General features: G+C 57.9%; 208 protein-coding genes, 1 tRNA gene, 3 pseudogenes and 2 riboswitches (1 of these 214 cut by a window edge). Of the genes and pseudogenes, 107 read left to right on the top strand and 105 right to left on the bottom strand.

From position 1 onward, the window contains the following. Both H9Q10_RS09155 and H9Q10_RS09150 read left to right on the top strand, forming a co-directional pair. Positions 1-1,632, top strand: the 3' portion of a protein-coding gene (locus H9Q10_RS09155; RefSeq protein WP_197903656.1) for a DNA topoisomerase IV subunit B. Its footprint begins 342 nt before the window's first position; only the last 1,632 of its 1,974 coding nucleotides appear in the window; its start codon lies beyond the left edge, outside the window; it ends in the stop codon at positions 1,630-1,632. 102 nt (positions 1,633-1,734) lie between these two features. Continuing rightward, on the top strand, positions 1,735-2,958 hold the full coding sequence (locus tag H9Q10_RS09150; RefSeq protein ID WP_205229553.1) for a hypothetical protein: 1,224 nt from the start codon (positions 1,735-1,737) through the stop codon (positions 2,956-2,958). Between the two features lie 119 nt (positions 2,959-3,077). Here H9Q10_RS09150 and H9Q10_RS09145 read toward each other — a convergent pair whose 3' ends face one another. The 3 genes from H9Q10_RS09145 to H9Q10_RS09135 form a co-directional block, all read right to left on the bottom strand. Further along, the gene (locus H9Q10_RS09145) at positions 3,078-3,722 is read right to left on the bottom strand and encodes an NAD(P)H-hydrate epimerase (protein ID WP_197903654.1); all 645 of its coding nucleotides are present in this window, start codon (positions 3,720-3,722) and stop codon (positions 3,078-3,080) included. 136 nt (positions 3,723-3,858) lie between these two features. Then, positions 3,859-4,599 (bottom strand): tetratricopeptide repeat protein, encoded by a 741-nt coding sequence (locus H9Q10_RS09140; RefSeq protein ID WP_197903653.1) that lies wholly within the window; start codon positions 4,597-4,599, stop codon positions 3,859-3,861. A 101-nt stretch (positions 4,600-4,700) separates the two neighbouring features. Then, the gene (locus H9Q10_RS09135; protein WP_197903652.1) at positions 4,701-7,163 is read right to left on the bottom strand and encodes a heavy metal translocating P-type ATPase; all 2,463 of its coding nucleotides are present in this window, start codon (positions 7,161-7,163) and stop codon (positions 4,701-4,703) included. Positions 7,164-7,515: 352 nt separating this feature from the next. Here H9Q10_RS09135 and H9Q10_RS09130 point away from each other — a divergent pair, with 352 nt between their 5' ends. The 4 genes from H9Q10_RS09130 to hemH all read left to right on the top strand — a co-directional run bounded on the left by H9Q10_RS09130 (position 7,516) and on the right by hemH (position 12,323). Further along, positions 7,516-8,364, top strand: coding sequence for a hypothetical protein (locus tag H9Q10_RS09130; RefSeq protein WP_197903651.1), 849 nt, complete (start codon positions 7,516-7,518; stop codon positions 8,362-8,364). Between the two features lie 330 nt (positions 8,365-8,694). After that, on the top strand, positions 8,695-11,079 hold the full coding sequence (locus H9Q10_RS09125) for a DNA translocase FtsK (protein ID WP_197903650.1): 2,385 nt from the start codon (positions 8,695-8,697) through the stop codon (positions 11,077-11,079). Then, entirely contained in the window at positions 11,069-11,215 is a 147-nt protein-coding gene (locus H9Q10_RS09120) for a hypothetical protein (protein WP_197903649.1), read from the top strand. The genes H9Q10_RS09125 and H9Q10_RS09120 overlap by 11 nt, the downstream gene beginning before the upstream one ends. A gap of 97 nt (positions 11,216-11,312) precedes the next feature. Further along, complete coding sequence (gene hemH / locus H9Q10_RS09115; protein ID WP_197903648.1) at positions 11,313-12,323, top strand: ferrochelatase; 1,011 nt, start codon at positions 11,313-11,315, stop codon at positions 12,321-12,323. A gap of 114 nt (positions 12,324-12,437) precedes the next feature. On the opposite strand, the gene H9Q10_RS09110 is transcribed toward hemH, so the two are convergent. After that, positions 12,438-12,878, bottom strand: a complete 441-nt coding sequence (locus H9Q10_RS09110; RefSeq protein ID WP_197903647.1) for a DUF6678 family protein — start codon at positions 12,876-12,878, stop codon at positions 12,438-12,440. Here H9Q10_RS09110 and H9Q10_RS09105 point away from each other — a divergent pair. Next, positions 12,877-13,611 (top strand): DUF4189 domain-containing protein, encoded by a 735-nt coding sequence (locus H9Q10_RS09105; protein WP_197903646.1) that lies wholly within the window; start codon positions 12,877-12,879, stop codon positions 13,609-13,611. The two genes, H9Q10_RS09110 and H9Q10_RS09105, sit on opposite strands and share 2 nt — an antisense overlap. A 324-nt stretch (positions 13,612-13,935) precedes the next feature. Here the strand turns inward: H9Q10_RS09105 and H9Q10_RS12305 are convergent, their stop codons facing one another. Next, entirely contained in the window at positions 13,936-14,655 is a 720-nt protein-coding gene (locus H9Q10_RS12305; protein WP_197903645.1) for a CPBP family glutamic-type intramembrane protease, read from the bottom strand. Further along, a complete protein-coding gene (gene ttcA / locus H9Q10_RS09095; protein ID WP_197903644.1) occupies positions 14,645-15,598 on the bottom strand; it encodes a tRNA 2-thiocytidine(32) synthetase TtcA in 954 nt (317 codons plus the stop codon). Before ttcA ends, H9Q10_RS12305 begins: the two co-directional genes overlap by 11 nt. 157 nt (positions 15,599-15,755) lie before the next feature. On the opposite strand from ttcA, the gene H9Q10_RS09090 reads away from it, so the two are divergent. The 6 genes from H9Q10_RS09090 (at position 15,756) to H9Q10_RS09065 (ending at position 20,711) form a co-directional block, all read left to right on the top strand. Beyond that, positions 15,756-16,217 (top strand): DUF4149 domain-containing protein, encoded by a 462-nt coding sequence (locus H9Q10_RS09090; RefSeq protein WP_197903643.1) that lies wholly within the window; start codon positions 15,756-15,758, stop codon positions 16,215-16,217. A gap of 152 nt (positions 16,218-16,369) precedes the next feature. Next, positions 16,370-16,639: an accessory factor UbiK family protein gene (locus tag H9Q10_RS09085; protein WP_197903642.1), complete on the top strand. Its 270-nt coding sequence runs from the start codon at positions 16,370-16,372 to the stop codon at positions 16,637-16,639. Positions 16,640-16,649: 10 nt separating this feature from the next. After that, positions 16,650-18,146: a YifB family Mg chelatase-like AAA ATPase gene (locus H9Q10_RS09080; protein WP_197903641.1), complete on the top strand. Its 1,497-nt coding sequence runs from the start codon at positions 16,650-16,652 to the stop codon at positions 18,144-18,146. 202 nt (positions 18,147-18,348) lie between these two features. Further along, entirely contained in the window at positions 18,349-19,098 is a 750-nt protein-coding gene (locus H9Q10_RS09075) for an SPOR domain-containing protein (RefSeq protein ID WP_197903640.1), read from the top strand. Between the two features lie 34 nt (positions 19,099-19,132). After that, on the top strand, positions 19,133-19,801 hold the full coding sequence (locus H9Q10_RS09070) for a thiol:disulfide interchange protein DsbA/DsbL (RefSeq protein ID WP_197903639.1): 669 nt from the start codon (positions 19,133-19,135) through the stop codon (positions 19,799-19,801). A gap of 85 nt (positions 19,802-19,886) precedes the next feature. Continuing rightward, complete coding sequence (locus H9Q10_RS09065; protein ID WP_197903638.1) at positions 19,887-20,711, top strand: undecaprenyl-diphosphate phosphatase; 825 nt, start codon at positions 19,887-19,889, stop codon at positions 20,709-20,711. Positions 20,712-20,969: 258 nt separating this feature from the next. Here H9Q10_RS09065 and H9Q10_RS09060 read toward each other — a convergent pair whose 3' ends face one another. The 5 genes from H9Q10_RS09060 to H9Q10_RS09040 form a co-directional block, all read right to left on the bottom strand. Further along, entirely contained in the window at positions 20,970-21,656 is a 687-nt protein-coding gene (locus H9Q10_RS09060; protein WP_197903637.1) for an alpha/beta hydrolase, read from the bottom strand. 225 nt (positions 21,657-21,881) lie between these two features. After that, complete coding sequence (locus tag H9Q10_RS09055; protein WP_197903636.1) at positions 21,882-22,547, bottom strand: hypothetical protein; 666 nt, start codon at positions 22,545-22,547, stop codon at positions 21,882-21,884. 125 nt (positions 22,548-22,672) lie between these two features. Further along, positions 22,673-24,052 carry a DNA repair protein RadA gene (gene radA, locus H9Q10_RS09050; RefSeq protein ID WP_197903635.1) on the bottom strand — a complete coding sequence of 460 codons (1,380 nt, stop codon included), beginning with the start codon at positions 24,050-24,052 and terminating at the stop codon, positions 22,673-22,675. A gap of 245 nt (positions 24,053-24,297) precedes the next feature. After that, positions 24,298-24,762, bottom strand: a complete 465-nt coding sequence (locus H9Q10_RS09045; protein ID WP_197903634.1) for an Imm63 family immunity protein — start codon at positions 24,760-24,762, stop codon at positions 24,298-24,300. Between the two features lie 33 nt (positions 24,763-24,795). Then, positions 24,796-25,467 (bottom strand): class I SAM-dependent methyltransferase, encoded by a 672-nt coding sequence (locus H9Q10_RS09040; protein WP_197903633.1) that lies wholly within the window; start codon positions 25,465-25,467, stop codon positions 24,796-24,798. Positions 25,468-25,675: 208 nt separating this feature from the next. Here H9Q10_RS09040 and H9Q10_RS09035 point away from each other — a divergent pair, with 208 nt between their 5' ends. After that, positions 25,676-26,638 carry a transposase gene (locus H9Q10_RS09035; protein WP_197903632.1) on the top strand — a complete coding sequence of 321 codons (963 nt, stop codon included), beginning with the start codon at positions 25,676-25,678 and terminating at the stop codon, positions 26,636-26,638. A 214-nt stretch (positions 26,639-26,852) separates the two neighbouring features. On the opposite strand, the gene H9Q10_RS09030 is transcribed toward H9Q10_RS09035, so the two are convergent. The 8 genes and pseudogenes from H9Q10_RS09030 to ccoN all read right to left on the bottom strand — a co-directional run bounded on the left by H9Q10_RS09030 (position 26,853) and on the right by ccoN (position 33,170). Then, a complete protein-coding gene (locus H9Q10_RS09030; RefSeq protein ID WP_197903631.1) occupies positions 26,853-27,020 on the bottom strand; it encodes a hypothetical protein in 168 nt (55 codons plus the stop codon). 105 nt (positions 27,021-27,125) lie between these two features. Further along, entirely contained in the window at positions 27,126-27,395 is a 270-nt protein-coding gene (locus H9Q10_RS09025; protein ID WP_197903630.1) for a hypothetical protein, read from the bottom strand. A 61-nt stretch (positions 27,396-27,456) separates the two neighbouring features. Next, complete coding sequence (locus tag H9Q10_RS09020; RefSeq protein WP_197903629.1) at positions 27,457-28,290, bottom strand: PHP domain-containing protein; 834 nt, start codon at positions 28,288-28,290, stop codon at positions 27,457-27,459. A 73-nt stretch (positions 28,291-28,363) separates the two neighbouring features. Beyond that, the gene (gene serS, locus H9Q10_RS09015; RefSeq protein WP_197903628.1) at positions 28,364-29,656 is read right to left on the bottom strand and encodes a serine--tRNA ligase; all 1,293 of its coding nucleotides are present in this window, start codon (positions 29,654-29,656) and stop codon (positions 28,364-28,366) included. Positions 29,657-29,842: 186 nt separating this feature from the next. Next, positions 29,843-30,862: pseudogene (gene ccoP, locus H9Q10_RS09010) on the bottom strand (cytochrome-c oxidase, cbb3-type subunit III); the annotation flags it as partial. Positions 30,863-30,884: 22 nt separating this feature from the next. Beyond that, positions 30,885-31,055: a CcoQ/FixQ family Cbb3-type cytochrome c oxidase assembly chaperone gene (locus H9Q10_RS09005; protein ID WP_197903626.1), complete on the bottom strand. Its 171-nt coding sequence runs from the start codon at positions 31,053-31,055 to the stop codon at positions 30,885-30,887. A gap of 9 nt (positions 31,056-31,064) precedes the next feature. Continuing rightward, entirely contained in the window at positions 31,065-31,688 is a 624-nt protein-coding gene (gene ccoO, locus H9Q10_RS09000; RefSeq protein ID WP_197903625.1) for a cytochrome-c oxidase, cbb3-type subunit II, read from the bottom strand. 39 nt (positions 31,689-31,727) lie between these two features. Further along, entirely contained in the window at positions 31,728-33,170 is a 1,443-nt protein-coding gene (gene ccoN / locus H9Q10_RS08995; protein ID WP_197903624.1) for a cytochrome-c oxidase, cbb3-type subunit I, read from the bottom strand. Between the two features lie 265 nt (positions 33,171-33,435). Here ccoN and H9Q10_RS08990 point away from each other — a divergent pair, with 265 nt between their 5' ends. From H9Q10_RS08990 to H9Q10_RS08975, 4 genes are all read left to right on the top strand, one after another. Next, positions 33,436-35,211: a M61 family metallopeptidase gene (locus H9Q10_RS08990; RefSeq protein WP_197903623.1), complete on the top strand. Its 1,776-nt coding sequence runs from the start codon at positions 33,436-33,438 to the stop codon at positions 35,209-35,211. 151 nt (positions 35,212-35,362) lie between these two features. Then, positions 35,363-35,665 carry an integration host factor subunit alpha gene (locus H9Q10_RS08985; protein WP_067594286.1) on the top strand — a complete coding sequence of 101 codons (303 nt, stop codon included), beginning with the start codon at positions 35,363-35,365 and terminating at the stop codon, positions 35,663-35,665. Next, positions 35,649-35,990 (top strand): hypothetical protein, encoded by a 342-nt coding sequence (locus H9Q10_RS08980; protein ID WP_197903622.1) that lies wholly within the window; start codon positions 35,649-35,651, stop codon positions 35,988-35,990. Before H9Q10_RS08985 ends, H9Q10_RS08980 begins: the two co-directional genes overlap by 17 nt. Before the next feature lie 23 nt (positions 35,991-36,013). Next, a tRNA-Pro gene (locus tag H9Q10_RS08975) sits at positions 36,014-36,090 on the top strand. 182 nt (positions 36,091-36,272) lie between these two features. On the opposite strand, the gene glmS is transcribed toward H9Q10_RS08975, so the two are convergent. Beyond that, complete coding sequence (glmS, locus tag H9Q10_RS08970) at positions 36,273-38,111, bottom strand: glutamine--fructose-6-phosphate transaminase (isomerizing) (RefSeq protein ID WP_197903621.1); 1,839 nt, start codon at positions 38,109-38,111, stop codon at positions 36,273-36,275. A 168-nt stretch (positions 38,112-38,279) separates the two neighbouring features. Here glmS and H9Q10_RS08965 point away from each other — a divergent pair, with 168 nt between their 5' ends. Genes H9Q10_RS08965 through H9Q10_RS08955 form a run of 3 tightly spaced genes read left to right on the top strand, consistent with a single transcriptional unit; the run spans position 38,280 to position 40,574 of the window. Continuing rightward, positions 38,280-38,612 carry a hypothetical protein gene (locus tag H9Q10_RS08965; RefSeq protein ID WP_197903620.1) on the top strand — a complete coding sequence of 111 codons (333 nt, stop codon included), beginning with the start codon at positions 38,280-38,282 and terminating at the stop codon, positions 38,610-38,612. Next, positions 38,593-39,996 (top strand): hypothetical protein, encoded by a 1,404-nt coding sequence (locus H9Q10_RS08960; protein WP_197903619.1) that lies wholly within the window; start codon positions 38,593-38,595, stop codon positions 39,994-39,996. Before H9Q10_RS08965 ends, H9Q10_RS08960 begins: the two co-directional genes overlap by 20 nt. Continuing rightward, positions 39,993-40,574 carry a condensin complex protein MksE gene (locus H9Q10_RS08955; protein WP_197903618.1) on the top strand — a complete coding sequence of 194 codons (582 nt, stop codon included), beginning with the start codon at positions 39,993-39,995 and terminating at the stop codon, positions 40,572-40,574. The genes H9Q10_RS08960 and H9Q10_RS08955 overlap by 4 nt, the downstream gene beginning before the upstream one ends. Before the next feature lie 103 nt (positions 40,575-40,677). Here H9Q10_RS08955 and H9Q10_RS08950 read toward each other — a convergent pair whose 3' ends face one another. The 7 genes and pseudogenes from H9Q10_RS08950 to H9Q10_RS08925 all read right to left on the bottom strand — a co-directional run bounded on the left by H9Q10_RS08950 (position 40,678) and on the right by H9Q10_RS08925 (position 49,267). Next, positions 40,678-43,776, bottom strand: a complete 3,099-nt coding sequence (locus tag H9Q10_RS08950) for a type I restriction endonuclease subunit R, EcoR124 family (RefSeq protein ID WP_197903617.1) — start codon at positions 43,774-43,776, stop codon at positions 40,678-40,680. Positions 43,777-43,921: 145 nt separating this feature from the next. Continuing rightward, entirely contained in the window at positions 43,922-44,458 is a 537-nt protein-coding gene (locus tag H9Q10_RS08945) for an REP-associated tyrosine transposase (RefSeq protein ID WP_197903616.1), read from the bottom strand. A 126-nt stretch (positions 44,459-44,584) separates the two neighbouring features. Then, positions 44,585-44,686 (bottom strand): annotated as a pseudogene (locus tag H9Q10_RS12385) (restriction endonuclease subunit S); the annotation flags it as partial. Positions 44,687-44,751: 65 nt separating this feature from the next. Beyond that, entirely contained in the window at positions 44,752-45,975 is a 1,224-nt protein-coding gene (locus tag H9Q10_RS08940) for a restriction endonuclease subunit S (protein ID WP_197903615.1), read from the bottom strand. A gap of 212 nt (positions 45,976-46,187) precedes the next feature. After that, on the bottom strand, positions 46,188-47,198 hold the full coding sequence (locus H9Q10_RS08935) for a virulence RhuM family protein (protein ID WP_197903614.1): 1,011 nt from the start codon (positions 47,196-47,198) through the stop codon (positions 46,188-46,190). Continuing rightward, positions 47,195-48,736: a type I restriction-modification system subunit M gene (locus tag H9Q10_RS08930; protein ID WP_197903613.1), complete on the bottom strand. Its 1,542-nt coding sequence runs from the start codon at positions 48,734-48,736 to the stop codon at positions 47,195-47,197. The genes H9Q10_RS08935 and H9Q10_RS08930 overlap by 4 nt, the downstream gene beginning before the upstream one ends. A 63-nt stretch (positions 48,737-48,799) precedes the next feature. After that, positions 48,800-49,267, bottom strand: coding sequence for a NemA protein (locus H9Q10_RS08925; protein WP_218042269.1), 468 nt, complete (start codon positions 49,265-49,267; stop codon positions 48,800-48,802). Between the two features lie 89 nt (positions 49,268-49,356). On the opposite strand from H9Q10_RS08925, the gene ruvA reads away from it, so the two are divergent. The 9 genes from ruvA (at position 49,357) to H9Q10_RS08880 (ending at position 59,306) form a co-directional block, all read left to right on the top strand. Then, positions 49,357-49,938 carry a Holliday junction branch migration protein RuvA gene (gene ruvA, locus H9Q10_RS08920; protein WP_197903612.1) on the top strand — a complete coding sequence of 194 codons (582 nt, stop codon included), beginning with the start codon at positions 49,357-49,359 and terminating at the stop codon, positions 49,936-49,938. Positions 49,939-50,244: 306 nt separating this feature from the next. After that, entirely contained in the window at positions 50,245-51,240 is a 996-nt protein-coding gene (gene mltG / locus H9Q10_RS08915) for an endolytic transglycosylase MltG (protein ID WP_197903611.1), read from the top strand. A 1-nt stretch (position 51,241) separates the two neighbouring features. Beyond that, complete coding sequence (locus tag H9Q10_RS08910; protein ID WP_197903610.1) at positions 51,242-51,844, top strand: inner membrane-spanning protein YciB; 603 nt, start codon at positions 51,242-51,244, stop codon at positions 51,842-51,844. A 42-nt stretch (positions 51,845-51,886) separates the two neighbouring features. Further along, complete coding sequence (gene tmk, locus H9Q10_RS08905) at positions 51,887-52,504, top strand: dTMP kinase (protein WP_197903609.1); 618 nt, start codon at positions 51,887-51,889, stop codon at positions 52,502-52,504. Positions 52,505-52,600: 96 nt separating this feature from the next. After that, a complete protein-coding gene (locus tag H9Q10_RS08900; protein WP_197903608.1) occupies positions 52,601-53,002 on the top strand; it encodes a hypothetical protein in 402 nt (133 codons plus the stop codon). A 60-nt stretch (positions 53,003-53,062) separates the two neighbouring features. Next, positions 53,063-55,045 (top strand): transketolase, encoded by a 1,983-nt coding sequence (gene tkt / locus H9Q10_RS08895; RefSeq protein ID WP_197903607.1) that lies wholly within the window; start codon positions 53,063-53,065, stop codon positions 55,043-55,045. 452 nt (positions 55,046-55,497) lie between these two features. Then, the gene (locus tag H9Q10_RS08890) at positions 55,498-57,525 is read left to right on the top strand and encodes an OPT family oligopeptide transporter (RefSeq protein WP_197903606.1); all 2,028 of its coding nucleotides are present in this window, start codon (positions 55,498-55,500) and stop codon (positions 57,523-57,525) included. Positions 57,526-57,833: 308 nt separating this feature from the next. Next, positions 57,834-58,640 carry a hypothetical protein gene (locus tag H9Q10_RS08885; protein ID WP_197903684.1) on the top strand — a complete coding sequence of 269 codons (807 nt, stop codon included), beginning with the start codon at positions 57,834-57,836 and terminating at the stop codon, positions 58,638-58,640. A 204-nt stretch (positions 58,641-58,844) separates the two neighbouring features. After that, complete coding sequence (locus H9Q10_RS08880) at positions 58,845-59,306, top strand: hypothetical protein (RefSeq protein ID WP_197903605.1); 462 nt, start codon at positions 58,845-58,847, stop codon at positions 59,304-59,306. Between the two features lie 281 nt (positions 59,307-59,587). On the opposite strand, the gene H9Q10_RS08875 is transcribed toward H9Q10_RS08880, so the two are convergent. Together H9Q10_RS08875 and H9Q10_RS08870 are read right to left on the bottom strand one after the other, a co-directional pair. Further along, a complete protein-coding gene (locus H9Q10_RS08875; RefSeq protein ID WP_197903604.1) occupies positions 59,588-59,923 on the bottom strand; it encodes a hypothetical protein in 336 nt (111 codons plus the stop codon). Between the two features lie 23 nt (positions 59,924-59,946). Beyond that, positions 59,947-60,372 carry a surface-adhesin E family protein gene (locus H9Q10_RS08870; RefSeq protein ID WP_197903603.1) on the bottom strand — a complete coding sequence of 142 codons (426 nt, stop codon included), beginning with the start codon at positions 60,370-60,372 and terminating at the stop codon, positions 59,947-59,949. 82 nt (positions 60,373-60,454) lie between these two features. Here H9Q10_RS08870 and recQ point away from each other — a divergent pair, with 82 nt between their 5' ends. Both recQ and H9Q10_RS08860 read left to right on the top strand, forming a co-directional pair. Then, the gene (recQ, locus tag H9Q10_RS08865) at positions 60,455-62,293 is read left to right on the top strand and encodes a DNA helicase RecQ (protein WP_197903602.1); all 1,839 of its coding nucleotides are present in this window, start codon (positions 60,455-60,457) and stop codon (positions 62,291-62,293) included. A gap of 472 nt (positions 62,294-62,765) precedes the next feature. Continuing rightward, positions 62,766-64,424, top strand: a complete 1,659-nt coding sequence (locus H9Q10_RS08860) for a SulP family inorganic anion transporter (protein WP_197903601.1) — start codon at positions 62,766-62,768, stop codon at positions 64,422-64,424. 205 nt (positions 64,425-64,629) lie between these two features. On the opposite strand, the gene H9Q10_RS08855 is transcribed toward H9Q10_RS08860, so the two are convergent. After that, positions 64,630-64,917, bottom strand: coding sequence for a barstar family protein (locus H9Q10_RS08855; RefSeq protein ID WP_197903600.1), 288 nt, complete (start codon positions 64,915-64,917; stop codon positions 64,630-64,632). Between the two features lie 135 nt (positions 64,918-65,052). Beyond that, positions 65,053-66,048: a malate dehydrogenase gene (locus H9Q10_RS08850; RefSeq protein WP_197903599.1), complete on the bottom strand. Its 996-nt coding sequence runs from the start codon at positions 66,046-66,048 to the stop codon at positions 65,053-65,055. A 534-nt stretch (positions 66,049-66,582) separates the two neighbouring features. Between H9Q10_RS08850 and sdhC the strand changes: the two genes are divergently transcribed. From sdhC to H9Q10_RS08800, 10 genes are all read left to right on the top strand, one after another. Next, positions 66,583-66,960, top strand: a complete 378-nt coding sequence (gene sdhC, locus H9Q10_RS08845) for a succinate dehydrogenase, cytochrome b556 subunit (RefSeq protein ID WP_197903598.1) — start codon at positions 66,583-66,585, stop codon at positions 66,958-66,960. After that, positions 66,954-67,295, top strand: a complete 342-nt coding sequence (sdhD, locus tag H9Q10_RS08840; protein ID WP_197903597.1) for a succinate dehydrogenase, hydrophobic membrane anchor protein — start codon at positions 66,954-66,956, stop codon at positions 67,293-67,295. Before sdhC ends, sdhD begins: the two co-directional genes overlap by 7 nt. Before the next feature lie 5 nt (positions 67,296-67,300). Then, a complete protein-coding gene (sdhA, locus tag H9Q10_RS08835) occupies positions 67,301-69,085 on the top strand; it encodes a succinate dehydrogenase flavoprotein subunit (protein ID WP_197903596.1) in 1,785 nt (594 codons plus the stop codon). 148 nt (positions 69,086-69,233) lie between these two features. Then, positions 69,234-69,941 carry a succinate dehydrogenase iron-sulfur subunit gene (locus tag H9Q10_RS08830; RefSeq protein WP_197903595.1) on the top strand — a complete coding sequence of 236 codons (708 nt, stop codon included), beginning with the start codon at positions 69,234-69,236 and terminating at the stop codon, positions 69,939-69,941. A gap of 68 nt (positions 69,942-70,009) precedes the next feature. Next, positions 70,010-70,270: an FAD assembly factor SdhE gene (locus tag H9Q10_RS08825; RefSeq protein ID WP_197903594.1), complete on the top strand. Its 261-nt coding sequence runs from the start codon at positions 70,010-70,012 to the stop codon at positions 70,268-70,270. A 617-nt stretch (positions 70,271-70,887) separates the two neighbouring features. After that, positions 70,888-73,704, top strand: a complete 2,817-nt coding sequence (locus H9Q10_RS08820; protein WP_197903593.1) for a 2-oxoglutarate dehydrogenase E1 component — start codon at positions 70,888-70,890, stop codon at positions 73,702-73,704. Positions 73,705-73,800: 96 nt separating this feature from the next. Then, positions 73,801-74,997, top strand: a complete 1,197-nt coding sequence (gene odhB / locus H9Q10_RS08815) for a 2-oxoglutarate dehydrogenase complex dihydrolipoyllysine-residue succinyltransferase (protein WP_197903592.1) — start codon at positions 73,801-73,803, stop codon at positions 74,995-74,997. Positions 74,998-75,534: 537 nt separating this feature from the next. Continuing rightward, positions 75,535-75,987 (top strand): ribonuclease HI, encoded by a 453-nt coding sequence (gene rnhA / locus H9Q10_RS08810; protein WP_197903591.1) that lies wholly within the window; start codon positions 75,535-75,537, stop codon positions 75,985-75,987. Between the two features lie 221 nt (positions 75,988-76,208). Further along, positions 76,209-76,685, top strand: a complete 477-nt coding sequence (gene greA / locus H9Q10_RS08805; protein WP_197903590.1) for a transcription elongation factor GreA — start codon at positions 76,209-76,211, stop codon at positions 76,683-76,685. A gap of 15 nt (positions 76,686-76,700) precedes the next feature. Then, positions 76,701-77,297 (top strand): hypothetical protein, encoded by a 597-nt coding sequence (locus H9Q10_RS08800; RefSeq protein WP_197903589.1) that lies wholly within the window; start codon positions 76,701-76,703, stop codon positions 77,295-77,297. 286 nt (positions 77,298-77,583) lie between these two features. On the opposite strand, the gene H9Q10_RS08795 is transcribed toward H9Q10_RS08800, so the two are convergent. Then, entirely contained in the window at positions 77,584-79,065 is a 1,482-nt protein-coding gene (locus H9Q10_RS08795; protein WP_197903588.1) for a patatin-like phospholipase family protein, read from the bottom strand. A gap of 198 nt (positions 79,066-79,263) precedes the next feature. Here H9Q10_RS08795 and ppx point away from each other — a divergent pair, with 198 nt between their 5' ends. From ppx to nadD, 7 genes are all read left to right on the top strand, one after another. Then, on the top strand, positions 79,264-80,757 hold the full coding sequence (ppx, locus tag H9Q10_RS08790) for an exopolyphosphatase (protein WP_197903587.1): 1,494 nt from the start codon (positions 79,264-79,266) through the stop codon (positions 80,755-80,757). Positions 80,758-81,014: 257 nt separating this feature from the next. After that, positions 81,015-82,208: a lysozyme inhibitor LprI family protein gene (locus H9Q10_RS08785; protein ID WP_197903586.1), complete on the top strand. Its 1,194-nt coding sequence runs from the start codon at positions 81,015-81,017 to the stop codon at positions 82,206-82,208. A gap of 99 nt (positions 82,209-82,307) precedes the next feature. Further along, a complete protein-coding gene (locus H9Q10_RS08780) occupies positions 82,308-82,844 on the top strand; it encodes an NUDIX hydrolase (RefSeq protein ID WP_197903585.1) in 537 nt (178 codons plus the stop codon). Positions 82,845-82,936: 92 nt separating this feature from the next. Further along, positions 82,937-83,248, top strand: a complete 312-nt coding sequence (locus tag H9Q10_RS08775; protein ID WP_197903584.1) for an HLGFF motif protein — start codon at positions 82,937-82,939, stop codon at positions 83,246-83,248. Beyond that, the gene (gene ccoS, locus H9Q10_RS08770; RefSeq protein ID WP_197903583.1) at positions 83,248-83,427 is read left to right on the top strand and encodes a cbb3-type cytochrome oxidase assembly protein CcoS; all 180 of its coding nucleotides are present in this window, start codon (positions 83,248-83,250) and stop codon (positions 83,425-83,427) included. The genes H9Q10_RS08775 and ccoS overlap by 1 nt, the downstream gene beginning before the upstream one ends. Continuing rightward, positions 83,424-84,731, top strand: coding sequence for an MFS transporter (locus tag H9Q10_RS08765; RefSeq protein ID WP_197903582.1), 1,308 nt, complete (start codon positions 83,424-83,426; stop codon positions 84,729-84,731). Before ccoS ends, H9Q10_RS08765 begins: the two co-directional genes overlap by 4 nt. A gap of 150 nt (positions 84,732-84,881) precedes the next feature. Then, positions 84,882-85,502, top strand: coding sequence for a nicotinate-nucleotide adenylyltransferase (nadD, locus tag H9Q10_RS08760; protein ID WP_197903581.1), 621 nt, complete (start codon positions 84,882-84,884; stop codon positions 85,500-85,502). Positions 85,503-86,022: 520 nt separating this feature from the next. Here nadD and H9Q10_RS08755 read toward each other — a convergent pair. Next, the gene (locus H9Q10_RS08755) at positions 86,023-86,820 is read right to left on the bottom strand and encodes a formate/nitrite transporter family protein (protein WP_197903580.1); all 798 of its coding nucleotides are present in this window, start codon (positions 86,818-86,820) and stop codon (positions 86,023-86,025) included. Between the two features lie 332 nt (positions 86,821-87,152). Between H9Q10_RS08755 and H9Q10_RS08750 the strand changes: the two genes are divergently transcribed. Beyond that, positions 87,153-88,346 carry an amino acid aminotransferase gene (locus tag H9Q10_RS08750; RefSeq protein ID WP_197903579.1) on the top strand — a complete coding sequence of 398 codons (1,194 nt, stop codon included), beginning with the start codon at positions 87,153-87,155 and terminating at the stop codon, positions 88,344-88,346. A gap of 307 nt (positions 88,347-88,653) precedes the next feature. On the opposite strand, the gene H9Q10_RS08745 is transcribed toward H9Q10_RS08750, so the two are convergent. Continuing rightward, the gene (locus H9Q10_RS08745; protein WP_197903578.1) at positions 88,654-89,112 is read right to left on the bottom strand and encodes a hypothetical protein; all 459 of its coding nucleotides are present in this window, start codon (positions 89,110-89,112) and stop codon (positions 88,654-88,656) included. A 138-nt stretch (positions 89,113-89,250) separates the two neighbouring features. Here H9Q10_RS08745 and H9Q10_RS08740 point away from each other — a divergent pair, with 138 nt between their 5' ends. The 7 genes from H9Q10_RS08740 to ilvN all read left to right on the top strand — a co-directional run bounded on the left by H9Q10_RS08740 (position 89,251) and on the right by ilvN (position 94,833). Next, positions 89,251-89,640 carry a DUF488 domain-containing protein gene (locus H9Q10_RS08740; protein ID WP_197903577.1) on the top strand — a complete coding sequence of 130 codons (390 nt, stop codon included), beginning with the start codon at positions 89,251-89,253 and terminating at the stop codon, positions 89,638-89,640. Between the two features lie 262 nt (positions 89,641-89,902). Then, positions 89,903-90,445: a dTDP-4-dehydrorhamnose 3,5-epimerase gene (rfbC, locus tag H9Q10_RS08735; RefSeq protein WP_197903576.1), complete on the top strand. Its 543-nt coding sequence runs from the start codon at positions 89,903-89,905 to the stop codon at positions 90,443-90,445. Between the two features lie 51 nt (positions 90,446-90,496). Continuing rightward, entirely contained in the window at positions 90,497-91,054 is a 558-nt protein-coding gene (gmhB, locus tag H9Q10_RS08730) for a D-glycero-beta-D-manno-heptose 1,7-bisphosphate 7-phosphatase (RefSeq protein ID WP_197903575.1), read from the top strand. Further along, entirely contained in the window at positions 91,054-91,818 is a 765-nt protein-coding gene (locus H9Q10_RS08725; protein ID WP_197903574.1) for a lysophospholipid acyltransferase family protein, read from the top strand. Before gmhB ends, H9Q10_RS08725 begins: the two co-directional genes overlap by 1 nt. After that, positions 91,815-92,003 carry a hypothetical protein gene (locus H9Q10_RS08720; protein WP_197903573.1) on the top strand — a complete coding sequence of 63 codons (189 nt, stop codon included), beginning with the start codon at positions 91,815-91,817 and terminating at the stop codon, positions 92,001-92,003. The genes H9Q10_RS08725 and H9Q10_RS08720 overlap by 4 nt, the downstream gene beginning before the upstream one ends. Positions 92,004-92,563: 560 nt before the next feature. Further along, on the top strand, positions 92,564-94,342 hold the full coding sequence (ilvB, locus tag H9Q10_RS08715; protein ID WP_197903572.1) for a biosynthetic-type acetolactate synthase large subunit: 1,779 nt from the start codon (positions 92,564-92,566) through the stop codon (positions 94,340-94,342). After that, the gene (ilvN, locus tag H9Q10_RS08710; RefSeq protein WP_197903571.1) at positions 94,342-94,833 is read left to right on the top strand and encodes an acetolactate synthase small subunit; all 492 of its coding nucleotides are present in this window, start codon (positions 94,342-94,344) and stop codon (positions 94,831-94,833) included. The genes ilvB and ilvN overlap by 1 nt, the downstream gene beginning before the upstream one ends. A gap of 180 nt (positions 94,834-95,013) precedes the next feature. Here ilvN and H9Q10_RS08705 read toward each other — a convergent pair whose 3' ends face one another. Next, complete coding sequence (locus H9Q10_RS08705) at positions 95,014-97,506, bottom strand: TonB-dependent receptor domain-containing protein (protein ID WP_197903570.1); 2,493 nt, start codon at positions 97,504-97,506, stop codon at positions 95,014-95,016. 500 nt (positions 97,507-98,006) lie between these two features. Between H9Q10_RS08705 and serC the strand changes: the two genes are divergently transcribed. Together serC and H9Q10_RS08695 are read left to right on the top strand one after the other, a co-directional pair. Beyond that, positions 98,007-99,113, top strand: a complete 1,107-nt coding sequence (serC, locus tag H9Q10_RS08700) for a 3-phosphoserine/phosphohydroxythreonine transaminase (protein WP_197903682.1) — start codon at positions 98,007-98,009, stop codon at positions 99,111-99,113. A 93-nt stretch (positions 99,114-99,206) separates the two neighbouring features. Then, positions 99,207-100,025 carry a class I SAM-dependent methyltransferase gene (locus tag H9Q10_RS08695; protein ID WP_197903569.1) on the top strand — a complete coding sequence of 273 codons (819 nt, stop codon included), beginning with the start codon at positions 99,207-99,209 and terminating at the stop codon, positions 100,023-100,025. 82 nt (positions 100,026-100,107) lie between these two features. On the opposite strand, the gene thiD is transcribed toward H9Q10_RS08695, so the two are convergent. From thiD to tldD, 3 genes are all read right to left on the bottom strand, one after another. Beyond that, positions 100,108-100,923: a bifunctional hydroxymethylpyrimidine kinase/phosphomethylpyrimidine kinase gene (thiD, locus tag H9Q10_RS08690; protein ID WP_197903568.1), complete on the bottom strand. Its 816-nt coding sequence runs from the start codon at positions 100,921-100,923 to the stop codon at positions 100,108-100,110. Positions 100,924-100,945: 22 nt separating this feature from the next. Next, a complete protein-coding gene (gene thiM, locus H9Q10_RS08685; RefSeq protein WP_197903567.1) occupies positions 100,946-101,746 on the bottom strand; it encodes a hydroxyethylthiazole kinase in 801 nt (266 codons plus the stop codon). 148 nt (positions 101,747-101,894) lie between these two features. Then, positions 101,895-101,989, bottom strand: a riboswitch (TPP riboswitch). A 174-nt stretch (positions 101,990-102,163) separates the two neighbouring features. Beyond that, positions 102,164-103,627, bottom strand: a complete 1,464-nt coding sequence (gene tldD, locus H9Q10_RS08680; protein WP_197903681.1) for a metalloprotease TldD — start codon at positions 103,625-103,627, stop codon at positions 102,164-102,166. Between the two features lie 491 nt (positions 103,628-104,118). Between tldD and fabI the strand changes: the two genes are divergently transcribed. The 4 genes from fabI (at position 104,119) to ribD (ending at position 109,395) form a co-directional block, all read left to right on the top strand. Then, positions 104,119-104,907: an enoyl-ACP reductase FabI gene (fabI, locus tag H9Q10_RS08675; RefSeq protein WP_197903566.1), complete on the top strand. Its 789-nt coding sequence runs from the start codon at positions 104,119-104,121 to the stop codon at positions 104,905-104,907. A gap of 166 nt (positions 104,908-105,073) precedes the next feature. Continuing rightward, positions 105,074-106,714, top strand: a complete 1,641-nt coding sequence (locus tag H9Q10_RS08670; RefSeq protein ID WP_197903565.1) for a YdgA family protein — start codon at positions 105,074-105,076, stop codon at positions 106,712-106,714. Positions 106,715-106,978: 264 nt separating this feature from the next. Next, positions 106,979-108,010: a Holliday junction branch migration DNA helicase RuvB gene (gene ruvB, locus H9Q10_RS08665; RefSeq protein ID WP_197903564.1), complete on the top strand. Its 1,032-nt coding sequence runs from the start codon at positions 106,979-106,981 to the stop codon at positions 108,008-108,010. A 290-nt stretch (positions 108,011-108,300) separates the two neighbouring features. Continuing rightward, positions 108,301-109,395: a bifunctional diaminohydroxyphosphoribosylaminopyrimidine deaminase/5-amino-6-(5-phosphoribosylamino)uracil reductase RibD gene (gene ribD, locus H9Q10_RS08660; protein ID WP_197903563.1), complete on the top strand. Its 1,095-nt coding sequence runs from the start codon at positions 108,301-108,303 to the stop codon at positions 109,393-109,395. Between the two features lie 301 nt (positions 109,396-109,696). Here ribD and erpA read toward each other — a convergent pair whose 3' ends face one another. Further along, a complete protein-coding gene (gene erpA, locus H9Q10_RS08655) occupies positions 109,697-110,044 on the bottom strand; it encodes an iron-sulfur cluster insertion protein ErpA (RefSeq protein WP_218042268.1) in 348 nt (115 codons plus the stop codon). Between the two features lie 318 nt (positions 110,045-110,362). Between erpA and H9Q10_RS08650 the strand changes: the two genes are divergently transcribed. Continuing rightward, positions 110,363-111,421, top strand: coding sequence for a sulfate ABC transporter substrate-binding protein (locus H9Q10_RS08650; RefSeq protein WP_197903562.1), 1,059 nt, complete (start codon positions 110,363-110,365; stop codon positions 111,419-111,421). Positions 111,422-111,591: 170 nt separating this feature from the next. On the opposite strand, the gene aroA is transcribed toward H9Q10_RS08650, so the two are convergent. Then, positions 111,592-112,908 carry a 3-phosphoshikimate 1-carboxyvinyltransferase gene (gene aroA / locus H9Q10_RS08645; protein WP_197903561.1) on the bottom strand — a complete coding sequence of 439 codons (1,317 nt, stop codon included), beginning with the start codon at positions 112,906-112,908 and terminating at the stop codon, positions 111,592-111,594. Between the two features lie 323 nt (positions 112,909-113,231). Here aroA and H9Q10_RS12175 point away from each other — a divergent pair, with 323 nt between their 5' ends. Continuing rightward, positions 113,232-113,924 carry an ACP-like domain-containing protein gene (locus tag H9Q10_RS12175; protein ID WP_238480179.1) on the top strand — a complete coding sequence of 231 codons (693 nt, stop codon included), beginning with the start codon at positions 113,232-113,234 and terminating at the stop codon, positions 113,922-113,924. 114 nt (positions 113,925-114,038) lie between these two features. Here the strand turns inward: H9Q10_RS12175 and H9Q10_RS08635 are convergent, their stop codons facing one another. From H9Q10_RS08635 to H9Q10_RS08610, 6 genes are all read right to left on the bottom strand, one after another. Next, complete coding sequence (locus tag H9Q10_RS08635; RefSeq protein WP_197903560.1) at positions 114,039-115,688, bottom strand: electron transfer flavoprotein-ubiquinone oxidoreductase; 1,650 nt, start codon at positions 115,686-115,688, stop codon at positions 114,039-114,041. A gap of 40 nt (positions 115,689-115,728) precedes the next feature. Next, positions 115,729-115,920: a hypothetical protein gene (locus tag H9Q10_RS08630; RefSeq protein ID WP_197903559.1), complete on the bottom strand. Its 192-nt coding sequence runs from the start codon at positions 115,918-115,920 to the stop codon at positions 115,729-115,731. Continuing rightward, positions 115,898-116,512, bottom strand: coding sequence for a hypothetical protein (locus H9Q10_RS08625; protein WP_197903558.1), 615 nt, complete (start codon positions 116,510-116,512; stop codon positions 115,898-115,900). The genes H9Q10_RS08630 and H9Q10_RS08625 overlap by 23 nt, the downstream gene beginning before the upstream one ends. A gap of 178 nt (positions 116,513-116,690) precedes the next feature. Further along, positions 116,691-116,885, bottom strand: a complete 195-nt coding sequence (locus H9Q10_RS08620; protein WP_197903557.1) for a cyanate hydratase — start codon at positions 116,883-116,885, stop codon at positions 116,691-116,693. 100 nt (positions 116,886-116,985) lie between these two features. Continuing rightward, a complete protein-coding gene (locus H9Q10_RS08615; protein WP_197903556.1) occupies positions 116,986-117,846 on the bottom strand; it encodes a phosphoribosylaminoimidazolesuccinocarboxamide synthase in 861 nt (286 codons plus the stop codon). A gap of 38 nt (positions 117,847-117,884) precedes the next feature. Beyond that, a complete protein-coding gene (locus H9Q10_RS08610; protein ID WP_197903555.1) occupies positions 117,885-118,085 on the bottom strand; it encodes a hypothetical protein in 201 nt (66 codons plus the stop codon). Between H9Q10_RS08610 and H9Q10_RS08605 the strand changes: the two genes are divergently transcribed. Continuing rightward, on the top strand, positions 118,084-118,413 hold the full coding sequence (locus H9Q10_RS08605; RefSeq protein ID WP_197903554.1) for an FKBP-type peptidyl-prolyl cis-trans isomerase: 330 nt from the start codon (positions 118,084-118,086) through the stop codon (positions 118,411-118,413). The two genes, H9Q10_RS08610 and H9Q10_RS08605, sit on opposite strands and share 2 nt — an antisense overlap. Positions 118,414-118,494: 81 nt before the next feature. Here the strand turns inward: H9Q10_RS08605 and H9Q10_RS08600 are convergent, their stop codons facing one another. The 4 genes from H9Q10_RS08600 to H9Q10_RS08585 form a co-directional block, all read right to left on the bottom strand. Continuing rightward, the gene (locus H9Q10_RS08600; RefSeq protein ID WP_197903553.1) at positions 118,495-118,989 is read right to left on the bottom strand and encodes a DUF1841 family protein; all 495 of its coding nucleotides are present in this window, start codon (positions 118,987-118,989) and stop codon (positions 118,495-118,497) included. A gap of 20 nt (positions 118,990-119,009) precedes the next feature. Further along, positions 119,010-119,588: an RDD family protein gene (locus H9Q10_RS08595; RefSeq protein ID WP_197903552.1), complete on the bottom strand. Its 579-nt coding sequence runs from the start codon at positions 119,586-119,588 to the stop codon at positions 119,010-119,012. Positions 119,589-119,697: 109 nt separating this feature from the next. Next, positions 119,698-120,216: a DUF3465 domain-containing protein gene (locus H9Q10_RS08590; RefSeq protein ID WP_197903679.1), complete on the bottom strand. Its 519-nt coding sequence runs from the start codon at positions 120,214-120,216 to the stop codon at positions 119,698-119,700. Between the two features lie 121 nt (positions 120,217-120,337). Next, positions 120,338-121,552 (bottom strand): uracil-xanthine permease family protein, encoded by a 1,215-nt coding sequence (locus H9Q10_RS08585; protein WP_197903678.1) that lies wholly within the window; start codon positions 121,550-121,552, stop codon positions 120,338-120,340. 281 nt (positions 121,553-121,833) lie between these two features. On the opposite strand from H9Q10_RS08585, the gene H9Q10_RS08580 reads away from it, so the two are divergent. After that, complete coding sequence (locus H9Q10_RS08580) at positions 121,834-122,304, top strand: Dps family protein (protein WP_197903551.1); 471 nt, start codon at positions 121,834-121,836, stop codon at positions 122,302-122,304. 183 nt (positions 122,305-122,487) lie between these two features. Here H9Q10_RS08580 and pyrH read toward each other — a convergent pair whose 3' ends face one another. The 3 genes from pyrH to H9Q10_RS08565 all read right to left on the bottom strand — a co-directional run bounded on the left by pyrH (position 122,488) and on the right by H9Q10_RS08565 (position 125,208). After that, positions 122,488-123,201 (bottom strand): UMP kinase, encoded by a 714-nt coding sequence (gene pyrH, locus H9Q10_RS08575; RefSeq protein WP_067594262.1) that lies wholly within the window; start codon positions 123,199-123,201, stop codon positions 122,488-122,490. Positions 123,202-123,420: 219 nt separating this feature from the next. Continuing rightward, entirely contained in the window at positions 123,421-124,020 is a 600-nt protein-coding gene (locus H9Q10_RS08570; protein ID WP_197903550.1) for an SMI1/KNR4 family protein, read from the bottom strand. A gap of 216 nt (positions 124,021-124,236) precedes the next feature. After that, entirely contained in the window at positions 124,237-125,208 is a 972-nt protein-coding gene (locus tag H9Q10_RS08565; RefSeq protein WP_197903549.1) for a YheT family hydrolase, read from the bottom strand. 259 nt (positions 125,209-125,467) lie between these two features. Here H9Q10_RS08565 and H9Q10_RS08560 point away from each other — a divergent pair, with 259 nt between their 5' ends. Then, entirely contained in the window at positions 125,468-125,755 is a 288-nt protein-coding gene (locus tag H9Q10_RS08560; RefSeq protein WP_197903548.1) for a hypothetical protein, read from the top strand. A 460-nt stretch (positions 125,756-126,215) separates the two neighbouring features. Here the strand turns inward: H9Q10_RS08560 and H9Q10_RS08555 are convergent, their stop codons facing one another. Further along, entirely contained in the window at positions 126,216-127,433 is a 1,218-nt protein-coding gene (locus H9Q10_RS08555; protein WP_197903547.1) for an MFS transporter, read from the bottom strand. 156 nt (positions 127,434-127,589) lie between these two features. Next, on the bottom strand, positions 127,590-128,537 hold the full coding sequence (locus tag H9Q10_RS08550) for an FAD:protein FMN transferase (RefSeq protein WP_197903546.1): 948 nt from the start codon (positions 128,535-128,537) through the stop codon (positions 127,590-127,592). Here H9Q10_RS08550 and H9Q10_RS08545 point away from each other — a divergent pair. After that, on the top strand, positions 128,536-128,739 hold the full coding sequence (locus H9Q10_RS08545) for a hypothetical protein (RefSeq protein ID WP_197903545.1): 204 nt from the start codon (positions 128,536-128,538) through the stop codon (positions 128,737-128,739). The genes H9Q10_RS08550 and H9Q10_RS08545 overlap by 2 nt on opposite strands. Before the next feature lie 39 nt (positions 128,740-128,778). Here the strand turns inward: H9Q10_RS08545 and H9Q10_RS08540 are convergent, their stop codons facing one another. The 3 genes from H9Q10_RS08540 to H9Q10_RS08530 all read right to left on the bottom strand — a co-directional run bounded on the left by H9Q10_RS08540 (position 128,779) and on the right by H9Q10_RS08530 (position 134,643). Beyond that, on the bottom strand, positions 128,779-131,823 hold the full coding sequence (locus tag H9Q10_RS08540) for an FAD-dependent oxidoreductase (protein ID WP_197903544.1): 3,045 nt from the start codon (positions 131,821-131,823) through the stop codon (positions 128,779-128,781). A 129-nt stretch (positions 131,824-131,952) separates the two neighbouring features. Continuing rightward, positions 131,953-133,422 (bottom strand): carbohydrate porin, encoded by a 1,470-nt coding sequence (locus H9Q10_RS08535; RefSeq protein WP_197903543.1) that lies wholly within the window; start codon positions 133,420-133,422, stop codon positions 131,953-131,955. 15 nt (positions 133,423-133,437) lie between these two features. After that, complete coding sequence (locus H9Q10_RS08530; RefSeq protein WP_197903542.1) at positions 133,438-134,643, bottom strand: MFS transporter; 1,206 nt, start codon at positions 134,641-134,643, stop codon at positions 133,438-133,440. 249 nt (positions 134,644-134,892) lie between these two features. Here H9Q10_RS08530 and H9Q10_RS08525 point away from each other — a divergent pair, with 249 nt between their 5' ends. Continuing rightward, the gene (locus H9Q10_RS08525; RefSeq protein ID WP_197903541.1) at positions 134,893-135,831 is read left to right on the top strand and encodes a LysR family transcriptional regulator; all 939 of its coding nucleotides are present in this window, start codon (positions 134,893-134,895) and stop codon (positions 135,829-135,831) included. Between the two features lie 250 nt (positions 135,832-136,081). Beyond that, positions 136,082-137,263, top strand: coding sequence for an acetyl-CoA C-acetyltransferase (locus tag H9Q10_RS08520; protein ID WP_197903677.1), 1,182 nt, complete (start codon positions 136,082-136,084; stop codon positions 137,261-137,263). Positions 137,264-137,591: 328 nt separating this feature from the next. On the opposite strand, the gene H9Q10_RS08515 is transcribed toward H9Q10_RS08520, so the two are convergent. From H9Q10_RS08515 to H9Q10_RS08490, 6 genes are all read right to left on the bottom strand, one after another. Continuing rightward, a complete protein-coding gene (locus H9Q10_RS08515) occupies positions 137,592-139,568 on the bottom strand; it encodes an oxidoreductase (protein WP_197903540.1) in 1,977 nt (658 codons plus the stop codon). Between the two features lie 292 nt (positions 139,569-139,860). Then, entirely contained in the window at positions 139,861-141,024 is a 1,164-nt protein-coding gene (locus H9Q10_RS08510) for a thiolase family protein (protein WP_197903539.1), read from the bottom strand. 17 nt (positions 141,025-141,041) lie between these two features. Further along, a complete protein-coding gene (locus tag H9Q10_RS08505) occupies positions 141,042-141,671 on the bottom strand; it encodes a 3-oxoacid CoA-transferase subunit B (protein WP_197903538.1) in 630 nt (209 codons plus the stop codon). Positions 141,672-141,673: 2 nt separating this feature from the next. Continuing rightward, a complete protein-coding gene (locus H9Q10_RS08500; RefSeq protein ID WP_197903537.1) occupies positions 141,674-142,330 on the bottom strand; it encodes a CoA transferase subunit A in 657 nt (218 codons plus the stop codon). A 169-nt stretch (positions 142,331-142,499) separates the two neighbouring features. Further along, on the bottom strand, positions 142,500-143,447 hold the full coding sequence (locus H9Q10_RS08495) for a SphA family protein (protein ID WP_197903536.1): 948 nt from the start codon (positions 143,445-143,447) through the stop codon (positions 142,500-142,502). Positions 143,448-143,508: 61 nt separating this feature from the next. Next, the gene (locus tag H9Q10_RS08490; protein ID WP_197903535.1) at positions 143,509-144,339 is read right to left on the bottom strand and encodes a beta-keto acid cleavage family enzyme; all 831 of its coding nucleotides are present in this window, start codon (positions 144,337-144,339) and stop codon (positions 143,509-143,511) included. Positions 144,340-144,885: 546 nt separating this feature from the next. Here H9Q10_RS08490 and H9Q10_RS08485 point away from each other — a divergent pair. The 4 genes from H9Q10_RS08485 to hemE all read left to right on the top strand — a co-directional run bounded on the left by H9Q10_RS08485 (position 144,886) and on the right by hemE (position 149,327). Continuing rightward, on the top strand, positions 144,886-145,881 hold the full coding sequence (locus H9Q10_RS08485; protein ID WP_197903534.1) for an enoyl-CoA hydratase/isomerase family protein: 996 nt from the start codon (positions 144,886-144,888) through the stop codon (positions 145,879-145,881). A 121-nt stretch (positions 145,882-146,002) separates the two neighbouring features. Next, a complete protein-coding gene (locus H9Q10_RS08480; RefSeq protein ID WP_197903533.1) occupies positions 146,003-147,244 on the top strand; it encodes an MFS transporter in 1,242 nt (413 codons plus the stop codon). 37 nt (positions 147,245-147,281) lie between these two features. Continuing rightward, complete coding sequence (locus tag H9Q10_RS08475; protein WP_197903532.1) at positions 147,282-148,028, top strand: SDR family NAD(P)-dependent oxidoreductase; 747 nt, start codon at positions 147,282-147,284, stop codon at positions 148,026-148,028. 237 nt (positions 148,029-148,265) lie between these two features. Beyond that, positions 148,266-149,327, top strand: coding sequence for a uroporphyrinogen decarboxylase (hemE, locus tag H9Q10_RS08470; protein ID WP_197903676.1), 1,062 nt, complete (start codon positions 148,266-148,268; stop codon positions 149,325-149,327). Positions 149,328-149,484: 157 nt separating this feature from the next. Here hemE and H9Q10_RS08465 read toward each other — a convergent pair whose 3' ends face one another. From H9Q10_RS08465 to H9Q10_RS08430, 8 genes are all read right to left on the bottom strand, one after another. Then, positions 149,485-150,267: a glucose-1-dehydrogenase gene (locus H9Q10_RS08465; RefSeq protein WP_197903531.1), complete on the bottom strand. Its 783-nt coding sequence runs from the start codon at positions 150,265-150,267 to the stop codon at positions 149,485-149,487. A 58-nt stretch (positions 150,268-150,325) separates the two neighbouring features. Next, positions 150,326-151,207, bottom strand: coding sequence for a GRP family sugar transporter (locus H9Q10_RS08460; RefSeq protein WP_197903530.1), 882 nt, complete (start codon positions 151,205-151,207; stop codon positions 150,326-150,328). A 164-nt stretch (positions 151,208-151,371) separates the two neighbouring features. Then, the gene (locus H9Q10_RS08455) at positions 151,372-151,671 is read right to left on the bottom strand and encodes a YciI family protein (protein WP_197903529.1); all 300 of its coding nucleotides are present in this window, start codon (positions 151,669-151,671) and stop codon (positions 151,372-151,374) included. A gap of 85 nt (positions 151,672-151,756) precedes the next feature. Continuing rightward, positions 151,757-152,317: an NAD(P)H-dependent oxidoreductase gene (locus H9Q10_RS08450; protein ID WP_197903528.1), complete on the bottom strand. Its 561-nt coding sequence runs from the start codon at positions 152,315-152,317 to the stop codon at positions 151,757-151,759. A 48-nt stretch (positions 152,318-152,365) separates the two neighbouring features. Next, positions 152,366-153,214, bottom strand: coding sequence for an aldo/keto reductase (locus H9Q10_RS08445; protein WP_197903527.1), 849 nt, complete (start codon positions 153,212-153,214; stop codon positions 152,366-152,368). A 125-nt stretch (positions 153,215-153,339) separates the two neighbouring features. Next, a complete protein-coding gene (locus tag H9Q10_RS08440; protein WP_197903526.1) occupies positions 153,340-154,083 on the bottom strand; it encodes an SDR family NAD(P)-dependent oxidoreductase in 744 nt (247 codons plus the stop codon). A 43-nt stretch (positions 154,084-154,126) separates the two neighbouring features. Further along, positions 154,127-154,672 carry an NAD(P)H-dependent oxidoreductase gene (locus H9Q10_RS08435; RefSeq protein WP_197903525.1) on the bottom strand — a complete coding sequence of 182 codons (546 nt, stop codon included), beginning with the start codon at positions 154,670-154,672 and terminating at the stop codon, positions 154,127-154,129. 70 nt (positions 154,673-154,742) lie between these two features. After that, entirely contained in the window at positions 154,743-155,489 is a 747-nt protein-coding gene (locus H9Q10_RS08430) for an SDR family NAD(P)-dependent oxidoreductase (protein ID WP_197903524.1), read from the bottom strand. 278 nt (positions 155,490-155,767) lie between these two features. Here H9Q10_RS08430 and H9Q10_RS08425 point away from each other — a divergent pair, with 278 nt between their 5' ends. Beyond that, positions 155,768-156,115 carry a helix-turn-helix domain-containing protein gene (locus H9Q10_RS08425; protein ID WP_197903523.1) on the top strand — a complete coding sequence of 116 codons (348 nt, stop codon included), beginning with the start codon at positions 155,768-155,770 and terminating at the stop codon, positions 156,113-156,115. 164 nt (positions 156,116-156,279) lie between these two features. Beyond that, positions 156,280-156,525, top strand: a complete 246-nt coding sequence (locus H9Q10_RS12350; RefSeq protein WP_197903675.1) for a toxin-antitoxin system YwqK family antitoxin — start codon at positions 156,280-156,282, stop codon at positions 156,523-156,525. 112 nt (positions 156,526-156,637) lie between these two features. Here H9Q10_RS12350 and dapC read toward each other — a convergent pair whose 3' ends face one another. Next, positions 156,638-157,831, bottom strand: coding sequence for a succinyldiaminopimelate transaminase (gene dapC, locus H9Q10_RS08415; RefSeq protein WP_197903522.1), 1,194 nt, complete (start codon positions 157,829-157,831; stop codon positions 156,638-156,640). A 334-nt stretch (positions 157,832-158,165) separates the two neighbouring features. Further along, the gene (locus H9Q10_RS08410; RefSeq protein WP_197903521.1) at positions 158,166-160,529 is read right to left on the bottom strand and encodes a penicillin-binding protein 1A; all 2,364 of its coding nucleotides are present in this window, start codon (positions 160,527-160,529) and stop codon (positions 158,166-158,168) included. 131 nt (positions 160,530-160,660) lie between these two features. Here H9Q10_RS08410 and pilM point away from each other — a divergent pair, with 131 nt between their 5' ends. The 10 genes from pilM to H9Q10_RS08360 all read left to right on the top strand — a co-directional run bounded on the left by pilM (position 160,661) and on the right by H9Q10_RS08360 (position 172,646). Then, positions 160,661-161,758 (top strand): type IV pilus biogenesis protein PilM, encoded by a 1,098-nt coding sequence (gene pilM, locus H9Q10_RS08405; protein WP_238480178.1) that lies wholly within the window; start codon positions 160,661-160,663, stop codon positions 161,756-161,758. 1 nt (position 161,759) lies between these two features. After that, entirely contained in the window at positions 161,760-162,437 is a 678-nt protein-coding gene (locus H9Q10_RS08400; RefSeq protein ID WP_197903520.1) for a PilN domain-containing protein, read from the top strand. 15 nt (positions 162,438-162,452) lie between these two features. Further along, positions 162,453-163,067, top strand: a complete 615-nt coding sequence (locus H9Q10_RS08395) for a type IV pilus inner membrane component PilO (protein ID WP_197903519.1) — start codon at positions 162,453-162,455, stop codon at positions 163,065-163,067. A gap of 33 nt (positions 163,068-163,100) precedes the next feature. Next, the gene (locus tag H9Q10_RS08390; protein ID WP_238480177.1) at positions 163,101-163,634 is read left to right on the top strand and encodes a pilus assembly protein PilP; all 534 of its coding nucleotides are present in this window, start codon (positions 163,101-163,103) and stop codon (positions 163,632-163,634) included. Positions 163,635-163,655: 21 nt separating this feature from the next. Continuing rightward, positions 163,656-165,782 carry a type IV pilus secretin PilQ gene (locus H9Q10_RS08385; protein WP_197903518.1) on the top strand — a complete coding sequence of 709 codons (2,127 nt, stop codon included), beginning with the start codon at positions 163,656-163,658 and terminating at the stop codon, positions 165,780-165,782. A gap of 29 nt (positions 165,783-165,811) precedes the next feature. After that, positions 165,812-166,360, top strand: coding sequence for a shikimate kinase (locus H9Q10_RS08380; protein WP_197903517.1), 549 nt, complete (start codon positions 165,812-165,814; stop codon positions 166,358-166,360). Continuing rightward, the gene (aroB, locus tag H9Q10_RS08375; RefSeq protein WP_197903672.1) at positions 166,360-167,436 is read left to right on the top strand and encodes a 3-dehydroquinate synthase; all 1,077 of its coding nucleotides are present in this window, start codon (positions 166,360-166,362) and stop codon (positions 167,434-167,436) included. Before H9Q10_RS08380 ends, aroB begins: the two co-directional genes overlap by 1 nt. A 365-nt stretch (positions 167,437-167,801) precedes the next feature. Continuing rightward, a complete protein-coding gene (recG, locus tag H9Q10_RS08370) occupies positions 167,802-169,841 on the top strand; it encodes an ATP-dependent DNA helicase RecG (RefSeq protein WP_197903516.1) in 2,040 nt (679 codons plus the stop codon). A gap of 89 nt (positions 169,842-169,930) precedes the next feature. Beyond that, positions 169,931-171,070, top strand: coding sequence for a BPSS1780 family membrane protein (locus tag H9Q10_RS12250; protein ID WP_338082315.1), 1,140 nt, complete (start codon positions 169,931-169,933; stop codon positions 171,068-171,070). Between the two features lie 352 nt (positions 171,071-171,422). Further along, positions 171,423-172,646, top strand: coding sequence for an aromatic amino acid transporter (locus tag H9Q10_RS08360; protein ID WP_420841859.1), 1,224 nt, complete (start codon positions 171,423-171,425; stop codon positions 172,644-172,646). 165 nt (positions 172,647-172,811) lie between these two features. Here H9Q10_RS08360 and cytX read toward each other — a convergent pair whose 3' ends face one another. The 6 genes from cytX to H9Q10_RS08330 form a co-directional block, all read right to left on the bottom strand. Further along, complete coding sequence (gene cytX, locus H9Q10_RS08355; RefSeq protein ID WP_197903513.1) at positions 172,812-174,035, bottom strand: putative hydroxymethylpyrimidine transporter CytX; 1,224 nt, start codon at positions 174,033-174,035, stop codon at positions 172,812-172,814. Between the two features lie 189 nt (positions 174,036-174,224). Further along, positions 174,225-174,319, bottom strand: a riboswitch (TPP riboswitch). A gap of 190 nt (positions 174,320-174,509) precedes the next feature. Further along, positions 174,510-175,334, bottom strand: a complete 825-nt coding sequence (locus H9Q10_RS08350; protein WP_197903512.1) for a hypothetical protein — start codon at positions 175,332-175,334, stop codon at positions 174,510-174,512. A 146-nt stretch (positions 175,335-175,480) separates the two neighbouring features. Continuing rightward, a complete protein-coding gene (gene dnaE / locus H9Q10_RS08345) occupies positions 175,481-178,912 on the bottom strand; it encodes a DNA polymerase III subunit alpha (protein ID WP_197903511.1) in 3,432 nt (1,143 codons plus the stop codon). A 252-nt stretch (positions 178,913-179,164) separates the two neighbouring features. Next, entirely contained in the window at positions 179,165-179,917 is a 753-nt protein-coding gene (locus H9Q10_RS08340; protein WP_197903510.1) for a tetratricopeptide repeat protein, read from the bottom strand. A 421-nt stretch (positions 179,918-180,338) separates the two neighbouring features. Then, entirely contained in the window at positions 180,339-182,588 is a 2,250-nt protein-coding gene (locus H9Q10_RS08335) for a DNA internalization-related competence protein ComEC/Rec2 (protein WP_238480176.1), read from the bottom strand. A gap of 181 nt (positions 182,589-182,769) precedes the next feature. Beyond that, a complete protein-coding gene (locus H9Q10_RS08330) occupies positions 182,770-183,048 on the bottom strand; it encodes a hypothetical protein (protein ID WP_197903509.1) in 279 nt (92 codons plus the stop codon). Between the two features lie 686 nt (positions 183,049-183,734). Between H9Q10_RS08330 and tsaD the strand changes: the two genes are divergently transcribed. The 5 genes from tsaD to H9Q10_RS08305 all read left to right on the top strand — a co-directional run bounded on the left by tsaD (position 183,735) and on the right by H9Q10_RS08305 (position 189,879). Further along, a complete protein-coding gene (tsaD, locus tag H9Q10_RS08325; protein ID WP_197903508.1) occupies positions 183,735-184,781 on the top strand; it encodes a tRNA (adenosine(37)-N6)-threonylcarbamoyltransferase complex transferase subunit TsaD in 1,047 nt (348 codons plus the stop codon). A gap of 403 nt (positions 184,782-185,184) precedes the next feature. Next, a complete protein-coding gene (gene glmM / locus H9Q10_RS08320; RefSeq protein ID WP_197903507.1) occupies positions 185,185-186,516 on the top strand; it encodes a phosphoglucosamine mutase in 1,332 nt (443 codons plus the stop codon). A gap of 27 nt (positions 186,517-186,543) precedes the next feature. Further along, positions 186,544-187,230, top strand: a complete 687-nt coding sequence (locus tag H9Q10_RS08315; protein ID WP_197903506.1) for a DedA family protein — start codon at positions 186,544-186,546, stop codon at positions 187,228-187,230. A gap of 228 nt (positions 187,231-187,458) precedes the next feature. Further along, a complete protein-coding gene (locus H9Q10_RS08310) occupies positions 187,459-189,087 on the top strand; it encodes an FAD-dependent oxidoreductase (protein WP_197903505.1) in 1,629 nt (542 codons plus the stop codon). A 168-nt stretch (positions 189,088-189,255) separates the two neighbouring features. Beyond that, the gene (locus H9Q10_RS08305; RefSeq protein WP_197903504.1) at positions 189,256-189,879 is read left to right on the top strand and encodes a DUF4189 domain-containing protein; all 624 of its coding nucleotides are present in this window, start codon (positions 189,256-189,258) and stop codon (positions 189,877-189,879) included. Between the two features lie 67 nt (positions 189,880-189,946). On the opposite strand, the gene H9Q10_RS08300 is transcribed toward H9Q10_RS08305, so the two are convergent. The 4 genes from H9Q10_RS08300 to H9Q10_RS08285 all read right to left on the bottom strand — a co-directional run bounded on the left by H9Q10_RS08300 (position 189,947) and on the right by H9Q10_RS08285 (position 193,967). Next, the gene (locus H9Q10_RS08300) at positions 189,947-190,558 is read right to left on the bottom strand and encodes a phosphoribosylanthranilate isomerase (RefSeq protein WP_197903503.1); all 612 of its coding nucleotides are present in this window, start codon (positions 190,556-190,558) and stop codon (positions 189,947-189,949) included. Between the two features lie 44 nt (positions 190,559-190,602). After that, complete coding sequence (locus H9Q10_RS08295; RefSeq protein WP_197903502.1) at positions 190,603-190,848, bottom strand: glutaredoxin family protein; 246 nt, start codon at positions 190,846-190,848, stop codon at positions 190,603-190,605. 23 nt (positions 190,849-190,871) lie between these two features. Continuing rightward, complete coding sequence (gene truA, locus H9Q10_RS08290) at positions 190,872-191,681, bottom strand: tRNA pseudouridine(38-40) synthase TruA (RefSeq protein ID WP_197903501.1); 810 nt, start codon at positions 191,679-191,681, stop codon at positions 190,872-190,874. 201 nt (positions 191,682-191,882) lie between these two features. Continuing rightward, a complete protein-coding gene (locus H9Q10_RS08285; RefSeq protein WP_197903500.1) occupies positions 191,883-193,967 on the bottom strand; it encodes a FimV/HubP family polar landmark protein in 2,085 nt (694 codons plus the stop codon). Positions 193,968-194,384: 417 nt separating this feature from the next. On the opposite strand from H9Q10_RS08285, the gene H9Q10_RS08280 reads away from it, so the two are divergent. The 4 genes from H9Q10_RS08280 (at position 194,385) to H9Q10_RS08265 (ending at position 196,701) form a co-directional block, all read left to right on the top strand. After that, positions 194,385-194,675, top strand: coding sequence for a YciI family protein (locus H9Q10_RS08280; RefSeq protein ID WP_197903499.1), 291 nt, complete (start codon positions 194,385-194,387; stop codon positions 194,673-194,675). Next, the gene (locus H9Q10_RS08275; RefSeq protein WP_197903498.1) at positions 194,672-194,941 is read left to right on the top strand and encodes a BolA family protein; all 270 of its coding nucleotides are present in this window, start codon (positions 194,672-194,674) and stop codon (positions 194,939-194,941) included. The genes H9Q10_RS08280 and H9Q10_RS08275 overlap by 4 nt, the downstream gene beginning before the upstream one ends. Before the next feature lie 43 nt (positions 194,942-194,984). Further along, the gene (locus tag H9Q10_RS08270) at positions 194,985-195,851 is read left to right on the top strand and encodes a peptidylprolyl isomerase (protein WP_197903497.1); all 867 of its coding nucleotides are present in this window, start codon (positions 194,985-194,987) and stop codon (positions 195,849-195,851) included. A 91-nt stretch (positions 195,852-195,942) separates the two neighbouring features. Beyond that, positions 195,943-196,701 (top strand): peptidylprolyl isomerase, encoded by a 759-nt coding sequence (locus tag H9Q10_RS08265; RefSeq protein WP_197903496.1) that lies wholly within the window; start codon positions 195,943-195,945, stop codon positions 196,699-196,701. Between the two features lie 121 nt (positions 196,702-196,822). Here the strand turns inward: H9Q10_RS08265 and H9Q10_RS08260 are convergent, their stop codons facing one another. Further along, positions 196,823-198,058 (bottom strand): chloride channel protein, encoded by a 1,236-nt coding sequence (locus tag H9Q10_RS08260; RefSeq protein ID WP_197903495.1) that lies wholly within the window; start codon positions 198,056-198,058, stop codon positions 196,823-196,825. Between the two features lie 281 nt (positions 198,059-198,339). Beyond that, positions 198,340-199,014 (bottom strand): multidrug efflux system transcriptional repressor MtrR, encoded by a 675-nt coding sequence (gene mtrR, locus H9Q10_RS08255; RefSeq protein ID WP_197903494.1) that lies wholly within the window; start codon positions 199,012-199,014, stop codon positions 198,340-198,342. A 257-nt stretch (positions 199,015-199,271) separates the two neighbouring features. Between mtrR and H9Q10_RS08250 the strand changes: the two genes are divergently transcribed. From H9Q10_RS08250 to H9Q10_RS08230, 5 genes are all read left to right on the top strand, one after another. Next, positions 199,272-200,522: an efflux RND transporter periplasmic adaptor subunit gene (locus H9Q10_RS08250; protein ID WP_197903493.1), complete on the top strand. Its 1,251-nt coding sequence runs from the start codon at positions 199,272-199,274 to the stop codon at positions 200,520-200,522. Between the two features lie 14 nt (positions 200,523-200,536). Next, positions 200,537-203,782, top strand: coding sequence for an efflux RND transporter permease subunit (locus tag H9Q10_RS08245; RefSeq protein WP_197903492.1), 3,246 nt, complete (start codon positions 200,537-200,539; stop codon positions 203,780-203,782). Between the two features lie 55 nt (positions 203,783-203,837). Next, positions 203,838-205,322 (top strand): efflux transporter outer membrane subunit, encoded by a 1,485-nt coding sequence (locus tag H9Q10_RS08240; RefSeq protein ID WP_420841858.1) that lies wholly within the window; start codon positions 203,838-203,840, stop codon positions 205,320-205,322. A 331-nt stretch (positions 205,323-205,653) separates the two neighbouring features. Beyond that, complete coding sequence (gene uvrB / locus H9Q10_RS08235; protein ID WP_197903490.1) at positions 205,654-207,681, top strand: excinuclease ABC subunit UvrB; 2,028 nt, start codon at positions 205,654-205,656, stop codon at positions 207,679-207,681. Positions 207,682-208,165: 484 nt separating this feature from the next. Then, the gene (locus tag H9Q10_RS08230; protein WP_197903489.1) at positions 208,166-208,672 is read left to right on the top strand and encodes an IS1096 element passenger TnpR family protein; all 507 of its coding nucleotides are present in this window, start codon (positions 208,166-208,168) and stop codon (positions 208,670-208,672) included. 270 nt (positions 208,673-208,942) lie between these two features. Here the strand turns inward: H9Q10_RS08230 and H9Q10_RS08225 are convergent, their stop codons facing one another. Then, positions 208,943-209,866, bottom strand: a complete 924-nt coding sequence (locus H9Q10_RS08225; RefSeq protein ID WP_197903488.1) for a LysR substrate-binding domain-containing protein — start codon at positions 209,864-209,866, stop codon at positions 208,943-208,945. A 93-nt stretch (positions 209,867-209,959) separates the two neighbouring features. On the opposite strand from H9Q10_RS08225, the gene leuE reads away from it, so the two are divergent. The 4 genes from leuE to H9Q10_RS08205 all read left to right on the top strand — a co-directional run bounded on the left by leuE (position 209,960) and on the right by H9Q10_RS08205 (position 213,922). Then, a complete protein-coding gene (gene leuE / locus H9Q10_RS08220; protein WP_197903487.1) occupies positions 209,960-210,613 on the top strand; it encodes a leucine efflux protein LeuE in 654 nt (217 codons plus the stop codon). 511 nt (positions 210,614-211,124) lie between these two features. Further along, the gene (locus tag H9Q10_RS08215) at positions 211,125-211,412 is read left to right on the top strand and encodes a co-chaperone GroES (protein WP_197903486.1); all 288 of its coding nucleotides are present in this window, start codon (positions 211,125-211,127) and stop codon (positions 211,410-211,412) included. 52 nt (positions 211,413-211,464) lie between these two features. Further along, positions 211,465-213,108, top strand: coding sequence for a chaperonin GroEL (gene groL, locus H9Q10_RS08210; protein WP_197903485.1), 1,644 nt, complete (start codon positions 211,465-211,467; stop codon positions 213,106-213,108). Between the two features lie 271 nt (positions 213,109-213,379). Further along, entirely contained in the window at positions 213,380-213,922 is a 543-nt protein-coding gene (locus H9Q10_RS08205) for a hypothetical protein (protein ID WP_197903484.1), read from the top strand. 152 nt (positions 213,923-214,074) lie between these two features. Here the strand turns inward: H9Q10_RS08205 and ispH are convergent, their stop codons facing one another. Further along, positions 214,075-215,007, bottom strand: coding sequence for a 4-hydroxy-3-methylbut-2-enyl diphosphate reductase (gene ispH / locus H9Q10_RS08200; RefSeq protein ID WP_197903483.1), 933 nt, complete (start codon positions 215,005-215,007; stop codon positions 214,075-214,077). A gap of 116 nt (positions 215,008-215,123) precedes the next feature. After that, positions 215,124-215,612, bottom strand: a complete 489-nt coding sequence (gene lspA, locus H9Q10_RS08195; RefSeq protein ID WP_238480175.1) for a signal peptidase II — start codon at positions 215,610-215,612, stop codon at positions 215,124-215,126. 254 nt (positions 215,613-215,866) lie between these two features. Between lspA and H9Q10_RS08190 the strand changes: the two genes are divergently transcribed. Both H9Q10_RS08190 and H9Q10_RS08185 read left to right on the top strand, forming a co-directional pair. Continuing rightward, positions 215,867-216,067, top strand: coding sequence for a (2Fe-2S)-binding protein (locus H9Q10_RS08190; RefSeq protein ID WP_197903481.1), 201 nt, complete (start codon positions 215,867-215,869; stop codon positions 216,065-216,067). A gap of 105 nt (positions 216,068-216,172) precedes the next feature. Continuing rightward, positions 216,173-216,676 carry a hemerythrin domain-containing protein gene (locus H9Q10_RS08185; RefSeq protein WP_197903480.1) on the top strand — a complete coding sequence of 168 codons (504 nt, stop codon included), beginning with the start codon at positions 216,173-216,175 and terminating at the stop codon, positions 216,674-216,676. 204 nt (positions 216,677-216,880) lie between these two features. Here the strand turns inward: H9Q10_RS08185 and ftsH are convergent, their stop codons facing one another. The 16 genes and pseudogenes from ftsH to aat form a co-directional block, all read right to left on the bottom strand. Beyond that, the gene (gene ftsH, locus H9Q10_RS08180) at positions 216,881-218,920 is read right to left on the bottom strand and encodes an ATP-dependent zinc metalloprotease FtsH (RefSeq protein WP_197903479.1); all 2,040 of its coding nucleotides are present in this window, start codon (positions 218,918-218,920) and stop codon (positions 216,881-216,883) included. Between the two features lie 68 nt (positions 218,921-218,988). Continuing rightward, entirely contained in the window at positions 218,989-219,609 is a 621-nt protein-coding gene (locus H9Q10_RS08175) for an RlmE family RNA methyltransferase (RefSeq protein WP_197903478.1), read from the bottom strand. A gap of 122 nt (positions 219,610-219,731) precedes the next feature. Beyond that, positions 219,732-220,052, bottom strand: coding sequence for an iron-sulfur cluster assembly protein IscA (iscA, locus tag H9Q10_RS08170; RefSeq protein WP_197903477.1), 321 nt, complete (start codon positions 220,050-220,052; stop codon positions 219,732-219,734). 98 nt (positions 220,053-220,150) lie between these two features. Beyond that, a pseudogene (locus H9Q10_RS08165) lies at positions 220,151-220,401 on the bottom strand (recombinase RecA). Between the two features lie 10 nt (positions 220,402-220,411). Beyond that, the gene (locus H9Q10_RS08160) at positions 220,412-220,921 is read right to left on the bottom strand and encodes a toxin-antitoxin system YwqK family antitoxin (RefSeq protein WP_197903476.1); all 510 of its coding nucleotides are present in this window, start codon (positions 220,919-220,921) and stop codon (positions 220,412-220,414) included. Positions 220,922-220,996: 75 nt separating this feature from the next. Then, positions 220,997-221,263: a DksA/TraR family C4-type zinc finger protein gene (locus H9Q10_RS08155; RefSeq protein WP_197903475.1), complete on the bottom strand. Its 267-nt coding sequence runs from the start codon at positions 221,261-221,263 to the stop codon at positions 220,997-220,999. A gap of 1 nt (position 221,264) precedes the next feature. Continuing rightward, positions 221,265-221,648 carry a Fe-S cluster assembly scaffold IscU gene (gene iscU, locus H9Q10_RS08150; RefSeq protein ID WP_067593552.1) on the bottom strand — a complete coding sequence of 128 codons (384 nt, stop codon included), beginning with the start codon at positions 221,646-221,648 and terminating at the stop codon, positions 221,265-221,267. Between the two features lie 96 nt (positions 221,649-221,744). After that, complete coding sequence (locus H9Q10_RS12245) at positions 221,745-221,873, bottom strand: hypothetical protein (protein WP_274381498.1); 129 nt, start codon at positions 221,871-221,873, stop codon at positions 221,745-221,747. A 99-nt stretch (positions 221,874-221,972) separates the two neighbouring features. Further along, complete coding sequence (locus H9Q10_RS08145) at positions 221,973-222,464, bottom strand: GNAT family N-acetyltransferase (RefSeq protein WP_197903474.1); 492 nt, start codon at positions 222,462-222,464, stop codon at positions 221,973-221,975. A gap of 42 nt (positions 222,465-222,506) precedes the next feature. Next, positions 222,507-223,721 (bottom strand): IscS subfamily cysteine desulfurase, encoded by a 1,215-nt coding sequence (locus tag H9Q10_RS08140; RefSeq protein ID WP_197903473.1) that lies wholly within the window; start codon positions 223,719-223,721, stop codon positions 222,507-222,509. Between the two features lie 28 nt (positions 223,722-223,749). After that, positions 223,750-224,199 carry an Rrf2 family transcriptional regulator gene (locus tag H9Q10_RS08135; RefSeq protein ID WP_197903472.1) on the bottom strand — a complete coding sequence of 150 codons (450 nt, stop codon included), beginning with the start codon at positions 224,197-224,199 and terminating at the stop codon, positions 223,750-223,752. 248 nt (positions 224,200-224,447) lie between these two features. Beyond that, positions 224,448-224,792 (bottom strand): hypothetical protein, encoded by a 345-nt coding sequence (locus H9Q10_RS08130; protein ID WP_197903471.1) that lies wholly within the window; start codon positions 224,790-224,792, stop codon positions 224,448-224,450. Between the two features lie 81 nt (positions 224,793-224,873). Continuing rightward, positions 224,874-226,574 carry a glutamine--tRNA ligase/YqeY domain fusion protein gene (locus H9Q10_RS08125; protein WP_197903470.1) on the bottom strand — a complete coding sequence of 567 codons (1,701 nt, stop codon included), beginning with the start codon at positions 226,572-226,574 and terminating at the stop codon, positions 224,874-224,876. A gap of 138 nt (positions 226,575-226,712) precedes the next feature. Beyond that, the gene (pncA, locus tag H9Q10_RS08120; RefSeq protein WP_197903469.1) at positions 226,713-227,309 is read right to left on the bottom strand and encodes a bifunctional nicotinamidase/pyrazinamidase; all 597 of its coding nucleotides are present in this window, start codon (positions 227,307-227,309) and stop codon (positions 226,713-226,715) included. A gap of 69 nt (positions 227,310-227,378) precedes the next feature. After that, positions 227,379-228,200 carry a 2,3,4,5-tetrahydropyridine-2,6-dicarboxylate N-succinyltransferase gene (gene dapD, locus H9Q10_RS08115; RefSeq protein ID WP_197903468.1) on the bottom strand — a complete coding sequence of 274 codons (822 nt, stop codon included), beginning with the start codon at positions 228,198-228,200 and terminating at the stop codon, positions 227,379-227,381. A gap of 162 nt (positions 228,201-228,362) precedes the next feature. Further along, on the bottom strand, positions 228,363-229,112 hold the full coding sequence (gene aat / locus H9Q10_RS08110) for a leucyl/phenylalanyl-tRNA--protein transferase (protein ID WP_197903467.1): 750 nt from the start codon (positions 229,110-229,112) through the stop codon (positions 228,363-228,365). Between the last annotated feature and the right edge of the window lie 125 nt (positions 229,113-229,237).

Below are 229,237 nucleotides of genomic sequence, written 5' to 3'. Positions count from 1 at the left end.
CTGCACGGCGTGGGCGTGTCCGTTACCAACGCGCTCTCCACCCGCCTAGAAGTGACCGTGCGGCGCGAAGGCCGGGTGTACCGCATTGTGTTTGTCGGCGGCGACGTGCTCGAGCCGCTCACCGAAACCGGCAAATGCCCCGCCAAAGACAGCGGCACCACCCTGCGCATCTGGCCCGACGCCAAATATTTCGAAAGCCCCAACTACGACATCGCCGAAATCGAACGCCTGCTGCGCGCCAAAGCCGTATTGCTGCCCGGCGTGAGCGTATCCCTCACCCGACCCGGGCTACCTGAAAAATCCACCCAAACCTGGCACTACCCCAACGGCCTGGAAGGCTACCTGAAAACCCTGCTCGCCGAGCAGGAAACCACCCTGCCCCTGCTCACCCTGGAAAACCACGTTTCCGGCAGCCACCACGGCGACTTTGCCCACGGCGAAGGCGTATCCTGCGCCCTCACCTGGCTGGAAGAAGGCCGCATCAGCACCGAAAGCTATGTGAACCTCATCCCCACCCCCGCCGGCGGCACCCACGAAGCCGGCCTCAAGCAGGCCCTGTTCAACGCCGTCTCCAACTTCATCACCCACCACAACCTCCTGCCGCGCGGCGTAAAAATCCAAAGCGACGACGTGTTCGGCCGAGTCGCCTTCGTGCTTTCCGTGCGCATGCTCGACCCGCAGTTCCAAGGCCAAACCAAAGACAAGCTCACCAACCGCGACGCGCTCAAGCTGGTGGCCGCCTTGGCTGGCGATCCGGTGGAACTGTGGCTCAACCAAAACCTCGAAGCCGGCAAGAAAATCGCCGAGCTCGCCATCAAACAGGCGCAGGAACGCATGCGCTCGGTGAAGAAAATCGAAAAGAAAAAAGGCAGCGGCATTTCCGTGCTGCCCGGCAAGCTCACCGACTGCGAAAGCGAAGACATCCGCGAAAACGAGCTTTTCCTGGTGGAAGGCGATTCCGCCGGCGGCTCCGCCAAGCTCGCCCGCGACCGCAACACCCAAGCCATCCTGCCCCTGCGCGGCAAAGTGCTCAACAGCTTCGAAGTGCACCGCGACCAACTCTTCGCCAACACCGAAATCCACGATATTTCCGTGGCCATCGGCGTGGATCCCCACGGCGCGGAAGATGAACCGGACCTCTCCGGCCTGCGCTACGGCAAAATCGCCATCCTCTCCGATGCCGACGTAGACGGCTCGCACATCCAAGTGCTGCTGCTTACCCTGTTCTACCGCCACTTCCCCGAGCTGGTGCGGCGCGGGCACATTTATGTGGCGCAGCCGCCCCTGTTCCGCGTGGACGTGGCCGCGCAGGGCAAAAAAAAGCCCGCGCGCAAGTTCTACGCCCTCGACCAGGCCGAGCTCGACGGCATTTTGGAAAAACTGCGCAAGGAAGGCCTGCGCGAAAACCACTATTCCATCAGCCGCTTCAAAGGCCTGGGCGAAATGAACCCCGACCAGCTCAAAGACACCACCATGCACCCCGACACCCGCCGCCTGCTGCGCGTGCACATCCCCGACGGCAGCGACCGCCCCACCTACGACGTGTTCGTGAAGCTGATGGGCAAAGGCGAATCCGCCCAACGCCGCAGCTGGATGGAAGCCGAAGGCGATAAGGCCGAACTGGATATTTGATACTTTCAGACTTACCGAGCTATTTGATAATTTCCTCCACTCAGGAATCGCACCATGAAAACAAACAAAAAAGTGCCAGCCGTGCAAGTATTGCTGCCCATTTTGATTTTTGCCGCCCTAGGCCTTGGTTTGTGGTTTGCTTTTCCCGATCTACGGGCATCATCTGTTGGGAAGGATCAGGAAAACAATCTGCCTGTGGCCGCCTCCGATGCCGACTTCGAAAATGAACAGGAAAACATCTCCTCCATTCCTCCTTTGGAAACCGAACCGCCCGCACCACCTCAAGATGACGAGCAACAGCCCACTCCACTCAGCAACTACCCGCTTGCCGCCCATAGCTGGGGCGACATCTTCAACCCGCAGCAATCTGTGCCGTCACATGGTTATTTTGCCTGGTATATCAATACCAACCAGCCCAAACAGGTTGTTGGCCGCGAAACGGTAAACAACATCACCATCAACTATCCTTTCGACCGATTCCTCGGTATCCCGTCTGAAGACTTCGGTGCTTATTGGGCAGGCCGGCTGCACGTTCCGCAGCGCGGTGCCTACCGTATCTCGGCAGACATCAGCTGGGCGAAGATGCGCGTGCTGCTAAACCGGCATATTATTGCAGAGGCTGAAAATTCTGTTAAAGATCAAACGATATTGCTCGAACCGGGCAATTACTTGCTCGAAGTGGAATATATCAACAATTGGCACACCACCGGCTTCCAGCTTGCCGTTGCCCCGAAAATCGAAGAAATAGATAGTTCCGCCCTATCTGCCATCTTGGCTGCCAAGCAATTACCGGCACAAACCGTAACCTATGCCGTAGGCGTGTATGAAAGCGACAATCGGGACAACCGCCTTATCCTGCAAGCACCTGCTGGTAATACCCCCTACATCCTGATTCTCAGTAGTTATCATGCCGTACATTGGAGCATCCAAGGTCGTGCGCCGCAACTTGTAATCTACAACAATGCAGACAGCGGCAGCACCGTCAGCACGGTTGGCAACGTAATGCAAATCGCTTGGTCTGGCCAGATACCCTTCCATATAACTAACCAAAAAGCTTCAAATTGTTATTGCACGGCAGCCGAATTTCATTGTGAATACCGCAGCATCAACCTGAGAGATTTCGCCGCCAATATCCGGCAGCTAACCGGTTTTCCGCTAAAAGGCTTCAGTGGGAAATACAGCGCAAACTACCTGCCTATTCCGCAAACCGTCATCGATGCCGCCAGCATTGCCGACAATGCCCGCAGCCTGCGGGAAATCGAGCAAGCCCGGCAAGCCTGCACCAAACGGAACAACGCAGGGTTTGAAGAAATGATGCAACACTGATGCCGGTTATGGCTAACCCAAAAGGCTACCTGAAAATTTCAGGTAACCTTTTCCCATGTTCCAACTAAGGCCGACAAGCTTTGCCGATTGGTTTTCAGGTAGCCTTTCCGGCATTCCGCCTAATCGATCCCGATATCCAAGCACACTATCTCGCCGCACCACTGCTGCGCGGCGGGGCTGGCGTGTGCCGGTTTGTAGGCGGCGAAGGCGTAGGTGAGCTTGGCGCGGAAGGTGTCGGCGGCGGCTTCGGCGGTGTCTCCGTTGAGGCCGGTGGGGATGTCGAGCGCCACTTTATAAGCCGCGGCTTGATTGAGCAGGCGGCAGCACTCGGCGGCCTCGGGCGGCAGGCTACCTGAAAAACCGGTGCCGAAAATGCCGTCTATGATCAAGTCGTAACCCTGCTCCAGCGCAGCGGGCAAAGCTTGCGGCGGCAGGAAGCGGATGCCCGCCAAGCCATGCAGGCGGCGGCGGTTGGTTTCGGCCAGCTCAGACAGCGCCTCGCCCAGCAGCAGCACGATATCCGCCTGCCAGCCGTGCTGCTGCAACACGCGGGCAATCACCAGCGCGTCGCCGCCGTTGTTGCCCTTGCCGCACACCAGCAAGGCACGGCCGGGCTCGGGCAGGCGGCGCAGCAAATCGGCCGCGGCGGCCTGGCCGGCGTTTTCCATCAGCTGCAAAAAGCTGCTGCCGGCCGCCACGGCGGCCTGTTCGCGCGCGCGCATTTGGGCGGCGGTGTAGATTTTGGCATCGGCGGTAAGGGGCATGGTGTTTCTCCTGCGGGCGGGTTGAAGGTTTCAACAAAGATTTTATGCCCTGCCAAACAAACAGGCTACCTGAAAATTTTAGCTGCGCAGAAACTCGCAAAGCTCGTTTTCAGGTAGCCTGTGTTTGATGTGCGGCTTAACGCGCGTGCTGTTTGGGCTGGCGGCGCAGGTTATTCGGATACGATACATGCGTTTCCACCTTGCCTTGTTCTACGGCGTTGAGGATGGCTTGCCCTCTTGGGTCTTGCGGGAAGCGGCGGGCGTATTCGCGCAGCAGGGGCAGGGCTTCGCTGCGTTTGTTTTGCGTCAAGAGGGCGGTGGCCAAATCGAGGCCGCGTTCTTTATGCCCGGCCTGATAGGCGGCGCGCAGCAGGGGGATGGCGCGTTCTGTGCGGGCGCTGGAGGCTAGGAAGGCGCCGAATTCGCCTTGGATGGCGGGTTTGGCGGCGGCGGGGGCGAGGGTGAGCAGCCGGTTGTAGTCGGCTTCGGCGCGGTCGGCATAGCCGGGCTGGTCGAGGTTGTGCCCCATCCAATTGAGGCGGGCGCGCATTTGCAGCAGGGAGAGGTAGTCGCTGTGGGGCACGGCACCGGGGCGCGGGGTGTTGTTTTCGATGAGGCTGTCGAGCAGCACGCCGATGGGGCGCAAATCGGCGATGGCGCGGCGGCGGTCGGCGTCGTTGTCGAAGTGTATGGGGTAGCTTCCCGCGTGGACGGCGAGGTTGTCAAACGCGTGCCGCAAGGCGGGCAGGTTTACGGTGATGGGCGGGTGTTCGGGGCTGCCGCTCACCAAGCTTTCCGGGTTCAGCGGCGGATAGGGCACTGCCAGGGCGGCAGCGGAACACACGGCAAACAATAAGGCTGTTAGATAGTTTTTCACGATGTTTTCATTCTCTGTTTGGGTTAAACAATCTGCCAAAGGCTACCTGAAAATCCTGAACCCGTTTTAACTGCGTTGAAGCTCACGCTTTCAGGTAGCCTCTATTTTGCCCGCTGCAGCAGGCGCAAGGCGTTGGCCGACACCAACAGCGAGCTCAGGCTCATCCCCAGCGCCGCCAGCCACGGGGTAACGAAACCCGCCGCCGCCAGCGGCACCATAACCAAGTTGTAGCCCGCCGCCCACCACAGGTTTTCACGCACAATCCACGCGGTGCGCCGGGCTTGGGCGGTGAGGTAGGGCAGCGTGCGCATATTGCCGTTGAGCAGCAGCACGTCTGCCCCTTCGCGCGCCACGTCCGCGCCTTCGGCCACCGCCACCGACACGTCCGCCTGCGCCAGCACCGGCGCGTCGTTGATGCCGTCGCCCACCATCAGCACTTTGTGCCCCTTCGCCTGCAAATCCTGCACATAGGCGAGCTTGTCTTCCGGCGTGGCCTCGGCGCGTACCGCATCCAGCGGCAAACCGGCCGCCACGGCATCGGCCGCCGCCTGCCTGTCGCCGCTGAGCAGGAGCAGGCTCAAGCCCTGCCGTTTCCACTCCGCCAGCATGGCGGGCACTTCGGGCTTCATTTGATCTTGCAGCAGGAACACGGCGGCAAAGCCCTGGCGGCTGCCCAAATACACCGCGCCGCCAGCGTGCTCCGCCTGCAAGTTTTCAGGTAGCCTGCCCGAAAGCTCGGCCACATAATCCGCCCGCCCGATGCGCCATTGCTCCAGCCGCCCATCCTGCCGCACTTGCGCGCCGATGCCATGCCCGGCGCGGTTGACATAGTTTTCCGCTTCCAATTTCAGCGGGCCGGCAGGCAGGCCGGCAATGGCACGCGCGGCGGGGTGTTCGCTCTGCCGCTCCAAAAGCTGCGCCAGCGCCACGGCCAGATCGCGGCTCACGCCCTCGGCGGTGCGGATGGCGCACACGGCCAGCCGGCCGGTGGTGAGCGTGCCGGTTTTGTCCAGCACCACGGTGTCCACCCGCGCCAGGGTTTCTAGGCTATGCCCGCGGCTGATGAGCACGCCCTCGCCCGCCAAATGGCCGGTGGAAGCCGCCAAAGCCGCCGGCGTGGCCAGCGACAAGGCGCACGGGCAGGTGGCCACCAAGAGCGACACGGTAATCCACAGCGCGGTTTGCGCATCGGCATACCAAGCCCAGCCGGCAAACACCAGCGCGCTCAGCAGCAGCAGCGCGCCCACAAACCAAGCCGCATAGCGGTCGGCCAGCTCGACCATGCGCGGCTTTTCCGCCAGCGCCCTATCCAGCAGGCGCACAATGTGCGACAGCCGCGTTTGGCTGCCCGCCTGCTCCACGCGCACAACGAGCGGGCTGCCGCCGTTGAGCGTGCCCGCGGTAACCGCATCGCCCGCCGCTTTCGGCACGGGCAAACTCTCGCCGCTGAGCATGGCCTCGTTCAGCTCGCTCTCGCCTGCCAGCACCACGCCGTCGGCCGGCACCACCTCGCCCGGCTTCACCAGCAGCACTTCGCCCGCCGCCAGCTTGGCCACCACCGCCTCCTCCGCACGCTCCATATCCGGATAATCCGGCAGCCGGTGGCAAAACGCCGGCACCAGCTTCACCAGCCGCTCCGAAGCATCGCCCGCCTTGCGTCGCGCCAGCTGCTCCAAATAGCGCCCGCCCAGCAGCAGGAACACAAACATCGACACCGAATCGAAATAAATCCCCTCTTCCCGCCCCTGCAACAGCGCCAAAAGGCTACCTGAAAACGCCGCCGCAATCGAAACCGCCACCGGCGTATCCATACCCGCGCGGCGGTTTTTCCAATCGCGCCACGCCCCCTTGAAAAACGGCACCGCCGAATAAAACAACACCGGCAGCGTGAGCAGCATGCTCGCCCAATGCAGCATCCACAAAAAGCGCGGCTCAATTTCGCCCGCATAAAGATAAGTGGGCACCACATACATCATCACCTGCATCATCGAGAGCCCCGCCACCCACAAGCGCGTGAGCGCCTGCTTGCGCTCCGCCGCCGCCTGCGTTTCCATGCGCCGCGCATCGTAAGGCGAAGCCTCGTAGCCACTCTGGCGCACCCGCAGCAGAATATCCGACAGCGCCGCTTGCGAATTATCCCAAGCCACCCGCGCGCGCAGCGTGCTGTAGTTGATTTCCGCGCGCAGCACGCCGGGAAGCCGCAAAAGCTGCTGCTCAATCAGCCACACGCAGGCCGCGCAGGTGACCCCGCCCAGCATCAGCACCGCCTCGCGCTCGTTCCCCTCCTTCGCTTCCACAAACTCCGCCTGCACATCCGGCAGGTCGTACAGCTTGAGCTGCGCCAGCATTTCCGGCGGCGGCAGCACCGCCTGCTCCGCCTCGGCCGTGCGGCGGTGGTAGTAGCTGCCCAGCCCGGCGGCGATGATGCTCTGCGCCACCGCCTGGCAGCCCGCACAGCAGGCCGGATGGGCGGCGCCTTCAAACTCAATCGGCATATCCAGCCCCTCGGGCACGGGCAGGCCGCAGTGGAAACAGGTATCGGCTTGGGCTTCGGTGTGGCTCATGGTGTGTGTTCGCTTATAGAATGGCGCGGATTATAGGCTACCTGAAAGCGAAGCTCCAAGACAGTTCAAACGCAGCGCAGCTTTTTTCAGGTAGCCCCAAGCCCGGGGATAGAGGCTACCTGAAAGCGTGAGCTTCAACGCAGTTAAAACGGGCGAAGCGAGTTTCTGCAAAGCTAAAGCCGAAAACCCTGTACCATATAGCCTGCACCGAAATTTTTCAGGTAGCCTCTAAGGGAAACAGCCAGAGCGGTAGTATTGAAACGAGATGGTTTAGGGAAGGCTTATTTGGTGTTTTCAGGTAGCCTTTTTGCGATTGATTAAAAGATAGGCAAAAACATGGAGTATATGGAAGATGGAAGAACAGGATAAACCAGTGATACAAGATGAACAAAATGCAGGGCTTAAACTATTTGCAATAAAAATCATATTTTTGGTTTTTATGATGGTTATTTTGTCGGCATGGATTCCTTTTTGGATACTCCCGGATAGTATGATGAAACCACGTGGTGAGATACATTCTGAATTTAAGTTTTTCTTATCAGATCCGATAATAAGTAAAGACAGAAATATTTATATGCTCAACAGGCAGCTTTACTCGTTTCAGGTGACGGATTATGAAGATGGAGAATTGTTTGATGAAAATAATCCAAAGTATACGGTGTGTGGGGTTTATAGCTACGCATTATCAGGGAATGTTAAAGATTATAACCAAGAAAATCTAATCTACGAACTGAATGATAGGCTTGGAAATGAATATAATTTTGAAACATATCAGGATGATGGTGTTAATAGGAAATGGAGGGAAATTAAATATATAAGGGCAAGAGAGTTCCAAACGCTATGGTTTCCGATAAAATATTTGAATAACCTTTTAATTCATCGTAAACAGGTAGATAAAGATATGAGTCTTATCCCTAGAATTGAGGGACAGCAACAAGGAATACCAATACCTCGTGATTTTAATTATATGATACCGTGTATATCTACAATGAGCAGACAGGATTCAATGCTAGGCGGGTATATTGGCAATAGGTCTGGTAGAGAATACCATAGATTTCTTTCAGATAAAGAATTGCAACAGGAAAGAGAAAGAATACTAAGGGTATTATCTGCACCTGATACTATTGTAAGAGTAGATATGAGCAAGTGGTTGGTTTACTTTTATAACCCAAATGAAAATAGAATGGTTGTTGTAAAGTAATTTATATAAATATTAGTAATATAGTAATAAGCGCAGCACGCGTAGGGTGTATGCGGAACGCACACACGCGTTGCCTGAACTTCCCGTATCCGCGTGCGTGGCTGCGCCACACACCCTACCGTGCCAAACCAAACCCGAAAGGCTACCTGAATTTTTCAGGTAGCCTTTTCCGCCGAAATCCAGGCCGCGCCAGCCCTTGGGCAATACTGCTATAATGCGGCGTTTTGTATGGCCGCTCCCGGCCGTCATCCCTGGCTGTCATCCCAAGCTGTAATTAGTTATCCACCGTTTTTCAGGTAGCCCCTATCGGGCTGCCGGCAGTTGTGAAATATGAGCAAGAAACCTTCCCGCAAACCGGCCAAGCCGAAGCCGAACCGGCACAATCCCCCTTCCAAATCCGCGCGCCGCGCCAAGGTGCCCTCTGCCGCAGCGGCGGCCTCGCAATCCATTTCGCTGCTGGCGGATATGCTGTGGCTTTTGGTGCTGCTGCTCACGGTGTGCCTGGCGCTGGCGCTGGCAAGCTTCACCATGGAAGACCCGGCCTGGTCGCGCAGTATTCCCAACGATGCGGCGCCGCGCAATCTGGCGGGGCTGGCGGGGGCTTATATGGCGGATGTAGCCTATTATCTGTTCGGGCTGTCGGTGTGGTGGCTGCTGCTGGCGGCGGCGGTGTGGCTGTATCACAATTTCCGCAGCGTGAAGCAGAGCAGCGAGAAGCCGTATCACTTGGGCATGGGCTTGGGCGGGGCGGCGCTGCTGCTGTTCGGCAGCCCGCTTTTGGAGGCGGCGGCCTGGTCGGCAGAATTGCGCGAAAGCCTGCCGATGGGCGCGGGCGGCTTAATCGGGCAGTCGCTCGGCAGCGGGTTTACGCGGCTGTTGGGCGTATCCGGCAGCCTGCTGGTGCAGGTGGTGCTGATTGTGGCGGGGCTGTCGCTGTTGTTGCAGGTGTCGTGGCTCACGCTTTTGGAAAAGGCGGGGGCGCAGCTGGAATGGCTGTGGTATAAGCTCATCCGCCGGCCGCACCGGTTTGTGCGCGAAATGCCGAACGCGAAATTTGCCCGCCGCATGGTGCGCGCGGCGAAAAGCATCACGGCCGAGGAGGTGGAAACCGTGGCCGGAGCCAGCAGCAACCGCAAGCCGGTGACAGTACAGATCAGCCAGCCGGCCGAGCAGGGGCTACCTGAAAAACCGGCGCCGGAGCGGCAGAAAGATTTGTTCGACCCAAAAGGCCAAACTGAAGACGGCGAATACCGCCTGCCCGAGCTGGATTTGCTCACCCGAGGGCAGGAGCACAAGCCGGACATCAACCCCGAGGCGCTGCAACGCATGGCCGAGCGCATCGAAGCCAAGCTGGCGGAATTCGGCATTCAGGTAACCGTGGTGAGCGCCACCGCCGGGCCGGTGATCACGCGTTTTGAAATCGAGCCGGCGCAGGGCGTGAAAGGCAGCCAGATCACGCACCTTGCCAAAGATTTGGCGCGCTCGCTTTCCATGCAGTCGGTGCGCGTGGTGGAAACCATCTCCGGCAAGAGCACCATGGGCATCGAAGTGCCGAACGAGAAGCGGCAGGAAGTGCTGCTGCGCGAAATCCTCTCCTCGCCGGTGTTTGCCGAAGCGCAGTCCAAACTCACCGTGGCGCTGGGCAAAGATATTGCCGGGCAGCCGGTGGTGGCCGACTTGGGCAAAATGCCGCACCTCCTGGTGGGCGGCATGACCGGCTCGGGCAAATCGGTGGGCGTGAACGCCATGATTATGTCGATCCTGTATAAGGCCGCGCCCGATGAAGTGCGCTTCATCATGATCGACCCGAAAATGCTGGAGCTCTCGGTGTACGAAGGCATCCCGCACCTGCTCTGCCCGGTGGTAACCGACATGCGCGAGGCCGGGCAGGCGCTCAACTGGTGCGTGGCCGAAATGGAAAAACGCTACCGCCTGCTCGCCCACGCCGGCGTGCGCAACCTGGTCGGCTTCAACCAGAAAGTGGCCGAGGCCGCCGCGGCCGGCAAACCCCTGCCCAATCCCTTCAGCCCCAATCCCGACGAGCCCGAGCCGCTGCAAAAGCTGCCCTATATCGTGATTGTGATCGACGAATTGGCCGATTTGATGATGACCGAGAAAAAGGCGGTGGAAACGCAAATCGCCCGCCTGGCGCAGAAAGCCCGCGCCGCCGGCATGCACCTCATCGTGGCCACCCAGCGCCCCAGCGTGGACGTGGTAACCGGCCTGATCAAAGCCAACATCCCCACCCGCATGGCCTACACCGTGCAAAGCCGCATCGACAGCCGCACCATCCTCGACCAAATGGGCGCCGAAGACCTGCTCAAATACGGCGACCTGCTCTTCCTCCAGCCCGGCAGCGCCGAGCCCGTGCGCCTGCAAGGCGCCTTCGTGAGCGACCACGAAGTGCACGAAGTGGCCTCCTTCGCCAAACGCCAGCAGGGCGCCGACTACATCGAAGGCCTGCTCTCCGGCGAAGCCGCGCAAGAAACCGTGAACGCCGTGCACCCCAATGCCGGCAGCGACGAAATGTTCGACCAGGCCGTGGCCTTCATCCTGGAAAGCCGCAAAACCTCCATTTCCTCCCTGCAACGCCAGCTGCGCATCGGCTACAACCGCGCCGCCAACCTGATGCAGGCGCTGGAAGATGCTGGCATCGTCTCCCCCGCCGATGTGAGCGGCGCGCGCAAGATATTGGCCAGGAAGGATGATTTGTAGTGCAACTTTTTCAGGTAGCCTCTTGCAATGGGAAAGGCTACCTGAAAACCAAAACCGCAGGCCAAGCATTCATGCCCGACAAAGCACCTGCATTTTCAGGCAGCCCCAAGCACACAACAGGCTACCTGAAAAATAAAAACCAGCTTGAAAAATAAAAACCAGCTTGCCAACCCTTTTCAGCCAGCCCCCAATAACAACACACACCGCCCAACCACCGCAAGGAACCCAAGCCCATGCCCCGCTTCCTCCCCGAGCCGCCCCTAGGCCACCATCCCGCCCGCGTCGGCATCCTGCTCATCAACCTCGGCACCCCCACCGCCCCCACGCCCGAAGCCGTGCGCCCCTACCTGCGCCAATTCCTCTCCGACCAGCGCGTGGTCGAGCTGGCACGCTGGCTGTGGCAGCCCCTGCTGCGCGGCATCATCCTCCCCTTCCGCGCTAAAAAAAGCGCCCACGGCTACCAGCAAATCTGGCAGCCCCAAGGCTCCCCGCTGGCCGTGCTCACCGCCAAACAGGCAGCCGCCTTGCAACGGCAGCTGCCGCAAGTGCTGGTGGAGCACGCCATGTCCTACGGCGAGCCCTCCGTGGCCGACACCATCGCCTCCATGAAGGCGCAGGGCGTAAACCGCCTGCTGGCCATCCCACTCTACCCGCAATACGCCGCCAGCAGCAGCGGCGCCGCGCTCGATAAAGTGCTGAACGAGCTCACCAAACAGCGCAACCAAATCAGCCTGCGCACCGTCAGCCGCTTTTATAACCACCCCGACTACATCCAAGCCATGGCCGAACATATCCGCGCCCACTGGCAGCAGCACGGCCGCGGCCAGCGCATCCTCTTCAGCTTCCACGGCATCCCCGAAGCCGCCGTGCAGCAGGGCGACCCCTACGCCGCCGAATGCCGCGCCAGCGCCCAGCTCTTGGCCGAAGCCCTCCATCTTTCCCCCCAAGAATGGTATCTCGCCTTCCAAAGCCGCTTCGGCCGCGCCCGCTGGGTCGGCCCCGCCACTTCCGACCTGCTCACCGAACTGCCCGCCAAACACAACGTCCGCGAGCTCGACGTATTCTGCCCCGGCTTCGTGAGCGACTGCCTCGAAACCCTCGAAGAGCTCGCCATCCAAGGCCGCGAACAATTCCACGAAGCCGGCGGCCGCACCTTCCGCTTCATCCCCTGCCTCAACGACAACCCCGTCTTCATCCAAGCCCTCGCCGACCTCGCGCGGGAAAACCTCGGCGGCTGGGTGTAAAGGAAAGGCCGCCAGGCTGGCTGAAAACAAACAAAGGCTACCTGAAACGAGCTTTGCAGGTTTCTGCGAAGCTGAAAAATTTTCAGGTAGCCTTTATCCCTGCCTTCCGGCCGGTCAGCCTTTCAGGTAGCCGTACACCGTAAAGCAAAACTCGCTCTCCGCATACGGAATACTGAAGCGCTCCAATATCGCGCGAATACCCGCGCTGTTGTCCACAATTTCCGGCGCAATCAAATGCCCGCGGAATACGGTACGGAATTTCTCGATTTTCACCCATTCGATATCGAACATCGGGTAGAAATGCTCGTAGCCCCAATCGCCTATGCTTGAAGAAAGCTTGGCGATTTTGTGCTCGGTTTCAACTTCCGATTTATCGTTAAACAGGTATTTTATTTCATAGGCCGGCGCGTTTTCCCACTCATCCATCGCCCCGCGCAGCTCCCGCCATTTGGTGTTGTTCATCGCCCCCGCCAGCCGGTTCTGCCGCACAAATTCGCGCACGCGGCGGCGGTAACGTTCTTCTTTGCTTTTGAGTGCCTGTTCGTCTGTTTGCATGATTTTCTCCTTTCCCGCCAGGCTACCTGAAAACGCAGCTTCAACCAAGCGAACACGACACCTTGCAAAGCAAGGCTGGTTTTCTGCGAAGCCAACCGCCAATACCGGCTTGAAACCGTTTGCTGTTTTTCAGGTAGCCTTCCCGCCGCGCAAGCCCTACAATGCCGCCCTTCGGCAGCCAGCCCGGCCGGCTGCTTTTCCAATTATTCAAAAAGGGAAGCTCATGAAAAAATTTATTTTGCCCGCGCTGCTGGCACTGGGCAGCTTGGCCGCCAGCCAGTTTGCAGCGGCGAACCCGCAAGAACATTACTGCTATGCGATGTATGGCAACGGAGCCTGTGTGGATACTTCCGGCGGAGGCGGCGGCTACGACAGCGGGCCGACACGCCCCCGGGTGATAGAGCATCACGACTTTGCCGCCTTGGCCGCCGCGCCCAACCGCGTTTTCGCCGTTAGCAGTGGCCACACCGCACGCGAGGTCAGGCAGGAAGCCCTAAACCGCTGTCGGGAGAACGGCGGGCGCAATTGCCGCGTGATGGTAACGCGAAACGGATGCCTGGCCACGGCCAGGGGCAAAGATGCTCGCGGCGACACCCTCTATTTCTTTGGCGTAGGGGAGCGTATGAGGGATGCAGAAAATGACGCCCTAAACCAATGTAAAACAGGCGGCTACAAGGAATGCCAAGATTTCGATGACGGGAATTCCTTTGTTTGCGCCTCGCCGCGCCGCTGAGCGCGCCCCGCAGCCCGCAGCCCGGGCATGGGCGCCATTCCCGCCTGCCCATATTTTTCAGGTAGCCTTTGCCGTGATGCAACTGGGGCAACCCATATGCGTAGGGTGTGTGCGGAACGCACGCACGCGTTGCTTGAAACTCCGTATCCGCGTGCGTGGCTGCGCCACACCCACCGGCCTGCCAAAATTTTTCAGGTAGCCTTTAATTAGGATTACCCGTAGGTCGGGCATAAATGCCCGACACCCACGCTCTCCCATTACAAACGTCGGGCATAAATGCCCGATCTACATCACTTTTCAGGTAGCCTTCCAAATTGCCGCGCCCTACTCCGGCCAAAACGACGACACCAAGCTGATGGTGTTGTTAACCATATGAATCAGCACCGGATACTTCAAATCCTTGGTGTGCAGGTACGCCCCGCCCAGCACCAGGCCCATGGCGGAATACAGCAGGAAGGCGGGCTCCGTGGGCGGGTTGTGCAGGCTGCCGAACACGAAGGCCGAAGCCGCCAGCAGCGCAAGCCTTTTGCCCGGGCGGTCTGGCGCGCCGAAGTTCTGGAAGAAAATGCCGCGCAGCAGCAATTCTTCCAGCAGCGGCGCCAGCAGCACGATGTGCAGCACCATCGGCAGCGGCAGCTGGCGCACCATGTGCAGCAGGATTTGCTGGTTTTGCAAATCGTCCACTCCCCCATCCGCGCCCAGCGCGCGCATCAGCGCCTCATACAGCGGCCCCACGGCCAACAGGAGCAGCAGGTAGCCCGCCGAGAGCAACAGCTTTTTGCCGGAAATTTTGTCGCCCGGCGGGCGGAAATAGCCGTTTGCGCCGCGCCGATAAAGGCGGGCAAACCAATACAATACCGCCCCTCCCGCCGCGCCGAACAGCAGCGCTTCCGCCCCCTGCGCCGCATACCACGCCGCGCCGCCCGCCGTCCGCCAGCCCAGCGCCGCGTTTGCATAACCGAACAGGCCGAGCAGCACCGGCAATGCCATCATCACCAGCAAAAGGCCGAACAGCCGCAGCACGGCCAGCACCTTATCGCGCACCGCAGCCCCCTTCCTTCGGCTTGCTGACCAAAATATTGATCACCTTGCGCCCGGTTTTTTCAGGTAGCCTTTCATCTTCCTCATCGCGCGGCGCGTCAAACGACACGGTTTCGCTGTCGAAAGCCAAATCGCCGCCGTGTTTCAAATCCTGCCCGCGCCTGAGTCCAACGAAATCAAACAGTTCGGTATCGGCCAAATGCGAGGGCACCACGTTTTGCAGCGCGGAAAACATGCTTTCGATGCGGCCGGGGAAGCGTTTGTCCCAATCCTTCAGCATCTCGCCCACCACCTGCCGCTGCAAATTGGGCTGAGAGCCGCACAGGTTGCACGGGATGATGGGGAACTGCTTCAATTCAGCGTATTTGATCAAATCCTTTTCCTTCACATAGGCCAGCGGACGGATGACGATGTGTTCGCCGTTGTCGCTCACCAGCTTGGGCGGCATGGCTTTGAGTTTGCCGCCGTAAAACATATTCAGGAACAGCGTGGCCAAAATATCGTCGCGGTGGTGGCCGAGGGCGATTTTGGTGCAGCCCAGCTCTTTTGCGGTGCGGTAGAGGATGCCGCGGCGCAGGCGGCTGCACAGCGAGCAGGTGGTTTTGCCTTCGTCCAGCACGCGCTTCACGGTGGAATAGGTGTCTTCTTCCACGATTTTGAAGGGCACGCCGATGCTTTTCAGGTAGCCCGGGAGCACGTCTTCGGGGAAGCCGGGCTGCTTTTGGTCGAGGTTCACGGCCACGAGTTCGAAATCAATCGGCGCGGAAGCTTGCAGCTGGCGCAGGATGTCTAAGAGGGCGTAGCTGTCTTTGCCGCCGGAGAGGCAGACCATGATTTTGTCGCCCGGCTCGATCATATTGAAATCGTTGATGGCGTCGCCGACGGCGTGGCGCAGGCGTTTGCTGAGTTTGTTGGCTTCGTGTTCGGGTTTCGGTTTGTGCGACATGGCGTTTATTGGTGTAGCGGAAACGGAAAATGCGGGATTGTAACGCAGTGTAGGCGGATTTTATAGCAGGTAAATCATTGCCCGCCCGGCTGAAAGAATGTGAAGAATACGGTAAACTCTGCTGCGTTTTAACCCGTTTGGCAGAGAAAGGATGCGGATGTTTGCAAATCGAGTGTTGGCTTTGTTGGTGGCGGCGTGGTTTGGGGCTTATGTGATGGCGGGCTACGGCGTGGCGCCTTTATTGTTTCAATCGCTGCCCAAGGAGCAGGCGGGCACGCTGGCCGGGATGCTGTTTGGCGCGGTGAATTATATCGGGCTGTTTGTGTGGGCCGTTGTGTATTTGGCCGGCGTTTCGGCTCGCCGGCAGTCGTTCGGCCGGGGCGGCAACAGCAAACTTTCCGCCCGCCTGGTGGCGTTCACTTGGCTGCTGCTGGCGGTTTCGCAGTTTCTGCTGGTGCCGGTTATCCGCGCACTGCGCACGGGGCAAACGCATTGGCTGCCCAACCTGCTTGGCGGCGAAATGGGCTTCTGGCACGGTTTGTCGAGCAGCCTGTATATGCTGGTGAGCCTGCTGGGCTTGGTGCTGCTGATGCGGCTGCTGCGCTTCGAGTGGCATTAAAGGCTACCTGAAAACCGGATAAAGGCTACCTGAAAACATCTGCCGCATGGTTTTCAGGTAGCCTTTTTAACGTTTGCCGCCCTTAATGCTTGCTGCCCCACCCCCGCGCCGATAAAATGCGCTCATTCACATCCCAACACAAGGAAACCGCCATGCTGGCCAAAAAAATCCTCGACGAGCTCGCCGAAAAAATCAGCAGCACCATCGCCGCAAGCCCGGTGAAAGACGCGGAAAAAAACGTGAAAGCCCTGCTCGGCAGCACGTTTAACAAACTGGATTTGGTTACCCGCGAAGAGTTCGACATCCAGCAGCAGGTGCTGATCAAAACCCGCGAAAAGCTGGCCGCCCTCGAAGCGCGCCTGGCCAAGCTGGAAGCCGCCGCCCCGGCAGCCGCCCTGCCCAACCACACCGAACAGCAATAGGAATCGCGGCATGAGCTTGGCGGTGGTATACAGCCGTGCCCTCAGCGGCATGGCCGCGCCCCTGGTGGAAGTGGAAGCCCACCTAGCCAACGGCCTGCCCGCGTTCAACATCGTCGGCCTGCCCGACACCGAAGTGAAGGAAAGCCGAGACCGCGTGCGCGCCGCCATCATCCAGAGCGGCTTCGATTTCCCCGCCAAGAAAATCACCGTCAACCTCGCCCCGGCCGACCTACCCAAAGAATCCGGCCGCTTCGACCTGCCGATTGCCATCGGTATCCTTGCCGCCTCCGGCCAAATCGCCATTGCCCCCGAAGAGCTCGCCCGCTACGAAATGGCCGGCGAGCTGGCGCTGTCCGGCCTGCTGCGCCCGGTGCGCGGCGCGCTGGCGATGGTGTGGCAGAGCACACAGGCGCAGCGCCGCTTCATCCTGCCGCAGCAAAGCGCCGAGCAGGCCGCGCTGATTGAAAGCGCCGAAGTGCTCGCCGCCGACAGCCTCGGCGCCGTGGCCGCCCACCTCAACGGCATCGCTGCGCTCGAGCGCTGCCGCCCCGAAATCCGCGCCCGAGAAGAAGCCCCCTATCCCGACCTGCAAGACGTAAAAGGCCAGCACACCGCCCGCCTCGCACTGGAAATCGCCGCCGCCGGCGGCCACAGCCTGCTGATGAGCGGCCCGCCCGGCACCGGCAAATCCATGCTCGCCCAGCGCCTGCCCGGCATCCTGCCGCCCCTGTCCGACCACGAAATGACCGAAACCTGGGCGCTGCGCTCGCTGCTGCCCCAGCAGCACGGCTTCTCCCGCCGCCGCCCCTTCCGTTCGCCGCATCACAGCGCCAGCGCCGCCGCCATGGTGGGCGGTGGTTCCGACCCCAAGCCAGGCGAAATTTCCTTGGCGCACAACGGCGTATTGTTCCTCGACGAACTGCCCGAGTTCGACCGCAAAGTGCTCGAAATGCTGCGCGAACCACTGGAAAACGGCCTCATCCACATTTCCCGCGCCAGCCGCCAGGCCACCTATCCCGCCCGCTTCCAGCTCGTGGCCGCCATGAACCCCTGCCCCTGCGGCTACCTAGGCCATCCCGCCAAACCCTGCCGCTGCACGCCCGAGAGCATCGCCCGCTACCGCGGCAAAATCTCCGGCCCGCTCTTAGACAGGATTGATTTAATTATCGAAGTGCCTGCCCTCACCGCCGCCGAGCTCACCCAGGCCGCGCCCGGCGAACCCAGCGCCACCGTGTTGCAGCGCGTGCTCATCGCCCGCGAAAGACAACACCGCCGCCAAGGCAAAAACAATGCCGAGCTCAACGTAAGCGAGCTTGACGACATCGCCGCCATCGAGCCAGAAGCCAAAGCCGCCCTTGCTGCCGTGCTGGAAAAACTCTCCCTCTCCGCCCGCAGCTACCACCGCATCCTGCGCATCGCCCGCACCCTGGCCGACCTTGCCGGCAGCGATAGCGTAAACCAGCGCCACGTGATGCAGGCCGTGAGCTTCCGCCGCACCCCGTCTTAAAAGGCTACCTGAAAATGCCGGGCGTCAAACCCCATTTCCTCCCAAATATTTTCAGGTAGCCCCTTCCCGCCACCCAAAGGCTACCTGAAAACAAAACCGCAACGCAGTTAAACCGCCCAGCCTGAAAGAACATGTAAAAACCTTCCGCCGCCGCAAACGGTTTTGATAAAATGCGGCACATTTTTAGCAAGCCTTTTTCCCCATGCAAACCAAACCTCACGGCAAAGGCCTTACCGGCTTTATTTTCGGCCTCCTGCTGGCCACCTTCATCATCGGCGCGGTTTTGTATTTCCTCAACAACACGCCCTCCGGCATCAAACAGCCCGAAGCGCCGAAAACCGAAACCCAGCCCGAAATCCTCACCCCGCGCCAGCAGCCGCAGCCCACCGCTGCCGCCGGCAGCGACGCCTCCGGCAGCAGCGGCCGCTACACCCTGCCCCCCGGCGACATCACCGACCAACCGCCAGCAACAGCCTCCGCACCCGCCCAGGCCAGCACCCCCGAAACTCGGCCCGAGCAGCCCAAACCCCAACAGCAGGCCAAGCCGCGCGAGCCTCAGCGCAAACCCGAGCCCGAAGCCAAGCCCACACCGCAGCAGATTCTGGAAAGCGGCAACGTGGAGCGCGCCCGCGAACAGGCTCGACGCGAACGCCGCGAAGCCGAAGCCAAAGCCGCCGAGCAGCGCAACAGCCAGCGCAATGCCGAGCAGCACGCCAACAACGGCGGCCGCTACATCGTGCAGATGGGCTCCTACAACAACCCCGAAGCCGCCGATTCACAACGCGCCAAACTCGCCATGCTCGGCATCGACGCCCGCGTGAGCAGCAGCCAGCGCAACGGCCAAACCGTATACCGCATCCAGAGCGGTCGCCTCAGTCGCGCCCAAGCCGATGCCCTGAGCGAGCGCCTGCGCAGCAATGGCGTGGACAGCCTCACCCGCCAAGCCGATTAACCCTACCCGACAATCAACACAACGAAAGACCAACATGAAACTGAAAGCCCTGCTCCTCGCCGCACTCGCCGTCTTCGCCGTCGGCACCGCCCAGGCCAAAGCTGTGGAAGGCACCGACTACATCGTGCGCACCAACGTCATCAAGCCCGTGCACCCCAACAAAATCGAAGTAACCGAATTCTTTGGCTATTTCTGTGTCCACTGCCAGCACTTGGAGCCCGCAATTGAGCAGCAGAGCAAACGCTTCGCCTCCGACACCGTGCTGCGCCAAGAACACATTGTGTGGCAGCCCGCGCACCAAACCCTGGCGCAGCTCTCCGCCGCCGTGCAATCCACCGGCCTCTCCCGCCAGGCCAACCGCGCCATTTTCAGCGCACTGATGGACGGCAAAGTAACCGATGAAGCTAGCCTGAAAAACTGGATTCAGCAGCAGCCCTACGGCAGCCGCCTGCTCGCCGCCTACAACAGCCCGCAGGCCGCCGCAGCCGCCCGCAACCTGCAACAGCAAACCGTTGCCTACAACATCACCAAAACCCCCACCATCGTAGTGGGCGGCAAATACGAGCTCACCGATTCCAAAAACATGCAGGTATTGCAGGAGCTGATTGAAAAAGTGCGCGCCGAACGCGGCATGCCCGCCCCGGCCCCGCGCGCCACCGTGCGCAGCCGTGCCGCCTCCTTAGCCGGCCAGGCCAACCGCTAAAGCCGCACACAGATTTTCAGGTAGCCTGTAGCGGAGACTATGGGCTACCTGAAATATTTTTCAAAATGTTTTCAAGAGTTTCACCATGAGTTTGCTCCTCGCCTTCAAAGCCTTATTTCTCGGCATCGTAGAAGGCCTCACCGAATTCCTGCCCATCTCCAGCACCGGCCACCTGATCGTGGCCGGCAGCCTGATCGGTTTCGACGCCGAAAGCCACGCCGTGTTCAACATCGCCATTCAGCTCGGCGCCATCCTTGCCGTGGTGTATGAATACCGCGCCCGCTTCCTCCACGTGGCCACTCACTTGGGCAAAGACCGGCTGGCCAACCGCTTCGTGCTTAATCTGGCCATCGCCTTCGTGCCCGCTGCCGCAATCGGCCTGCTGCTGAATGATTTTATTGAGAAAGTGCTGTTCAACCCGGTAAGCGTGGCCGCCGCGCTGGTGGTGGGCGGCGTGTTGATTTTGTGGATTGAAAAACGGCAGAGCCGCGTGCCGCCACGGGTGCGCAGCGTGGACGACATGCGCCCGCGCGACGCGCTTGCCGTGGGCCTGTTTCAAATTCTGGCGCTGATTCCAGGCACCTCCCGCTCCGGCAGCACCATCATGGGCGGCATGGTATGGGGGCTCGACCGCAAAACCGCCACCGAATTTTCCTTCTTCCTGGCCGTGCCGATCATGGTGGCCGCCTCCGGCTACAGCATTTTAAAAAACCTGAGCGCCTTCACCGCGCAGGATTTCGGCCTGATTGCCATCGGCTTCATCGCCGCCTTCGTATCCGGCCTGGTGGCGGTGAAAGCCCTGCTGCGCTTTGTGTCGAGCAAAAATTTCGTGCCCTTCGCCTACTACCGCATCGTGTTCGGCGGCATCATCCTGTTCACCTGGCTGCTCGGCTGGGTGGATTGGGCGTAAACCATCCTGCAAAAAACAACGGGCGGCCCAAGCAGGTTTGCCCGTTGTTTTTCTGTATCCGGCAAACTGCGGCGCTGCCCGAAAACGGCGGCCGGCATGCCGCCTGCGGCTTGTTCTTCATATCGGAACGTGCCAATCTGCCAAAAGCATTCTGCCGTTTTCAGGTAGCCGCATCAGGCTACCTGAAATATTACTTTATGCTTTCAATAGGATTGATTTTTCAGGTAGCCTCTCTTCCCCGGCAGTCTGGCCAACACCCTATTCCGCCAAATAGTGCACCGCCCGCGCCATCCGCTGCGCCACCTCGGCCACATGCCCGCCCGGGTTCAGCTCAAATTGCGTGGCCACGCCGCGCTGCCGCCACAGTTCGGCCGTGGCGCGGATATTGTCTTCCACGCAAGCCAAACGCGGGTTGCGGCTGTTTTTCTCCTTGTCGCCCACCGAAAAATAGGCGCGCTGCGGCGATGTGCGGAAGGCGTGCGCGGCGGAAAACTCCGGCCAGCCGTCGAACCACAGTGAGGCCGACACCGCCGCCAGCCGGGCAAACGCGCCGCTGCGGTAAGCCGCATATGCTGCCAGCAGGCCGCCCAGCGAAAAACCCGCCAAACCGCGCCACACGGGCTGTATCGCCAACTCCGCTTCCAACTGCGGCAGCAGCCGCTGCTCCAGCATTGCCAGATAATCATCCGCCCCGCCGCCGAAATCGGCCGCACCCTTAAACGCGCGCGGTGCCGGCCACGGCGTGAATGCCGCCTCCCAATCCGGCTCGTCCACCGCCGCCAGCCGCAGCGGGATTTCAGGCAGCAGGGTGGCCAGCTCTGCGGTTTCTTTTTGGGACAGGAATGTCAGCACCAGCGGGCTGTCGGCGCGGCAGCCTGCGGTTTCGGCGAGATAGACGGTTTTGCCTGCGGCTTGCAGGGTGCGGATGGAAGTGGGTTTGGTCATGATATTTGCTCACTCTGTGGAATAATGATATCGGATAAGGGGGGCTAAAACGATGCGGTGGGGTCAAGGCAGTGTTTCTGCAAAGCTAAACGCGGGCTTAGCACAGTTCGAGCCGGATGGCTCTTTAGCTTCATAGTAAACACTGAGTCTATTTTTCAGGTAGCCCTACCTCCATTGCAGGCTACCTGAAAAATGGAAACCCGTCTTGGCCCAGCTAAAAACAACCTAGCCGCCCAACTCCCGCGCCTGCTGCACCAAATACTGCCGATCGTCTTGCCGCGCCAGACGTAAATATTGGGGCAACAAGGGCGAACCCATCGCCGCCAAGGCCTGCAATACGGCGATTTTCTGGTACTCGTCGGCATCCCAGCCTTTGGTATGGCGGAAAGTGCCGCGCCGCCAAAACCATTCGGCATAGCGCTCGGTGTGCGGCGCATTCAGGCTGCCGGACACCATCAGTGCACGGCGGCAGGTGTATTCGTCGGGGTCATTGCAGAAATATTCCGCCCACCGCCATGCGGCGGCACGGTCGGACAGGCGCGGCAATTGGTCGGCAAGCTGCCAGCCCGCATCATACACGGGCTGCTGCCGGTAGGTGTCGCACAGGCGCAGCAGGGCGGGTTCGGGCAGCATTTCCACAATGTATTCGCTTTCGTTATCGCGTGCGGTGAGATAAAGCAGTTGCGCGGCCTGTTCCGGCTGCCATTGGTGCGCGGGGATCTGCTGCGCAAAGTCGAAGCATGCCGCCCACACTTCGGGCATGGCGGCATAGTTGCATTCCCATTCGCCGCCGATTTCCCGCTCGGGCAGGCTGCCGAATTCGGCGGTTTTCCAAGCAAGGAAATCGGTGTAGGCACGGTGCAGGTTTTCGATGATGGGGGATGGGTTCATGGCAGATTCGCTTCCGTTTTTTTCAGGTAGCCTTTCGGATGAGGCTACCTGAAAACAAAGTGCCAACGCAATCAAAACGGCGTTCTGGTGTGAAGGCTGTCTTCCGGCGCCAATGGCAAACCATTTTATTCCGCCAACTCCCGCGCCAATCTCACCGCCTCGTCCAGCCGTTCCACGCCGAAGAGTTCCAGCTTGGGGAACTCTTTTTTGTTGCGCGGCAGGTTGGCCTTGGGGACGATGGCGCGTTGGAAGCCGAGTTTTTCCGCTTCTTTCAGCCGCTCCTGCCCGCGCGCCACGGGGCGCACTTCGCCGCTCAGGCCGATTTCGCCGAAGGCCACCATTTTTTCCGGCAGCGGCTTGTTGCGGAAGCTGGACACCATCGCCAGAATCACCGCCAAATCCGCCGCCGGTTCGCTGATTTTCACGCCGCCCACCGCGTTGATGAACACGTCTTGGTCGAAGCAGGCGATGCCGGCGTGGCGGTTGAGCACGGCCAAGAGCATGGCCAGCCGGTTCTGCTCCAAGCCCACGGTGAGCCGCTTGGGCGTGAAGCCGTGCGCGTCGTCCACCAAGGCTTGGATTTCCACCAAGAGCGGGCGGCTGCCTTCCTGCGTTACCAGCACGCACGAGCCCGCCACGTCGTCGCGGTAGCTGGCGAGGAAAATGGCGGAGGGGTTGGACACGCCTTTGAGGCCGGTTTCGGTCATGGCGAACACGCCCAGCTCGTTGGCCGCGCCGAAGCGGTTTTTGATGGCGCGTATCATGCGGTAGTTGGAATGCTGGTCGCCCTCGAAATACAGCACCGTGTCCACCATGTGTTCCAGCACGCGCGGGCCGGCAATCGCGCCGTCTTTGGTGACGTGGCCGACAAAAATCATGGCGATGCCCATCTGCTTGGCCATGCGCGTGAACTGCGCGGCGCACTCGCGCACCTGCGACACCGAGCCGGGCGCGGAGGTGATTTGGTCGGAATACATGGTCTGAATCGAGTCGATGACCACCACGGCGGGCCGGTGCTGTTTTAAGGCAGCCTGAACGGCTTCCAAGCGGATTTCTGCCAACAGATGCACGCCGTCCGCATTCAGGCCGAGCCGCTGTGCGCGCAGGGCGACCTGTTGGGCGGATTCCTCGCCGGACACATACAGCACGTTGCGCTTTTTCGCCATCAGGGCAACGGTTTGCAACAGCAGCGTGGATTTGCCGATGCCCGGGTCGCCGCCGAGCAGGATGACCGCACCGTCCACTAGCCCGCCGCCGAGCACGCGGTCGAGTTCGCCCATGCCGGTGGGCTCGCGCGGCACTTCGGCGGCGGTTACTTTGGAGAGTTCCTGCACTTGCGAGGTGTCCGCCGCCCACGACTGGAAGCGGGCGTTTTTCGGCTCGGGCGCGGCGATGCCTTCCTGCAAAGTGTTCCATTCGCCGCAGTGCGGGCATTTGCCCTGCCACTTGGGCACGGTGCCGCCGCATTCGGTGCAGGTGTAGAGGGTTTTGGGGGCTTTGGCCATGTGGGGATTCCTTTGTGGGTTGGGGGTGCAGGCTGCTTTTTGGGTTTTCAGGCTGCCTGAAAGAGAATGGTGTCTTCCCAAATATAGGTTTGTTTTTCAGGTAGCCTTTGGCTGGGGAGAGAGGCTACCTGAAAGCGCAGCTTCAACGAAGTTAAAGCGATGTCTTGCAGAGCAAGGCTGGGTTTCTGCGAAGCTAAAACGCAGCGTAATGGAATTTCTGCGAAACGGAAATCGGATGGGGCGTTTCAGGCTGCATCGTCGCGATAGGGGTGTTGCCGCAATATGGTGTCGATTTCGGCTTGGCGGCGGGCGGCGTAATCGGGGTGGATTTTTGCCAAGAGTTCGAGCTGCTTGGCGAACAGGATGCGGCGGAAATCTTGGTTGGGCTGCCGGTGTTCCAGCTCGTGACGGCAGGCGGCTTGGTGGGTGATGTCTTGCAGGGGGTAGTAGAGAAAGCGGTGCAGGCTGGTCGAGCGGTCGTCGCGCAGGATTCTGCCGCGCTCGGCGATGATGTAGCGGTATGAGCCGTGCGCGGCGGTTTGGCGGTAGGCGATGGTGCAGCCGTCGGGAAAAGCTTCGGTGGTGCTGTCGGCGAAATACAGCCAGGAGAGGCTGTCGTCGGGCAGGCCGGCGAGGCGCACGGCGGCGAGCAGGCCGTCGCACACTTGGCAGATTTTTTGGCGTAGTGTGGCAAGGGGGTCTGATGGCATGGTTGGCTCCGTGATGGGTGTAGTAGCAGTGGTTCAGGCTATCTGAAAATTGGTCGGCGTGTTAGATAGGTAGTTTTTCAGGTAGCCTTTAGGGCGAGCGGGTGAGGCTACCTGAAAATCCGTTTTGCGGAAATTCAGCGTGTAATTGCGCTTGCTGCCGAACTGCGCAGCGGGGGCGAAGCCGTGGCGGGCGAGCAGTGCGGTAAGCTCGGCGCGGCTGAGTTTGTCGGCATCGCCGGCGGCTTCGGAGATGGAAAGCAGGCCGTTGGGGGCAAGCAGGCGGCGGAATTCGGCCAAATAGGCGGCTTGGTCAGCCACTTCGCCCAGTACGGTTACCAGCACGATACGGTCGAACGAGCCTTCGGCAAAAGGAAAGCGGCTGCCGTCGCACCGATGGTAGGCCGCATTGGCGATACCGCGCTTTTCCAGTCGCCGCCGCGCTTTGGCAAGCATTTCGGGCTGGATGTCGGCCAGCACCACTTCGCCCTGCGGTACGGCGCGGGCGAGCGCGGGGCTGAAATAGCCGGGACCGCAGCCGACTTCGAGGATATGGCTGTTTGGCTGCAAATCGAGCCGGCGCACCAGCTCGGCGGGCGAGAGCGCCCAGTTGCGCAAGGGAATCAGCAGGGTGAAGGCGAGCTGGTGGGGAAAGAGGCGGCCGGGCTGGCTGAGGCCTTGCCAGATGGTTTTGAGGGTTTGGAACATGGGGTGTGGCTTTGGCTGGTTTGGGATGGCACGGCAAAATGGCGGCTTAGGCGGGATTTTACCGCGTTACCGCTCCTGAATTAAGCGGCTGCGCTACGAGGCGGCCGCCATCCTGCAACGCTGGCGTTGCCTGGTGGAAATGCTGTTTTGGCTGCGCCCCATCCATTTTCAGGTAGCCTGTCTACAGACACAATATAAGGATTGAACCATGCAGCAAATCGCCCTTGGATTGGATATATCCAAATTGACCATAGACGCACACTTTAACGGCCAAAACGATTTCATGCGGGTTATGAATAATCCCATCGGCATAGCCAAATTGATGGAACGCATACAAAGCTATCAACAGCAAAACCAGCAAATCCATGCCTGCTGCGAATATACCGGCGTTTACTATCTGCCCGTTGCCAACGTATTACATGAGGCAGGAATCAAAATCAGCGTAGTCAATCCCCTATCTATCAAACTGTATGCCGAATACAAACTAAGGCGTACCAAAACCGATAAACAGGATGCCAAACTGATAGCCGACTACTGTCAGCGGGAAAACCCGCCCTTATGGCAGCCCTTATCAGAAAAACGCAAGAATCTAAAGGTATTAAATAGGCGGATAGAACAATTGAACATATTGCTGAATATGGAAAGCAACAGAAAAGAAGTATCCGATCCGGGAATCAAATCAGGCATAGATACGATAATAAACGCCATACAAAACGAAATAGCAAACTGCAAAACGGCCATACAAGATTTGATAGATTCGGATAAAGAATTAAGCCATAACCAGCAACTATTGCAAACCATCAGCGGCGTAGGCAAAACAACCGCCGCCTGGCTCTTGTCCGTACTGGTCGATATAGACAAATTTGAAAACTCAAAGAAACTGATCAGCTATTTGGGCCTGTCTCCGGTTATTAAAGATTCCGGTACAAGTGTCAAATACGTCAAGATATCCAAAATGGGCGATAAGATGGTACGCAAAGCACTTTATTATCCCGCCCGGGTAGCCTGCCTAAGAAGCAAGTTGTGGCGGCCTTGGTTTGAACAAAAGCTGAAACAGGGCAAACATCCCAAGCAAATTTATGTCTTGATGATGTGCAAAATCATCAAATACGCCTACGCCGTGATTAAATCCGGCCAGCCGTTTGATGAGAACCGGCACAAACAAGCGTAAAACAGTAGTTCCGAACTGTTGCGAAAAAGTGGCATCCGAAGATTGCCGCTGCCTTACTGTTGCTTGCGTTTTTAAAAACTGCTTGACTTTTGATTACGGTATCTGTCCCATGGCAACCGGCAAGCCCCAGCCCAACACGCAAAACAAATCAGCCGCCAGAAGGCGGCCGATTGCTGTGCGGTGTGTTACGATCTTCCGGATATGACCAAAGCATTTAGTTTAGCGTTTTATCCTGCTCGATTTCTTTGCGTTTGCGTTCTAGAATTTTCTCGATTTCTTCTTCGCGGCGCGCGCGTTCCATTTCCTGCTCGATTTTACGGTTGCGGAAAAAGAAAAACGCCACCACCGCCGATAAAATAATCCCTAACCATAACAATAACATTTCAACTATCCCTCATTTGTTTGCGATTTATTTCAGCCTACAAAAGGCTACCTGAAAATCCAGCTTCCAAATTAAAACAGCGGCTGCCGCTTCCACAGCCTGCCTCTATTTCTTCTTGGCCGGCTTGGCGGGGGCTTGCAGGCGTTCGGCAATAAAACCCTGAATCAACTCCCTCTTTTCCCAGAAAAAGGCCTGCATTTTGCCCAACGAATAAATTTTGCGCACCATGCCGGGCAAGCCGCCATGCACGATGGCGGCAATTTCGTTGTTGCTGGCTTCTTCGGCCATGGCCTGCTCCAGCGTCATGTTTTTCCCAGCCAGATATTCTTGCAGCTGTTTTCTGACGTAGTTGTTGATCTCAAATTGTTTCAACATATTGTTTCCTTTGTATAGCGTTTTTTCAAATAGCGCGGCGGCCGCGGCTGCCCATTCCGGTTTACAAGCAAAACTCTTGCCAAACCGGCCGGCAGCGCTCCGGCAGCGGCGGGCAGGCGCCCAATCTGCCGCTGCCGAAATCGCCTATGCGGTGGAAGTCGCTGCCGGCGCTGGCGAGAAAGCCGTGCTGCTCGGCCAGTCGGGCGTAGTTGAGGCGGTCGTTCAGATTGGTGGTGGCGCTGTGCACTTCGATGGCTTGGCCGCCCAGCGCTTTAAACTCGGTGAACAAATTCCGCTGCGCGGTGGCCGACAAACCGTAGCGGATGGGATGGGCGATGACGGCGATTCCGCCCGCGCCGAGCACCCCTGCCACCGCTTCTTCCAGCGAGGCCCATTCGTGTTTCACCCAGGCGGGTTTGCCGTCGCCCAGATATTTTTTGAAGGCTTGCTGTTTGTTGCGCACGTGCCCCTGTTCGATCAACCATTGCGCCAGGTGGGTGCGGCTGGCCATTTCGCGGTTGGGCACCAGCGCGAGTGCGCCCTCATATGCGCCGGCCAATCCTCTGCGTTCGAGTTTTTCGGCCATGCGGGCGAAGCGTTCCAGCCGCCCCTGCCGCACGTGTGCAAGCAGGCTTTGCAGTGGGCCGTTGTGTTCGTCGAAATTCAGGCCGACCATGTGGATGGTGCGTTTGCGCCAGCTCACGGAGATTTCCACGCCGTTGATCAGGCGCATGCCAAAGGCTGCCGCTTCCTGCCGCGCTTCGGCCAGGCCGCCGGTGTGGTCGTGGTCGGTGAGGGCGAGCAGGGTGCAGCCGTTGGCATGCGCCAGCCGTACCACTTCTCGCGGCGGCAGGGCGCCGTCGGATATATTGGAGTGGCAGTGTAAATCGATCATTTAATCAGCCGGTTGATGTGGCATAGAGGCTACCTGAAAAACAGAAAGCTGGTTTTCAGGTAGCCTTTGGGGCTTAGGGAGCGAGCTTTTCCAAACCGCCCAAATAGGGGCGCAGGGCGGCGGGGATGCTGATGCTGCCGTCGGCGTTTTGGTGGTTTTCCAGCACGGCCACCAAGGTGCGGCCTACGGCGAGGCCGGAGCCGTTGAGGGTGTGCACGAGGCGGTTTTTGCCGTGCTCGTCTTTGAAGCGGGCTTTCATGCGGCGTGCTTGGAAGTCTTCGCAGTTGGAGCAGCTGGAAATTTCGCGGTAGGTGTTTTGCGCGGGCACCCATACTTCCAGGTCATAGGTTTTGGCAGCGCCGAAGCCCATGTCGCCGGTGCACAGGGTGATGACACGGTAGGGCAGTTCGAGCAGCTGCAGGATGCGCTCGGCGTGGCCGACCATTTCTTCCAGCGCGGCGTAGGAGGCTTCTGGATGGACAATTTGCACCATTTCCACTTTGTCGAACTGGTGCTGGCGGATGAGGCCGCGCGTGTCTTTACCGTGCGATCCGGCCTCACTGCGGAAGCAGGGGGAATGGGCGGTGAGCTTGATGGGCAAGGCGTCGGCGGGCAGGATGCGCTCGCGCACGGTGTTGGTGAGCGTGACTTCGGCGGTGGGGATGAGGTATTGCGTGGTTTTGCTTTCATCGCCGCCGCGGGTAACGTGGAACAGGTCTTCGCCGAATTTGGGCAGCTGGCCGGTGCCGACTAGAGTGCTGTCGCTCACGATATAGGGTGTGTAGCATTCGGTGTAGCCGTGCTGCCGGGTGTGGGTGTCAAGCATGAATTGCGCCAGCGCGCGGTGCAGGCGGGCGGCCGGGCCCTTCATCAGGCTGAATCGGGCGCCGGAAAGAGCGGCGGCGGTTTCGAAATCGAGGCCGAGTTTTTCGCCTAAGTCCACATGGTCTTTGATTTCAAAATCAAATTGGCGCGGCTCGCCCACGCGGCGCACTTCCACGTTTTCGGTTTCGTCTTTGCCCACCGGCACGCTGTCGTGCGGCAGGTTGGGGATGCCGAGCAGCAGGGCGTCGATTTGCGACTGCACGGCCTGATAATCGGCATCGGCCTGCTCCAAATCGCTTTTGATTTGCGCCACTTCGGCCATGGCGGCTTCGGCTTCGGCGTGTTTGCCCTGCCCTTTCAGTGCGCCGATTTGCTTGGACACGCTGTTGCGCCGAGACTGCAATTCTTCTGTGCGCATTTGCAGTGCCTTGCGTTGCGCTTCCAAGGCGTCGAACGCGGCGGAATCGAAAACAAATCCGCGCTGCGCCAGCTTGGCTGCCACGGCGGCGGCATCGTTGCGGAGGAGTTGGATATCTAACATGGCGTTGTTCCTGTATGAAAATTCGGCTGCGGCCAAAATATTTTCCCGAAAGGGCTGTTTGCCCGGCATGGGAAACAATGGTTGCGGCTGCATATTGTAAACGCGGGATAAGGGAAAGGCTACCTGAAAAACGGGTTTTGTTTTTCAGGTAGCCTCTTTCTTGTTACGCCAACAGGCGGCTTATTTTGCTGCGCTTTGCGAGGCAGCGCCAGAAGCAGCGGATGCAGACGCCGGGGCGGAGGCCGGGCTTGCCGGGGCGGAAACGGCCGCAGCAGACGGCTTGTCGGCACCGTTGGGGTGGGATTTGCCCCATACGTAGGCGGTCAGGATGTGGATTTTATTCTCATCCAAAAAACCTTCCCAAGCGGGCATTTGGCTGTGGCGACCGTTGGTGATGGTTTCGATGATGGCTTTTTCGCTGCCGCCCCACAACCAGACTTTGTCGGTTAAGTTCGGGCCGGCGCCGGGCACGCCTTGGCCTTTGTCGCCGTGGCAGACGAAGCAGTTGGCGGGCGGGCCGTGGAAAATGGCGTCGCCGCGTTTGGCGCGCTCTTCGTCATGTGCCACACCGGACAACGACAGCACATAGTTGGCGGCATTTTTCACGCCTTCCTCGCCCAAAGCCGGCCCCCATGCCGCCATTACGCCGATGCGGCCTTTGGCAATGCTCTGGTGGATTTGTTCGGGCGAACCGCCCCACAGCCAGTCGTTATCGGTGAGATTGGGGAAGCCGGTTTGGCCTTTGGCGTCGGCGCCGTGACATTGGATGCAATAGGTATCGAACAGGTCTTTACCGATGCGCTGCGCCTGCGGGTCGGCAGCCACCTGCTCCACAGTCATATTGGCAAATTTGGCATATACCGGCGCAAATTGTGCGTTGGCTTCTTTCACTTCGGTTTCGTATTGGTTGGTACTGGTCCAGCCGATCGCGCCTTTGTAGTCGCCCAAGCCGGGATACACATACAGGTAGCCGATGCCAAACAACCAAATCAGGATATACAGGTAAAACCACCAACGCGGCAGTGGGTTGTTGTATTCCTCGATACCGTCCCAGGCATGGCCGGTAGTTTTCACGTCTTCGCCTTTGGGCGGCAGCTTAACCTTGTTTTGCGACAAAATCAGCCAAAGCAATCCGATAAAACTGATAACGACGATGCCGGCGATGTAGTAGTTCCAAAAATTGCTGGTAAAGTGGGATGTATTCATTATTGTGCTCCGTGTTCACGGCCTATAAATGCTGGTTATGATTACCGATTGAGTCGTCATCATCAATGATACGTTGCCCTTCCTCGTCATAGTGCTGCTTGAATTTGCCGTAGTAAGCAATCACCAGCACCACCATGAAAAACAGGAAGCAGATAACGGTATACATGATACGAACCAGATTCACCTCGCTCATGAAACTGCCTTATTTTCTTATTTCGTTGGTATTTTTCAGTGCCAAACCCAAGCCTTGCAGGTAGGCGATCACCGCCTCCATCTCGGATTTGCCTTCCACCTCGGCCGGTGCAGCAGCAATTTCTTCATCGCTATAAGGCACACCTACCCGGCGCAGGGCGCGCATATTGGCGGCAACGGTTTCTCCGTCCACGCGCCTGCGCGCCAGCCACGGGAAAGCCGGCATATTGGAATCGGGCTGCACGGCTCGCGGATCCATCAAGTGGCGGCGGTGCCATTCGTCGGAGTAACGGCCGCCAACGCGGGCCAGATCCGGGCCGGTGCGTTTGGAACCCCATTGGAAAGGATGATCATATACCGATTCGCCGGCTACGGAGTAATGGCCATAGCGCTCGGTTTCCGCACGGAACGGACGGATCATCTGCGAGTGGCAGTTGTAGCAGCCTTCGCGGATATAAATATCGCGCCCAGCCACCTGAAGGGCAGTATAGGGCTTCACGCCGGGAGTGGGCTCGGTTACGGCCGGGCTGAAATACAGCGGCACCACTTCGACAATTAGCCCGATACTGATCAGCAGAAAGGTAAAAACAATCAGGTAGCCTACTTTTTCTTCGGCAAGTTTTTGTAGTTGCATTTTGGTAGCCTGTTCTTTCTATCTGTTGGTTTTATTATGTTAATGCTGCTGGCTGTGCGTCAGCGCGGGGATCTCTGCATCCACCGGTTTGCCCGCCGTTGCGGTACGGTATACGTTGTAGGCCATCAACAACATGCCGGACAGATACAGCAACCCGCCCACCAGACGAATCAGGAAGAAACGCATACTTTCGCGAACCGTGGTAACGAAATCCGGATTGGCCAAAGTACCGTTGTCATTCAATGCACCCCACATCAAGCCTTGCATCACACCGGCAATCCACATGGAAGCGATATAGAGTACGATGCCCACGGTGCCGATCCAGAAATGGGCTTCAATCAGTTTGGTGCTATACATTTCCTTACGGCCGAACAGGCGCGGAATCAGATAGTAAATCGAACCCATGGTCACAAAACCCACCCAGCCCAAGGCACCGGCATGCACATGGCCGACCGTCCAGTCGGTGTAGTGGCTCAAGGCATTCACGGTTTTGATCGACATCATCGGGCCTTCAAAGGTAGACATGCCGTAGAAAGATAGGGAAACCACCAGGAATTTCAAAATCGGATCGGTGCGCAGCTTATCCCACGCGCCGGAGAGGGTCATGATGCCGTTGATCATGCCGCCCCAGGAAGGCACAAACAGAATCAGCGACAACACCATGCCGAGAGATTGCGTCCAGTCCGGTAGGGCGGTGTAGTGCAGGTGGTGGGGGCCGGCCCACATATAAGTGAAAATCAATGCCCAGAAGTGCACCACAGACAAGCGGTAGGAATACACCGGGCGGCCAGCCTGCTTGGGCACGAAATAGTACATCATGCCTAGGAAGCCTGCGGTTAAGAAGAAGCCCACCGCATTATGCCCATACCACCACTGCACCATCGCATCGATGGCGCCGCCGTAGATCGGATAAGAGGTCATACTGAACAAACCAGCCGGCACGGCAAGGCTGTTCACAATATGCAACAGCGCCACAGCCAAAATGAAAGCGCCGTAGAACCAGTTAGCCACATAAATGTGTTTGATTTTGCGCTTAGCGATGGTACCGAAAAACACGATGGCATAAGCCACCCACACCAAGGCGATCAAAATATCAATCGGCCAAGCCAATTCGGCATATTCCTTGCCTTGGGTATAACCCAACGGCAGGGTAATCGCAGCCAGCACAATCACCAATTGCCAGCCCCAGAAAGTAAAGGCCGGCAACCAGCCGCCATATAGGCGGACATTGCAAGTTCGCTGCACCACATAGTAAGACGTGGCAATCAAGCCGCAGCCGCCGAATGCAAAAATAATGGCATTGGTGTGCAGCGGGCGCAAGCGGCCAAAGTGAAACCACGGGCCGATTTCAGACAAATTCAGCTGGGGAAGATAGAGCTGAGCCGCCACAATCACCCCAACCAGCATCCCAACCACGCCCCATACCACCGTCATCACGGCAAACTGCCGCACTACCTTGTAGTTATAGGTTTGTGTTTCCATGAAAAACCTCCATCAAATATGGCTGTACACTTCAATATCGGCTTTGCCGGCAAAGCCTTGCCGCCGTGTCCGATTTATTCTTAATATGAAAGACAAACTGCCGCCAGCCCGATCCAACATAGACTACACGCAGTTTAAGCGGTATATTTTAAAACAAAACACACACTATAACCACAAAAATACACATCACCTTTTCATTTTTAACACAAACAGGCTACCTGAAAACCGCCCGTATCTTTCCAAAATAAACGAAACCCCACCCCAAATGCCCCACTACACCATTACCCCCCTGCCCCAACAACACCTGTTCCAAATTCAACTGCGCTTCAGCCATAGCAGCCAAGAGCCCGTCCGGCTCACCCTACCCAACTGGGTGCCCGGCAGCTACATGATCCGCGAGTTCGCCCGCCACGTTGTCCACATAGAAGCCAGCTGTAACGGCCAGCCCGCCGAGCTGCAAGCCATCAACAAAAACACCTGGCAATCCGCCCAAACCGGCCAAGGCGATTGGCTGGTCGAATACCACGTTTACGCCTTCGACCTCTCCGTGCGCGGCTGCTATCTCGATAACGAACGCGCCTTCTTCGACGGCGCCGCCCTCTTTTTTCAGGTAGCCTCGCACAGCGAAGAACCGCATCAAGTCGAACTGCATTTCCCCGCACACTGGCAAACCGCCACCGCCCTGCCCCGCCTCAGCGGCAGCAGTCTCTACCAAGCCCGCCACTACCGCCACCTCATCGACTGCCCGCTCGAAGCCGGCAGCCTCGAAATCCTCGAATTTACCGCCGCCGGCATCCCCCACCGCCTCGTCCTCAGCGGCCACTATCCCGATTTCGACCGCCAACGCCTGCTCGCCGACACCCAAGCCATCTGCGCCGCCCAACTCCAATTCTTTCCCAGCCCCGCCCCCTTCGAGCACTACACCTTCCTGCTCCACCTCGGCGGCCACATTTACGGCGGCCTCGAACACAGCAACTCCACCGCCCTGCTCGCCGACCGCAGCTGGCTACCTGAAAAAAACAGCAGCACCGCCTCCTCCAACTACAGCCAGCTGCTCGGCCTCATTTCCCACGAATACTTCCATGCCTGGAACGTCAAATCCATCAAACCCGCCGCCCTCGCCCAATCCGACCTCAACCAAGAAGCCTATACCCGCCTCCTTTGGGCATTCGAAGGCATTACCTCCTACTACGACGACCTCTTCCTCGTCCGCAGCGGCCGCATCAGCCCCGCCGACTACTTAGAACAGCTCGCCCACACCCTCACCTGCGTGCGCCGCAACCCCGGCCGCCGCCAGCAAACCCTCGCCCAATCCAGCTTCCACGCCTGGGACAAATACTATAAACAAAACGAAAACAGCCCCAACGCCATCACCAGCTACTACCAGCAAGGCGCCCTCGCCGCCCTCTGCCTCGACCTCGCCATCCGACAGCGCAGCCCCCACAGCCTCGACACCGTCATGCAAGCCCTCTACCAAGACTGGCTTGCCCGCCAATCCCCCCTCGCCGAAACCGAATGGGAAGAATTTGCCCAACACATCACCGGCCTAGACCTGAGCGAACTGTTCGACCACCTCATCCGCAGCACCCGCGACCTCCCCCTCGAAAGCTGCCTCGCCACCGCCGGCATCCGGCTGCATTGGCTGCCCCTGCCTCCCAGCCACAAAGGCGGTTGCGGCAGCCTGCCCGCCGTCAGCCCCGCCAACGACTTCGGTGCCCGCTTCCAACAAAACAGCAGCGACATCACCCTCAGTCACGTCCTCACCGGCGGCAGCGCCGAACAAGCCGGCCTCGCCCCCGGCGACCGCATCGTCGCCCTCAACCGCTACAGCACAACCGACTTCGCCCAACAATGGCAGCAACAAACCCCCGGCAGCCAAGTCGAGCTGCACTACTTCCGGCACGGCGTACTGCACCGTACCCAAGCCACCGTCCAAGCCGCCCGCGCCGACACCGCCTGGCTCACCATCGAAAACCCCGCCGCACTTGATGCCTGGCTGCAACCCGCACCGGCATTTTCAGGTAGCCTCCAAACCCCTTAAATAACAAACAGCAACGCCCAGCCCGAATAAAACAAACAGCCCAACCTGCAGCCCGATTGCATAGAATTTCCCACATATCCCAGCATTCACTTGATTTCTAAAAATTAATTAGCGATAATCCGCAACCTACGCAATCTTAGAGGTAACACCGATGACACTCACCAAAGCAGAACTGGCCGATATCCTGGTCGAAAAAGTCAGCAATATCAGCAAGAACGACGCCAAAGAGCTCGTTGAACTGTTTTTTGAAGAAATCCGCGCCACCTTGGAGCGCGGCGAAGAAATCAAAATCTCCGGCTTCGGCAACTTCCAACTGCGCGACAAACCGCAGCGCCCCGGCCGCAACCCCAAAACCGGCAAAGAAGTGCCCATCACCGCCCGCCGCGTCGTTACCTTCCACGCCAGCCAGAAACTCAAAGGCATGGTGGAACACAACTATGGCAAACAAAGCTAAACACCTGCCGCCCATCCCCGCCAAACGCTACTTCGATTTGGAAGAACTGTGCTACCTGGCCGACATCCGGCCCGAACAGTTCTACCAATGGCAGCAAGACAACGGCATCGTAATCGGCCGCGGCGGCAACCAATACACCCGGCAAGACGTAGTCAAACTCCGCCAACTGAGCGGCAGCTTCCCCGCCTATGTCGACCGCTTCAACCTAAATGGCAGCGACCGGCTCGGCCGCCCCGCTGCCACGGCAGACGAAGTTCGAGCCGATTTGCAAAGCCTGTTAGGAAAAATCGAAGCAGCCCTTGCCAAACCGCAAAAAACAGCTTAGAATCCACGCTTCCTTTCAAAAGTCGGAGTGTGGCGCAGTCTGGTAGCGCACTTGCATGGGGTGCAAGGGGTCGAAGGTTCGAATCCTTTCACTCCGACCAAAAACTTAAGGCTTAACCCAAACGGGTTAAGCCTTTTTCTTGCATAGAGAAAATACCACACCTTGAATAACCAAATGCAGAAAGCTACCTGAAAATATTTGGGCTACCTGAAAACCAAAACGGCAGTTTGGGAACCATTCCGCTCCCAAGCTGCCGTTTCCGCATAAAATTTTTCAGGTAGCCTATTCCACCGTTACCGATTTCGCCAGATTGCGCGGTTTGTCCACATCCGTGCCGCGCACCAGCGCCGCGTGGTAGGCCAGCAGCTGCACCGGAATGGTGTGCACAATCGGCGAGAGCACACCCACGTGGCGCGGGGTGCGGATCACATGCACGCCCTCGCTGGGCTGGAAATTGCTGTCCAAATCGGTAAACACAAACAGCTCGCCGCCGCGCGCGCCCACTTCCTGCATATTGGCCTTCACCTTATCCAGCAGGCTGTCGTTCGGCGCAATCACCACCACCGGCATGCTGGCGTCCACCAGCGCCAAGGGGCCGTGTTTGAGCTCGCCCGCCGGATAGGCCTCGGCGTGGATATAGGTGATTTCTTTCAGTTTCAACGCGCCTTCCAAGGCTATCGGATAATGGATGCCGCGCCCCAGGAACAGCGCGCTGTTCTTCTCGGCAAACTTGGAAGCCCAAGCGGTAATCTGCGGTTCCAGGTTCAGCGCGTATTGGATGCTGCCCGGCAGCTGGCGCAGCTCTTCCAGATACGACTGCGCCTGTTCGTCCGACACGTGGCCGCGCATCTTGCCCAGCGTAACCGCCAGGCCGAACAGCACCACCAGCTGCGTGGTGAAAGCCTTGGTGGACGCCACGCCCACTTCCACACCGGCACGGGTGTACAACACCAGCTCGCTCTCGCGCGGCAGCGCCGATTCCATCACGTTGCACACCGACAGGCTGTGCCGCTGCCCCAGCGATTGCGCGTATTTCAGCGCTTCCATGGTGTCCAGCGTTTCGCCGGACTGCGACACGGTAATCACCAGCTGCGCCGGATCGGCAATCACGTTGCGGTAGCGGTATTCGCTGGCGATTTCCACATCGGTGGGCACCCGTCCGATGGCTTCCAGCCAGTACTTGGCGGTGAGCGCAGCGTAGTATGAAGTGCCGCAGGCCAGAATTTTGATGCTGCTGATATTGGCAAACACTTCGCGCGCTTTGGCACCAAAGTTTTCCGGCTCGAAACCGCCAAGGAACACTTCCGCCGTATCGGCAATCGCCTTGGGCTGCTCGTGAATTTCCTTCTGCATGAAGTGGCTGTAGGGGCCTAGCTCCAGCGAAGCCAGCGACAGCTTGGACACATGTACTTCACGCTTGGCTTCCTGCCCGCTGCGGTCCACCAAGCGGCGGATGCCTTCGCAGCACAGCTCGGCAATGTCGCCGTCTTGCAGGTAAACGATGCGGCGCGTGAAGGCCACCACGGCGGAAACGTCGGAAGCGGCAAAGGTCTCGCCCTCACCCAACGCCACCAGCAGCGGGCAGCCCATCCGCGCCACCACCAGCTCTTCCGGCTGGTCCTGCGCCATCACGGCGATGGCATAGGCGCCGTGAAAACACGCACAGGCGGCACGCACGGCATCAAACAGGCGGTGGCCGTTGTGCGTGTATTCGTGGTGGATACTGTGCGCCATCACTTCGGTATCGGTTTGCGATTCAAACACATATCCCAATTCACGCAGACGTTCGCGTTCTTCTTCGAAGTTTTCGATGATGCCGTTGTGCACCACCGCAATCAGGCTACCTGAAATATGCGGATGCGCGTTCGGCTCGGTTACGCCGCCGTGGGTGGCCCAGCGGGTGTGGCCGATGCCGATGCGCCCGCAGATGCCGGCCTGCTTGGCCGCGTCTTCCATCAGCTGCACGCGGCCCACGCGGCGCACGCGCTCAATCTGCCCGCCCGCCGTGCCCACCGCGATGCCGGAAGAATCGTAGCCGCGATACTCCAGCCGCTTGAGGCCGTCGGTTAAAAAATCCACCACATTCTGCTTGGCGCGCACCGCGCCCACAATACCGCACATTGCAAAGTCCTTACTGTTGTTTATTACCGGCCGCCGCAGCGGCAAAATTGGGCGGATTATAGCAAACCTGACTACTTAATATGTAGAAACCCTAGCGTTGCTTACCGTTGCAGGAAGCATTCGGGCGACAGCCTGACCGACACCAGCCAATCTACCGGTACCAGCACCATGATCAACTGCCTGCTGTTCTCCATCCTGCTGAAACGGCTGATGTGGCGCGGCACGGTGCTAACCATTCCGCTGGTGCTGGATGAAATCTACAAACTCGACCAAATCAACCTGCCCGAGCTGATTAAAATTGCCGAAGAATACGGTTTTGCCGTGTTCGGCACCTGTCCTGATCCAACTTCGAAGGTCGCATCCGCCTTCGGGCGTTATTTCAGTTTGGAATATTTTGCGGCAGAGTACCCATACAACACCCAAAATACCGTGTTGTATTACGGGGAAGTGGAGCAGTTGTCAGATGACGGTACGATAGATAATGGGGCAGATGATGATTAAGGTAAACGCCGATGCCGTATTGAAAATCCTGCTCGAACATCAGCCTTTCTTTTTCGGATTGCTCGACGAGATGGACAAGCACAACGGTATCTTGCCGACTGCCTTTTACAGGGAGCAATTTCACTGCGAATCGGAAAAAATCAGCGAAGAAGTCGAAAAAACACGCTGGCAGAATGCCATGAAGCCTGAAAATCTGGAATATTGCGGTCTGCTGGAAGCTTGGGACAGAAGCGGCGGCTGGATGAAATGGCAGGGCTTTGTAACCGATATGTTCCCTCATTTCGACAAACGCCGCCTGCGCCGCCTGACCGACCCGTATTTGCAGGATTTTTCCGAACGGCTGACATCGGCTTATGACCGTTTGTCCGCATTGTCGGGGCGTGCGGGCAGCTCGGACTGGCAGGAAGCCGTCATGCCGGCATTTGAGCTGCTGCATGAGATTGCTGCGCGTATCCGTGAAAATACGGAATCCCTACATTACCGCGCCGAACATCTGGCCGAAATCATCGAAAAACACGATGTATCCGATTGGGAACAAACCGAGCGTACCGACAAGGCGTTTGACGAAATCCGCACGCTTTACACGCGCGCCATCCTGCCTGCATTACAGTTTCTCAACGAAGATGAACCGTTTAAGGCCGCCCGTGCGCCCATGCAGACCATCAGCCTGATTGAAGCCGTCTTTTCCGACAGAGGGCAGAAAACCACCGCCAACCGCGTGTTGAACATCAAAAACGGCATCCGCAGTTTCGCCAAAGACATCGAACAGATACGGCACAGTATGGAACACTATGTTCGCCAAAGCGACATACAGCGGATGCAGTACGATACCGTTGAAACCCTGTATAACCGTTTGTGCGAAGAAGTACAGAAACGGTACGACGGCAAACTGCGTAATGCCAAATCTGACATTCAGACGGCCTTGCTGCCGCAGTTTCCGCATTTTTCCGACCTGAAAACCCGCCGGGTGGAGCCACGCATCAACTGGCAGCCGCACCAGAAAGTGCTGTTTGACGAACACCTGCGTGTCGCCCTAAGCCGCCCGAAAACGACAAACCGTCCGCCTGTCCGTGCCGACACTGACCCGCAGGCACGGCAGGCAAACCTGTTGCAACGGCAACATCAAGAACGCCTGAAACAGGCAGTCAAACAGTTCGGGCTGCCGGAAAACGGCGCGGACCTGCAAAGCAGCCTGCACATTTATCTGATGCGGAATCTGCCGTACTATACGCTGCCCGATCTGATTGATGCCGCCTCCTGGTTTCACATCCACCGCCCGAACCTGCCTCTGTACCACGTTTTCGGTCTGAAAACCCTGCATTACAAAAACAAAATCCTGCGTTACCACCCGATTTATCCCATGTATCCTACGGAACAGCCATGATCATCAATACACAGCTCAGCCGCGAAATTTACCGTCGGCTTATCAGTGGCAAAACCATCAACCGTCAGGTTTATGACGAGAAAAACGGCATGCTGGTAGATAACGAACTGTTCGGAGAATTGTCCGCCAAATACGACGGTGTAGACGGCTATCGGACGCTGTACGGTAATATCGGCTACGAACTGGTATTACGTCCCGATTATGCCTATCTGCGCGATTGCGGCATCCCCACCGACGAAGGCAGTGAAACGGCTGCCGCCGTGTGCGCGGTGCTGGTCGTATTAGGAAAAACTGTTGTCCAAAACAACTACCGTTTCAGTCTGCTGACGACTGCTGATGCAGGCATCAGCGAACAATTGTGTAGGCAGACCGACCAAAACGAAGAAATGCGCGACATTCAGGCAGCCTGCATTAAAGATGCCAAAACCCTGTGGGAAAACGCCGAACGCGTGCTGGTACGCCGCGACATTGCCTACATCAATGCCAAAGGCAACTTGGTTTTAAGCAATTCGGGACAGGATTTTTTTAATACAGCGTTTAAACAGGGCAGTCGGGAATCTTTGCCGGATATAGAATAATCAAAGGCCGTCTGAAAAACAGTTTTCAGACGGCCTTTGTACAGGTCGTTTTTCAGCATCTATATATCCGTTAAGAAACGATTGATGCCTTATATTCCGCTTATCACAAGTTTTCCCCCACGCCTCTAAACTTCTCCACAAATGTACTGATCTTCTGAAACACGCTCTGTTTCTTTGTCAAATGCTGCGGATTGAGCGGACTCATCTTCGGCAGGGCTTCGGTCAGTTCCGTGCCGTTTTCGCTGGCATAACCGCGTTTGAGCGAATTATTCAGATAACGGCGTGCAGCGGCTTCGTTCAAACCTTCAGCTGCAATCAGCTCTGCTGCTTCATGTCGCATCACTTCTTGAGCGTATGTATAAAAGGTTTCCAGTATGGTAGGAACGTCGGGGACTTTGTCCAAATCTGTATCGTTGATGAAATCCACAATCAGACTCTCTTTGGCACGATGACCAACACTGGCACGGATGATACGGCGGATCTCCTCCACCAGCTCCGCCTTTCCTTTGATTTTTTTGTGGTGCTCGAAAACCAGTTGCAGGATATAGTCCAGATTGATTTCCTGCGATTTGAGCAAATCCACTTCAAAAACCACATCATCCCAATCAATTTTTGATTGCTCTTTCTGCTCACCCGCTTTTTGGCGGCGCAGCCAGTCGCGAATGTCGTTGTAAGTGGAACGGTAGTCCTGCACTGTCCTTTCAGACGGCATCGGTACTTGCTTCATCTGCTGCACGTCTTCATCGCTCAGATAATATTTTTCCTGAAACGCCTTGACTGCCGCTTCATCTGCCGTATCCACATTCTGCAAATCGCGCAGTGCGGCAAATTCATCGTAGTTCTGCAACACATTTTCCGCGCGCAGGTATTCACCGAAGAGCTTAGCAAATTCTTTTTTGTCTTTTTCCGTTTCGATTTTGTCCGGTTCGGGAAAGCGTTCACGCAATTCTTTTGCCACATCCAAATAACCGCGCTGCGCTTCGCCAGTCTGGTTGTCGGTATAGCCGTTCATATATTCTTCATAGCTTTTTTCCAGCACGACGTTTTTGGTGTTTTTGTCGCCAAACAGGGTAATCGCATCAATAGTCGCCTTTTCCAAGTCGCGGAAGCAGACAATATTGCCGAAATTTTTGGTGGCGTCGTAAATGCGGTTGGTGCGCGAAAACGCCTGCATCAAACCGTGATAGTGCAGGTTTTTATCGACAAATAGGGTGTTTAGTGTCGGCGCATCGAAACCTGTTAAGAACATCCCGACCACAATCAGCAAATCCACTTCCTGATTTTTCACCCGCTTTGCCAAATCGCGGTAATAGTTTTGAAAGGCTTTGCTGTCCGTGCCGAAATTGGTTTTGAAACGGGCGTTATAGTCGTTGATGGCAGCCTGCAAAAATTCTTTCGCGCTGCTGTCCATCGCAGAAGGCTCAAAGGTTTCGTCGGCAATTTCACCGACGGCGTTTTGCTCTTCGTTTGCCGTAAAGGAAAAAATCGTCGCTACTTTCAACGGATTCGGGCTGCCTGCCTGCTGCTCTTTAAACGCCTGATAATAATATTTCGCCGCCTCCACACTACTGACGGCGAACATGGCGTTAAACCCTTTTCCGCCCACATTCAGACGGTGCGTTTTCTGCCTGAACTGGTTGAGGATGTATTGCGTGATTTCACGGATGCGTTCGGGATGCAACAGGGCTTGGCGGTTTTCGGCAGCGGTCAGCTTGCGCTCATCCTGCTCCGCTTCCAAGGCTTTGAACTTCGGGCGCACATCGTTGTAATCCACTTTAAACTTCAATACTTTTTCATCGCGGATGGCGTCGGTAATCACATAAGAATGCAATTCGCGCCCGAACACGCCCGCCGTCGTTTCCGCCCCTAATGCGTTTTCGGGAAAAATCGGCGTACCCGTAAAACCGAACTGGCAGAATTTCTTGAATTTCTTTTTCAGGTTTTTTTGCGCTTCGCCGAATTGCGAGCGGTGGCATTCGTCAAAAATAAACACCACCCGCTGATGGTAAACCGGCAAACCGTCTTCGCTTTTCATCAGGTTGTTCAACTTTTGGATGGTGGTAACGATGATTTTGTTGTCGTCTTTTTCCAAATTGCGTTTCAAGCCCGCGGTGCTTTCCGAACCGTTCACGCTGTCGGGCGAAAAACGCTGGTATTCCTTCATTGTCTGATAGTCCAAATCCTTCCTATCGACCACGAAGAACACCTTGTCGATAAACGCCGATTCCGTTGCCAGACGCGCCGCCTTGAAGCTGGTCAGCGTTTTGCCGCTGCCCGTCGTGTGCCAGACATAGCCGCCGCTTTCCGGCTTGCTCCAATTTTTCGCCTGTGCCGAACTGTTGATTTTCCACAAAATCCGCTCGGCGGCGGCAATCTGATACGGCCGCATAATCAAAAGCGTGTCATTCGCATCGAACACGCTGTAATGCAGCAAAACGCTCAACACGACGTTTTTCTGCAAAAACGTGGCGGTAAAGTCCTTCAAATCCTTAATCGGATAATTGTCCGACCTCGCCCAATTCATTGTGAAATCGAAGCTGTTTTTATCGCGCTTGGTGGTATTGGCAAAATAGCGCGTGTCCGTACCGTTGGAAATCACAAAGATTTGCAGAAATTTGAACAGCGAATTTTCGCTGTTGAAACTCTCCTTACTGTAACGGTGTACCTGATTGAACGCTTCCCGCACTGCCACTCCGCGCTTTTTCAATTCAATCTGCACCAGCGGCAAACCGTTGACCAACACGGTAACGTCGTAACGGTTCGCGTGCGTACCCGTCTGTTCAAACTGATTGATGACCTGTACATGGTTGCGGGCAAGGTTTTTCTTGTCCACAAGATAAATATTTTTCAGACGACCATCGTCAAAAGCGAAATCGTAAATATGGTCATCATGGATTTTGCGGGTTTTGTCGGTCATGTTTTCAGACGACTTGTCCAGATATTCCGCCAGAAACCGTTTCCATTCGTCGTCTGAAAACACTACATCATTCAACCGCTGCAACTGTGCGCGCAGGTTTTCCAGCAGCTTGGCTTGGCTGTTCAAATCCTTGCGGTATTCGTAACCCTGATTCTGTAAATCGGCAATCAATTCTGCTTCCAACTGGTTTTCCGATTGGTAGCCGCCCGACTGCTCGATTTTTTCATATTGGTCGAGCACGATGAAGTTCGGCGTTTCGGCGATGGGTTTGGTTTCAAGGTTCACAGGTTTGTCCTTTGCAATGTCAGATGTTTTCAGTAGCTTTCAGTAGGATGGGCTTTAGCCCATCAAAAAATCTATCGGTATGATATTGGGTGGGCTGAAGCCCACCCTACATGGGTCGATTCCATAACCCATCATTTCAATTACATCAATCGTCATATAGGTTTCGCACGGCATCATCAATATCTCCTCCCCAATCTGCCGGATACAACCCCGCTTGCACATCCCAATGAAACGAAGAAAACGGCCACTCCCGTACACTCCCCACATAACCGTGCTTGACCGGATTGTAATAAATATAATCCATATGGCTTGTCAAATCGGATTCGTCCCGAATCAGATGTTCCCAATAGCGGCGTTGCCAAATACCCGCCTCCCTACGTTTTGCCTTACTCTGATTAACCTGTCTGATTGCTTTCGGCAGATTGCGGGAAAACATCGTTTTTAAAAATGCGATCCGAATCGGATAATCGCTTTCTCCTTCTGGAAGCCGCATCAACAGATGAATATGGTCGGGCAAGATACAAACCGCAACCGTTTCAAACGGATAACGGATAAGCGTTTGCCGATATGCGGCACGGAACACATCGATATGGTCGGTCAAGTAGCTTTTAGAACGGTCTTCAAGCACCAATGTGAAAAAATAAAGCCCGCCACGAACAAAAATCCTGCGGTAATCAGCCATACCGTTTTCCCTTAAATGTAATGCGTAGTGATGAGTAGGGTGGGCTTTAGCCCACCATTTCAGTTTCAATCTGCTGTTTTGGTTTTCTACCGCTGCTTTTCGGTGGGCTAAAGCCCACCCTACTTTTCAGGTATTTGGAAAGGCAAGCAATCGTTCGCGGTAATATTCGTATTGTTTGCAGCGTAGGGCAATTTCGTGAGGCAGCCCTTCGCTGATGGAGTCGGGTAGGATGGGCTTCAGCCCATCAAAACCATACACGCACTGAATCGGTGGGCTGAAGCCCACCCTACTTTTCAGGTATTTGGAAAGGCAAGCAATCGTTCGCGGTAATATTCGTATTGTTTGCGGCGCAAGGCGATTTCGTGTGGCAGCCCTTCGCTGATGGAGTGTGTCAGGGTGTCGAATTTGTCGAGGATGGCGGCGATTTTTTCTTGTTCGGAGAGCGGGGGAAACGGGAAACGCATATTACTAAAAGTAGCAAGATTAATATTTTCTTGTGCACTCCCCATCCCTTTTTCTTGTAACTTCATTTTCAATGAAGACAACAAATATTCAACATAATCGGACGTTGTTTCTTCAGGGTTTGCTACAAAGCCAATTACACTATCAGGAAAACACGCATCAAATCCAAGAACGGCAGTCTCTGCAATATTTGCAGCGATGGTAATACAAAGCGTCCCCTTCTTCCAAAGTTTACTTTGATTTAAACCAAAATCACTATATGTCTGAGTATAAGATTCAATAATATGACCTGCATTTTTAATATCGCCTGTTTGAACAAATGGAATATTCCCTCCATATAACCGAGCATCATTTCTAGGTCTGTGTTTAGATTTTCCACGCCCAAAATCTAAAGCAACCTCCCCCAACGTCTTCCAAACCACATCTTTCAGACGACCCTTATAGCATTCAGCTACCCCCCCCCAGATTTGATTGTCAAAATCTAAGAGAAAGTCGCGGTAATATTGATATTGCCGTTTGCGCAGGACTAATTCTGCTTCCAGCGCAGCTTCCAGCGCAGCCTCCAGCTCGGTGAATTTGTCAAGTATTTTTACAATTTTTTGTTGAATTTCTAAGGGTGGGATGGGAATAAGTAAATTTTGCAATTCACTTTTGGCAAGTGCTGGTATACCTGCCCCATATTGACATTGCATAAATGCAATTTGCTTCATTTTCAAAAAATAATATGCAAACCGTTGCAACAATTTGTCTTCGTTTGCTTTAATGGTATATGCGTGAGCTCCTGCAAAAAAAGGGACATCCATCCAATTAACAAACCCCGCACTTGCTCCTCCTTGGCTAATAACAATCGTACCAGCTTCGTTATTGTATTCATGCCAATAACCTGATGGATTAATGCCGCCATTAATCACGGGATACTTATCTTTTTCTCTAAGCATCGATTTATTAAGCTGCTTTCCCTTTCCTATACTAGCCACCTCCCCCAGCGGCCTCCACTCCACCGCCGTTGTCCGAACCATCTCCATCAGGTTTTGCGCTTTGTTCCGTATGTCCATTTGTTGCTTTCCGTTGTTCTGCTTGTTGGGCGGGTTTCAGCCCGCCGTTTCGATTTCCGTTTCTCTTGATGAGCTAAAGCCCATTCTACGGGTTTGCCATGTTCAGACGACCTATTCCTATATGTCTGCTGTCTGAAGGACTGAAGCCCATCCTGCTTTCATGCTGCCTGAAATGGTGTGCAGGCTGCTTTTTCAGGTAGCCTGAATGGTGGTTATTTTTTGCCGTCTTTTTTCTGTTTAAGCTGTTGCACGGCTATTTTTTCCAACGCTTTAACACTTTCCAGATAGGCTTGTTCGACCGGCGACAGGGTGCGAGCTTCGTAGGCGCGGTATTCGCGTTCGGCTTTTTGTTCTGCCTGCTTCCGGCTGATGCTGCCTGCATCCTGTAATGTGCCTTGACCGTACAGTCCGGAAAATTTGTCCAATTCAGCTATCCAGTCGCGCATATACATGGGGTTTTGCTCCTGTGCTTTGATTTCTGCCAAATCGAAGAAGGCGGAAACCAGGCGGTTCAGGCGGAACAGTTCGTCTTCCGTCAGATAATTTTTGGCAATTTTGGCTTCGTTCAGCGTAGGTACTGCGCCCTGAAAGGTGGTCAGCCCCATGAAGTCTTTACTGCTGTCGGCGCGGCTGTATATCAGTTCGGCTGCGGTTTGCCGACTGGCGGCATAATGCAGTTTGTTTTGAACAGCAGCAAAAAAGATTTGGCTTTCGCTGCTTTTCGGGTTGTAATCCTGACTGGTTGCATATAAGTCGAGCACTTGACGGTATAAGGCTTTCTCGCTGCTGCGAATGTCGCGGATACGGTTGAGCAGTTCTTTCCAGTAGTCTCCGCCGCCCGTACCTTTGAACCGTTCATCGTCTATGGTGAAGCCTTTGGTCAGATATTCATCCAACCGTTCGGTTGCCCATTGGCGGAATTGTGTGCCGCGCGCGGAACGGACTCGGTAGCCGACAGCGATAATCATGGGCAGGGAGTAGTGGGCGATTTTGCGGCTTACTTTGCGCCCGTTTTCATTTTGAACTGTCAACTGGAAGTTGACAGTTGCCTCTTCTTCCAACTCTTGCTCTGCAAGAATGGTTTTAATGTGTTTGCTGATGTTTTGTTTGGTGGTTTGGTAGAGTTCTGCCATGTCTGCCTGCGTCAGCCAAAGCTGTCCGCCAAATTCCTGCAAGGCAAACTGGGCTGTACCGTCGTTTGCGGTGTATAGGATGATGTTCATGCTTCAATCTCCGCAATCACTTCGTCAATCTCTCTCCGCAGCCGTTCGATTTTGGCGACGGTTTCGTCGATTTCGGCGTTGAGCTGTTTGATGTCGATGGCTTCGCGGGTGTCTTCGGCTTCGACATAGCTGCTGACGGCTAGGTTGTAGCCGTTGTCTTTGACGGTTTGCTGGCTAACGTTTTGAGCGATGTGTGGCACATCGGTTTTGGCGGAGAAAAGTTTGACGATTTCGGCAATGTGTTCTTCGATCAAGACGTTGTTGTTGGTTTCTTTTTTGAAGAAGCGGCTTGCGTCGATAAATTGGATGTCGGTGTTGTCTTTGTGTTTGGACAAAACCAGGATATTGACGGCAATGGATGTGCCGTAAAAAAGGTTGGGCGCAAGGGCGATGACTGTTTCGACATGGTTGTTGTCCACTAAATATTGGCGAATTTTCTGCTCTGCCCCGCCGCGATAGAAGATACCGGGAAAAGAGACGATGGCGGCACGGCCTCTGCTTGAAAGATAGCTGAGCGCGTGCAGGATGAAGGCGAAATCGGCTTTGGATTTCGGGGCAAGTACGCCTGCGGGGGCGAAGCGGTCGTCGTTGATGAGCGTGGGGTCGTCGCTGCCTATCCAGTTGATGGAATACGGCGGATTGGAAACGATGGCGTCAAAGGGTTTGTCGTCTTTGAGCTTGGGGTTGAGCAGGGTGTCGCCCAATTCGATATGGAATTTGTCGTAATTGATGTTGTGCAGAAACATATTCATACGGGCGAGATTGTAGGTGGTGTGGTTGATTTCCTGCCCGTAGAAGCCGTCTTCGATGATGTGGTCGTCAAACTGCTTTTTCGCCTGCAAAAGCAGGCTGCCCGAGCCGCAGGCGGGGTCGTAAATTTTGTTTACTTTTTCCTGCCCGTGCATTGCCAGCCGAGCAATCAGTTTGGACACGCTTTGCGGGGTGAAAAACTCCCCGCCCGATTTGCCCGCGTTGGCAGCGTAGTTGGAAATCAGGTATTCGTAGGCATCGCCGAAAAGGTCGATGTGATTCTCTTCAAAGTTGCCGAAATCAAGTTCCGCCACTCCTCTGAGGACGGCGGCAAGGCGTTTGTTTTTGTCGGCAACTGTACTGCCCAATCGGCTGCTGGTGGTGTCGAAGTCGTCAAACAGCCCTTTGATGTCCTGTTCGGACGGATAGCCTGCTGCGGAGCTTTCAATCGCGGTAAAGATTTCTTTCAGCCGGATATTGAGTGCTTCGTTTTGATGGGCTTCGGCGGCGACGTTGCGAAAAAGCTGGCTGGGGTAGATGAAGTAGCCTTTGACTTTGACGGCATCGTCTTTGATGTCGGGCGTAATCACGTCGTCGGACAGGGAGGCGTAATCGATACTGCTGTCGCCGCCTTGGATATAGTCGGTGAAATGTTCACTGATAAAGCGGTAGAACAATGTGCCGAGGACGTATTGTTTGAAGTCCCAGCCATCGACCGCACCGCGTACTTCATCGGCAATTTTCCAAATTTGACGGTGCAGTTGGGCGCGTTGTTGGGTAGCGGTCATACAGCCTCCTAACTTCTATTTAATTTTGTTTTCCAATATTGGCTCAATAAATCTAAATTTATTTCAATACGATGCCGACACCATTTTCCCGTCGCGGAAATTCTGCTGGTGCAGAATGTTGCCGTTGATGGCATAGGTGGTGAGCACGCCGTTTTGCGGGTGGGCGCGGAAGGTGTAGAGCGATTCGCGGGAAAGCAGCATGGCGTCGCTGCGTTTCTGGCCGGTTTCGTAGAAATCCTGCACCAGATAGCCGCTGCCCTGCCGGCTCAGGAGCTGGCGGTAGTAGCCACCTTTCACTGCCGCGCTGGAAGGCCGGCCTTCCGCGTCGAAATAAGTCAGCACCTGCTCTTCGATGATGCGCAGATCGCGCAAATCCTGCACATTGTTGCGGCTGCCCACCGGAATGCTCAAGCCCGTGCCCATGCCGAAATGGCGGCCGCCGAAGCCCAAGCCCAGCATCACATCGCTGCCTGTGCAGCCCGCCAGCAGCAAAACTATGCAAACACCAGCCGAAAAATGACGTTTACCCATGATTATTCCCTCCAAAATCCAATCAAAATAAATACTGCCCCCCATTATACCGATATAATGCCGCTTTCCCATTTTTCAGGTAGCCCCACATGATCGGCAAGCTCACCGGCACACTCATCGAAGCCCTTCCCCCGCAAATCCTGATTGACGTAAACGGCGTCGGCTACGAAGTGGACGTATCCATGCAAACCTTCTGCACCCTGCCCCCCGTGGGCAGCACCGTATCGCTGCACACCCAGCTGATTGTGCGCGAAGACGCCCACCTCCTGTTCGGCTTCGGCAGCCACAGCGAACGCAACACCTTCCGCCAGCTCATCAAAGTGAGCGGCATCGGCGCCAAAACCGCACTCGGCATCCTCTCCGCCATGACCGCCGACGAGCTCGCCGCCGCCATCGCCGCCGAAGACATCAAACGCCTCTCTTCCGCCCCCGGCATCGGCAAAAAAACCGCCGAACGCATGGTGCTCGAACTGCGCGGCAAGCTCGCCCCCTCCGGCAGCGCCCCGGCCCAGCCCGCCGCCCAAGCAGGCGATACCGGCGAAGACATCGTCAGCACCCTGCTCGCCCTCGGCTACAACGAAAAAGAAGCCCGCAGCGCCGCCAAAGGCATCCCCCCCGGCACCGAAGTGGGCGAAGGCGTGCGCCTTGCCCTGAAAAACCTGTTGAAATAAAGCCGGAGCGGCTACCTGAAAGCAAACAAAACAAGCTTCAGCGAAAGCCCAAACGATATGCTGGCGCCACCGAAGCCGGGGTTCAGCAACACCCAAACCCGCCGAATATTTTTCAGGTAGCCCTCCCCCGCCAAAGGCTACCTGAAACACCGCTTCTAAATATTTAAAGTAAACACCATTTGGCCAGGCACAAACATCGGCTGACACAAAATAAAACCCGCTAATTAACACCCCAATCAAACCACACCGCTTCGCATCCGCCCCACCCTCCGCTATACTGCCGCCCTCCAACCCGCCACCGCACCCATGTTGAAAAAAACCTTCTATTCCGCCCTTATCCTGCTTTTGGCCGCCATCGCCCTGTTTGCCGGCCTGCTCTTCGCCCCCAAAGACACACACAGCCAGCGCCTGCGGATAGAGCGCGGCAGCGGCATCGCCAGCGTGAGCCGCACCCTCGCCGCCAACGACGCCATCTACAGCCGCTGGGTGTTCCTCGCCGCCGCCTACCTCACCGGCGCACACGACAAACTCCTGCCCGGCAACTACCGCCTCCAGCCCCGCGCCTCCTCCTGGCAAATCCTGCGCCACCTCAAAAACGGCCGCCCCGACACCATCACCGTTCGCATCATCGAAGGCATGAGCTTCGCCCAAATGCGCCGCCGCATCAACCAAACCGCCGATATCCGCCACGACACCGCAGCCTGGAGCGACCAACAGCTCCTTGCCGCCGTTGCCTCCGACACCCCAAGCCGGCACCCCGAAGGCCGCTTCTTCCCCGACAGCTACGAAATCGACTACGACAGCAGCGATTTGCAAATCTACCGCCTCGCCTACCGCCGCATGCAAAACGAGCTCCAATCCGCCTGGGCCAACCGCGCCCCCGACCTACCCTATAGCAACCCCTACGAGCTGCTCACCATGGCCAGCATCATCGAAAAAGAAACCGCCCACGAAGAAGACCGCGCCAACGTGGCCGCCGTATTCGTCAACCGCCTCAACCAAGGCATGCGCCTGCAAACCGACCCCACCGTCATCTACGGCATGGGCAGCGCCTACCGCGGCCGTATCCGCCGCGCCGACCTCCAGCGCGACACCCCCTACAACACCTACACCCGCGACGGCCTCCCCCCCACCCCCATCGCCCTGCCCGGCGAAGCCGCCCTCCAAGCCGCCGCCCACCCCAGCAACGCCACCTACCTGTACTTTGTCTCCCGCATGGACGACACCGGCAAAAGCGAATTCAGCCACACCCTCGAAGAACACAACGCCAACGTCCGCCGCTACATCTTAAAAAGGCCGTAACATGACCGCCCTGCTCGACCTCATCCCCCTCATCGCCTTCTTCATCGCCTCCAAAAAATTCGGCCTGCTCGCCGGCGCCGCCGCCGTATTAGCCAGCACCCTCATCGTGTACGGCATCCACCTCGCCCGCCAGCAATGGCGGCTCACCAAACAGCAATGGGTGGTGCTCCTGCTCACCATCCTCTTCTGCGGCGCCACCATCCTCCTGCGCGACGACCTCTACCTGCGCTGGAAAACCCCCATCATCAACCTCAGCTTCGCCCTCGCCCTCGCCGTGAGCGCCCTCATCGGCAAACCCCTGATGCAGCCCGTGGCCAAAGACATTTTCCATTTCAGCCCGCGCGGCTGGCAGCGCCTCACCCTCGCCTGGGCCGCCTTCTTCCTCCTGCTCGCCGCCCTGCACTACTGGTTCGGCCTCTACCACTACGACGCCTCCGAGCAGGCCAAAAACCTCTTCATCCACTTCAAAAGTTACGGCCAGCTCGTCCTCATGGGCATCTTCCTCATCACCCAAGGCATCATCTTGCGCAAATACCTGAAAACTGAAGCCGAAGCCCCCGCCGAAAGCAAGCCTCCCGAGCAGCCAAACCAACCCCGGCCCTAAGCCAAAAGGCTACCTGAAAACATCCGCCTCAACGGAGTTAAAATGACCGCCCACTTCATCACCCTCGACGGCATCGACGGTGCCGGCAAAACCACCCAGCTCGCCGTCATCCGAGAATGGTTTGCTGCACAAGGCCGCCCCGTCCTGTTCACCCGCGAGCCCGGCGGCACGCCCTTAGGCGAAGCCCTGCGCCGCCTGCTGCTCAACCCGCACACCCAAGCCGGCCTGCGCGCCGAAACCCTGCTCATGTTTGCCGCCCGCGCCCAACACATCGAAAGCGTCATCCTGCCCGCACTGGAGCGCGGCGTGTCCGTCGTATCCGACCGCTTCACCGACGCCACCTTCGCCTACCAAGGCGGCGGCCGCGGCCTGCCCGAAGCCGATATCGCCCAGCTCGAACAATGGGTGCAGGGCAGCCTGCGCCCCGATCTCACCATCCTGCTCGACGTGCCGCTCGAAATCTCCCTCGAGCGCATCGAACGCAGCCGCAGCAAAGACCGCTTCGAGCAGGAAGAGGCCGGCTTCTTCACCCGCGTGCGTCAAAGCTACCTCGAGCGCGCCGCCGCAGCGCCCGAACGCTACGCCCTCATCAACAGCAACCGCGACAAAGCCCTCGTGCGCCGCGACATCGAAGCCGCGCTGGAAAAATTGTTTGTCTGACAGCTTGCCCGATGATTTGAACACCGCCGCCCAAAAGTGCGATAATTTGCGCCGTTTTGCGGCACTCGCCAACCAACCAACACCCTCGGAAACACCATGCAGGCAGCCTTCCACGATAAAGCAAACCGCCTTTTCTCCGCCCTCACCGCCGACCCGCGCTGGAATGTGCAAAACGAACTGCTGTTTCAAGTGATGGGCTTCACCTTCTACGGCTACTGCTTCGGCTTCGGCCGCCTGGTGTGCTTTATGGATGCCGACGACATCGACACCTATGTGGCGGGCAAACTCACCGGCCTCGGCGCAGGCGCGAAATACGTGCAGGGCATGATCGCGCGGGCACGGCAGGATTTCGTTACCGCCGAAGATGCCGAAGCCATGGATACGGACGATCCTTTGAGTCGACTCATCGGCATCGGCCACTCCCACTTTGCCGCCGATGATTTCACTCCTCTGATTGAATCCGTTTACGAAAACTACCGCCTGCTGGGCGGCGAGTAGCCCGCCATATTTTTCAGGTAGCCTCACCCTTTCCCAAACCAAACCCTTAGGAACAACACCATGCCTTCCCAACTCGCCAACGCCATCCGCTTCCTCTCCGCCGATGCCATCCAAAAAGCCAACTCCGGCCACCCCGGCGCCCCGATGGGCATGGCGGAAATGGCGGAAGTATTGTGGACGAAATTCCTGCACCACAATCCCGCCAACCCCAAATTCTACAACCGCGACCGCTTCGTCCTCTCCAACGGCCACGCGTCCATGCTGCTCTACAGCCTGCTGCACCTGACGGGCTACAACGTTTCCATCGAAGACCTGAAAAACTTCCGCCAGCTTCACAGCAAAACCCCCGGCCACCCCGAATACGGCTACACCGACGGCGTGGAAACCACCACCGGCCCGCTGGGTCAGGGCATTGCCAACGCCGTGGGCATGGCGCTGGCGGAAAAAATCCTCGCCGCCGAGTTCAACAAAGACGGCCTAAACATCGTCGACCACCACACTTACGTCTTCATGGGCGACGGCTGCATGATGGAAGGCGTATCGCACGAAGCCTGTTCGCTCGCCGGCACGCTGGGCTTGGGCAAACTGATTGTGTTATACGACGACAACAACATCTCCATCGACGGCAAAGTGGACGGCTGGTTTACCGAAAACATCCCGCAACGCTTCGAAAGCTACGGCTGGCACGTTATCCCCAATGTAAACGGCCACGACACCGCCGCTATTGAAGCCGCCATCGAAGCCGCCCAAGCCGAAACCGGCAAACCTTCCCTCATCTGCTGCAAAACCTTAATCGGCAAAGGCAGTGCCAACAAAGAAGGCAGCCACAAAACCCACGGCGCGCCTTTGGGGGCGGACGAAATCGAAGCCACGCGCAAACATTTGGGCTGGGCTTATCCCGCCTTTGAAATCCCCAAAGAAATCTACGCCGCCTGGGATGCGAAAGGAAAAGGCGCGAAATTGGAAGCCGAGTGGGACAAACTGTTCGCGCAATACCAAGCCCAATATCCTGCCGAAGCCGCAGAATTCGTGCGCCGCATGGAACACAGGCTACCTGAAAACTTCGATGCCTATATTCAGACGGCCTTGCAAGAAGTGTGCGCCAAAGCCGAAACTGTCGCCACCCGCAAAGCCAGCCAAAACAGCATCGAAATTCTGGCAAAAGTATTGCCTGAATTCGTCGGCGGCTCTGCCGACCTCACCCCGTCCAACCTGACCGACTGGTCAAACAGCGTTTCCGTTACCCGCGACCACGGCGGCAACTACATCCACTACGGCGTGCGCGAGTTCGGCATGGGCGCCATCATGAACGGCCTGGCGCTGCACGGCGGCGTCAAACCCTTCGGCGCGACCTTCCTCATGTTCAGCGAATACGAACGCAACGCCCTGCGCATGGCTGCGCTGATGAAAATCAACCCCGTATTCGTGTTCACCCACGACTCCATCGGCCTCGGCGAAGACGGCCCGACCCACCAACCCATCGAGCAGACCGCCACCCTGCGCCTGATTCCGAACATGGACGTATGGCGTCCGTGCGATACCGCCGAATCGCTGGTTGCCTGGGCGGAAGCCGTCAAAGCCGCCGACCATCCGTCCAGCCTGATTTTCAGCCGCCAAAACCTGAAATTCCAAGCGCGCAGCGAGCAGCAGCTTGCCGACATCAAACGCGGCGGCTATGTATTGAGCGAGGCTGAAGGTAAAGCGCAAGCCGTCATGATTGCGACCGGTTCGGAAGTCGAATTGGCTTTGGAAGCACAAAAAGCCCTCGCCGCACAAAACATCGCCGTACACGTCGTCTCCATGCCGTCCACCAACGTGTTCGACCGCCAAGACGCCGCCTACCGCGCCGCTGTGCTGCCCGAAGGCCTGCCGCGCATTGCCGTCGAAGCCGGACACGCCGACGGCTGGTACAAATACGTCGGCTTGAATGGTGCGGTGGTCGGCATCAACCGCTTCGGCGAATCCGCCCCTGCCGGGCTGCTCTTTAAAGAATTCGGCTTTACCGTGGAGAATGTGGTTGATACGGTGAAATCGGTGCTGTAAGCATCAAAGCTTAAAAGGCTACCTGAAAAATCCTTCCGCTCGGAAGCCGGTATTTTTCAGGTAGCCTTTTATCGTGGGTTCCATTCACTGCGATACCGGGCAGCGGCGTATGGCATGATTTGCCAATGTTCGCCGCCCTTTTTGCTCAGAGTTTTCCGTTTGGCTTTCCCTTTCCGTTCCATACATTCCTCTATCAAAAAGTAAGTTTGTGTTAATTTTGAAATCGGCCAAGGCAAGCATTTCCTGATTAACGATCTCCTTATCTGCAATATTTTTCTGATATTTTTAATAAATAAAATTCAAACACAAAACAGACCGGATAATCATGCATTATTACTTTTCTGCTTCTTTTTGGTAAATTGTAAAGAATTATTTACATTTGCTAATTTCCTATTGACACAATCGGAATATCGAAAAAAAATGCAACCTCGTTTCAACCAAAGGTAAAGAAAATGTCTCTATCCACTCACGACCCGTATGCCAACTACAGGGAGCTCACCCTGCGCGGCATGATATTGGGCGCGTTGATCACCGTGGTGTTCACCGCTTCCAATATTTATTTGGGGCTGAAGGTCGGCCTCACTTTTGCTTCTTCCATCCCGGCTGCCGTGATTTCCATGGCGATTTTGAAATTCGCCAAAGGCAGCAATATTTTGGAAAACAATATGGTGCAAACGCAGGCTTCTGCCGCCGGCACCTTGTCTTCCGTAATCTTCATCCTGCCCGGCCTCTTGATGAGCGGCTACTGGAGCGGCTTCCCGTTCTGGCAAACCACTCTTCTGTGTATGGCCGGCGGCATCCTCGGCGTGATTTTCACCATTCCGCTGCGCTATGCCATGGTGGTGAAAAGCGATTTACCCTATCCCGAAGGCGTGGCAGCGGCTGAGATTCTGAAAGTTGGCAGCGGCGACGGCGTGGTGGGCGAAGAAAGCGCCGAAGAAGCCAAATCCGGCGACAGCGGCATCGGCGAAATCGTGACCGGCGGCATCATTTCCGGCATTTTCAGCTTTGCCAGCAACGGCCTGCGCGTGATGGCCGACAGCGCGAGCTATTGGTTTAAAGCCGGCGCCTCCATCTTCCAAATCCCGATGGGCTTCTCGCTGGCGCTTTTGGGCGCGGGCTATTTGGTGGGCCTGGCCAGTGGTATCGCCATGCTGGTGGGCATCGTGATTGCCTGGGGCATTGCCATCCCCTACTTCTCCGCCACCAACCCGCAGCCGGCCGATATGGAAATGGTGGCCTTCGCCATGCAGCTGTGGCGCGAAAAAGTACGCTTCATCGGCGCGGGCACCATCGGTATCGCTGCCATCTGGACACTGATCACCCTGCTCAAACCCACCCTCGAAGGCATGAAAATGTCGTTCCGCGCCATCAAAGGCGGCGAACAGGCCGCACTCGAACGCGTGGAGCAGGACTTGTCGCCCAAGGCCATGATTTCCTATGCGCTGGGCATGATGCTGCTCTTGGGCTTCTCTTTCTACCACTTCGTTGAAGCCGCCAACCTGCCCACCGGCACGGCTTGGCTGCTGGTGGTGGCCTGTACGCTGCTGGCTTTCGTGATCGGCTTTTTGGTGGCCGCCGCCTGCGGCTATATGGCCGGCCTAGTGGGCTCGTCTTCCAGCCCGATTTCCGGCATCGGCATCATCTCCGTGGTGGCCATTTCACTGGTGTTGCTGGGCATCGGCAGCGCCACCAACCTGTTTGCCGACGAAGGCAACCGCAACTTCCTGGTGGCGCTCACCCTGTTCTGCGGTTCCGCCGTGGTGGCCGTGGCCTCCATTTCCAACGACAACCTGCAAGACCTGAAAACCGGCTACCTGATTAAAGCCACCCCGTGGCGTCAGGAAGTGGCGCTGATTATCGGCTGCGTGGTGGGCGCCTTCGTGGTGTCTTCCGTGCTCGAGCTGCTCTACGCCGCCTACGGCTTCACCGGCGCCATGCCCCGCCCGGATATGGACCCGGCCCAAGCCCTGGCCGCCCCGCAGGCCACGCTGATGACCACCATCGCCAACGCCATCTTCTCCAACACGCTGCAATGGGGCTACATCCTCACCGGCATCGGCATCGGCGTGGTGCTCATCATCCTAAACGAAGTGCTCAAACGCAGCGGCTCCAAACTGATGCTGCCCACCCTGGCCGTGGGCATGGGCATCTACCTGCCGCCTGCCATCAACATGCCGATCGCCATCGGCGCCATCATGGCCGCCATCATCAAGCACCGCGTCCGCCACGATGAAAACAAAGTGAAAAATGCCGACCGCGTGGGCACCTTGTTTGCAGCCGGCCTGATTGTGGGCGAAAGCCTGGTCGGCGTGGTGATGGCCTTGATTATCGCCCTCTCCGTTACCAACGGCGGTTCCGATGCCCCCCTCGCGCTGAACCTCGAAAACTGGGGCAGCGCGGGCGAATTCCTCGGCCTGGCCTTCTTCATCGGCGGCATGCTCATCTTCATCCGCCGCATTTTGAAAGCAGGCAAATAATATAAACAAAACAGCTAGAGAAGCAGCCGCCCGATTGATGTCGGGCGGCTTTTTTGCTGCCGCATTTTAGCCGCGCAGAAACTTCGCCGCACTGCATTTGCACCGCATTGAAAGCAACGCTTTCAGGCAGCCCCGGCCCACACAGCAAAGGCTACCTGAAAACCCACGCGCCTATTTTTCAGGTAGCCTCCCCTGCATTTACACCCCTTATCCCGCCTTAAAAATATTTAGCGGATCCACTCCGTTTTTGATTATAATCCCCGCCTGGTTGTATCACCCCTTCAACTCAACACAGAAAAGGAAAATAAATGAAACAACTAACCCTAGCCGCCATCGCTGCCCTGCTGGCCGCCCCCGCCATCGCCGCCGACGACGGCTGGCTCGCCGAAGCCCAGCAAATCAACCGCAACATCGTGCGCGACCGTGACGACGCCGCCCGCCAAATCCAGCTCTTCACCGGCAAACTGCGCCAAGGCCGCAGCCAAAGCCACACCATCCGCCTCGAAGCCGGCAAACAATACTCCTTCTTCGCCGACTGCGACCGCCAATGCTCCAACCTCGACCTCGCCCTGGCCGACAGCAGCGGCAAAACCCTCAAGCAAGACACCGATGCCGACGACAACCCCATCATCAGCTGGAACGTAGCCCAAAGCGGCGAATACCAGCTCACCGTGAGCATGCCCGCCTGCGAAGACGCCGCCGGCTGCGACTACAGCGCCCAAGCCTTCGAGCAAAGCCCCTGGCTGCCCCGCGCCCAAAAAATGAACCGCGACATCGTACACGGCAAAGACAGCCAAGCCCGCCAAGCCCAAATCTTCAACGGCAGCCTGGCTAAAGAACAATCTCAAAGCCACAGCATCCAGCTTAGTGCCGGCAAATACTATTCCTTCTTTGCCGACTGCGGCTACGACTGCTCCGACATCGACCTCAGCCTCAAAGCTGCCGACGGCCGCGTGATCAAAGAAGACACCGACGACGACGACTCTCCCATGTTCGGCTGGCGCGCCAACCGCAGCGGCCGCTACACCGTTACCGTCACCATCCCCAAATGTGATTCCGCCCAATGCGGATACAGCAGCCAGGTATTCGTGGGCAACAAAGCCGTATTTGAATAAGCCCAGCATCTGAAAACCAAAGGCTACCTGAAAACGCAGCTTCAACGAAGTTGAATTTTCAGGTAGCCCTTTTTCCGCACCCAAAATCAATCATTATCTTAACAAATAAATTAAATCAATGATTTTAAATATATAAAAAACTAGAGTATTTCTCTAGTTTCCACTATAATGCCGCCTCCTTTCAACTTAAAACAAGGAAACATCATGCAGAAATTCACCGTATTGGCCCTGGCCGCCCTGATTGCCGCCCCCGCCCTCGCCATCGATAAAGACGGCTGGCTGGCTGAAGCCCAACAATTCAACACCTCTGCCGTGCGCAGCAAAGACAGCGGCGCCCGCCAAACCAACCTGTTCAACGGCCGCGCCAAAACAGGCGAGCAGAAAACCCACCAGGTTCAGCTCACCGCCGGCAAATACTACAGCTTCTTCGCCGATTGCGACCGCGAATGCGACAACATCGACCTCACCCTGAAATCCGCCAACGGCCAAGTGATCCAAGCCGACACTGAAGGCGACGACAGCCCCATGTTCGGCTGGCGCGCCAACCGCAGCGGCCGCTACACCCTCACTGTAACCATCCCCGGTTGCAACAACAGCAGCGCCGGTTGCGACTACAGCAGCCAGGTATTCATGGGCAACCGCACCGTATTTGGCACCGCCGATTGAGGCAAACAAACAGGCAGACTGCAACGGTCTGCCTGTTTTACCATTTAAAACCCCTGAAACATCAGTTTCAACAACACCAACTTTTCAGGTAGCCTTTCCTTTTAGCGCCAGCAACACCAGCCCAATAAGCTTCAGCTTAGCGGAAATCCCGCCGCGCTGCGTTTGAACTGCGTTGGCACCCACGCTTCCAAACTGCCCGCAACCCAATGCAGGCTACCTGAAAACGAAGTCTCCGTAGGAAGCTGGATTTTTGTAAAGCCAAAACTGACCGAGCGCAGAAACTAGCGCTGCCCGCGCACCGCCGTCCAAGCCGCGTCCAAGCGGCGGCCGGCTGCGTCCAGCGTGCTGTTTGACTGCTGCGCCGCCACATCGGCCTCATTCAGCTGCGTTTGCAGCTGCGCGATTTCCGCCTGTTTCTGCTGCACGGCGGCCTGCGCCGCTTCCAAGCGGCTGCGCAGCGTGGCCACGCGGCTGCCGTTGTCGGTTTGCGCCTTGAGCGCTTCCTGATAGGCCATCTGCGCGCTCAACAGCTCGGTTTGCGCCGCATCTTCCGCCAGAGCCGGTGCGGCGGCCGCTAGCAGGCCCAAGGCTGCAATCATACGAATGTGCTTCATCATTTCCTCCTGTATCGCAAATCGGGTTACAACGAACGGCCGCAAGCCGTTTCAAACTGGCTGCCGCCGGCCGAACCCCTCACCACCGGCACAGGCTGCCGCCCGTTTGCCCCGTATTGGTGCGAAGCCAGCTTGTTGCCCGAAGCATCCCACATTTCCACCGACACCAGCCGGCGCGTGCGCGCCTGGCAGTCGAACAGCCATTGGTTTACCGCCGTTTTGAAATGCGGCGTATTCACATAATGCTCGGTTTTCGGGTTGGAAACGGTAATCCGCTCGCGGAAGCTGGCCTGGTTGCCGGTTTTCCGGATGCTGGCATTGTCGATTTCGTAGCGCATATTGCCGTTCGGGCTCACGCCCACTTCTTTCCAGCTGCCGCCCGGCCCGCCCACGCTCGGGCAGCCCGCCAACACCAGCGCCGCGCAAAGCGGCGCAAATCTGCTCACTCTCATAAAAATCCTTTCAGGTAGCCTTCAAACGCTATAAAATCCGCGCCATTATATCCAACAATCCCCGCCAACGGAAAACCCACCCATGCCCCAGCCAGCCGCCCTCAGCATCCTGCGCGACGTTTTCGGCTACCACGCCTTCCGCGGACGGCAGGAAGAAATCGTCAACACGCTGGCCGGCGGCGAGAGCCTGCTGGTGCTGATGCCCACCGGTGGTGGCAAATCCCTGTGCTACCAAATCCCCGCCTTGATGCGGCGCGGGCTGGCCGTGGTCGTTTCCCCGCTGATCGCGCTGATGGACGACCAAGTGGCCGCCCTGCAGGCCGCAGGCGTGGCCGCCGCCAGCGTGCACAGCGGCATCGGCAGCAGCCGAATTCGCCAAATTGCCGACGAAATCGAAGCAGGCTACCTGAAACTGCTTTATGTTTCCCCCGAGCGCCTGGTGAGCGAGCGCTTCCTGCGTTTTCTCGACCACACCGAAATCAGCCTTTTCGCCATCGACGAAGCCCACTGCGTGAGCCAATGGGGGCACGACTTCCGCCCCGAATACCGCCAGCTCGGCCTCCTGGCCGAACGCTATCCCGCCATCCCCCGCATCGCCCTCACCGCCACCGCCGACGCCGAAACCCGCGCCGACATCAAACACTACCTCCATCTGGAACACGCTGTCGAATTCGTTGCCAGCTTCGACCGCCCCAACATCTACTACCAAATCATCGAAAAAAACAACGGCAAAAACCAGCTGCTCGATTTCCTCCACGGCCGTCCGAGCGGCGAAAGCGGCATCGTATACTGCCTGAGCCGCAAAAAAGTGGAAGACACCGCCGCCTTCCTGTGCGAACACGGCTACCGCGCCCTGCCCTACCACGCCGGCCTCAGCATGGAAGAGCGCAACGAACACCAACACCGCTTCACCCGCGAAGAAGGCCTCATCATCGTGGCCACCGTGGCCTTCGGCATGGGCATCGACAAGCCCGACGTGCGCTTCGTCGCCCACCTCGACATGCCCCAGAGCATCGAGCATTTCTACCAGGAAAGCGGCCGCGCCGGGCGCGACGGCCAGCCCGCCGCCAGCTGGCTGTGCTACGGCCTCAACGACTACGCCCTCTTGCGCGAACGCATCCAAACCGGCAACAGCAGCGATTTCCAAAAACAAATCGAGCAGCAAAAGCTCGAAGCCATGTTTGCCGTGTGCGAAACCTCCGGCTGCCGCCGCGCCGCCCTCCTGCGCCACTTCGGCGAAGAAAGCCAGCCCTGCGGCCACTGCGACAACTGCCTGCACCCGCCCGTGCGCTTCGATGCCACCGAAAACGTGCAGAAACTATTGAGCTGCATCTACCGTGTCGGCCAGCGTTTCGCCGCCGGCTACGTCATCAACGTATTGCGAGGCAAAGCCGACGACTGGATACGCCAAAACCACCACGACCGGCTCACCACCTACGGCATCGGCGCCGCCCTCTCCGACAAAGAATGGCGCGGCGTGATCCGCCAATGCATCGGCCAAGGCCTCCTCACCACCGACGCGCAAAACTACCATGCCCTCCTGCTCACCGAAGAGGCTGTGCCCGTATTGCAGGGCAAAAAAAACGTGATGCTGCGCCCGCTCAAACGCGCCAAATCCGCCACCCGCACCCCGCGCGAACAATGGCTGCGCACCGAGCGCGAAGAGCGCCTGTGGCAAGCCCTGCGCCAATGGCGCACCGAACGCGCCCGCGCCGACAACGTGCCCGCCTACATCATCTGCGGCGACCGCACCCTGCAAGACATCGTGCAGCAGCGCCCCACCACCTCCGCCGACCTGCAACACATCTACGGCCTGGGCGAAGCCAAAATCCAAAAATTCGGCAGCGACATCCTCGAAGTGTGCGCACGGTTTATGCAGGATAACGCAGAGGCAGGCCCGCCGCCGGAAACTGCTTTATAACCCTTTGCCCGAAACGCAAAAAGGCTACCTGAAAATTTTCGCTGCGCAGAAACTTGCGAAGCTCGTTTTCAGGTAGCCTCTTGCCTTGCCGCTTTCCCGCTTAGAGGCTACCTGAAAACCCCCATTGCCGTTTTCAGGTAACCCCTATGCCTTGCCTGCAACAAACAAAAGCATCCGCCTGCCGGCATTACAGCCCGTCCGGTAGCGGCTGGCAAACGGCGTGGGTAAAAGCAAATATTTGCGCCCTATCCCATGCGGTAATCCGCTTGCGGTAGGCCTTTGCAGCAGCCATCAATCAGAATGATTCGGCATTCTATACATACAGCCCCGGGCTACCTGAAAATCAGACTGCCCCGCGCCGGAAAAATACCGGCCAAACCAGCCGCCGCCAAATCCCGATCATCCGCTCCACCCGCTGGTCAGCGCTCCTTCGGCAGCGTATAATTTACATCTTTTTACGGATAGTAAACACATGATTGCTTGGATAGAAGCCGGCCGCGCGGGGCTGTTGGCGCGGCAGTATTGGCTGCGCAACCTGGCTGCGGGCGCGATTGTGGGCGTGGTGGCGCTGCCGCTTTCGATGGCCTTCGCCATTGCCACCGGCGTGAAGCCGGAGCAAGGCATTTACACCGCGATTGTGGCCGGGCTAGTGGTGGCGGTGTGCGGCGGCTCACGCGTACAGATTGCCGGCCCCACCGGCGCCTTTATCGCCATTCTGGCCGGCATCACCGCCAAATTCGGCTTCAGCGGCCTGCAAATCGCCACCATCATGGCAGGCATCATCCTGCTTTTGATGGGAATTTTCCGCCTCGGCGCGATGATCCGCTTTATCCCCATGCCGGTGGTGCTCGGCTTTACGGCGGGCATCGGCGTGGTGATTTGGGTGGGGCAGTGGGCGGCATTTTTCGGCCTGCCTAAGGCATCGGGCGAGTATTTCCACGAGCAATTCGTTTCACTGCTGCACAGCCTGCCGCAGCTGCACCCGGCCACTACCGCGCTGGGGTTGGTATCCCTCGCGCTGCTCATCGCCGTGCCGCGCCATCCCAAGCTGCGGCGCATTCCCTCGCCGATGGTGGTGCTCATCGCCGCCACCCTGCTGCAAAGCCTGTTTCATTTCAAAGGCGTGGCCACCATCGGCTCGGCCTACGGCGCCATCCCGCAAAAGCTGCCCGGCTTCTCCCTGCCCGCCTTCACTTGGGCACAGGTTTCCCTGCTCACCCTGCCCGCCTTTACCATCGCCATGCTCGGCGCGATTGAATCGCTGCTTTCCGCCGTGGTGGCCGACGGCATGGCCGGCACGCGCCACAGTTCCAACCAGGAGCTGATCGGGCAAGGTTTGGCCAACATCATCACGCCCTTCTTCGGCGGCTTCGCGGCCACTGGCGCCATCGCCCGCACCGCCACCAACATCCGCCAAGGCGGCAACAGCCCGCTCGCCGGCGTGGTGCACGCGCTCACGCTGGCGCTGATTCTGCTGATTGCCGCGCCCCTAGCCGCCAACATCCCGCTGGCCGCGCTGGCCGCCATCCTTTTTCAGGTAGCCTGGAACATGAGCGAGCCCAAACGCTGCATCAATATGCTGCGCCGCGCGCCGCGCGCCGACACCGCATTATTTCTCATCACCTTTTCCCTCACCGTGCTGGTGGATTTGGTGGTGGCGGTGAACATCGGCGTGATTTTGGCCACGCTGCATTTCCTGCGCCAGATGGCCAATGCCGTGGAAGTGCGCAAAGACGAGAGCAGCGGCGACGCTGAAGCGCTGCCGGAAGACGTGCAGATGTTTATCGTAAACGGCCCCTTTTTCTTCGGTGCGATGGAGAAATTCGAGAAAACCCTGGCCGACATCAACACCCAGCCGCGCGCCGTGGTGCTGCGCATGCGCTGGGTGCCCTATATCGACATGACCGGCATCCTCACGCTGGAACGCGTGATTCAGCGTTTGCAGGGGCGCGGCATCCGCGTGCTGGTGTCCGGCGCCAACGAGCAGGTGCGCGGCAGCCTGATCCGCAGCGGCATCGTGGCCCTGCTCGGCGAAGGCAACTTCATGCGCGACTTCGACACGGCGGTACAAACCCTGCGCGCCGAGGCGGCAACAAAGGCGAAGGCAGAAGCAGGCACGCCCGTGCCGTAACGACCGCCTGCATGCGGCAAAGGCTACCTGAAAACCGTTATCCAGGTTTTCAGGTAGCCTTTACCTTTTCTTTGCCGATAAATTTTCAGGTAGCCTTTTGTGTGCAAGGGGCTACCTGAAAATCTTCTACTGTTTATAGAACGCCCACAATTTAAAATCCAAATCTATCTGAAACTATAATAGACTAATTTTTTTTGCTAATTCATCACTCCAAACTGTAATCAAATTTCTCTTTAAGCTGACACCGTCTATCTTGCCGCTTAACTCTTTCTAATATTTCTACAATTTCAAAAAACTTACTTCCTAGCTGATCTTTTGAAAATTGAGAATCTTGCCAAATCAGCATAACAGGCCGTTCAACATTTGCACTCAATAAATCCCATAAAGCATCAAGATTCTTCCCGTAAAATCCCTCTACGCAAAATATTTTAGTAATTTGGTTATGAAAATCTTGTTCCGTATAAATTTTGCTGCCAATAATTTCCAATTTCATAATCGTCTAGTCCATTAACAGAACTCACTCCGATCGCTTGAACTTTGTTGAAGTAAAAATGCTTTCAGGTAGCCTCTTGTACATAAAAGGCTACCTGAAAATGCAGCACGGCAAACTTTCTGCGCCGCCGAAGCATTACAGCAAATGCGCCACCGCCGCACGTTCGTCTTCCAGCTCCTTGAGCGTAATGCCGATACGCTCGCGGCTGAAATCGTCGATCGGCAAATCTTTGATCACGCGGTATTCGCCGTTTTCGCACACCACGGGCAGCCCGAACACCAGGCCTTCGGGAATGCCGTAGGCGCCGTCGGAAGGCACGCCCATGGTGACCCAGCGGCCCTGGCTGCCAAGCACCCAGTCGCGGATGTGCTCGATGGCGGCGTTGGCGGCAGAAGCGGCGGAGGAAAGTCCACGCGCTTCGATGATGGCGGCGCCACGCTTTGCCACGGTGGGCAGGAAATGCCCGGCATACCATTGCGTGTCGTTAATGAGCTGCGGCACGCTTTGGCCGTTTGCCGTGGCGAAACGGTAGTCGGCATACATGGTGGGGCTGTGGTTGCCCCACACGCACAGCTGCTCGATGTCGTTCACTGAGCAGCCGGTTTTGAGGGCGATTTGGTTGAGCGCGCGGTTGTGGTCGAGGCGCAGCATGGCGGTGAAATTGCGCGCGGGCAAATCGGGCGCGGATTTCATGGCGATGTGGGCGTTGGTATTGGCGGGGTTGCCCACCACCAGCACCTTCACGTTGCGGTCAGCCACTTTATTCAGGGCGGCGCCCTGTGTGCTGAAGATGGCGGCGTTGGCGTGCAAAAGGTCGGCGCGCTCCATGCCCTTGCTGCGCGGGCGGGCACCAACAAGGATGGCAATTTGCGCATCTTGAAAGGCGATTTCTGGATCGTCGGTGGCGAACACGTCGGCCAAGAGCGGGAAGGCGCAATCGTGCAGCTCCATAATCACGCCGCGCACGGCCTGCTGTGCCTGCGGCAAATCAAGCAGCTGCAAAATCACGGGCTGGTCGGCGCCGAGCATGTCGCCGGATGCGATGCGGAACAGCAGGGAATAGGCAATCTGGCCGGCGGCACCGGTAACGGCTACACGGATGGGGGCTTTTTGTGTGTTCGGGGTGCTCATATGGAGATAAGTAATGGCGGCGGGCAGGTATCGGGCTGCGCTGTATTTTTAGCTTCGCAGAAACTCAGCTTGTGCTGCGCCCAAACATCGTTTTAACTACGTTGAAGCTTCGCTTTCAGGTAGCCTGTTGCCCGAAACGCCCGTGCTGCAACAGAAATTTAAAGGGCGCTATGATACCGCAAAGTGGCTCAAACTGCGGCGGTTTTTGTTATTTTTTATTAAGGGTTGCGTTTTCGGCTATCGGGTAAAACGGCCTGTGTGGCAGAACTGGTAAGCTATTGCGGCCAAGGTGCAAGTTTCAGCCGGCCTTTTTCAATGTTAAGTTGATTTAAATCAAGAGCTGCTATATTATCCGCACATCTGCAATTTGTGCGCCGACAACCGCAAAACACGGCGCGCCGATTGCTGGTGCTGCCGGCTTTTCGGTTGCCGGCATCAGGCTACCTGAAACAATTCGTTGGCAGGCAGCCTTTGGGTTTTGGGTGCCGGTTTGACCCGGCTTTGGCGTTTGACTCAATCTGAGGAAGTTTCGCTATGCGGACGACTAACAGACCGATATTCCTGGATATTCTCAGCATCCGGCTGCCGATTCCGGGGATTGTTTCCATCCTGCACCGCATCAGCGGCGTGCTGCTGTTTATCAGCCTGCCGCTTTTGTTGTGGCTCTTCTCCGGCACGCTGAACCGTGCCGATGCTTTCGAAAGCTACCGCGCCTTCGTGTCCCATCCGCTGGTGAAAATCGGCCTGCTCGGGCTGTTGTGGGCCTACCTGCATCACTCGTTTGCCGGCATCCGCTTCCTGCTCTTGGATATGCATAAAGGCCTGGAGCTGAACACCGCCCGCGCCACGGCCAAAACCGTAATGGCGCTGGCTTTGCTTTGCACCGCTGTTTTGGGAGTATGGCTATGGTAGACCGCAAACTCACCGGCGCGCACTACGGCCTGCGCGATTGGGCCATGCAGCGCGCCACCGCCGTTTTGATGCTGATTTATACCATGGCGCTGATTGCGTTCCTGTTCGCGCTGCCGGGCGATTATGCCGCGTGGCAGGCGTTTTTCGGGCAGGTGTGGGTGAAAGTGTTTACCCAAGTGAGCCTCATCGCGCTATTTCTGCATGCTTGGGTGGGCATCCGCGATTTGTGGATGGACTACATCAAACCTTTCGGCCTGCGCCTGTTTTTTCAGGTAGCCACCATCGTATGGCTGGCCGGCTGCATGGTTTATTCGGTTAATGTAATTTGGGGTTGAACGAGATGACTTATCCTGTCCGAAAATTCGATGCCGTCATTGTGGGCGGCGGCGGTGCCGGCCTGCGTGCGGCGCTGCAACTTTCCAAAGCCGGCCTCAACACCGCCGTGCTCTCCAAAGTATTCCCCACCCGCTCGCACACTGTGGCGGCGCAAGGCGGCATTTCCGCCTCATTGGGCAACGTGCAGGAAGACCGCTGGGACTGGCACATGTACGACACGGTGAAAGGTTCCGACTGGCTCGGCGACCAAGACGCCATCGAATTCATGTGCCGCCGCGCGCCTGAGGCCGTGATCGAGCTGGAACACATGGGCATGCCCTTCGACCGCGTGGAAAGCGGCAAAATCTACCAGCGCCCCTTCGGCGGCCACACCCGCCTGAGCAACCCCGACGATCCGAACAGCGCCCGCATCGCCGTAGAACGCGCCTGCGCCGTGGCCGACCGCACCGGGCACGCCATGTTACACACGCTCTACCAGCAAAACGTGCGCGCCAACACCCAATTCTTCGTGGAATGGACCGCGCTCGACCTCATCCGCAACGAGCAGGGCGACGCCGTGGGCATCACCGCCATGGAAATGGAAAGCGGCGACGTGTATATCTTCCACGCCAAAGCCATCCTGTTTGCCACCGGCGGCGGCGGGCGCATCTATGCCTCCTCCACCAACGCCTTCATGAACACCGGCGACGGCCTGGGCATCTGCGCCCGCGCCGGCATCCCGCTGGAAGACATGGAATTCTGGCAGTTCCACCCCACCGGCGTGGCCGGCGCCGGCGTGCTGATCACCGAAGGCGTGCGCGGCGAAGGCGGCATCCTGCTCAACGCCGACGGCGAACGCTTCATGGAGCGCTACGCCCCCACTGTGAAAGACCTCGCCTCGCGTGACGTGGTTTCCCGCGCCATGTCGCTGGAAATCCTGGAAGGGCGCGGCTGCGGCAAAAACAAAGACCACGTGCTGCTGAAAATCGACCACATCGGCGCGGAAAAAATCATGTCCAAGCTGCCCGGCATCCGCGAGATTTCCATCAATTTCGCCGGCGTCGATCCGATTAAAGACCCGATTCCCGTGGTGCCCACCGTGCACTACATGATGGGCGGCATCCCCACCAACTATCTGGGCGAAGTGGTGGCGCCGCAAAACGGCAACCCCGAAGCCGTGGTACCCGGGCTGTATGCCGCCGGCGAATGCGCCTGTGCCTCTGTGCACGGCGCCAACCGCCTAGGCACCAACTCCCTGCTCGATTTGGTGGTGTTCGGCAAATCCGCCGGCGACAGCATGATCGAGTTCATCAGGCAGCACCCTGACATCAAACCACTGCCTGAAAACGCCGGCGTTTTCACCGAACAGCGCCTGGCTCGCCTAAACAACCAAACCGGCGGCGAAAGCGTAGACGCCCTGCGCGGCGAATTGCAGCGCACCCTGCAACGCCATGCCGGCGTGTTCCGCACCGACGCCATCCTGAAAGAAGGCGTAGACAAAATCCTCGCCTTGGCCGAGCGCGTAAAGCGCACCGAAATCGGCGACAAGAGCCAAGTGTGGAACACCGCCCGCATCGAAGCGCTGGAGCTCGACAACCTGATGGAAGTGGCCAAAGCCACCATGATTGCCGCCGAAGCCCGCAAAGAATCGCGCGGTGCCCACGCCTCCGACGACCACCCCGAGCGCGACGACGAAAACTGGATGAAGCACAGCCTGTTTTATTCTGCCGACAACCGCCTGGCCTACAAACCCGTGCACACCCAGCCGCTCACCGTGGACTACATCAAACCCGCCAAACGCGTTTACTAAAGCGCAAACGGCTGCCGGTTTCAGTATAACTGAAACAAGGCGAATATTTTTCAGGTAGCCTTTTCCCATACAGTCTCATACAGAGGCTACCTGAAAATAAAAAACACAAGTCCGAGCCGCAGCCGCCAAAAAGCAAAAGGAACACCCCATGGAAACCATCCGCCTCAAAGTGTACCGCTACAACCCCGATGTCGATGCCAAACCCTATATGCAAGACTACGAGCTCCAAATCGAGCCCACCGACGTCAAGCTGCTCGATGCCATCATGAAGCTCAAAGCCCAAGACGACAGCCTCTCCTTCCGCCGCTCCTGCCGCGAAGGCATATGCGGCTCCGACGGCATGAACATCAACGGCAAAAACGGCCTCGCCTGCCTCACCGATATCCGCAGCCTCAAGCAGCCCATCGTTTTGCGACCCCTGCCCGGCCTGCCCGTCATCCGCGACCTCATCGTCGACATGACCCAGTTTTTCAAACAATACCACTCCATCAAACCCTATGTGGTCAACGACACTCCCGCCGACCCGCGGCAGGAACGCCTGCAAAGCCAAGCCGAACGCGCCGAGCTCGACGGCCTCTACGAATGCATCCTCTGCGCCTGCTGCTCCACCTCCTGCCCTTCCTTCTGGTGGAACCCCGACAAATTCGTCGGCCCCTCCGGCCTCCTCAACGCCTACCGCTTCATCGCCGACACCCGCGACACCATCACCAACGAACGTTTGGACAACCTCAACGACCCCTACCGCCTGTTCCGCTGCCACACCATCATGAACTGCGTGGACGTCTGCCCCAAACACCTCAATCCCACCCGCGCCATCGGCAAAATCAAAGAAATCATGCTCAAACGCGCCGTTTAGTTAGCAGCATCCCCACCTTCAGGCCGCCTCAAAAGCGGCCTGTTTCCCACATCTCAGGAGCCCCAGCCATGACCCGATTCGACGACACCGCCAAACGGCGCATCCGCTTCCAAACCCGCCGCGGGCTGCTCGAGCTCGACATCCTGCTCCAACGGTTCATGGCCGAAGAATTCGAACGCCTGAGCGATGCCGAGCTGGCCGTGTTCACCGAACTGCTCGCCCTGCCCGATCCCGAGCTGTTCGCCCAAATCAACGGCCAAACCGAAACCGCTTCCGCCGAAGCCGCCGCCCTGATAGGCAAAATCCGCAGCAGCCGTGCCGCAATGTAAAATCGTGCCAATCCGGCGGCAAACAAACTTTAACATTCCTGTTTTTCAGGTAGCCTCTTACGCCATCTTTCCTGTTTAATCAACACCCAATTTCCCAGCCTTCCCCTCACCGCCCCCCGCCTCCCCGACCAAGCCGCCCAAATACCCCCGCCACAGCCTTTCCGCTTATTGACGTTCCCCATGTCGGGCCGTATGATTGCCCCCACTGCCCGGACGGCAGAAAATATTGCCCCAAAAGGCAAAAACGCCGTCCGCCGCCGATACGGTAAACCGCTAGATAAATGAAAGGCTGGGTGCTCGAAGAACCTTGGTAATGATGCTGCAATAATTTTCAGGTAGCCGGCTTTCATGTTTTACCGCGTCGGCGCTTCATCATCTGCTAAAGCCTCTTCCCTCCCCCATCGGCTTTCCGCCGCCTTCCCCATCGCCTCACCGTTCCGGCATCAGGCTACCTGAAAATGCCCATTCCGAATCGCCATACTCATCACTATGCCGCCGTGTGGCGATTCGGAATCGGCATTCGCTTCATAGGATAAGGTTCATTTGCCCTACCAGGGATACCCTGCGAGCAAGCGTGCTGCTCTTCAAACCGTCATACTTGATTAAGGATCTTTGCCATGATGAAAGAACAAAGTAGTTTGTCCTACCTATACGGCACCAACGTTCCGTATATTGAAGATTTGTACGAAGCCTATCTCACCTCCCCGGATTCCGTGGACAGCCAATGGCGGCAATATTTCGACCAAGTGGCCGCCCTGCCCGGCAATACCCCCAAAGATGTGGCGCACCGCCCGATTCAGGAAGCCTTTGCCAACCTCGCACACCAGCGCGGCGGCGCGGCCGCAGGCGGTGTGGATTTTGCCGCCATGCAGAAGCAAGTGGCCGTGTTGAGCCTGATTGCCGCCTACCGCGAACTGGGTGCCCGTGCCGCCGACCTCAACCCGCTCGACCGCACCCACCTTACCCAGCTGTCCGAACTCGACCCGCAAACCTACGGCCTCACCGCTGCCGACATGAATACCGCATTCCATGTCGGCACCGATCTTTCAGGTAGCCCCAAGCTGCCCCTGGCCGAAATCATCCGCCATCTCAAACAAATCTATTGCGGCCCGCTCGCGCTGGAATACACCCACATTCCCGACACCCGCGAAAAAGAATGGCTGCAGGCGCGCCTGGAAGCCAACGGCGCCCGCCCGCAGTTCGATGCCGAAACCAAACGCCGCATCCTCAAAGAAATCACCGCCGCCGAAACCATGGAGCGCTACCTGCACACCCGCTATGTGGGCCAGAAACGCTTCTCGCTGGAAGGCGGCGAAAGCACCGTGCCCGCACTGAACCACCTCATCCGCGCCTCCACTGAAAAAGGCGTGCAGGAAATCGTCATCGGTATGGCGCACCGCGGCCGCTTGAACGTGTTGGTAAACACCTTGGGCAAAGCCCCGCAGGCCATTTTCGACGAATTCGAAGGCAAAGTGGACGCCAAATTCCCCAGCGGCGACGTGAAATACCACATGGGCTTCAGCTCCGACGTGCCCACCCCGCACGGCCCGGTACACCTTTCCTTGGCCTACAACCCCTCGCATCTGGAAATCACCAACCCCGTGATTGAAGGCTCCGTGCGCGCCCGCCAAGACCACCGCGGCGCCGAAGGCCGCAAACAGGTGCTGCCCATCCTCACCCACGGCGACTCCGCCTTCATCGGCCTCGGTGTGAACCAATCCACCTTCAATATGTCGCAAACCCGCGGCTACACCACCGGCGGCACCATCCACTTCGTGATCAACAACCAAGTGGGCTTCACCACTTCCGATCCGCGCGATACCCGCTCCACCCTGTATTGCACCGACATCGCTAAGATGGTGAGCGCGCCGATTCTGCACGTGAACGGCGACGATCCGGAAGCCGTGTGCCACGCCGCCCAAATCGCGCTGGACTACCGTACCACCTTCCAAAAAGACATCGTGATCGACCTGGTTTGCTACCGCAAGCTCGGCCACAACGAAGGCGATGATCCCACCCTCACCCAGCCCCTGATGTACAAACAGGTGGCCGCACACCCCGGCTCCCGCGCGGTGTATGCCGAGCAGCTGATTAAAGAAGGCGTGGTTACCCAGGAAGAAGCCGACAAACTCATCAGCGACTACCGCGCCGCTATGGATAAAGGCGACCGCATCCAGGAAATCCTGCCCGAGCAGAAACGCGAACACGCCGTGGATTGGAGCAAATACCAGCCCATCAGCTGGCGCACTCCGGTGAAAACCGCCCTGCCCGCCGCCGAAATCCAGCGCCTGGCCGCCAGGTTTACCAGCATTCCGGCCGATGTGAAGCTGCACAACACTGTGAGCAAAATCATCGAAAACCGTAAAGCCATGGCTGCCGGCGAGCTGCCGATTGATTGGGGCATGGCCGAAACCATCGCCTACGCCAGCCTCTTGGAAGCCGGCCACGACATCCGCATTTCCGGCGAAGACTCCGGCCGCGGCACCTTCTCGCACCGCCACGCCGTGCTGCACGACCAAAACCGTGCCGAACGCACCGGCGGCGTGTACATCCCCCTGCAGCACATCAGCGAGAAACAAGGCCACTTCAATGTGATCGACTCCATCCTGAACGAAGAAGCCGTGATGGCCTACGAGTACGGCTATGCTTCTTCCGCTCCGGAAGACTTGGTGATTTGGGAAGCACAGTTCGGCGACTTCGCCAACGGCGCGCAAATCGCCATCGACCAGTTCATCACCTCCGGCGAAACCAAATGGGGACGCTGGTGCGGCCTCACCGTTATCCTGCCGCACGGCTACGACGGCCAAGGCCCGGAACACTCTTCCGCCCGTGTGGAACGCTGGCTGCAACTGTGTGCCGAAGAAAACATCCAAGTGCTGATGATGTCTGAAGCTTCGCAGATGTTCCATGCCCTGCGCCGCCAGATTCTGCGCCCCTACCGCAAACCGCTGGTGATCTTCATGTCCAAACGCCTGCTGCGCTTCAAAGACGCCAGTAGCCCGCTCGCCAACTTCACCGACGGCGAATTCCGCCTGGTAATCGGCGACACCGTGCAAGGCCGCAACAACGACGTGAAACGCGTTATCCTGTGTGCCGGCCAGGTGTACTACGATTTGGCCAAAGCCCGCGCCGACCAAGGCTTGGAAAAAGACATCGCCATCGTCCGCATCGAGCAGCTCTACCCCTTCCCCTACGAAGAAGTGGCTGCCGAGCTGGCGCGCTTCCCGAACGCCACTGAAGTGATGTGGGCGCAGGAAGAGCCGAAAAACCAAGGCGCTTGGTATCAAATCCGCCACCGCCTGGAAAAAGTGCTCGGTGCCAACCAGCGCCTCACCATGACCAGCCGCCCGGCCAGCGCCTCCCCGGCAGTCGGCTACGCGGTAAAACACAAAGCCGGCCTCGACGGCCTGCTCGAAGAGGCCATGAAGCTCTAAGGCCGATAAAGGCTACCTGAAAACCGTAAAACACGTTTTCAGGTAGCCTCCAGAACACGATTACCGATTCATTTCACTTATTCAAAGGATAAAACCATGATTATCGAAATCACCGTACCCCCGCTGCCGGAAAGCGTTACCGAAGCCACCCTGATGAGCTGGCACAAAAAGGTGGGCGACTATGTGAACCGCGATGAAAACCTGATCGACCTCGAAACCGACAAAGTGGTGCTCGAGCTGCCCGCCCAGCAGGCTGGCGTGATTGTGGAAATCATCGAGCAGGACGGCGCCACCGTTACCGCCGGCCAGCTCTTGGCCAAAATCGACACTGAAGCCAAAGCCGACGCTGCCGCTCCGGCTGCCGCCGAAGCCCCGGCTGCCGCCCCCGCCGCAGGCCATGTGGCCGCTGCCGGCGCGCAGGCAGGCGTGGCCATGCCCGCCGCCGCCAAACTGGCTGCCGAAAAAGGCGTGGACGTATCCGGCGTGCAAGGCTCCGGCCGCGACGGTCGCGTGCTGAAAGAAGACGTGGCCGCCATCCCTGCCGCCGCGCCCAAAGCCGCTGCCGCCCCCGCCGTGGCCGTACCGCTGGGCGACCGCGTGGAACAGCGCGTGCCGATGAGCCGTCTGCGCCAGCGTGTGGCCGAGCGCCTGCTGCAATCCCAGTCGCAAAACGCCATCCTCACCACGTTCAACGAGGTGAACATGAAGCCGATTATGGATTTGCGCGCCAAATACAAAGAAAAGTTCGAGAAACAGTATGGCGTGAAACTGGGCTTCATGTCCTTCTTCGTGAAAGCCGCCGTTGCCGCGCTGAAGAAATTCCCCGCCGTAAACGCCTCGATTGACGGCAACGACATCGTTTACCACGGCTACTTCGACATCGGCATCGCCGTGGGCAGCCCGCGCGGCCTGGTGGTGCCCATCCTGCGCAATGCCGACCAAATGAGCATCGCCGACATCGAGCTGGCCATCGTGGATTACGCCAACAAGGCCAAGAGCGGCAAAATCGCCATCGAAGACCTCACCGGCGGCACCTTCAGCATCACCAACGGCGGCACCTTCGGCTCGATGATGTCTACCCCCATCATCAACCCGCCGCAGTCTGCCATCTTGGGCATGCACGCCACCAAAGAACGCGCCGTGGTGGAAAACGGCCAAGTCGTGGTGCGCCCGATGATGTATCTAGCCCTCTCCTACGACCACCGCATCATCGACGGCCGCGAAGCCGTGCTCACCTTGGTCACCATCAAAGAAGCCCTCGAAGACCCGGCCCGCCTGATTCTGGAAATCTAATCCTTTCCGCAATCTAAACCCTTAGCGGCATCAGGCTACCTGAAAAACCATTTTTCAGGTAGCCTTCGTCTTTTCGCAATACTCCTCTTGCAAAACCGGATACAAAATATTGAATGCAAACGGTTGAGCTTGCCACCTTCTCTGCTGGCACAGCCGAACGGAACGCGGTTTTTCGGAGAGCAAGGGCTTGCATGTTCGAAGCGGCGCAGCCGCAAGTTGCAGCTAATTTAATTTCCTTTGGCGCCCGAAAACCGCGTGGAGTGAGGGAAGTTTGCGCAGCAAACCTGTGCCAGCAGTCGCCTTTCTTTGCTTCCTTTTTTTGGCGAAGCAAAGAAAGGAAGTGCCCGTGCCGGCATAAGGCGCAAGGGTGAACAGGATGAAAAAGGCAAAAGGCTACCTGAAATTTAGTAAACTACCTGAAACTCAAACTATACTTGATAAAGAAAGCGTGAAATACTCAACATCTCGTAGAACTTTTAATATCAAATTCACAAAGGCTACCTGAAAATTTTCAGGTAGCCTCAAACAGGAAACACCATGACCGACACCACCGTCCACCTCTACACCGACGGCGCCTGCAAAGGTAACCCCGGCCCCGGCGGCTGGGGCGTATTGCTGCGCTATGGCGCACACAAAAAAGAACTCAGCGGCGGCGAGCCAGACACCACCAACAACCGCATGGAGCTCACCGCCGTCATCCGCGGTCTCCAAGCCCTCAACCGCCCCTGCCGAGTCGTCATCCACACCGACTCCCAATACGTGAAAAACGGCATGGAAAGCTGGATACACGGCTGGAAGCGCAACGGCTGGAAAACCGCCGCCAAAAAGCCCGTGAAAAACGCCGAACTCTGGCAGCAGCTCGACCAGCTCATCGCCCAACACCAAGTATCCTGGCAATGGGTCAAAGGCCACGCCGGCCACCCCGAAAACGAGCGTGCCGACCAGCTCGCCAACCAAGGCGCCGCCTCCCTCTCCGGCAATCAGCAATAACACGAATAATCAAATTATTAACACAACTTTCCAAAGCCGCCGCCACAGTTGGCGTTCCGCCCGCCATCTGATAGAATAGCGCCCGATTCAGTCAATCAACGTGCAACAAAGCCTTTTTGGTTGGCTAAAAATTTGATCCCACAAGCCGCCGGCCCCTAGGCGGCTTGCATTTTTATGTGAAAACGGCTGCCCCGAGCAGCCTCCTCCTGCGGAGAAAACCCATGCAAAAAATCCCCTTAACCATTCGCGGCGCCGAGCTGCTCAAGCAAGAATTGCAGCGCCTCAAGAGCATCGAACGCCCCGCCATCATCGAAGCCATCGCCGAAGCCCGCACCCACGGTGACTTGTCTGAAAATGCCGAATACGAAGCCGCCAAAGAAAAACAAGGCTTTATCGAGGGCCGTATTTCCGAATTGGAAAACAAGCTCTCCATCGCCCATATCATCGACCCCACCGAAATCCACGCCGACGGCAAAATCGTATTCGGCAGCACCGTATCCCTCGAAGACTTGGAAAACGAAACCCAAGTGCGCTACCAAATCGTCGGCGACGACGAAGCAGACCTCAAAGACAACAAAATCTCCATCAGCTCTCCCATCGCCCGCGCCCTGATCGGCAAGGAAGAAGGCGACATCGCCGAAGTGCAGGCGCCCGGCGGCATCCGCGAATACGAAGTGATCGAAGTGCTGTATATTTAAACAGCCAGCCAGCAAATGAACCGCGATTTCAACCCCTACCAAGCCCCGCAAAGCCAAGACTACCGTCCGCAAAGCAACACCGAATGCTGGCGCGAAGGCAAACGCGTCTTCCTGCCCGACGGCGCCGACCTGCCCTGCCGCTGCATCCGCTGCGGTACGGAAGCCGACCCACCGCGCCGACCGCGCAAGCTGTATTGGCACCATCCCGCACTGGCTTTGCTGATTCTCACCACCTTCCTGCGCCTGCCGGGTTTATTGATTTATCTGATTGTTGCTGTGATTGTGCGGAAAAAAATTGAGGTTACGGCAGCACGTTGCCCCGCACACCGTAAGCAAATGCACCAAATTTATATCGGCCTATTCATCCTGCTGCTGGTTACGCTCTTCCTGCCATATTTTGCCTCCACCGAAAACGGCATAGTCGATACCGACCTGATGTCGTTATGGTATGGCGGCTTGGTGCTGATTTGGCTGGTTCTGGCAATTATCGGCTCCATCTTCCGCCTTCGTGCAGTACGGATTAACAACGAATACAGCATCCTCAAAGGTTTCGGCCAAGGCTTCCTCGATACCCTGCCCGAAGAATACGAAGCCAAGCGCCGCTGGAATTAAGCAATCCGCCGCCGATTCCAAACCGCCTTAATCAAGCCAAGCCGCTGGTCGGCTACCTGAAAAGCACCGGCCACAACACAGCAAAACCGGACGCAACATCTTTTTGCGCCGCTCAAACCAATCCTTCGCGGCAACATCGAGAAAACCAAACCCTGCCAAATGCAAACGCCAAGCACACGGCAAACAAAAGGCTACCTGAAAAATTCAGCTTCGCAGAAACTTCCCTTCGTTGAAGCTAATTTTTCAGGTAGCCTTTTACCGTGTTACCGTGTTGTACCGCGTTTGATTACCGCGGTTTCCCGTTTTTCAAGCAATCCGCCAGCGCTTCGGAGGTGTTGGCACAGGCCGGCGCAGTGCTGGCAGAAGGGGCAGCCGGCGGCTCGTTTGCCGCGTCTTTCGACAGGGCGGCCAGCATGCGCTCGTAATCCGGCGATTGTCGCATCAATACACGGGCAGCTTCTTTCAGGTTGTTCACGTCTTCGCGCGGCAGGTAGAAGCTGGTGGAGATGTTGAGCACGTTTTTGCGCAAGGCGGAATCGGGCAGGTCGCGCAGGCTGAGGCTGACGAAATGCAGGCTGATGGGGTGGCCTTTGCGGTTGCCGGCCGAGCTGTTCCATTGGTCGGTAACGGCGCGGATGCGGCGCAGCGATTCCTGCGAGTTTTGGTCGATGGGCACGTTGATGATGGCGCCCAATACGGCGGCCAGGCCGGGCACTTTGGCGCTGCGGTCGATGTCGCTGTCGAGCTGGTTTTGCGCGTTCACGCTGATGATGATGATTTTGCGCACGTTTTGGTTGGCCATCTGCCGTTGCAGGGTTTGGCTGGGGTAGATTTCGGTGGCGTCGAGCAGGGAGCGCAGGCCGAGGTTGTCGGTGAGGCCGCCGTCGAGCAGGTGGATGTAGGGGCGCTCTTTGCTGTTTTGGTAGAGGTCGAGCTGCTGGCTGAATTCGCGGCGGGTTTGGCTTTGCTGCTCGCTGCCTCCTTGCTCCAGCGCATATTGCAGGCGTGGCGGCAGGGTGTAGCCGCAGTTGCCGCCATTGTTGTTGAGCGTGATGGGGCTGAACACCATGGGCACGGCGCTGGAGGCGGCCACGGCGCGCGCGAGCCGCAAATCGGAGAGGTTCAGGCACATCATGTCGAAAAATTCCTGGGTGAAATCGATGCGCCGCCCCACCGACATATCGGTGGCGGACACCACGGCAAACGGCCCTTTGCGCCGCTCGGCCAAATCGCCGAAGGTGGCGTGGCCGAACAGGGTGTTTTCAAACTGCTCCTGCAGCAAATCGCCGCGGCCGAATTCGGGCGAGGTGAGGCGCGGCAGGTTGCCGAGCGAAAATATCTGGCGCGATACCTGCTTTTGGAAATTCTGCTTGAGAAACTGCTGTTCGAAGGCGGGGATGGTGTCGCGGCCGTGCAGCGAATAATAAGTGGCCAGCACCGAGCCGCCGGACACGCCGTACACCAAATCCACGCTGTCGAGCAGCGTTTTGTCCTGCCCTCCGATGCGCACCGGCTGCTTGGCCAGCTCCTCCAGCACGCCGTAGCCCAAGGCCGCCGCGCGCGTGCCGCCGCCGGAAAACAGCAGCACCACATACGCATCGTCGTTCTGCTGCGCCATGCTTTGTTCCAAACGGTAGCCGCGGCTGGTGTCCACCTGCGAAATGGTGGCCACCGGCCGGTAATTCACCAGCGAGCAGGCCGACAACCACAGCAGCAGCCCCGCCGCCGCACCGCGTTTCAGCACCCCGCCGCACGCACGAATCCACATAAGCAAACCTTTCCAATTCATCTGAACAATAATGCAGGCTACCTGAAAACAAAACATCACTTTTCAGGTAGCCTCAAACGCATTATAGCAAACATTCCGCAGCTTACCGCAGCCTTACCGGCTACCTGAAAACCATCCCGTAATGACACGCCAAGCATCGCAGGGTAAGATACGCGCTTTCCACCCGGCCTATCCGATATGACCATCCCCGCCAACATGCTGGCCGCAGTAGACCTCGGCTCCAACAGCTTCCGCCTGCAAATCTGCACCAACCACAACGGCCAGCTGCAAATCGTTGATTCCATCAAAGACATGGTGCGCCTCGCCGCCGGGCTCGACGAACACAAACAGCTCGACCAAGCCGCCCAAGAGCGCGCCCTCGCCTGTCTGGCCAAATTCCACGAACGCCTGCGCGGCTTCCCGCCCGAACAAGTGCGCGCCGTAGCCACCAACACCTTCCGCGTGGCCAAAAACATCGCCCCCTTCATGCCCCGCGCCGAAGCCGCCCTCGGCTTCCCCATCGAAATCATCGCCGGGCGTGAAGAAGCCCGCCTCATCTACACCGGCGTCATCCACACCCTGCCGCCCGGCAGCGGCCGCATGCTCGTGGTGGACATCGGTGGCGGATCCACCGAATTCGTGATCGGCAGCGCCCTCCAGCCCGACGTTACCGAAAGCCTCAACCTCGGCTGCGTGAGCTACACCCTGCGCTTCTTCCCCAAGGGCAAAGTGTCCGCCTCCTCGTTCAAACTCGCCGTAAACACCGCCCGCAGCGAAATCCAGCGCATCGCCAAACTGCTGAACAGCACCGGCTGGCAGCTCGCCGTCGGCACCTCCGGCACTGCCCGCACCCTGCGCGACCTCATCGCCGCCGCCAACCCCGAAGACAACCGCATCACCCGCGCCGCCCTGCAAAACATCAGCCAGCGCCTCATCGAAGCCGGCAGCGCCAAAAAAGCCAAATTCGAAGGCATGAAGGCCGACCGCATCGAAGTGTTCGCCGGCGGCCTGGCCGTGATGAGCGCCGTATTTGCCGAGCTCGACATCGACAGCATGGCCGTAACCGATGCCGCCCTGCGCGACGGCGTGTTCTACGACCTCATCGGCCGCAGCCTCAACGAAGACATGCGTGACCAAACCATCGCCCGCTTCCAAGAGCGCTACCATGTGAGCGCCAACCAAGCCGAGCGCGTGGCTAGCCTTGCCGCCCAATTCTTCGACATGCTCGCCGAACACGAGCCCGAAAAAGAACGCCGCTACTGGCAGCAATACCTGCGCTGGGCCGCACTTGTGCACGAAATCGGCACCGACATCGCCTACACCGCCTACCACAAACATTCCGCCTACATCCTCGAGCAGGCCGACATGCCCGGCTTCTCCCGCCAAGAGCAGCGCATCCTCGCCACCCTCGCCCTCGGTCAGCGCGGCGACCTGAAAAAAATGGCCGAGCTGCCCGTCAGCCGCAGCATGTGGCTCGCCATTGCCGCCCTGCGGCTGGCCGTATTGTTCTGCCGCGCCCGCCAGCCCATCACCCTCCCGCCCGGCACCCGCCTGAGCTACGGCAACAAAACCTACACCCTCGCCATCAGCCGCCAATGGCCCGAAGACAACCCCCTCACCGCCGGCGCCCTCGCCGACGATGCCGAACAGTGGCGTAAAATCAGCATCCGCTTCGGGCTGCTGCTGCAATAGCAAGCGCCGCATCCGTTTTCAGGTAGCCCATCATGCGCCCGGCCAAGCATAAAGGCTACCTGAAAACCTAATCCAACATTATCCCAAGCATGTTTCAGGTAGCCCACACAGCAAAGGCCATCTGAAACCCAACTCCGGCGAAGCGAAAACACCGCTTCAACCCAAATCAAAACCATGCCGCCACACAGCCAAAATTTCCTGCCACCCCCGCCCCGTTGCAGGTAAAATACCGCCATCCGCCTTCAAAGGAGCCTGTCATGAAACCCCTGATGAAACCCGTCTTCGCCCTCCTCATCGCCGCCGCGCTCGCCGCCTGCGGCAAAGAAGAAACCAATTCCACCGTCACCCTCAGCTGCGAAGCACCGCAGGCCCTCGAACAGCTCAAAGCCCAAATCCAAGCCACAGCCTTCCCGCCCAGCGACCACGAACTACCCTCCCCGCAAGTCGGTACCGCCGAAATCCAAGCCGCCCTCGACCAGCTCGGCTTCGACATCACCGACATCCGCACCACCCAAGCCGCTTCCGAAGGCAGCAAACAGCTCGCCTGCGAAGCCACCCTGCGCTTTGCACCCAAACCGGAAGCCCAAGCCCGCCTGAAGCAAAGCATTTCCGATTACATGGAAATCAACGAAAGCGACGGCATCGAATACAACGAAATGATGGTTGCCGGCGACCCAAGCCTCAAACCCGACGGCCAAGGCGGCTATATCCGCCCGCTCAGCTATACCGTCAGCCAAACCGACAGTGGCGACAAACTCGTGATCAACGTGGACAGCAAAACAGCCTCCTCCGGCCTGCAACCGCCCCTAGCCTTCTACCTCGCCGCCCCCGACCTGGCCAAACAAGTGACCGAAATCCGCCGGCAAAGTGCAGCCGAAGAAACCCGCCAGCAAGAGCTCAACACCCTCGACCAAACCCGCCTGCAAGCCCGCATCGACCTTTTGCGCACCGAAAATAAACAGGCGCACGACAACCTCAACAAAGCCTGGCAGGCCCTGCCCGCCGCCGCCCAAACCGCGCTTAAAGATGCACAAAACCAATGGAACCGCCTGCGCGCCAGCCAATGCGCCTACCAAAGCAAGGCCGATTCCACCGACCCGCTGGAGCAGGAAGCCCTGCGCATCGAATGCGACACCCGCGAAGTGCAGCAGCGCATCCCCAACCTCAAGCAGGAAGCCGAAGCCTACACCGGCAACCAGCTCAATGAAGCCGCCCAACGCGCCCAAGCCGCCCAGCAAGAATTGCGCAACGTGTGGCAGAGCGTGCCCGCCGACGTGAAAGACATCATCGGCCAAGACTACCAATCCTGGAGCGCCAGCAGCGCCGCCAAATGCGCCCAGGCAGGCCAGCAGGCCGGCGGCGGCAACAGCGGCCAGCTCGCCCGCCTCGAATGCACCGCCGCCGAAGCCCGCAGCAAAGCCAGAGAACTGCGCGGCTACGTTTCCCAATAACCCGAACCCACCAAAGGCAAAGGCTACCTGAAATTCCAGCCCCGTTTTAACTTCGTTGAAGCTGACGCTTTCAGGTAGCCCCATGTCCCACCGCACACCATGAACCTCACCGAAACCCAACTCTCCTCCGAGCCCATTTTCGACGGCAAATTCGTCACCATCGCCCGCGACACCGTGCGCCTGCCCAACGGCAACCAAAGCTACCGCATCGTCATCCGCCACCCCGGCGCCGCCTGCGTGCTCGCCGTAACCGAAGCCGGAAAAGTCGTGCTTGTGCGCCAATGGCGCTATGCCACCGGCGCCGCCCTGCTCGAACTGCCCGCCGGCAAGCTCGACCCCGGCGAAGACCCCGCCGTGTGCGCCGCGCGCGAGCTCGAAGAAGAAACCCCCTACCGCGCCCAAAGCGTGCGCCTCCTGCACACCTTCTACACCGCCCCCGGCTTCTGCGACGAAAAAATGTACCTCTACCTCGCCGAAGGCATCACGCCCACCAGCGCCCGAGAGCCCGACCCGGACGAATTCGTCGAAACCGTATTGCTCTCCCGCCAAGCCGTGCAAGAAGCCATCGCCGCCAACCAAATCCAAGACGCCAAAACCCTGATCGGCCTGCAATACTGGCTGCTCAACAGCAAATAAGCAACAAAGGCTACCTGAAAAACAGCTTGGGCCGAAACCTAAGCCAGCCCGGCCGAAAAGGGCTACCTGAAACATCAAAGGCTACCTGAAAAATGCGCCAATTCACCCTCAGCACCGAAAACGGCACCCTGCTCGGCTTCCTCGTGCTCACCGCCGACAGCGACGACGAGCCCCAATCCGGCCACGCCATGATCCAGCCGCACGAAGCCTCACTGCCGCCCGATGCCGCCGCGCCCGCCCGCACGCTCGCCGCACTGGCCGGCCAGCTGCTCGCCTGGCAGGCGCAGGGCGAAGGCATCGCGCTATACGATGCCGCAGGCAGCCCCGCCGCCGACATCCGCCAGCAATACCTGCGCCTCGGCGGCCATACCCTGCTGCTCACCGATTTGGAAGGGAACCTCTGATGGAGAGCGTGTTTATCCTCATCCCCATCAGCATCGTGCTGGCCTTCATCATCGGCTACTTTTTCTGGTGGTCCAGCCACAGCGGCCAGTTCGACGACTTAGAAGGCCCCGCCCACCGCATCCTGATGGACGACGATTCCGTCCATTCCGACCCCACTCCCCCGCAGGACAAATCATGAACTCCGGTTTCAAATTCGCCACTTCCCGCCGCTTCGCCCCGCTGTTCGGCACCCAGTTTCTCGGCGCGCTCAACGACAACCTGTTCAAAATCGCGCTGGCCACCATGATCAGCTTCTACGGTCTGGGGCAAAACGGCCTCATCGAGCCGGCGCAAATGATTAATGTGAGCGCATTGTTATTCGTGCTGCCGTTTTTCCTGTTTTCCGCGCTCTCCGGCCAGCTGTGCAATAAATTCGACCGCGGCCGCATGGCGGTGGTGGTGAAGGTGGCGGAAGTGCTGATCATGATGCTGGCCACGGTGGGCTTCCTCACCCAATCGCTGTGGCTGCTGCTGTTCAGCATTTTCCTGATGGGCCTGCAATCCACCCTGTTCGGCCCGCTCAAATACGCCGTGCTGCCCGATTATCTCGACAGCAACGAGCTGATTGTGGGCAACAGCCTGATTGAAAGCGGCACCTTTCTGGCCATCCTGTTCGGTCAGATTTTGGGCACGATTCTGGCCGGCATCGGCGGCGTAACCGTATCCGTATTTCTGCTTTTGATTGCCGTGGGCGGGCTGGTGGCCAGCATGTTTATGCCGCGTGTGGCGCCGAAAACGCCGGATGCCGAAATCGACTGGTACATCGTTCGCAACTCGAAAACCATCCTGAAACAAGCCTTTGCCGATAAAAACATCTACGCCGCCATCATCGGCATTTCCTGGTTTTGGTTTATCGGCGCGGTGTACACCACCCAGCTACCCACCTTCACCAAGCTGCACCTGGGCGGCAACGACAACGTGTTCAACCTGATGCTCACCCTGTTTTCCATCGGCATCGGCAGCGGCTCGGTAGTGTGCGCCAAGCTGAGCCACCGCAGGCTCAACCTTGGTTGGGTGGCGGTGGGCACGGTGGGCATGGCCGTGTTCGGCCTCCTGCTGGTGGCGCTCACCCACGGCGCGCGCTACCACGAATACGGCGGTATCGGCAGCTTCCTGCTGCGCGGCGACGCTTATGCCGTGATGCTGTGCATCGTGCTGCTCGGCTTCTGCGGCGGCTTTTTCTCGGTGCCGCTCTACACCTGGCTGCAAACCGCCAGCAGCGAAGAATTCCGCGCCCACGCCATCGCCGCCAACAATATCGTGAACGGCTTCTTCATGGTGGCCGCCGCCCTGCTTTCCGCCATCTTGCTGTGGCTGTTCGACAGCATCAACCTGCTGTACCTCGTTGTGGCGCTCGGCAACATCGTGGTGCTGGTGTATTTGCTGAAAATCGCCCCGCCGATTGGCGAAGGCGTGAAAAAATGGTTTGGCAAAGAAGAATGAGCGCGCAGTGATTAGCTTCGCCGAAGCTCACGCTTTCAGGTAGCCCGAGGGCTGAGGCTACCTGAAAAATAGAAAGCCAAGATTTCCAGGCAGCACCAACCAACCCCTAAGCAGCCAAGCCCACCCCACCACAGCCATCAGGAACCCACCATGCCCTCCATCGGCCTCTTCGGCGGCACCTTCGACCCCATCCACAGCGGCCACCTGCACATCGCCCGCAGCTTCGCCGACGAACTCCGCCTCGACAGCGTCATCTTCCTGCCCGCCGGCGACCCCTACCACAAAACCGCCCCCCGCACCCCCGCCGCCCACCGCCTCGCCATGGCCGAAATCGCCACCCAAGCCGACCCCCGCTTCGCCGTCAGCGACTGCGACATCGTCCGCCAAGGCGCCACCTACACCCACGACACCGTGCAAATCTTCCGCCAGCACTTCCCCGCCGCCGACCTCTGGCTGCTCGTCGGCATAGACAGCCTCCTCCAGCTGCACACCTGGCACCGCTGGCAAAGCCTCGTGCGCCAATGCCGCATCGCCGCCGCCCCCCGCCCCGGCAGCAGCCTCGCCCAAGCCCCCGCCCAGCTGCAAGCCTGGCTGGCCGAAGCCCTGCCGCAAGGCTGGCTGCACATCCTGCAAGCCGCCCCCCTGCCCGCCAGCTCCACCCAAATCCGCCAGCAGCTCGCCGCCAGCGGCACCAGCCCTGACCTCCCCCCCGCCGTGCTCGCCTACATCCGCCAACATCATCTCTACCACATCCCGCCCCGCGCCCGATAACTATTTTCAGGTAGCCTCAGCACGAAAGGCTACCTGAAAATACAATAAAGCAAAGTTTTTAAAACCAAACACCCCAGCAGCTTTTGCTTATGTGATAACCAAAAACGGAATATTCACCGCAAATATGCAATTCTTCGCCATCCCTGCTGGCGCAGCCGAACGGAGCGCGGTTTTTCGGGCGGAGTGAGGGAAGTTTGCGCAGCAAACCTGTGCCCGCAGTCGTCTTTCTTTGCTTCCTTTCTTTGGCGAAGCAAAGAAAGGAAGTGCCCGCGCCTGCATGAGGCGCAAGGGTTAAAGGTTTACAAATGGCAAAGGCTACCTGAAATTTGAAAAGCTGCCTAAACTCCAATTTACACTTTATAAACAGGCATATTAAGCATAATAAATTTCACAGATTTCTTTTTTCAGGTAGCCTCCAAGCCGTAACCTGGCTACCTGAAAAATGCTTACCATCCCAATCCGCGCCCAACAAAAAAGCAGCCGGCAGGCCGCTTTTTCCTCATCCAATCCGTTTCAAACATCAATCCACATAACGCTCTTCATCCCTATTCAGGAAGGCATAAGGCAAACCGATCAGCAGGCCGCCGCCCACCCAGTTGGCGAAGAAAGCGATGCTGCAATGGCGCAGGATGTTCAGCATTTCAAAGTGCCCCACCTCGCCGGCAATCGGGTTGAACGCCACCAGCGAGAAAGAAGCAAAGTTTGCCGCCACGTGCTCGTTGGCCAGAAACACAAACATATACACCGCCGCAAACACGCCCACGATTTTCGCCATCTGCTCCTTCAGCAGCAGATAAGCCAGCACCGCCACGTTCACATACAGATTGGCCATGATCCCTTCAAACAACACCAGCCGGCTGCCCCGCTCCAGCTTGTGCTCCACCAGGCTGGGCAGGTAATTGTGCGCAGTCAGCCCGGCAAACGCGCTGGTTTGGTCAAACAGCCAGGCGGCCAGAATCGAGCCGAGCAGGTTGAAGAGCGTGCAATACATCAAAATCGCCAGCGCTTTCTGCCATTTGATTTTTTTCAGAAATGTGCCGGCGGTGAGATACATCATATTGGAAGTGGTGAGCTCCGCGTTGAGCGAGAGGATATACACCAGCCCCCAGGAAAACATAAACGGAAAGGCAAAACGCCCCAGCGCAGGATGCACCATATTGAGCGTATCCGCCGCCACCACGCCCGCCGCCGTGCCCAGCGTGAGTATTACTCCGGCATACATCGAGCGCACCGCATATTTGGCCTTGTTGCCGTCGAACAGCGCCGATTTCTTGCGGCAGTTGTATTCGATGGTGGAAACAAACGTCGAGCCCTGCATAAACCCTCCCTTAAAATCGCTATAAATCAATTGTGAATATGTGTTTGATACCGTGCTTCGGCCGCGCGGTTTCAGCCGGCACGCAAGGCTACCTGAAACCCTTTGCCCATGCAAACCGTTTTGCGGGTTTATTTGCGCTTTGTTTGATTTAGCATCGTTTCGCTCGAAATAATTCGGCGCGGCTCGGCAGAATTTTCCTGCCCGATACGAGAATCTCTGTTGTGCGCTGCCGCCGTTTCAGGTAGCCTCTCCCCCGCAAACCGGCGTAAAATCGCGCCGTTTCATTCCGCCCGTTTTTCCCCTTTCCCCAACGAATTTCAAGGAAGACCACCATGTTCCAGCACGTTGAGTTCTACCCCGGCGACCCCATCCTCGGCCTGATGGAGAAATACAACCAAGACCCGCGCAGCGAGAAAGTCAATCTCGGTGTGGGCGTTTACTACGACGGCGAAGGCCGCCTGCCCGTGCTCGAATGCGTGAAAACCGTCGAGCGCGCCCTGGCCGAAACCCCCCGCCCGCGCGGCTACCTGCCGATGGAAGGCACGCCCGCCTACCGCGCCGCCTGCCAAAAACTGCTGTTCGGCGCCGACAACCCCGCCGTGAAAGAAGGCCGCATCGCCACCATCCAATCGCTCGGCGGCTCTGGCGCGCTGCGCGTGGGCGCCGATTTCATCCGCGAATGGTTTCCGCAGGCCAAGTGCTACGTGAGCAACCCCACCTGGGGCAACCATGTGAGCATCTTTGAAGGCGCCGGCTTCGAAGTGGGCAAATACCCCTACTACGACCCGGCCACCATCGGCGTGAAGTTCCAAGAAATGAAAGACTTCTTCCGCACGCTGAACGAAAACGACGTGCTCATCCTGCACCCCTGCTGCCACAACCCCACCGGCGTAGACCTCACCCGCGAGCAGTGGGACGAGTTGCTGGGCATCATCAAAGAGAAAAAGCTCATCCCCTTCATGGATATTGCCTACCAAGGCTTCGCCGACGACTTGGAAAGCGACGTATATGCCGTGCGCCGCGCCGTGGAAATCGGCCTGCCCGTGTTCGTGAGCAACTCCTTCTCGAAAAACCTCTCGCTCTACGGCGAGCGCGTGGGCGGCCTTTCCGTGGCCTGCCCCAGCGCCGAAGAAGCCAAACTCGTGCTCGGCCAGCTCAAATTCACCGTGCGCCGCATCTATTCCAGCCCGCCCTCGCACGGCAACGCCGTGGTGGACGGCGTGATGAACAACGAAGCCCTGTTTAAGCAATGGGAAGGCGAAGTGTATGAAATGCGCGACCGCATCCGCGCCATGCGAAGCCGCCTGCAGGAAGTGCTCAGCGCCAAAGTGCCCGGCCGCGATTTCGGCTACTTCACCAAACAGCGCGGCATGTTCAGCTTCACCGGCCTTTCGCCCGAGCAGGTGGAACGGCTGCAAAAAGAATTTGCCATCTACATGGTAAGCAACGGCCGCATGTGCGTGGCCGGCCTGAACGAGAAGAATATCGACTACGTGGCCAACGCCTTTGCCGAAGTGTTGAAATAAGCGCAGGCAGGCTGGGATAAGAAGGCTACCTGAAAACGGTGCGAACCGGTTTTCAAGTAGCCTTTTATATAATGAAATCGTTCAACACGGGTAGATTGGTTTAGTTTTAGGTGCAACCCAGCAGAAGAACGGATGGAATGCTGGGTTTGGCAACCGCCTACCCGCTATTTTTCAGGTAGCCCTCAAGCCCAAAAAAAGGCTACCTGAAAGCCTCAGCTTCAACGAAGTTAAAACGGAGCTTCCGCAGGAAGCGGAGTTTCTGCGAAGCTAAAACCACGCAACGGTTTCCCACAACACAGCCCAAACCTCACACAAACTCAAAGCGCACATTCTCATACAGCGCAAAATGCAGCGGGTTCAGCCCCGCCATCGCCACCATTTCCGCCCCTTGCGGCAAACCGCCCCAATTTTCCGCCCACACCGTAGCCAGCTGCACGCGCCAGCCCTGCCGCACCAGCCGCCGGATTACCTCCTGCAAATGCAGGGTTTCCCGCATAGGCGATCGTTCCAACATCTCCAGCGATGCAATTTCCGGCTCGTGAAAGCCGTATTCGGCAAAAGCGCCGTCGCCATACAGGGAAAAGCAACAGCCGCAGCCGCCATGGCTGCCATCCGAGCCGTCTCCCACCACGTCGTAGTTGCGCGCATAGGGCATGGCGGCTTCCTGCACACTCTGCCCATCGGCAGGCTGGAAACAGATGCCGTCGCCGTTTTGGGAAAACAAATCATCGGGGCAGTCGGTGCTGAGCAATACGGTGTAGCACATGGCAAACTTTCTAATAGAAAATGGGCGTATGATAGGCGCGATTATAAACACTAAGTGTTTTCAGGTAGCCCAACCCGCTAAAAGGCTACCTGAAAACAGTGCATCCTTTCCCAACCGGCACACCCCGAAAGCCCCGCCATGCCCGCCATCCGCCGCATCTACGGCTACACGCCCTCTTCCGCCCCCGCCATCTTCTGCGACCGCCTCTACCCGCGCGGCATCCGCAAGGAAACCTTTGCCGCCGTGCAGTGGCTCAAAGACATCGCCCCCTCCGCCGAACTGCGCCGCTGGTATCACGCCGCGCCGCAAGAACGTTTCCCAGAATTCGCCGCCCGCTACGCCGAAGAGCTGCAACACGGCAGCGCCCATGCTGCCCTGCTCGCGCTCAAGCAGCAGCTCGCCGCCGCGCCGGATACCGTGCTGCTTACCGCCGTGCGCCATCCGCAGCAAAGCCACCTTTCCGTGCTGGCGCAGGTGCTCGGCTGGGAAACGGTCGATTGGGGCGGCGATGCGGTAGCACCAGATTAAAGCGTTGCCATTTTTAGCTTGATATGCCTCTGCTTTGTGCCGGATATTTTTCAGGTAGCCTTTTGTTGTGAATAGCGGCTACCTGAAAACGAGCACAGCGGTTTTCTGCGAAGCCAAAACAATCCTCCTCGTTGATATAGCCTCCACCCAGCCACGCCCGCTTTGCGGAAGCTTCATTAAAGCTAACGTTTTTCAGGTAGCCTCACCCCCCGCATTCTCGGTAGAATAGCGCCTTCGCACTCATCCCCCCGCACACATCCGCATGAACATCTTCGACACCGCCCTGCCCGACGTCAAAATCCTCGAGCCCCAAATACACGGCGACGAACGCGGCTTCTTCATGGAAACCTTCCGCGACAGCTGGTTCCGCCAACACATCGGCCGCCACACCTTCGTGCAAGAAAACCATTCCCGCTCCGAGCACGGCGTATTGCGCGGCCTGCACTATCAAACCGTTTGCCCGCAAGGCAAACTCGTGCGCGTCGTGTCTGGCGCCGTGTTCGACGTGGCCGTGGATTTGCGCCGCTCCTCGCCCACCTTCGGGCATTGGGTGGGTGCCGTGCTCTCCGCCGAAAACCGCTACCAAATGTGGATACCGCCCGGCTTCGCCCACGGCTTCTACGTTACCGGCAGCCACGCCGACCTCATATACCGCTGCACCGATTACTACCAGCCCGAACACGAACACACCCTGTTCTGGCACGATCCCGCCGTGGGTATCGACTGGCCGCTCTCCGGCCCGCCGCAGCTCTCCGCCAAAGACGCCGCCGGCCGCCCCCTCGCCCAAGCCGCCCTGTTCGATTAAATGCTACCTGAAAAATCCCGCCCACCCAGCCCAACCTAAAAACATCCCGCCATGAAACTGATCATCCTCGACCGCGACGGCGTGCTCAACCAAGACCGCGACGACTTTGTTAAATCCGAAGAAGAATGGGTGCCCCTGCCCGGCAGCATGGATGCCGTCGCCTTCTTCAAGCAGGCCGGCTACACCGTGGCCATCGCCACCAACCAATCCGGCATCGGCCGCCGCTACTTCTCCATGCAAGACCTCAACGAAATGCACGAAAAAATGCACCGCCTCGCCCACGAAGCCGGCGGCAGCATCGACGGCATCTGGTTTTGCCCCCACACCGACGCCGACCACTGCCACTGCCGCAAGCCCAAGCCCGGCATGGTGGAAGACATCCTCAACCGCTTCAACACCAACGCCCAAGACGCCTACCTCGTGGGCGACAGCCTGCGCGATTTACAGGCCATCGACGCCGTGGGCGGCCAGCCCGTGCTCGTGCTCACCGGAAAAGGCAAAAAAACCCTCTCCGCCGGCGGGCTGCCTGAAAACACCCAAGTGTTCGACGACCTGCTCGCCTTCGCCCAACACCTCGTCAACCAAACCGAAGCCGAACAGGAGGCCTGATGCTTTCCCTGTGGATAAGAAACCTCGCCTACTGGCTGCTGATGGCGCTCATCACCCCGCCCCTGTTTGTCGTGCTGCTGCTGGCCGCCCCCTTCCCGCGCGGCATCCACACCCTCGCCACCCGCTGGGCGCTGATGCTGATGTGGCTCTTGGAAAACATCGTCGGCCTCAAATACCGCGTGGAAGGTGCCGAAAACATCCCCGCCGGCCCCGCTATCATCTGCTGCAAACACCAATCCGGTTGGGAAACGCTGGCCACACAAAAAATCTTCCCGCCGCAAGTGTTCGTGGCCAAACGCGAGCTCTTCCTCATCCCCTTCTTCGGCTGGGGGCTCAAGCTCGCCGGCACCATCGGCATCGACCGGCGCAACCCCGGCAAAGCTTCCGCCCAAATCATCGAGCAGGGCGGCAAACGCAAAGCGCAGGGGTTCTGGATCACCATCTTCCCCGAAGGCACGCGCGTGAAGCCCGGCAGCCGCGGCCGCTACAAAAACGGCGCCGCCCGCACCGCCAAACTTTTGGAAATGGACATCGTGCCCGTGGCGCTCAACAGCGGCGAATTCTGGCCGAAAAACGCCTTCCTCAAGCATCCCGGCGAAGTGAGCGTGATCATCTGCCCGCCGATTAAGCACGATTCCGGCAGCATCAGCGAGCTCACCGCCGCCTGCGAAGCGGCCATCGAAAGTCAGATGCCGCGCATCACCGGCCTTGGCCCCTGCTACGGCGGACAGAAAAACGGCCCGCAGGAAGGCGGCACGGCATGAATGCAAACGGCGACACCGTGGGCGCCATCGCATTCGCCCTCGCCGCCGGCCTGTTCGTGTGGCGCCACCTGGCCGCCGACCTGCGCCACAGCGAAATCCGCCCCTTCTGGCGGCACCTCATCATCGGCGGCGGCCTGGCCGCGATTGCCGCAAGCCTGCTGTATTACTTGGGATTGATCGGCTGAGCCGCGGTTGGCATGGAGAGGCTACCTGAAAACGCGCGAGCCTCTCCGAAGCAGGCAAATGTTTTCGCAGCCGAAGCCCCGTTTCTGCCAATCTGAAACGCAAGTTTCAGCTGCGTTGGCGGTTTATTTTTCAGGTAGCCATCCGTTGTTTCTGGCCGTGCAGCAATCCGGCCTTCCCTTAGCCAAAAGAAAATTTATTTTCAGGTAGCCTCTTCTCCTCCCCCCGCACTATTTTGCAGTATCTGCTCTAGCTAATCGATTGTAATCAGGAAGCTTTCACTTATCCAGCTTCTTCCCCGCGCCAATCCTGCCGCCCGGCTCCTTGCCGCCGCCGAAGCGCCTTTGCATTCCAAACCCTTGTTTTTTGCGCCGCCCTACGGTATCTTGCTTTTCCCTTTTTTACACAACCCCTGCATCTCTTCCGACGGATGCGGCGTCGGGCTGTTACCGGTTGTTGCCGTTTCGCGTACCCCAAACCGCCCGGCTCCAGCCAGCGCATTACCATGCCGTGGTAAAGCCGCCGCCGCACGATCGGCTGATGTGCATAAAGGAGAGGTTTGATGCAATTATCAGGCGCACAAATATTGGTGCAAAGTCTCAAAGCCGAGGGCGTGGAATACGTGTTCGGTTATCCCGGCGGCGCAGTGCTGGAAATCTACGACGCCATCTATCAACTCCACAAATTCGAGCATATCCTGGTGCGCCACGAGCAGGCCGCGGTACACGCCGCCGACGCTTATGCGCGCGTGAGCGGCAAGGTGGGCGTGGCGCTGGTTACCTCCGGCCCGGGCGCCACCAACGCCATCACCGGCATTGCCACCGCCTACAGCGATTCCATCCCGCTGGTGGTGATTTCCGGCCAGGTGGCCTCGCCGGCGGTGGGCACGGATGCCTTTCAGGAAATCGACATGGTGGGCGTATCGCGCCCCTGCGTGAAGCACAATTTCCTGGTTACGGCGGTGGACGACTTAGCGCCCACCATCAAAAAGGCCTTCCAAATCGCCCGCAGCGGCCGCCCCGGCCCGGTGGTGGTGGACATCACCAAAGACGCTACGCAAACGCTGTCGAAATTCAGCTATCCGCAGGAAGACATTTTCATCCGTTCCTACCAGCCGGTTACCCACGGGCACATCGGCCAAATCAAAAAGGCCGTGCAAATGCTGGCTGCGGCCAAACGCCCGCTGGTGTATTTCGGCGGCGGCGTGATTTTGGGCAACGCTTCCGAGCAGCTTGCCGACTTGGTGCGCCTGCTGGATATCCCCTGCACCGGCACGCTGATGGGCTTGGGCGGCTACCCGGCCTCCGACCGCCGCTTCCTCGGCATGCCCGGCATGCACGGCACCTATGAAGCCAACTTGGCCCTGCAAAACGCCGACGTGATTTTGGCGGTGGGCGCGCGTTTCGACGACCGCGTGATTTCCGTGCCCGGCAAATTCTTGGAAACACCGAAGAAAATCATCCACATCGACATCGACCCCTCCAGCATCGCCAAGCGCGTGAAGGTGGACGTGCCGATTGTGGGCGATGTGAAGCTGGTGCTGGCGGAAATGCTCGGCCTGTGGCGCAAGCAGGAGCTGGCGCTCAACCCCGCCGCCTTGGAAAAATGGTGGCAGCAGATCGAAGCCTGGCGCAGCCGCGACTGCCTGTATATCGAGCCGCGCTCCGATGTGATTCTGCCGCAGCAGGTGATCCGCACGCTGGCCGAGGTCACGAACGGTCAGGCCATCATCACTTCCGATGTGGGCCAGCACCAGATGTTTGCCGCGCAGTATTACCCCTTCGATGAGCCGCGCCAGTGGCTCAACTCCGGCGGCCTGGGCACCATGGGCGTGGGCCTGCCCTATGCCATGGGCGCCTATTTGGCCGCGCCCGAACGCGACATCTGCTGCATCACCGGCGAAGGCTCGGTGCAGATGAATATTCAAGAATTGGCTACCTGCAAACAATACAATCTGCCGGTGAAAATCATTTGCCTGAACAACGGCTACCTGGGCATGGTGCGCCAGTGGCAGGAGCTGTATTACAGCAACCGCGAGGCGGAAACCTATTTCGACACCCTGCCCGACTTCGTGAAGTTGGCCGAAGCCTACGGCCATGTGGGCATGCGCATCAGCAATCCGGCCGATGTGGAAGGCGCGCTGCGCGAGGCGCTGGCCTTGAAAGACCGCCTGGTGTTTATGGATTTCGTGGTGGACCGCAAGCAAAACGTCTTCCCCATGGTCGGCAACGGCAAAGGCCTGAACGAAATGGTGCTGCCGCCGCACATGCGCGAGCGCAAAGCCGATTCCGACGTAAACGAAGTAACCGACCGCCACTACGACAAAAGGAGCGTGCCATAATGCGACACATTTTATCCGTTTTGATGGAAAACGAATCCGGCGCCATGAGCCGTGTGGTCGGGCTGTTTTCGGCACGCGGCTACAACATCGACTCCCTCTCCGTCGCCCCCACGGAAGACGCCACCCTCTCGCGCATGACCATCGTTACCCATGGCAACGATCAGATTGTGGAGCAGATCACCAAACAGCTGAACAAACTGGTGGAAGTGGTGAAAGTGATTGATTTCAATCACTGCCGCCATGTGGAACGCGAGCTGATGCTGGTGAAAGTGCGCGCCGTGGGCAGAGACCGCGACGAGCTACTGCGCCTCACCGACATCTACCGCGGCCAGGTGGTGGATGTAACCGACAAAAGCTACGTGATCGAAATCACCGGCACCAGCGACAAGCTCAGCAGTTTCCTGGAAACCGTGCCCAAAGGCCTGATTCTGGAAACCGTGCGCACCGGCGCCGCCGGCATCGGGCGCGGCGAGCGGATTTTGAAGATTTGATGTCTGATTAGCCTATTTAAGATAGGCTGGAAATTTTCAGGTAGCCTGTTCACAGCAATACAGGCTACCTGAAAATATTTGCGGCAAAGGTTTTCCTTTTCTACGCCGCTTCAGGCTACCTGAAAAATAAACTGCGGCAGAATCAAACCCCTGCCGCAGCTTTTCTTTCATGCCGCCAAATCAGAATCTGGCTTCAAAGCCCAGCGTGATGTTTCGGCCCGGTGCCGGCATATAGCTTTGCGCCAGTGGGTCGAGGTAATAGCGGTTGGTCAGGTTGGTTACGCCGAAATTCAGTGTGGCGTTGCGGCCTACTTTGTAGTTGGCGAATAAATCCACCGTGGTCACGCGGCCGTAGTATTTCTGATAGGTCGTGATGATGCGGTGATAAGGGCGGTCCATCTTGGTAATTGGCGGCGAGGTGTGGGTGATGCGGGCGCCGGTCGTCAGCTTCTGATTGAAGAAGCGGAGGCCGCCGGTGAGGCTGAGCATGTATTTGGGTGGGTTTTGCGCGGCAGAATAAGAGCTGCCGAAGCCGCCGTCCACACATTCGGGCACGTAGCCGAGACGCGGGTTGCCCGACAGACGGGATGAAATAAAGCGGTCGCACACCCTTGCCTTCTGATAATAGGTGGCCGAGAAATCGGCGAATACGCGCCCGTTGTCGTAGGAGGCCTGGGTTTCGAAACCGGATACCTTGAAGCGGTCTAGGTTGCGGAAATACATGAATTGCGCGGTGCTGAAGTATGCCTCCGGATCCAGGAAACGGGTGATGTAGTTTTTATAGTCGTTGTGGAAATAGGCCAGCTTGAACATGGCGCGGTCGTCGGTGCGGAACAGACTGTTTTGCACGGTGCTGATGCCGAGTTCCAGATTGCGGGCGCGTTCCGGCTTCAGCTCGGCAATAGTGCGCACATTGGCCGTGCCCATGCTGGTTTCAAACTGGGCGGGCAGGCGGATGCCTTGGGCGTAGTTGGCATACACTTGGCTGCCGGGGGCGAAACGCCACGTCAGGCCGAACGAAGGGGCAAAGCCGCTGCCGCGATAGGTTTTGGGCTCAAGCAGGGGGAAACGCGCCAAATCGGCATCGGTAATCTGATTGCGAGGCTTAAAGAAACTCATATCGTTTGTGCCACAACCGGCACCAGTACAGAACCAAGGATCAACGGGCCAACGGTTGTGATCGTGATTGGCGAAGCGGCTGTAGCGGCCGCCGGCGCGCAGGCTGAGCAAATCGCTCGGGCTGTATTCCAGATTGCCGAACACGCTACCTTCCCAACGGGTAGCATCCCGAATCACCCGTTCGGCACGTTTGTCGATTTCATCGGTAACCACCCAATCCTGTGGTTTAACCCGCTCGTGTCTGTAATCTGCGCCGGTATGCAACTGCCACTTGCCCGCACCATTTTCCCAACGCGATTTGTTGCTCACATTAATGCCCCAATTGGTGGCGTCCTGTGGTGACCACGAGTACGCCCTAGCATGCTGGTATTCCAAACCTGTTGGCGCATATGAGGAAGAAGCATTGAGTAAATTGGTTTTACTGTGCGTGCTCCACAACCCCACTTTCAAATCTACCCACGGATTATCGGGCGTATAACGGTAGTCGAGATTGTAGGCATTGATACGGGTATCGCCCGCCGGCCATTGTGCCAAACCAGGAACAATGTATTGCGGGCTTTGTGTTCTACGCGAAATGGCAGAAGGCATGATGTCGCCGATTTCGCCATGAAAATGGCGGTAAGACGCACTCAGACGATGTTCGGGTGTGATGTTCCATGCGCCCTTAAGCAGATAGGAACGGGTAACACTGGAAGTGTTCAACACTTCTTCGCCCGGGCGGAAGTTCCAATCGGTCACCCGCTCTGGCGGAGTATTTTCCCGTGTTGTTCCGGGTTGCTGCCAGCCGTGTTTACCGGCGAAATAGTTGCCCTGCTGGCGCAATACGTATGCTCCTAAAATTTCGAAACGGTCATTGCGCCAAGCGGCGGCAATGCTGTGGCTCCTGCCTAAATTTTCCCACGCACGGCTTTGATCGGTACGTGGAGTAACCATTGAAAATCGGCGGCGTTCATAAGTGCTAAGCCCGTTGGGCTTGATGCTGTTGCTGCTGATGCTGCTTTTGATGCGCACGCCGTAATCTTTGCCTTCCGGCACGATATCGTTGATGCCCAGCGTCTGCATCCGCACCACACCGCCAATCGAGCCGGAAGCGCCGCTTTCCATGCTCACGCCTTTTTCAATGTCCACCTTGCCGATAAGGTCAGGGTCGATATAGCTGCGCTGCTGCGTGCCGGAATAACCGCGGTACACATTCACCATCTGCTCGCCGCCATCCACTTGCACCGCCACGCGGTTTTGCCCTTGGGCGGCACGGATATTCACGTCCAAGCCGCCGCCGTTGCGCACGTCGCCCACGTTCACACCCGCCACGCCTTTAAGCATGTCGCCGGTGGAAATCACGCTGTAGCGGTTCAATTCCTCTCGGCTGATGTGGGTGGTGGATTTGCTGTCGGTAAAGCTGCGCTGCTTGGCGGATTGCCCGCGTATGACAATATCGCTCAATTCGGTGTCGGCTTTCGGTTCTGATCCCGTTGCCGTGTCGGCCAAGGCGGTTGCTCCGTTAAACGCCAGCCACACCGCCAAAGTCACTCTGCCAATCTTCGCATAACTCAACCCAATTTTGCGCTTCGCCTGCATGATTCACCCATATAATGAATTAAAACTATTCTCATTATATTAAGAAAATCAAACTAATTAAATGACATAATTTATTACGGGTATTCCAAATACAAATTTTTGCCTCCGCACGCGTTCACATATCTTTATACAAACCAATATGATTTCAGCGAAAATCCCCACGTGAAGCATGGCCGCAAAGGTAAGGGCTACCTGAAAACTTGTTTACGAGCAAAGACCAAAACCGCCACACAGCGCCCTTCTCTTGCTTCCAGCAAACCATCAGCAACAAACACCAAAAATTAAAATAAGGTAGTGAAAATCACTTTTTAATATCAGAAATAATAGTTAACTTACAGTTTTTCACTACTAAGGCATCTATTAAAAAACCGCAGGAATCCTTGCCGCCGCCTAAGGCGCAGCATAGAATCCCTATCCATCCCATCAGCAAATTGTTCCAACCCCGGCGGCAAACGCTGCCTTTTTATCCGAGCCCAATCGTGAACACCCCGATTTATAACTTCTCCGCTGGCCCCGCCGTGTTGCCGGAATCCGTGTTGCGCACCGCGCAAAGCGAAATGTTCGACTACAACGGCACCGGCTTTTCCGTGATGACCATGAGCCACCGCTCCGACGTGTTCATGAGCATCCTCTACCATGCCGAGCAAGACCTGCGCCAGCTGCTCGACATCCCGAACAACTATAAAGTCCTTTTCCTGCAAGGCGGCGCCAGCGCCCAATTCAACATGACCGTGATGAACCTGAGCAACGGCTTCAAGCGCGTCGATTCCGTGGTGACCGGCAACTGGAGCCGCATCGCCCACCAGGAAATGGGCAAACTTTCCGATGTAAACATCCATCTGGCCGCACACGGCGGCGAAGAGTTCAACTACACCGACCTGCCGCCCGTATCCTCTTGGGACATCGATCCCAGCTCCGCCTTCGTGCATTTCGTGATCAACGAAACCGTGCACGGCCTGCAATACCGCGAAGCGCCCAAGCTCGGTGCCGGCATGCCGCCCCTCGTGTGCGACATGTCGAGCGAAATCCTCTCCCGCCGCATCAACGTGGCCGACTACGGCGTGATCTACGCCGGCGCGCAGAAAAACATCGGCCCCTCCGGCGCCACCATCGTCATCATCCGCGAAGACCTGCTCGAACGCTGCTCCGAGCGCGTGCCCGATGTGTGGAACTACCGCTCCCACCTCATGCGCCAAGGCATGTACAACACCCCCGCCACCTACCCCATCTATATCGCCGGCCTCGTGTTCCGCTGGCTGCAATCGCAAGGCGGCGTGGCCCAAATGGAAACCATCAACACCCTCAAAGCCAAAACCCTGTATGCCGCCATCGACAACAGCGGCGGCTTCTACCGCAACCCCGTCGCCCCCGCCGCCCGCTCCAAGATGAACGTCATCTTCAGCACCGGCAATCCGGAGCTCGACGAGCTCTTCGCCCAAGAATCCACCACCCGCGGCCTGCGCCTGCTGCGCGGCTACAAGAGCATGGGCGGCATGCGCGCCAGCATCTACAACGCCATGCCCCTGCAAGGCGTAGAAGCCCTGATCGAATTCATGCGCGAATTCCAAAAACGCTACGGCTAAGCCTCTGGCTCGAGCGTATAATTAGGCTACCTGAAAATTATTTTTCAGGTAGCCTTCTCCTTTTCAGGTAGCCCTTTTTATCTGGAGCCCGCCATGATCAAAATCGAAAACGCCGTCAGCGAAACCCTGCTCATCCCCCTCTACATGAAATACCGCGCCTCGCAGCAGCCCGACCCCATCCTGCGCGATGAAGCCGCCTGCCGCCTCGTGCCGCAAATCGACTACGATTTCGCCCGATTCGACCGCGCCAAACACACCATCGTCGGCACCGCCATCCGCTCCCGCTATTTCGACCAGATCACCGCCGACTTCATCCGACGCCAAAGCCACCCCGTCATCGTCATCCTCGGCTGCGGGCTCGACAGCCGCCGCGAACGCCTCGGCAGCCAAGCCGGCAACGCCCCCTTCTGCCAGCTCGACCTGCCCGAAGTCATCGAACTGCGCCGGCAGCTCCTCCCCCCGCAAGCCAACGAAACCCTGCTCCCCGCCTCCGCCTTCAGCACCGAATGGATGGAAGATTTGCAAACCCGCCATCCCGAAGCCGCCTTCCTCTTCCTGATAGAAGGCGTGTTGATGTACTTCGCCATCGACACCGTGCGCGGCCTGTTCCAAAACCTCGCCGCCCGCTTCAGCGGCAGCGAAATCGCCTTCGACATGTGCAACAGCTGGACCGTCAAAAATTCCGCCCGTCACGAAGCCATGAAAAATGCCCGAGCCCGCTTCCAATCCTCTTGCGACAACGAGCGCGAAGCCGAACAATGGGCAAACAACCTCCACCTCATCTCCAGCCGCCTCCTCATCGGCGATTTCCCCGCCGAGTGGAAACGCACCGGCTGGCTTTCCCACCGCATCATGCGCCTCGTGCGCGCCATGCGCGAAAGCACCCGCCTGCTGCACTACCGCATTGATTAACCGCCGCTTGCAGCATTGGCCAACACAAAAAGGCTACCTGAAATTTTCAGGTAGCCTTTTTATGCATTGCTCACAGCCGGAATCAGATTTCCGGCTCTGTTTGAAACGCCCAGTGGTTTACCGGGCCGTGGCCATGACCGATGTTGAGCGGGTGGGAAATGGCGGCGGTGATGCACTGTTTGGCGGTGCGCACGGCGTTTTCCACGCTTGCGCCTTTGGCCAGCTCGGCGGTGAGGCAGGCGGAGAAGGTGCAGCCGGTGCCGTGGGTGTGCGGCGTGGGGAAGCGCGGGCTTTCCAGCGTGAACTGCGCGTCGGGCATAAACACCCAATCGCGGCAGACTTGGCTTTGCGAGCCGCCGCTGTGCCCGCCTTTGATCACCACGGTGCGCACGCCGGCTTCCTGCAACAGGCGGGCGGCGCGTTCGGCGTCGGCATCGCTCTGGATGGCGATGCCGGTGAGCGCTTCGGCTTCGGGCAGGTTGGGCGTGAGCACGTCGGCGAGCGGCAGCAGGTGGCGTTTGAGTGCGGAGACGGCGTTTTGCTGCAACAGCGGCGCGCCGCCCTTGGCCACCATCACGGGATCGACCACCAGCCGGCCAAACGGCTTGCCAGCCAGTTTTTCAGCCACGCATTCAATGGTTTCCGCCGTGCCCAGCATACCGATTTTGCAGGCGGCTACCTGAAAATCCGCGGCCACTGCATCGATTTGCGCGCGGATAATATCCAGCGGCACGCCGTGGATGGCCTGCACGCCCAGCGTATTTTGCGCGGTAACGGCCGTGAGCACGCTCATGCCGAACACGCCGCGCATCTGAAAGCTTTTCAAATCGGCCTGAATGCCCGCGCCGCCGCCACTGTCGGAACCGGCGATGGTGAGCGCCTGTGCGATTTTTGTCATGATGATCTCCTCATTCAATCGGTTAAAGCCATTCCACGCGTGCCCGCGCGGCGGCTTGCTGTGCATTGATTGCGCCGAGCTGGTCAATCAACGCCACGGCAAACGAGCCGCTCTGTGTATCCTGCAAGCCCTGCGCCGCCAGCTCGCCCGCCACGGCATACACGGTGCAGGCCTCAGCCACGGCGTGCAGCATGTCGCCCGGTTCGGCCACGGCGGCAAACGCCCCCACCACGGTGCTGAGCAGGCAGCCGGAAGCGGTTACTTTCGGAAACAGCGGCGTGCCGTTGCTCAGCTTGGCGGTGCGGCTGCCGTCGGAAATGTAGTCGGTTTCGCCGCTGATGGCGGCGATGCAGCCGTGTTGCTGCGCGATGCGTTGGGCGATTTCGCTCAAATCGGCCGAGCCGCTGCCCGCGTCCACGCCTTTGGCCTGCCAGGCCACGCCGGCGATGTGCGCCATTTCGCCGGCATTGCCGCGCACGGCGGCGAAGCGGATTTCGCGCAGCAGCCGTGCCGTGGTGTCGCGCCGCAGGGCGGTGAAACCGGCACCCACCGGGTCGAGCACCACCGGCACGCCGGCGCGGTTGGCGGATTTGCCGGCGGCGAGCATGGCTTCCACTTTGTGCACGTTCAGCGTGCCGATATTGAGCACCACCGCCGAGCTGGCGGCGGCAAGTTCGGCCATTTCGTCCACGCTGTCGGCCATAATCGGCGAAGCGCCGATGGCAAGCAGGCCGTTGGCGGAGAAGTTGGCAGATACAATGTTGGTGATGTTGTGCACCAGCGGGTTGCGGGCGCGCACTTGATCCAGATATTTGATTTGCATTGTTTGCTCCTTTGGCTTGGCAGGTGGCGGGCAAGAAAAAACGCCCGCTGCTGGGTCGGGCGTGTGTTGTACGGGAAAGCGCGTGCCTATTCTGCTTCGTTTCCACTTCGTTGAAGCCGGCGCTTTCAGGTAGCCTCAATGAAACGTTCGCGCTGCTCGGATAGTTTCCTACGCCAGTATTAACTGTATCAGGTACAACGGGTATTTTCTCAGCCGCACTGGGCGGCACCCCGACTAATCGCGGGCGGATTATAGCCTGCGTTCCGGTTTTTTGAAACTGCGGCGGGCATAAAGGCTACCTGAAAATAATTCAAACGGCAGCGGCATTTGTGCGCCCTGCCCTTATCCGTTTGAGGCTACCTGAAAACTCAAGTTCCAATTTTCAGGTAGCCTTTGATTTGTTTGCGGCAAAGGCATTCAACCCGCTTCGCTGCCGCCCACCGTGAGCCCCGCGTCGATGCGCAGCGTGGGCTGCCCCACGCCCACCGGCACGCTCTGCCCTTCTTTGCCGCACACGCCGATGCCGCTGTCGAGCGCCATATCGTTGCCGATCATGCTCACGTGCTTGAGCACTTCCGGGCCGCTGCCGATGATGGTGGCGCCCTTCACCGGGTATTGCAGCTTGCCGCCTTCCACCCACCAGGCCTCCGAGGCGCTGAATACGAATTTGCCGCTGGTGATGTCCACCTGCCCGCCGCCGAAGTTCACGGCATACAGGCCTTTGTCGATGGAGGCGATGATTTCTTCCGGCTCGCGGCTGCCGTTTTGCATGAAGGTGTTGGTCATGCGCGGCATGGGCACGGCGGCGTAGCTTTCGCGCCGGCCATTGCCAGTGAGCGGCATGCCCATCAGGCGGGCGTTGGTTTCGTCTTGCAGGTAGCCGGTGAGGATGCCGTTTTCAATCAGCACGGTTTGGCGGGTTTCGTTGCCCTCGTCGTCCAGATTGAGCGAGCCGCGCCGCAGCGCAATATTGCCCTGGTCCACCACGGTTACGCCCTCGGCGGCCACGCGTTCGCCCAGCCGCCCGGCAAAGGCGCTGGTGCCTTTGCGGTTGAAATCGCCCTCCAGCCCGTGCCCTACAGCTTCGTGCAGCAGTACGCCCGGCCAGCCGCTGCCGAGCACCACAGTCATGCTGCCGGCGGGCGCGGGGCGCGATTCCAGGTTTACCAGAGCCTGCGCCACGGCGGCGTTCACATATTCGCGCAGCCGCTTTTCACTGAAATAGTCCAGCCCGTGCCGTCCGCCGCCGCCGGCACTGCCCATCTCGCGCCGTTCGCCCCGTTTCGCCACCACGGTGATGCTCAGGCGCACCAGCGGGCGGATATCGGCGGCGGTGCGGCCATCGAGCCGTGCCAGATAAATCAAATCGTGTTCGCAAGTGAGCCCGGCCATCACTTGCACGATGCTGGGGTCGGCCGCTTTGGCCAGCTGCTCCACACGGTTCAATAGCGCTACTTTGGCCGCCGAATCCAGCCCGATAATCGGGTTGTCGGCGGCATACAGCGCAGGCTGCGTGCGGCTACCTGAAAAACTGCCTGAATCATCCAGCCTAATCTGCCGCTCCTGCCCCGCCGCACCGATGGTGCGCACAGCCTCCGCCGCCTGCCGCAACACCGCCGGGCTGAGGCTGTCGGCATAGGCGAACGCCGTTTTTTCGCCTGATACCGCGCGCACGCCCACCCCTTGGTCGATATGGAAGCTGCCGGACTTCACCATGCCCTCTTCCAAATGCCAGCTTTCATAGGCGGTGCGTTGGCAATAGATGTCGGCGTAATCCACATGGTGCGCGGAAATGGCGGCCAAGGCGCGGCTCAGCTCGGCGCTGTTTAACTGGTTAGCCTGCAAGAGTTGTTCGGAAACGGTTTGTTGGGTGGCATTCATGTGTGCGGACAAAGGATTTGCGTGAAAAGAAAAGCAGCATTATATAACGGAGAGCACCGAACCGACGCGGCAAGCATGGGTTCGCTTTTAATATTGAAAAAATAAATTGACGCAATATAAGCTGATAAAAATATTTTCCAGATAAATATTGATAACAATTATCGTTTATGTATAATACGGACATGCCCTGTCGACCCTCGGCCGGGTAATCCATCCCCTTTCAAATTCCCATAGGAGTGCGCCTAGCGAAACCGATTCCTCTACATCCCAATACTCAAAACCGAAAGCCGAAACCCGCTGCCCCAAACAGCGGGTTTCGGCTTTTTAGCATTTGCCCGTTAGGCCAAAATCGGTTTCACCGCAAAGAACTATATTTGATTTGCGCGATTTAAGCTATAATGCGCCGCTTTTCCACACGGCTACCTGAAAAATTCCACGGCGCTTTGCCGCCGCTAGCCGGCACAATTATCACTACTTCAAGGATTCAGAAAATGGGCTTTTTGCAAGGTAAAAAAATCCTGATTACCGGCATGATTTCCGAACGTTCGATTGCCTACGGCATCGCCAAAGCCTGCCGCGAGCAGGGCGCCGAGCTGGCGTTCACCTATGTGGTGGACAAACTCGAAGAGCGCGTGCGCAAAATGGCGGCCGAATTCGGCTCCGACCTAGTGTTCCGCTGCGACGTGCAGAGCGATGCCGAAATCGAGCAGGTGTTTGCCGACTTGGGCAAACAGTGGGACGGCCTCGACGGCCTGGTGCATGCCATCGCCTTCGCCCCCAAAGAAGCGCTCAGCGGCGACTTCCTAGACAGCATCAGCCGCGAAGCCTTTGAAATTTCGCACGACGTTTCCGCCTACAGCCTGCCAGCGCTGGCCAAAGCCGCCCGCCCCATGATGCGCGGCCGCAACAGCGCCATCGTCGCCCTATCCTACCTCGGCGCAGTGCGCGCCATCCCCAACTACAACGTGATGGGTATGGCCAAAGCCAGCCTGGAAGCCGCCATCCGCTTCACTGCCGCTTGTGTTGGCCCCGAAGGCATCCGCTGCAACGGCGTATCCGCCGGCCCGATCAAAACCCTGGCCGCCGCCGGCATTGCCGACTTCGGCCGCCTGCTCAACCATGTTGCCTCGCAAAACCCGCTGCGCCGCAACGTAACCATCGAAGAAGTGGGCAACACCGCCGCCTTCCTGCTCTCCGACCTCTCCTCCGGCATCACCGGCGAAATCACCTATGTGGACGGCGGCTACAGCATCAACGCCCTGAGCGACAGCGCAGGCTGATTCCGCACCGGCCTGCCCCGCTATCCCAGAGGCTACCTGAAAACAGTTTAACGAAAGTAAAAATCTGTTTTCAGGTAGCCTCTTGCTTAGGCCGCACCAAGACACTGCTCCGTTTTGGTGTTATCCTTAGCGCCTTTCCCACCACATCGTTTTTTGGTTTTGCCGCATGAAAAAACTCCTCCGGCTGGTTTCCGCCCTCATCCTGCTGCTGGCCGCGCTGCTCCTCGGCGCGCCCTACTACCTCGGCATCAAAGCCGAACAAAGCCTTGGTAAGCAGCACGAAATCCTGGCCGACACCTCCTTCCTGCAAATCGAATCCCGCCGCTACGAGCGCGGCTGGTTTTCCTCCACCGAAACCACCGTGGTGCGTTTCAAACCCACCTTCCTCGCGCAGCTGCAAGACAAACTGCCCGACAACATCCAAACCATCCTCAAGCAGCCCATCACGCTGGAAAGCCGTGTAAACCACAACCTGTTTGCCAACGGCATCATGCCCGTACGCGCCGTAGTCGACACCCAGTTCAATTTCGAGCCCGAAAGCCGCGAGATTTTGCAGCGCTTCTTCGGCAGCCAGCCGCCCGCCAGCCTGCGCAACGTGATCAACCTCAACGGCAGCGGCCACCTGTCTTGGCAAGTGCCCGCCTTCAAATACCAAGAGCTTTCCGGCATCGCCATCGATTGGCAGGGCCTCAAAGGCGAAACCGACTACGCCAAATACTTCACCTCCTACCAAACCGACCTGGAAAACCCCGGCCTCACCATTACCCTGGCCGACAAAGGCAGCATCGCCTACCAAGACCTCAAACTGCACACCGAAACCCGCGACGGGCAGCACAAGCTCGCCTTAGGCAGCAGCAAACTCACCCTCGGCCAAGTGCAGGTGGAGTGGAAAGACAGCATCAACTACGACATCCGCCTCAACGATGTGCTCAACATGGTGTCTGACCTGCAGATCGGCAGCTTCATCAACCCCTACGGCCAAGTGCCCCCCGCCAAAATCAGCCTCACCGACCTGCACATCGAAACCAGCATGGCGGAAGACGGCCAATGGGTAAACACCGAAGGCAAATTCGGCTTCGCCAAACTCAACTACGGCAACGACAGCTACGGCCCGCTCGCCATCATCGCCAGCGCCGAACACCTCGACGCCGAAAGCCTTTCCGCCCTCAAAACCCGCCGCGACCAGCTCGTTACCCAACACCTGAACGACGAACAAATGCGCGAAGCCCTGCTCGCCACCCTGCGCCGCGAAGCCGCCGGCCTCTTCACCAACGACCCGGTCATCCGCCTCAAACAATTCGACCTCACCACCCCGCAAGGTATGATCAGCAGCAGCGGCGAGCTCAAATTCAGCGGGCTCACCGCCGCCGATCTAAACGACATCAACAGCATGATGGCCAAAACCGATGCCGATTTCCACATCGCCATCCCGCAGAAACTGATCGAGCAGCTCACCGCCTCCCAGGCCAAAAACTACATCAGCGTCGATCCCTCCCTGCCCAATGCCGATAAAGAAATCCAAGAAGCCGTACGCCTCTGGCTCGACAACATCCTCACCGGCATGGCACGCCAAGGCTACCTGAAAATCGACGGCAACCAAATCGTCAGCACCCACATCGTGATTCGCGACCAAGCCCTCAGTATGAACGGCAAACGCATCGAATCACAGGCCGACCAAGACCTGCTGCCCGACAGCTCCCTGCCCGCCGACGGCAGCGCGCCTGCCGCCCCAGCGTCCGTGCCCGCCCAAGCAAGCCATCCCGCCGCGGCCGCATCCGCTCCGTCGAAGAGCGCATCCGCCCCTTAAACCGAAAAAAGAAGGCTGCCGTTTTTCAGGTAGCCTTCTCACTATTTCCGCCAGCAGAGTTTCTGCGAAGCCAACACCAACAACACGCATCTCTCCAACACGTCGTAACCCATTTTCAGGGAAACCCAGCAACCAAACCCGCCACACCGCCAAAGGCTACCTGAAAGCGTAAGCTTCAACGCAGTTAAAACGATGTTTGCGCGTAGCCCAAGCTGAGTTTCTGCGAAGCTGAAACATCGTTTCAACAAAGTTAAACTGCCCGCCATGCTCCAAACCGACTCCCTCACCGCCGCCGAACCCGAGCGCCTCATCACCGCCCGCCAGATTTCCAGCCAGGAAGAACAGCTCGAACGCGCCCTGCGCCCCAAAACCCTCGCCGACTACATCGGCCAGGCAAAAACCAAAGAGCAGCTCGGCATCTTCATCACCGCCGCCAAACAGCGCAGCGAAGCCCTCGACCACACCCTCCTGTTCGGCCCGCCAGGCCTGGGCAAAACCACCCTCGCCCACATCATCGCCAAAGAGCTCGGCGTGAACCTGCGCCAAACCAGCGGTCCCGTGCTCGAACGCGCCGGCGACCTTGCCGCCCTGCTCACCAACCTCGAGCCACACGACGTCCTCTTCATCGACGAAATCCACCGCCTCAGCCCCGTGGTGGAAGAAATCCTCTACCCCGCCCTCGAAGATTACCAGCTCGACATCATGATCGGCGAAGGTCCCGCCGCCCGCAGCGTTAAAATCGACCTCCCCCCCTTCACCCTCGTCGGCGCCACCACCCGCGCCGGCATGCTCACCAACCCCCTGCGCGACCGCTTCGGCATCGTCTCCCGCCTCGAGTTCTACACCGCCACCGACCTCGCCACCATCGTTGAGCGCTCCGCCGGCCTGCTGCAAATGAGCCTCGACGACACCGGTGCCCTCGAAATCGCCCGCCGCAGCCGCGGCACCCCCCGTATCGCCAACCGCCTGCTGCGCCGCGTGCGCGACTACGCCGAAGTGAAAAGCAACGGCCAAGTAAACGCCGAGCTCGCCGACGCCGCCCTGCGCATGCTCGACGTGGACCACGAAGGCCTCGACATGATGGACCGCAAATTCCTCGAAGCCGTGCTGCACAAATTCTCCGGCGGCCCCGTTGGGCTGGACAACATCGCCGCCGCCATCGGCGAGAGCACCGACACCATCGAAGACGTGATCGAGCCCTACCTCATCCAGCAAGGCTTCCTCCAGCGCACCCCGCGCGGCCGCGTGGCCACCGAACGCAGCTACAGTCACTTCGGCCTACCGTTTCAGCCCTAAAAGCAGGCTACCTGAAAATACTTCCAGCTTTTTTCAGGTAGCCTCTTTAAGCCTGCACGAGGCCAGCTGAAGGCCTAAGCCCCAGCAAAGCCAAAACAAACTTTCCTCGGGAAGCCAAGCTGCTGCGAAGCCAAAGCAAAACGGCGGCCTGCCCGCGCAGCCAAAAACACATTCCGAGCAAACCGCCGCCCTTTTAAAACCCGGCCAAACCAAGCGCCATATTTTCAGGTAGCCTTCTGCCCGCCTGAGGCTACCTGAAAACCTTACCCCACCCCATCAAAACCCATGCCATGACCCAATTCTCTCCCACCGACCATGCCCTGATGCAGCAAGCCCTCGCCCTCGCCTGGCAAGGCCGTTTTTCCACCTCGCCCAACCCCCGCGTCGGCTGCATCATTGCACACGGCAGCCAGATTGTCGGGCAAGGCTTCCACCTCAAGGCCGGCGAACCGCATGCCGAAGTACACGCCCTGCGCCAGGCCGGCGGCGCCGCGCAAGGCGCCACCGCCTATGTCACCCTCGAGCCCTGTGCCCACCACGGCCGCACCCCGCCCTGCGCCGAAGCCCTCATCCGCGCCGGTGTGGCCCGCGTGGTGGCCGCCATGCAGGATCCCAACCCACTGGTGGCCGGCAAAGGACTGGCCATGCTCGAAGCCGCCAGCATCCAGGTAGCCTCAGGCCTGCTGGAAAGCGAAGCGCGCCGGATTAACCGCGGCTTTCTTTCGCGCATCGAACGCGGCCGCCCCTTCGTGAAGCTGAAAACCGCCGCCAGCCTCGACGGCAAAACCGCGCTGTCAAACGGCCAAAGCCAATGGATTACCGGCGAAGCGGCGCGGCACGACGTGCAAATCCAGCGCGCCGAAAGCTGCGCCGTGCTAACCGGCATCGGCACCGCACTGGCCGACAACCCGCGCCTCACCGTGCGCAGCTTCCCCACTCTGCGCCCTCCACTGCGCGTGCTGCTCGACAGCCGCCTGCGCCTGAGTGCCGGCAGCCACCTGCTCGACGGCAGCGCCCCCACGCTCATCTACACCCTGTCCGAGCGCCCCGCGCCCGCCGGAGAAGCCGAAATCTGCCGCCTGAGCCCCGATGCCCAAGGCCGCCTTGATTTGTCCGCCGTGCTGGCCGACCTCGCTGCGCGCGGCATCGGCGAGCTGATGCTGGAAGCCGGCGCCACGCTGAGCAGCGCGTTTCTGGCACAGGATTTGGTGGACGAAATCGTGTGCTACCAAGCGCCCAAGCTGCTCGGCGGCACGCAATCGCCCACCCTGTTCAGACTACCTGAAAACCCCTCCGCCCTCGGCCGTGCGCCCGACTGGCAAACCGTGAGCGTGGAACAGCTGGGCGACGACATCAAATGGGTGTTGCAACGGCGGCGCAGTTGAAGCGTGCGGGCAAATATAGTGGATTCAATTTAAACCGGGACAAGGCGGCGAGCCGCAGACAGTACAAGCAGTACGGCAAGGCGAGACAACGCTGTAGCGGTTTAAATTGAATCCACTATAAAATACCGGCCGCTTGGGCCGGTATTGTGTTTGCGGTAATGGCGAAAATTTTTCAGGTAGCCTTACTTGCTGATTGCTCTTTTTAGTTGCATCCTAAAAAGGAAGACTACCTAAAAATTTGGCACGGCAGAGTGTCTGCGCTGCTTTATTTTTCAGGTAGCCTTCGGGCGTGTTGCCAAACTCAAACCGAGAAGGAAGAGCCGCAGCCGCAGGTGGTGGCGGCATTGGGGTTGCGGATCACGAACTGCGAACCTTGCAGGCTTTCGGTGTAGTCGATTTCAGCGCCGACGAGGTATTGGTAGCTCATGGGATCGACTAGGAAGGTAAGGCCGGCTTTTTCGATTTGGAAATCATCGTCGTTCACGATGTCGTCGAAGGTGAAGCCGTATTGGAAGCCGGAGCAGCCGCCGCCGTTCACAAACACGCGCAGTTTCAAATCGGGGTTGTCTTCTTCCGCAATCAGCTCGGCCACTTTGTTGCAGCAGCTTTCGGTGAAGATGATGGGGTTGCTTTCGTCAATGTCGGACATGATTCATTCCTTTTCTGTGTTATGCCTGTGTGATACGGGACGGGCTTATTGTTGCGCAAAGTGCGGCTTCGGGCAAGCAGGCTGCCGGAAAATGCTAAGCGGCAGATAGGGGCGAATCAGCCGGTTTTAAAGTGCGGCCAAGCCGGTTTAACGCAATTTCCCGCCAAGGCTACCTGAAAACCCGAAGCGCCTCTGCTAGCAAGCCTGCCCCGCCATATAAGCAAACCGTCTAAACAAACAACCAACGATTCTTTCCCTTTTATGCCGCCGCTCGGTAGAGTAGCGCCTGTCTGCAATCCATCCGAAAGGGAACCCATCATGTCGATACGCAAATTCGGCTCATTGCTGGCCGCCGCCGCGCTGCTGGCCGCCTGCTCGCCGCAAGAGGGCGCCTCTGGCAACGGCGCTTCAGCCGCCTCAGCCGCTTCCGGCAATGCCGCCGCCCCCGCCGGCAACATCGTGCTCACCAACGTTTCCTACGACGTGGCGCGCAATTTCTACGAAAAATACAATCCGCTCTTCAACCAGCAACATCCCGACATCACCATCAAACAATCGCACGGCGGCTCCAGCAAGCAGGCGCTGGCCGTGGCCAACGGCCTGCAGGCCGACGTGGTGACCATGAACCAAAGCTCCGACATCGAGCTTTTGGTGGAAAAAGGCCTCGTTTCTCCCGAATGGCAGAGCCGGCTGCCGGATAACGCCGTGCCCTTTACCAGCACCACCGTGTTCCTCGTGCGCAAAGGCAACCCGCAAAACATCCGCGATTGGAACGACTTGGCGCGCGACGGCGTGAAAGTGATCATCTCCAACCCGAAAACCACCGGCAACGGCCGCTATTCCTTCCTCGGCGCCTACGGCTATGCGCTGAAAGCCAATAACGGCGACGATGCCAAAGCACGCGAATTCGTGGGCAAGGTGATGCACAACGTGCCAGTGTTCGACAGCGGCGGCCGCGCGGCCACCACCACTTTTGTGCAACGCCAAATCGGTGATGTGCTGGTAACGTTTGAAAACGAAGCACAGCTCGCCACCAAGCAGTTTGGCGAAGGGCAATTTGAAATCGTGTATCCCGCCTATTCTGTGCGCATGGAAAGCCCGGTGGCCGTGGTAGACAGCGTGGTAGACAAACGCGGCACGCGCGAAGCGGCCACCGCCTACCTGCAATACCTGTGGAGCAAAGAGGCACAGGAGCTCGGCGCCAGCCTCTACCTGCGCCCGGCCAACCCCGAAGTGCTCGCCGCCCACGCTAGCACGCTGCCGCCGGTGGAAACCTTCCGCCCCACCGACGTGTTCGGCCCGTGGAAGGAAATCATGCCCAAATATTTCGGCGACGGCGGCGTATTCGACCAGCTGATGAAGGTGCCGGGCAAATAAGCTTCCTTGGCTTCAACCGATCAAACCTGCTTCAACCCAAAGGCTGAAAGGCTACCTGAATTTTCAGGTAGCCTTTTGGTTTGCAATGTTCACGCTTTGATTTTTTCGTAGCCAACATCAAGGCTACCTGAAAAATAGTTTTCAGGTAGCCTTTTGCGCCTCGGGCAGTCTCACGCCACCATGCCCGCAAGCACTTCAAAATAAGTGGGGAAGGTTTTGTTTACGCATTGCGGGTCGTTGATGACCACGGGCACACCCAGGAGCGATACCAGCGCGAAGCACATCGCCATGCGGTGGTCGTCGTAGGTGTCGATGCGGGCGTTGGCCGCCAGGCGCGGCGGCGGGGTGATGTGGATGGCTTCGGCTTCTTCCTCCACCCGTGCGCCGAGTTTGCGCAACTCGGCGGCCATGGCGGCAATGCGGTCGGTTTCCTTCACGCGCCACGAACCAATATTGCGCAGGCTGCACCGCTTGCCCGTGGCCAAGGCCACGATGGCCAGCGTCATCGCGGCATCGGGGATATGGTTGGCATCCAAATCAAAGGCTTGTATTGGCTGCCCGGGGCGGCGGGCTACCTGAATATAGTTTTCGCCCCATTCCACCGTGGCGCCGATTTTCGCCAGCTCGGCGGCAAAGGCGGTGTCGCCTTGGATGCTGTGCCGCCCGATGCCGTACACGCGCACGGGTGTGGCGGCCAAGAGCCCAGCGGCGAGGAAATAGGATGCGCCGGAAGCGTCGCCTTCCACGTGCAACGCGGCGGGGGCGTGGTATTTTGCATTTTGGCGAAACTCACTGCGTTCGTTTTCAGGTAGCCTGAACAAGCGGTAGTCCTCATGCGCCACGTTCACGCCGAACTGCGCCATCAGCTTGAGCGTAATATCGATATAGGGCTTGGAAATCAGCTCGCCGCACACTTCGATTTCGTGCGCTTCTCCGGTGAGCGGCAACGCCATCAACAGCGCGGTGAGAAACTGGCTGGACACATTGCCCTGCACCGGTATGCGCCGCACGCCGCTTGCGCGGTATGCGCCAATGCGCAGCGGCGGGTAGCCGGCCTGCCCTTCGTATTGCACGCTGGCACCGGCCACGCGCAGCGCGTCCACCAAATCGCCGATCGGCCGCTCGTGCATCCGCGCCACCCCGTGCAGGCGGTAGCGGCCGCCGAGCAGGGCGAGCACGGCGGTGAGCGGGCGGAAGGCGGTGCCGGCGTTGCCGAGGAACAAATCGGCTCTATCCTGCGGGAAACGTCCGCCACAGCCGTGCACGGTTACGCTGTGGGCGCTGTGTTTTTCAATGCGCACGCCAAGGGCTTGCAGCGCGGCGAGCATGTGGCGCGTATCGTCGGCGTCGAGCAGCGATTCGATGCGGCAGGCGTTATCGGATAAGGCAGCCAGCAGCAGCGTGCGGTTGCTGATGCTTTTCGAGCCGGGCAGCGTGATGGCGGCGGGGCGTAGGCGGGCGGCAGGCAGGTAGAGGGAATCGGTCATGGCAAGAACAATGCAAGGAATATGAAGACGGCACATTATAGCCTTAAACCGCCAATCCACGCTGCCCGCAGGCTACCTGAAAATCGCCTGCCGCAACCTAGTTATTTTCAGGTAGCCCAAACAGGCACAAGCCACCCCGGCCGCTAATCATTTATTACCCATCACCCCATTTCCGCCACCAAACGGCAACTTTATTTTACTCATCCCCACTTGTCCTCCCCCCGCCAAAAGCCTATAATCCGCCGCACAAAAGCGCCACGGCACCACCGCCTGCCAAGCAGCGATCGCCATCCCGAAATTTATCCGAAATATGGAGCAATGCCATGAAATTACTTCCAGTTTGCGCCGCAGCCGCCCTGGCTGCCGGTTTTGCCCTCCCCGCTGCCGCCGCACCCGCCCGCGCCGGCAGCGTGGCCTACTCCTGCGACAACGGCCAACGCGCCGATGTACGCTATCGTTTCGATAGAAACGGCAAAGCCGTCAGCGCCGAAGTGAGGGCCGGCAATATCCGCGCCACGCTGCCCGTGAACGCCCGCCGCTCCGACAGCACCGGCACCACCTTCAGCGCCCGCGGCTACACCCTCTCCGGCGGCTACATCGATGCCCACAACTACAGCACCACCGAGCTGGTCGGCCTCAGTGCTAACAACCGCTTCGTGGTGAAAAACTGCCAGCCGCATACCGCCGGCGCCCGCAGCGAGGAGCGCGCCGAGCACGAACGCCCGGCCGCTGCCGGCAACGTGGCCTACCAATGCCAGAACAACCGCCGCCTCAATGTGCAATACAGCTTCAACCGCCAAGGCGTGCCTACCCGCGCCGTGGCCGACATCGACGGCCGCCGCCGCACCCTTGCCTACAACCTCAACCGCTCCGACAATATCGATACCGTGTTCACCAGCAACGGCTACACCCTTTCCGCCGGGCAGCTTGATGCGCAAAACTACCGCCACCAGAGCGGCATCATGATTACCACTCCCGCCAACCGCATCGCCTACAAAGACTGCAGCCCGCGCTAAGGCTAGGCCGTCTGCCAAAACCGATAAAGGCTACCTGAAAACACGCATGTTTTCAGGTAGCCTTTATTTTTCAGGTAGCCTCTATGGCATTGGCTCGCTTACCGGCGGCAACCGCTACATCTCGCCGTAGTTCGGCCCGCCGCCGCCTTCGGGGCAAGCCCAGGTGATGTTGGCTGCGGGGTCTTTGATGTCGCAGGTTTTGCAGTGGATGCAGTCGGCGGCGTGGATGTGCAGGCGCGGCTGGCCGTTTTCCTGCACGATTTCATACACGCCGGCGGGGCAATAGCGGGTTTCGGGGGCAGCGAAGCGGCGGTAGCCGATGTCGATGGCGGCCTGCTCGCTGGCGAGCTTGAGGTGCGGCGGCTGGTTTTCTTCGTGGTGCGTGTTGGCGAGATACACGCTGCTGGCGCGGTCGAAGGAAACTTGGCCGTCGGGCTTGGGATACTCGATGGGGCGGCACTCGGCGGCGAGCTTCAGGCTGCCGCGGTCTGTGCCGTGGTGGGCGAGCGTCCACGGTGCGCGGCCGCGGAAGAGGTACACGTCCAGCGCGCCGTAGCCCATGGCCGGCCAAAAGCCCCATTTGAAGGCGGGGCGGATGTTGCGTGCGCGGTAGAGCTCGTCGTGCAGCCAGGATTGACGGAAGGATTCAATATAGGCGGCGGCTTCTGCGCCCTCTTCCACCGCGCCGTTGTGCAACACGCCGAATACGGCTTCCGCCGCCAGCATGGCCGATTTCATTGCAGTGTGCGCGCCCTTGATGCTGGGCACGTTGAGAAAACCCGCTGCATCGCCCACCAGAACGCCGCCCGGGAAGGTGAATTTGGGCAGGCTCTGCAAGCCGCCTTCGGTGAGTGCGCGTGCGCCGTAGGCAATGCGCCGCCCGCCGGCAAACACGGGGCGGATGGCGGGATGGTTTTTAAAACGTTGGAACTCTTCAAACGGCGAGAGATAGGGGTTTTGATAATCCAACCCCACCACGAAGCCGACGGCCACTTTATTTTCGGCCAAGTGGTAAAGGAAGGAGCCGCCGTAGGTGCGGCTGTCGAGCGGCCAGCCCACGGTGTGCACCACGCGCCCGGGCTGCGACTGCTCGGGCGATACTTCCCAGATTTCCTTAATGCCCAGGCCGTAGGTTTGCGGCTGGCTGTGTTGGTCTAATTGAAACCGGGCAATCAGCTGCTCGGAAAGCGAGCCGCGGCAGCCTTCGGCAAAAATCGTCTGCCTGCCCCACAGCTCCATGCCGGGCTGGTAGGCCTCGGTGGGCTCGCCGTTTTTGCCGATGCCCATGTCGCCGGTGGCGATGCCTTTCACGCTGCCGTCGGCACGGTACAGCACTTCGGCGGCGGCGAAGCCGGGATAAATCTCCACGCCCAGCGCTTCGGCCTGCTCCGCCAGCCAGCGGCACAGCATGCCTAGGCTGATGATGTAGTTGCCCTGGTTGTGGAAGCTGGGCGGTAGGGGCAGGCGCAGCACGGATTGGCGTGTGAGATACAACAGCCGCTCTTGCCGCACCGGCTGGCTCAGCGGTGCGCCCTGCTCGCGCCAATTTGGCAGCAGCTCGTTTAAGGCTTTGGGGTTGAATACCGCGCCCGACAAAATATGCGCGCCCACTTCGGAGCCTTTTTCCACCACACACACGCTGATTTCGCCGCCCGCCGCAGCCGCCAGCTGCTTGAGCCTTATCGCTGCCGACAGCCCGGCCACGCCCGCGCCCACGATGACCACGTCGTATTGCATGCTGTCGCGTGCTGTATTGTCTGCCATATCTTCATTTCCTATTACTTGTGGGCGCATCCCGCCCGCCTCAAAACCAAACTATGATTTTACCATGCCGACAAAAGGCTACCTGAAACGATGTCTTGCCGAAACCGAAACCGTTCAACCCATCGGCAAAATTTTCAGGTAGCCTTTTATCGTGCGGCGCTTCGATGTGTTTGGCGCCAAGCGATTTGCCGCCGGAAGCATCGGCAGGCTTACTGCGCCGTTTGCGCAGCACGTTCGGCTTGCGCGGCGCGTGCCGCCCGGCGTGCTTCGCGTTGCCGCTGACGGGCTTCCAGCCGCTGCCTGCGGCGGCAGCTGGTGGTTTCTTCCGCCTGGATTTGCCGGCCGCTGTTCAGGTCGAATACGCGGGCGGCGCAATAGCCGAGGTCGGGTTGGTAATCCACTTGGCCGGTGATCATTGCCACTTCGTAGTTGTGGCCGGCCTGCGGCACGAAGCTGATGGCGAGACTGCAGGTTTGCCAGCTGTCGGGCGTATTGAGCAGCTGCAGGGTGAGGGGCTTGCCGGCGCGCACGTAAAATTCGGCACTGCGGCGGCTGCCGGACACGTTGTGCGGGTCGGGCATATTCAGGCTGCGGCCGCGGTAGCCGCTGCTGCCCACCATGCCGCCAAAGATGGTGCCGGCACCGGGTTTGCGCCAGTCGAGGCAGTCGGATTCGGGCACGCCTTTCACCAGCATATTGGCCACCACGCGCACGCGGGCGCGTTCGCCGCTTTCGGGTTCGCTCATTTTGGCAAATTGTGTGCCAACGGAGGAGCAGGCGCCTAAGGCGAGCAGCAGGGGGAGGAGTTTGAGGGCGGATGACATTACAAATTCCCTTTATAAACAATAATAACAGCTATCTAAAACCTCTCGCTCACGTTTGATGACAAGCGGGTTCGGTTTTCACTTCGTTGGGGCTTGCGTTTTCAGGTAGCCTGGGAAGCGGCCAGGCTGCCTGCCGGCAATATCCCCGGCGCAGCCAAAATGTTTCCAAACCGGCAGGCTATTTGCCGAACAGCGCCGCCACCATCTCGGCCTGTTCTTCGGTAAACGCGGGTTCGCCGAGGCGGGCGGCCACGGTGAATTCGTTGGCAAATTGCCGCTGCTCAGACACGGCCTGCCATTCTTTGAGCTTGGCGGTTTTGCCTTGTTTGAGTTTGGCGGCGGTTTGCAGGGCGGTTTGTTTGCGGGTGGGCATGATTCAATGTTTGTTCAAACGGCAGGATAAGTTTTCAGGTAGCCCCACGGATGCTTGAGGCTACCTGAAAATGCAAGCCTCAATGCGGATAACAATCCGGCTATTGGGTGAGCAGCTCCAGGGCTTCGCGGTATTTGGCCAGGGTCTTTTGGATGACTTCGGCCGGCACGACGGGGGCGGGGGGCTGTTTGTTCCAGCCGCTTTGTTCGAGCCAGTCGCGGATGAATTGTTTGTCGAAGGACGGCGGGTTGCTGCCCACTCGGTATTGGGCGGCGGGCCAGAAGCGGCTGGAATCGGGGGTGAGCACTTCGTCCATCAGGGTGAGCGTGCCGTTTTGGTCGAGGCCGAATTCGAATTTGGTGTCGCAGATGATGATGCCGCGGCTGCGGGCGTGGGCGGCGGCTTCGCTATACAGGGCGATGGCTTTGCGGCGCACTTCTTCGGCCAGCTCGCGGCCGATGATTTGGGCACACTGCTCGAAGCTGATGTTTTCGTCGTGGTTGCCCACGGCGGCTTTGGTGGAGGGGGTGAAGATGATTTCGGGCAGCTCTTCGGCTTCGCGCAGGTTTTCAGGTAGCCGGATGCCGCACACGGCGCCGGTTTGGCGGTATTCTTTCCAGCCGCTGCCGGCAAGATAACCGCGCACGATGGCTTCGATTTTGAGCGGTTCGAGCCGTTTGGCGACGACGGCGCGTTTTTCCAGCGCGGCGGCGGTGTCGTGCGGCAACACATCGTATACGGTTTGGCCGGTGAAGTGGTTGGGCATGATGTGGGCAAGTTTGCCAAACCAGAAATTGGAGATTTGGGTGAGGATTTCGCCTTTGCCGGGAATGGGTTCGTTTAGGATCACGTCGAAGGCGGAGAGGCGGTCGGAGGCGACGATGAGCATGGTTTGGCTGTCGATTTCATACAAATCGCGCACTTTGCCGGAGTAGATTTTTTTCAGCGGGATGGTGGTCATAATGGCTTTCGCGGGTGGATGGTCGGAAAACCGGTATTTTAGTCCAATTGCCGCACGGAAAGAATGGTGGGGCGGAAATATCGTGTGCGGCGCAGGCCGGAAGGGCAAACTTCGCGCGGCCAACAGTTGCCGAAACGCGCTTTATGCTTGAGAATGCCGGATGTTTCGGCAGGCTGCCCGAAACGGCCTGTATTTTTCAGGTAGCCTTTCCCCATCCAATCCCAACAAGGAAAACCCATGAGCAATTTGATTATCGAAGACATCGAAACCGGCAGCGGCAAGGCCGCCGAAAAAGGCAAACGCATCACCGTGCACTACAGCGGCTACCTTACCGACGGCAGTAAATTCGACTCCAGCCTCGACCGAGGCCAGCCGCTCACCATCATCTTGGGCGTGGGCCAGGTGATCCGCGGCTGGGACGAAGGCTTCGGCGGCATGCGCGAAGGCGGCAAACGCAAGCTCACCATCCCGCCGGAAATGGGCTACGGCGCACGCGGCGCCGGCGGTGTGATTCCGCCAAACGCCACGCTGGTGTTTGATGTGGAATTGCTGAAGGTGCACGATTAAACGGCTTCTGGCAATGCAACGAAAAGGCTACCTGAAAACCGGAAACGGGTTTTCAGGTAGCCTTTTACCAAGCGGGAAATGTTAGAGCTGCCCGCCCATTTGCGCCACTTCGTGCGGGTTGAGCCGCGCTTCGTCTTCCTGCCCCAAGCCCACTAGGCGGCGCAAGCGGGTCATATATAGGTTCACATCCAAGCCCTGCCCGCTGCGCTGCGCCGCCCAGATGGTTTCGGCCAGGGCTTCCATCATGTCGTGCTCGGCACGCACCCAGTCGCCGGCATAGCGGCCTTGCAGTTCGTGGTGGATGGCGCGGATGCCGGGCGGCTGGTCGATGTCGCTCTGTTCTTGGATCGAAAGGTGCAGCGACAGGTGCAGGAAGGGATTGGTTTCGCCCTGCTCGGGCGTCCAATTGTGTTCCAGATAGCGCTCGATGTTGTCTAAATAATGGTGGTATTCGGGGTGCGCTTCGATGATGCGCAGCGCCTTTTGCTGCAATTTGCTCAACTGCAAGGGCGCGAGCCGCTGCCGCCACACTTCGGCGAAAAAGCGGCGCACGTCGTGCGTGTTTACGTCATACATTTTTCAGGTAGCCTCAAGCCTTAGGCACGGATCACCAGGGTGTTGGCCAGCCAATCCTGCGGCGTGCGGCGGCCTTCCGGGTCCATGAACATCATGATGATGCTGGCGGCCAGCAAGATCAGTGCCAGCAGCCCGCCCAACAGCGGCACCAGGCCAAACACGATTTGCAGCACGAAAAACACCACCCATTCGCGCAACAGCACCCCTTTGAGCAGGCCGATCGGCCCACCGTCGTCGCTGATCACGCGGATGTGCATGATCCGTTTGCCCAAACTCTGTCCGGTTTTCACCATCATCATGGTTTGGCCGATGCCGTAAACCAGCATCACCACCAATCCAACCACCGCATTGTTCGAGCCATCCATAAAATTCCGGCCAACTGCCGATCCCGCAAAACCGAGGATAAACCCCGTTCCAAGGGCAAACACAAACATCAGCACCACGTTCAGCGCAAAGGCTGCCACGCGCCGCCACGGCTCGGCCAGTTCCACCTCCATATCGTCGCCATAATCATCGCCTTGCAGGGCGGAGGAATAGTAGGCCTGGCGGAAGCGTTCAGCCGTGCTGCGGCCGGATGAGCGGTTGCGGAAATCTTGCATGATATTCCCTTTCTTATTGTGGTTGAGACGTTTTCTTTTCTTATAGAGGCTACCTGAAACCTGTTTTCTTCCCGATTGTTTTCAGGTAACCCTTGAGCAGATTATACCGCTACTGATAGCGCTGCCCATTGTGCTCCAGCCAGCCGTTTGCATGGCGGCCGGCGGGGTCGTGGTGCGTCCAATGGATCACGCCGCCTTGGGCGTTGTATTCGTATTCGCCGGAAAAACCCACCGTGTCGCCGCGCTGCAAACGCGGAATGCGCGGGGCAAGATCGATATTGTGCGCCACGAGCACGGTTTGCCCGTTTGAAAGCTTCATGATGAAGCGCTGGTGGCGCGAGCCTTGCGTGTCGTCGGGCAGGGTACGGTGCACCGTGCCGCTGCCGCTTACCTGAACGTCGCTGCGCTGCTCGGCAAAAGCGCGGGCAATCAGCTCGGCACCATTGTCGCCGGTTTGGCTGGCAGCGGGCGCGCCATCAGTATGCTGCACGCGCGATTGTTCGACCACAGCAGTCTGCTGCGGTGCGGCGCCCTGCTCCGGCTTGGCCGGCTGCCCGGCAAAGTGGAAATACGCAGCCATACCGAGCAGCGCCAACAGCCACAGCCATTTGTTTTGTTTTCTGTTCATCATCTTCCCAATGTGTTCACATCTGCTTGAGACTACCTGAAAACACGGCGCAAACGATTTTTAGCTTGGCAAAACTCAGTTTTGCTCGTAAGGCATCATTATTCAGGTAGCCTGAAAACCTTTAATCATCATGCCGCACATCCGGCAGCAGCAGGCTCAGCGCAATTGCCAGCAGCGCACACAAGCCCACGCCGGCAAAGCTGAAACTGCCCAGCTTCATCTCCATGCCGCCCACGCCCACCGTGAGCACCGAGCTCACAATCACCAGATTCTTCGGCTGCATCAGGTTTACCCGCGCGTCGATCAGCGTTTTCAAGCCCAGCGAAGCAATCGTGCCAAACAGCAGAATCATCACCCCGCCCATCACCGGCAGCGGAATCGAAGCCAGGAAGGCATTGAATTTGCCGAAAAACGCCATGCAGATGGCAAACACCGCCGCCCAAGTCATGATCACCGGATTGCTGTTTTTCGTGAGCATCACCGCGCCCGTTACCTCGCCGTAGGTGGTAACCGGCGGGCCGCCGATCAGCCCGGCCACGCACACGCCCAAGCCGTCGCCCGCCAGCGTTTTGTGCAGGCCCGGGTCGGCCGCGTAATCGTTGCCCGTTACCTTGCCGATGGCCATGATGCCGCCGATGTGCTCGATCGCCGGCGCAATCGCCACCGGCAGCATAAACAGTGCCGCCTGCCAATTCACCTGCGGCGAATGGAAATGCGGCACGGCAAACCAAGGCGCCGCCGCAATCGGCGCGGTATCCACCATGCTCATCGCCAGCGCTGCCAGATAGCCCGCCGCCACCCCGATCAAAATCGGAATCAGCTTCATCATCTTGCTGCCGAACACCGCCACGATCACGGTTACCGCAAAAGTAAAGCCCGAAAGCAGCAGCGAATGGCCGTAATCCAACACCTGCTTGCCGCCCGCCTGGCCCATCGCCATGCTGCTGGCCACCACCGCCACCGAAAGCCCGATCACCATAATCACCGGCCCGATCACTACCGGCGGCAGCAAACGGTTCACCATCGGCAGCCCGAAATACTTAATCAGCGCCGCAAACACAAAATACATAAAGCCCGCCGCAAACAGGCCGAACATCGTGCCGCCCATGCCCCATTCCTGCATGGCATAAATAATCGGCGCAATAAAAGCAAACGACGAGCCCAAAAAAATCGGCACCTTGCACCCGGTGGCCACCTGAAAAAGCAGTGTGCCGATGCCCGCACCCAGTAACGCCATCGCCGGGTTCAGCCCCGTGAGCAGCGGCACCAGCACCATCGCCCCGAAGGCCACAAACAAAATCTGCGCCCCCGCCACCGCCGTTTTCAACGATTGCAACATCATTTCCTCCTCAACAAACGCCAACAAATCTTAGCATTATACCCCAGCCGCAAAACGCCGCCCAATATGCCGCAGCCGGCAAAAGGCTACCTGAAAAAGGTTCGGCCCGTTAATAAAACCTATCCGCCCACCCATATTAAAATAAAAAATCAATCGAAAAATAATTTTCAATTGACTAAAGCAAACAACTAGCCTACAATCCCGCCCAACAAAGCAATCAAAGCGCACCGCAGCGTGCACCATCATTCCCGTTTCATTTCCATTTTAAGGAGCCAAACATGAGCATCAACATCGGCATGACCGAAACCCAACGCCAAACCATCGCCGAAGGCCTCACCAAAGTGCTGGCCGACAGCTACACCCTCTACCTGAAAACCCACAACTACCACTGGAACGTGGAAGGACCCCAGTTCCGCACCCTGCACCTGATGTTTGAAGAGCAATACAACGAACTGGCCGCCGCCATCGACGAAATCGCCGAACGCATCCGCGCCCTCGGCTACTACGCTCCCGGCTCCTACAGCGAATACGCCGCACTCACCAGCATCAAGGAAGCCAAACCCAACACCGACGCCACCACCATGATCCGCGAACTGGTGGACGGCCAGGAAACCGTGGTGCGCACCTGCCGCGTCTTACTGCCTGCAGTAGACGAAGCCAGCGATGAGCCCACCAACGACCTGCTCACCAACCGTATGCAAACCCACGAAAAAGCTGCCTGGATGCTGCGCGCCCTGTTGGAAAAATAAACCGGCTTCACCAGCCACACCACGCCCGTTGCCACAACGGGCGTTTTTTATCGCCCCATTTGCACAGCTAAGTTTTCAGGTAGCCTCTTTCCGCGCATAAAGGCTACCTGAAAACGCCGGCCAACCCAAAACTTCAGGCCGCCTTCCCATCGGAAAGCGGCCTGCATCTTCATTCATCAGCAATCAAACGTGCACCAGCGTGCCCTCATCCTCGCCGCGCACCACACGTTTGAGCGCGCCTTCTTTGGCGATGCCGAACACCACGATGTTCAGCTTGCGCTCGCGGCACAGCGCCAGCGCGGTGGCGTCCATCACTTTCAGGTTTTTCACGATGGCTTCGTCGAACGTGATGTCCTGATAGCGGGTGGCCGAAGCGTCTTTTTTCGGGTCGGCGGTGTACACGCCGTCCACATTGGTGGCCTTGAGCATGATGTCGCAGTTCATTTCCGCGCCGCGCAGGGCTGCTGCGGTGTCGGTGGTGAAGAAGGGGTTGCCGGTGCCGGCGGCGAAAATCACCACTTTACCCTCTTCCAGATACTGGATGGCTTTGGGGCGGGCGTAGGTTTCGGCAATCTGCTGCATGGAAAGCGCAGACTGCACGCGCGCGGGCTGACCAAGGCTTTCAAACGCGTCTTTCAGCGCCAGCGCGTTCATCACCGTGGCCAGCATGCCCATGTAGTCGGCGGTGGCGCGATCCATGTCGCTGGCCTGCGCCGCGACGCCGCGAAACAGGTTGCCGCCGCCCACCACCACGCCGACTTCCACGCCCATTTGGGCGATTTCCACAATCTGTTTCACAATGCCCATGATGGTGGTGCGGTTGATGCCGAAGGCATCGTTACCCATCAGGGCTTCGCCGGAAAGTTTCAACAAAACACGTTTGTAGCGGATAGTCATGGCGTCTCTCTCGTTTCTGGTTGGTGAACTCAAACGCCCGGCATTATACGCGCTTTCCATCATGTCGGCTGGCCGGTTTCAAACAAAATTTAACATGCCCCGCCAAGCCGCCACGCTGCCGCTTGGGGCTACCTGAAAATGTATTCGTTCAACTTACTTGGCTGCTTTCAGGCTGTTGAAACGGGCTTTTGTGTTTTTCAGGTAGCCTTTAACGGTTATTCAAAAATAGTCTTCCTGGATGAAGTCGTAGCCGTCTTCGATGAGGTGCTGCAAATATTCTTCGAAGCTGTCGGCAATCACGGAGAGCTCGTCGGGATCGTGCAGATAGCGGACGATTTGCCCGGCTTTGCCGGAGGGCGACGGGGTGAAATCGATGAAGAGCTGCGAGGTGCCGCCGTTGTTCATGCAGTCGGAAAAGTGCAGCCAGCGGGCATGTTCGGCATCGCGGGTGATGCGCTCGTCCACGGCCACGTCTTCGGCCGGGTAAACACGGGCAATGTAGTCGGACAGATATTGCTGCGATTTGCTTTCCAGCATCTGCCGGGCGGAGAGCAGATAGTAGGGATATTCCATCACATCGGAGCCGAGCAGGAACAGGCTGAAGGTTTGGCCTTGGTATTCGTGCCAGTAGGTGCCGTCGGCGAAGGCGAGCAGCTCGAGCAGGGCGGCGGGTGTGTGCGGATAGGCGGCTTGCAGGGCGGCGGCATCGGCGGGGCTGATGCCTTGTTTCACTTGGGCAAAACGCGCCCATTCGTCTGCGCCGCCGCGCCGGGCGTAGGCTTGTTGCAGGCCGGCGAGGTAGGTTTGGCTAACGGTCATGATGCTTTCCTTTTCATGTTCATACGGTTGAGGCTACCTGAAAAATGTGTTTGGCGGTTTTCAGCTTCGCGGAAACTCAGCCTTGGCTGCGCCAAGACATCGGTCCACTTCGTTGAAGCTGAGGTTTTAGCTTCGCAGAAACTCCGCCTTGCTTCGCAAGACATCGTTTTAACTGCGTTGAAGCTGACGCTTTCAGGTAGCCTTTATCACTTGGCTTCACTCTGCGGGCGCGGCCAAATCGAAATAGCGCAATACAGTATCCGGCAGCCAATCCAAATCGGCACGGCCGGGAAAGCCGGCATGGCCGCCATATGCGGGCTGCAACAGCGTTACCGCTGCCGACACCTCGCCCGCATCCGGCAGGGAATAGGCGGGAATGAAGGGGTCGTTGCGCGCGTTCAAAATCAGCGTGGGCACGGCGATTTGACGCAGCAGCGGTTTGGCGCTGGCACGGCGGTAGTAGTCGGCGGCATCAGCGAAACCGTGCAGCGGCGCGGTGAAGGCGTTGTCGAAATCGGTAAGGTTGGCCGCAGCCTGCACCGCCGCCGCGTCGATCTGCGGAAACCGTTCGGCTACCGCCGCGGCTTTGGGTAACAGCGAGCGCAAAAAATACGGCGCATACAGCATCCTGCTCAAGCCCTGCTCCAGCCGGCGCGAGGCGGCGGTCAAATCCAGCGGCGCGCTCACCACGGCAGCAGCCTGCGGGATGGCCGCAGCGCCCTGCTCGGCCAGGTATTTGGCCAGCGCGTTGCCGCCCAGGGATATGCCCACAGCGTACACACGGGAGTAGCGAGCCGCCATCAGCCCGAGCATGTGCGCGATTTCAACACTGTCGCCGGAGTGGTAAAACACGCGGGCTCGGTTGGCCACACCGCCGCAGCTGCGGAAATGCGCCACCACGCCGTGCCAGCCCTGCCGTTGCGCGGCCAGCATCAGGGCACGGGCGTAGTGGCTTTCGCTGCCGCCTTCCAGCCCGTGAAACAGCATCAGCAGGGGCGCGTCGGCCCGGCTGCCGTCGACAAAATCGTAGGCCACTTCGGCTTCGCCCAAGCTGTCGGGCAGCAGCTCGCGTCGGTAGGCCGGGCTGCCGATGCGCACGAGCTTGGGCCAGATGCTCTGCATATGCCCTCCGCGCAGCCAAGCAGGCGGCCGATAGGCCGGCAGGCGGTTTGCCAGGTTTTCTGTCATGCTTGAATCCATTGAAAATATTTAATCGGCGGCAGGCGGTTTGCTATCGCTTGCCCTATACCATCGCGCAGCACTATACGCCAACTTGTTTATTGAACAGCATATTTTTCATGCCGCCAAGCCTGTTTCCCGCAAAACACGACACCATCGCCGCACAATCGGGTAAAAACAGCGCACAATCGTTGTCAAACCGCATGCCGATGTAGTAGAGTGTTTCCAGCTGCCGTTAAAGGCAGCCCTTTTTCACAGGAGAACCACTATGCAACGCAAACTGACTATTCTGATGCTGGCCTTGCTGCCTATTGCGTCCGCATGGGCGGCCGACAGCGTAAAAATCGCCAACGATTCCTCCGGCCTGCCGCCGGATCTGGTGCAAAACTTGGCGCACACATCCAAATCCATGGGCGTGAAGGAGCCGATGAACGTGAGCACCCGCAGCGAAGGCGGTGCGCGCTACGCCGTGGTATCCGGCACTTCCGGCACCACCTGCCGCATCAAACTTTCCAACGGCAATCCGCCCACCATCCTGGGCTTGTCCTGCCGCTAAACCTGCCGCCGGATACGCGAACAGCCCGAGGAATCGGGCTGTTTTTGCGTCTGCATTCAATATGCCTGCTGCTTAAAGAACAACTGGGATTAATGTTGGAAAATTGAGCTTTTATTAATAATAGATAAAGACGATTTTTATCCCTTTTGTTATTCACTCAGAGACAAATATTTATTTGTAACATTTCTTTAGCCCGCATGCTCATCCCGAAGCAACAGTAGTTTAAGTTCTTCAACCCATCAAATTTGCCTTCTGTCTTATTGGTAGTGCGCAGCTTCATCAATTTCTTGTTTTATTCAAAAGAGAGCAAGATACCGTTGACAAACAAACAGGATGGTAAAAATCTCTGAAACCCTCATACAGAAAGGCTTCCGGTAATTTTTACCATCTTAATTTATTCTTTGATCCTGAATTTCAGGTAGCCTGCAAACAAATTGAGGCTACCTGAAAACAGCGGGGCTTATGCCGCCTCTTTCTGGCGAAACAGCAAATCCGCCGCGATACCGCTGCCCATAAACACCGCCGTGGCCGCACCCATCAGGGCGAAGGAGAGCATCCAGGCGCCAGAAAACTCATACAGCGCGCCCACCACCATCGGTGCAAACGAGGCGATGATGTAGCCGGAGCATTGCACCACGGTGGAGATACGGCGGTTTTCATCCAGCGATTCGGCCAGGGAAAGGATGGCGGTGAACACCACCACATAGGCACCGCCGCAGCCGATGCCGCCCATCACATCCCACAGCAGCCACAAATCAGGGGCGAGGTAGAAGCCGGTGGGCACGAGGAACCAAGTGGTGCCGGAAATAGCAAACAGGGCGGCGGAGCTGAGCTTCAGGCGTTTGGCCAGGATGGGGATGCCCAGCGCGCCGATGAAGCCGAGCATATGGAACACCGACACGGCCACGCCCGCGCGGTTGGGGCTCATGCCGCTGTCGATCAAAAAGCGCGGCAGCCAGGCCACGATGCCGTAGAAGGCAAAGCAATGGCAGGCGAAGGCGACGATGAGAAAGAGGATGGCTTTGTCTTTGGTGTGGTCCGGGTGGTGCGATTTTTCGCCCGTGTGGTTTTTCGGCAGGATCGACAGGTTATCCAGCACGCTGCGGGCGCGGTGGGTGCGGCTGGTCATGGTTTTGATCCAGAACAGCAGGCAGATGAGGGCAAGCAGAAACCAGCTGGCCAGGGCGAGCTGCCAGTTGGTGTGCTGTGCCAGGGGCGGGGTGAGCGAGGAGGTGATCATGCCGCCCAGGCTCATGCCCAGCACCATGATGCCGGTCATGATGCTGGCGGAGCTTTTGAAATCTCGGCCGATGATGAGGATGCCCAGCAGGTTGCCGACGGTGAGCGAGAGGCCGATGATCACCGTGCCCAGCAGCATCAGTGGCACATTGCCCGCCACGCGGATCAGCGAGCCGGCCATCACGCCGAGCAGGGTGAGCACAATCGCTTTTTCCAGCCCCGTCCGCATGATGAGCCGGGAAGCCAGCGGCGTGAACAGGCCGAAGCAGAGCACGGGGATGGTGGTGAGCACGCCCGACACGGTGGCGCCCATGTGCAGGCTTTGCTGGATGTCTTTGATAATCGGCGGCAGCGCGGTAATCGGCGCGCGCAGGTTGATGGACAGGGTAACGAAGGCCAAAAAGAGCGTGGCGACATAGCGTTTTTTGTGGAAGACCATTTTTGTTTTCCTTATTTTTGTTGGTTCTTGTCGGTTTGAGGCTACCTGAAAATTCAGGCTACCTGAAACCATGTCTTGCAAAGCAAGGCTGAGTTTCTGCGAAGCTAAAGCATCAGCTTCAACGCAGTTAAAACAGCGTTTCAGCCAAGCCGGATTTTAAACCGGTATCACTTGGTAGGCCGCGTCTTTCAGCTCGAAAAACGGCAGCAGCGCGCGCGACACGAACATTCGCTTTTCTTTATCAATCAATACGCGCCACACATCGCTGCGGCTGTCGGCTGCGCCTGCCGCTCCCTGGGCGAAGATTTGCGTGGAGCGGATTTCGGCTTCGGTGGAATCGGGCGCGATCACGGTGGCGCCGAGCATGCCGTTGTCGAAGGGGTAGCCCGTTTGCGGGTTGATGAGGTGGTGGTATTGCCGCCCGCCCGCTTCGGCGTAGCGCTCGTACACGCCGGAGGTCACCACCGAAACGGCCGGCAGGCGGCACACGGCGGCGTATTCGCCTTTGGCGGCATAGGGCTGCTGGATGCCCACGCGCCACAGGCCGTCGGCTTGTTTGGGCGACTGCCCGTGCAGCACCACGTTGCCGCCCAAATCGATGGTGGCGCGCTCAATGCCCGCTTCGGCCAGCAGCCGTTTCACGCCGTCGGCGATGTAGCCTTTGGCAATGGCGCCCAAATCCAGCGACATGCCCGGCTGCGTGAGGAAGGCGCGGCAGCTGCCGGCATCGAGCCACACCAAATGCGGATCGCACAGCGCGCGGGCAGCGGCAATCTGGGTGTCGAACGGCACGATGCCCTGCTTCTGATACGCCCGCCACAACCGGGTGAGCGCACCCAGGGCGAAGTTGAAGCCCGAGCCTTCTTCTAGGCTGGCGGCGTGTGCGCGCAGCAACAGTGCAAACACCTCTTCCGATACGGCAACCGGCGCGATGCCCGCGTTGGCGTTGAGGCGCATGATTTCAGAATCAGAGTGGTGCACGGTGAGCTTCTGCTCCATGCTTTTCACATATTCGAATACGCGCGGCAGGATGTTTTGCGTGTCCGGCTCGAACAGGGTGATGGTGTTCACCGTGCCCATGGCGATAAAGGTGGCAACGTTCATGGCAGGCTCCCCAGAGCGGATGGTTGATAAAAACACGCCCTTTATCCGCATGCTCTCGGACAAAGGGCGGAAGAGGCTACCTGAAAAATTTGCAGCGTTTCAGGCCAAGGGCTGGCTGTCAGCCTGGTACGGCACTGAAGCTTGCGCTTTAGCTTTGCAGAAACTCAGCCTTGCTTTGCAAGACATCGGTCCACTTCGTTGAAGCTGACGCTTTCAGGTAGCCTATGCTGCGGATGCCGGCTTATTTGCCGTGCACCGCGTTTTTGCCCGCCACATAGCCGTAATACATGCACATGGAGTGGCTCACGCCCTTCATGCAGATGGGGTATTCCACGGCGTAGCGGTTGCCCTGGATGTTGCCCGCCACATACAGGCCGGGGATGATGTTGCGGTCTTCATCGTAGGTGTGGCAGTCTTCGTCGCTCTCCAGGCCGCCGCAGCAGGCCAGCATCACGGTGAGCCCGAAGGGCACGGCGTAGAAAGGGCCTTCGGCAATCGGGAACAGGCGGGAGGAAGTTTTATTGAAATCCGCATCGCGTTTCTGAGCGGCCAGCTCGTTGTAGCGGGCGATGGATTTCGCTGCTTCGGCCTGGTTGATGTCGAGCTTGGCCAGCAGTTCTTCCAGCGTATCGGCCTTAAACATATTGCCACCGGCCAATTCGGCTTCAAATTCGGCCTCGCTGCGGTAGCTGAGCGAATAGCGCGGGTGGTTTTTGCCTTCGTATTCGCTGCCGGGGTCGTAGGCGCACACCACGCCGTGGCCGGCGGGCATGTATTCCACCTGTTCGCGCCAGCGGTTGTCGAAAATCTGGTAGCAGCGCCGTTCGGGCTGCATTTCCAGCTGGTTTTCCACCTGCTGGCCGGGCACGTCTTCGTTCATGAAGCGTTTGCCGTCGCGGTTGAGGAACAGGAAGGGCGCGATGCCCAATGCGCCGCCCATGCCGAAGGGGCCGCCCATGTGGTGCGTCATCGGTGCGTGGTTCTGCTGGATGGCGGCACCGATGCGCGCGCCCATTTTCAGGCCGTCGCCGGTGTTGGTGAGGTTGCCTTCCACATCGCGGTTCAACCACACGGATTTCACGCCGTTTTCGCCGATTTCCGGCACGTAATAATCCACGATTTCCTTGTTGCTGCCGTATTCGCCGGTGGCCAAAATCACGCCTTTTCTGGCCGTTACCTTGATGTATTTGCCGGTTTTGGCATCGCGGGCGAACACGCCGCTAACGCGCTTGCCGTCTTGAATCAGCTTCTCCACGAAATGCCCCCAATAGGCCGTGACTTTGCCGGTGTCCAGCGCTTTACCCATATTGGCCATGATGATGCCGGTTTGGTCGGGCATGAAGTGCACCGAGGTGGGGATGGTGGGGAAAGGTTCTTTCGTCCAATCGTAGTGCGGCGGCAGCGGGTAGTACAGCGGCTCCAGGAACAAATCTTTCGATTCATCCGGCACATCGGAAGAAGAGGTTTCGCAAATGTGCATATCCGGTTTGGCGGCAATGAACCAGTCGAACACGTCGGCGCAGTTGTGCGCCCATTTGGCCACAATGGGGCGTTTGTTGCGGTAGGCGCATTCGCGCACGAAGCGGTCGGTGATTTGATCCGGGTCGTACACGTCGCGTCCCCAGCGCGCCTGCACCTTGCCTTTGATCACGGCGTATTCGCCGCTGCGGCATTGCGGGCCGGCCGCTTTTTCAATCACCACCACGTCCGCGCCTTCTTCGGCGGCGGAGCGGGTGGCCACCGTGCCGGCCACGCCGCAGCCCACCACGATCACATCGGTTTCGATTTCGGCCACCACGTCATCCGGATGGATTTCCGGATCTTCGCCCACCCAAGGCAGGCTAGCGTTTTTGCTCGGTTTTTTCGGCAGTTCCGCGCCTGTGGCCTTGGCCACCACGCGGTTTACCGCTTCCAGCAGCGATTGGCAGGTTTCGGTGGCGCCGGACACGATATCCACATCGGTGCCGTTGCTGCTCACGATGCGGTCGGCCATTTCGGCAAACACGTCCACGGTTACGCCCGGCGCGCCGCTGGTGCCGGTGAGGAAATCCAGTTTTTTGATGGACACCTTATCCAAGGTGATGTCTACGTTTACCATGCCGTGGAAATCGGCAAAGCTCTCGCGGTACACGCCTTCGGCAAAGTCTTTGCGCGGCGTGTTGCGGTTGATGAAGGCGCGCTCCTGCCGCGCCATGCAGTCGGTGATGATCGGCCAGATACTTTCAGGCACGCGGCGCGGCACACAATCTTCTTTGCGCATGAACGTGGGCAGCTCTTCGCCCGCCAAGCCTCGGCTCAGCCAATGTTCGTTCACAATCATGCTCTTGCCCACGGCAATCAGGTCGAAGCCGTTGGCCAGGCCTTGCTCGGCATCGGCAATCTGCTTCACGTTGCCCACGCCGATAAGCGGGATTTGCGCCAGCTTGGCCGAACGGCGCGCCAGCAGCTTGGCAATCAGCGGTTCTTTGTCGGCAATGTCGATGATGGACGACTGCATCACATAGTTGGTGGAGAAGTGCAGGTAGTCCAAACCTTTTTCCGCCAGTTTTTCCAGCAGGAATACAGTGTCGTCGAAGGTGATACCGGGTTTTTCCAGCTCTTCAGGTGAGAAGCGGTAGCCCACGGCGAAAGGTTTGCCGGCGGCGTATTTTTGAGCGGCGGCCTGCACGACATCCACCACGGCCAGCGGGAAGGCGGCGCGTTTTTCGCGGCTGCCGCCCCATTGGTCGCTGCGGCAGTTGGAATGCGGCGAGAAGAACTGCTGGAGCAAATAGGTGTTGGCGCCGTGGATTTCCACGCCGTCGAAACCGGCCTGCGCGGCGCGGCGGGTGATTTCGCCGAATTTGGCAATCAGGCTGTCGATTTCTGCCGTGCTCAGTTCGCGTGGCTCTATGTAGCCCAAGCGCTCGGCGGCCACCGGGCTGGGCGCCACGGGCTGCTGCCCGCCGATGAGGCCGGGCAACACCATGCGCCCGCCGTGGTATACCTGCAAGATGGCCTTCGAGCCTTTCTCTTGAATCACTTTGGCGATTTTGGCCAAATCGGCAATCTGGCTGTCGCTTTCCAGGCCCACGCCGTTGGGATAGGCCATGCCCAGGCGTTCCACATAGGCGCATTCCACGATGATGGCGGCGGGCTCGCCGGCGCGGGATTGGTAGTAATCCAGCATTTTTTGGGTAACGCGGCCGCTGGCGGTGGCGGCTTCGGTGGTCATCGGCGCCATCACGATGCGGTTTTTCAGCTCGAGGCCGGAGCGCAGTTTCAAGGGGGTTTGCAGTTTGCTCATGGTGCGATTTCCTTTGATTGGAAAGTTTGCAGGGCGGCTCCCGAGCAGCCGGAAAGGCTACCTGAAAACCGCGGTATCTTTTTTCAGGTAGCCTCTAAGCGGATTGGAGGCTACCTGAAAATTTCGTTGCTATTGCGGCGGGGTGCGGTCTACCAGGCCCATCATCTGGTCGAGCAGGATGGTGATGCCCGCGCTCACGGAGAGGCCGTTTTTCGGCCGGTCGGTGTGCATTTGGCCCTGTTGCAGCATCCAGTTGGTGCCGTTCCAGGTGCGGGCGGCGGAGAGCTGGAAAATCACGCTGCGGTTCAAGGGCACGGTGGCATCCAGGCTCACTTGGAATTCGTTGCGTTTGGGCTGCCAGCCGTCGCTGCCGAGGTAGCGCTCGGCCATATAGCGCTGGCCGTCGCGCGAAATGTGCGCGGTGCTGAAGTTCAGGCCGAGGGTGTCGCCGGGGCGGCTGGCCAAGGGGGCTTGCCACAAAATGCCGGCGTTGGCATAGGTTTTCAGGCCGGTATACACGGTTTGGTTGAACATATGGCTCAGGCTGCCGTACACGCTCAGAGTGGTGGGCGAGGGATCGGCCAGGTTGCCGCCGTCTTTACGCCAAACCACTTTGCGTGCGCCCAGGTGGATGCCGGTCATGCCGCGTTCCATTTGCGCGCGCCCGTAGTAGGGATGCGGGAATTTGTGGTCGGTGTGCATCAGGAAGCTTTCCACTTCCAAGGGGTAGGCGCTCTTGCTGCGGTCGGATTTGTAGTTCACGCCGGCGATATACACGTTGCCTTCGTCTTGGTAGAAGCGGTCGTTGTCCCAGCCTTTTTCCCAGCCGTTGGTGAAGGGGAAGGCCTGATAGGTGCGCCACCAGCCGCCGCTGGCTTCCAGCTGCGGGGTGATTTGGTAGGCGGTGCGCACGCCCCAGCCGGCATAAGGCGTGGCGCTGAAGTGGGCCACTTTCTGCAACACAGGGTTCACGCAGGCAAATTCGTAGGCGCAGAGGGATTTGCCGTAGAAATTACCGGGGTTGCTTTTGCCCAGCTCGATGGAGAGTTTGTCGTCGAGCAGGCGCTGCTCGTAGGTGAAGCGTGTGAGGTGCGACACCCTGGGAATGTAGGGCGGCGGGTTGCCGGCCAAGACGCTGCCTACGTTGTTGCCGTAGTCCAAGCCTTTGGTGTAGGGCGCCCACATTTGCGAGAAGTGGATGCGGCCGCCTTTGATCAGCCCGGCTTTCTGCAGGTCGATATCGGCACCGGCGATGATCATGCCGATTTGCTCGTTTTTATGCGTGTCGATGCCGGAGCTGGGATTGGTGAAGTAGGAATAGGCGGCAATCAGGTGCGGGGTGATGCCGTTGTTGTTTAGGGCGCGGCCGACGGCGGAAAGATTGGGATTGGCGGCGGGAGCGGCTGCTTCGGCCGTGTTTCCTGCTGCCGGAGTATTTTCAGGTAGCCTTTCCGTTTCCGCTGCCGCATAGCGGACTGCCTCTCCGCTTTCCAACACGGCGGCAGGCGCCGAGGCGGCGGTTTCGCCCTCCGCCCACACCAGATTGGCCGAGAGCGCCAGGGCGCAGGCCAAAGCCATTTTGCTATATGAGAAATTCATTTTGATGCCTCCGTTTCACGCTGCTTTTTTCAGTTTGAGCCCCAGCAGGATGCCCACGATGGACACGCCCACCATAAAGAGGAACGACGCGCTATAGGTTTTGGTCAGGTTGTAGATCCACGAACAGGCGATGGGCGAAAGAATGCCTGCCACAAAGCTGAAAGTCATGCTGAAGCCGGCCACGCGCCCGATGATGTGCGGCGGATAGGATTTGGTGATGAACGACATCACCACGGGGTTCACAAACGATTGGAACACGCCCAACACAATCAGGCAGGCAATCAGGCCGGCGGTGTCCGTCCAATTCACAATTAGGTAGCTGAACACGGCGGACACGGCAAACGCGGCCGCCAATACCAGATTGTCTTTCTTGCCTTTGAGCAGCATGCCGGAGATAAAGCCGCTGATCGGCGAGCCGATGGCGAAAGCGATGGCGTAGTAGAACATTAGGTCGGCACCGGCAAGCTGGCCCATGTGCAGTTCGTCACCGATGAAGCTGGAGCCGATGGAGTTCACCGACTGCTGCAGCCAAGTGCCGCCGAAGAAGCACAGCCCGCCCACAATCACCAAAGGCTGGAGCATTTTGAATTTTTCCGGCGGCGGGGCATCGGCATCGGGCGCCGCGCCGGCGTGTTGCACGGCAGCTGGTTTTGGCCCGAGCATCACAGCCACGGTGAGGGCGATACCCAGCGCGTTGATGGCGGAAAGCGTGAGGTAAGACTGCGTCCAGTTGCCACCGGAGGCTTCCACCAGGCGGGGCACCAGCAGGAAGCCTGCGGCAATACCCACCGACACCGCCATGCCCTGCAAACCGGCCACGATGCCGTGCTCGTTTTCTTTAAACCACTGGTGCGACAACACGGCCACTGACACCATAATCGGCCCCGTGCCCAAGCCCTGCAACGCGCGGCTAACAAACAGGCCCACCGGCGAATTGCCCGCCATCAGGCCCACCATATTGCCGGCAATCGCCAGCAGCAGGCCGCCAATGTAGATTTTGTTCACACCGAATTTGTCCACCAGCATCCCGCCGAGCATCACCGCCGCCACAATGAACAAGTTGAAGGTACTCATGGCGATGGTGATGATGGTGGGCGGGGCCATGCCCGAAGACTGCGCGATGCTCCCCACCACCGTCACCGGCGCGATCAAAAGAAGCGAAGTGGACGCGGTAACGATAAACATCACCAAGGCCACAAACCACCTGAAATTCGTATGCATAACAGACTCCTTGCCGGATTTTCCGCAGTTGATTAGGTGCATCCGAATATAGAGAGGAGGCTTTGGCGGTGGAAATTCTTTATTGCGTGGTGGTCATGCATTTTGGGTATAATCAGTAGAACAAAGGGAATATGCCGCCGGCAGCCAGGCGGCATATTCCCATAGCGCCATAATGTGCCCGTTTTGAAATCGGCATGGTGCTCGGCAGCATGGCTTCGGTTTCAAACGGCAAAACAAAGGAGACAACGTATGAAAATCCACCTGTTCCGCGAATTCATCACCTTGGCCGAAACCCTCAATTTCACCAAAGCGGCGGAGAAATCCTTCATCACCCAGCCTGTATTGAGCCGGCACATTAAGGAATTGGAAGACTTTTTCGGCACGCCCCTGTTCCTGCGCGACACCCACGGCGTGAAGCTCACCAGCGCGGGCGAAATGCTGCTCACGGAAGCGCGCAAACTCATTTGGCAATATGAGCATACCCTGTCCCTTATCCGCCAATTCACCGGCCAGAGCCGCCGCAGCATCGCCATTGCCTATCTCGGCGAAGCCTTTGCCCAGCTGCTGATTGGCGTGCTGGAGCAATTCAACCTCACCCACCCCGACATCACCGTGCACTACCGCGACGTGGAATTAGACCAACTGCTGGAACTGCTGGACGACGGCGATGCCGACGTCGGCTTTATCGTCCGCCCCAACCTGATGGAACAATGGCAGGGTTTCGACACCCTGCCCTTCCACACCGACCCGCTGTGCGTGGCCGTGCACCGTTCGCACGAGCTGGCGCAGCAAGGCGGCAAACCCTCGCTGCACGACATCGCCCGCTACCCGCTCATCCGCGAAAACCCGCAGGCCTTCACCCATTCCGACCAATTCAGCACCCACTTCCTCTCCGCCTACCGCCTGCAATACACGCTGTACAAAGAATATCCCAACCTACGCACCTGCTTTTTTAATCTGGAGCGCAACAAAAACACCGTACTGCTGCTGCCCAAACACCGCGCCCGCTCGCTCGGTAGCGAAACCGTGCTCCTGGAAGTGGCCGAGCAGGAATACTTCTACAATATGGAACTGATTTGGAGCCGGAAAAACAGCAACCCCGCCACCGCCCTGTTTGTGAAAACCTTCCAACAGCATTGGCAGGATTCCCATGACGGGCTGGAAGAAGCCGCCCCCCTTTCCGCATAAGCCCGTTGCCGGCACCCTCGCCGAATAGAGGCTACCTGAAAACCCCACAGCATTTTTCAGGTAGCCTTTTTATATGCCAGAGCATCCGAAAACCGGTTTTACGGTTATCCAGAAAACGCATAGGCCGCCACACAAAAAGCATTTCAGTTCCGCCGCCGCCTGGGCTTTAATCCTCAGCGGAAGCGGTTGAAAGGCCGCTATGGAATCGGGAGCAGACTCCCGCAGCGAACAAATTTTAAGGATACTGGATATGGAAAATGTGGTGATTGTGAGCGCGGCGCGTACCGCCATCGGCAGTTTTAACGGCAGCTTGGCAGACGTGCCCGCCGTGGATTTGGGCGCCACCGTGATCCGCGAAGTATTGCGGCGCGCCAATGTGGATGCGGGCCAGGTAGACGAAGTGATCATGGGCAACGTGCTGCAGGCCGGCCTCGGCCAAAACCCCGCCCGCCAAGCCGCGCTGAAGGCCGACATCGGCGAAACAACGGAATCGTTCACCATCAGCAAAGTATGCGGCTCCGGCCTGAAAAGCGTGGCGCTGGCCGCACAGGCCATTGTGGCCGGCGATGCGGAAATCGTGGTGGCCGGCGGCATGGAAAACATGAGCCAGGCGCCCTATGTGCTCGACGGCAGAGTGCGGCGCGGCGTGAAAATGGGCAACCTCGCCCTGCGCGACACCATGCTGGAAGACGGGCTCACCTGCGCCATGAATCGCTACCCCATGGGCATCACCGCCGAAAACGTAGCCGAGCGCTACGGCCTGAGCCGCGAAGAGCAAGACGCCTTTGCCCTGCGCTCGCAAACCCTGGCCGCACAGGCCATCCAATCCGGCGCATTTGAAAAAGAAATCGTGCCGGTCACCATCCCCACCCGCAAAGGCGACATCGTTTTTGCCCAAGACGAACACCCCAAAGCCACCTCTGCCGAATCGCTGGCCAAGCTCAAAACCGCCTTCAAGAAAGAGGGCGGCACGGTAACCGCCGGCAACGCTTCCGGCATCAACGACGGCGCGGCCGCCCTGCTGCTGATGAGCGAAGGCAAGGCCAAAGAGCTGGGCTTGACCCCGCTGGCGCGCATCCGCGGTTATGCCAGCGCCGGCGTGGATCCGAAAGTGATGGGCTTGGGGCCGATTCCGGCGGTGAAAAAAGCCCTGAAAAAAGCCGGCCTGGATTTGGCCGAGATCGATTTAATCGAAGCCAACGAAGCCTTTGCCGCCCAAGCACTCGGCGTGAGCAAAGAGCTGGGCCTGGACATGAACAAAGTCAACCTGAACGGCGGCGCCATCGCGCTGGGCCACCCCATCGGCGCCAGCGGCGCACGCATCCTGGTGAGCCTGCTCTACGGCATGCAGGCGCGCAACGCCCAAACCGGCCTGGCCACCCTCTGCATCGGCGGCGGGCAGGGCATCGCCATGATTGTGGAACGGGTTTGATCCGCCATCGGGCAAGCATGCGGCAAACCCCGCCGTCCGGCAAATCGGGCGGCGGGGTTTGCCGTTGCCGTAAGCGCTGAAAGGCCGGCTGCAAAAAACAACCGCCTTTTCGTATCGTTTTTCAGGTAGCCCCATTCAAACCAATGCGGCTACCTGAAAATAAAATACTGCTCCACGATGCAGCAAGGTTGCCGGAGCAACCGCCCCCTTTTTCCTCTTTTTCCCGTGCCCGGTGAGGCAAAAAAGGCTACCTGAAAATTTCAGGTAGCCTTTTGCTGCAAGATTTATCGGTGAGGACTCCATATCCCTGCCCAATCAAACGGCGGCCTCACAACACATCCATGGCTGCGCAGAATCCTTCGTAAGTGGCTTCTTTTACCGTCCTGGCCTGTCTGGCATCGCCCACCACAATAAATCTCGGGCAAACGCCTTCCAGCCGTTTGACGATATCCTCATTTGAGCGGCTGCCGCAGCAATGCAGCACCAGATCGGCGGAAACCTGCTGCTGATTGCCCTCTTTATCGAGATAAATCACGCCGTCTTCCGTAATTTCCTGTATCTGTACGGAACAGAGGAGATCCATCCCCACTTTGGCCATCCGAGGCATCAGGGCGGTGCGTTGGGAAGGCAGGGCATCCAGCATCACATCTTTCCGCCTCTCCAAAATAGCAACCTGCGCGCCCCATTCGGAAGCGAAGAAATAGCCCGACTCGCAGCCGATATCGCCGCCGCCGATAATCGCCACACGCTTGTTCCTCACCTCATCCGGATGGGTATAGGCATAAAGCGCATGTTTGGCATGCTCGATACCCTTGATATCGGGCACATAAGCCCGCCCGCCCACGGCGCAGATCACATAATCGGGCTGCATCTCTGCAAGCAATTCTCTAGTTGCTTCCGTATTTAGCCGGATATCCACATTGTGGTATTGGCAACGGGCGATCATGGAATCTTTAAACCGTTTCAACGATTCTTTGTCGTTGTCGATATCGGTAAACCACAACACGCCGCCCAGTTTGTTTGATTTTTCCAGCAAGGTTACCCGGTGGCCGCGTTCCGCAGCGGTAACCGCCGCATACATGCCGCCCACGCCTCCGCCCACCACCACCACATGGCGACTGCCTTTCGGCTGTGGCGCATTCCGCCAACGCAATTCCCGTTGCCCGCGGGGGTTGACGGTGCAGTGCCAAAGGGCCGGGATCGGGCGGGCATCGGGATCGGAGCTCAGCGGGTTGAAGCAGGAGCAGCGCAGGCAGGGTGCGATTTGATCTTCTATGCCGTCGCGGGCTTTATTGACAAAATCGGGATCGGCAAACTGTTGGCGCCCCATGGCGACAATATCGCATTTCCCCGAGGCAATGGCTTCCTCGATCTGCTCCGGCGAATTAAACCCGCCCACCGAAATAACCGGCACATCAACATGTTTCTTAATCGCTTCGGCCAGGTCCAAATTGCAGCCGTGCGGATCGAACATGGAGCTGAAGGCTTTGGTGTTGACGTGATCCTGATAAGAGCCGGACGTTACGTGAATCAAATCCACATGGTGCTGGATAATTTTTGCAAACTCGATGCCGTCATCCAGCGTCATCCCGCCCTCCATCCGTTCTGAGCCGGACAGGCGGTATTCAATCAGCAAATCTTCCCCGCAAACCTCGCGGATTTTTTTACACACCATAATCGGAAAGCGCGCCCGGTTTTCCATGCTGCCGCCGAATTCGTCGGTGCGGTGGTTGAATTTGGGCGAGATAAACTGGTTCAGCAGCCAGCCGTGTCCGCCGTGCAGGTTGATGACTTGAAAGCCGAGCGATTTGCACACCCAGGCCACTTCCGCCCATTGCGCGGCTGTTTTTTCCATCATTTCCACCGTCATTTCTTCCACCTGCACGCCGTCTTCGCGCACGAAGGCGGAGGGGCCGATGGGGTTTTTATGGCCGGGGATGGTGTCGGGGTGGTTCATGGCGCCGACGTGGTTGAGCTGGATGGCGGCCACCGCGCCGTGCGCCTTGATGGCTTCGGTCAGAATCATGATGGCCTCCATGTGGATGGTGGACATCGGGTTTTCCCACAGGTTTAAGCCGTGCTCGTGCCGCCAGGAATATTCATGGTCGATGAAGCTTTCGGTAAGCGTGACTTGGGCAAAACCGCCCCTGGCTTTGGTTTCGTATACGTCGATGGCCTCCGGCGTCGGGTAGCCCTGGTCGGTAACGACGCGGTTGGTGGTGATCGGGGAGGCGAACACCCGGTTTTTGAAGGTTACGCCTTTGATGGTTAAAGGCTGAAACATGTGGGGGTATTTGCTGCTCATGATACAACTCCTTGCTGGTAGGGGTGGGGAAATGTGTCGGAGCCTCTTGTGTGGGTTGCCGGCACGCTGCCCGGCGGGCCGTGTGCTTTATGCAGCCTGTTGCGGGGCGGCTGCCTGCCGCAGATGGAATTGGAGGCTACACTGCATTTTCAGGTAGCCTTTTCGGTATTCGTGCCCGGAAGGGGACGATGGGTATAGATGGCATTGGAGGCTACCTGAAAGCGTAAGCTTCTGCGAAGCTAAAATTTTCAGGTAGCCTTTTCGGCCGGTGGTGTTGCTTGGGAAGCCCGGCCTACACCCGTTCAAACAAGGCGGAGAAACCCTGCCCGCCGCCGGCGCAGAAGGTAATCAGGCCGGTGTTCACATCGCGGCGTTCCATTTCGTATACCAGCTTGGTGGCGAGGATGCCGCCGGTACCGGCCAGCGGGTGGCCGAGGGCGAGCGCGCCGCCGTTCACGTTGAGCTTGGATACGTCCATATCCAATTCGCGGATGCAGGAAAGCGATTGGGCGGCGAAGGCTTCGTTCATCTCGATTAAATCGATGTCGGAGAGCGTCATGCCTTTGGCTTTAAGCAGTTTCTGCGTGGCGCTCACCGGGCCGATGCCCATGATGGAAGGGTCCACGCCGGTGGCGGCAAAGCCGCTTACTTTCGCCCAAATCTTCAAGCCCAGGGCTTCGGCCTTTTTGCGCTCCATCACCACCACCGCGCCGGAGCCGTCGCTCATCGGCGAGCTGTTGCCGGCGGTAACGATGCCGTCTTTGATGAAGGCGGGCGGCAGCTTGGCCAGTGATTCCAGATTGCAGTCCGGGCGCAGCGGCTCGTCTTTGGCAAACACCATGTCGCCCTTTTTGCTTTTCACGGTAACCGGAATGATCTGTTCGTTGAAATAGCCCTTATCCCAAGCGGCAGCGGCTTTTTTGTGGCTGTCCACCGCGAATTGGTCGCACTCCTCGCGGGTTAGGCCGTATTTCTTGGCCAGGTTCTCGGCGGTTACGCCCATCGGTATGTCGATTTCCTTCGGCGCAGAGAGCGGCACGGTCCAAGACGGCGGGCGCACCTGGTAGGCGGCGGTGGGCCGATCCATGATGTAGCAGCGGGTGGAGTCACTTTCCACGCCGCCGGCCACCATCACGTCGCCGTAGCCGGCCTGAATCAGCGCGGCGGCATAGGCGATGGCGTTCAGGCCGGAGGCGCACTGGCGGTTCAGGGTGATGCCCGGCACGCTGATAGGCAGCCCGGCGGCGAGCCCGATCACACGGGCAATGTTCACGCAATCGGTGTTGAGCAGATTGCCGAAAATGATTTCGTCGATTTCGGCGGGATCGATGCCTGCCCGTTTCACGGCTTCGCCCACGGTCAGCACGCCCAGTTCGTAGGCTTTAACCGAGGCGATGGCGCCGCGCGCGCGCCCCACGGGGGTACGCACGGCAGATACGATTACGGCTTCACGCATTTTTCTATCCTTTCCTTCTAATCTTTGAAAATCAGGGTTGCTTCGGTGCGTGCAATCACGTCTTCCTTGCTCACGCCGTCAAACAGCTCGCGCACCACCAAGCCTTGTTCGGTCACATCGAAAACGCCCAGCTCGGTGACGATGGTATCCACCACATGAAAGCCGGTGAGCGGCCAGGTGCATTTCTTGAGGATTTTCGCGCTGCCGTTTTTGGCGTTGTGCTCCATCGCCACAATCACGCTCTTCGCGCCGGACACCAAGTCCATCGCGCCGCCCATGCCCATGATGCGGCCGCCGGGAATGCTCCAGTTGGCGATGCTGCCTTCTTCGTCCACTTGCAGGGCGCCGAGCACCACCGCGGTCAGCTTACCGCTGCGCACCAGGCCGAAGGCGCCGCAGCTGTCGGACACGGAGGCGCCGGGCGGCATGGTGACCAATTGCCCACCGGCGTTGATGTAATGCGGGTCTTCCTGGCCGGGAGCGGGCTGGCCGCCGTAGCCGAGCAGTCCGTTTTCGGCATGCAGCTGCACGCCTTCCACAATATAGTTGCGCACCAGGCCGGGGATGCCGATGCCGAGGTTCACCACGTCTCCCGCTTTGAAAAAGCTGGCCACTTTTTGCGCAATCTGTTCTTTTATGTTTGACATCGTTATGCCTCCTCGTTGCTCAAAATCATGTCCACATACACGCCGGGCGTAACGATGGCTTCCGGATCCAGCGTGCCCGTTTCCACAATCTCGTCGGCCTGCACGATCACCAGATCGGCGGCGGTGGCCATGGCGGCGTTGAAGTTGCGTGCGGCGCCTTTGTAGACCAAATTGCCCAGCTTATCGGCCTTGTGGGCGCGGATGAGGGCGATTTCGGCGCGGAAGGGCGGCTCGAAAATGTATTTTTCGCCGTCTACTTCCATCACCTTGCGGCCTTCTTCGGCAATGGTGCCCAAGCCGGATTTGGTCAGCACGCCGCCTAAGCCGGCGCCGCCGGCGCGGATTTTTTCCGCCAGCGTGCCCTGCGGGTAGAGCGTGAGTTTCAGTTTGCCGCTGTGCACCAGGTCGCTCACGGGCGGGTTCATGCCGATGTGGGAATGGTGGCTCACGGCAACCTGCTGGTTGTCGAAAATTTTGCCGATGGTTTTGCCGGGGTCGCCGGCGTCGTTGGAGATGACTTCCAAGTTGTTGAAGCCGTGCTCGACGATGATGTCCACCAGGCGTTCGGGGCAGCCGGTGTTGGCAAAGCCGCCCACCATGATTTTCATGCCGTTGTGAAATTTTTTGGCAATTTCGCTTTTGGAAACAATTTTGCTCATGGGGATTCCTTGATAGCTGGAGTTTAAAGGGGAAGGGAACCTGCCCGCCTGCGGGAAAAGGTTGCCGTTTGTTTGGCCGGCCGCTTAGCGGCTACCTGAAAATTCCGGTTTCGCAAAACTTGCTTGGTTCCATTCCGTTGGAATTCCGCTTTTCAGGTAGCCTGCCGGCTTATTGCAGCGGCACGGATACGCCGAAGTGCCAGAAGCTCATGCGCGGCTCGTTGCGGGAGCGCACGGAGGACAGGAAGCGGGTGTTTACCGAGAACTTGCCGAAATCGTAGCCCACCATCGGGCCGAACATGATGTGTTCGGCACGTTTGCCGGCAGCGGAAATCTGGCCGTTGGGGCCGATGGCTTCGGGCACGGCCACGCCGTTTACCTTGTCGTCGCGGAACTGCTTGGTCCAGTTGCCCAGCGCGCCCACCGTCCATCTGCCGATTTTGCGGGTGGCGGTGAGGTCCATGTAGTAGGTGTTGCCGGAGCGGTAGCCGGTGCGTTTGTTCGGCGCGTTGAAATCCACCGTGTTGTTTACGGTAAACGCCCAGTCGCCGGTGAAATAAGTGAGGGCGAGGTTGGGCTGCAGGGTGTAGTAGCGGTTGGCGAGGTTGTCGGTGGTGGTGGTGTAGCGGCCTGCGGCGGCATCGTAGGCGTAGCTGTGTTTGCCGTTGCGCAGCACCACGGCGGTGCCGGCACCGAGGTGGAAGCCATCACCCAAATCCCACGACAGCATGGCGGGCATCAATACGGTGCTCATCAGGCCGTTGCTGTGGTCGGTTTCGCCGTTGATTTTCACTTCGGCGATTTTGTAGGGTTGGGCGATGCCCATGGCGTAACGTGCGCCCAGCACTTTATACGGGGTAGACCAAATCAGTGAGGCGGCCATGCTGGTGTTGCCGGCTTCGAGGTCGATGCCGGCTTTGTCGCCGCTGCCGTTGCGCAGTTTGCCCCATTCGTAGTCTACGTCGTAGCCCAGATACAGGCCGGGTGGCGGCAAGGCGCCGGTGTGCGAGCCGGTGGTGGCGCCAGGCTGCATGGGGCTGACGCCTTCTTGGGCGTGCGCCGCGCCGAAGGGCAGCAGCAATGCGGCCAGCAGGGAAAGTTTGAAACGGGTGTTCATGTGTTTTGCTCCTCTTTAAATTTCAGGTAGCCTGACCTAACTGAGGCTACCTGAAAATTCGTTATCCGCGTTTTTTCAAACCCAAAATGGCGCGGGCTTCATCGGGCGTGGCCACGGATTTGTCGGCTTCGTTGATGACGCGAATGGCGCGTTCGGTTAATGACAGGTTGGTGGCGAGCACGCCTTTGGAGTAGTACACGTTGTCTTCTAGGCCCACGCGCACATGGCCGCCCATGGCCAGGGTGGTCAGCATGATGGGCAGGTGGTCGCGGCCGATGCCGAAGGCGCCCCAAGTGGCATCTTTAGGCAGCAGGTTACGCAGGTACACCAGGTCTTCCACCCGTGCGGAGGCGGCGCCGAGCACGCCCAACACCAGCTGGAAGTGCATCGGGGAGGCGAGGAAGCCTTTGGCGTTGAAGTATTTCACGCAGGCGTGGATCATGCCGCTGTCGAAAATTTCGATTTCGGTTTTGATACCCAGATCCTGCATGGTTTGGCCGAGTTTGGAGAGGAATTCGGGGCTGTTTTCAAACACGCCGCCGGGCAGCCAGTTGAAAGAGCCGGCGTCAAAGGAGGCGATTTCGGGCTGCACATAGGCCAGGTGTTCCATGCGTTGCTCGTATGTGGCGCGGTGGTCACCGGCGGTGGTGACGTTGATGACGATGTCGCAGGTGTCGCGGATGCGGTCGATGGTTTCTTTGAATTTGTGTTTGTCCATCGTGCCCAGGCCCTGGTCGTCGCGCATATGCAGGTGCACCACGGAGGCGCCGGCCTTCCAGCACCGGTAGGCGTCTTCGGCGATTTCCTTCGGCGTGATCGGCACATTGGGGTTCAATTCTTTGGGAGTAACAGCGCCGGTGGTGGCTACGGTGAGAATAACTTTGTCGCTCATGGTCTATACCTCTTCAACTGAAATTAAGGGGATTGCAGATGGCTCCGCAACGGTGCTGCGAAGCATTAGACAACAGCGGCCGGAGAAACTGAAATGCTATTTATGCGCCTGCTTATGTATTTTTTAGATAAGTGCCAACTCCTTGTCGGCATAAGGGAGAACGGCCCGCGGGCCGCCTGAAAGGCTACCTGAAAAACCAAACCGTTCGCCGGGCCGAAACCTTATCCGGCCTTGCTTTCCCGGCATGCAATAACCCTGTGCCTTAGCCCATACCAAGCCCTTATCCAAAGAGGCAAAAGGCTACCTGAAAACCGGTTTCAGGTAGCCTTTTCTTTTGCCTGCAGCGGCAGGATATTGCTTAATCATTCAGCCTAATATTTTGTTTATAAAAAACTATTCAGATACAGCATAACAAAAAACCGAAATAGAATTTCCCAGCCGCAAAGGGCGGGCGTTAATCTGCCGCCACTTTCAGCGCAACGCCGCTGCCAAGCGTTGGTTTGCTGAAACCCGTTTCTTTCCCCAACCCCGTTTAGGAGCAATATCATGGCTATCAAAGGCAACTACGAAAACGATTCCGGCAAACGCAAAGAGCTGTCCCACAAAGAGCTGAAAACCATCCCCCACATGCCGTTTGAGGAATATTCCGAAATCCTCAAAGGCTGCATCCAGATGAAACGCGAACGCGGCATTTTGGAAGCCCGCATGCACACCAACGGCGGCCCCGTACAATGGAGCGCCGAGCTGCACCAAGGCCTGCACTACTTCTTCAACTGGGCCGGCCGCGACCCCGACAACGAAATCATTATCTTGGGCGGCATCGGCCCCGACACCTTCAAAGGCATCGGCCGCACCAATGAAAAAGGCGAATGGCAGCCCGCCATCGAATTCGCCTCCGCCCCCGACGTGGCCTGGCGCATGTACGAATACCAATACTACGACGGCACCAACGACATCGAAGGCCAGATTTTCGACGTAGAAGTGCCCACCATCGGCGTGTGGACCGGCGCCACCTTCCACTCCGACCTGGTTCTCTTCAGCGACATCACCCTGGCCACCGAAGACGCTTGGACCACCGAAATGCACTTCCGCACCAACATGGTGCCCGGCGACGGCGTGCAAATCGCCTGGCGCGAGCTGATGGGCCGCAAACGCTTCGCCTACGCCGAGCTGACCGGTGAAATCATCACCGCCCGCAAAGCCCTGAAACTGGGCATGATCAACGAAATCTGCACCGACACCGAAGCCGCCTACAAACGCGCTTGGGAAATCGCCGACCTGATCATGCAAACCGGCACCCGCGTTACCCGCCGCATCACCACCCAGATCCTGCGCCAGCCTTGGAAAGAAGACATCGCCAAAGAGCTGCGCGGTTCCTTCGCCACCGAAATGTTCGTAACTGCCACCGAACACTCTCCGCACGAAGCCAGCTTCTGGGATCAGGCCAAAGAAGAGGCCGCCTTGGTGATTGCCGCCGAGAAGAAAGGCAAAGTGATCCGTCCGCGCGTGAACGGCGGCCAGGAAGAAGACGAAATCAAATAAGGTTTGTCTGACTGAAACTCTAGCACTTTAAATGGCAACAAAAACGGGGTTTTGGCTCAATCGCGAGCGCCCCGTTTTTTAGCAAGATTTGCCCATCCTGTATTTTCCACGGAACCTCATCATGAATACCGAAGCCAAACCCAGCCTGAATTTCGGCAAGCAGGGCTGGACTGTCATCATCATGCAAGCCTGCATGTTTTGGGTGATGGCCGGCGCCTGCACGCACGGCCTGAACGTGAGCCTGCCCGAATTGTCCAAACTCTATAACCTGGATTACAAAGAACTGCTGTTTTATGTTACGCCCGCTTCATGGGCGGCCATTCCCGCCGCACCGGTTTTCTCGTGGGCAATCAGCAAAAAGGGATTGAAATTTAATATTGTCTTGTCTTGCTTGGCCTGTGCGATCTGCTTTGGCCTGCTCGGCTATGCCGATTCCATCTTGAGCTTTTCGCTGCTGTTTGCCGGCGTGAGCTTTTTCGGTACCGGCGCGGCCTATGTGGGCGGCACGGGCTTGGTGGCCAACTGGTTTGTGCGCAAGCAGGCTTTGGCACTCGGGTTCATCACCTTCGGGCAAACCTTTTCCAGCGCGTTTTTCGTGCCAGTGCTGGCCGCTTCGTTTGCCATGTTTACCGTGCCGCACGGTTTTTGGATCATGTCGGTGATCATGGTGGCGCTGGCTTTGGTGGTGGGCTTGTTCATTGCCAACAGGCCGGAAGACGTGGGGCTCTTGCCGGATAACGAGCCGGCTCTCATATCTGCCGAGCCCGCCCCCAAAGAGAGCAGCCTCACCAACGGCCAGCTGATGAAAATGAAAGATATTTGGCTGATGGGCGTATCCACCGGCATGATCTATATCATGTTGGTGGGCGTGGTGAGCCAGATGGTGCCGCGCCTGCTGGAGCTCGGCTTCCCGATGGAAAAAGCGATTTTCTACATGAGCGCCTCTGCCCTGTTCGGCACCTTCGGCGCCTACGGCTGGGGCTGGTTGAACAATAAAGTCGGCATCAAAAACGCCATGCTGGTTTACACCGTTTGGTGGATGGTGGCCATCGGCCTGAACATTGCCAACAACTCCACCATCCTGCTGCTTTCGCTGGCCATGATCGGCCTAGCGCTGCCCGGTGCCACCAACTACAGCACGGCTTTCGTTTCCACCAAATTCCCGCGCGCCGCCTACATCAAGGCTCTGGGCATTGTCCACCCCGTACAGTCGGTGGTTCGCTGCTGCGCCTTCTCCATCTTAGCATTCGGGCTGGCTGTGTTTGGCGGTTATACCGGCGCCTATATGCTGCTGATTGCCATCGGTGCCATCACCTTGGTGCTGATTTGGCTAACCGACCTCACCCCGGTTCAAGAACAGTAATTTTCATCACAACCTGCTTATAAATAAAGGAAATATCATGAGATTAAAAAATAAAGTCGCCATCGTAACCGGCTCCAGCTCAGGCATCGGCGAGGAAACCGCCAAACTGTTCGCCCGCGAAGGCGCCACCGTGATCCTGACCGCCCGCAGCAAAGACAAGCTGGCGCAGGTGGAAGCCGAAATCCGTGCCGCCGGCGGCCAATGCGCCGTTATCCCGGCCGATGTAACCCTAGAAGCCGATTGCCGCCGCCTGGTTGAAGAAACCGTGAAAACCTTCGGCCGCATCGATATTTTGGTGAACAACGCCGGCATTGCCGACAAACACATGCCAATCACCAAATGCAGCACCGAATGGTGGGACGAAGTCATCCTCACCGACCAAACCTCCGTGTTCTACCTCACCAAGGCCGCACTGGAGCACATGAAAAAAGGCTCGATTGTGAACGTGTCCTCCATCGGCGGCGTGTTCGGCTCGGCCGGCATTTCCTACTCCGCCGCCAAAAGCGCGCTGCTGGGCATGACCAAAAACATCGCCATCCAGTTTGCCGGCCAAGGCATCCGCTGCAACGCCGTCTGCCCCGGCCCCACCCCCACCCCGCTCAACACGCCGGAAAAACTTGCCACCTTCGACCCATTCGCCGAACAATGTGCCAAACACATGAACATGGGCCTGCCGCACACCCCCGCCATCCAGCAGGCACAGGCGATTTTGTTCTTCGCCTCCGACGAATCCGACGGCACCACCGGGCAGGTGCTGGTGGTGGACAACGGCATCACTTTGTAACCAAACCATTTTAGTGTGTCCTTCAGGCTGCTTTCCGGTATCAGAAAGCAGCCTGAAAATATTTATCCAGCGAAATACCCTCAAATTTTCAGGTAGCCTTCTGCCGAGCAGACGGCTACCTGAAAACTTCCGCACAGCCAAACATACGCCTCAACCGGGTAAACCGCCCTACCCCGCCAGATATTCCGCCCCGCCTGTGCTATGATTCGCCCCTTCCAACACACCACACATCCCGCCATGACCACCCTGCAAAACGACACCTTCCTGCGCGCCCTCGTCAAACAGCCCGTTGCCCACACCCCCGTGTGGCTTATGCGCCAGGCCGGGCGCTACCTGCCCGAATACCGTGCCGTGCGAGCCCGTGCCGGCGGATTCCTCGATTTGTGCAAAAACACCGAGCTCGCCACCGAAGTCACCCTCCAGCCCATCGACCGCTTCGGCCTCGACGCCGCCATCCTCTTTTCCGACATCCTCACCATCCCCGACGCCATGGGCCTCGGCCTCTACTTTGCCGAAGGCGAAGGCCCCAAATTCGCCCGCCCGCTGCAAAGCGAAGCCGATATCGCTGCCCTGCACGTGCCCGACATGGCCAAACTGCGCTACGTGTTCGATGCCGTTTCCTCCATCCGCCGCGCGCTCAATGGCCGCGTGCCGCTCATCGGCTTTTCCGGCAGTCCCTTCACCCTCGCCTGCTACATGGTGGAAGGCGGCGGCAGCAAAGAATTCCGCCAAATCAAAACCCTGCTCTACCGCCGCCCCGAGCTTCTGCACCGCATCCTCGACACCAACGCCCGCGCCGTTACCGCCTACCTCAACGAACAAATCGCCGCCGGTGCCCAAGCCGTACAGATTTTCGACACCTGGGGAGGCCTGCTTTCCGACGCCGCCTTCGCCGAATTCAGCCTTGCCTATATGCGCCAAATCATCACCGGCCTCACCCGCGAAAGAGAAGGCCGGCGCGTGCCCGTGATCGTGTTCACCAAAGGCGGCGGCCAGTGGCTCGAACTTTTGGCCGACAGCGGTGCCGACGCGCTGGGGCTGGATTGGACGGCAAACATCGGCCAGGCGCGGCAGCGCGTGGGGCACAAAGTGGCGCTGCAAGGCAACCTCGACCCCGCCGCCCTGTTCGGCACGCCCGATTCCATCCGCGCCGAAGTGCGCCGCATCCTGCAAAGCTACGGCGCGGGCAGCGGCCATGTGTTCAACCTCGGCCACGGCATCAGCCAGCATACCGACCCGGAAAACGTGCAGGCGCTGGTGGCCGCCGTGCACGAACTCTCCTCCCAAAACGCGGGCTGACTAATTTTCAGGTAGTCTCAAACGCTTTTGGCTACCTGAAAAACAGATTGCCTGAGCCATCAGCGCTTCCATGCCGCCCAAACAAAACAGCCGACATCCCATTAAGGATTCGGCTGTTTTTTCAGGTAGCCTCTCAGGCTGAATAAGCCGGCCGGGCTTAGCCGTTGTTCATAAACGCGGGATACAGCGTCATGCCGCCGTCCACAAACAGCGTAATGCCGGTAACGTAGGACGATTCGTCGCTGGCGAGCCAGGCGGCGGCGTTGGCAACCAGCTCGGGTTCGCCCGCATAGCCCATTGGGATGATTTCTTCCAGCGCGGCTTTTTGCGCGGGGTCGTTCATCTTTTCCTTGTTGATCGGCGTATTCATCGCGCCCGGGCCGATGGCGTTCACGCGGATGCCTTCGCGCGCGTATTCCATCGCCACGGTTTCATTTAGGAGCTTCACGCCGCCTTTGCTCGCCGCATAGTGGGCGAAACGCGGCCAGGGGATTTGTTCGTGGACGGACGACATATTGATGATGTTGCCCTTGATTTTGTTGTCCACGAAATGGCGCAGCGCGGCGCGGATGCCGAGGAACACGCCGGTCAGGTTCACGTCGATGACGCGCTGCCAGTTTTCCAGCGTCATCTCGTGGGTGTGGGCGGGGTGTTCCAAGCCCGCGTTGTTCACGAAAATATCGAGGCGTCCGAAGTGGTCGAGCGCGGCTTGCACCAGCGCGTCGGCAACGCCTTCTTTGGACACGTCGCCTTGTACGGCAACGGCTTTGCCGCCTGCGGCTTGGATTTGCGCGACCACGTCGTCCGCGCCTTTTTGGTCGGAATTGTAGTTCACGACCACGCTGATGCCTTCGCGTCCGTAACGCAAGGCGATTTCCGCGCCCAGTCCTTTGGACGCGCCGGTAACGACGGCGGCTTTGCCGTTCAAATCGGGATACATAGGTAGTTCCTTGTTTTTCAGGTTGGAGAAAAGTGCAGGCTGCCTGCAACGGGTTGGATTAAGGTGTTGGCGGGGTATTCGTGCCAATCATAATGCCGCCGATGACGACCAGTGCCAGGCCGATGAGCACGAAGCGCATTTCCTTCGGCGTTTTCTTCTCGCCCAGCAGGAAAATGCTGCCCAGCGTGGCGATGACCACGTTCATCTGCGACAGCGTGAAGCCGGTGGCCACGCCGTTGCGGGCGGGTTCGATGGAAATCAGGTAGGTCAGTGCCGCGCCGGAGAAAATCACGCCGCCAATCAGGTTTTGCAGCACTTTTTTGTCCCACGGGCGGCTGCCGTCTTTCTCAAACCGCGACAGCAGCACGGCGGACACGGCCATGCCCAGCGCCTGCGGCAGGAATTTTTCCTGGCCCGGGATGTCGGTGAAATTGGGGAAGAAGGAATAGCCGACATAGCCCACGGTGGAGACCAGCAGCGTGATGATGCCCGCCTTCATATTGCCGCCCGCGTCCGGCTGCGGGTTTTCCTGCTTGGTCGTCATCCAGATGCCGACGATGATGAGCGCGAGCGCCACCGCGCCGATGATTTTCTGCTGCGCGCTGCCCCATTCGCCGAACACCAGCACGCCCATCAGCGAAGTGCCCGCCAGCTGCATGCCCGTGGACAGCGGCATGGTTTTGGACACGCCGATTTGCGTGAAGGCGCGGTACTGGTTCATCTGCCCGAACGCCCAAAACGCGCCGGACAAAAAGCACATCAGCCACGCCCACGCGCTGTCCGATACGGGCAGGAAGAAGATGCTGGCCGCGATGGCGGTGAGCAGCACGCCGATGGTGGTGCCCATAATCTGCTGCGACGGGCGGCCGCCGATTTTGGAAACGCACAGCGGCAGGAGGCCCCAAAACAGGGCGGGCAGAAGGCCGATTAGGATGTTCATGTTTTTTCTTTCCGCCGCCCGCTTCAAACCGGGGCGGCAAGTGATGACGGATGTTGGCTTCGCTGAAGCCGACGTTTTCAGGTAGCCTCTAAGCGGCAGAGGCTACCTGAAAACGGCCGGATCCTGAAAGAAGCGGTTCCGGCCGTTTTGCTTAGGCTGCCTGCTTATTTGCCGGCAAATTCGGGCAGGTTGGCGGCAATCAGTTTGGGGGCGAATTCGCGGATTTCGTATTTGGCCGAGTTCGGGTAGTAGCAGTCTTCTTCCAGGATTTTCTGCAATTCTTCGCGGCTGTCGGTGTGGGCGAAAATCACGCCGGCGTGTGCGTCGGTGTCGGTGTAGGGGCCGAGCATCAGGAATTTTCCGGCTTGGAAGTGTTTTTTGAACCACTCGGTGTGCTCCACGAACATTTTTTCGTGTTGTTCGGCGGGCAGGTTAGCATTGACGGTGATGTTGATGATGTACATGGGGTTTCCTTTTGAATAAAAACGGGTTTCGGTAAAATTTTCCGAGGGAGGCTACCTGAAAAATTTTCAGGTAGCCTTTTACTGCTTAAACAGCGATTTCTTTGATTTTGGCGATTAGGCGGGCAGCGTGTTGGCGCGCTTCTTGTTTTTGGGCGTTGATGGCTTCTTCGTTGTCGCGGGAAGTGTAGCCGATGCCGTTGGTGTAGATGGCGCCTTGGTAGTCGAGGTTGCACAGGGTGGCGGTGGTTTCAAACTGGGGCAGGTAGTCTTCCACGGTGTGTTTGAAGAAACCGTCGCGCTGGTACACCGCGGCCGGTGCGCCGGTGGTGAAGGAGATAATCAGCTTTTTGCCGGCCAGCTTGGCGTTCGAACCGTGAGCAAAACCGTGTACGAACACTTCGTCTATCCACAATTTCATCAAGCCGGGCACGGAATACCAAGAGAAGGGGAATTGGAACACGATCACGTCGGCTTTCAAGAGGGCAGACTGTTCGGCTTCAATATTGAAGCGGCGCTCGGGATACAGCGCGTCGAGCTTGCGGATTTCGGCTTCGGGCAGGGCTTTGGCGACTTCGGCTAGGATTTCGGCGTTGGCGATGGAATTTTGCAAATCAGGGTGTCCGGAGACGATGAGTACGTTTTTCATAAAAGATTCCTTGGGTTGTGAAACGTTGAAAAAAGGTTCGGTACGAGATTATACGTTAAATAAGCGGGTTTTCATCCATTTGACGGTATCCACGGTCTGATGGTCGATAAACTGGCTGGCACCGCCGTCCAGCTTGGCGATTTCGGCTTTGTCTTCGTCGGTCAGTTCAAAATCGAAGACGTTTAAATTTTCCGCCATGCGTTCGGGTTTGGTGGATTTTGCTAAGACGACGATGCCGCGTTCAATCAGCCAGCGGGTGATGACTTGGGCGACGGATTTGCCGTATTTTTCGCCGATTTTGCTCAACACGGGATTGCGGAAAATGTCGTTTTTGCCCTCGGCAAACGGCGCCCACGCTTCGACGACGATGTTTTCCGCCTGCAATTGTGCCACTTGTTCGATGCGTTGGTGGAAGGGGTTAATTTCAATCTGGTTGGCCTGCGGCATGACGCGGTTGAACGTACCCAAATCGACGGCGCGGTCGGGTGTGAAGTTGCTCACGCCGATGGCGCGGATTTTGCCCGCCGCCTGATATTCTTCCAGCGCGCGCCATGTGCCGTACACGTCGCCGTAGGGCTGGTGTATCAGCACCATATCGATATAGTCCAGATTCAGACGACCTAAGGAGCGTTCCAGCGAGGCTTTGGCGGCTTCGTAGCCTGCGTTTTCTACCCACACTTTGGTGGTGATGAAGAGTTCTTCGCGCGGGATGCCGCAGTTTTGAATGGCCAAGCCGACTTCGGTTTCGTTCACATAGGCCTGCGCGGTATCAATGTGGCGGTAGCCTGCTTTAATAGCGGCGATAACGGCCTGTTCGGTCTCTTCGGGCGGGATTTGGAATACGCCGAAACCGAGAGAGGGGATTTGGATATTGTTGTTTAATTTAAAGGTTTTCATATTTTTCCTTGCTTGAGTTTTTTTGGTAGCCTGAAAGGCTACCTGAAACTGAAAATGGGTAATGCGACGCTCAAAGGTGCAGGCTGCTTTCAGACCGCCTGAAACGTTTGCTTGCCCTATACGGCTTACCACGGCAGTTGCTTGCCGTCGCGGAAGAACATCCCGCTCGGGCCGTGGTCGGGCAGGGTTGCACCCCACACAATGCTGCGTGCGCCGTCTTCCGGGCTGCGTCCGGGTGCGTCGGGGCGTGTGGAAACCAGCCCGGGACAGATGGAATTGACCAGGATGTGGTCGTTTCGGTAATCCTGCGCCAGTTTCAGCGTCAGGCCGTTGATGGCCAGTTTGCTGAGCTGGTAGGCCGCGATGGACACGTCGCCGAACTTGGCCATTTCAAAGCCCGGATTGTTCACCAGCCCGAAACCGCAATCCCAAAACGAACCCGAACCGCTGGATACATTGACGATGCGCGCGCTGCCCGCCGCTTTGAGCAGCGGGTGGAATTCCTGCGCCATGCGCCAAGTGCCGAAAAGATTGGTGTCAAACTGGCTGCGTGCCGATACCAAATCGGTTTTGAAATCCGATTCGGGGCTTTCCATCAGCACGGCGGCGTTGTTGATGAGCACGTCCAGCTTGCCGAAGCGTTCGCGGACAAATGCCACGGCGCGGCGCACGCTGTCTTCATCGGTAATGTCCAAATGCAGCGGGGTAACGGTCAGGCCTTCCGCTTGCAATTCTCTTGCCCGCTCTTCGGCCTGCCCTGCCTTGCGGGCAGTCAGCACCACATGGAAATCAAGCCGGGCAAGCTGGCGGGCGGTTTCAAAACCCAACGCGCCGACGCGGCCTACACCTGTGACTAATGCAATTTTCATAAAGTCTCCTTATAAAAGGGAATAAAGTTTTCAGGTAGCCTCATTACAGGGCGGCGATTTGCGCGGCGAGCTTTTCCGCATGGGCTTTCGCACGTTCCGCCATTTCCTCCCGCATTTCTTCGGTGGCGATATAGGGCAGGCTGTCGGTATGCACATAAGGTTGCCATTCCATGCCGCACTGTTTCGCCCAGCGGCGCAGCGGGTACAGGAACTCTTCCATCGTGTGTTCCATATAGTTGTCGCGTTCGTACAGCTCGGCCGCGCCGCCGGTGGTGAACGACAAAATCAGTTTCTTGCCGTGCAGTTTGTTGCCCTTACTACCGTGGGCGAAGCCGTGCACAAACACATCGTCTATCCAGCGTTTCATCAGCCCGGGCACGCTGTACCAGAACATGGGGAACTGCATCACGATGATATCCGCCGCCAGCCGTGCCTGTTCTTTGGACACGTCTATCGGCAGGTGCGGATAAGCCGCGTCCAAATGGACAAATTCGGCTTCGGGCATCCGCTCGTGCAGTTCCTGCCAGATGATTTTGTTGGCGAAGGATTCGTCAAAAGTCGGGTGCGATAAAACGAACAGGGTTTTCATCAGGTTTTCTCCAAATCGGTGAACGGATTTTCAGGCTGCCTTTTGGTAGTTAGGGCAGCCTGAAAACGTTTTAAATCCCAAACCCGCCGTCCACTGCAATGTCCGCGCCGGTGATGAAGCTGCCTTCGTCGGAAACCAAAAGCGCGACAATGGCGGAAATGTCTTTGGGCAGGCCGAAGCGTCCCAGCGGTACGAGCGAGGTAACGCGGTCTTTGTGTGCCTGCGCTTCTTCGGCGGAGAGTTCGGTTTTTTCGTAAATCGGCGTTTCAATCGGGCCGACGGCGATGTTGTTCACGCGGATGCCGTCTTTGGCGAGTTCCTTTGCCCAGACAAAGGTCAGCGTTTTCAGTGCGGCTTTGCTGGCGGAGTAAACCGACATGTTCGGCAGCGGCTGGTTGGCGACGGCAGAGCCGATATTGACGATGCTGCCACGGCTGGCTTTCAGAAGCGGCAGGGCTTGGGTGGTCAAATCCACCACGGCGCGCACGTTGATGTTGAACACGGCATCAAATTCGGCCAGCGTCTGCTCGGCAATCGGCGTAACCGGTGCCATGCCCGCGTTGTTTACGATGATGTCCAAGCGGTTGAATTTTTGCTGGATTTCGGCAAGCACGCGGGACACGTCTTCGGTTTTGCCCGCGTCGGCGACGATATAGGAAATATTGCCGTGCAGCGCGGCGGTTTCTTTCAGCGGCGCTTCCTTGCGGCCGGTAATGACCACGTTTGCGCCCATTTGGGCAAGTTTGACGGCGATGTCCTGACCGATACCGCTGCCTGCGCCGGTTACTAAAGCGGTTTGGTTTTGAAGCTGGGACATGATGTTTCCTTTCATTAGGTGGAATCAGTTGAATTGGGAGGCATGATAACGGGGTTGGGAAAATAGCGGAAATCATATTTCCGTATAAACCGGTATCACGAAAGCTGATATTGATGGCTCGGGCAGGGCACCCGGCAGCAAGGATAACCGATAACAATAGTGGATTCAATTACTTTATAAGGGCGTGAATTCAATATTTTTACTCTTTAAAAGATATTTATTATTGAGTAGCACTCTTTAGAATATCCGCCCATTGAGTATCAAAAAAGAAGAGAATTGTGGCACAACTAACCGCATCCGCATTCGACGCCGCCGTCGGCCAACGCATCCAGCTGCGCCGTAAGGAACACAAGATGAGCGCAGAAGTCCTGTCCGAAAAAATCGGCATCTCCCAACAGCAGCTTTCCCGATACGAGCGCGGAGAAAACAAAATTAACCTCAGCCACCTGATTCAAATCGCCGAAATCTTAGACACACCGCTCAACTGGTTTTTCATCGGCTGCTGCGGCAAACCGAAAAACAACGACGAACTCAAGGCGCGGCTGGACTTCCACTGGCAGCAATTCAACGACCAGCAAAAGCAGGCCGTGGTGTTCTTTTTGGATTCGCTCGCCCCAAGCAAATAAGCTATTGGCAAAGCACGTGGAACCCCTTCTTTTATAAAAAGCTACCTGAAAACCTCAGCTTCAGCAAAGCTGAAATATTTTTCAGGTAGCCTTAAGAGCCACATGCTAAAAAACAGAAAATCCGATCATGAATCAAGAAGTAACCATTCCCCCATCTCGCCAAAATCTTTTACGAAAGCGGAAAAATCAAATTCCGCTACTCCCGATACTTATCGCCGAACAACAATTGGATTAGGCACGGCTTATTCGAAGCCTTCTATAAAAACGGCATAAGAGCCTCGGAAGGAAACTACGAACATGGCGCAGAACACGAAACATGGACAGATTATCATGATGACGGCAGTCTGGCTGCCAGAGGAACTTACCGGCACGGAGAACAACTGGAAGACTGGGAATATTGGGATAAATAGTTATCCCGCCTATATCAGATTGATATCTGCCAATTAGATCAATATTTAAGGCTACCTGAAAATTTTTTCAGGTAGCCTCTTTCTTTATTCTGTCTGTATTTCAGCAAACCGCCTACGGATAACACCGCCGCCGGATCTCCACAATCTTCTCCGCCGCCGCCACGCAGTCGGCCACAGGCGCCACCAGTGCGATGCGCACGTAGCCCGCGCCCGGGTTGCCCTGCGCCGTGTCGCGCGCCATGAAGCGGCCGGGCAGCACTTGGATGGCGGCTTCGCGCCACAGCGTGCGGGTGAAGGCCAAATCGTCGCCGTCGGGCACTTTCAGCCACACGTAGAACGAAGCATCCGGCCGCGCCACTTCAAAGCCTTGCGCCAGAATCGGCAGCACTTTGGCAAATTTTTCCTGATACAGACGGCGGTTGGCGGCCACATGCTCTTCGTCGTTCCAGGCGGCGATGCTGGCCATCTGCACGGGAATGCTCATGGCGCTGCCGTGGTAGGTGCGGTAGAGCAGGAAGTCTTTGAGCAGCGCAGCGTCGCCGGCCACGAAGCCGGAACGCAGGCCGGGCACGCTGGAGCGTTTGGAGAGGCTGGTAAACATCATCAATTTGTTAAAACCGCGCCCCAGCTCGGCGGCGGCTTGCAGGCAGCCGATGGGGGCTTCGCCTTCGAAGTAGATTTCGGAATAGCATTCGTCGGCGGCAATCACGAAGCCGTAGCGGTCTTGCAGAGCAAAGAGCTCGGCCCAGTCGGCCTGCTGCAACACGCTGCCGCAGGGGTTGTGCGGGGAGCACACGAACACCAGGCGGGTGCGCTGCCACACGGCTTCGGGCACGCTGCCCCAGTCGGGCTGGAAGCGCGGGGCGGTGCAGTTGGCGAAGGCGGTTTCGGCACCGGCCAACAGCGCGGCGCCTTCATAAATCTGATAAAACGGGTTGGGGCACACCACCACGGGCTTGGTCTGCCCGCTGCCGTCGAGCACGACTTGTGCGAAGGAAAACAGCGCTTCGCGGCTGCCGAGCACAGGCAGGATTTCGCTGTCTGGGTTGAGCGTGAGGCCGTAGCGGCGGTGCAGGAAGGCGGCACAGGCTTGGCGCAGCTCGGGCAGGCCGAGGGTTTGCGGATAGGCGTCGAGGCGCGGTAGGGCGGCGGTGAGCGCTTCGCTGATCACGGCGGGCGCGGCGTGCTTGGGCTCGCCGATTTGCAGCGGCACGGGCGCAACGCCGGCGGGGGCGTCCACGCCTTGCATGGCTTCTCGCAGGCAGGCGAAGGGATAAGGCTGGAGTTGGGCTAAATGCGGGTTCATGATGTGCGCTCGGGAAATGGGGGAAAGGCGGCTATTGTAATCGCCAAGTGGCAATCAGGCTACCTGAAAAACGGGGTGCTACCAAGTGAAGGCGTGATTTCTGCAAAACGAAATGTTCGGGGCGTGCTTTTGGCTGTGCCGCTGTTTTCAGGTAGCCTTTAAGCCGCTGATTGGCATACGGTATGCAGTTGCTTCGGCTGTTGATGTTTTTTCAGGTAGCCTTGATGGCAAACATCGGCAATCTGCAAGATGTGTACATCAATTAAAGGCTACCTGAAAACCCAATCAAAGTTTGGCGTTTTCAGGTAGCCTTTTGTTTCAGCTCGGCTGGCGTTTAGAACAGCGCGTCAATCTCCTGCGAAGGTGCCGCACCGCCGCCTTGCGGTGCCACCGGCTCAACCGGTGTGCCTTCGTCCGGAATCACGGGATCGCCACCAGCGGCTTGGATGTCGGCCGCATCGGGCGCGGCGCCGCGGTTGTCGATGGCTAGGCGCGGGTTGGTGCTCTGCTGTTCTTGCAGGAAGTATTCGCCGCCGTTGCGCACAAGTTTCGCGGGCATCGGCATGTCTTTCTGCGGCACGCCTTTGAGCGCATAGCGCATGTATTCCACCCACACCGGCAGGGCAATGGTGCCGCCGAAGCCCGCGCGGCCCATGCTGCGCGGTTTGTCAAAGCCGATGTAAACCACGCCCACCAAATCGGGATTGAAGCCGGCAAACCAGGCATCTTTGTTTTCGTTGGTGGTACCGGTTTTGCCGGCAATATCGCGGCGGCCCAGCGCGTTGGCACGGGCGCCGGTGCCGCGGCGCACCACGTCTTGCATGATGGTGTACATGATGTAGGCGTTGCGCGGGTCAATCACCTGCGGCGCGCTCTCGCCGGCCACCAAAGGCTTCATCTGTGCGCGCAGGCGGCCCTGGCTATCTTCGATGCGGTCGATCAAATAGGGTGAAACTTTATAGCCGCCGTTGGCAAACACAGCATAAGCCTGCGCCATCTGCAAGGGTGTGGCCACGCCGCTGCCCAAGGCCATCGATAGCGAATCGGGAACCTGCCGGGCGCTAAAGCCGAAACGCTGCACATATTGATGCACTTCGTGCGGCCCGAGAGCCATCACAATGCGGATGGACACCATGTTTTTGGAAGCAGTGAGCGCCTGGCGTAGTGTGATGAAGCCGGAATAGCGGCCGTCAGAGTTTTTCGGGCGCCACGGGCGGCCGCCGGAACCCATGCCGGGCAATTCGAGCGGGGCATCATTGATGGTGGTGGCAGCTGTCATGCCTTTGGCCAGGGCAGCGGAGTAAACAAAAGGTTTGAAAGTAGAACCAGGCTGGCGTTCGGCTTGTGTTGCACGGTTAAAGCTCTTGCTGTGGAAGTCGAAACCGCCCACCAGCGCGCGGATGGCGCCGGTTTTGCTGTCCAGTGCCACAAACGCGCCTTGCAGCTCCGGCATCTGGCTGATTTGCCAGCCTCGATCCAGCTTGCGCACGCGGATAACGGCGCCGGGGCGGATGGCATTATCTTTGCCGTTGTTGATGGTGCGCGCCACATGATTGAGCGAACTGCCGCTGATTTTGATGCGGCTGCCACCTTGCGTATAAGCTTCGATGCCCGAACGGCTGGCTTGTAGTACCACGGCGGGCTGTAGGCCGTCTACGGTGTAAAGCGTATCCAGGTATTGATCTAGGTTTTCGTCCAACGCGTCCGGTTCGATGGTTTTCAGATCAATGAAGGCTTCCGCACCCCGATAAGCGCCCAGCCCGAACCCTTTCAGTGCGCGGCGCAATGCGTGGGTGGCCACTTTCTGGCTTTCCGAGCTGACAGTGGTATACACACGGAAACCTTGGGTGTAGGCATCTTCGCCGTAGCGGTCATACATTTCCTGACGCACCATTTCGGCCACATACAGGGAGTTTTGGTCAATCTCCACCTGCTGGCGCTGGTAATGAAGCTCTTCGGCCAAAGCCTGATCGCGCTGTTGCGGCGTGATCATCTTCTCTTCCACCATATTATTCAGAATATATTGCTGGCGCAGTTTGGCACGGGCTGGATTCACAATCGGATTGAAAGAAGACGGCGCCTTGGGCAGACCGGCTAAAATCGTGGCTTCGGCCAAAGTCAGGTCTTTAACCGGCTTATTGAAATAAATCTGCGAAGCGGCCGCAAACCCATAAGCGCGTTGGCCCAAATAAATCTGGTTGAAATACAGCTCGAGAATCTGCTGCTTGCTCAACGATTGCTCAATCTTATAAGCCAGCAGCGCTTCGTTGAATTTGCGGCGGTAGCTGCGTTCGTTGGTTAAATAGAAGTTGCGGGCCACCTGCTGGGTAATGGTGCTGGCACCGGATTGCACGCCACCAGCACGGAAGTTGCCGATCAGCGCGCGCGCCACACCGGTCACGTCCACGCCCCAGTGCTGGTAGAAGCGTTTATCCTCTGCCGCAATCACCGCATTGATCAACACCGGCGGAAATTCGTCAATTTTGGTAAACGCACGGCGCTCCTCGCCATACATACCGATCAACTTACCGTCTGAAGAATAAATCGTCAGCGGCATCCTCGGCTGATAATTTGTTACCGTTTCCAAACTAGGTAGCTTGGGATAGGCAACCAAAACCGCAATCGCCAGCAGGCCAACCCCGAACAAGGCCAGTCCCAACAGCAATCCAAACACTGTTTTAAAAATTTTTCTGAACATAACTAAAGATTTTTCTATCAATATGTACTTTGACTAAAGTAAACTATACCTTAATTTATGCAAGAAAACGCTAAACCTGATATAAATTTACCTGTGACCGTTTCGCCGGTCTTTCAAAGGGAGGCTTAAAGATGCGAATATCAAAAAAACCAAAAAAATCAAAACAAAAGACCAAAATGTCTTTTGGCGGCAAAGGCTGCTTGGGCGTGGATATTACGCCAAATGCCATTAACATGGTACATCTTGCTGGCAGCGTTCCGGGTAATGTCCGGCTGGAAAACTACACCATCCAGCCACTACCCAAGGGCGTTATTATAAACGGCAACATCGAAGATCATGACCAACTCGTGTCATATTTACAACAAGCTTACCAACAACTCGGCAGCAGTTGCAAGAATGTGACAGCCGCTTTGCCGCAGTCATTAACTACCATTCAAACCATCTCCTATGATGCCCGTAGCTCCGATCTACCTCTAGAGGAGTTTGTAGAATTGGAGGCTAGCCAAACTATCGGCTCAGATAATCTGAGCTATGACTATCAGGAAACTGCCGAATTACAAAATGGTAACGTTATAGAATTAGTCATGGCTGCAGCTAAACGCGATGACGTGGATTTGCGCTCAGACTTGTTTGCGGATGCAGATATCCCTTTATCCCAAATGGACGTGGATACTTTGGCAATCGTAAACGCCTTTTCTATTTGGATTGATCAGTTTGCACCAGACTTGGAACACCAAAAACTGGCTATTTTCCATGTCGACGAAGATCAAACGAAAGCCTTGATCCTCCAAAACGGCAATATCATCTATAAGCAAGAGACCAATTTTGGCAATAAACAACTAACACACAATATCCAGCGTCAATATAAACTGAGTGAGGACGATGCTTGGAGTATGCGTTTCAAGAGCAACAAACCTGCTGACTTTCAAGGAACTGTGGCGGACCATTTCAATAGTCAACTGACTCAGGAAATTCAGAGGGTATTGCAGTTCTATTACACTACAGTAAGCAGTGATTATCAGGACAGTGTAAAACATATCTTGATTTCAGGGTGTCCGTTTATGCAGCCTTTCGGTTTAGCCAAAACAGTTTATGCCCAAACCAATATTTCTACCCAACAGGTAGAACCTATTGTTAGCGCCCAAACTGGTAAAACTGAAAACTCTAAATTCAACCTAGAATCCGGCCAACTGACTGTTGCTTTTGGATTAGCTGTAAGAGGACTATAAAATGATTCCATTAATTAAACTTAATATGCTGCCCTACCGCGAGGAGCAGGATAAACAGAAAAAATCTCAATTCACTCGCTTGATGATTTTCTCTGCCCTCGTAGGTGTAGGTTTGTTGGCCTTTGTATACGTTTCCCTCAGTGGGATGATTTTAAATCAAGAATCACGTAATCAAGAGTTAACAGACGGCATTGCTAAACTTGATATCCAAATTAAAGAAGTTCAGTCATTAGAAGCTGAAAAGCGAGATTTCTTAGCCCGAAAAGCTAAAGTGGAGGAGCTAGAAAATAAACGCTTTGAAGCAGCACGTATGATTGATTCCTTAAATACCGTTGCACCGGAAGGAGTGTATTTGACTGGTATCAAAGCAAAAGATGTCAGCACCTATACTTTAACTGGTAAAGCAACCAGTGATAGTAAAATTGCTGATTTTATGCGTGTTATTCCAACTACCAATGTTTTTGGGCAACCTTCATTGGATAGCATCAACAAAGTAGACTCTGTGCAGGAGTTTGAATTGACTGTAGCTGTTTCCGCATCCGCACCGATAAGTCCTGACTTTGCTAATGCTGCTACCGTAGTAATGCCTGTAGAAACTACTACTTCTTCAGCATCCACATCCAATACGGCTCCAGCATCTGCTACTTCCGCTGTACCTACTTCCTCCCCTACAAATTAACGGAAGGATATAATCATGGCACAAAATTTTGATTTAAATACTTTATATAAACAAAATAAACTGATTCAGCTTGGCGCCGGTATTGCTATTGTCGTACTTCTTCTAACTGCAGGCTACTTTGCCCTATTTCAAAGTCAATGGGAAGAACTGGGTACCTTGGAGCAAAAAGAAGAAGAACTAAAAACAGAATATCAAAATAAAGCTAATCAAGCTGCAAATCTTCCTGTATTGAAAGATGAGTTAGAAAAAATCCGAACTGCTTTCAACGTGTTACTGAAACAGTTACCAACTGATGCTGAAATCCCTAATCTGATTCAAGAGTTACATCAAGCTGGCGCTAAGAACAGCATGCGGATGAACAGTGTGAAACCATTGGATCCGATAGATTTAGACAATGTGCAGCAGCTTCCATATGAAATCTCAATTTCAGGGAACTATGAACAAATTGCACAATTTGTTCGTGATGTTGGCCGTCTGTCACGTATTGTTACCTTAGATAAAATAAATCTTGTTCCTTCGGATGCCAAAGATAGCAACGGATTACTAACACTAACTGCCAATGCCAATACTTATAAAGCATTGGCACCTAGTGAGACTGCTGCAGCTTCTGCCGTATCTCAGGCTGAATAACCAATAAGTGAACTCTTTACGTAAGGATATTTTATGATGAAGAAAAATATATTATGGTTCTCAGCATTCTTTCTGCTGACAGCCTGCTCATTAACCAAGGGAGACTTACAACAATGGATGGACAATGCTCAAACTGAAGCAAAAAATAACGTTCGCCAGCCTGAGATCCCTACGATTTCAAAATCTCCTGAATATGTTGATCCTGTTATCAATGGTTTGAATATTTTCGACTCCAAACGTCTCCGTCCAACCCAACAAAATGGCGTTAACGCTCCGAATCCAAACCGACCAAAAGAAATTTTGGAAAACTTTAGTTTGGAAAGTTTGCGCTATGTAGGATCGATTAAACGAGGGAATCAACTTTCTGCCTTTGTGGAAGCCGATGGTCATACCTATACTGTACGTGTTGGCAACTATCTTGGCCAAAACTATGGTCAAATTACTGCCATTACCCCAGATAAACTGATTTTGTCCGAAGTAACCGAAGACAGCTATGGCGCATGGCAACGTAGAACAGCAGAATTGGAATTAAATACCCAAGATGCTAACCAATCAAAACCTAATTAAACTTACCAAGGGATTTACGTTATGAAACTCAAAAAACTACACTATCTAACCGCTTTGGGTATGAGCTTGGCCATGCAAGGTGTATTGGCTGGTAACATTACTGATATTAATGTATCAGCCTTACCAAATAATCAAAAAGTAGTCAAAATTCGTTTTGACCGCGACATGTTGAAACCAAGCGGTTTTATTACTACCACCCCATCCCGTATTGCTTTAGATTTCCCCAACACAGGAGCAAATCTTAGCCAGCCGGTTCTGCAATATAATGACAGCCTGCTCAGCCAAATCGCTGTTGCCCAAGACAGCAGCAAAACCCGCGTATTACTCAACTTGAACCGCCCTGGCCAATATAATGCAGAAATCAAAGGTAATGAAGTCTGGATTTATATTAATGAAGCTGGGAACTCTCCTGCTACATCTGTAGCAGCAACAACTCCTGCTAATCAAATCCAGCAAGAAACTTTAGCTGTAACTGATAGCAGGCCAGCTACAACTCAAAGTACCCCGGGCAGTAATACTGCTAATGTGGGTGTTGATTTCCACAAGGGTAGCAATAACTCTGGCGTGATTGAAATCAATACTGCTGGTTATCGCGGCACTCCAGAGATTAAACAGCGCGGCAATAATTTGGTTATTTTGATGAAAAATAACCAGCTGCCGGTTGCTGCTCAGCGCAATTTGGATGTAACCGATTTTAGCACCCCAGTTCGTACCATCAATCTGCGTCGCTTGGGTAACGATACCGAGATTACCATTAAGACTCAGGGTGGTTGGGAATACAAAACCAACCAAGCTGCTGGTCGCTACTCTATTACCGTTTCTCCCAAGACTGTAGTAGCCGAAGATGGTATCAATCGAAACCGCAACCGCCACTTCACAGGAAAGCGTGTTTCTTTAGATTTCCAAGACGTAGATGTTCGTACCATCCTACAAATCTTGGCTAAAGAATCCAATATGAATATCGTGGCCAGCGACAGCGTTTCTGGGAAAATGACTTTATCCCTTAAAGATGTACCTTGGGATCAGGCTTTGGATTTGGTAATGCAATCACGAGATTTAGAAGCTCGCCGTAATGGTAATATCATCAATGTTGCCCCCGCCAAAGAGTGGCAAACAATTGATTTGGGCCGTTTAGAAACTGCTAAACGTATTGAAGAACTAGGACCTCTTGAATCGCGTACCTTCCAACTGAAATATAAAGATGTCAATGAATTCCGTAAGATCTTAAACATTAGTGATTCTGGTAGTTCAGGGGGCAGTGGTAATAACAATAACTCCTTGCTTAGCAGTCGTGGTTCTGCAGTTATTGACCCATCAACTAATACTTTAATCATCAAGGATAATCGAAATGTGATTAAAGAATTTGAACGCCTGATTGAACAATTGGACGTTCCTGCCCGTCAAGTAATGATTGAAGCTCGGATTGTAGAAGCCAACGATGGTTTCTCCCGTGCTCTTGGCGTAAGATTTGGCTATGATCGCACTATCGGTTCAACTCGGTTTGGTAGCGGCTTAGGTGGTGGTTCCACTACTACGGGCAACGTCTTCAATCTTGCTCCAAACGTAAACTTGCCAGCAGCCTCAGCTACTTCTTCGCTAACTATTGTCCGCGCTTTATCTTCCGGCGCCCTCGGTCTCGAATTGACCGCTATGCAAGAACAGAACCGCGGTAAGATTATTTCCAGTCCGCGTGTGCTGACTCAAGACCGTAAAGAAGCCACCATCAAATCCGGTCAGGAAATCCCCTATCAGGAAGCTTCTTCCAGCGGCGCCACCAGCACTAGCTTCAAGGAAGCCGTACTGGGTTTAACAGTTACTCCTCAAATCACGCCTGATGGCAACGTGATTATGGACATCAAGCTGAATAAAGACTCAGTAGATGAAAACTGTAGCGTACTGGGTACTCCATGTATTAGCACCAAAGAGCTGAACACCCGTGCCATGGTAGAAGATGGCGGTACCATCATCTTGGGCGGTATTTATGAGGAAAATAACTCCAATGCCCAATACAAGGTACCACTGTTAGGTGATATTCCTGTAGTTGGTAACTTGTTCCGTGGTACTAGACGCAACGAAACACGCAACGAACTGCTGATCTTCATCACTCCGCGCATCATGGGCAGCGAAGGCAACGTTCTGCGCTACTAAGTAGCAATTTTCCGATTGATTCGGTTAAAATGCCTGCCATGGACAACATGGCAGGCAATATTTTTCTCATCGGCTTGATGGGCGCAGGCAAAACCACACACGGCAAGCAATTGGCAGCGCTTTTGCACCGTGATTTTGTCGATAGCGACCAATTCATTTGCCAGCGCACCGGCGTATCCATCCCCACCATTTTCGAGCTGGAAGGCGAAGTCGGTTTCCGCAAACGCGAAGCTGCCGTTATTGATGAGCTCACCCAACGCCATTCTCTAATATTGGCCACTGGCGGCGGCGCTATCCTCTCCCCGGAAAACCGCCAATGCCTGCGTACCCGTGGCACAGTGATTTATCTGCATACCATGCCAGAAATTCTCTACCAGCGCATCCAATACGACAAAAACCGCCCCTTGCTTCAGGTAGCCGACCCCCTCGGCAAACTACAAGCCCTCTACCAACAGCGCGACCCCCTCTACCGCGAAACCGCCCACCTCATATTCAACATCCCGCCGCAACATTCCTGCCCACAAATCACTAAACAGCTGTTGCACCTCATCCAACAACACAGTCCCGAATCCCCATGATGCAAACCCTGAGCGTTCACACCCCCGGCCACAATTACCCCATCCACATCGGCCACCGCCTGCTCGACAATCTTGCCGAGCTCATCCGCCCCCATATCCGCGACAAAGCCGCCATCGTCAGCAACGAAACCGTCGCCCCACTCTACCTCGCCCCCGTAGAAGCCGCCTGCCGGCAGCTCGGCATTGCCGTATGCCCCATCATCCTGCCGGACGGCGAACAATACAAAAGCAACGAGTCCCTCCAGCAAATCTATACCAGTCTGCTACAACACCACGCCGACCGCCGCACCACCATCCTCGCCCTCGGCGGCGGCGTTATCGGCGATCTCGCCGGCTTTGCCGCCGCCACCTACCAACGCGGCATCCCCTTCATCCAAATCCCCACCACCCTGCTCAGCCAAGTCGACTCCTCCGTGGGCGGCAAAACCGGCATCAACCACCCCCTCGGCAAAAACATGATCGGCGCCTTCTACCAGCCCCAAGCCGTCATCGCCGACACCGCCACCCTGCGCACCCTCCCCCCGCGCGAATTTTCCGCCGGCCTCGCTGAAGTCATCAAATACGCCCTGCTCGGCGACATCGACTTCCTTTCCCGGCTCGAGCAAAACATGCCCGCCATTATGCAGCAAGACCAAGCCGCCCTCGCCGGCATCATCCGCCACTGCTGCCAAATGAAAGCCGACATCGTCGAGCAAGACGAAAAAGAGCAAGGCATCCGCGCCCACCTCAACCTCGGCCACACCTTCGGCCACGCCATCGAAACCCAAATGGGCTACGGCAACTGGCTGCACGGCGAAGCCGTGGCCGCCGGCATGGTGCTCGCCGCCCGCCTCTCCGAGCGCAAAGGCTACCTGAAAACCACCGACACCGAGCGCATCATCCGCCTGCTGCAAGCCGCCCGCCTGCCAGTGTCCCCGCCCGATTTCGATGTCGATACCTGGCTCGCCCACATGCAGCACGACAAAAAAAACCAAGCCGGACAAATCCGCCTCGTCGTTCTCAAACAGCTCGGCCAAGCCGCCGTCGAAACCGGCTTCAGCCGCGAAGACATGACCGCCCTGCTGCAAAGCGTTTGAAGCAGCAGTCCGAATTTTCAGGTAGCCTCCCCCGTAGCAGGCTACCTGAAAATTATCCGGCACGCCCAAACCTTGCTCCACCAATTCCATATCAAGAAACACACAACACAGCAGCAAACCATCATTTTTCAGGTAGCCTCCATCCTCCAAACGGCTACCTGAAAACGCAGCTTCAACGAAGTGGGCCGATGTCTTGGCGCAGCCTAGACTGAGTTGCTGCGAAGCCAAAACATAGCTCAGCACAATAAACCCCTCCACCCAAAGGCTACCTGAAACCAACCCGCTCCAGTACAATCCCGCCACCCGTTTTCGTTTCGCCCAACCCAGCGGCCGCAGCCAAACCCTTTTCAGGTAGCCCATCCCCCATGAGCCCCAGCTTCAAACAACAACTCAAGCTCACCGACGCCACCGCCGGCAAGCTCGCCAAGCTGCACATCCGCAGCCTGTGGGACGCCGTGCTGCACCTGCCCCTGCGCTACGAAGACGAAACCCGCCTCACCCCCATCAAAAACGCCCCCGTCGGCCTCTCCTGCCAAGTGGAAGGCGAAGTCACCCACCAAGAAGTGCAGTTCCGCCCGCGCCGCCAGCTCATCGTGCAAATCCGCGACCACTCCGGCAGCGTGCTCCACCTGCGCTTCATCCACTTCTACCCCAGCCAGCAAAAACAGCTCGCCGTAGGCAAACGCATCCGCGCCATCGGCGAAATCCGCCACGGCTTTTTCGGCGACGAAATGGTGCACCCAAAAATCCGCGACGCCGCCGGCCAAAGCCTGGCCGAAAGCCTCACCCCCGTTTACCCCACCGTATCCGGCCTCAGCCAGCCCACCCTGCGCCGCATCATCCGCCAAGCCCTCGGGCAAACCGACCTCGCCGACACGCTACCTGAAAACCTGCTCGCCCGCCTCAAGCTCCCCCCGCTGGCCGAAAGCCTGCACCTCCTGCACGCCCCGCCGCCCGAATACAGCGTTGCCCAGTTATCTAATGGCAGCCTGCCCGCCTGGCAACGCCTCAAATTCGACGAACTGCTCGCCCAGCAGCTCTCCATGCGCCTCGCCCGCGCGCAGCGCCTCAGCGGCCAGGCCATGCCGCTGGTGGGCGACGGCAGCCTCGCCGAGCCCCTGGTGCAGAGCCTGCCCTTTGCCCTCACCGCCGCCCAACAGCGCGTGCTGGCCGAAATTCGCCAAGATTTGGCGCAGCCCCACCCCATGCACCGCCTGCTGCAAGGCGACGTGGGCAGCGGCAAAACCATCGTGGCTGCGCTCGCCGCGCTTGCCGCCATCGAAGCCGGCGCCCAAGTGGCCGTGATGGCGCCCACCGAAATCCTCGCCGAGCAGCACCACATCAAATTCCGCCAATGGCTCGAACCGCTGGGCATCAGCGTGGCCTGGCTTTCAGGCAGCCTCAAAAAGAAAGAAAAAGAGCAGGCCAAAGCCGCGCTCGCCGATGGCCGCATCCGCCTCGCCGTGGGCACCCACGCCCTGTTTCAAGACGATGTCTCCTTCCACAACCTCGGCCTGGTGATTGTGGACGAGCAACACCGCTTCGGCGTCGCCCAGCGCCTCGCCCTGAAAAACAAAGGCTGCGACGTGCACCAGCTCATGATGTCGGCCACCCCCATCCCGCGCACCCTGGCCATGAGCTTCTTCGCCGACCTCGATGTATCCATTATCGACGAGCTGCCGCCCGGCCGCACCCCCATCAAAACCCGCCTGGTAAACAACCTGCGCCGCCACGAAGTGGAAGGCTTCGTGCTGGCCACCTGCAAAAAAGGGCAACAGGCCTATTGGGTGTGCCCGCTGATTGAAGAGAGCGAAGCGCTGCAACTGCAAACCGCCACCGACACGCTCGCCGAGCTGCAAGCCGCCCTGCCCGAGCTCACCATCGGCCTGGTGCACGGGCGCATGAAAGCCGCCGACAAAGCCGCCGTGATGGCCGAATTTGCCGCCAGCCGCATTCATGTGCTGGTGGCCACCACCGTGATCGAAGTAGGCGTGGACGTGCCCAACGCCGCGCTGATGGTGATCGAGCACGCCGAGCGCATGGGGCTTTCGCAACTGCATCAACTGCGCGGGCGCGTGGGGCGCGGCGCGGCCGTGTCCAGCTGCGTGCTGCTGTTTGCCGAGCCCCTGGGCGACACCGCCAAAGCCCGCCTCAAAGTGATCTACGAACACACCGACGGCTTCGAAATCGCCCGCCAAGACCTCAACATCCGCGGCCCGGGCGAATTCCTCGGCGCCCGCCAAAGCGGCCTGCCCATGCTGCGCTTCGCCGATTTGGAACAAGACCTGCCCCTGCTCGAAGCCGCCCGCCAGCTCGCCCCCGAGCTCATCGCCCGCCACCCCGACATCGTAGAGCGCCATCTCGCCCGCTGGCTGGCCAGCCGCGAAGCCTATCTCGGCGTGTGAACGCAAACGGCAAAGGCTACCTGAAAACAAGTCATGCCCTGCGATTTTGGTAATAGGTTTTCAGGTAGCCCTTCTTTTTCAGGTAGCCTATCACGCATCCTTCAGGCTACCTGAAAAACAAACCGCATTTTGCCATTCGGGCAGACACATTTTCAGGTAGCCTTCCCATCCGTCTCAAGCCAAGCCTTGCCACGTGCATTTTCCCCACAACCCGCCGCCCGACAAGCCGCCGCACCCCGCGTTCACACCCCTCTTCGGCTAAAATAAGCAGCCCTATCCACACCACACCAACCCATCATGAACACCCCCGAATTCAACCGTTACGCCCCGCCCTCCACCCCCGCCGAAGAACACCCAGCCGCGATGCCGACGGCTATCTCGGCGAACCGCAATCCGTCGGCCCCGGCCACGCAATCACTTGGCTGCGCAACGCCTGGCGGCTGTTCAAGCAGCAGCCAATCAAATGGCTGGGCGCGTCGCTGCTGATCCTGCTTGCCAACTTCGTCATCATTCTGCTGCCTTTTATCGGCATGTTGCTGCAACCGCTGCTCATGACCTTCCTGCTCGCCGGCATCGCCTATGCCGCGCAGAGCGTCGAACAGCGCGGCAACTTCGGCATCGGCGATATCTTCCTCACCGGCTTCTGGAAAAACAGCAAAACCCTGCTCGGTGTCGGCCTGTTCAGCCTGGCGCTCACCTTCCTGTACGGCATAGCCATATTCATTCTACTTGGTAATGATGGTTTAGACGGCTTAGAAGCTTTCGCCTACAGCAGGCAAAATGATATGCCGGCCGGCATGAACGCCTTGAATATCGGTTTCTTCGTCGTTTACCTGGCGCTCACCTTCCTCGTGCCCACGCTGATTATCTTGCAAAACGAAAAACTGTTCCGCGCCGTCGGCCTGAGCTGCAAAGGCTTCCTCCGCAATATCGTCGGCGCGATATTGTGTGCCCTTTATGTCGGCCTTGCCTTCTGCGGCACGATATTCAGCACCGTGTTTCTAATCGGGCTGCTGAGCTCGCTATCAGCATCATCCGGTATGGGCTGGCTGGTCGTGCTGCTGGTTATCCTCATCATGCTGGCCTTCCTGCCCATATTGTTCCTCCTGCCCTATGCAGTACCGCGACTTGTTTTTCGAAGAAGAATAACATCCGCGCCCGCCGCCAAAGGCTACCTGAAAAACCAAACGCGCTTCCGCCTCATTGAAGCCGATATTTTCGCTTCGTAAAAACCCGGCTGCCGCACCGCGTTGATAGCCGACAGCGCTTCGGCAGCATTTTAGCTGTGCTGAAGCTGGCGCTTTAGCTTCGCAGAAACTCAGCCTTGACTGTGTCAAGACATCGTTTTCAGGTAACCTCTTTCCCGCAACTTTATAGTCAAACCGGGCCGCAATCCGTATAATCCTGCCGCAGCCGCCGCTTTTCCGGGGCGGCGGTTTTATTTCCCGCCTTTCCACCTGTTGCCCGCCAACGGCGCAAAAGGCTACCTGAAAATGTGCGAAGCGAGTTTCTGCAAAGCGAAAACGAGCAAAGCAAATTTCTTCTTTCCCGCCAAGCCCACCCTTCCATCCACCCCATCACATCATGAAATCACACCCCTCCGTTTTCGGCGGCGCCATGATCATTGCCGGAACAGTCATCGGTGCCGGCATGCTCGCCAACCCCACCGCCACCGCCGGCATCTGGTTTGCCGGCTCGCTCGCCGTGCTGCTCTACACCTGGTTTTCCATGCTCTCCAGCGGCCTGATGATTCTCGAAGCCACCACCCACTACCCCCAAGGTGCCAATTTCGACACCATCGTGGGCGACCTGCTCGGCCGCGGCTGGAGCATCATCACCGGCCTCTCCGTGGCCTTCGTGCTCTACCTGCTCACCTACGCCTACATCTTCACCGGCGGCAACCTCACCGCCCAAGCCCTCGGTGCGCCGCTGCCGGTGGGGCAGATCGTGTTCACCCTGGTGTTTGCCGGCTGCGTGTGGTGGTCCACCTTCTGGGTAGACCGCGCCACCAGCATCCTCATCGGCGGCATGGTCATCACCTTCCTGTGGGCCAACGGCGGCCTGCTCGGCTCCGCGCAAAGCGCCATCCTGTTCGACACCCTGAGCAATAGCCACAACGGCAACTACTGGATTTACCTGGGCACCGCCCTGCCCGTGTGCCTCGCCTCCTTCGGCTTCCACGGCAACGTGTCCGGCCTGTTCGACTATTTCCGCGGCGATGCCAAAAAAGTGGCGCGCTCGCTATGGCTGGGCACGCTGATCGCGCTGGTGATTTACGCGCTGTGGCAGTTTGCCGTGCAGGGCAACCTGCCGCGCAGCCAGTTCGGCCCCGTGATTGCCGCGCAAGACAACGTGGCCGCCCTGCTCGCCGCGCTCTCGCAAGTGGCCGGCAGCGGGCTGGTGAAAGTGCTCTCCTTCTTCTCCTACATGGCCATCGCCTCCTCCTTCCTCGGCGTCACCCTCGGCCTGCTCGACTACCTCACTGACCTGTTCGGCTTCGGCCGCAGCCGAGCCGGGCGCAGCAAAGCCGCCGCGCTGGCCTTCCTGCCGCCGCTGATCGCCTGCCTACTGTTCCCCACCGGCTTCGTGCTCGCCATCAGCTATGTCGGTTTCGCCGCCACGGTGTGGACGGCCTTCGTGCCCGCCCTGCTGCTGCACGCCTGCCGCAAAAAGTTCGGCCCGGGCAAGGGCTACCGCGTGTACGGCGGCCGCTGGCTGATGGTGTGGGTGTTCCTGTTCGGCCTGGCCAACGTGGTCGCGCAAGTCCTCAGCCGCGCCAATATCCTGCCCGTGTTTACCGGCTGATTGGTTTGGCAAAAATTTTTCAGGTAGCCTGCCAAGGGCTACCTGAAAATATTTGAGGCTACCTGAAAAATGTAGATCGGCATTCATTCCTGCCCTATGGCTGCTTAGAGGCTACCTGAAAAAAGAGGATGCCGCACGCGCCCTCTTTTATCATGCCTTGCCCGCTCAATTTCCGCGCGGTTCCGCCGCCGTAGAGCCATCCGATTTCGCCGCCCCCAGCAGCCTGCGCACCAACACCGTCAGCGCGAAAGTGGCCGCAATCACCGGCAGCGTCGTGCCCAAAGGCGGCTGCCATTCCAGCATCAGGCGGTAAAACACAAAGCCCGCCAGCCACAGCGCCAGGCTCACCCAATCCGCCGCCCCCGCCGCCGGCGCGCGTTTCAACACAAAATAATCCGCTATCTGCACCGCAATCATCGGCGCAAACACCGAACCGATAAAATATAAGAAGCCCTCAAAACGCCCCACGTCAAACAACAGCGCCAGCAGCACGCCCAACAGCGTTACCCCCGACGCCACCGCCATTTCGCCCAAGCGCGCACTGATGGCATGAGCGCTCACCCCGGCCGAATAGGCATCCAAAAACGTGGTGCTCACCGTAGACAACACCACCACCAAAATCCCCGCCGCGCCCAGCCCCGCATATTGCAGCATCGGCGCGATTTCGCCCTGGCCGGCAAACAGCGCCGCCGCCAAACCGATGGCATACATCCAAGAGCTGGTGCAGAAATAAGCCAGCGTGGCCGAAAGCGTGGCCGGCCGCGCCTTGGCCGCCCGCCGCGTGTAGTCCGACACCAGCGGCAGCCACGACAGCGGCATCACCGCCGCCAATTCCACTGCCAGCCCGAAGCTCATCGCTTCCGATTGCTGAGCAGCCGCCGGCTCGCCAGAGGCTACCTGAAAACTCAGCCACAGCGTGAGCAAAAACAGCGTACCCATCGACACCAAGTTGATTTTGCTGAAATTACGCATCCCGATGCGCAACCACAGCAAAATCAGCACGCCGATGATGATGCTCCACCCAGCCTGTGCCCCGCCCCAGCCCGCCGTGAGCGCCGCCGCAGCCTGCGCCCCGGCGAAAATCATAATCGCCGTCCAGCCCACCAGCTGCACCACGTTCGCCGCCGCAAACAGCAGCGAGCCGTGCCGCCCGAAGGAAAGCTGCACTGTTTCCATCGCGCTGCGCCCCGTTTGCGCCCCAATCAGCCCGGCCAGGTAAAACAGCACCCCGCCGATCACATGGCCGACGGCCACCGCCAACAGCCCCATACGCCAGCCCAGCGGCGCAAACAGCATGCCGGTGAGAATTTCCGCCACCGACACCGCCGCTCCAAACCAAATCAGCGCCGAAGCGCCCACAGAAAGTTTATCGCCTTGATGTTGTTCCATTTAATGCCTGCTCCCAGTTATCCGTTATCGAAATAGGCCGGGCAACTGTGCGGCAAACCGCCATGAAAAAGCCCGGCAACATCGGCCGGGACACACAACGCACACACTGAGAAAAAAGGCAGCCTTGCCTTCGGATGCCGGCGGGCTCCATTCAAACCGAAACCGGCAAGCCAATGCCGTATGGTTTAAACATCATCCGCCATAGTTCCCTACGCCGGTGCTAACCGGATCAGGTCCAACGGGTATCCTCTCAGCCGCTTTGCGCAGCACCCCGACTAATTGCCCGCCGATTATACCCCGCCGCCCCACTTTGTCCAACCGCCTGCCAAACGGGCGCAGGCTAGCTGAAGAATATTCCGGCCACTATGCAGTAACTTTTCAGGTAGCCTCCGGCAGGGTGGGAAGGCTACCTGAAAAATACTTGGCGGTTTGTAGACAGGATTGCAGGCCTGCGGCCGGCTGCCCCTCCGCCTGCTATGCCTGCTGGCTGTTCCAAAAACGCAGCGGATACGCCCATTCGTTAGACATGAAGTGGGGGCTGTACCGTTGCTGGCAGTCGGGCAGATACAGATTCTGCACATCATGCCCCACCACGGGCAGTAACCCCGCAAACGACAGCGCAACCAGCACGTCTTGGCGGAAATATTTGTTGCCTTTGCAATAGGGCGCGATGAGTTTGACCAAATCCCCCAAGGCCGGCTGTTCGGCGTGTGCGGCTTTGACTTGGCCGAGGAATTCGTCCACCCAGCCTGTCGGCTCAAAATCCGTTTGGATATAGGGCATGGGCAGCACGAGGCAAACATAGGGGTCGCAGGCGTGATATGCGGAAAAAACCTTATAAAACAGTTTGTCGGCGATATATTTCGGTGTGAGTGGTTTATCCCACAGTTTCAGCAGGCGTTCGGCGGTGGCGTTGCGGTGGTAATGATGGGTGCGGAACTCCTGCACCACGGAAAAATCGCCGCGTGCGGCAGCGGCGGCAAAACGTTGCTGCAAGGCGGCTTCGTTGGTGTGGTGCAGCACGTGCAGCACGGCTTCGGCAGCTTCAGTAGGAGAAACGGGTGTTTCAGGCAGATTGAAAACAGACAAAATCTCGGCATAGGCTTCCTGCCGCGCATCGTCGTTTTTGGTTTCCACCCAGCCCATTGCCTCGCGGCCTTTTTTGTCATAATTCCAATGCAGGCTGAGCAGCGTATACAGCCAGCCCGCATCCAAACGCATGGCTTTGGCCATATTGGCAATGGTGCGCTTTGCCCCTGCGCTTTGGCTGATTTGGGTGATGCTGAGTGTTTGGCTCATGATTTCTTCTTTGTGATTGAGGCACAGAAGGAATATTGGGTTACGGCTTACCGCCTAACCCAAGCTGCACCGGCTTATTTTCAGGTAGCCTTCTTGTGCAGCGAAAGGCTACCTGAAATCTTGCCGGCCACCTTTTTCAGGTAGCCCTACCAGCTCACGCCCACCTGCCGCTCGCCGAGCAGCGACACCAGCGCTTCCAGCAGCTCAGTGTTCAGGCAGGGCTGCCAGCGGCCGTCGGGGATGAGTTCGCCGGCGGCTTGATCATTGGCATAATGCAGGCGCAGGGGGACGCGTTTGCCTTCGCCGCCCTGTTGCAGCAGCTCGGCCAGGCGTCGGATGTCGTGCTGCGGGGAAAGGTGCAGGGTGAGCGCGCGGGCGTAGTGGCTTCGGGCTTCCTGCAGGGTGTAGACGCGGTTGGCGATGATGCGCAGGCCGTCTTCGCCGCCGTAATCGTCTTTGCTGATGCGGCATTCGGCAATCAGCACCTGGTCGGCGCGCAGGGTGTCGCGGCCGAGCTGTTCGAGCGTTTCGCCGCTGATCATCACTTCGGCTTTGCCGCCGGTGTCTTCCAGGGTAACGAAGGCGATTTTGCCGCGCTTGCCCACCATGCTGCGCACAGCGGTGGCGAAGCCGGCCACGCGCACGTTGTCTTGCGGTTTGAGCTGCGATAGTTTCGCGGGGGCGAACTGGCGCACTTCTTTTTCAGCGGGGCCGAAGGGGTGGCCGGAAAAATAGAAGCCGATAGCCTGCTTTTCTTCAGCCAAGAGCTCGGCTTCGCCCCAGGCCGGCGCATCTGCCATTTCCAAGGGGGCGATGGCGTCTTCCACCATATCGAAGAGGCCGCCTTGGTTGGCGTTTTCTTCTTGCTGCTCGGCGTTGCTCATGGCCAGGTCGATGTTGGCGAGCAGGCGGGCGCGGTTGGGTTCGATGCTGTCGAAGGCGCCGCCGCGCACCAGGGCTTCGATGGTGCGGCGGTTGATGTGTTGGCGGCTCACGCGTTCGCAAAAGTCGAACAAACTGGTAAACGCGCCGCCGGTTTCCCGTGCGGCCACAATGGCTTCCACCGCGGCTTCGCCGGTGCCTTTGATGGCGCCGAGCGCATAGCGGATTTGACGCTGGGCATCGGGCTGGAAATAGTAGCCGGAATGGTTCACATCGGGCGGCAGGAAGCGGATGCCGTTGGCGCGCGCATCGTCGTAGAAGAGCTTGAGCTGGTCGGTGTTGTCCAATTCGCTCGACATGGTGGCGGCCATGAATTCGGCGGGATAGTGCGCTTTGAGCCAGGCGGTTTGGTAGGCTACCAGCGCGTAGGCGGCGGCGTGGGATTTGTTGAAGCCGTAGCCGGCGAATTTTTCCATGTAGTCGAAGATTTCGTCGGCCTTCTCCTGGCTGATGCCCTGCTTGGCCGCGCCTTCGGCGAAAATCGCGCGGTGTTTCACCATTTCTTCCAGCTTTTTCTTGCCCATGGCACGGCGCAATAAGTCGGCGCCGCCCAGCGAATAGCCGCCGATCACCTGCGCCGCCTGCATCACCTGCTCTTGGTACACCATGATGCCGTAGGTGGGCTGCAACACGGGCTCGAGTAGCGGGTGCATGTATTCGAAGCGCGCGCCCTTCATGCGGGCGATGAAGTCGGGAATCAGATCCATCGGGCCCGGGCGGTAGAGCGACACGAAGGCGATGATTTCTTCCAGCTTGGTGGTGTTGGCCTGCGCCAGCATTTTTTTCATGCCGGTGGATTCAAACTGGAACACCGCCGTGGTGTTGGCCTTGCGGAACACTTCGTAGGCCTGCTGGTCTTCCAGGTCGATGTGGTTGATGTCGATGTGTTCGCCGGTGGTTTGGGCGATGAATGCCTGCGCCATTTCAATGATGGTAAGGTTGCGCAGGCCGAGGAAGTCGAATTTCACCAGCCCAATGTCTTCCACGTCGCCCTTGTCATACATCGACACGGGTGAAGCGGATTCGTCTGCCTGATACACCGGGCAGAAATCGGAAATCTTGCCCGGCGCAATCAGCACGCCGCCAGCATGCATGCCCAGGCCGCGCGTGAGGTCTTCCAGCTTTTTAGCCAGCTCCATCAGCTCTTCGGCCTCTTCCTCTTCCAGCACCTTGGCGATTTCCGGCTCGGCTTCCATCGCCTTTTCCAGGCTCAGCGGCTTGTTGGCTTCCAGCGGGATCAGCTTGGAAAGCTTGTCGCACACGCCGAAGGGCAGCTCCAGCACACGCCCCACGTCGCGGATCACGGCTTTGGAAGAGAGCGTGCCGAAGGTAACAATCTGGCTCACCGCCTCGAAGCCGTATTTTTGGCGCACATATTCAATCACGCGGCCGCGGTTGTTTTGGCAGAAGTCGATATCGAAGTCGGGCATTGACACGCGCTCGGGGTTGAGGAAGCGCTCAAACAGCAGCGCATAGCGCAGCGGGTCTAAATCCGTAATTTTTAAAGAATAGGCCACCAGCGATCCGGCGCCCGAGCCGCGCCCGGGCCCCACCGGGCAGCCGTTGTTTTTTGCCCAGTTGATGAAGTCGGCCACAATCAGGAAGTAGCCGGGAAAGCCCATCTGCACGATGGTGCCCAGCTCGAAATCCAGCCGCGCCTGGTATTCGGGCAGCTTTTGCGCGCGCTCGGCCTCGTCGGGATAGAGCGCGGCCAGCCGCTCGCGCAGGCCTTGGTTGGCAAGGTGGGAGAGGTAGTCGTCTAGGCTCATGCCGTCGGGTGTGGGGAACTGCGGCAGGAAGTTTTTGCCCAGCGTGAGCGTGAGGTTGCAGCGTTTGGCGATTTCCACCGTGTTTTGCAGCGCTTCGGGCAGGTCGGCAAAGCGGGCGGCGATTTCTTCCGGCGAGGCAAAATACTGGCCTGGCACAAATTCGCGCGGGCGGCGCTTATCCGCCAGCACCCAGCCGCCGGCAATGCACACGCGCGCATCGTGCGCCTTGAAATCGTCGGGGTTGAGAAACTGCGCCGGATGGGTGGCCACCACGGGCAAATCCAGCTCGGCCGCCAGTTTGAGGCTACCTGAAACCGAAGTTTCCCATTCCGGTTTTTCAGGTAGCCTTTGCAGCTCCAGATAGAAGGCATCGGGAAACCATTGCGCGTATTTTTGCGCGGCGGCGCGGGCGGCTTCTTCGTGGCCGTTCATCAGCTGGCGGCCCACTTCGCCCAGGTGCGCGCCGGAGAGGCAGATCAGGCCTTCGTTGCCGCCTTCGGCCAGCCATTGCGGCGCAAGCTCGGCATGGGCAACGTTGCGGTCGCTGCCCACATAGGCACGGGTGAGCAGCTCGCACAGGCGGCGGTAGCCCGCTTCGTTGCGCACCAAAAGCATGGCGCGGAAGGGCTGCTCGGGGTTTTCCGGGTTGGCCACCCACACGTCCGCCCCCACCACGGGCTTGATGCCGGCGCCGCGGCAGGCTTTGTAGAATTTCACCAGGCCGAAGGTGTTCATCAAATCGCTGATGCCCAGCGCGGGCAGGCCGAAGGCGGCGGCCTTCTTCACCAGCTCTTTGATGCGCAATGTGCCGTCGGTGATGGAAAATTCGGTGTGTTGGCGCAGGGGGATGTAAACGGGGGCGGTCATATTTCGGGCTTGGGGATGGGATGGGGCTACGCGGTTTTAACTTCGCAGAAACTCAGCCTTGACTGCGTCAAGACATCGGTCCACTCCGTTGAAGCTGACGCTTTCAGGTAGCCTGATGGAACAGGATGAGGGCGCACATTGTACCGCAAACGGGCGGCAGGTGCGGCAGGGGCGTACAATGAAAAGGCTACCTGAAAATATCGCCTGCTACAGAATACACTTTTCAGGTAGTCTTTAATGAGAGTTAGTGGATTAACGTTGTATTTGCTGCAATTGGCGTAGAGCAGTTTGTGCAGCAGTATGTCCCTGCGATGCGGCTTTCCCATACCAATAACGGGCACGAGTGTAGTCTTGTGCAACACCCCATCCACTCTCATACAAAACACCAAGATTATATTGTGCAATTGCATCTCCTTGCACTGCAGCTTTTTCAAACCAATTACGAGCAGTAATATAATTCTTCGCTACCCCTTGCCCATTCGCGTATAAAACACCGAGGTTGCGTTGAGCAGATGCATATCCTTGAGTTGCAGCTTGTTCATACCAAGCACGAGCTCGAACATAATCTTGCTCTACCCCTCTCCCACGCTGATAAAAAACGCCAAGATTATATTTTGCACGAACAACCCCTTGTTCAGCAGCCTTTTCAAACCAATTACGGGCAATAACATAATCTTTTTCTACTCCTTGTCCATTTGTGTACAAAACACCAAGATTATATTGTGCAAGTGCATTTCCTTGGACTGCCGCCTTTTCAAACCAAGAGTGAGCACGCGTATAGTCTTTTTCTACTCCATGCCCATCAAAATACAAAACCCCGAGCTTATATTGTGCAGTTGCATTTCCTCGCTCCGCCAATGGCAATAATATTGCTACTTCACGATTATAGTCCCGCCGTTCATGAGCAATAGCTACCTGCTCCAACTGTCGTTGTCCTATCTCCGGTGCAGTTACTGCAGGAAGTGATACCGTCAGCAAACATACCATCAAAACAGATTTTTTCATTTTTATTCCTTAAATTAGATAAATCAGCGAGAAAATAGATTGTAATTATACGGCGTATATTTTAACTCAACTTTCCTTCATATCTAGGCCGCTACATAGCCTATAATCAATATTTATAACAACTTGAGCATTAAAATGCTATGACTGTCTAAAACATCACATAACTTATTATAAATAATCTACTTATTTTTGTATTTTACTACACGACTCATTCTTATTTTTATTTAAATGATTTCCAATATGTATCCATCATCAAGAACAAAACAATTTACTACATCCATTGATTTACTATGTCCACCGATATTCTAAACAATGTCAGATGTCTGCTAAATCTAGTCTTCAAACAAAATCTGTAAGTGTAAACAATACAATTGATTTCTACACATTCCTATTTCAGCTAGCTCCACAGCCACCCCGCAGGCTACCTGAAAACCTTCCCCGCCTCATCATCAAACGGCTTGCGCTGCCAAAACCTCCTGCCCAGCCGCCGCGGCACCATCGCCCCATCCCGCCCCAACACAAAATCCAGCTGCCCGCCGCGCGCCGTGGTGTAGAGCCGGATGCCGTGCGCCGAAAGCCGGTGGCGCACGATTTCAGCCGGATGGCCGTAGGGGTTGGCAAAGCCGTTGGCCGCCACCGCCGCTTCCGGCGCCACCGTGTTCAAATAAGCCGACGAAGAAGACGAACGGCTGCCATGATGCCCCAACACCAGCAGCTGGCTGCGCAGCGAAGCGCCGTATTGCCCCACCAGCCAGCGCTCGCCCGCCACGCCCAAATCCCCGCCAATCAGCAGCGCCTGCCCGCCCGCCACCACGCGCAGCACACAGCTTTGCTCATTATCGTCCGCCTCCGGGCTGCGCGGCGGCGTGAGAAACTCAAAATGCACCCCGTCCCACGCCCAAGCCGTATCGCCCGCGCACCACTCTGCCCCCTGCGCATACGCCTCCGGCTGCCCGGCATACAGCTTGTGCGGCGGCAAGGCTACCTGAAAAGCCGGAAAGCCGCCGTCGTGATCCGCATCATGATGCGACAGCACCAACACATCCGGCGCGCCCAGCCCCTGCGACCACACATTGGGCAACAGCTGCATCTGCGCTGCCCCCGCCGTGCCCGTGTCAAACAGCAGCCAATGGTTTTGCGTGCGCACCTGCACCGCCAGCCCCTGCCCCACATCCGTTATCCGCACCGCCGCCACCCCCGCTTCCGGCGCCGGCGCGCGATACAGGCAAGACGCCGCCAACACCAGCCCCGCCCACGGCCGCAAACCCAAGCCGCGCGGCAGCATCCACACCGCCAGCGCCGCCAACACCGCCAGCCAAAACAGCGGCGGCAAATGCGCCAGCGCCCCCGTCGGCGCCCAAGCCCCCAGCCACAGCACCGCCTGCATCGTATATTCGCCGACGGCCGCCGCCGTTTTCAGGTAGCCTGCAAACGGCAGCAGCACCGCCAGCAATGCCAGCGGCACCAACACCCAGGAAAACCATGGGATCAGCAGCGCATTGGCCAGCGGCGCCAGCAGCGGCACCACGCCGAAAGCCTGCCCCGCCGACCAAAAGCCCAGCAGCGTGGCCGCATACTGCCCACGCAGCGCCGTGCGCCACCTGCCCGCATACAGCCGCCCCTGCGCCGCCCAAATCAGCGCCGCCACCGTGCCGAAGGAAAACCAAAAGCCCACGCCCAAAGCCGAAAGCGGGTCAAACAGCAACACCGCCGCCAGCGCATATTGCCACGCCCGCCACGGCTGCGGGCTGCCGCGCCGGTACCACTGCCAGGCAAACACCGCCAGCATCAGCAGGCTGCGCTGAATCGGCACGCCGAAGCCCGCCAGCGCCGAATAAAACAGTGCCGCCGCCAAACCCGCCGCCAAATACCAACGGCGCGGTTCCGCCAGCGGCAAACGCAGCAGCACCAGCCGCGCCAGATAACCCGCCGCCAACGCCACCATGCCGATGTGCAGCCCGGACACGCTGATCAGATGGTTGATGCCCAAGTTGCGGAACGACTGCCAATGCTCATCCGCCAGCCCGCCGTATCCGCCGCCGCCCAAAGCCTGCATCAGCGCCGCGCCGTTCGGATATTCCTGCGCCGCCTGCTGCCAATCCTGCTGCCGGTTGTAACGCCAGTTTTGCCAACGCGCCTGCCAACCCGTGTCCGGCGGCAATGTCACCCGCTCGTTTGCGGCGGAAGCAATGCCGTCAATGCGCCGGCTCAGCGCCCACGCCTCGCGGTCGAAGCCGTTTGCATTGCGCTCGCCCACCGTCGGCCGCACCCGCACCGTCATCCGCCAGCGGCTGCCCGGCCGCCATTCGCGCAGCTGCCGGTCGGACACCAGCAAACGGTAGCGCTGCCCCTGTTCCGTTTCCGCCCAAGCCTCAAAACGCACCGCCTGCGCCGACATCTCCGCCACAGAGGCTACCTGAAAATCTAGCCGCACCCGCTGAAACTCCGGCTCGGCCGGCCATTGCTGCGCCAGCGCCAGCTGCACCCGCCACACGCCGTAGAGCAAGCCCAAGAGCAAACACCACGCCCCGCGCGCCCGCCGCCAGCAGCCGAGCAAACCCAGCAGCGCTGCCGAAGCGGCCGTGATGGCAGCAAAATGTGCTGCCGGCAACCAAAATGCCAGCAGCACACCCGCTATCCACCACCACAACCCGCCTCGAATCATTGCCATTCCTGCCGTGTACCGGTTTTACAAAACAGCCGCCTTTATAGCAAATCCGGCCAATGCTTGGCAAAATTAGCGCCCATAAATGCAAACCGCCGCCATGCCGGAAACGAAAGCAGGCAGGCGGCGGGCAAAAATAAAGCCTTGCACAAGCGGCAAGGCTTTAAATTTTCAAGTAACCGCTGGATTACTTAGCAGAGCTGGCAGCAGCTTCAACAGCAGCAGTAGCTTCAGAAGCAGCGCCTTCAACAGCGGCAGTAGCCTGAGAAGCAGCGCCTTCAACGGCAGAAGTAGCTTCAGAAGCAGCCTGTTCTACAGCAGAAGCGGCACCGGCAACTTCAGAAGCCATGGCTTCAGAAGCGGCGGAAGCAGCAGAAGCGTCAGAAGCAGCGGGAGCCGGAGCTTCGCCACCACAAGCAGCCAAGAACAAAGACATCAGGGCAGCGGCAAACAAAGATTTTTTCATGTTGAATTACCTCTAAACAAATTCAAGTTATAACTTTAAAAAATTCCCTATCTGCGGACCTCTAGCCGTCTCACAGATAAATTCCAATTAAGAATTGCTGCGCATTATCCGCTGTTTGCCCGTCGCTGGCAACGCAATTATCTTGCTCCGGTTCTCTATCGCCGCACCCGGCCGCTAGCAGAAAGCCGCACCAAACCGGGCATCAATTAACATATTTCACCCAGGCAACGGCACAATTCTATCCTTATAGCCAAAAAATATATATTTTTCATGCCAATATACTGCACTGCTTCTCTTTGCATATTTTTGCATTATACCTACACGCACGATTGTAAAACCCGTTTCCGCAAGCCGATTTAGCGTGTGCAAAAAAACAACAATTCCCGTTTTCCGCCTGCCCGGGCAGCATAATTTTGCCCAAACACGCCATGCCGCCCATTTAAGCAGACATCTCTTGCCAAAGATTTTAACTTGGCAGAAACTCAGCCTGGGCTATGCCAAGCCATTGGTCCATATCGTCGAAGCTTGCACTTTAGCTTCGCAAAAACTCATCCTTGGCTCCACCAAGACATTAGTTTCAGGTAGCCTCGTTATGCGCGCATAGCCCACGCCCGGCATTTGCCGCTAAAATAGCGCCCTTCTTATGCTTCATCCTTTGAAGCCAACATTTTCAGGTAGCCTTATATATGCTCGTCCTCGGCATCGAATCCTCCTGCGACGAAACCGGCGTGGCGCTCTACAGCACCGAACACGGCCTTGTCGGCAACCAGCTGCACACCCAAATGGCCATGCACGCCGAATACGGCGGCGTGGTGCCCGAGCTGGCCAGCCGCGACCACATCCGCCGCCTCGTGCCGCTCACCCAAGCCTGCCTGCGCGAAGCCGGCAAAAATTATGCCGATATCGATGCCGTTGCCTACACCCAAGGCCCCGGCCTCGGTGGCGCGCTCCTGGCCGGCAGCGCCTTTGCCAACGCCCTTGCCTTCTCGCTGGGCAAGCCCGTTATCCCCGTACACCACCTCGAAGGCCACCTGCTCTCCCCGCTTTTGGCCGAAGACAAGCCCGCTTTCCCCTTCGTTGCCCTGCTCGTATCCGGCGGGCACACCCAATTCATGGCCGTGCGCGGCATCGGCGACTATAAACTACTCGGCGAAAGCGTGGACGACGCCGCAGGTGAAGCCTTCGACAAAACCGCCAAACTGCTCGGCCTGCCTTACCCCGGCGGTGCCAAGCTCTCCGAACTCGCTCGCCTCGGCCGCGCCGATGCCTTCAGCTTCCCGCGCCCCATGCTGCACTCGCACGACCTGCAAATGAGCTTCTCCGGCCTCAAAACCGCCGTGCTCACCGCCGTGCAAACCGTGCGCGCCGAACACGGCGGCCAGCTGCCCGACCCCGTGCGCAACGACATCTGCCGCGCCTTCCAAGACGCCGTGGTGGATGTATTGCTGGCCAAATCGCGCCAAGCCCTGCTGCACACCGGCTACCGCACGCTGGTGGTGGCCGGCGGCGTGGGCGCCAACTGGAAGCTGCGCGCCGAGCTCGCCGCGCTGCAAGTGCGCCCCAGCCCCAAGGGCCCGCCTGAAGCCGTGCGCACCTATTTCCCGCCGCTGCCCCTGTGCACCGACAACGGCGCCATGATCGCTTTCGCCGGCGCCATGCACCTGCAAGCCGCCCTCCCCGCCGTCGGCTTCAACGTGCGCCCACGCTGGCCACTGGCGGAAATCGTGCGCTGAACGGTGCCGCATAGTTTCAGGTAGCCTACATTGGATTGGGTAAGGCTACCTGAAAATGAAGCTTCAACGAGGTGAACCGATGGCTTGGAATAGCTCAGACTGAGTTTCTGCCAAACTAAAAGTTATCCGCGCTGTCTAAACGCCCTTTCCCTGTTCCTTATCCAAAATGAGGCTTCTAATTTTCAGGTAGCCTCATCTGCCTCAGATTAAGGCTACCTGAAACCTGTTTTCCCCTTTAGCAGCAACCCCTGCTTACATTTTCAGCTAGCCTCCGCCCCGCCAAAAACCCTTTCCCGATAGCACGTTTGCCCGATTTAACCGCCGCAGTGCTGGCGCAAGCCCGAACGCTGCTTTACAATCCGCACATTCCGCCCGCAAAGCGGCTACTGCAAAGGATTTCGCGATGTCAAAAAAATATTTCGGCACCGACGGCGTGCGCGGCGAAGTGGGTAAATTCCCGATCACGCCCGATTTCGTGTTGAAGCTGGCCTACGCCGCCGGCCAAGTGCTGACCAAACGCGACGACGAACACAAGCCCACCGTGCTCATCGGCAAAGACACCCGCATCTCCGGCTACATGCTGGAAACCGCACTGGTGGCCGGCTTCACCGCCGCCGGCGTGAACGTGATCCAAACCGGCCCGCTGCCCACCCCGGGCGTGGCCTATCTTACCCGCGCCCTGCGCCTTTCCGCCGGCGTGATGATTTCCGCCTCGCACAACCACTACGCCGACAACGGCATCAAATTCTTCACCGAAGACGGCATGAAGCTCTCCGACGAAATCGAGCGGGAAATCGAACAGCAGCTCGACCAGGAAATGCACACCGTCTCCTCCGACCAGCTCGGCCGCGCCAAACGCGTGAGCGGCGCCGACGAACGCTACATCGAATTCTGCAAATCCACCTTCCCCGCCCGCTTAAACCTGCGCGGCCTCAAGCTGGTGGCGGACACCGCCAACGGCGCCGGCTACCACGTCGCCCCCAAAGTATTCCACGAGCTCGGCGCCGATGTGATCGAAATCGGCAACCAGCCCAACGGCTTCAACATCAACCACAAATGCGGCGCCACCTACACCAAAACCCTGCAAGCCGCCGTGCTGCAAAACGAAGCCGACTACGGCATCGCGCTGGATGGTGACGGCGACCGACTGATGATGGTAGACAAACAAGGCAAAGTGTACGACGGCGATTCGCTGATTTACGTGATTGCCCGCGCCCGCAGTAAAACCGGCTCGCTCACCGGCGGTGTGGTCGGCACGGTGATGACCAATATGGCGATGGAGCTGGCCTTGTCGCAGCAGGGCATCGAATTTGCCCGCGCCAAAGTGGGCGACCGCTATGTGCTGGAGCAGCTGCAACAGCGCGGCTGGCAGATCGGCGGCGAAGCCAGCGGCCACATCCTCTGCCTCGACAAACACAACACCGGCGACGGCACCATTGCCGCGCTGCAAGTGTTGGCTGCGCTGCAAACGCTGGATCAGGATTTGGCGTCCGCCGTGGATTGGCTGCCCTTCCCGCAAACCATGATCAACGTGCGCATCAGCAAAGGCCAGGATTGGCAATCCGCTTCCGCCGCCGCGCTGCAATCAGTGGAAACCGAGCTGGCCGGGCACGGCCGCGTGGTGCTGCGTGCCTCCGGCACCGAGCCGGTGGTGCGCGTGATGGTGGAAGCCCGCGACACCAAGCTGGCGCAGCGCTGCGCCGAGCGCATTGCCGAGAGCATCCGTCAAAAATAACGTAGATCCACAGGAACATACCCAACCATGCTCGACATCCTAGAAGCCTTGTTCACCCAATACGGCTACGCCGCCGTATTTGTGGTTTTGGTGGCTTGCGGTTTCGGCATCCCGATTCCCGAAGACATCACTCTGATTGCCGGCGGCGTGATTTCCGGCCTCGGCCACAGCAATGCGCACATCATGGTGGTGGTGGGCATGGTCGGCGTGCTCACCGGCGACGGCATGATGTTCATGCTCGGCCACACCTATGGCGACCGCATCCTCAAAGCCCGCTTCATCAAGCGCCTGATGCCGCCGCACCGCTACCTGCAAGTGCAGGAAAAATTCGACAAACACGGCAGCTGGGTGCTGTTTGTGGCGCGCTTCCTGCCCGGCCTGCGCACGCCCATCTTCATCACCGCCGGCATGAGCGGCCGGGTTTCCTTCTGGCGCTGGCTGCTGATGGACGGCCTCGCCTCGCTGATTTCCGTGCCCGCCTGGGTGTATCTCGGCCACTACGGCGCTGCCAACAAAGACTGGCTGCTGATGAAGGCGCACCAATTCCAACACATCCTCTACGTGCTCATCGGCATCGGCGCCCTGGTGCTGCTCTACTTCTGGCAGCGCAAACGCCGCCGCAGCCAATTCTTCCATGCCAAGCTGCAAGAGCTGCGCCAACAACGGCAGGCCGAGCGCGGCAAACGCCGCAGCGAAAACGAACCGGCCGAATAAGGCTGTTTGCACCGCATCCATTGTTGCCAAACTTTTTCAGGTAGCCTCTTCCGGAAGGCTACCTGAAAATATAGAGAGGATTTCGTAACGTTTGCTACGGTGGCAGCCCGCCATGCCTGCCGCTGCCTGATATATCGGAAAGTGGCAGAATCCGCCCTAAAGCCGTCAGCCGGGCATGATGTCCGGCTGTTGCCATCCACACCCGCCTCCGCCGAGGCTACCTGAAAAATGAAATTCACCCGCCGCCAACTGCTCGGCAGTGCCGCCGCCCTTTCCGCCGCCGCGGCCGCCTCCCGCCTGGGCCACCAATACCTCAACCGCCGCCCGAGCGTGCACATCAACCGCATCGGCCTGCCCTTCGGCCACCAGTTGCGCAACGGCCAGCTCCCGCTCGAACCCCAATCCGAACACCGCTGCCACACCCTCATCCTCGGCAGCGGCGGCGCCGCCCTTTCCGCCGCCTGGTATCTCGCCAAGCATGGCCAAAACAACTTTCTCCTCGCCGAAGGCATCGAGCGCAACGGCAACAACGCCGCCTATGTTTCGGGCAGCCTCTCCGCCCCCGCCGCCGCCCACTACCTCGCCCTGCCCTCGCTGGAAAGCATCTACGTGCGCCAGCTGCTCGCCGACCTCGGCATCCTGCTGAGCGGTATCGACCAGCCCGAGCCCGTCTATCGCGAAACCGACCTCGTCTACGCCCCCGCCGAACGCCTGCTCTACCAAAAACGCTGGCAATACTCCCTGCTGCCGAAAGAAGACGCCGACAGCCGACGCTTCCATGCCCTGGTCGAACGCCTGCGCACCGCCCGCGGCCGCGACGGCCTCAAAATCTTCGCCATCCCCGTTGCCCTCTCCTCCGCCGACGAAGAATGGCGCCGCCTCGACCAACTCACTTTCGCCACCTGGCTTCGGCAGGAAAACTACCGCTCCCCCGGCCTGCTCTGGTACCTCGACTACTGCTGCCGCGACGACTACGGCCAGGGCATCGAGCAAGTATCCGCCTTTGCCGGCCTGCACTACTTCACCGCCCGCGGCCACACCAACGAAGCCGTGCTCACCTGGCCCGAAGGCCTCGCCCACCTTTCCGAAGCCATCCGCCGCCACATCCGCCTGCAAACCATCGAAAGGCTACCTGAAAACCCTGAGCTCACCTTCCCCCAGCCCACCGCCCTGGATGCCACCGCCCTGCAAATCAGCGAAAACAGCGAAGACGTGGCCGTGATCCTGCGCCACAACCAAAGCGGCCGCACCAGCCTCGTCCGCGCCCGAAACGTCATCTGCGCCATGCCCCTGATGGTGGCCGCCCGCATCATCGCCCAGCCCCGGCGCTACGGCTTCTCGCTCAACCTGCCCGCCTACGCCCCCTGGCTGGTGAGCAATTTCGTGCTGCACAGCTTCCCCCAAGAAGCCCAACACAGCGAGCTCGCCTGGGACAACGTCGTGTACGGCAGCCGCGGCCTCGGCTACGTCGTATCCACCAACCAGCTCATCCGCGCCGCCAAGCCCGAGCGCAGCATCTTCACCGCCTACACCGCCCTCAACCACGATAGCCCCTCCGAAATCCGCCGCTGGCTGCTCAAAGCCGGCGAAGAAGAGCTGCTCGAACACGCCGCGCAAGACCTCATCCAAGCCTACGGCCCCAGCTTCTGGCGCCATGTCGCCACCGTAGACATCGGCGTGCGCGGCCACGGCATGAGCTCTCCCACGCCCGGTTACCTCGCCCAAGAAACCCTGCTCAAACTGCGCCGGCACCGCTCCCGCCTCCTCTTCGCCCATAGCGACCTGAGTAGCTATTCCGTGATGGAAGAAGCCGTGTACTGGGGCGTGGAAGCCGCCAAGAAAATCCTGCCGCGCTAAGCCGGCAACATCCCAACCTCCGCACACGATAAAGGCTACCTGAAAATCCACACACCCATTTTTCAGGTAGCCTTGAAACAGCCGGAAACGGTGTGCAAGATTTTGTTTTTTGTTACAATCCCACCATCGGCAACATCCCTTCCCACCTTTGAAAACAGGAGCGGCAAGATGAAACGGAACATCACCCACACGGCGGCGGGCGCATTGGCGGCGCTGCTGTTATGCGGCGCCGGTGCGGCTTGGGCACAACCCACACCAGCGCAAATTCAGCAACAAGAGTTCCAGCGGCAGCAAAACGAACTCGGTATGTATTACCAACAACAGCAGAATAATCGGCGAACTGCCCCGCACGGCCCCTCCGCCGCCGAAGTGCGCGCTTGGGAGCGGCGCGAGGCAGAAGTGCAGGCGCGCATCGCCCGTTTCCGCGCCACGCCGTATTGGATGGCAGTGGCCTACGAAATTCCAAATCGTCGGATCATGTATGCCGGCGGCTACCGCACTGAAGCCGAAGCAGTGGAGAAAACCATGCGTCAATGCGAGCGCGGCCACACCTGCCACCGGGTCGCCACCTTCGCTAACACCTGCGCCATGATCGCCTACCCCGACAACGGCCCGAAAACCCCATCCGACATTTTCGTGGGCAAACACCCAGACAGCCAACAGGCCATCGTGCGGGCGGTGCGCGCCTGCGAAGCGGTGCACGGCTACGACCAATGCAGCTATGCCGACGTGCAAACAAAAACGGGCAATGCTTTCTGCTCCGGCTACGAGTACGGCATTTACCAAAAGTAATCGTTGCCATCAAAAAGGCTACCTGAAATTTTCAGGTAGCCTCTCCATTTCCCGCAACGCTTGCCAATCATCCGCGCGCCTGCCGCACAAAGCGTTCCATCAAATCCCGGCTCTTGATGCCCGGCGCCTGCTCCACCCCGCTGGACACATCCAGCCACGCCGCACCGGTTTGCCGCACGGCTTCCGCCACATTGTCCGCGTTCAGCCCGCCCGACAGAATCCACGGCAGCGGCATGGCGTGCGGCAGCAGGCGCCAGTCGAACCGTTGCCCCGTGCCGCCGTATTGGCCTTCGATGTGTGCGTCCAGCAGCAGCGCGGCGGCATCGGTATAGCGCGCCGCCGCCTCGGCGATATCCTGTGCCGAACGCACCCGCACCGCCTTCCAATACGGCTTGCCGAACTGCCGGCAAAACTCCGGCGGCTCATCGCCGTGAAACTGCAATATATCAATCGGCAGCTGCGCCAGCACCGCGCGGACGTTTCCCGCCGATTCGTTCACAAACAGCGCCACCTTGGCCACTTGCGGCGGCAACGCCGCCACCACTTCCCGAGCCTGCGGCACGCTCACATAACGCTTGCTTTGCGGGTAAAACACCAGGCCGACGGCATCGGCGCCCAGCTCGGCGGCGGCTTGCGCGTCTTGCGGGCGGGTGAGGCCGCAGATTTTTATTTTCGGCATCAGGATTCCTTTCAGGTAGCCTTCCGGATGGGCGGCAGATATTTTCAGGTAGCCTTTGCGTTTTGCAGCACGGCCAGCAGCTTGGCTTCGTTTAAATGCCAGTGGCAGATTTCCTCATCGCCGTGCAGCAACACCGGCACCAGCTCGTTATAGCGCGCTTCCAACTCAGGATCATCATCCACATCAAACACTTGCAGTTCAAAACCATATTCAGCCTGATAGGGCTGCAAAGCGGCGCGCATCTGGTGGCACAGGCTGCAATATTCTCGGAACATCAGGGTGAGGGTCATGCGATTGCCTTCATACAAAACGTTTATAAATCAGGAAACAGCCAAGCGGGCAGCGGCGGCGTGGGCACGCCCCATTGCGGCGGATAGTCCACGCCGGTGAGGTAGAGGCCGTCGGGCATGAAGGTGGGCGGCGCCAGGCGGCGGCTGCGCGCGGCCAGCAGCGCGGCAAACTCGGGCACACTAAGCTTGCCGCAGCCCACATACACCAGCGCGCCCATGATGTTGCGCACCATGTGGTGTAGGAAGGCGTTGCCGTGGAAATCCACCGCCAGCAGCTCGGGCGTGCCGTGTAGCAACACGCTGTATAGGGTTTTCACCGGCGATTTGGCCTGGCACTCGGCAGCGCGGAAGCTGGAAAAATCGTGCTCGCCCACCAGCAGGGCGGCAGCTTGGCGCATGGCTTCGATATTGAGCGCGTAATGCGTCCAACCGGCACGGGCGGCCAACAGCGGCGAGCGCACCGGTGCCGATTGCAGCAGATAGCGGTAGCGCCGGCCGCAGGCATCGAAGCGGGCGTGAAACTGCGGCGCCACCTCGCGCACCTGCCACACGGCCACACCTTCAGGCAGATGCGCATTCACGCCGCGCACCCAAGCCTGTTCCGGCCGGCGGGCGGCGGAATCGAAATGCACCACTTGCGCCGTGGCGTGCACGCCGGTATCGGTGCGGCCGGCTGTGATAACGCTTATTGGCTCTTGGGCAATCGCGCTCAGGGCGTTCTCCAAGGCGTTCTGCACGGTGACGATGCCGTCGGCCTGTTTCTGCCAGCCGAAAAAACGGCTGCCGTCGTAACTGACGAATAGGGCACGGCGTTGCAGGGCGGATGAATGCATGAGATGAGACAGGAAGGAATGTGCGATTATGCTGCTTGGTTTTCAGCTTCGCTGAAGCTGACGCTTTCAGGTAGCCTAATTTGATTATTTTTCAACATGCTGACAGGCACTCTTGCATAATCGTCCGGTGGCAAAAACCCGGGCAATGCTGCCCGGGTTGGGATAGGCTACCTGAAAGCGTCAGCTTCAGCTGAGCTAAAATCAGTGGCCGATGTCGTTCAACAATGCCTGAGCCTGAGCCTGGATGCTGCTGCCTTCCGATTCGTTGATCAGTTCCAGCAGGGTTTGGCGGGCGGTGTTGGCATCGTCGATTTCCAGATACATTTTGGCCAGTTCCAGTTTGGCTTCCAGCGCCTCTTTCGGCAACGGGCCGGCCACGGCAGGCTCGTCCGCCACGGCGGCAGGCTGAGCTGCCGGAGCAGCCTCAACAACAGGCTCGGCTGCCGGAGCAGACGGCGTGTCGAAATCCAGATTGAAATCCATCACATTGGAAACGTCTGCAGCAGGTGCTTCTTCTTGCTGCGGACTACCTGAATCCAGTTCCGGCATCTCAAAAGACAACGCGGTATTTTCCACTGCCGGAGCTTCCGGCTGGGCGGGCACATCGAAATCAACGGTCGGCGCGGGCTCGGTTTGGAAAGACTGCGGTACGGCAGCCGGGGTTTCGTCTAGCACCCAATCCAAATCATCGGCAGCCGATTCGGTTTGAGCAGCAGCCGGAGCGGCTTCAGCTTCCACCGGAGCGGATACGTCGGCGGGATTCTCGCTGCCGAAGTTCAGCCATTCATCTTCTGCGGCGGGCGTTTCTGCTACAGTGGCAACCGGAGCGGCAGGTGCTGCTTGGGCAGGCGCGGCCGGTTCTTCTTCGGCTTGAGCCAGCCAGCTCCAGTCATCGGCTTCCGCCTGTTGGGCGGCTTCGGCGGTGCTGGACGTGCTGCCCAATTGCTGTTGTTCGTCTAGATGGCTCAAATCCAAGCCCAAATCCGCTTCGCTCACCGTTTGCTGCGCGGCAACAGGCGCGGCAGGTGCCGGCTGGGCTGCGGGCGCGGCCGGAGCGATGGGGGTGGCGGCGATGCTGTCGGAATGGTCGGTAACACTCTCGAAATACAGATCGTCATCATCATCTTCATCGGCTGCCGCCTGCGCACGTTTGGGCGCGGCGCCTTTGCGGCGGCGGTTTAACAGCAAATAAGCCAAACCACCCAATACCAGCAGGCCGCCACCGCCATACATGGCCATCTGCATCATGTCCATGCCTTCTTCTTCCATCGGCGGCGTTTCTTCGATGGGTGGAGCCACCACCGGCGGAGTCGGCTCAACCACCGGCTCGGAAGCCATCATATCGGAAGCCTGCTCGGGCATGCTAGCCAATACTTCGGCCTGATCCGCAGGCAATTCGGCTGAAGCAGGCGTAACTACAGGCTCGCTAGCAACCGGCGGTACGGCTGGCTGTTGCTGCGCGGGTTGCACAGGCTCAGCAGGAGGAGCCGGAGGAGTAACCGGCTGCTGCTGTACGGGCACTGCCGGCTTGGTTTCTGCCGGCGGAGTTACCTGCGGCTGTTGGTTGGCCGGAACAGTATCGGCTGCAGCGCGTTCGTGTGTGGTGCTAACGCGGCGCGGCGGATTGTGCGCCAGACGCCGTAGGGTTTCGGCATCGGGGATGGTCAGGGTGGCACCGCGGTACATTAAATCCGGGTTGCCATTGCGGAAAGCACGCGGGTTGGCGGCCACCAACGCATTGATGGTTTGGCGCAGAGTCAGGCCGGAAGGTTTGACCTGTTCGGCAATATCCACCAGCAGTTCGCCGTCTTTAATCTGGTAGCTTCTGCCTTGGATCTGTACTGGCGCTTCACGGCGGGCAGCGGCACGTTCTTGATGTCGGGAAGAACGGCGGCGGCTCGGCTCGGCTTCGGCGCGGCGTTCGCGGCGGGAATGGTTGGCGGCAGCGCCGGGCTGTTGGTAATCGCGGGGATCCAACATAGCGGTGTATTGATGGTTTTGGTTGCCGACACCGAGCCAGAAAGTCATCACCGGCTCTTTAATCGGCGCACTAGAACGCAAACGAATCACGGCACGGTCAGCCCCTTGGTGGGTAACTGTGGCATTCAGATTTGCACCGTTGATGGTGGGCTTGGCCGAACCGGCCAGTGCGCGTGCTTCGTCGCCGGTTACCACTACTGTGGCGGAAAAAGGCTCGTTCAGGCGTGATTGCACCTGCATGCCGCCCATCGCAGCATATGCGTGAACCGAAGCAACCAAACCCAGAGAAGCGGCAATCAGCTTCATTTTATACTGCTTACAAAACATCAAATCCCCCTTACAACCTTGAAGTAATGCTCGTTAAACTCCTGAACTAACAGAAAAATACAGGCCGATAGCAATAACTTCACAGCCCGATTCTGCCTAACGCGCAACGGATTAAATTCTTTAAACCTAGGTATCATATCGTTTATTTCCTATTTATGCCAAGCCATTTCTGCCATTTACCCCGATTTTCTATACAGGAATGAAACATTTTTTAATTATTTAACGGAACCAGGATATTTGAAATTTTCAGGTAGCCTCTCTCCTGCATACTGTTGTCAAGATAGGATGGCAGGCTCAAATATTGCGATATTTGGATGCAGAACCGCCGTATTTGCTTTAAGATTGCCACTTCAGTTGATTTCTCCAATCCACACCCACATTCGATAGAGACACGATATGCTGTTTATGCTCATGGCCTCCGATGTTGCCGGCTCAACCGAAGCCCGCCAAGCCGCCCGCGAGGCACACCTGGCCAGATTAAAAACTTTGCAAGCGGCAGGCAGGTTGGTATTGGCCGGACCTTGCCCGCTGCCGGAAGGCGAGGCCGGATTTTCAGGTAGCCTGATTGTGGCCGAATTCGAATCTTTGGATGAAGCCGAAGAATGGGCCGGGCAAGACCCTTACGTAGAAGCCGGCGTGTATTCCGAAATTTTGATCCGCCCGTTTAAGAAAGTATTGCCCGAATGAATGCGGCGCACACCATCCGCCAGCGTCTTCAGGCAGCCTTTGAGCCCGAACTGCTCGACCTGTTCGATGACAGCCACCTGCACATCGGCCACGCTGGCAACACCGGCGGCGGTCACTATCGGATACACATCGTCAGCCCGCGCTTTGTCGGCATGAGCCGCATAGCCCGACAGCGCGCCGTGCAAGAACCTTTACACGACCTCTATCCCGACCGAATCCACGCCCTGAGCATCCGTGCGCAAACGCCGGAAGAGTATCGGGCCTGAAAATCCCTTATAATCCGAACACAGCTATTTAAAGGACGACAACATGAAACGCACTTCTCTCGCACTGCTGCTCACCACAGCCCTGGCCGCCGCCCCGCTGGCCGCCCAAACCATCGTAACCGTAAACAACACCCGCATTGACAGCACCGAAATCGACCAGCAGGTGAAAATCATCAACGAGCAGAGCAACGGCCAAGTGCCCGACAGCCGCGAGCTGCGCGAAAACATCGCCCGCCGCCTAGTTACCCGCGAGCTGATGATTCAGGAGTCCCGCCGCCTGCGCCTGAATGAAAGTCCAGAATTCAAGCAGATTATCGAGCGCGCCCGCGCCGACGCCCGCAGCAGTGGCGAAGACCGCAAGCCCACCTTCCGCCAAGATTGGGCCACATTCGAAGGCAACGTTACCGCCCAAGCCTTAGTTGCCCACATCCTACGCAACAACCCGGTGAGCGATGCCCAAGTGCAGCAGGCCTACCAGGAAATCACCAACCGCTACCGCGGCACACAGGAAGTGCAGCTCGGCGAGATTATCCTCGATAACGCCGACAACGCCCAAAAAGCCATTTCCGACCTCAAACGCGGCCGCCGTTTCACCGACGTGGCTCGCCAATACACTATCGACCCGCAAAGCAAAGCCAACGGCGGCATCAGCCCCTCCTTCACCCCGCTGAAAGACTTAGAAGAAGGCGCCCCGCTGGTTTACAACGCCGTCAAATCGCTGCAACAGGGCAAATTCACCGAAACCCCGGTGCAAAGTAACGGTATCTACGCCGTTTTCTACATGGCCAACAAACGTGCCGTGCGTGTGCCGCCCTTTGCCCAGCTGAAGCCGCAAATCCAGCAAGATTTGCAAAACCTGCTGATTGAGCAGGAAATCGCCCGCCTCTACCAGCAGGCAACCATCCGCTAACCCCCTTGGCACACCGTAGCGGCTGCTTATCCGGCAGCCGCTACAATTCAATCCATATAACCAATAACTTCCCCACTTAGGAACACGCGCCATGAAGAAAAACACTTTCGCCGCCAGCCTGCTCGCCCTCACCACCTTCACCGCCGGATGGGCAATCGCCGCCGCCCCGCAGATTGCCGAAAACCGTATCGCCCAGCAGGTGAAAACCTTGCAGCAACAGGCCGCCGCCCAGCCCGGCGAACCCGCCCCAAATGCCGAGCAACTGCGCCAATACGCCGTCAAACAGCTGCAAATAGACGAAGTGCTCAAAGCCGCCGCCCTCCGCGCCGGGCTCGATAAAAACCCCGACATCCAAGCCCGGCTTGCCAACCTTGAAGCCGAGTTCTACGCCCAGGCCTACGCCCAACACCTCGCCGATCAAGTGAGCGTGAGCGACGCCGAAGCCCGCCAACTCTATGCCGCCATGACCCAGCAAATCCAGCTGCAACACATCCAATTCGCCAGCCAAGCCGAAGCCGACGCCGCCATCGAATCTCTGCGCAAAGGCCTCAGCTTCGAGCAACTCATGGCACGCCAAACCAACGGCAGCAGCGAAGCCAACTGGCTCAGCCTCCAGCAGCTTCCGCCGCCCATCGCCGACACCGTGCGCGGCATGACCCGCGGCCAAATCCAACCCCTCCCTCTGGGCAACGGCAGCATCCTCCTGCTCAAGATCAGCGCCACCCGCCCGATGGAAGACGCCCCGCCCTTCGAGCAGCTCAAACCCCGCCTCATCGAACAGCTCCAACGGCAACAAGCCCAGCAAACCATCCTCAAACTGCTGCAAGAAAACAGCATCGACCCGAACTGAACCCCGTCAGGCTACCTGAAAACACCCCCTACTTTTCAGGTAGCCTGCTTTCCATCCCCACAACATAAAAAGGCTACCTGAAACCACGTTTCAGCCAGCCTTCCCATGCCCGGCAACCGCTTCAGCCCGCTTCCCCCGCCGGCAGCAAACGGCACACCCCCAGCGTCAACCCCATACACAAACACAGCGGCAGCCACAGCGCCGGCGACTGGCGCGACAGCTCCAGCATAAACACCAACGCCGTCAGCGGCATCTTCTGCCCCACCCCCAAAAACACCACCGCCCCCACAAAGGCCGCCGCACCCGTATCCACCCCCGGCAACAGCACATTCCACCCGCACGCCGCCGCAAACGCAATCAGCCCGCCCAACATCATCGAAGGCGTAATCCGCCCGCCATACGCCCCCGCCAGCGTCGCCAGCAGCAACGCCGCCCACTTCGCCCCCAACAGCCCCAGCGCATAACGCCAATCCAAAGCCGCCCCAAAGCTCAACTGGTTGCCCGCCTTCCCATTACCCATAATCTCCGGAAACCACCAAGCCAACAGCCCAATCAGCCCGAACGCCAACAGCGCCACCCACAACATCCGGGCACTGCGCCGCGGAATTTCAGGCAGCCTTCCCATGCACCAATCAAAGCCCCACACCCCCAAAGCCAACAGCGGCGCCGCCGCCAGCGCCCAAGCATTAAACCACCAAGTCGGCAGCGGAAACGCCGGCATCGGATACTGAATCACATCCCCCAGCCCCATACGCACCACCAGCACCGCCGTACCGCAGGCAATCAGCGCCGCCAGCAGCCGCTCCCGCGACCACGACAGCATCAACGTTTCCAGCGCAAACACCGCCGCCGCCAGCGGCACGTTATACACCGCCGCCAAGCCCGCCCCCGAAGCGCAAGCCAGCAACACCCGCCGCTCCTCCTCATCCAGCCCCCGCCATGCCGACCAACGCTCCGCCAGAGCCGCACTGATTTCCCGCGGCGCCACCTCCCGCCCCAACGGCGAGCCCAAACCCACCGTAACAATCTGCAGCAGCGCGTGCATCAAAGTGGCCGCCAGCGGCATCCTGCGCCCGCTCACCACCGCCGTTTTAATCGGCACCAAGGGCGCCGCCTTGCGGTGCAGCCACACCCAGCCCGCACCCACCACCCCGCCGCACAGCAGCAACACCAGCCAACGCCGCAGCGGCGAGCTATCCTCCACCATTACCCGATACGGCAGCGCCACATCCTGCGGATAACCGAACGCCCAATGCTGCACCGCATGCAGCAGCAGCGTCAGCACAATGCCCGTGATGCCCGCCGCTACGCCGACCACCAGCAGGGAAACAATCAGTTTTGGGGAAAGGGATTTCATGAAAACAAACTTTTCGGAATAACAAGGATGTAGAAAATATTAGCTTCGTGACCGTCTACCGTTTTGGTCGCACGGCAACCCGCTTCGTCCATTTTATAGCGGATCAAATTTAAGGCAGCAAACCCGCAGACAAGATGGGCAATGCGGCAAAATGAGGCAACGCAGTACTGCTTTAAAACTGCTTGACTATATTTTTCAGGTAGCCTCAAGCCGCCGCAATGTAGCCCAAAGAAAACCAAAAGGCTACCTGAAATTTCAGGTAGCCTCACTCGCGCATCAGCCTAAGCCCGGTATTGACGCATGCTCAACGGCAGCTGTTTGGCAGGCGGCGCACACAGATCCGGCGAGTACTTCAACGCGCCCATCGCCGCCCGGATGATGTGCGGCGCGGCTTTGCCAACGCTGAACTGCTCGGGCATATTCAGCCAGATATTCATCAGCCCGCTGATTACCAACATCATGAACACCACCGCCAGGTTCACGTTCAAATCCTCCGGCAGCTGTTTCTTTTGCAGGCTCAGCGTGAGCGTATCGGTGAGCAGGCGCTGCCACATATCCTGATAGCTGCGCATAATTTTTACCACCGCATGGTTCTGCTCGGTGTATTCACATTTCAAATGGATGATATTGCAGAACTTCCTTACCGTTTCATCGGTTTCCAGCCGCTGAAACATATTAATGGTGGCGATCTCGAAGCTTTGCCAGATGTTGGGCGACTGGGTTTCGATGTCGCGCGCCAAGTCCTGCGATATTTCAGCAAACACTTGTTGAAACAAGACCTCAAATAAATCTTCTTTGTTTTTAAAGTGCCAATACAGCGCACCGCGCGTTACCCCGGCGGTTTGCGCAATTTCATTTAGAGATGAACGGCTGATACCACGCGCATAAAACGTATCCAGCGCCGCCTTTAGCAGATAATTGCGCGTTTTTTGTGCTTCGATTTTTGTTTTTCTCATCGTTATTTTTAGTTGTATCTGGTTTATTTATTATCGAATTTTGTCATGCTTAGAGCTTGCTTTCAAGTAGCCGACTAGGCTCTCCGCCCGGCAATGTTGCTTTTTGGTATTTTGCTATATTTTTTGTAAACCATCATAGACAACATACAGCTATGAACGTAAAATGCCGACTTTATTCTCTGCGGCTGCTTACACCCTCCGGGTTCACAAGCAGCCATAATTCGTTAATTAAGCGTTACTTTCATAAGGCAATCATAATGACATACTTCAGCATATCAGGGAAAACAGGCTTCAAACTGAGCGCAATCGCCCTTGCCTCGGTTTTGGCCCTGTCTGCCTGCGGGAAAAACGAGCAACAGCAACAGAACGGCCCCGCGCCGGTGGTCAGTGTGCTGACCGTTAAAGCACAAGACACCACCATCAGTACCAGCCTGCCCGGCCGTTTGGAGTCGTTCCGCTCCGCCGAAATCCGCCCGCAAGTGAGCGGCATTATTCAGCGCCGCCTGTTCCAAGAAGGCAGCTATGTGCAGGCCGGTCAGGCGCTCTACCAGCTTGACGACGCCACCTATTCTGCCAGCTTAGCCAGCGCGCGTGCCCAACTGGCCGCCGCCGAAGCCGCCCAAGCCAAAGCCAATGCCGATTTGGCGCGCTATCAGCCCTTGGTGGCCGCCGACGCCATCAGCAAGCAAGAATATGATGCCGCCGTAGCCGCCCAGCGCTCGGCCGTAGCCAATGTGAGCGCCGCCCGTGCTGCCATCCGTTCGGCACAGGTTAATGTGAACCACGCACGCATCACCGCGCCGATTTCCGGCTACATCGGCCGCTCCAACGTGTCCGAAGGCGCGCTGCTTACCGCCGGTAGCACCACCGTGCTGGCCACCATCCAGCAAACCAATCCGATGTATGTAAACGTTACTCAATCCGCGCTGGACGTGATGAAACTGCGACGCCAGATTGCCGAAGGCCAAATGAGCGCGGTAAACGGCGCGGTGGAAGTATCCATCATCATGGAAGACGGCAGCGAGTACCCGCAAAAAGGCCGACTGCTGTTTACCGACCCAACCGTGAATGAAACCACCGGCCAAGTTTCACTGCGCGTGGAAATTCCAAATGAAGACAACGTATTGCTGCCCGGTCTATATGTACAGGTGCGCCTGCCGCAGGCCCAAGTAAGCAGTGCCTACCTGATTCCGCAGCGTGCGGTTACCCGCGGTGCCAAAGATACGGTAGTCGTGGTGGCAGCCGATGGTTCGATGCGCCCGCAGGAAGTAACCATTGCCGGCCAAAGCGGCAACAACTGGATCATCACCGGCGGCCTGAAGGACGGCGACAAGGTGGCCGTAGACGGCACCATGATTGCCGGCATGATGGGTGCGCAGAAAGTGCAGGTACAGGAATGGCAGGCTTCGCAGCCGCAGCAACCGGCCAGCACCGCGCCAGCCAGCGCCCCAGCTAAACCCGCCGCCGCTTCTACTCCCGCTGCCAAACCCGCTTCTGAAGCCAAATAAAGGGGCTGCACTAAATGGCTAAATTTTTTATCGATCGGCCCGTGTTCGCATGGGTTATCTCTATTTTCATTATTTTGGCGGGTGTGCTGGCCATCCGGCAGCTGCCGGTATCGCAGTATCCGTCTGTGGCCGCACCCACCTTCAACCTCACCGCCACCTATCCCGGCGCTTCTGCCCAAGTGATGGAAGACAGCGTGTTGGCGGTAATCGAGCGCAATATGAACGGTGTGGAAGGCTTGGACTATATGTCCACCTCTGCTGACTCCAGCGGCACAGGTACGGTAACGCTCACGTTTACCCCCGACACCAACGAAGACGTGGCTCAGATTGAGGTTAACAACAAGCTGAACGAAGTATTGTCCAGCTTGCCGACCACCGTACAGCAATACGGCGTGAACGTATCTAAATCCCGCTCCAACTTCCTGATGGTGGTGGCGCTTTCCTCCACCAACCAAAGTATTGAGGAAATGGCTGATTACGCTCAGCGCAACATCGTACCCGAGCTGCAACGTTTGCAAGGCGTCGGTTCGGTGCGCATGTTTGCTGCGCAACGCGCCATGCGCGTGTGGGTGGATCCGCAGAAACTGCAAAACTTCAATCTGTCGTTTGCCGACGTTTCTTCTGCCATCAGCGCCCAAAACGCGCAGATTTCCGCCGGCGCGCTCGGTTCACTGCCGTCCAGCCAGGGGCAAACCATCACCGCCACCATCACTGCCGAAGGCCAGCTCAGCACGCCCGAGCAGTTCGGCAACATCATCCTGCGCAGCACCACCGACGGTGCCAACGTATATCTTCGCGACGTGGCCAAAATCGAATTGGGCTCCCAAGCTTATGATTCCAGCACCCGTCTGAACGGCACGCCCACCGTCGGCGTGGCCGTGATGCTGTCCAACAGCGGTAATGCCACCGCCACCGCCGCCTTGGTAAAAGACCGCATGAACACCTTGGAAAGTTACTTCCCCGGCGACATGAAATGGAGCGCGCCTTACGATACCTCCACCTTCGTAGACATCTCTATTGAGCAGGTGGTACACACCCTAGTGGAAGCCATGGTGCTGGTATTCGTGGTGATGTTCGTGTTCCTGCAAAATATCCGCTACACCCTGATCCCCACCATTGTGGTACCGATCTCGCTGTTGGGCGGTTTTGCCGGCATCTACTACCTCGGCATGTCAATCAACGTACTCACCATGTTCGCTATGGTGCTGGTGATCGGTATCGTGGTGGACGACGCCATTGTGGTGGTGGAAAACGTGGAACGCATCATGTCGGAAGAAGGCTTGCCGCCGCGTGAAGCCACACATAAGGCCATGGGTCAGATTTCCGGCGCCGTGGTCGGTATTACCGCCGTGTTGGTCTCCGTATTCGTACCGCTGGCCATGTTCAGCGGCGCTACTGGCAAAATCTACCAGCAGTTCGCCATCACCATGGTGATTGCCATCGCCTTCTCCGCTTTCCTTGCGTTGTCGCTCACCCCTGCCTTGTGCGCCACACTGCTCAAGCCGGTAGCCAAAGGCCACCACGAAGAGAAAACCGGCTTCTTCGGCTGGTTCAACCGCAAATTCGATGCGGGCAACAAACGCTACGAAAGCTGGGTGGCCGCCCTGCTGCTGCGTGCCGGCAGGATGGTGGTTGTGTATGCCGCCCTCATCGCCGTGGCTGCCTTCCTATTCACCCGCATTCCGTCTTCCTTCCTGCCCACCGAAGACCAGGGTAATCTGATGGTGAGCATCCAGCTGCCGGCCGGCGCCACCAAAGAACGTACCGACGAAACCCTGTTGGCGGTGGAAAAAATCGCCATGGGCATGCCCGAAGTGAAAGACGTGTTTACCGTATCCGGTTTCAGTTTTTCAGGTAGCGGTCAGAACATGGCCTTAGGCTTCGTTATTCTGAAAGACTGGGGCGAGCGCACCGGCCCGGGTCAAGGTGCCTCGTCTGTTGCACAGAAGCTCACCGGCGCCTTTATGGGCAGCGGCCTGATCCGCGACGGTTTCGCCATCGCCATCAACCCGCCGCCCATCCGCGAACTGGGTAACGGCGGTTTGGAATTCCACCTGCAAGACCGCAATAACCACGGCCACCAAGCCCTGGTGGCCGCCCGCGACCAGCTGATTGCCGAAATGCGTAAAAACCCGATGTTCGGCGACACCCGTGCCTCCGGTTTGGAAGACGCGCCCCAGCTCAAGCTTAATATCGACCGTGAAGCCGCCGCCGCACAAGGCATCAGCATGGCTTCCATCCGTACCGCTTTGAGTACCGCATTGGGCGGCTCCTATATCAACGACTTCCCCAACAACGGCCGTTTGCAGCGCGTTTACGTGCAGGCCGATGCGCAGGCACGCATGCAGCCCGAGCAGATTCTGGCCATGACCGTGCCCAACAGCCAAGGCGTGGCCGTGCCGCTCTCCACCGTGGTGAGCGCTTCTTGGGAAACCGGTATGGAGCAGAGCACCCGCTTCAACGGCTATCCTGCCATGTCGATCAGCGGTGCGGTAAACTCCGGCTTTGCCAGCGGCGACGCCATGGCCGAAGTGGAACGCATCGTGTCGCAGATGGACGGTTACAGCGTGGAATGGGCCGACGAATCGCGCGAACAGGCCAGCGGCGCCTCCCAGCGCACCACTCTGTATATCTTCGTATTGGTAGCCGTGTTCCTAGTGTTGGCCGCCCTGTATGAAAGCTGGTCGATTCCGGCCGCTGTGCTTCTGGTGGCGCCCTTGGGCTTCCTCGGCGTGGTGCTGGGCGTGTTCGGCCGCAATATGTTTAACGGGGTACTCGGCTCGCAGGAGCTCTACTTCAACGACATCTACTTCATGGTGGGCATGATCACCGTGATCGGCTTGAGCGCGAAAAACGCGATTCTGATTATCGAGTTTGCCAAAGATTTGCAGGCACAGGGCAAAACCGCCATGGAATCTGCCTTGGCCGCCGCGCATCTGCGTTTCCGCCCGATCCTGATGACCTCATTTGCTTTCATCTTAGGCGTGGTGCCGCTGTACATCGCTTCCGGTGCCAGCTCCGCCAGCCAACGCGCCATCGGTACCACCGTGTTCTGGGGGATGACCATCGGCACGCTCTTGTCGGTGTTCCTCGTGCCGCTGTTCTACGTGTTGGTGCGCAAGCTGTTCAAGCCCACCCAGCATGAAACCGAAATGACAGCCGCCCACACCAACATCAGCCCCGATCAGGCCGAATACTACGTTTCCGAAGCCGAACGCGGCCTCAGCGACGAAGAGAAACAAGACCTGCACCACGACTAATATTTTCAGGTAGCCTCTGCCCCGCATGAGGCTACCTGAAAAATACAAGGACATCATCATGAAAACCGTTTTAAAACCCATCGCCGCCAGCGTGGCCGCAGCCCTGCTGCTCTCCGCCTGCACGCTGGCACCGCGCTATCAGCAGCCGGAAGTGAACGTGCCCGGGCAGTTCCGCTACGACACCGCCGCCCAAAGCAGCAGCCGCGCCGCCGACACCGGCTGGGAAGACTACTTTGCCGACCCGCGCCTCAAATCACTGATTACCCTGGCGCTGAAAAACAACCCCGACCTGCGCATGGCCGCGCTCAATGCCGAAGCCGTACGCGCCCAATACGTCATCACCCGCGCCGCCTCCCTGCCCGGCATCAACGCCAGCGGCACCGGCCAGCGCGCCCGCGTGGCACAAGATTTGAGCAGCACCGGTCAATCCTACATCGCCGAATCCTACAACGTCGGCCTCGGTATCGCCTCCTACGAAATCGACCTCTTCGGCAAAGCCCGCAGCAACAACCGCGCCGCCCTGCAAGCCTACTTCAGCAGCGTGGCCGCCCGCGATTCTGCCCACCTCGCGCTCGTTTCCTCCGTGGCCAAAGCCTACTTCAACGAACGCTATGCCGAAGAATCCATGAAACTGGCGCAACGCGTGCTGCAAACCCGCGAGCAAACCTACCGCCTCAACCAAATCCAGCACAACGCCGGCGTGATTTCCGCCGTGAACCTGCGCGAAATGGAAGGCCTGATCGAATCGGCCAAAGCCGACTACGCTGCCGCCCTGCGCGCCCGCGAGCAGGCGCACAACGCCCTGACCACCCTCATCAACCAGCCCGTGCCGGGCGATCTGCCCGCCGGACTGCCGCTGGATAAGCAGTTCCGCATCACACGGCTGCCCGCCGGCCTCAGCTCCGAGCTGCTGCAAAACCGCCCCGACATCCGCGCCGCCGAGCATGACCTGCGTCAGGCCAATGCCAACATCGGCGCCGCCCGAGCCGCCTTCTTCCCCAGCATCAGCCTCACCAGCAACATCGGCACCGGCAGCACCGAGATGAACCGCCTGTTCGACGGTGTGAACCGCACTTGGGTGTTCTCGCCCACCATCAATGTGCCTATTTTCAACTGGGGTAGCCTGCGTGCCAGCCTCGACGTGGCCAAACTGCGCCAGCAGTCTGCCGTGGCCGCCTATGAAAAAGCCGTACAATCCGCTTTCCAAGACGTATCCAACGCCTTGGTGGCGCGTGAAACCCTGCAGCAGCAATACGATGCCCGCCTGCACACCCAGAAAGCCTACAACGACCGCCTGCGCCTGATCAACCTGCGCTACCGCCACGGCGTGTCCAGCTCGCTGGAAGTGCTCGATGCCGAGCGCAGCAGCTACTCCGCCGATTCTGCTGTGCTCGCCACCCAGCTCAATATGCTGGAAAACCTGGCCGACCTGTATAAAGCCCTCGGCGGCGGCCTCAAGCAATACAGCGAAACCGCGCCCGCCGCCGCAAACACGGCCGCCGCCGGTAACGCATCCGCCCCTGCGGCAAGCGGCAGATAAATTTTCAGGTAGCCTCAGCCTGCCGGCCTCTCCGCAACCCTGCGGCATGGTCGGCAGTTTCTTTTGCTCGTATGCAAACCGGATTTGAGGCTACCTGAAAACTGTGTCTCAAAATTCAGCTGCCTGTCCTTTCCATTTTTCAGGTAGCCTTTAAGCCGCCGGCCATAGATCAACATCACCATGTCGGTAATCAAAAGGCTACCTGAAAAGTTTGAACCGCATAAAACTTTTCAGGTAGCCTCCCGCTCCCGGCCCGCCAATCAATTAGCGCTATAATCTTTCTTTTGCCGCCCCGTTTACCCATCCCGACCGCCATTTTTCAGGTAGCCTCATGGACATCATCCAATACCCCAACTCCCCTTTCAAACTCCACCAACCCTTCCCGCCCGCCGGCGACCAGCCCACCGCCATCGCCGGTCTGCTCGAAGGCTTGGAAGACGGCCTCGCCTACCAAACCCTTTTAGGCGTAACCGGTTCGGGCAAAACTTATACGATGGCCAACGTCATCGCTCAAAGCGGCCGCCCCGCCATCATCATGGCGCACAACAAAACCCTTGCCGCCCAGCTCTACGCCGAAATGCGCGAGTTTTTCCCCGAAAACGCCGTCGAATATTTCGTCTCCTACTACGACTATTACCAACCCGAAGCCTACGTCCCCAGCCGCGACCTGTTCATCGAAAAAGACAGCGCCATCAACGAACACATCGAACAAATGCGCTTGAGCGCCACCAAAAACCTGATGACGCGCAACGACGTCATCATCGTCGCCACCGTGTCCGCCATTTACGGTATCGGCGACCCGACCGAATACCAACAAATGGTCCTGTCCGTCAAAGAAGGCGACACCATCGAACAGCGCGACATCATCGCCACGCTGGTTGCCATGCAATACGACCGCGGCGATTTGGATTTCAAACGCGGCAGCTTCCGCGTGCGCGGCGACGTGATCGACGTGTACCCCGCCGAAAGTTCTGAAAACGCCTTGCGCATCAGCCTGTTCGACGACGAAATCGACCGGCTGGATATGTTCGACCCGCTTTCAGGCAGCCTTATCCAGCGCGTCGGCCGCTACACCGTCTTTCCGTCCAGCCACTACGTTACCCCGCGCGACACCGTATTACGCGCCTGCGAATCCATCAAAGACGAATTGCGCGAACGCATCGAATTTTTCGCCCGCGAACAACGCCCCGTCGAACAACAGCGCATCGAACAGCGCACCCGTTTCGACCTCGAAATGCTCTACGAAATGGGCTTCTGCAAAGGCATCGAAAACTACTCCCGCCACTTCTCCGGCAAAAAAGAAGGCGAACCGCCGCCCACACTGATGGACTACCTGCCCGACAACGCCATCATGTTCATCGACGAAAGCCACGTTACCGTCACCCAAATCGGCGGCATGTACAAAGGCGACGCATCGCGCAAGCAAAACCTTGTGGATTACGGCTTCCGCCTCCCTTCCGCCCGCGACAACCGCCCGCTCAAATTCCACGAATTTGAAAAAGTCATGCCGCAAACCGTCTTCGTCTCCGCCACCCCCGCCAAATACGAAGAAGAACACGCCGGACAAGTCGTCGAACAAGTCGTCCGCCCCACCGGACTGGTCGACCCCCAAATCATCATCCGCCCCGTCGCCACCCAAGTCGATGATTTGATGAGTGAAATCAACGAGCGCATCCAAAAAGGCGAACGCGTGCTCGTTACCACCCTCACCAAACGCATGGCGGAGCAGCTCACCGACTATTACAGCGAACTCGGCATCAAAGTGCGCTACCTGCACAGCGACATCGACACCGTAGAACGAGTTGAAATCATTAGAGATTTGCGATTAGGACTGTTCGACGTACTCGTCGGCATCAACCTGTTGCGCGAAGGCCTCGACATCCCCGAAGTCTCCCTTGTCGCCATCCTCGACGCCGACAAAGAAGGCTTCCTGCGCTCCCACCGCAGCCTGATTCAAACCATAGGCCGCGCCGCGCGCAACGTGAACGGCGTGGCGATACTCTACGCCGACAAAATCACCGACTCCATGAAAGCCGCCATCGACGAAACCGAACGCCGCCGCGAAAAACAGATGAAATTCAACGAAGAACACGGCATCGTCCCGCAACAGATCAAAAAACAGGTCAAAGACATCATCGACGGCGTGTACCACGAAGAAGACAGCGGCAAAGGCCGTGGGAAAGGCAAAAACAAAGTCAAAGTCGGCGAAATCCGCAACGAAGAAGACGCGATTAAAGAAATTGTCAAACTGGAAAAAGCCATGCAGCAGGCGGCCAGGGATTTGCAGTTTGAAGAAGCGGCGGTGTTGCGGGATAGGATTAGGGGAATTAAGGAAGGGTTGTTGTTTGGGGCGGAGTAATTCCATGGATAATCCATGTACGAAACGGAAATTCAGTCATTTGGAAGTCATGCTTGCCTTGGCTACATCATTAGGCAAACAACGTATTGCCAAAAACACACGCCGTCGGGAATGTCATTATTATTTTTGTACAAAATGCCAGTCATATCATTTGACTAGCCAGGGCAGTCTGCGTACATAGCAAGCCGTAGCCTGTATGTGTAGGGTGTGTGCGGTACGCACGCACGCGGGTTTTACTGTTCAAACCATTGCTTCAAACTTTCAAACGACCTCAAACGTTGTCTGAAAATCTCTTAAAGCAAAGGTCGTCTGAAAACCGTCAATCCGTTTCAGCCGGTTTGGTGTTTCAGTAAACCATAGCTGGCAAGGCTACCCGAAATTTTCAGGTAGCCTCTTGTGCAGACAGCAAGCGCAAACAGTCCTGCAAGCCATCACGATTTTATATAATCCTCCTCGTTCTTAACCCTGACAGAAAGCCCCGACTATGCCCGCCACCCAACCATCCAAACCCACTATCTACCGCTTCAAAGTCTCCCTTATCGGCGACCATGCCCAACCCGTCGGCAAGCTGCACCGGATTTTGGAAATTTCCGCCGATGCGCCGTTTACCGCATTGCACGGCCTGATTTTCGACGCTTTCGACCGCACGGATGACCACGCCTTCAAATTCCTGCTCACCCGTAAGGAAATCGACAATGAAGGCGAGCTGTACGACTATCCCGAAGAAGTGTCCTTCCCCGCGCTGTACGAAGATTTCCCGCCGCCCGAAGGCGTAACCGTGCACGATGCCGCCACCTACCGCATCCAAGATGCCGGCTTGCAGGAAAAAGACTGCATCTATTATTGGTTCGACTTCGGCGACGACTGGATGCACCGCCTGCGCTTGGAAAAAATCTTCCAAGCGGGCGACGATTATCCGGAAGAAGGCTATATTTTGGAAATCGCCAAAAAAGTGGGCGAATCGCCCGAGCAGTATCCCGACTACGAATAACGGGCATCAAGCAGGCAATTTGTACCCGCGAACCTTGCCGCCCTATGCCCGAAAAAGGCTACCTGAAAGCGTAAGCTTCAACTCAGTTAAAACCTTCCAACATTTTTCAGGTAGCCTCCCTTTGCAAAATAATGTTTGTTCAGCCGCAGGATGGATTTGTTATCCACCCTTATTCTCTAAGCAACATCAAGCAAACGGCGGATATAAATCCGCCACTACGAAAAAGTTTGATACAGGCTTCTGGCTACCTGAAAACTTCCTCCCCCTTTTTCAGGTAGCCTTTCCCCTTTCCGCCCCATCTTCAAAATACGCCCGCGCCAGTGCCAACACATTATCCCGCAGCGGGTCGTGCTGCCCCTCGTGCCAGGCCAGCGCCACGCTGGTGATCCAAATATCGTCGTTCAGCGGCAGCAGCACGGCGTTGCTCGGCAGATAGCGCGCCGATGAGGCGGGCACCAGCGCCACGCCCTGCCCGCAGCCGGCAAAGGCCACCTGAAGGGCAATGGTACGCACTTCGTGCAGGATATTGGGCGAAAAGCCCGCGCGATGGCAGGCAGCCAACAGGGTGTCGAAAGAATCGGGGCTGATGGCGCGCTCAAACATTACAAAGCCTTCGCCTGCCAAGTCTTTCAAATCCACCGCCGCGCGGGTGGCGAAGGGGTGGCTTTTCGGCAACACCACGGCCAGCGGCTCGCGGCGCAGGGTGTGCAAGTGGATGGTGCTGTCCCACGGGATTTCCAGGCGGGTAAAGGCCAGATCGATTTCGCCCGATTGCAGCAGCGCTTCGGTATCGCCGCTGTCGATTTCGCGCACCTGTATGCTGATATTGGGATAGTGCCGGTGGATGTGCTCGATGAGCGGCGGCAACACTTCCACCAGCGACACGGCAATCGCGCCGATATGCAGGATGCCGCTGCGACCGGCGGCAATTTCATACACGGAGCTTTGCAGCTGCTGCATCTGCTCGGCAAATTTGCGCACGGCGGGCAGGATGGAATAGCCGGCAGCCGTGAGCTTGGTGCCGCGCCGCGATCGCTCAAACAGCACCATGCCCAAGGCGTGCTCTAGCTGTTTGATTTGCTCAGTGAGCGGCGGCTGCGACATATTCAGCTTCTCGGCGGCGCGGCCGAAATGTTCTTCTTCTGCCACGGCGAGAAACAGCCACAAATGGCGGATCAGGCGGAAATTTATCATCTGTTTTCCCTATCACAGGCTTCCTTAGGCAGTATTTTATATATCAGGAAAGCGGCTGTATAGTATGGCCATCTTGTTAATGGGAGCACGTAAATGTTCGGTATCATTAACTTTTCCGCTTATTTATTGGCTGTGCTGCTGCTGGTGCTGCTGCCCGGCCCGAATATGATCTACTGCCTGTCGGTGGCCGGACAATACGGTCGGAAAACGGCATGGAGCGCCTTCGCCGGCATTTTTATCGGCAACGGTGTCCTGATTGTGGCTTCAGCCTTCGGCGCCAGCGCCCTGCTGCAAACCTATCCTTCCCTGTTTACCGCACTGCAACTGGCCGGCGGCGCCTATCTGGCCTATTTGGGCGTGATGCTGCTGCGCGAGGGCTGGCTCAAACTGCGCCACGCCGCCGCAGCCAAAGCCGACAGCCACGCCGCCGAAAGCACCAGGCTGCAAGTGTTCCGCAAATCGCTCACTATTTCCCTGCTCAACCCACAGAGCCTGCTGTTTTTTCCCGCCATCATGGTGCAATTTATTGACATCCGTTATGAACATCCGCAGCTGAGCTTCTTGGTGCTGGGTGGCACGTTCCAGCTGTGCAGCCTGCTGTGCATGAGCACGCTGATCCTGATGGCCGATTCGGTTGGCCGCGTGGGCGCCAAATACAGCCGTGCCGCCGCATTGGGCAAAAGCAGCGCCGGCGCCCTGTTTATCTTCTTCGCCGCCAAACTGTGGCTGGCCAGCACCATTGCCTAACCCTCTCCTCCTTGCTACCTGAAAAAGCGTGCAACGCACTGTGCTCAAACTCCTCTCCTCAAACCACGCTTTTTCAGGTAGCCCTTTTTAAATACACCTAGTCAGACAGTAAAACGGCTTCCCTTTCTCATCTGGCTACCTGAAAAGCGTTTGGCGGCCGCTTCCATACTTTTCAGGTAGCCTTTAATTCCGCTTGAACTTCAACAGGCTGTTTGAAAAAAGTTTTATTCTTAGACAGCTTTCTTCACTCCTATCCAAAAGCCATCTGGAAACCAGCCCTCCACAATATTTTCAGGTAGCCTTCACGCGCACTTGAGGCTACCTGAAAAACATCCCGCCCAATTATCAAATCTGCCCGCCGAATATTTTTCGCCCCCTGCCCTTGAATTCGCCGCCGCCAGCCCTATTTTCTTCGCCGCACAAGCAGCGTGCCGCGCTCCCGCCGGCACATTTCTGTTTACCCTCAATCGGGTAGCAACAAATCATCAAATTCAAATTGGAGAGAAGATTTATGAAAATCCGTCCCTTGCACGACCGTGTTGTGATTAAGCGCTTGGAAGCCGAAGAAAAAACCGCTTCCGGCATCGTTCTGCCCGGCTCCGCCGCCGAAAAGCCCGATATGGGCGAAGTGGTGGCCGTGGGCGCCGGCAAAATGGGCAAAGGCGGCGAGCGCCGCAAGCTGGATGTGAAAGTGGGCGACCGCGTGATTTTCGGCAAATACAGCGGCCAAACCGTGAAAGCCGATGGCGAAGAGCTGCTGGTGATGCGTGAAGAAGATATTTTCGGCATCGTCGAATAAACACCGCTCAAGAGCAAATAATTTCTGATTTTTTATTTTAGGAGTCATACACATGGCAGCAAAAGATGTACAGTTCGGCAACGAAGTCCGTCAGAAGATGGTAAACGGCGTAAATATTCTGTCTAACGCCGTAAAAGTCACCCTCGGCCCGAAAGGCCGCAACGTGGTGCTCGACCGCGCTTTCGGCGGCCCGCAGATCACCAAAGACGGCGTAACCGTGGCCAAGGAAATCGAACTGAAAGACAAGTTTGAAAACATGGGCGCGCAAATGGTGAAAGAAGTCGCCTCCAAAACCAACGATGTGGCCGGCGACGGCACCACCACCGCCACCGTTCTGGCACAATCCATCGTAGCCGAGGGTATGAAATACGTCACCGCCGGCATGAACCCGACCGACCTGAAACGCGGTATCGACAAAGCCGTGGCCGCCCTGGTGGCCGAGTTGCAAAACATTTCCAAAGCCGTGCCGGAAAAATCCAAGGAAATCGCTCAAGTAGCCTCTATTTCCGCCAACTCCGACGAGTCCATCGGCAACATCATCGCCCAGGCGATGAACGAAGTGGGCAAAGAAGGCGTGATTACCGTGGAAGACGGCAAATCGCTGGAAAACGAAGTGGAAGTAGTGAAAGGCATGCAGTTCGACCGCGGCTACCTCTCCCCCTATTTCGTGAGCAACCCGGAGAAACAGCTGGCCGAGCTGGACAGCCCGTTTGTGTTGCTGTTCGACAAGAAAATCAGCAACATCCGCGACCTGTTGCCGGTGTTGGAGCAAGTGGCCAAAACCAGCCGCCCGCTCTTGATTATCGCTGAAGACGTGGAAGGTGAAGCCTTGGCTACGCTGGTGGTAAACAACCTGCGCGGTATCCTCAAAACCGTGGCTGTGAAAGCCCCGGGCTTCGGTGACCGCCGCAAAGCCATGCTGCAAGACATCGCCATCCTCACCGGCGGCACCGTGATTGCCGAAGAAGTGGGCTTGTCTTTGGAAAAAGCCACGCTGGAAGATTTGGGCCAAGCCAAACGCATCGAGGTGGGCAAAGAAAACACCACCATCATCGACGGCTTGGGTAATAAATCCACCGTGGAAGCCCGCGTGGCCGAAATCCGCACCCAGATTGAAACCGCTACCAGCGAATACGACAAAGAAAAACTGCAAGAGCGTGTGGCCAAGCTGGCCGGCGGCGTGGCCGTGATCAAAGTGGGCGCGGCCACCGAAGTGGAAATGAAAGAGAAGAAAGACCGCGTGGACGACGCGCTGCACGCCACCCGTGCCGCCGTGGAAGAAGGCGTGGTAGCTGGCGGCGGCGTGGCCCTGCTGCGTGCTCGCTCTGCCCTGAGCAAAGTGGAAACCGCCAATGCCGACCAGGAAGCCGGCGTGCAAATCGTGTTGCGTGCGGTTGAATCTCCGCTGCGCCAGATTGTGGCCAACGCCGGCGGCGAGCCGAGCGTGGTGGTGAACAAAGTGTTGGAAGGCAGTGGCAACTTCGGCTACAACGCCGGTAACGACAGCTACGGCGACATGCTGGAAATGGGCGTGATCGACCCGGCCAAAGTAACCCGCTTCGCTCTGCAAAATGCCGCCTCCATCGCCGGCCTGATGCTGACCACCGAATGCATGGTGGCCGACATTCCGGAAGACAAACCCGCCGCTCCCGACATGGGCGGAATGGGAGGCATGGGCGGAATGGGCATGATGTAATCACCCCCTAGCCCGCGCTATGTGAAAGCACCCTCGTTTGAGGGTGCTTTTTTAGTGTTTTTTGTCAGATTTTTCAGGTAGCCTTCTCGTTGGCACAACAGGCCGCCAGCTTTCGGATATATTAAAAATTAAGTTAAAACAATTAATAATAGAAATATCTCAGCCGCACCACCATCCAAAGAAAACTTTGGCACAGATTATGCTTACCACTTTGGAGAATCTTTTCCTATCTAATTCCAATTACACCGAATCTACTAAGGACAACCGCTACATGGCTACCGCAACGAGAAAACTTTCCCGCAACCGCAAGCAATCCCGCAATAAACGCAACAGCGGGGGCGGCTCAGGCCGCATAGTTGGCTTGCTGCTGGCCGCCCTGCTGATTGGCGGCGGCGCTTACGCTTATCTGAATCCTGACATCATCGAACAGGCCAAAGAACTGGTCGGCTTGGCCGACCCGGCTGCGGAAGAAAGTGCCGGTGCCGGTAGTGCTGCTCCGCAAGCCCCTGCCGCACCCCTCATCACCGATGCTCAAGCGGTTGAAGCACTGAATATGGCCAAAGTATGGGTGGAAACCCGCTTGGCCAAAGGCACCCGCCTGAACGAAATCAACGAAGCAATCGATGTTCCCTCCGGACAAAAAGCCTTCTGGCAGAGCATCACCCTCAGCCAGGGTGCGATTACCGCCATTCCTGCCGGCGGCTCGGCCGAACGCGCCGTGCTGCTGCTGCCGATGCAGGATCAGGGCAAATTGATTTGGGCTTGTGCCGGCGACATCCCGCCGGTGCTCGAAAGCAGCATCTGTTCCCAGTAAAAGTTACTCTCTAGCTGTTCATTCCAGGCTACTCTGATTTCTCAGGTAGCCTGCTTTTTTGCCTGCCATCCTTGGAAACAAGAAGCACATAGCAAAAAACATCATCCCCTGCCGGCAGTAAACCACAACAGGGGATGATGTTGTTTAGCTAATTAAGCACGCAACTCTTTGGGTAGCACAAACACGATGCTTTCCTGCTCACCCGAGCTTTCCCGCACCGTGGCATAGCCCCAGCCTTGCACGGTATCCACCACTTCCCGCACCAGCACTTCCGGCGCCGAAGCCCCGGCGGTAATGCCCACGCGCTCCTTGCCGGCAAACCATTCTTTTTTCAGGTAGCCTGCGTTGTCCACCATATAGGCATCCACACCCTGCTGCGCCGCCACTTCGCGCAAACGGTTGCTGTTGGACGAATTAGGCGAACCCACCACCACCACCACATCACAATCCGCCGCCAGCTGCTTCACCGCTTCCTGCCGGTTGGTGGTGGCATAGCAAATATCCTCTTTGTGCGGGCTTTTGATATTGGGAAAACGCGCGCGCAGGGCATCGATGATTTCCTTGGTTTCGTCCACCGACAGCGTGGTTTGGCTCACATGCGCCAATTTATTTTGGTTGCGTACTTCCAGTGTGGCCACATCCGCCGCTGTTTCCACCAGCAGCATGCTGCCCGGTGCCAGCTGCCCCATTGTGCCTTCCACTTCCGGGTGGCCGGCGTGGCCGATCATGATGATTTGATAGCCGTTTTCGTCTAACCGCGCCACTTCGCGATGCACTTTGGTCACCAGCGGGCAAGTGGCGTCAAACACGCGGAAACCGCGTTCCGCTGCCTCCTGCTGCACCGCCTTGGATACGCCGTGTGCCGAATAAATCAGCGTGGCACCCCGCGGCACCTCCACCAAATCTTCCACAAAAACCGCACCCTTGGCACGCAGGTTGTCCACCACGAATTTGTTGTGCACCACCTCATGCCGCACATAAATCGGCGCGCCGAACTGCTCCAGCGCCCGTTCCACAATATTGATGGCCCGGTCCACGCCCGCGCAAAAGCCGCGCGGATTGGCCAGCATAATGGTTTTCGCCATGTTTTCCTATCCTCTTGCGTGTGGCTTCAAATTTTCGCTCCACAGAAACCTATCCTTGGCTGCACCAAATCATCATTTTAGCTTCGCTAAAGTTTAAATTTTCAGGTAGCCTATTTTTATTCGTGCTTACCCTGACGCAAACCGTCAATAACGAACAATGCTGCGCCAATGCAAATGAAACTGTCTGCCACATTAAACGCCGGGTAATAATGATTCTGCCAATAAAACAGCAGGAAATCCACCACATGGCCGTAGTTGATGCGGTCGATCACATTGCCGATGGCGCCGCCGATAATCATCGCCGCCGCCACATTGCCCACACGCCCAAACTTCTGCGCGCGTATTCCCGACACTAAATACAGCGTCACCACCACCGCCAAGCCGGCAAACAGATATTTCTGCCAGCCCGAAGCCCCGGCCAAAAAACTAAACGCCGCGCCCGGGTTGTACACATGGGTGATGTCGAAAAAACCCTCAATCACCGGAATGCGCCAATTGAACACCACATGATCCAGCACCCACAGCTTGCTCCACTGGTCGGCTAGCACCACCAAGCCCGCCAACAGCGCATACGGCCACAGGCGGAACCACGCAATCTTATTCATATTCATTTCATATTTCAGCAGATAAAAAGTGGCCGCATTTTACTATAAAGCGCCCGCCAGCGGCCAAACTTAATGCCCCGCCCAAACTGTTTCGCACCACACCCCAAATGCTCCCCGAAAGCACAGGCTTCAACGAAGTTCAAACCATCTGACCCAGCATCGCAAAACCTATTGCCATCATAAGTAATTTCCATTAACATATCGCAACAATACTAATTCTCATCATAAATAAACCACTCCGATAGAGGTGCATCATGTTCGTCTGCGTTTGCAATGCCGTTTCCGACCGCCAAATTCAAGAAACCGTCGCCGCCGGCGCCAGCAGCCTGAGCGATTTGCAAGCCACGCTCGGCGTGGCCACCTGCTGCGGCTGCTGCGCCGATTTAGCCGTATCCTATCTCGGCAAACGCAGCGACAGCCAAGCCACCCCCGCCACCAACGGCAACCTGCAATAACCCCCTGCCCCATCCGACAACATTGACAATGCTGCCCGCCCACGGCAGCATTTCGTTTTTAGCCGAAGCCTACATTTTCAGGTAGCCTCATTAAAGAAAACAACCATGGACCTATTCAACACCCAATCCGTCACCTTCGAACAACCCACCGCCATGCTCCGCGCCTGCCACGGCAAAGTACAGCGCTTCTGCAGCCAGCTCAACATGCTGGAAGGCTACCTGAAGCAGTACGGCTACAACAACATCGCCGAGCAAAGCATTGCCCAAATCCGGCACTACTTCAATGTCGCCGCCCCCCTGCACCACCAAGACGAAGAAGAAGACTTCTTCCCCCTGCTGCTCCGCTACACCCCCGAAGCCCATCCCATCATCCAAGCGCTCGAAGCCGAACACGACACCCTGCACCGCAATTGGGACGAACTCAACCAACACCTCGCCGACCTCGCCCACGGCGCCCCGCTCAACCCCGAACTGATTGCCCGCTTCACCGCCGGCTACGACTTCCACATCCCGCGCGAAGAACAACTCTTCGACCTGGGCGACCAAAAAATCCCCACCGAAGAACTGCGCATCATCGGCAAACGCATGGCCGCCAGACGGCAAGGCTGAGACTGACTGAAAACGCAATCAACAGCAAAGCCAACACAAACACGGCGAACCCCTGCAAGGCAAAATCAAAGGCTACCTGAAAATATTCCAATGCATTTTCAGGTAGCCTCAAACACAACGAAGGCTACCTGAAAACTTTTTAGTTTCGCAGAAACTCAACCTTGGCTGCGCCAAGATATCGTTTTCAGGTAGCCTTTTCTATGCTTACTTATCGCTCTGGCGGTCTGCCGGCAAGGTGGAAACATCCGCTTCAGCCGCCGCGCCGTCAGCCACTGCTGCCGGCGTTTCCTCATGCGCCAGCTTGGCGGTTTGCGGCAACTCGTCAGGCAAATCGGCAGGTTCAGCTGCATCTTCCGGCTCTTGCCCTTCCTGTGACCGCGCTTCGCCATCGCCCTTGCCGCGTACATTGTGGCTGTAATCTTTCGGCGGGCTGGGCTGCTTGCCTTCCATGATTTCCAACACTTGGTCGCGGTCGATGGTTTCCCATTCCATCAAAGCCTTACACATGGTTTCCATCTTATCGCGGTTTTCATCCAAAATCTTGTAGGCCACCGCATATTGCTCATCCAGAATGCGGCGGATTTCGGCATCCACCTCCTGCTGCGTTTTCTCGGAAATGTGCTGCGAACGGGTTACGCTGCGCCCGAGGAACACTTCGCCCTCGTTTTCGGCATACACCATCACACCCATTTTCTCGCTCATGCCGTAGCGCGTTACCATCTCGCGCGCCATCTGCGTGGCACGCTCGAAATCGTTGGAGGCGCCTGTGGAAATGCGGCCCACAAAAATATCCTCGGCAATGCGCCCGCCAAACAGGATGGAAAGCTGGCTGAGCATTTGGTCTTTATACATGCTGATGCGGTCGCGCTCGGGCAGCTGCCAAGTCAAACCCAAAGCCCGGCCGCGCGGCATGATGGTTACCTTATGCACCGGGTCGGTAAACGGCAGGCTCTCGGCCACGATGGCATGGCCGGCCTCGTGGTAGGCGGTGGCGCGTTTTTCGTCTTCGTGCATCACCATGCTGCGCCTTTCCGGGCCCATATAGATCTTGTCTTTGGCGTCTTCAAAATCGCTTTGATCCACCTTGATTTTGTTGCGGCGGCCGGCAAACAGCGCGGCTTCGTTCACCAGATTGGCCAAATCGGCACCGGAGAAACCGGGCGTGCCACGCGCCAGAGACATCAAATCCACGCTCGCATCCAGCGGCACTTTTCTAGCGTGCACTTGCAAAATTTGCTCGCGGCCGCGGATATCCGGCAGCGGTACCACCACTTGGCGGTCGAAACGGCCGGGGCGCTGCAAGGCCGGGTCGAGCACATCGGGGCGGTTGGTGGCGGCAATCACGATAACGGTTTGGTTGCTTTCAAACCCGTCCATCTCCACCAAGAGCTGGTTCAAAGTCTGCTCACGCTCGTCGTTGCCTCCTCCCAAGCCGGCGCCGCGCTGGCGGCCGACCGCATCGATTTCGTCGATAAAGATGATACAAGGCGCGTTTTTCTTGGCCTGCTCAAACATATCGCGCACGCGGGAAGCGCCCACGCCGACAAACATTTCCACAAAATCCGAGCCGGAAATGCTGAAAAACGGCACTCCGGCCTCGCCGGCAATCGCCTTGGCCAGCAAGGTTTTGCCCGTGCCCGGGCTGCCGGCCAGCAGAATACCGCGCGGCACTCGGCCTCCCAAGCTCTGATAGCGGTTCGGCGCTTTGAGGTAGTCTACGATTTCTTGCACTTCTTCCTTGGCCTCGTCGCAGCCGGCCACATCGGCAAAGGTTACGCGGTTGGCATCCTTATCCAAGAGGCGGGCGCGGCTCTTACCGAAGGAAAACGCCCCGCCCTTGCCCCCGCCGCCGTTCTGCACGCGCATAAAGTAAAACCACGCGCCAATCAGCAGCATCACCGGCAACAGGTTGAACAGCAGGCCAGTCAGCATGCTCTGTTTCTCTTCCGGGATATAGCGGAAATCGACGTTTTTTTCCTGCAGCAGCGTCAAAAGTTTGTCGTCTATCGGCGCATTGGTGTAGAACTTGGTCTTGTCGGTGCGCTCGCCTTTGAGCACATAGCCGTTCAGCAACGTTCCTTCCATGTCCACTTTGGCGATTTCGCCTTTGTTTACCTGCTGGATAAATTGCGAATAGTTGATTTGTTGTTTGTTTTCTCTTCCGCCCAGCAGCGTTTGGGTCGAGGCAATCAATACCCCGGCCAAAAACAGCCAAACCAAAATCGTTCTGACGGTGTTACGCACGGTAACCAGCTCCTAATCTAATGCCAACAAAAATAAAAACTACTGAAAATACAGACACAAACGCTAAGCTATCTTTTATTTTTCCCCAAAAGATACACTTCGTTGGAACGGCTGCGCGAAGCCTTGGGTTTGCGCACCAGCACTTGGGCAAATACCCCGCGCATGGCCTGCATATATTCCTGAAAACCCGCACCCTGAAACACTTTCACCAGCATATTGCCGCCCGTTTTCAGGTGGTCGGCGGCAAAATCCAAAGCCAGTTCGCACAATACATAGCTGCGCGCCTGGTCGGTTACCGCATTGCCCGACATATTGGGTGCCATGTCGCAAATTACAAGGTCTAGCACACGGCCGTCGAGCAGGTTTTCCAGCTGGGCCAATACTTCGTCTTCGCGGAAATCGCCCTGAATAAACGATACACCTTCAATCGACTCCATCGGCAGGATGTCCAGCGCGAACACCTGCCCTTGCGCGCCCGCCAGTTTGGCCGCCACCTGCGACCAGCTGCCCGGCGCGCTGCCCAAATCGGCCAGCACCGTGCCGTTTTTAATCAACTTGTCTTTTTCGTTGATTTCCAGCAACTTGTATGCCGCCCGCGCACGGTAGCCGTCTTTCTGCGCCTGATGCACATAGGGGTCGTTCACGTGCTCGTTGAGCCAGGTTTTGGAAGATTTGGAACGGGGCGGCATAGCGAAATCCCAAGCAAAAAACGGCTGCATTGTAGCCGAACGGGCAAAAGGCTGCCGAAGTTTTTCAGGTAGCCGATAAGGCTACCTGAAAATTGCCACTGCTTTGTTATTTGTCAAGCGGCTCAAACATTAAAGCTTTCGCCGCAGCCGCATTCGTTTTTCACATTCGGGTTGGCGAACTTGAAGCCTTCTTGCAGGCCTTCTTTAGTGTAGTCCAGCTCGGTGCCGTCGAGGTAAACCAGGCTTTTGGGATCGACGAACACTTTCACGCCGTGCCCTTCAAACATCACGTCTTCCGGCTGCACTTCATCCACAAATTCAAGCGTATAGGCCATGCCTGAGCAGCCGCTGGTTTTCACGCCCACGCGGATGCCTTCGCCTTTGCCGCGCTTGGAAAGAAAGCTGCTGATGTGGTCGGCGGCTTTTTGGGTGAGGGTAATCATATGGTTTCCTTGCGGTTTAATTGATAATCAGGCTACCTGAAAATAGGTTTGGGTTTTTGATTTGCGTTGAAACATACTCTTTCAGGTAGCCTTCCGTTCTATCCTGCGTTTTCTGCCTGCCGCCGCTTGGCCCAGGGGCCACAGCAGTTTGTATGGCGGCGCGGGATTGCGGGCTGTTTTTCCAACAGCTGCTGCCGGTGAGTGCGGCGCCCTGCTCCAGTATGTCGTTCACTTCGGTAGCGGCGAGCTTATCCACGCTGTCCAAGCCCATTTGCTGCAAACGCTGCAATACGGTTTTGCCAATACCTTTTTCGGCGAGCAGGGATTGGGTTTCTTCGGCACTGAACATGACAGCGGATTTAGCGGGCGGGGGTAATGGTGCCGGCGGCGCAGTCGATGCGGTTGTCGCGTTCGAGCTGGCCTTGGGCATTGTAGGCTTGCGAGCGCACGGGGTAGCCGTTGCGGTATTCCATGCGCGTGATGGGGCGGCCTTGTTGGTCGTAGGCGGGCGACCAGCCTTCGGCCAGGCCGCTGGCGTTGAGCTCGACGCGGGCGCGGGTTTTGCCGTTGGCGTGGAAAGTTTCCACGTATTGTGAGGCGTAGCCGTTGAGGGCGACGGTACGGTAGAAGGTGCCGTTGGCGTTGCGTTTGGAAGTGAAGGCGCCGTTGGGGGTGCCGGCGGGCAGCGGGTAGTTGGCGGCTTCGACTTTGCGGCAGGAATTGCGCACGAGCATGGCACTCATGGCGTCGGTGGCGCGGTTGGACAGGGTGCGCTGCCCGGTTTTGACGGGGATGCCGTTGTCGAAGTTTTCGATGGCGCAGCCTGAGGCGAGCAAGAGCACGGCGGCGGTGAGGGCGAGTGTTTTCATAACGGGCTTTCGGAATAAACCGGGGAAATCGGCTGAGGTGTGCGGTGGATTTTCAGGTGGCCTTTTTCAGGTAGCCTATTTGAGCTGGCTGTCTTTGCTGCCGCGGCGGTTGTAGGCGAGACGGAACTGCTGCTGTTTGTCGGCTTCTTCCTGGCAGTCGATGCACAGGCGCACGCCGGGCAGGGCTTGGCGGCGGGCTTCGGGTATCGGCTCGCCGCATTCGTCGCATTCGCGGGCGCTCTCGCCGCTGGGCAGGTTTTGCCGGGCGGCGGCGAGTGCGTCGTCTAAATTGGCATCGATTTGCGCCTGCTCCGCGCCGTCGGGCGCCCAGCCGCCGGCCATGTTAGGCCCCGTGTTTCTTTTTGTAGTCGGCCACGGCGGCTTTCACGGCGTCTTCGGCGAGGATGGAGCAGTGGATTTTCACGGGCGGCAGTTCCAGCTCTTCGGCAATTTCGCTGTTTTTGATGGCCAACGCGTCGTCCAGGCTTTTGCCTTTCACCCATTCGGTAATCAAGCTGGAGGAGGCGATGGCGGAACCGCAGCCGTAGGTTTTGAATTTGGCGTCTTCGATGATGCCTTGGTCGTTCACTTTAATTTGCAGGCGCATCACGTCGCCGCAGGCTGGCGCGCCCACCATGCCGGTGCCGACAGATTGGTCGTTTTTGTCGAACGTGCCGACGTTGCGGGGGTTTTCATAATGATCGATGACTTTGTCGCTGTATGCCATGATGGTTTCCTTTTTGTTTGAGATGTGGTGGTTTGTGGTGTTTAGGTGTGGAGGCTACCTGAAAGCGTAAGCCTCGGCGAAGCTCACACAGGGCGGCTAGATTTTGCAGGCGCCACCTTCGCAGCCGTCGTCGTTTTCGGAATCGACGCCGCCTTCTACGGTGACACCGTCAAAATCTTCAAGCAGGCTGTCGAGGTTGTCGAGATCGAGTTCTTGGTCGTTCATGGTTATGTTCTTTAAAGTTTAATTTGGAATTTGAGGCTACCTGAAAAATGATTTGGTTGTTTGTTGGGTTCTCAATCCTACCTACTCTTACTTGATTTATTACCTATCAACAAATTTAAAATATTGAAAATCTTCTTCAACTGTTTCCTCTTTCATCAGAAAACCAAGTTTTTCAAAAAGTCGTTGAGATGGAATATTTCTCTTATCAATGATTGCCTCAAAATAAAATCCATCCTCAACTAAGTTCTGAGAGAGAAACTCTGTAGAAAATATTTTTAGGCAATCTCTTATAAATAATTGGCCAATTCCTTTATTTTGATACTTTTCCAAGACCGCACAACCTACTTGCATAACAGGCCTATTATTGTACGACTCAACAGGAACTATTTGGCAAATAGCTCGTACTTCTTTTTTCTGATTTAATATCGAACTATAAGTTATTAATGCATAAGTTAACCTTACCACCCCATTAGGCTTATCTAATTCAATATAATAATTTTTTTCTTCGGAAAGTTTTCTTGGTTGAATAAGTTTCTGATCTAATGCTTGCTGAAAACTAATTAGGCCATTATATGGATTAACTGCCGCCATAAAATACCTCTTTTACTAATAAAAGCTATATTCTTGATAATTTCAATGCTCCGCCCACTCCACTGTGCTCAAATCAATCCCTTCCTTAAACATTTCCCACAGCGGAGAAAGCTCGCGCAGTTTGCCGATTTTGGATTTAATCAGTTCGGCGGCGTAGGCGGCTTCTTCTTCGGTGGTCATGCGGCCGAAGGTGATGCGCAGCGATGAGTGCGCCAGTTCGTCGTTGCGGCCGAGCGCGCGCAATACATAGCTGGGTTCGAGGCTAGCGGAGGTGCAGGCAGAGCCGCTGGATACGGCCAATTCTTTCACCGCCATAATCAGGCTTTCGCCTTCCACGAAGTTGAAGCTGACGTTCAGGTTGTTCGGGGCGCGGTGTTCAAGGTCGCCGTTGATATAGACTTCTTCGATGCCTTCGATGCCTTTCAGGAAAATGTCGCGCAGTTTGCGGTAGTGCGCCATGTCTTGCGCGAGTTCTTCTTTTGCGATGCGGAAGGCTTCGCCCATGCCGACGATTTGGTGGGTGGGCAGCGTGCCGCTGCGGAAGCCGCGTTCGTGGCCGCCGCCGTGCATTTGCGCTTCCAGGCGCACGCGCGGTTTGCGGCGCACATACAGCGCGCCGATGCCTTTGGGGCCATAGACTTTGTGGCCGGACATGGACAATAAATCCACTTTGCCGGCCTCCACATCCACCGGCACTTTGCCGCAGGCTTGGGCGGCATCCACGTGGAAAATGATTTTGCGTTCGCGGCAGATGTCGCCGATGGCTGGGATGTCTTGCACCACGCCGATTTCGTTGTTCACCCACATCACGGAAATCAGGATGGTATCCGGGCGGATGGCGGCTTTGAGTTCGTCCAAATCAATCAGGCCGTTTTCTTTCACGCCGAGATAGGTGACTTCAAAGCCTTGGCGTTCCAGCTCGCGCATGGTGTCGAGCACGGCTTTGTGTTCGGTTTTGACGGTGATGAGGTGTTTGCCTTTGGATTGGTAGAAGTGCGCCGCGCCTTTGATGGCGAGGTTGTCGGATTCGGTCGCGCCCGATGTGAACACGATTTCTTTCGGGTCGGCGTTAATCAGGGCGGCAATGTCGGCACGGGCTTTTTCCACGGCCTCTTCCGCCACCCAGCCGAAGGCATGGCTGTTGGAAGCGGGGTTGCCGAAGGTTTCGGTCAGGTAGGGGATCATTTTTGCGGCCACGCGTTGATCCACGGGGGTGGTGGCGGCGTAGTCGAGGTAGATGGGGGTATGTTTGCTCATGATTGGCTCTTTTGGTTAGTGGTGTGTGTTATCGGATATGGGTTAAATCTATGGTGGCGGTATGATGGTGGTGGGTTTGCTTTTTATCAAGCACATCTTGCAGGGAAACGCTGTGCAGGTAGTCGTTGATGGTGCGGTTTAGGTTTTCCCACAAATCGTGGGTGAGGCAGGGCATGCCTTCGCGGCAGTTGCTTTGCCCGCCACAATGGGTGGCATCGAGCTTGTCTTCGGCGGCGTGGATGATTTCGCCGATGTTGATGCGCTCGGGCTTTCTGCTGAGCAGGTAGCCGCCGCCCGGCCCGCGCACACTTTCCACCAAGCCGGCACGGCGCAGCTTGCCAAACAGCTGCTCCAAATAGGAGAGCGAGATGTGCTGGCGGCCGCTCACGGCGTTGAGGCTGACCGGGTTTTCGCGCCCGTATAACGCCAGATCAAGCATGGCGGTTACGGCAAAACGGCCTTTTGTGGTCAATCGCATAGGGCTGATGTGAGTGCTGCATATGGGAGGCGGATTGTCTAATACCCAAGTATTTTAGTCAAGTATAGCGGGCTTAGTTTTTCTCAATGCAAAAGGCTACCTGAAAACGGTTTGACGCGTTTTCAGGTAGCCTTTGAGGGGCATTGTTGGCTTCTCTTTTTCAGGTAGCCAGAATCTTCTTTCCAATCTCCAGCCCTCCCGGAGCCATATGAGGCAGGCTACCTGAAAATGCTTGAAGCAAAGTCCGTTTAATTTGAAACAGCTTCCAGAATCCAGAGAAACAACATCGTGTTCGCCGCATAAATCGCGCCGGCAACGGCAAAGGGAATCATCAGATTGGGCGACAAGGCCGCGCCGAAGCCGAGCGGGATGGTGGCAAACCACAAGGCGCCGGCTGGCATGCGCTGCCAGATTTTGGGCACACCAGGCATCAGCACGGTTACGCCCACAAACGTGAATATTGCCCACGGAATACCCAGCCAGGCGGAAAACGAGAAATCCGTCAGCCACCCAATCAGCAGGGCGGCGGCCATGCAGCCGATGCCGGTATAGGTGAGATAATTCAATGCTTTGGATGCCGGTGGTTTCATCATAGTTATCGCGGAATGATTCAGGCTACCTGAAAACCATGCAAGCCGTTTTCAGGTAGCCCTTGCCCTGCTGTATGGCCGGGTTTATTGGGATTTCGCCTGCCAAGTGTCGCGCAGGCCGACGGTTTTGTTGAACACGGGTTTTTCGGCCGTGTGGTCTTTGCGGTCGGTCACGAAGTAGCCGGTGCGCTCGAACTGCCAGCGGCTTTCGGCGGGCAAACCATCGGCAAAAGGCGCGGGTTCGGCGTAGGCGGTGATTTCTCTGGCCGATTCGGGATTGAGGAATTGGGTGAACGGCAGGTATTGGCCGTCTTCGCCGCGCACCGCATCGGGGCGCTCCACGGTAAACAGGCGGTCGTACAGCCGCACGGTTACGGGCACGGCGGTGTCGGCGGCCACCCAGTGGATCACGCCTTTCACTTTGCGGCCTTCGGGGTTTTTGCCCAGCGTGTCGTAGTCGATGCTGCATTTGAGTTCGACGATGTTGCCCGCCGCGTCTTTCACCATTTCCTCGCACTTCATCACATAGCTGTGGCGCAGGCGCACTTCGCCGCCGGGGGTGAGGCGTTTCCAGCCTTTGGGCGGGTTTTCGCTGAAATCGTCGGCTTCGATATACAGCTCGGGGGCGATTTTCAGGCTGCGGCTGCCCATGCCTTCGTTGTTCGGGTGGTAGGGCGCGGTGCGGCTTTCGGTTTGGGCTTCGTTGTAGTTGGTGAGCGTTACTTTAATCGGATTCAGCACGGCCATCATGCGCGGGGCAGAGTTTTCCAGCTCTTCGCGAATCGCACCTTCCAACACGCTCATATCGACCACGTTTTCAGATTTGGAAATGCCGGCGCGTTTGGCAAACAGGCGCAGGCCTTCCGGCGTGTAGCCGCGTCGGCGCATACCGGAAATGGTGGGCATACGCGGGTCGTCCCAGCCGGAAACGTGGCCTTCGGCCACGAGTTGGTTCAGCTTGCGCTTGGAGGTAATGGAATACAACAATTCCAAACGGGAAAATTCGTATTGGCGCGGGCGGGTCGGGGTTGGTGCGGGGATGTTATCCAACACCCAGTCGTAGAGCGGGCGGTGGGCTTCAAATTCGAGCGTGCACAGCGAATGCGTGATGCCTTCGATGGCGTCGGAAATGCAGTGCGTATAGTCGTACATCGGGTAGATGCACCATTTGTCGCCCGTGTTGTGGTGGTGGGCGCGGCGGATGCGGTAGATGACGGGATCGCGCATATTGATGTTGCCGGAGGCCATGTCGATTTTCAGGCGCAGGGTTTTGCTGCCGTCGGGGAACTCGCCGTTTCTCATGCGCGTGAACAGGTCGAGGTTTTCTTCGATGCTGCGGTCGCGGTAGGGGCTGTTTTTGCCCGGCTCGGTGAGCGTGCCGCGGTATTCGCGCATTTCTTCGGGCGTTAAATCATCGACATAGGCTTTGCCGTCTTTAATCAGGCCGACGGCGTAGTCGTAAAGCTGGTCGAAATAGTTGGAAGCGAAACGCGGCTCGCCCGCCCAATGGAAACCCAGCCACGCAACGTCTTCCTTGATGGCATTAACGTATTCGTCGTTTTCCTTTTCGGGGTTGGTATCGTCGAAACGCAGGTTGCACAAGCCGTCGTAAATATACGCCAAACCGAAATTCAGGCAGATGGATTTGGCGTGGCCGATGTGCAGGTAGCCGTTGGGTTCGGGCGGGAAACGGGTTTGGATGGCGCTATGTTTGCCGCTTTTGAGGTCTTCTTCGATGATGGTGCGGATGAAATGGTTGTCGGCGAATTGGTCTTTATTAAGCATGGTTTGGGCTACCTGAAAATAATGATGGTCGGGCGGATTTTACCTGAAAGCGCGGGCGGCTGTCAGATACGGCGCTAGCTAAAAGTTTTCAGGTAGCCTTTGATAACGCAGAGGCTACCTGAAAAACGCGAACCAAAACTAATCGATCAGCGAAAAATTCGGATGCGCCAGCAGTTCGGCTTTTTTGGCGGCGAAGCCTGCGGCATCGATGGCACGGGTGGCGTGCTCGAGCAGGCGCACGCGAAAGCCTTCGGCGAGCGCGTCGGCCATGCTGAAATACACGCAGAAATCGGCCGCCAGCCCCGCCACATCAATATCGGTTACGCCGTGGGCGCGCAAATAGGCGGCAAGCTGGGTGCTGCGACGGCGGCCGTTGTCGTAAAACGCGCTGTAGCTGTCGGTGTGCTTGTCCATGCCCTTGCGGAACACGGCGGCGATGGGCGTGGTGTCGAGCTCGGGATGAAACGCCGCGCCGCTGCTGCCGGCAATGCAGTGGTCCGGCCACAGCACTTGCTCCAAACCGTGCAGATTGATGACGTCGAACGGCTTTTTACCGGCATGGGCGGAGGCGAAGCTCTCGTGTCCGGCGGGATGCCAGTCTTGAGAGGCCACCACCAGCGGATAGCCGCCGATAATCCGGTTTACCGGCTCGATAATGGCATCGCCTTCGGCCACAGGCAGGCGGCCGCTTGGCATGAAGTCGTTTTGGATATCGACAAGAAGAAGGGCTCGCATAGTTTTCTCCTAAGTTAAATAACTTTCAGGTAGCCTTCTTGCAAACAGACTACCTGAAAATCCGGCAAGCTACACGCCGCGCAGCAATTCATTTACGCTGGTTTTGGCGCGAGTTTGCACGTCTACTTTCTTCACGATCACGGCGCAGTAGAGGCTGTGCGTGCCGTCTTTGGCGGGCAGGCTGCCCGATACCACCACCGAGCCGGCGGGCACGCGGCCGTAGTGGATTTCGCCGGTTTCGCGGTCGTAGATTTTGGTGGATTGGCCGATATACACGCCCATGGAAATCACGCTGCCTTCTTCCACAATCACGCCTTCCACGATTTCGCTGCGCGCGCCGATGAAGCAGTTGTCTTCAATAATGGTGGGCGCGGCCTGCAAAGGCTCTAGCACGCCGCCGATGCCCACGCCGCCGCTCAGGTGCACGTTTTTGCCGATTTGCGCACAAGAGCCCACGGTGGCCCAAGTGTCCACCATCGTGCCCTCGTCCACATAGGCACCGATGTTCACATAAGAGGGCATCAGCACCACGTTTTTGCCGATGAAGCTGCCGCGTCGCGCCACGGCGCCGGGCACGGCGCGGAAACCGGCTACCTGAAACTGCTGCGGAATCCAATCGGCGAATTTAGTCGGCACTTTGTCAAAATATTTACTCACCCCGTCGCTGGATACTTCGTTATCGGCAATGCGGAAGGAAAGCAGCACGGCCTTTTTCGCCCACTCGTTCACTTTCCACTGCCCCACGCCCTGCCGCTCGGCCACGCGCAGGCTGCCGGAATCGAGCTGATAAATCGTATCGAGCACGGCTTCTTTCACTTCGGCGGAAACGCTGTGCGGGGTAATCTCGGCGCGCTGTTCAAATGCGGTTTCGATGGTGTTTTGTAATGACATGGTTTTTCCTTATGGTTTGGTTGGATGGGGAAAGGGAAGGCTACCTGAAAACCTGCGGCACGGGCATGGCCGTTGCAAACGGCAGCGAAACAAAGCCGCTATTTTTCAGGTAGCCTGAAAGGGGCGTATTGTGCCACGCAAAACGCTTCTTGCGAACCGCCTTCACCAGTTTATGCCCTGCCGCTTGAGCAGGTGCGAAGTAATCGGCTTGTCCAACGGCTGCGCCGTCAGATCGGAGAGGGCCGCCTGGAAATCGTCGAACGGCACGGTTTCGGAGCCGAAACGCGCCAGATGCGCCGTGTCTTGCTGGCAGTCGATCAGCCCGATGCCGCAGCGTTGCAGAAACGGCACCGCGCAGGCAAAGGCGATTTTGGAGGCATCGCTCTGCCAGGCAAACATGGATTCGCCGAAAAACACCCGCCCGATCTGCACGCCGTAGAGCCCGCCGGCCAAAGTCAGCTGCCCGGCCTCGTTGGGAAACCAGCATTCGAAGGAATGCGCGTGGCCGAGCCGGTGCAGCTCGGTGTAGGCTACCTGAAAACTCGGCGCAATCCAGCTGCCGCCCTGCTCCGGCCGCGGCGTGGTGGCGCAAGCGGCAATCACGGCCAGAAAATTCTGATTGGCCGTCACCACATAGGGCTTGTGCCGCAGCGTTTTGGCCAGCGAGCGGCCGATGTGCAGGCGAGGCGGGTAGAGCACGGTGCGCGGCGCGGTGGCAAACCAAAAAAACAGGCCACCCTCCTCATGCCACGGGAAGATGCCCTGTTTGTATGCCGCCAGCAGCCGTTGTGCCGACAAATCCCTGCTCACCGCCACCAAACCTTCGTGCTCGGCAATGGCCGGGCGCGGGTCGGGGAATTTCAGGCAGTCCGCTGCGAGTAGCGGAATATCCGTATGGGTTTGATTGGTCATTGAATGAACCCCGGCCTGCGGCTGATAAAGGCTACCTGAAAATTAAAGTGTAGAAAATAACCGCGTTGTTTACACCACAGGTTGAGAAAAATAAGCCTGCAACACCTCAAACGGCGTATCGCCGT

Source organism: Eikenella glucosivorans, from assembly GCF_016025525.2.
GTDB classification, from domain to species: Bacteria; Pseudomonadota; Gammaproteobacteria; order Burkholderiales; family Neisseriaceae; genus Eikenella; species Eikenella glucosivorans.
The sequence above is the reverse complement of the archived record's forward strand: the minus strand, read 5'-3'. Positions and strand labels throughout refer to the sequence as shown.

Bases quoted from the DNA above. Each gene is read 5' to 3' on its own strand.
- H9Q10_RS09145 (WP_197903654.1), bottom strand. From the start codon at position 3,722: ATGCCCCTTACCGCCGATGCCAAAATCTACACCGCCGCCCAAATGCGC.
- H9Q10_RS09135 (WP_197903652.1), bottom strand. From the start codon at position 7,163: ATGAGCCACACCGAAGCCCAAGCCGATACCTGTTTCCACTGCGGCCTG.
- H9Q10_RS09130 (WP_197903651.1), top strand. From the start codon at position 7,516: ATGGAAGAACAGGATAAACCAGTGATACAAGATGAACAAAATGCAGGG.
- H9Q10_RS09125 (WP_197903650.1), top strand. From the start codon at position 8,695: ATGAGCAAGAAACCTTCCCGCAAACCGGCCAAGCCGAAGCCGAACCGG.
- H9Q10_RS09120 (WP_197903649.1), top strand. From the start codon at position 11,069: ATGATTTGTAGTGCAACTTTTTCAGGTAGCCTCTTGCAATGGGAAAGG.
- hemH (WP_197903648.1), top strand. From the start codon at position 11,313: ATGCCCCGCTTCCTCCCCGAGCCGCCCCTAGGCCACCATCCCGCCCGC.
- H9Q10_RS09105 (WP_197903646.1), top strand. From the start codon at position 12,877: ATGATTTTCTCCTTTCCCGCCAGGCTACCTGAAAACGCAGCTTCAACC.
- H9Q10_RS09110 (WP_197903647.1), bottom strand. From the start codon at position 12,878: ATGCAAACAGACGAACAGGCACTCAAAAGCAAAGAAGAACGTTACCGC.
- ttcA (WP_197903644.1), bottom strand. From the start codon at position 15,598: ATGTCGCACAAACCGAAACCCGAACACGAAGCCAACAAACTCAGCAAA.
- H9Q10_RS09090 (WP_197903643.1), top strand. From the start codon at position 15,756: ATGTTTGCAAATCGAGTGTTGGCTTTGTTGGTGGCGGCGTGGTTTGGG.
- H9Q10_RS09085 (WP_197903642.1), top strand. From the start codon at position 16,370: ATGCTGGCCAAAAAAATCCTCGACGAGCTCGCCGAAAAAATCAGCAGC.
- H9Q10_RS09080 (WP_197903641.1), top strand. From the start codon at position 16,650: ATGAGCTTGGCGGTGGTATACAGCCGTGCCCTCAGCGGCATGGCCGCG.
- H9Q10_RS09075 (WP_197903640.1), top strand. From the start codon at position 18,349: ATGCAAACCAAACCTCACGGCAAAGGCCTTACCGGCTTTATTTTCGGC.
- H9Q10_RS09070 (WP_197903639.1), top strand. From the start codon at position 19,133: ATGAAACTGAAAGCCCTGCTCCTCGCCGCACTCGCCGTCTTCGCCGTC.
- H9Q10_RS09065 (WP_197903638.1), top strand. From the start codon at position 19,887: ATGAGTTTGCTCCTCGCCTTCAAAGCCTTATTTCTCGGCATCGTAGAA.
- H9Q10_RS09060 (WP_197903637.1), bottom strand. From the start codon at position 21,656: ATGACCAAACCCACTTCCATCCGCACCCTGCAAGCCGCAGGCAAAACC.
- H9Q10_RS09055 (WP_197903636.1), bottom strand. From the start codon at position 22,547: ATGAACCCATCCCCCATCATCGAAAACCTGCACCGTGCCTACACCGAT.
- radA (WP_197903635.1), bottom strand. From the start codon at position 24,052: ATGGCCAAAGCCCCCAAAACCCTCTACACCTGCACCGAATGCGGCGGC.
- H9Q10_RS09045 (WP_197903634.1), bottom strand. From the start codon at position 24,762: ATGCCATCAGACCCCCTTGCCACACTACGCCAAAAAATCTGCCAAGTG.
- H9Q10_RS09040 (WP_197903633.1), bottom strand. From the start codon at position 25,467: ATGTTCCAAACCCTCAAAACCATCTGGCAAGGCCTCAGCCAGCCCGGC.
- H9Q10_RS09035 (WP_197903632.1), top strand. From the start codon at position 25,676: ATGCAGCAAATCGCCCTTGGATTGGATATATCCAAATTGACCATAGAC.
- H9Q10_RS09030 (WP_197903631.1), bottom strand. From the start codon at position 27,020: ATGTTATTGTTATGGTTAGGGATTATTTTATCGGCGGTGGTGGCGTTT.
- H9Q10_RS09025 (WP_197903630.1), bottom strand. From the start codon at position 27,395: ATGTTGAAACAATTTGAGATCAACAACTACGTCAGAAAACAGCTGCAA.
- H9Q10_RS09020 (WP_197903629.1), bottom strand. From the start codon at position 28,290: ATGATCGATTTACACTGCCACTCCAATATATCCGACGGCGCCCTGCCG.
- serS (WP_197903628.1), bottom strand. From the start codon at position 29,656: ATGTTAGATATCCAACTCCTCCGCAACGATGCCGCCGCCGTGGCAGCC.
- H9Q10_RS09005 (WP_197903626.1), bottom strand. From the start codon at position 31,055: ATGAGCGAGGTGAATCTGGTTCGTATCATGTATACCGTTATCTGCTTC.
- ccoO (WP_197903625.1), bottom strand. From the start codon at position 31,688: ATGCAACTACAAAAACTTGCCGAAGAAAAAGTAGGCTACCTGATTGTT.
- ccoN (WP_197903624.1), bottom strand. From the start codon at position 33,170: ATGGAAACACAAACCTATAACTACAAGGTAGTGCGGCAGTTTGCCGTG.
- H9Q10_RS08990 (WP_197903623.1), top strand. From the start codon at position 33,436: ATGCCCCACTACACCATTACCCCCCTGCCCCAACAACACCTGTTCCAA.
- H9Q10_RS08985 (WP_067594286.1), top strand. From the start codon at position 35,363: ATGACACTCACCAAAGCAGAACTGGCCGATATCCTGGTCGAAAAAGTC.
- H9Q10_RS08980 (WP_197903622.1), top strand. From the start codon at position 35,649: ATGGCAAACAAAGCTAAACACCTGCCGCCCATCCCCGCCAAACGCTAC.
- glmS (WP_197903621.1), bottom strand. From the start codon at position 38,111: ATGTGCGGTATTGTGGGCGCGGTGCGCGCCAAGCAGAATGTGGTGGAT.
- H9Q10_RS08965 (WP_197903620.1), top strand. From the start codon at position 38,280: ATGATCAACTGCCTGCTGTTCTCCATCCTGCTGAAACGGCTGATGTGG.
- H9Q10_RS08960 (WP_197903619.1), top strand. From the start codon at position 38,593: ATGGGGCAGATGATGATTAAGGTAAACGCCGATGCCGTATTGAAAATC.
- H9Q10_RS08955 (WP_197903618.1), top strand. From the start codon at position 39,993: ATGATCATCAATACACAGCTCAGCCGCGAAATTTACCGTCGGCTTATC.
- H9Q10_RS08945 (WP_197903616.1), bottom strand. From the start codon at position 44,458: ATGGCTGATTACCGCAGGATTTTTGTTCGTGGCGGGCTTTATTTTTTC.
- H9Q10_RS08940 (WP_197903615.1), bottom strand. From the start codon at position 45,975: ATGGACATACGGAACAAAGCGCAAAACCTGATGGAGATGGTTCGGACA.
- H9Q10_RS08935 (WP_197903614.1), bottom strand. From the start codon at position 47,198: ATGAACATCATCCTATACACCGCAAACGACGGTACAGCCCAGTTTGCC.
- H9Q10_RS08930 (WP_197903613.1), bottom strand. From the start codon at position 48,736: ATGACCGCTACCCAACAACGCGCCCAACTGCACCGTCAAATTTGGAAA.
- H9Q10_RS08925 (WP_218042269.1), bottom strand. From the start codon at position 49,267: ATGGGTAAACGTCATTTTTCGGCTGGTGTTTGCATAGTTTTGCTGCTG.
- ruvA (WP_197903612.1), top strand. From the start codon at position 49,357: ATGATCGGCAAGCTCACCGGCACACTCATCGAAGCCCTTCCCCCGCAA.
- mltG (WP_197903611.1), top strand. From the start codon at position 50,245: ATGTTGAAAAAAACCTTCTATTCCGCCCTTATCCTGCTTTTGGCCGCC.
- H9Q10_RS08910 (WP_197903610.1), top strand. From the start codon at position 51,242: ATGACCGCCCTGCTCGACCTCATCCCCCTCATCGCCTTCTTCATCGCC.
- tmk (WP_197903609.1), top strand. From the start codon at position 51,887: ATGACCGCCCACTTCATCACCCTCGACGGCATCGACGGTGCCGGCAAA.
- H9Q10_RS08900 (WP_197903608.1), top strand. From the start codon at position 52,601: ATGCAGGCAGCCTTCCACGATAAAGCAAACCGCCTTTTCTCCGCCCTC.
- tkt (WP_197903607.1), top strand. From the start codon at position 53,063: ATGCCTTCCCAACTCGCCAACGCCATCCGCTTCCTCTCCGCCGATGCC.
- H9Q10_RS08890 (WP_197903606.1), top strand. From the start codon at position 55,498: ATGTCTCTATCCACTCACGACCCGTATGCCAACTACAGGGAGCTCACC.
- H9Q10_RS08885 (WP_197903684.1), top strand. From the start codon at position 57,834: ATGAAACAACTAACCCTAGCCGCCATCGCTGCCCTGCTGGCCGCCCCC.
- H9Q10_RS08880 (WP_197903605.1), top strand. From the start codon at position 58,845: ATGCAGAAATTCACCGTATTGGCCCTGGCCGCCCTGATTGCCGCCCCC.
- H9Q10_RS08875 (WP_197903604.1), bottom strand. From the start codon at position 59,923: ATGATGAAGCACATTCGTATGATTGCAGCCTTGGGCCTGCTAGCGGCC.
- H9Q10_RS08870 (WP_197903603.1), bottom strand. From the start codon at position 60,372: ATGAGAGTGAGCAGATTTGCGCCGCTTTGCGCGGCGCTGGTGTTGGCG.
- recQ (WP_197903602.1), top strand. From the start codon at position 60,455: ATGCCCCAGCCAGCCGCCCTCAGCATCCTGCGCGACGTTTTCGGCTAC.
- H9Q10_RS08860 (WP_197903601.1), top strand. From the start codon at position 62,766: ATGATTGCTTGGATAGAAGCCGGCCGCGCGGGGCTGTTGGCGCGGCAG.
- H9Q10_RS08855 (WP_197903600.1), bottom strand. From the start codon at position 64,917: ATGAAATTGGAAATTATTGGCAGCAAAATTTATACGGAACAAGATTTT.
- H9Q10_RS08850 (WP_197903599.1), bottom strand. From the start codon at position 66,048: ATGAGCACCCCGAACACACAAAAAGCCCCCATCCGTGTAGCCGTTACC.
- sdhC (WP_197903598.1), top strand. From the start codon at position 66,583: ATGCGGACGACTAACAGACCGATATTCCTGGATATTCTCAGCATCCGG.
- sdhD (WP_197903597.1), top strand. From the start codon at position 66,954: ATGGTAGACCGCAAACTCACCGGCGCGCACTACGGCCTGCGCGATTGG.
- sdhA (WP_197903596.1), top strand. From the start codon at position 67,301: ATGACTTATCCTGTCCGAAAATTCGATGCCGTCATTGTGGGCGGCGGC.
- H9Q10_RS08830 (WP_197903595.1), top strand. From the start codon at position 69,234: ATGGAAACCATCCGCCTCAAAGTGTACCGCTACAACCCCGATGTCGAT.
- H9Q10_RS08825 (WP_197903594.1), top strand. From the start codon at position 70,010: ATGACCCGATTCGACGACACCGCCAAACGGCGCATCCGCTTCCAAACC.
- H9Q10_RS08820 (WP_197903593.1), top strand. From the start codon at position 70,888: ATGATGAAAGAACAAAGTAGTTTGTCCTACCTATACGGCACCAACGTT.
- odhB (WP_197903592.1), top strand. From the start codon at position 73,801: ATGATTATCGAAATCACCGTACCCCCGCTGCCGGAAAGCGTTACCGAA.
- rnhA (WP_197903591.1), top strand. From the start codon at position 75,535: ATGACCGACACCACCGTCCACCTCTACACCGACGGCGCCTGCAAAGGT.
- greA (WP_197903590.1), top strand. From the start codon at position 76,209: ATGCAAAAAATCCCCTTAACCATTCGCGGCGCCGAGCTGCTCAAGCAA.
- H9Q10_RS08800 (WP_197903589.1), top strand. From the start codon at position 76,701: ATGAACCGCGATTTCAACCCCTACCAAGCCCCGCAAAGCCAAGACTAC.
- H9Q10_RS08795 (WP_197903588.1), bottom strand. From the start codon at position 79,065: ATGTGGATTCGTGCGTGCGGCGGGGTGCTGAAACGCGGTGCGGCGGCG.
- ppx (WP_197903587.1), top strand. From the start codon at position 79,264: ATGACCATCCCCGCCAACATGCTGGCCGCAGTAGACCTCGGCTCCAAC.
- H9Q10_RS08785 (WP_197903586.1), top strand. From the start codon at position 81,015: ATGAAACCCCTGATGAAACCCGTCTTCGCCCTCCTCATCGCCGCCGCG.
- H9Q10_RS08780 (WP_197903585.1), top strand. From the start codon at position 82,308: ATGAACCTCACCGAAACCCAACTCTCCTCCGAGCCCATTTTCGACGGC.
- H9Q10_RS08775 (WP_197903584.1), top strand. From the start codon at position 82,937: ATGCGCCAATTCACCCTCAGCACCGAAAACGGCACCCTGCTCGGCTTC.
- ccoS (WP_197903583.1), top strand. From the start codon at position 83,248: ATGGAGAGCGTGTTTATCCTCATCCCCATCAGCATCGTGCTGGCCTTC.
- H9Q10_RS08765 (WP_197903582.1), top strand. From the start codon at position 83,424: ATGAACTCCGGTTTCAAATTCGCCACTTCCCGCCGCTTCGCCCCGCTG.
- nadD (WP_197903581.1), top strand. From the start codon at position 84,882: ATGCCCTCCATCGGCCTCTTCGGCGGCACCTTCGACCCCATCCACAGC.
- H9Q10_RS08755 (WP_197903580.1), bottom strand. From the start codon at position 86,820: ATGCAGGGCTCGACGTTTGTTTCCACCATCGAATACAACTGCCGCAAG.
- H9Q10_RS08750 (WP_197903579.1), top strand. From the start codon at position 87,153: ATGTTCCAGCACGTTGAGTTCTACCCCGGCGACCCCATCCTCGGCCTG.
- H9Q10_RS08745 (WP_197903578.1), bottom strand. From the start codon at position 89,112: ATGTGCTACACCGTATTGCTCAGCACCGACTGCCCCGATGATTTGTTT.
- H9Q10_RS08740 (WP_197903577.1), top strand. From the start codon at position 89,251: ATGCCCGCCATCCGCCGCATCTACGGCTACACGCCCTCTTCCGCCCCC.
- rfbC (WP_197903576.1), top strand. From the start codon at position 89,903: ATGAACATCTTCGACACCGCCCTGCCCGACGTCAAAATCCTCGAGCCC.
- gmhB (WP_197903575.1), top strand. From the start codon at position 90,497: ATGAAACTGATCATCCTCGACCGCGACGGCGTGCTCAACCAAGACCGC.
- H9Q10_RS08725 (WP_197903574.1), top strand. From the start codon at position 91,054: ATGCTTTCCCTGTGGATAAGAAACCTCGCCTACTGGCTGCTGATGGCG.
- H9Q10_RS08720 (WP_197903573.1), top strand. From the start codon at position 91,815: ATGAATGCAAACGGCGACACCGTGGGCGCCATCGCATTCGCCCTCGCC.
- ilvB (WP_197903572.1), top strand. From the start codon at position 92,564: ATGCAATTATCAGGCGCACAAATATTGGTGCAAAGTCTCAAAGCCGAG.
- ilvN (WP_197903571.1), top strand. From the start codon at position 94,342: ATGCGACACATTTTATCCGTTTTGATGGAAAACGAATCCGGCGCCATG.
- H9Q10_RS08695 (WP_197903569.1), top strand. From the start codon at position 99,207: ATGATCAAAATCGAAAACGCCGTCAGCGAAACCCTGCTCATCCCCCTC.
- thiD (WP_197903568.1), bottom strand. From the start codon at position 100,923: ATGACAAAAATCGCACAGGCGCTCACCATCGCCGGTTCCGACAGTGGC.
- thiM (WP_197903567.1), bottom strand. From the start codon at position 101,746: ATGCAAATCAAATATCTGGATCAAGTGCGCGCCCGCAACCCGCTGGTG.
- tldD (WP_197903681.1), bottom strand. From the start codon at position 103,627: ATGAATGCCACCCAACAAACCGTTTCCGAACAACTCTTGCAGGCTAAC.
- fabI (WP_197903566.1), top strand. From the start codon at position 104,119: ATGGGCTTTTTGCAAGGTAAAAAAATCCTGATTACCGGCATGATTTCC.
- H9Q10_RS08670 (WP_197903565.1), top strand. From the start codon at position 105,074: ATGAAAAAACTCCTCCGGCTGGTTTCCGCCCTCATCCTGCTGCTGGCC.
- ruvB (WP_197903564.1), top strand. From the start codon at position 106,979: ATGCTCCAAACCGACTCCCTCACCGCCGCCGAACCCGAGCGCCTCATC.
- ribD (WP_197903563.1), top strand. From the start codon at position 108,301: ATGACCCAATTCTCTCCCACCGACCATGCCCTGATGCAGCAAGCCCTC.
- erpA (WP_218042268.1), bottom strand. From the start codon at position 110,044: ATGTCCGACATTGACGAAAGCAACCCCATCATCTTCACCGAAAGCTGC.
- H9Q10_RS08650 (WP_197903562.1), top strand. From the start codon at position 110,363: ATGTCGATACGCAAATTCGGCTCATTGCTGGCCGCCGCCGCGCTGCTG.
- aroA (WP_197903561.1), bottom strand. From the start codon at position 112,908: ATGACCGATTCCCTCTACCTGCCTGCCGCCCGCCTACGCCCCGCCGCC.
- H9Q10_RS12175 (WP_238480179.1), top strand. From the start codon at position 113,232: ATGAAATTACTTCCAGTTTGCGCCGCAGCCGCCCTGGCTGCCGGTTTT.
- H9Q10_RS08635 (WP_197903560.1), bottom strand. From the start codon at position 115,688: ATGGCAGACAATACAGCACGCGACAGCATGCAATACGACGTGGTCATC.
- H9Q10_RS08625 (WP_197903558.1), bottom strand. From the start codon at position 116,512: ATGTCATCCGCCCTCAAACTCCTCCCCCTGCTGCTCGCCTTAGGCGCC.
- H9Q10_RS08620 (WP_197903557.1), bottom strand. From the start codon at position 116,885: ATGCCCACCCGCAAACAAACCGCCCTGCAAACCGCCGCCAAACTCAAA.
- H9Q10_RS08615 (WP_197903556.1), bottom strand. From the start codon at position 117,846: ATGACCACCATCCCGCTGAAAAAAATCTACTCCGGCAAAGTGCGCGAT.
- H9Q10_RS08605 (WP_197903554.1), top strand. From the start codon at position 118,084: ATGAGCAATTTGATTATCGAAGACATCGAAACCGGCAGCGGCAAGGCC.
- H9Q10_RS08610 (WP_197903555.1), bottom strand. From the start codon at position 118,085: ATGGGTTTTCCTTGTTGGGATTGGATGGGGAAAGGCTACCTGAAAAAT.
- H9Q10_RS08600 (WP_197903553.1), bottom strand. From the start codon at position 118,989: ATGTATGACGTAAACACGCACGACGTGCGCCGCTTTTTCGCCGAAGTG.
- H9Q10_RS08595 (WP_197903552.1), bottom strand. From the start codon at position 119,588: ATGCAAGATTTCCGCAACCGCTCATCCGGCCGCAGCACGGCTGAACGC.
- H9Q10_RS08590 (WP_197903679.1), bottom strand. From the start codon at position 120,216: ATGAACAGAAAACAAAACAAATGGCTGTGGCTGTTGGCGCTGCTCGGT.
- H9Q10_RS08580 (WP_197903551.1), top strand. From the start codon at position 121,834: ATGAGCATCAACATCGGCATGACCGAAACCCAACGCCAAACCATCGCC.
- pyrH (WP_067594262.1), bottom strand. From the start codon at position 123,201: ATGACTATCCGCTACAAACGTGTTTTGTTGAAACTTTCCGGCGAAGCC.
- H9Q10_RS08570 (WP_197903550.1), bottom strand. From the start codon at position 124,020: ATGACCGTTAGCCAAACCTACCTCGCCGGCCTGCAACAAGCCTACGCC.
- H9Q10_RS08565 (WP_197903549.1), bottom strand. From the start codon at position 125,208: ATGACAGAAAACCTGGCAAACCGCCTGCCGGCCTATCGGCCGCCTGCT.
- H9Q10_RS08560 (WP_197903548.1), top strand. From the start codon at position 125,468: ATGCAACGCAAACTGACTATTCTGATGCTGGCCTTGCTGCCTATTGCG.
- H9Q10_RS08555 (WP_197903547.1), bottom strand. From the start codon at position 127,433: ATGGTCTTCCACAAAAAACGCTATGTCGCCACGCTCTTTTTGGCCTTC.
- H9Q10_RS08545 (WP_197903545.1), top strand. From the start codon at position 128,536: ATGGCAGGCTCCCCAGAGCGGATGGTTGATAAAAACACGCCCTTTATC.
- H9Q10_RS08550 (WP_197903546.1), bottom strand. From the start codon at position 128,537: ATGAACGTTGCCACCTTTATCGCCATGGGCACGGTGAACACCATCACC.
- H9Q10_RS08540 (WP_197903544.1), bottom strand. From the start codon at position 131,823: ATGAGCAAACTGCAAACCCCCTTGAAACTGCGCTCCGGCCTCGAGCTG.
- H9Q10_RS08535 (WP_197903543.1), bottom strand. From the start codon at position 133,422: ATGAATTTCTCATATAGCAAAATGGCTTTGGCCTGCGCCCTGGCGCTC.
- H9Q10_RS08530 (WP_197903542.1), bottom strand. From the start codon at position 134,643: ATGCATACGAATTTCAGGTGGTTTGTGGCCTTGGTGATGTTTATCGTT.
- H9Q10_RS08525 (WP_197903541.1), top strand. From the start codon at position 134,893: ATGAAAATCCACCTGTTCCGCGAATTCATCACCTTGGCCGAAACCCTC.
- H9Q10_RS08520 (WP_197903677.1), top strand. From the start codon at position 136,082: ATGGAAAATGTGGTGATTGTGAGCGCGGCGCGTACCGCCATCGGCAGT.
- H9Q10_RS08515 (WP_197903540.1), bottom strand. From the start codon at position 139,568: ATGAGCAGCAAATACCCCCACATGTTTCAGCCTTTAACCATCAAAGGC.
- H9Q10_RS08510 (WP_197903539.1), bottom strand. From the start codon at position 141,024: ATGCGTGAAGCCGTAATCGTATCTGCCGTGCGTACCCCCGTGGGGCGC.
- H9Q10_RS08505 (WP_197903538.1), bottom strand. From the start codon at position 141,671: ATGTCAAACATAAAAGAACAGATTGCGCAAAAAGTGGCCAGCTTTTTC.
- H9Q10_RS08500 (WP_197903537.1), bottom strand. From the start codon at position 142,330: ATGAGCAAAATTGTTTCCAAAAGCGAAATTGCCAAAAAATTTCACAAC.
- H9Q10_RS08495 (WP_197903536.1), bottom strand. From the start codon at position 143,447: ATGAACACCCGTTTCAAACTTTCCCTGCTGGCCGCATTGCTGCTGCCC.
- H9Q10_RS08490 (WP_197903535.1), bottom strand. From the start codon at position 144,339: ATGAGCGACAAAGTTATTCTCACCGTAGCCACCACCGGCGCTGTTACT.
- H9Q10_RS08485 (WP_197903534.1), top strand. From the start codon at position 144,886: ATGGCTATCAAAGGCAACTACGAAAACGATTCCGGCAAACGCAAAGAG.
- H9Q10_RS08480 (WP_197903533.1), top strand. From the start codon at position 146,003: ATGAATACCGAAGCCAAACCCAGCCTGAATTTCGGCAAGCAGGGCTGG.
- H9Q10_RS08475 (WP_197903532.1), top strand. From the start codon at position 147,282: ATGAGATTAAAAAATAAAGTCGCCATCGTAACCGGCTCCAGCTCAGGC.
- hemE (WP_197903676.1), top strand. From the start codon at position 148,266: ATGACCACCCTGCAAAACGACACCTTCCTGCGCGCCCTCGTCAAACAG.
- H9Q10_RS08465 (WP_197903531.1), bottom strand. From the start codon at position 150,267: ATGTATCCCGATTTGAACGGCAAAGCCGCCGTCGTTACCGGCGCGTCC.
- H9Q10_RS08460 (WP_197903530.1), bottom strand. From the start codon at position 151,207: ATGAACATCCTAATCGGCCTTCTGCCCGCCCTGTTTTGGGGCCTCCTG.
- H9Q10_RS08455 (WP_197903529.1), bottom strand. From the start codon at position 151,671: ATGTACATCATCAACATCACCGTCAATGCTAACCTGCCCGCCGAACAA.
- H9Q10_RS08450 (WP_197903528.1), bottom strand. From the start codon at position 152,317: ATGAAAAACGTACTCATCGTCTCCGGACACCCTGATTTGCAAAATTCC.
- H9Q10_RS08445 (WP_197903527.1), bottom strand. From the start codon at position 153,214: ATGAAAACCTTTAAATTAAACAACAATATCCAAATCCCCTCTCTCGGT.
- H9Q10_RS08440 (WP_197903526.1), bottom strand. From the start codon at position 154,083: ATGAAAATTGCATTAGTCACAGGTGTAGGCCGCGTCGGCGCGTTGGGT.
- H9Q10_RS08435 (WP_197903525.1), bottom strand. From the start codon at position 154,672: ATGAAAACCCTGTTCGTTTTATCGCACCCGACTTTTGACGAATCCTTC.
- H9Q10_RS08430 (WP_197903524.1), bottom strand. From the start codon at position 155,489: ATGTCCCAGCTTCAAAACCAAACCGCTTTAGTAACCGGCGCAGGCAGC.
- dapC (WP_197903522.1), bottom strand. From the start codon at position 157,831: ATGAACCCGCATTTAGCCCAACTCCAGCCTTATCCCTTCGCCTGCCTG.
- H9Q10_RS08410 (WP_197903521.1), bottom strand. From the start codon at position 160,529: ATGTTCAGAAAAATTTTTAAAACAGTGTTTGGATTGCTGTTGGGACTG.
- pilM (WP_238480178.1), top strand. From the start codon at position 160,661: ATGCGAATATCAAAAAAACCAAAAAAATCAAAACAAAAGACCAAAATG.
- H9Q10_RS08400 (WP_197903520.1), top strand. From the start codon at position 161,760: ATGATTCCATTAATTAAACTTAATATGCTGCCCTACCGCGAGGAGCAG.
- H9Q10_RS08395 (WP_197903519.1), top strand. From the start codon at position 162,453: ATGGCACAAAATTTTGATTTAAATACTTTATATAAACAAAATAAACTG.
- H9Q10_RS08390 (WP_238480177.1), top strand. From the start codon at position 163,101: ATGATGAAGAAAAATATATTATGGTTCTCAGCATTCTTTCTGCTGACA.
- H9Q10_RS08385 (WP_197903518.1), top strand. From the start codon at position 163,656: ATGAAACTCAAAAAACTACACTATCTAACCGCTTTGGGTATGAGCTTG.
- H9Q10_RS08380 (WP_197903517.1), top strand. From the start codon at position 165,812: ATGCCTGCCATGGACAACATGGCAGGCAATATTTTTCTCATCGGCTTG.
- aroB (WP_197903672.1), top strand. From the start codon at position 166,360: ATGCAAACCCTGAGCGTTCACACCCCCGGCCACAATTACCCCATCCAC.
- recG (WP_197903516.1), top strand. From the start codon at position 167,802: ATGAGCCCCAGCTTCAAACAACAACTCAAGCTCACCGACGCCACCGCC.
- cytX (WP_197903513.1), bottom strand. From the start codon at position 174,035: ATGGAACAACATCAAGGCGATAAACTTTCTGTGGGCGCTTCGGCGCTG.
- H9Q10_RS08350 (WP_197903512.1), bottom strand. From the start codon at position 175,334: ATGAGCCAAACACTCAGCATCACCCAAATCAGCCAAAGCGCAGGGGCA.
- dnaE (WP_197903511.1), bottom strand. From the start codon at position 178,912: ATGACCGCCCCCGTTTACATCCCCCTGCGCCAACACACCGAATTTTCC.
- H9Q10_RS08340 (WP_197903510.1), bottom strand. From the start codon at position 179,917: ATGAAAAAATCTGTTTTGATGGTATGTTTGCTGACGGTATCACTTCCT.
- H9Q10_RS08335 (WP_238480176.1), bottom strand. From the start codon at position 182,588: ATGGCAATGATTCGAGGCGGGTTGTGGTGGTGGATAGCGGGTGTGCTG.
- H9Q10_RS08330 (WP_197903509.1), bottom strand. From the start codon at position 183,048: ATGAAAAAATCTTTGTTTGCCGCTGCCCTGATGTCTTTGTTCTTGGCT.
- tsaD (WP_197903508.1), top strand. From the start codon at position 183,735: ATGCTCGTCCTCGGCATCGAATCCTCCTGCGACGAAACCGGCGTGGCG.
- glmM (WP_197903507.1), top strand. From the start codon at position 185,185: ATGTCAAAAAAATATTTCGGCACCGACGGCGTGCGCGGCGAAGTGGGT.
- H9Q10_RS08315 (WP_197903506.1), top strand. From the start codon at position 186,544: ATGCTCGACATCCTAGAAGCCTTGTTCACCCAATACGGCTACGCCGCC.
- H9Q10_RS08310 (WP_197903505.1), top strand. From the start codon at position 187,459: ATGAAATTCACCCGCCGCCAACTGCTCGGCAGTGCCGCCGCCCTTTCC.
- H9Q10_RS08305 (WP_197903504.1), top strand. From the start codon at position 189,256: ATGAAACGGAACATCACCCACACGGCGGCGGGCGCATTGGCGGCGCTG.
- H9Q10_RS08300 (WP_197903503.1), bottom strand. From the start codon at position 190,558: ATGCCGAAAATAAAAATCTGCGGCCTCACCCGCCCGCAAGACGCGCAA.
- H9Q10_RS08295 (WP_197903502.1), bottom strand. From the start codon at position 190,848: ATGACCCTCACCCTGATGTTCCGAGAATATTGCAGCCTGTGCCACCAG.
- truA (WP_197903501.1), bottom strand. From the start codon at position 191,681: ATGCATTCATCCGCCCTGCAACGCCGTGCCCTATTCGTCAGTTACGAC.
- H9Q10_RS08285 (WP_197903500.1), bottom strand. From the start codon at position 193,967: ATGAAGCTGATTGCCGCTTCTCTGGGTTTGGTTGCTTCGGTTCACGCA.
- H9Q10_RS08280 (WP_197903499.1), top strand. From the start codon at position 194,385: ATGCTGTTTATGCTCATGGCCTCCGATGTTGCCGGCTCAACCGAAGCC.
- H9Q10_RS08275 (WP_197903498.1), top strand. From the start codon at position 194,672: ATGAATGCGGCGCACACCATCCGCCAGCGTCTTCAGGCAGCCTTTGAG.
- H9Q10_RS08270 (WP_197903497.1), top strand. From the start codon at position 194,985: ATGAAACGCACTTCTCTCGCACTGCTGCTCACCACAGCCCTGGCCGCC.
- H9Q10_RS08265 (WP_197903496.1), top strand. From the start codon at position 195,943: ATGAAGAAAAACACTTTCGCCGCCAGCCTGCTCGCCCTCACCACCTTC.
- H9Q10_RS08260 (WP_197903495.1), bottom strand. From the start codon at position 198,058: ATGAAATCCCTTTCCCCAAAACTGATTGTTTCCCTGCTGGTGGTCGGC.
- mtrR (WP_197903494.1), bottom strand. From the start codon at position 199,014: ATGAGAAAAACAAAAATCGAAGCACAAAAAACGCGCAATTATCTGCTA.
- H9Q10_RS08250 (WP_197903493.1), top strand. From the start codon at position 199,272: ATGACATACTTCAGCATATCAGGGAAAACAGGCTTCAAACTGAGCGCA.
- H9Q10_RS08245 (WP_197903492.1), top strand. From the start codon at position 200,537: ATGGCTAAATTTTTTATCGATCGGCCCGTGTTCGCATGGGTTATCTCT.
- uvrB (WP_197903490.1), top strand. From the start codon at position 205,654: ATGGACATCATCCAATACCCCAACTCCCCTTTCAAACTCCACCAACCC.
- H9Q10_RS08230 (WP_197903489.1), top strand. From the start codon at position 208,166: ATGCCCGCCACCCAACCATCCAAACCCACTATCTACCGCTTCAAAGTC.
- H9Q10_RS08225 (WP_197903488.1), bottom strand. From the start codon at position 209,866: ATGATAAATTTCCGCCTGATCCGCCATTTGTGGCTGTTTCTCGCCGTG.
- leuE (WP_197903487.1), top strand. From the start codon at position 209,960: ATGTTCGGTATCATTAACTTTTCCGCTTATTTATTGGCTGTGCTGCTG.
- H9Q10_RS08215 (WP_197903486.1), top strand. From the start codon at position 211,125: ATGAAAATCCGTCCCTTGCACGACCGTGTTGTGATTAAGCGCTTGGAA.
- groL (WP_197903485.1), top strand. From the start codon at position 211,465: ATGGCAGCAAAAGATGTACAGTTCGGCAACGAAGTCCGTCAGAAGATG.
- H9Q10_RS08205 (WP_197903484.1), top strand. From the start codon at position 213,380: ATGGCTACCGCAACGAGAAAACTTTCCCGCAACCGCAAGCAATCCCGC.
- ispH (WP_197903483.1), bottom strand. From the start codon at position 215,007: ATGGCGAAAACCATTATGCTGGCCAATCCGCGCGGCTTTTGCGCGGGC.
- lspA (WP_238480175.1), bottom strand. From the start codon at position 215,612: ATGAATAAGATTGCGTGGTTCCGCCTGTGGCCGTATGCGCTGTTGGCG.
- H9Q10_RS08190 (WP_197903481.1), top strand. From the start codon at position 215,867: ATGTTCGTCTGCGTTTGCAATGCCGTTTCCGACCGCCAAATTCAAGAA.
- H9Q10_RS08185 (WP_197903480.1), top strand. From the start codon at position 216,173: ATGGACCTATTCAACACCCAATCCGTCACCTTCGAACAACCCACCGCC.
- H9Q10_RS08175 (WP_197903478.1), bottom strand. From the start codon at position 219,609: ATGCCGCCCCGTTCCAAATCTTCCAAAACCTGGCTCAACGAGCACGTG.
- iscA (WP_197903477.1), bottom strand. From the start codon at position 220,052: ATGATTACCCTCACCCAAAAAGCCGCCGACCACATCAGCAGCTTTCTT.
- H9Q10_RS08160 (WP_197903476.1), bottom strand. From the start codon at position 220,921: ATGAAAACACTCGCCCTCACCGCCGCCGTGCTCTTGCTCGCCTCAGGC.
- H9Q10_RS08155 (WP_197903475.1), bottom strand. From the start codon at position 221,263: ATGGCCGGCGGCTGGGCGCCCGACGGCGCGGAGCAGGCGCAAATCGAT.
- iscU (WP_067593552.1), bottom strand. From the start codon at position 221,648: ATGGCATACAGCGACAAAGTCATCGATCATTATGAAAACCCCCGCAAC.
- H9Q10_RS12245 (WP_274381498.1), bottom strand. From the start codon at position 221,873: ATGAACGACCAAGAACTCGATCTCGACAACCTCGACAGCCTGCTTGAA.
- H9Q10_RS08145 (WP_197903474.1), bottom strand. From the start codon at position 222,464: ATGGCGGCAGTTAATCCATATAATGGCCTAATTAGTTTTCAGCAAGCA.
- H9Q10_RS08140 (WP_197903473.1), bottom strand. From the start codon at position 223,721: ATGAGCAAACATACCCCCATCTACCTCGACTACGCCGCCACCACCCCC.
- H9Q10_RS08135 (WP_197903472.1), bottom strand. From the start codon at position 224,199: ATGCGATTGACCACAAAAGGCCGTTTTGCCGTAACCGCCATGCTTGAT.
- H9Q10_RS08130 (WP_197903471.1), bottom strand. From the start codon at position 224,792: ATGATGAAACCACCGGCATCCAAAGCATTGAATTATCTCACCTATACC.
- H9Q10_RS08125 (WP_197903470.1), bottom strand. From the start codon at position 226,574: ATGCTTAATAAAGACCAATTCGCCGACAACCATTTCATCCGCACCATC.
- pncA (WP_197903469.1), bottom strand. From the start codon at position 227,309: ATGCGAGCCCTTCTTCTTGTCGATATCCAAAACGACTTCATGCCAAGC.
- dapD (WP_197903468.1), bottom strand. From the start codon at position 228,200: ATGTCATTACAAAACACCATCGAAACCGCATTTGAACAGCGCGCCGAG.
- aat (WP_197903467.1), bottom strand. From the start codon at position 229,112: ATGACCAATCAAACCCATACGGATATTCCGCTACTCGCAGCGGACTGC.